Annotated in this window: 221 protein-coding genes (2 of these 221 only partly in view); 87 read left to right on the forward strand and 134 right to left on the reverse strand. The window is 70.0% G+C overall.

Annotated features, from left to right (window positions below; translation table 11 throughout):
* A protein-coding gene (locus ELQ94_RS04590; RefSeq protein WP_127047684.1) for a pyruvate carboxylase crosses the window boundary here: on the reverse strand, positions 1-611 show its beginning. Its footprint begins 2797 nt before the window's first position; only the first 611 of its 3408 coding nucleotides appear in the window; the start codon lies at positions 609-611; the stop codon falls past the left edge of the window.
* A 78-nt stretch (positions 612-689) separates the two neighbouring features.
* Here ELQ94_RS04590 and ELQ94_RS04595 point away from each other — a divergent pair, with 78 nt between their 5' ends.
* Positions 690-1508, forward strand: coding sequence for a ParA family protein (locus ELQ94_RS04595; RefSeq protein WP_127047686.1), 819 nt, complete (start codon positions 690-692; stop codon positions 1506-1508).
* 180 nt (positions 1509-1688) lie between these two features.
* On the opposite strand, the gene ELQ94_RS04600 is transcribed toward ELQ94_RS04595, so the two are convergent.
* The 4 genes from ELQ94_RS04600 to ELQ94_RS04615 form a co-directional block, all read right to left on the reverse strand.
* Entirely contained in the window at positions 1689-2270 is a 582-nt protein-coding gene (locus ELQ94_RS04600; protein ID WP_166404656.1) for a MerR family transcriptional regulator, read from the reverse strand.
* A 262-nt stretch (positions 2271-2532) separates the two neighbouring features.
* Positions 2533-3240, reverse strand: a complete 708-nt coding sequence (ftsR, locus tag ELQ94_RS04605; protein WP_127047688.1) for a transcriptional regulator FtsR — start codon at positions 3238-3240, stop codon at positions 2533-2535.
* 3 nt (positions 3241-3243) lie between these two features.
* A complete protein-coding gene (locus ELQ94_RS04610; protein ID WP_424977183.1) occupies positions 3244-3738 on the reverse strand; it encodes an FHA domain-containing protein in 495 nt (164 codons plus the stop codon).
* A 16-nt stretch (positions 3739-3754) separates the two neighbouring features.
* Entirely contained in the window at positions 3755-4372 is a 618-nt protein-coding gene (locus tag ELQ94_RS04615) for a CDP-alcohol phosphatidyltransferase family protein (RefSeq protein ID WP_127047691.1), read from the reverse strand.
* A 117-nt stretch (positions 4373-4489) separates the two neighbouring features.
* Between ELQ94_RS04615 and ELQ94_RS04620 the strand changes: the two genes are divergently transcribed.
* Positions 4490-5464 (forward strand): SGNH/GDSL hydrolase family protein, encoded by a 975-nt coding sequence (locus ELQ94_RS04620; protein ID WP_127047694.1) that lies wholly within the window; start codon positions 4490-4492, stop codon positions 5462-5464.
* Positions 5465-5497: 33 nt separating this feature from the next.
* Here ELQ94_RS04620 and ELQ94_RS04625 read toward each other — a convergent pair whose 3' ends face one another.
* The gene (locus tag ELQ94_RS04625; RefSeq protein ID WP_127047696.1) at positions 5498-6070 is read right to left on the reverse strand and encodes a TetR/AcrR family transcriptional regulator; all 573 of its coding nucleotides are present in this window, start codon (positions 6068-6070) and stop codon (positions 5498-5500) included.
* Between the two features lie 106 nt (positions 6071-6176).
* Here ELQ94_RS04625 and ELQ94_RS04630 point away from each other — a divergent pair, with 106 nt between their 5' ends.
* The 4 genes from ELQ94_RS04630 to ELQ94_RS04645 all read left to right on the forward strand — a co-directional run bounded on the left by ELQ94_RS04630 (position 6177) and on the right by ELQ94_RS04645 (position 9701).
* A complete protein-coding gene (locus tag ELQ94_RS04630; protein WP_127047698.1) occupies positions 6177-6635 on the forward strand; it encodes an organic hydroperoxide resistance protein in 459 nt (152 codons plus the stop codon).
* A 3-nt stretch (positions 6636-6638) separates the two neighbouring features.
* The gene (locus ELQ94_RS04635; protein WP_127047700.1) at positions 6639-7109 is read left to right on the forward strand and encodes a peroxiredoxin; all 471 of its coding nucleotides are present in this window, start codon (positions 6639-6641) and stop codon (positions 7107-7109) included.
* A gap of 52 nt (positions 7110-7161) precedes the next feature.
* A complete protein-coding gene (locus tag ELQ94_RS04640) occupies positions 7162-8214 on the forward strand; it encodes a hydroxymethylglutaryl-CoA reductase (RefSeq protein WP_127047702.1) in 1053 nt (350 codons plus the stop codon).
* A 242-nt stretch (positions 8215-8456) separates the two neighbouring features.
* Positions 8457-9701, forward strand: a complete 1245-nt coding sequence (locus ELQ94_RS04645; protein WP_127047704.1) for a hydroxymethylglutaryl-CoA synthase — start codon at positions 8457-8459, stop codon at positions 9699-9701.
* Between the two features lie 58 nt (positions 9702-9759).
* On the opposite strand, the gene ELQ94_RS04650 is transcribed toward ELQ94_RS04645, so the two are convergent.
* Positions 9760-10866: a DNA alkylation repair protein gene (locus ELQ94_RS04650; RefSeq protein ID WP_127047706.1), complete on the reverse strand. Its 1107-nt coding sequence runs from the start codon at positions 10864-10866 to the stop codon at positions 9760-9762.
* A 69-nt stretch (positions 10867-10935) separates the two neighbouring features.
* Positions 10936-11784, reverse strand: coding sequence for a putative RNA methyltransferase (locus ELQ94_RS04655; protein ID WP_127047708.1), 849 nt, complete (start codon positions 11782-11784; stop codon positions 10936-10938).
* 92 nt (positions 11785-11876) lie between these two features.
* Between ELQ94_RS04655 and ELQ94_RS04660 the strand changes: the two genes are divergently transcribed.
* Positions 11877-12146: a hypothetical protein gene (locus ELQ94_RS04660; RefSeq protein ID WP_127047710.1), complete on the forward strand. Its 270-nt coding sequence runs from the start codon at positions 11877-11879 to the stop codon at positions 12144-12146.
* A 16-nt stretch (positions 12147-12162) separates the two neighbouring features.
* Here ELQ94_RS04660 and ELQ94_RS04665 read toward each other — a convergent pair whose 3' ends face one another.
* The 3 genes from ELQ94_RS04665 to ELQ94_RS04675 are packed head-to-tail and all read right to left on the reverse strand — an operon-like array spanning position 12163 to position 14413.
* Positions 12163-12831: a GntR family transcriptional regulator gene (locus tag ELQ94_RS04665; RefSeq protein WP_166404657.1), complete on the reverse strand. Its 669-nt coding sequence runs from the start codon at positions 12829-12831 to the stop codon at positions 12163-12165.
* Positions 12828-13754, reverse strand: a complete 927-nt coding sequence (locus tag ELQ94_RS04670) for a DMT family transporter (protein ID WP_243696862.1) — start codon at positions 13752-13754, stop codon at positions 12828-12830. Before ELQ94_RS04670 ends, ELQ94_RS04665 begins: the two co-directional genes overlap by 4 nt.
* A 38-nt stretch (positions 13755-13792) precedes the next feature.
* Positions 13793-14413 (reverse strand): LysE/ArgO family amino acid transporter, encoded by a 621-nt coding sequence (locus tag ELQ94_RS04675; protein WP_127047714.1) that lies wholly within the window; start codon positions 14411-14413, stop codon positions 13793-13795.
* 70 nt (positions 14414-14483) lie between these two features.
* Here ELQ94_RS04675 and ELQ94_RS04680 point away from each other — a divergent pair, with 70 nt between their 5' ends.
* Positions 14484-15374 (forward strand): LysR family transcriptional regulator ArgP, encoded by an 891-nt coding sequence (locus ELQ94_RS04680; protein ID WP_127047716.1) that lies wholly within the window; start codon positions 14484-14486, stop codon positions 15372-15374.
* 30 nt (positions 15375-15404) lie between these two features.
* Here ELQ94_RS04680 and ELQ94_RS04685 read toward each other — a convergent pair whose 3' ends face one another.
* Positions 15405-17093, reverse strand: coding sequence for a long-chain-fatty-acid--CoA ligase (locus ELQ94_RS04685; protein WP_243696863.1), 1689 nt, complete (start codon positions 17091-17093; stop codon positions 15405-15407).
* Between the two features lie 106 nt (positions 17094-17199).
* Here ELQ94_RS04685 and ELQ94_RS04690 point away from each other — a divergent pair, with 106 nt between their 5' ends.
* Complete coding sequence (locus ELQ94_RS04690) at positions 17200-17994, forward strand: alpha/beta fold hydrolase (RefSeq protein ID WP_127047718.1); 795 nt, start codon at positions 17200-17202, stop codon at positions 17992-17994.
* Between the two features lie 27 nt (positions 17995-18021).
* Here ELQ94_RS04690 and ELQ94_RS04695 read toward each other — a convergent pair whose 3' ends face one another.
* Positions 18022-19206 (reverse strand): mechanosensitive ion channel family protein, encoded by a 1185-nt coding sequence (locus ELQ94_RS04695; protein WP_127047720.1) that lies wholly within the window; start codon positions 19204-19206, stop codon positions 18022-18024.
* A 267-nt stretch (positions 19207-19473) separates the two neighbouring features.
* On the opposite strand from ELQ94_RS04695, the gene ELQ94_RS04700 reads away from it, so the two are divergent.
* From ELQ94_RS04700 to ELQ94_RS04715, 4 genes are all read left to right on the forward strand, one after another.
* On the forward strand, positions 19474-21420 hold the full coding sequence (locus ELQ94_RS04700; protein ID WP_127047722.1) for an Ig-like domain-containing protein: 1947 nt from the start codon (positions 19474-19476) through the stop codon (positions 21418-21420).
* A gap of 174 nt (positions 21421-21594) precedes the next feature.
* A complete protein-coding gene (locus tag ELQ94_RS04705; protein WP_208007542.1) occupies positions 21595-22266 on the forward strand; it encodes a DedA family protein in 672 nt (223 codons plus the stop codon).
* 7 nt (positions 22267-22273) lie between these two features.
* On the forward strand, positions 22274-23368 hold the full coding sequence (locus ELQ94_RS04710; RefSeq protein WP_127047724.1) for a carboxylate-amine ligase: 1095 nt from the start codon (positions 22274-22276) through the stop codon (positions 23366-23368).
* Between the two features lie 82 nt (positions 23369-23450).
* Positions 23451-24122 (forward strand): AIM24 family protein, encoded by a 672-nt coding sequence (locus ELQ94_RS04715; RefSeq protein ID WP_127047726.1) that lies wholly within the window; start codon positions 23451-23453, stop codon positions 24120-24122.
* 75 nt (positions 24123-24197) lie between these two features.
* Here ELQ94_RS04715 and ELQ94_RS04720 read toward each other — a convergent pair whose 3' ends face one another.
* The 3 genes from ELQ94_RS04720 to ELQ94_RS04730 form a co-directional block, all read right to left on the reverse strand.
* The gene (locus ELQ94_RS04720) at positions 24198-26318 is read right to left on the reverse strand and encodes a HelD family protein (RefSeq protein ID WP_127047728.1); all 2121 of its coding nucleotides are present in this window, start codon (positions 26316-26318) and stop codon (positions 24198-24200) included.
* A 222-nt stretch (positions 26319-26540) separates the two neighbouring features.
* Complete coding sequence (locus tag ELQ94_RS04725; RefSeq protein ID WP_127047730.1) at positions 26541-27230, reverse strand: HAD family hydrolase; 690 nt, start codon at positions 27228-27230, stop codon at positions 26541-26543.
* 75 nt (positions 27231-27305) lie between these two features.
* Complete coding sequence (locus ELQ94_RS04730; protein WP_127047732.1) at positions 27306-28499, reverse strand: MarP family serine protease; 1194 nt, start codon at positions 28497-28499, stop codon at positions 27306-27308.
* 140 nt (positions 28500-28639) lie between these two features.
* Here ELQ94_RS04730 and ELQ94_RS04735 point away from each other — a divergent pair, with 140 nt between their 5' ends.
* Positions 28640-29335, forward strand: a complete 696-nt coding sequence (locus ELQ94_RS04735) for an endonuclease/exonuclease/phosphatase family protein (RefSeq protein WP_243696864.1) — start codon at positions 28640-28642, stop codon at positions 29333-29335.
* 94 nt (positions 29336-29429) lie between these two features.
* Here ELQ94_RS04735 and ELQ94_RS04740 read toward each other — a convergent pair whose 3' ends face one another.
* Complete coding sequence (locus ELQ94_RS04740) at positions 29430-29939, reverse strand: mycothiol transferase (protein WP_127047734.1); 510 nt, start codon at positions 29937-29939, stop codon at positions 29430-29432.
* A 98-nt stretch (positions 29940-30037) separates the two neighbouring features.
* Positions 30038-31267 (reverse strand): MFS transporter, encoded by a 1230-nt coding sequence (locus ELQ94_RS04745; RefSeq protein WP_243696865.1) that lies wholly within the window; start codon positions 31265-31267, stop codon positions 30038-30040.
* A 109-nt stretch (positions 31268-31376) separates the two neighbouring features.
* On the opposite strand from ELQ94_RS04745, the gene ELQ94_RS04750 reads away from it, so the two are divergent.
* Positions 31377-32141 (forward strand): alpha/beta hydrolase, encoded by a 765-nt coding sequence (locus tag ELQ94_RS04750; protein ID WP_127047736.1) that lies wholly within the window; start codon positions 31377-31379, stop codon positions 32139-32141.
* A 76-nt stretch (positions 32142-32217) separates the two neighbouring features.
* Here ELQ94_RS04750 and ELQ94_RS04755 read toward each other — a convergent pair whose 3' ends face one another.
* The 8 genes from ELQ94_RS04755 to ELQ94_RS04790 all read right to left on the reverse strand — a co-directional run bounded on the left by ELQ94_RS04755 (position 32218) and on the right by ELQ94_RS04790 (position 41462).
* The gene (locus ELQ94_RS04755; RefSeq protein WP_127047738.1) at positions 32218-32634 is read right to left on the reverse strand and encodes a VOC family protein; all 417 of its coding nucleotides are present in this window, start codon (positions 32632-32634) and stop codon (positions 32218-32220) included.
* A gap of 115 nt (positions 32635-32749) precedes the next feature.
* Positions 32750-33802, reverse strand: a complete 1053-nt coding sequence (locus tag ELQ94_RS04760; protein WP_208007544.1) for a S66 family peptidase — start codon at positions 33800-33802, stop codon at positions 32750-32752.
* 334 nt (positions 33803-34136) lie between these two features.
* Positions 34137-35036: a diacylglycerol/lipid kinase family protein gene (locus tag ELQ94_RS04765; protein WP_166404659.1), complete on the reverse strand. Its 900-nt coding sequence runs from the start codon at positions 35034-35036 to the stop codon at positions 34137-34139.
* A gap of 50 nt (positions 35037-35086) precedes the next feature.
* Positions 35087-35881 carry a ferritin family protein gene (locus ELQ94_RS04770; RefSeq protein WP_127047742.1) on the reverse strand — a complete coding sequence of 265 codons (795 nt, stop codon included), beginning with the start codon at positions 35879-35881 and terminating at the stop codon, positions 35087-35089.
* A gap of 10 nt (positions 35882-35891) precedes the next feature.
* The gene (locus ELQ94_RS04775; protein ID WP_127047744.1) at positions 35892-36641 is read right to left on the reverse strand and encodes a lysophospholipid acyltransferase family protein; all 750 of its coding nucleotides are present in this window, start codon (positions 36639-36641) and stop codon (positions 35892-35894) included.
* The gene (locus tag ELQ94_RS04780; protein ID WP_127047746.1) at positions 36638-38191 is read right to left on the reverse strand and encodes a lactate racemase domain-containing protein; all 1554 of its coding nucleotides are present in this window, start codon (positions 38189-38191) and stop codon (positions 36638-36640) included. Before ELQ94_RS04780 ends, ELQ94_RS04775 begins: the two co-directional genes overlap by 4 nt.
* Positions 38188-40638: an HAD-IB family hydrolase gene (locus ELQ94_RS04785; RefSeq protein ID WP_243696866.1), complete on the reverse strand. Its 2451-nt coding sequence runs from the start codon at positions 40636-40638 to the stop codon at positions 38188-38190. The genes ELQ94_RS04780 and ELQ94_RS04785 overlap by 4 nt, the downstream gene beginning before the upstream one ends.
* Positions 40635-41462, reverse strand: a complete 828-nt coding sequence (locus tag ELQ94_RS04790) for a hypothetical protein (protein WP_127047748.1) — start codon at positions 41460-41462, stop codon at positions 40635-40637. Before ELQ94_RS04790 ends, ELQ94_RS04785 begins: the two co-directional genes overlap by 4 nt.
* Positions 41463-41537: 75 nt before the next feature.
* Here ELQ94_RS04790 and ELQ94_RS04795 point away from each other — a divergent pair, with 75 nt between their 5' ends.
* The 4 genes from ELQ94_RS04795 to ELQ94_RS04810 all read left to right on the forward strand — a co-directional run bounded on the left by ELQ94_RS04795 (position 41538) and on the right by ELQ94_RS04810 (position 45470).
* Positions 41538-42308, forward strand: coding sequence for an SDR family NAD(P)-dependent oxidoreductase (locus ELQ94_RS04795; RefSeq protein ID WP_127047750.1), 771 nt, complete (start codon positions 41538-41540; stop codon positions 42306-42308).
* Between the two features lie 124 nt (positions 42309-42432).
* Positions 42433-43131, forward strand: coding sequence for a lysophospholipid acyltransferase family protein (locus ELQ94_RS04800; protein WP_208007546.1), 699 nt, complete (start codon positions 42433-42435; stop codon positions 43129-43131).
* Positions 43128-44798: an FAD-binding oxidoreductase gene (locus tag ELQ94_RS04805; protein WP_127047754.1), complete on the forward strand. Its 1671-nt coding sequence runs from the start codon at positions 43128-43130 to the stop codon at positions 44796-44798. The genes ELQ94_RS04800 and ELQ94_RS04805 overlap by 4 nt, the downstream gene beginning before the upstream one ends.
* A gap of 21 nt (positions 44799-44819) precedes the next feature.
* Positions 44820-45470 (forward strand): TetR/AcrR family transcriptional regulator, encoded by a 651-nt coding sequence (locus tag ELQ94_RS04810; protein WP_166404660.1) that lies wholly within the window; start codon positions 44820-44822, stop codon positions 45468-45470.
* On the opposite strand, the gene ELQ94_RS04815 is transcribed toward ELQ94_RS04810, so the two are convergent.
* The gene (locus ELQ94_RS04815) at positions 45454-46209 is read right to left on the reverse strand and encodes an endonuclease/exonuclease/phosphatase family protein (protein WP_127047758.1); all 756 of its coding nucleotides are present in this window, start codon (positions 46207-46209) and stop codon (positions 45454-45456) included. The two genes, ELQ94_RS04810 and ELQ94_RS04815, sit on opposite strands and share 17 nt — an antisense overlap.
* Before the next feature lie 39 nt (positions 46210-46248).
* A complete protein-coding gene (locus ELQ94_RS04820; RefSeq protein ID WP_127047760.1) occupies positions 46249-46974 on the reverse strand; it encodes an endonuclease/exonuclease/phosphatase family protein in 726 nt (241 codons plus the stop codon).
* 185 nt (positions 46975-47159) lie between these two features.
* Here ELQ94_RS04820 and ELQ94_RS04825 point away from each other — a divergent pair, with 185 nt between their 5' ends.
* Positions 47160-48173 (forward strand): glutathione S-transferase family protein, encoded by a 1014-nt coding sequence (locus ELQ94_RS04825; RefSeq protein WP_127047762.1) that lies wholly within the window; start codon positions 47160-47162, stop codon positions 48171-48173.
* Between the two features lie 48 nt (positions 48174-48221).
* On the opposite strand, the gene ELQ94_RS04830 is transcribed toward ELQ94_RS04825, so the two are convergent.
* Complete coding sequence (locus ELQ94_RS04830; protein WP_127047764.1) at positions 48222-49157, reverse strand: quinone oxidoreductase family protein; 936 nt, start codon at positions 49155-49157, stop codon at positions 48222-48224.
* Between the two features lie 86 nt (positions 49158-49243).
* Positions 49244-50458, reverse strand: a complete 1215-nt coding sequence (locus ELQ94_RS04835; protein WP_243696867.1) for an alpha/beta hydrolase — start codon at positions 50456-50458, stop codon at positions 49244-49246.
* Between the two features lie 149 nt (positions 50459-50607).
* Between ELQ94_RS04835 and ELQ94_RS04840 the strand changes: the two genes are divergently transcribed.
* A complete protein-coding gene (locus ELQ94_RS04840; RefSeq protein WP_208007548.1) occupies positions 50608-51663 on the forward strand; it encodes an ATP-dependent DNA ligase in 1056 nt (351 codons plus the stop codon).
* Positions 51664-51754: 91 nt separating this feature from the next.
* Here ELQ94_RS04840 and ELQ94_RS04845 read toward each other — a convergent pair whose 3' ends face one another.
* From ELQ94_RS04845 to ELQ94_RS04895, 11 genes are all read right to left on the reverse strand, one after another.
* Positions 51755-52027, reverse strand: a complete 273-nt coding sequence (locus ELQ94_RS04845; RefSeq protein WP_127047768.1) for a DUF2277 domain-containing protein — start codon at positions 52025-52027, stop codon at positions 51755-51757.
* 94 nt (positions 52028-52121) lie between these two features.
* Positions 52122-53150: a non-homologous end-joining DNA ligase gene (gene ligD, locus ELQ94_RS04850; RefSeq protein WP_127047770.1), complete on the reverse strand. Its 1029-nt coding sequence runs from the start codon at positions 53148-53150 to the stop codon at positions 52122-52124.
* A gap of 46 nt (positions 53151-53196) precedes the next feature.
* Positions 53197-53589, reverse strand: coding sequence for a ChaB family protein (locus tag ELQ94_RS04855; RefSeq protein WP_127047772.1), 393 nt, complete (start codon positions 53587-53589; stop codon positions 53197-53199).
* 121 nt (positions 53590-53710) lie between these two features.
* Complete coding sequence (locus tag ELQ94_RS04860) at positions 53711-55345, reverse strand: ABC transporter ATP-binding protein (RefSeq protein WP_127047775.1); 1635 nt, start codon at positions 55343-55345, stop codon at positions 53711-53713.
* A complete protein-coding gene (locus tag ELQ94_RS04865) occupies positions 55342-55920 on the reverse strand; it encodes a GbsR/MarR family transcriptional regulator (protein ID WP_127047777.1) in 579 nt (192 codons plus the stop codon). Before ELQ94_RS04865 ends, ELQ94_RS04860 begins: the two co-directional genes overlap by 4 nt.
* Positions 55917-57347: a serine hydrolase domain-containing protein gene (locus ELQ94_RS04870; RefSeq protein WP_127047779.1), complete on the reverse strand. Its 1431-nt coding sequence runs from the start codon at positions 57345-57347 to the stop codon at positions 55917-55919. The genes ELQ94_RS04865 and ELQ94_RS04870 overlap by 4 nt, the downstream gene beginning before the upstream one ends.
* Positions 57344-58237, reverse strand: a complete 894-nt coding sequence (locus ELQ94_RS04875; RefSeq protein WP_127047782.1) for an ABC transporter permease — start codon at positions 58235-58237, stop codon at positions 57344-57346. Before ELQ94_RS04875 ends, ELQ94_RS04870 begins: the two co-directional genes overlap by 4 nt.
* Positions 58230-59156 (reverse strand): ABC transporter permease, encoded by a 927-nt coding sequence (locus tag ELQ94_RS04880; protein ID WP_127047784.1) that lies wholly within the window; start codon positions 59154-59156, stop codon positions 58230-58232. The genes ELQ94_RS04875 and ELQ94_RS04880 overlap by 8 nt, the downstream gene beginning before the upstream one ends.
* Positions 59153-60592 carry a M14 family zinc carboxypeptidase gene (locus ELQ94_RS04885; protein ID WP_127047786.1) on the reverse strand — a complete coding sequence of 480 codons (1440 nt, stop codon included), beginning with the start codon at positions 60590-60592 and terminating at the stop codon, positions 59153-59155. Before ELQ94_RS04885 ends, ELQ94_RS04880 begins: the two co-directional genes overlap by 4 nt.
* A 79-nt stretch (positions 60593-60671) precedes the next feature.
* The gene (locus ELQ94_RS04890; RefSeq protein WP_127047788.1) at positions 60672-62264 is read right to left on the reverse strand and encodes a peptide ABC transporter substrate-binding protein; all 1593 of its coding nucleotides are present in this window, start codon (positions 62262-62264) and stop codon (positions 60672-60674) included.
* Positions 62265-62644: 380 nt separating this feature from the next.
* Positions 62645-63157 carry a DUF427 domain-containing protein gene (locus tag ELQ94_RS04895; RefSeq protein ID WP_127047790.1) on the reverse strand — a complete coding sequence of 171 codons (513 nt, stop codon included), beginning with the start codon at positions 63155-63157 and terminating at the stop codon, positions 62645-62647.
* 81 nt (positions 63158-63238) lie between these two features.
* Here ELQ94_RS04895 and ELQ94_RS04900 point away from each other — a divergent pair, with 81 nt between their 5' ends.
* Positions 63239-63643 (forward strand): PLD nuclease N-terminal domain-containing protein, encoded by a 405-nt coding sequence (locus ELQ94_RS04900; RefSeq protein WP_127047792.1) that lies wholly within the window; start codon positions 63239-63241, stop codon positions 63641-63643.
* Positions 63644-63779: 136 nt separating this feature from the next.
* Here ELQ94_RS04900 and ELQ94_RS04905 read toward each other — a convergent pair whose 3' ends face one another.
* The gene (locus tag ELQ94_RS04905) at positions 63780-64691 is read right to left on the reverse strand and encodes a TolB family protein (RefSeq protein WP_127047794.1); all 912 of its coding nucleotides are present in this window, start codon (positions 64689-64691) and stop codon (positions 63780-63782) included.
* Between the two features lie 98 nt (positions 64692-64789).
* On the opposite strand from ELQ94_RS04905, the gene ELQ94_RS04910 reads away from it, so the two are divergent.
* Positions 64790-65089: a putative quinol monooxygenase gene (locus ELQ94_RS04910; RefSeq protein WP_127047796.1), complete on the forward strand. Its 300-nt coding sequence runs from the start codon at positions 64790-64792 to the stop codon at positions 65087-65089.
* A gap of 12 nt (positions 65090-65101) precedes the next feature.
* On the opposite strand, the gene ELQ94_RS04915 is transcribed toward ELQ94_RS04910, so the two are convergent.
* Genes ELQ94_RS04915 through ELQ94_RS04925 form a run of 3 tightly spaced genes read right to left on the reverse strand, consistent with a single transcriptional unit; the run spans position 65102 to position 67641 of the window.
* Positions 65102-65932 carry a nitroreductase family protein gene (locus ELQ94_RS04915; RefSeq protein ID WP_127047798.1) on the reverse strand — a complete coding sequence of 277 codons (831 nt, stop codon included), beginning with the start codon at positions 65930-65932 and terminating at the stop codon, positions 65102-65104.
* Positions 65933-65934: 2 nt separating this feature from the next.
* A complete protein-coding gene (locus tag ELQ94_RS04920; RefSeq protein WP_127047800.1) occupies positions 65935-66273 on the reverse strand; it encodes a hypothetical protein in 339 nt (112 codons plus the stop codon).
* Between the two features lie 60 nt (positions 66274-66333).
* Entirely contained in the window at positions 66334-67641 is a 1308-nt protein-coding gene (locus tag ELQ94_RS04925) for a cation:proton antiporter (protein ID WP_127047802.1), read from the reverse strand.
* A gap of 233 nt (positions 67642-67874) precedes the next feature.
* Between ELQ94_RS04925 and ELQ94_RS04930 the strand changes: the two genes are divergently transcribed.
* Positions 67875-68909, forward strand: coding sequence for an NYN domain-containing protein (locus tag ELQ94_RS04930; protein ID WP_127047804.1), 1035 nt, complete (start codon positions 67875-67877; stop codon positions 68907-68909).
* Positions 68910-68930: 21 nt separating this feature from the next.
* Here ELQ94_RS04930 and ELQ94_RS04935 read toward each other — a convergent pair whose 3' ends face one another.
* Positions 68931-69533 (reverse strand): DUF1349 domain-containing protein, encoded by a 603-nt coding sequence (locus tag ELQ94_RS04935; protein ID WP_127047806.1) that lies wholly within the window; start codon positions 69531-69533, stop codon positions 68931-68933.
* Between the two features lie 199 nt (positions 69534-69732).
* On the opposite strand from ELQ94_RS04935, the gene ELQ94_RS04940 reads away from it, so the two are divergent.
* On the forward strand, positions 69733-70398 hold the full coding sequence (locus ELQ94_RS04940; protein ID WP_127047808.1) for a hypothetical protein: 666 nt from the start codon (positions 69733-69735) through the stop codon (positions 70396-70398).
* A gap of 88 nt (positions 70399-70486) precedes the next feature.
* Here the strand turns inward: ELQ94_RS04940 and ELQ94_RS04945 are convergent, their stop codons facing one another.
* Positions 70487-71062 (reverse strand): hypothetical protein, encoded by a 576-nt coding sequence (locus ELQ94_RS04945; RefSeq protein WP_127047810.1) that lies wholly within the window; start codon positions 71060-71062, stop codon positions 70487-70489.
* 16 nt (positions 71063-71078) lie between these two features.
* Positions 71079-72227, reverse strand: coding sequence for a zinc-dependent alcohol dehydrogenase (locus ELQ94_RS04950; protein ID WP_127047812.1), 1149 nt, complete (start codon positions 72225-72227; stop codon positions 71079-71081).
* A 183-nt stretch (positions 72228-72410) separates the two neighbouring features.
* Here ELQ94_RS04950 and ELQ94_RS04955 point away from each other — a divergent pair, with 183 nt between their 5' ends.
* The 5 genes from ELQ94_RS04955 (at position 72411) to ELQ94_RS04975 (ending at position 78415) form a co-directional block, all read left to right on the forward strand.
* On the forward strand, positions 72411-73595 hold the full coding sequence (locus ELQ94_RS04955) for a thiolase family protein (RefSeq protein WP_127047814.1): 1185 nt from the start codon (positions 72411-72413) through the stop codon (positions 73593-73595).
* 106 nt (positions 73596-73701) lie between these two features.
* Positions 73702-75138, forward strand: a complete 1437-nt coding sequence (locus ELQ94_RS04960) for a glucose-6-phosphate dehydrogenase (RefSeq protein WP_127047816.1) — start codon at positions 73702-73704, stop codon at positions 75136-75138.
* Positions 75139-75183: 45 nt separating this feature from the next.
* Positions 75184-76086, forward strand: a complete 903-nt coding sequence (locus tag ELQ94_RS04965) for an oxygenase MpaB family protein (protein ID WP_127047818.1) — start codon at positions 75184-75186, stop codon at positions 76084-76086.
* Positions 76087-76295: 209 nt separating this feature from the next.
* On the forward strand, positions 76296-76973 hold the full coding sequence (locus tag ELQ94_RS04970) for a response regulator transcription factor (protein ID WP_127047820.1): 678 nt from the start codon (positions 76296-76298) through the stop codon (positions 76971-76973).
* Positions 76974-76975: 2 nt separating this feature from the next.
* Positions 76976-78415, forward strand: coding sequence for a sensor histidine kinase (locus ELQ94_RS04975; RefSeq protein WP_243696868.1), 1440 nt, complete (start codon positions 76976-76978; stop codon positions 78413-78415).
* A 17-nt stretch (positions 78416-78432) separates the two neighbouring features.
* On the opposite strand, the gene lysX is transcribed toward ELQ94_RS04975, so the two are convergent.
* Complete coding sequence (gene lysX / locus ELQ94_RS04980; RefSeq protein ID WP_166404661.1) at positions 78433-81819, reverse strand: bifunctional lysylphosphatidylglycerol synthetase/lysine--tRNA ligase LysX; 3387 nt, start codon at positions 81817-81819, stop codon at positions 78433-78435.
* 175 nt (positions 81820-81994) lie between these two features.
* Between lysX and ELQ94_RS04985 the strand changes: the two genes are divergently transcribed.
* A complete protein-coding gene (locus tag ELQ94_RS04985; RefSeq protein ID WP_127047825.1) occupies positions 81995-83137 on the forward strand; it encodes an alpha/beta hydrolase in 1143 nt (380 codons plus the stop codon).
* Here the strand turns inward: ELQ94_RS04985 and ELQ94_RS04990 are convergent.
* Positions 83070-84536, reverse strand: a complete 1467-nt coding sequence (locus ELQ94_RS04990) for a sensor histidine kinase (protein WP_166404662.1) — start codon at positions 84534-84536, stop codon at positions 83070-83072. The two genes, ELQ94_RS04985 and ELQ94_RS04990, sit on opposite strands and share 68 nt — an antisense overlap.
* Before the next feature lie 50 nt (positions 84537-84586).
* Entirely contained in the window at positions 84587-85315 is a 729-nt protein-coding gene (locus tag ELQ94_RS04995; RefSeq protein WP_127047829.1) for a response regulator transcription factor, read from the reverse strand.
* A 128-nt stretch (positions 85316-85443) separates the two neighbouring features.
* Between ELQ94_RS04995 and ELQ94_RS05000 the strand changes: the two genes are divergently transcribed.
* Positions 85444-85956 carry a GNAT family N-acetyltransferase gene (locus tag ELQ94_RS05000; protein WP_243696869.1) on the forward strand — a complete coding sequence of 171 codons (513 nt, stop codon included), beginning with the start codon at positions 85444-85446 and terminating at the stop codon, positions 85954-85956.
* 10 nt (positions 85957-85966) lie between these two features.
* Here ELQ94_RS05000 and ELQ94_RS05005 read toward each other — a convergent pair whose 3' ends face one another.
* Together ELQ94_RS05005 and ELQ94_RS05010 are read right to left on the reverse strand one after the other, a co-directional pair.
* Complete coding sequence (locus ELQ94_RS05005) at positions 85967-86371, reverse strand: YciI family protein (protein WP_127047831.1); 405 nt, start codon at positions 86369-86371, stop codon at positions 85967-85969.
* Between the two features lie 98 nt (positions 86372-86469).
* On the reverse strand, positions 86470-86679 hold the full coding sequence (locus ELQ94_RS05010; protein ID WP_127047833.1) for a hypothetical protein: 210 nt from the start codon (positions 86677-86679) through the stop codon (positions 86470-86472).
* Between the two features lie 127 nt (positions 86680-86806).
* On the opposite strand from ELQ94_RS05010, the gene ELQ94_RS05015 reads away from it, so the two are divergent.
* The gene (locus ELQ94_RS05015) at positions 86807-87601 is read left to right on the forward strand and encodes a PepSY domain-containing protein (protein WP_127047835.1); all 795 of its coding nucleotides are present in this window, start codon (positions 86807-86809) and stop codon (positions 87599-87601) included.
* 88 nt (positions 87602-87689) lie between these two features.
* On the opposite strand, the gene ELQ94_RS05020 is transcribed toward ELQ94_RS05015, so the two are convergent.
* From ELQ94_RS05020 to ELQ94_RS05030, 3 genes are all read right to left on the reverse strand, one after another.
* Positions 87690-89264, reverse strand: a complete 1575-nt coding sequence (locus ELQ94_RS05020) for a bifunctional phosphatase PAP2/diacylglycerol kinase family protein (protein WP_127047837.1) — start codon at positions 89262-89264, stop codon at positions 87690-87692.
* Positions 89261-89446, reverse strand: coding sequence for a hypothetical protein (locus ELQ94_RS05025; protein ID WP_127047839.1), 186 nt, complete (start codon positions 89444-89446; stop codon positions 89261-89263). The genes ELQ94_RS05020 and ELQ94_RS05025 overlap by 4 nt, the downstream gene beginning before the upstream one ends.
* 93 nt (positions 89447-89539) lie before the next feature.
* Positions 89540-90082 carry a hypothetical protein gene (locus tag ELQ94_RS05030; protein ID WP_243696870.1) on the reverse strand — a complete coding sequence of 181 codons (543 nt, stop codon included), beginning with the start codon at positions 90080-90082 and terminating at the stop codon, positions 89540-89542.
* Positions 90083-90217: 135 nt separating this feature from the next.
* Between ELQ94_RS05030 and ELQ94_RS05035 the strand changes: the two genes are divergently transcribed.
* Complete coding sequence (locus ELQ94_RS05035) at positions 90218-90826, forward strand: ClpP family protease (protein WP_127047841.1); 609 nt, start codon at positions 90218-90220, stop codon at positions 90824-90826.
* 1 nt (position 90827) lies between these two features.
* Positions 90828-91451 (forward strand): ClpP family protease, encoded by a 624-nt coding sequence (locus ELQ94_RS05040; RefSeq protein ID WP_127047843.1) that lies wholly within the window; start codon positions 90828-90830, stop codon positions 91449-91451.
* Here the strand turns inward: ELQ94_RS05040 and ELQ94_RS05045 are convergent.
* Both ELQ94_RS05045 and ELQ94_RS05050 read right to left on the reverse strand, forming a co-directional pair.
* Complete coding sequence (locus ELQ94_RS05045; protein ID WP_424976823.1) at positions 91427-91834, reverse strand: helix-turn-helix domain-containing protein; 408 nt, start codon at positions 91832-91834, stop codon at positions 91427-91429. The two genes, ELQ94_RS05040 and ELQ94_RS05045, sit on opposite strands and share 25 nt — an antisense overlap.
* 85 nt (positions 91835-91919) lie before the next feature.
* The gene (locus ELQ94_RS05050; RefSeq protein WP_127047845.1) at positions 91920-92855 is read right to left on the reverse strand and encodes a LysR family transcriptional regulator; all 936 of its coding nucleotides are present in this window, start codon (positions 92853-92855) and stop codon (positions 91920-91922) included.
* A 70-nt stretch (positions 92856-92925) separates the two neighbouring features.
* Between ELQ94_RS05050 and ELQ94_RS05055 the strand changes: the two genes are divergently transcribed.
* Both ELQ94_RS05055 and ELQ94_RS05060 read left to right on the forward strand, forming a co-directional pair.
* Positions 92926-94659 (forward strand): L-aspartate oxidase, encoded by a 1734-nt coding sequence (locus ELQ94_RS05055; protein ID WP_127047847.1) that lies wholly within the window; start codon positions 92926-92928, stop codon positions 94657-94659.
* A 106-nt stretch (positions 94660-94765) separates the two neighbouring features.
* Positions 94766-95452 carry a ribonuclease H family protein gene (locus ELQ94_RS05060; RefSeq protein ID WP_127047849.1) on the forward strand — a complete coding sequence of 229 codons (687 nt, stop codon included), beginning with the start codon at positions 94766-94768 and terminating at the stop codon, positions 95450-95452.
* Here ELQ94_RS05060 and ELQ94_RS05065 read toward each other — a convergent pair.
* The 4 genes from ELQ94_RS05065 to ELQ94_RS05080 form a co-directional block, all read right to left on the reverse strand.
* Complete coding sequence (locus tag ELQ94_RS05065) at positions 95418-95738, reverse strand: hypothetical protein (RefSeq protein WP_127047851.1); 321 nt, start codon at positions 95736-95738, stop codon at positions 95418-95420. The two genes, ELQ94_RS05060 and ELQ94_RS05065, sit on opposite strands and share 35 nt — an antisense overlap.
* Entirely contained in the window at positions 95728-96435 is a 708-nt protein-coding gene (locus ELQ94_RS05070; RefSeq protein WP_243696871.1) for a class I SAM-dependent methyltransferase, read from the reverse strand. The genes ELQ94_RS05065 and ELQ94_RS05070 overlap by 11 nt, the downstream gene beginning before the upstream one ends.
* A gap of 130 nt (positions 96436-96565) precedes the next feature.
* Positions 96566-96880, reverse strand: a complete 315-nt coding sequence (locus ELQ94_RS05075; RefSeq protein ID WP_243696962.1) for a DUF3072 domain-containing protein — start codon at positions 96878-96880, stop codon at positions 96566-96568.
* A 186-nt stretch (positions 96881-97066) separates the two neighbouring features.
* Positions 97067-97246, reverse strand: a complete 180-nt coding sequence (locus ELQ94_RS05080) for a PspC domain-containing protein (protein ID WP_127047857.1) — start codon at positions 97244-97246, stop codon at positions 97067-97069.
* A gap of 253 nt (positions 97247-97499) precedes the next feature.
* Between ELQ94_RS05080 and ELQ94_RS05085 the strand changes: the two genes are divergently transcribed.
* From ELQ94_RS05085 to ELQ94_RS05095, 3 genes are all read left to right on the forward strand, one after another.
* Positions 97500-98195 carry a YoaK family protein gene (locus ELQ94_RS05085; protein ID WP_127047859.1) on the forward strand — a complete coding sequence of 232 codons (696 nt, stop codon included), beginning with the start codon at positions 97500-97502 and terminating at the stop codon, positions 98193-98195.
* 365 nt (positions 98196-98560) lie between these two features.
* Positions 98561-99919, forward strand: a complete 1359-nt coding sequence (locus ELQ94_RS05090; RefSeq protein ID WP_166404663.1) for an HNH endonuclease signature motif containing protein — start codon at positions 98561-98563, stop codon at positions 99917-99919.
* A gap of 37 nt (positions 99920-99956) precedes the next feature.
* Complete coding sequence (locus ELQ94_RS05095; RefSeq protein WP_127047863.1) at positions 99957-100400, forward strand: hypothetical protein; 444 nt, start codon at positions 99957-99959, stop codon at positions 100398-100400.
* 818 nt (positions 100401-101218) lie between these two features.
* Here ELQ94_RS05095 and ELQ94_RS05100 read toward each other — a convergent pair.
* Together ELQ94_RS05100 and lpdA are read right to left on the reverse strand one after the other, a co-directional pair.
* On the reverse strand, positions 101219-103129 hold the full coding sequence (locus ELQ94_RS05100; RefSeq protein WP_127047865.1) for a cation:proton antiporter: 1911 nt from the start codon (positions 103127-103129) through the stop codon (positions 101219-101221).
* 198 nt (positions 103130-103327) lie between these two features.
* Positions 103328-104731, reverse strand: a complete 1404-nt coding sequence (lpdA, locus tag ELQ94_RS05105; RefSeq protein WP_127047867.1) for a dihydrolipoyl dehydrogenase — start codon at positions 104729-104731, stop codon at positions 103328-103330.
* 125 nt (positions 104732-104856) lie between these two features.
* On the opposite strand from lpdA, the gene ELQ94_RS05110 reads away from it, so the two are divergent.
* A complete protein-coding gene (locus ELQ94_RS05110) occupies positions 104857-105909 on the forward strand; it encodes a LacI family DNA-binding transcriptional regulator (protein WP_166404664.1) in 1053 nt (350 codons plus the stop codon).
* A 28-nt stretch (positions 105910-105937) separates the two neighbouring features.
* Here ELQ94_RS05110 and ELQ94_RS05115 read toward each other — a convergent pair whose 3' ends face one another.
* The 7 genes from ELQ94_RS05115 to ELQ94_RS05145 all read right to left on the reverse strand — a co-directional run bounded on the left by ELQ94_RS05115 (position 105938) and on the right by ELQ94_RS05145 (position 115288).
* A complete protein-coding gene (locus tag ELQ94_RS05115) occupies positions 105938-108067 on the reverse strand; it encodes a family 10 glycosylhydrolase (RefSeq protein WP_127047871.1) in 2130 nt (709 codons plus the stop codon).
* Positions 108064-108975, reverse strand: a complete 912-nt coding sequence (locus ELQ94_RS05120; RefSeq protein ID WP_127047873.1) for a carbohydrate ABC transporter permease — start codon at positions 108973-108975, stop codon at positions 108064-108066. The genes ELQ94_RS05115 and ELQ94_RS05120 overlap by 4 nt, the downstream gene beginning before the upstream one ends.
* Positions 108975-109964: a carbohydrate ABC transporter permease gene (locus ELQ94_RS05125; RefSeq protein WP_127047875.1), complete on the reverse strand. Its 990-nt coding sequence runs from the start codon at positions 109962-109964 to the stop codon at positions 108975-108977. The genes ELQ94_RS05120 and ELQ94_RS05125 overlap by 1 nt, the downstream gene beginning before the upstream one ends.
* Positions 109964-111274, reverse strand: coding sequence for an ABC transporter substrate-binding protein (locus tag ELQ94_RS05130; protein ID WP_127047877.1), 1311 nt, complete (start codon positions 111272-111274; stop codon positions 109964-109966). Before ELQ94_RS05130 ends, ELQ94_RS05125 begins: the two co-directional genes overlap by 1 nt.
* Before the next feature lie 69 nt (positions 111275-111343).
* The gene (locus ELQ94_RS05135; protein ID WP_127047879.1) at positions 111344-112282 is read right to left on the reverse strand and encodes an NAD(P)-dependent oxidoreductase; all 939 of its coding nucleotides are present in this window, start codon (positions 112280-112282) and stop codon (positions 111344-111346) included.
* A complete protein-coding gene (locus ELQ94_RS05140) occupies positions 112275-114407 on the reverse strand; it encodes an alpha-amylase family protein (RefSeq protein WP_208007553.1) in 2133 nt (710 codons plus the stop codon). Before ELQ94_RS05140 ends, ELQ94_RS05135 begins: the two co-directional genes overlap by 8 nt.
* Positions 114404-115288, reverse strand: coding sequence for an NAD(P)-dependent oxidoreductase (locus ELQ94_RS05145; protein ID WP_127047881.1), 885 nt, complete (start codon positions 115286-115288; stop codon positions 114404-114406). Before ELQ94_RS05145 ends, ELQ94_RS05140 begins: the two co-directional genes overlap by 4 nt.
* 129 nt (positions 115289-115417) lie before the next feature.
* Between ELQ94_RS05145 and ELQ94_RS05150 the strand changes: the two genes are divergently transcribed.
* On the forward strand, positions 115418-116242 hold the full coding sequence (locus ELQ94_RS05150) for a hydroxypyruvate isomerase family protein (RefSeq protein ID WP_127047883.1): 825 nt from the start codon (positions 115418-115420) through the stop codon (positions 116240-116242).
* Positions 116243-116265: 23 nt separating this feature from the next.
* On the opposite strand, the gene ELQ94_RS05155 is transcribed toward ELQ94_RS05150, so the two are convergent.
* A complete protein-coding gene (locus ELQ94_RS05155; protein ID WP_243696873.1) occupies positions 116266-119409 on the reverse strand; it encodes a DEAD/DEAH box helicase in 3144 nt (1047 codons plus the stop codon).
* A 47-nt stretch (positions 119410-119456) separates the two neighbouring features.
* On the opposite strand from ELQ94_RS05155, the gene ELQ94_RS05160 reads away from it, so the two are divergent.
* From ELQ94_RS05160 to ELQ94_RS05175, 4 genes are read left to right on the forward strand one after another with little or no spacing between them, the layout of a single operon-like run.
* Positions 119457-120575, forward strand: coding sequence for a ThiF family adenylyltransferase (locus ELQ94_RS05160; protein WP_127047885.1), 1119 nt, complete (start codon positions 119457-119459; stop codon positions 120573-120575).
* 4 nt (positions 120576-120579) lie between these two features.
* Positions 120580-121779, forward strand: coding sequence for a molybdopterin molybdotransferase MoeA (locus ELQ94_RS05165; protein ID WP_127047887.1), 1200 nt, complete (start codon positions 120580-120582; stop codon positions 121777-121779).
* Between the two features lie 26 nt (positions 121780-121805).
* Positions 121806-122771: a bifunctional molybdenum cofactor biosynthesis protein MoaC/MoaB gene (gene moaCB, locus ELQ94_RS05170; protein WP_127047889.1), complete on the forward strand. Its 966-nt coding sequence runs from the start codon at positions 121806-121808 to the stop codon at positions 122769-122771.
* On the forward strand, positions 122764-123201 hold the full coding sequence (locus tag ELQ94_RS05175; RefSeq protein WP_127047891.1) for a molybdenum cofactor biosynthesis protein MoaE: 438 nt from the start codon (positions 122764-122766) through the stop codon (positions 123199-123201). The genes moaCB and ELQ94_RS05175 overlap by 8 nt, the downstream gene beginning before the upstream one ends.
* A 13-nt stretch (positions 123202-123214) precedes the next feature.
* On the opposite strand, the gene ELQ94_RS05180 is transcribed toward ELQ94_RS05175, so the two are convergent.
* Both ELQ94_RS05180 and moaA read right to left on the reverse strand, forming a co-directional pair.
* Complete coding sequence (locus ELQ94_RS05180; RefSeq protein ID WP_424977185.1) at positions 123215-123463, reverse strand: MoaD/ThiS family protein; 249 nt, start codon at positions 123461-123463, stop codon at positions 123215-123217.
* A gap of 1 nt (position 123464) precedes the next feature.
* The gene (gene moaA / locus ELQ94_RS05185; RefSeq protein ID WP_127047895.1) at positions 123465-124532 is read right to left on the reverse strand and encodes a GTP 3',8-cyclase MoaA; all 1068 of its coding nucleotides are present in this window, start codon (positions 124530-124532) and stop codon (positions 123465-123467) included.
* Positions 124533-124610: 78 nt separating this feature from the next.
* Here moaA and ELQ94_RS05190 point away from each other — a divergent pair, with 78 nt between their 5' ends.
* The 4 genes from ELQ94_RS05190 (at position 124611) to ELQ94_RS05205 (ending at position 128033) form a co-directional block, all read left to right on the forward strand.
* On the forward strand, positions 124611-126275 hold the full coding sequence (locus ELQ94_RS05190; RefSeq protein ID WP_127047897.1) for a molybdopterin-dependent oxidoreductase: 1665 nt from the start codon (positions 124611-124613) through the stop codon (positions 126273-126275).
* Positions 126276-126413: 138 nt separating this feature from the next.
* Complete coding sequence (locus ELQ94_RS05195; protein WP_127047899.1) at positions 126414-127007, forward strand: sulfite oxidase-like oxidoreductase; 594 nt, start codon at positions 126414-126416, stop codon at positions 127005-127007.
* Between the two features lie 40 nt (positions 127008-127047).
* On the forward strand, positions 127048-127764 hold the full coding sequence (locus tag ELQ94_RS05200) for a ferredoxin reductase (protein WP_208007554.1): 717 nt from the start codon (positions 127048-127050) through the stop codon (positions 127762-127764).
* Positions 127764-128033 carry a DUF6510 family protein gene (locus ELQ94_RS05205; protein ID WP_127047901.1) on the forward strand — a complete coding sequence of 90 codons (270 nt, stop codon included), beginning with the start codon at positions 127764-127766 and terminating at the stop codon, positions 128031-128033. Before ELQ94_RS05200 ends, ELQ94_RS05205 begins: the two co-directional genes overlap by 1 nt.
* A gap of 7 nt (positions 128034-128040) precedes the next feature.
* On the opposite strand, the gene ELQ94_RS05210 is transcribed toward ELQ94_RS05205, so the two are convergent.
* Positions 128041-130461 (reverse strand): ATP-binding cassette domain-containing protein, encoded by a 2421-nt coding sequence (locus tag ELQ94_RS05210; RefSeq protein ID WP_127047903.1) that lies wholly within the window; start codon positions 130459-130461, stop codon positions 128041-128043.
* Between the two features lie 86 nt (positions 130462-130547).
* Between ELQ94_RS05210 and ELQ94_RS05215 the strand changes: the two genes are divergently transcribed.
* Both ELQ94_RS05215 and ELQ94_RS05220 read left to right on the forward strand, forming a co-directional pair.
* Positions 130548-131483, forward strand: coding sequence for a serine hydrolase domain-containing protein (locus tag ELQ94_RS05215; RefSeq protein ID WP_127047905.1), 936 nt, complete (start codon positions 130548-130550; stop codon positions 131481-131483).
* On the forward strand, positions 131480-133372 hold the full coding sequence (locus ELQ94_RS05220) for a DEAD/DEAH box helicase (RefSeq protein ID WP_127047907.1): 1893 nt from the start codon (positions 131480-131482) through the stop codon (positions 133370-133372). The genes ELQ94_RS05215 and ELQ94_RS05220 overlap by 4 nt, the downstream gene beginning before the upstream one ends.
* A 78-nt stretch (positions 133373-133450) precedes the next feature.
* Here the strand turns inward: ELQ94_RS05220 and ELQ94_RS05225 are convergent, their stop codons facing one another.
* Positions 133451-134023 carry an MOSC domain-containing protein gene (locus ELQ94_RS05225; RefSeq protein ID WP_127047909.1) on the reverse strand — a complete coding sequence of 191 codons (573 nt, stop codon included), beginning with the start codon at positions 134021-134023 and terminating at the stop codon, positions 133451-133453.
* 90 nt (positions 134024-134113) lie between these two features.
* Between ELQ94_RS05225 and ELQ94_RS05230 the strand changes: the two genes are divergently transcribed.
* The 4 genes from ELQ94_RS05230 to ELQ94_RS05245 are packed head-to-tail and all read left to right on the forward strand — an operon-like array spanning position 134114 to position 137351.
* Complete coding sequence (locus ELQ94_RS05230) at positions 134114-135202, forward strand: LolA family protein (protein ID WP_127047912.1); 1089 nt, start codon at positions 134114-134116, stop codon at positions 135200-135202.
* Entirely contained in the window at positions 135199-136155 is a 957-nt protein-coding gene (locus ELQ94_RS05235) for an ABC transporter ATP-binding protein (protein ID WP_127047914.1), read from the forward strand. The genes ELQ94_RS05230 and ELQ94_RS05235 overlap by 4 nt, the downstream gene beginning before the upstream one ends.
* The gene (locus ELQ94_RS05240; protein WP_127047916.1) at positions 136142-136993 is read left to right on the forward strand and encodes an ABC transporter permease; all 852 of its coding nucleotides are present in this window, start codon (positions 136142-136144) and stop codon (positions 136991-136993) included. The genes ELQ94_RS05235 and ELQ94_RS05240 overlap by 14 nt, the downstream gene beginning before the upstream one ends.
* 28 nt (positions 136994-137021) lie before the next feature.
* Positions 137022-137351 carry a 4a-hydroxytetrahydrobiopterin dehydratase gene (locus ELQ94_RS05245; protein WP_127047918.1) on the forward strand — a complete coding sequence of 110 codons (330 nt, stop codon included), beginning with the start codon at positions 137022-137024 and terminating at the stop codon, positions 137349-137351.
* 6 nt (positions 137352-137357) lie between these two features.
* On the opposite strand, the gene ELQ94_RS05250 is transcribed toward ELQ94_RS05245, so the two are convergent.
* Complete coding sequence (locus ELQ94_RS05250) at positions 137358-137915, reverse strand: TetR/AcrR family transcriptional regulator (protein WP_127047920.1); 558 nt, start codon at positions 137913-137915, stop codon at positions 137358-137360.
* A gap of 117 nt (positions 137916-138032) precedes the next feature.
* Between ELQ94_RS05250 and ELQ94_RS05255 the strand changes: the two genes are divergently transcribed.
* The gene (locus tag ELQ94_RS05255; RefSeq protein WP_127047922.1) at positions 138033-139136 is read left to right on the forward strand and encodes an SDR family NAD(P)-dependent oxidoreductase; all 1104 of its coding nucleotides are present in this window, start codon (positions 138033-138035) and stop codon (positions 139134-139136) included.
* 76 nt (positions 139137-139212) lie between these two features.
* On the opposite strand, the gene ELQ94_RS05260 is transcribed toward ELQ94_RS05255, so the two are convergent.
* The gene (locus ELQ94_RS05260; RefSeq protein ID WP_208007556.1) at positions 139213-140142 is read right to left on the reverse strand and encodes an aldo/keto reductase; all 930 of its coding nucleotides are present in this window, start codon (positions 140140-140142) and stop codon (positions 139213-139215) included.
* 93 nt (positions 140143-140235) lie between these two features.
* Here ELQ94_RS05260 and ELQ94_RS05265 point away from each other — a divergent pair, with 93 nt between their 5' ends.
* Positions 140236-140952: a TetR/AcrR family transcriptional regulator gene (locus ELQ94_RS05265; protein ID WP_127047924.1), complete on the forward strand. Its 717-nt coding sequence runs from the start codon at positions 140236-140238 to the stop codon at positions 140950-140952.
* Positions 140949-143306, forward strand: a complete 2358-nt coding sequence (locus tag ELQ94_RS05270; protein WP_127047926.1) for a YhgE/Pip domain-containing protein — start codon at positions 140949-140951, stop codon at positions 143304-143306. Before ELQ94_RS05265 ends, ELQ94_RS05270 begins: the two co-directional genes overlap by 4 nt.
* Before the next feature lie 27 nt (positions 143307-143333).
* On the opposite strand, the gene ELQ94_RS05275 is transcribed toward ELQ94_RS05270, so the two are convergent.
* Positions 143334-144281 (reverse strand): helix-turn-helix transcriptional regulator, encoded by a 948-nt coding sequence (locus ELQ94_RS05275; RefSeq protein ID WP_127047928.1) that lies wholly within the window; start codon positions 144279-144281, stop codon positions 143334-143336.
* Between the two features lie 99 nt (positions 144282-144380).
* Between ELQ94_RS05275 and ELQ94_RS05280 the strand changes: the two genes are divergently transcribed.
* Together ELQ94_RS05280 and ELQ94_RS05285 are read left to right on the forward strand one after the other, a co-directional pair.
* Entirely contained in the window at positions 144381-144713 is a 333-nt protein-coding gene (locus ELQ94_RS05280; RefSeq protein WP_127047931.1) for a DUF7882 family protein, read from the forward strand.
* Between the two features lie 58 nt (positions 144714-144771).
* A complete protein-coding gene (locus ELQ94_RS05285) occupies positions 144772-145635 on the forward strand; it encodes an Fpg/Nei family DNA glycosylase (RefSeq protein WP_127047933.1) in 864 nt (287 codons plus the stop codon).
* A 9-nt stretch (positions 145636-145644) separates the two neighbouring features.
* On the opposite strand, the gene ELQ94_RS05290 is transcribed toward ELQ94_RS05285, so the two are convergent.
* The 9 genes from ELQ94_RS05290 to ELQ94_RS05330 all read right to left on the reverse strand — a co-directional run bounded on the left by ELQ94_RS05290 (position 145645) and on the right by ELQ94_RS05330 (position 153929).
* Positions 145645-146223: a uracil-DNA glycosylase family protein gene (locus tag ELQ94_RS05290; protein ID WP_127047936.1), complete on the reverse strand. Its 579-nt coding sequence runs from the start codon at positions 146221-146223 to the stop codon at positions 145645-145647.
* Entirely contained in the window at positions 146220-147233 is a 1014-nt protein-coding gene (locus tag ELQ94_RS05295) for a class I mannose-6-phosphate isomerase (RefSeq protein WP_127047938.1), read from the reverse strand. Before ELQ94_RS05295 ends, ELQ94_RS05290 begins: the two co-directional genes overlap by 4 nt.
* On the reverse strand, positions 147230-147967 hold the full coding sequence (locus ELQ94_RS05300; RefSeq protein WP_127047940.1) for a hypothetical protein: 738 nt from the start codon (positions 147965-147967) through the stop codon (positions 147230-147232). The genes ELQ94_RS05295 and ELQ94_RS05300 overlap by 4 nt, the downstream gene beginning before the upstream one ends.
* Before the next feature lie 64 nt (positions 147968-148031).
* Complete coding sequence (locus ELQ94_RS05305) at positions 148032-148820, reverse strand: ABC transporter ATP-binding protein (RefSeq protein ID WP_127047942.1); 789 nt, start codon at positions 148818-148820, stop codon at positions 148032-148034.
* Positions 148817-149671, reverse strand: coding sequence for an ABC transporter ATP-binding protein (locus ELQ94_RS05310; RefSeq protein WP_127047944.1), 855 nt, complete (start codon positions 149669-149671; stop codon positions 148817-148819). Before ELQ94_RS05310 ends, ELQ94_RS05305 begins: the two co-directional genes overlap by 4 nt.
* On the reverse strand, positions 149668-150552 hold the full coding sequence (locus ELQ94_RS05315) for an ABC transporter permease (protein ID WP_243696874.1): 885 nt from the start codon (positions 150550-150552) through the stop codon (positions 149668-149670). Before ELQ94_RS05315 ends, ELQ94_RS05310 begins: the two co-directional genes overlap by 4 nt.
* Positions 150549-151526, reverse strand: a complete 978-nt coding sequence (locus tag ELQ94_RS05320; RefSeq protein ID WP_127050079.1) for an ABC transporter permease — start codon at positions 151524-151526, stop codon at positions 150549-150551. Before ELQ94_RS05320 ends, ELQ94_RS05315 begins: the two co-directional genes overlap by 4 nt.
* Positions 151527-151528: 2 nt before the next feature.
* On the reverse strand, positions 151529-153040 hold the full coding sequence (locus tag ELQ94_RS05325) for an ABC transporter substrate-binding protein (RefSeq protein ID WP_243696876.1): 1512 nt from the start codon (positions 153038-153040) through the stop codon (positions 151529-151531).
* A 127-nt stretch (positions 153041-153167) separates the two neighbouring features.
* On the reverse strand, positions 153168-153929 hold the full coding sequence (locus tag ELQ94_RS05330; RefSeq protein WP_127047946.1) for a DUF1684 domain-containing protein: 762 nt from the start codon (positions 153927-153929) through the stop codon (positions 153168-153170).
* A gap of 270 nt (positions 153930-154199) precedes the next feature.
* Between ELQ94_RS05330 and ELQ94_RS05335 the strand changes: the two genes are divergently transcribed.
* Both ELQ94_RS05335 and ELQ94_RS05340 read left to right on the forward strand, forming a co-directional pair.
* Positions 154200-155309, forward strand: a complete 1110-nt coding sequence (locus ELQ94_RS05335) for an NAD(P)-dependent alcohol dehydrogenase (protein WP_127047948.1) — start codon at positions 154200-154202, stop codon at positions 155307-155309.
* A 24-nt stretch (positions 155310-155333) separates the two neighbouring features.
* Complete coding sequence (locus tag ELQ94_RS05340; protein ID WP_127047950.1) at positions 155334-155909, forward strand: TetR/AcrR family transcriptional regulator; 576 nt, start codon at positions 155334-155336, stop codon at positions 155907-155909.
* Between the two features lie 31 nt (positions 155910-155940).
* On the opposite strand, the gene ELQ94_RS05345 is transcribed toward ELQ94_RS05340, so the two are convergent.
* Entirely contained in the window at positions 155941-156435 is a 495-nt protein-coding gene (locus ELQ94_RS05345) for an Lrp/AsnC family transcriptional regulator (RefSeq protein ID WP_243696877.1), read from the reverse strand.
* Positions 156436-156503: 68 nt separating this feature from the next.
* On the opposite strand from ELQ94_RS05345, the gene ELQ94_RS05350 reads away from it, so the two are divergent.
* Both ELQ94_RS05350 and ELQ94_RS05355 read left to right on the forward strand, forming a co-directional pair.
* Positions 156504-156974, forward strand: coding sequence for a DUF2000 domain-containing protein (locus tag ELQ94_RS05350; protein WP_127047952.1), 471 nt, complete (start codon positions 156504-156506; stop codon positions 156972-156974).
* A gap of 48 nt (positions 156975-157022) precedes the next feature.
* Positions 157023-157697 (forward strand): SIMPL domain-containing protein, encoded by a 675-nt coding sequence (locus ELQ94_RS05355; protein WP_127047954.1) that lies wholly within the window; start codon positions 157023-157025, stop codon positions 157695-157697.
* Here ELQ94_RS05355 and ELQ94_RS05360 read toward each other — a convergent pair.
* The 11 genes from ELQ94_RS05360 to ELQ94_RS05410 all read right to left on the reverse strand — a co-directional run bounded on the left by ELQ94_RS05360 (position 157684) and on the right by ELQ94_RS05410 (position 170411).
* Complete coding sequence (locus ELQ94_RS05360) at positions 157684-158166, reverse strand: SRPBCC family protein (RefSeq protein ID WP_127047956.1); 483 nt, start codon at positions 158164-158166, stop codon at positions 157684-157686. The two genes, ELQ94_RS05355 and ELQ94_RS05360, sit on opposite strands and share 14 nt — an antisense overlap.
* Positions 158167-158298: 132 nt before the next feature.
* A complete protein-coding gene (locus tag ELQ94_RS05365; RefSeq protein WP_243696878.1) occupies positions 158299-159516 on the reverse strand; it encodes a M20 metallopeptidase family protein in 1218 nt (405 codons plus the stop codon).
* The gene (locus ELQ94_RS05370) at positions 159513-160157 is read right to left on the reverse strand and encodes an FMN-binding negative transcriptional regulator (protein WP_127047958.1); all 645 of its coding nucleotides are present in this window, start codon (positions 160155-160157) and stop codon (positions 159513-159515) included. Before ELQ94_RS05370 ends, ELQ94_RS05365 begins: the two co-directional genes overlap by 4 nt.
* The gene (locus ELQ94_RS05375) at positions 160150-161013 is read right to left on the reverse strand and encodes an alpha/beta fold hydrolase (RefSeq protein ID WP_127047960.1); all 864 of its coding nucleotides are present in this window, start codon (positions 161011-161013) and stop codon (positions 160150-160152) included. The genes ELQ94_RS05370 and ELQ94_RS05375 overlap by 8 nt, the downstream gene beginning before the upstream one ends.
* Positions 161013-162524: an amidohydrolase gene (locus ELQ94_RS05380; protein WP_127047962.1), complete on the reverse strand. Its 1512-nt coding sequence runs from the start codon at positions 162522-162524 to the stop codon at positions 161013-161015. Before ELQ94_RS05380 ends, ELQ94_RS05375 begins: the two co-directional genes overlap by 1 nt.
* On the reverse strand, positions 162521-163309 hold the full coding sequence (locus tag ELQ94_RS05385; RefSeq protein WP_127047964.1) for an ABC transporter ATP-binding protein: 789 nt from the start codon (positions 163307-163309) through the stop codon (positions 162521-162523). The genes ELQ94_RS05380 and ELQ94_RS05385 overlap by 4 nt, the downstream gene beginning before the upstream one ends.
* On the reverse strand, positions 163306-165057 hold the full coding sequence (locus ELQ94_RS05390) for a dipeptide/oligopeptide/nickel ABC transporter permease/ATP-binding protein (RefSeq protein ID WP_127047966.1): 1752 nt from the start codon (positions 165055-165057) through the stop codon (positions 163306-163308). The genes ELQ94_RS05385 and ELQ94_RS05390 overlap by 4 nt, the downstream gene beginning before the upstream one ends.
* Before the next feature lies 1 nt (position 165058).
* Entirely contained in the window at positions 165059-166102 is a 1044-nt protein-coding gene (locus ELQ94_RS05395) for an ABC transporter permease (RefSeq protein ID WP_127047968.1), read from the reverse strand.
* Positions 166103-166105: 3 nt separating this feature from the next.
* The gene (locus ELQ94_RS05400) at positions 166106-167689 is read right to left on the reverse strand and encodes an ABC transporter substrate-binding protein (protein ID WP_127047971.1); all 1584 of its coding nucleotides are present in this window, start codon (positions 167687-167689) and stop codon (positions 166106-166108) included.
* Complete coding sequence (locus tag ELQ94_RS05405) at positions 167686-169317, reverse strand: hydantoinase/oxoprolinase N-terminal domain-containing protein (protein WP_127047973.1); 1632 nt, start codon at positions 169315-169317, stop codon at positions 167686-167688. The genes ELQ94_RS05400 and ELQ94_RS05405 overlap by 4 nt, the downstream gene beginning before the upstream one ends.
* The gene (locus tag ELQ94_RS05410) at positions 169314-170411 is read right to left on the reverse strand and encodes a DUF917 domain-containing protein (RefSeq protein ID WP_127047975.1); all 1098 of its coding nucleotides are present in this window, start codon (positions 170409-170411) and stop codon (positions 169314-169316) included. The genes ELQ94_RS05405 and ELQ94_RS05410 overlap by 4 nt, the downstream gene beginning before the upstream one ends.
* A gap of 73 nt (positions 170412-170484) precedes the next feature.
* Here ELQ94_RS05410 and ELQ94_RS05415 point away from each other — a divergent pair, with 73 nt between their 5' ends.
* The 3 genes from ELQ94_RS05415 to ELQ94_RS05425 all read left to right on the forward strand — a co-directional run bounded on the left by ELQ94_RS05415 (position 170485) and on the right by ELQ94_RS05425 (position 174211).
* The gene (locus tag ELQ94_RS05415; protein WP_166404665.1) at positions 170485-171984 is read left to right on the forward strand and encodes a PucR family transcriptional regulator; all 1500 of its coding nucleotides are present in this window, start codon (positions 170485-170487) and stop codon (positions 171982-171984) included.
* A gap of 177 nt (positions 171985-172161) precedes the next feature.
* Complete coding sequence (locus ELQ94_RS05420; RefSeq protein ID WP_243696879.1) at positions 172162-173310, forward strand: PQQ-dependent sugar dehydrogenase; 1149 nt, start codon at positions 172162-172164, stop codon at positions 173308-173310.
* A gap of 205 nt (positions 173311-173515) precedes the next feature.
* Entirely contained in the window at positions 173516-174211 is a 696-nt protein-coding gene (locus tag ELQ94_RS05425; protein ID WP_127047979.1) for an SAM-dependent methyltransferase, read from the forward strand.
* Between the two features lie 77 nt (positions 174212-174288).
* Here the strand turns inward: ELQ94_RS05425 and ELQ94_RS05430 are convergent, their stop codons facing one another.
* Positions 174289-175125, reverse strand: a complete 837-nt coding sequence (locus ELQ94_RS05430; protein ID WP_127047981.1) for a siderophore-interacting protein — start codon at positions 175123-175125, stop codon at positions 174289-174291.
* Positions 175126-175284: 159 nt separating this feature from the next.
* Entirely contained in the window at positions 175285-176220 is a 936-nt protein-coding gene (locus ELQ94_RS05435) for a 5'-3' exonuclease (RefSeq protein ID WP_208007558.1), read from the reverse strand.
* 112 nt (positions 176221-176332) lie between these two features.
* Here ELQ94_RS05435 and ELQ94_RS05440 point away from each other — a divergent pair, with 112 nt between their 5' ends.
* The 3 genes from ELQ94_RS05440 to ELQ94_RS05450 are packed head-to-tail and all read left to right on the forward strand — an operon-like array spanning position 176333 to position 178125.
* The gene (locus tag ELQ94_RS05440) at positions 176333-177244 is read left to right on the forward strand and encodes a VOC family protein (RefSeq protein WP_127047987.1); all 912 of its coding nucleotides are present in this window, start codon (positions 176333-176335) and stop codon (positions 177242-177244) included.
* On the forward strand, positions 177241-177870 hold the full coding sequence (locus ELQ94_RS05445; RefSeq protein WP_127047989.1) for an alpha/beta hydrolase: 630 nt from the start codon (positions 177241-177243) through the stop codon (positions 177868-177870). Before ELQ94_RS05440 ends, ELQ94_RS05445 begins: the two co-directional genes overlap by 4 nt.
* A 21-nt stretch (positions 177871-177891) precedes the next feature.
* Complete coding sequence (locus ELQ94_RS05450; protein WP_243696880.1) at positions 177892-178125, forward strand: DUF1653 domain-containing protein; 234 nt, start codon at positions 177892-177894, stop codon at positions 178123-178125.
* Between the two features lie 9 nt (positions 178126-178134).
* On the opposite strand, the gene ELQ94_RS05455 is transcribed toward ELQ94_RS05450, so the two are convergent.
* The 5 genes from ELQ94_RS05455 to ELQ94_RS05475 all read right to left on the reverse strand — a co-directional run bounded on the left by ELQ94_RS05455 (position 178135) and on the right by ELQ94_RS05475 (position 183529).
* A complete protein-coding gene (locus ELQ94_RS05455; protein WP_127047993.1) occupies positions 178135-179715 on the reverse strand; it encodes an ABC-F family ATP-binding cassette domain-containing protein in 1581 nt (526 codons plus the stop codon).
* A 108-nt stretch (positions 179716-179823) separates the two neighbouring features.
* Entirely contained in the window at positions 179824-180309 is a 486-nt protein-coding gene (locus ELQ94_RS05460) for a universal stress protein (RefSeq protein WP_243696881.1), read from the reverse strand.
* Complete coding sequence (locus ELQ94_RS05465; RefSeq protein ID WP_127047996.1) at positions 180306-181760, reverse strand: APC family permease; 1455 nt, start codon at positions 181758-181760, stop codon at positions 180306-180308. Before ELQ94_RS05465 ends, ELQ94_RS05460 begins: the two co-directional genes overlap by 4 nt.
* Positions 181761-181833: 73 nt before the next feature.
* Positions 181834-182871, reverse strand: coding sequence for a LacI family DNA-binding transcriptional regulator (locus ELQ94_RS05470; protein WP_127047998.1), 1038 nt, complete (start codon positions 182869-182871; stop codon positions 181834-181836).
* A gap of 64 nt (positions 182872-182935) precedes the next feature.
* A complete protein-coding gene (locus ELQ94_RS05475; protein WP_127048000.1) occupies positions 182936-183529 on the reverse strand; it encodes a TetR/AcrR family transcriptional regulator in 594 nt (197 codons plus the stop codon).
* A 104-nt stretch (positions 183530-183633) separates the two neighbouring features.
* On the opposite strand from ELQ94_RS05475, the gene ELQ94_RS05480 reads away from it, so the two are divergent.
* Positions 183634-184476, forward strand: a complete 843-nt coding sequence (locus tag ELQ94_RS05480; protein WP_127048002.1) for an SDR family NAD(P)-dependent oxidoreductase — start codon at positions 183634-183636, stop codon at positions 184474-184476.
* A 109-nt stretch (positions 184477-184585) separates the two neighbouring features.
* Here ELQ94_RS05480 and ELQ94_RS05485 read toward each other — a convergent pair whose 3' ends face one another.
* Both ELQ94_RS05485 and ELQ94_RS05490 read right to left on the reverse strand, forming a co-directional pair.
* Positions 184586-185083, reverse strand: coding sequence for an AAA family ATPase (locus tag ELQ94_RS05485; RefSeq protein WP_127048004.1), 498 nt, complete (start codon positions 185081-185083; stop codon positions 184586-184588).
* Positions 185084-185144: 61 nt separating this feature from the next.
* Positions 185145-185900 carry an inositol monophosphatase family protein gene (locus ELQ94_RS05490; RefSeq protein ID WP_243696882.1) on the reverse strand — a complete coding sequence of 252 codons (756 nt, stop codon included), beginning with the start codon at positions 185898-185900 and terminating at the stop codon, positions 185145-185147.
* A 210-nt stretch (positions 185901-186110) separates the two neighbouring features.
* On the opposite strand from ELQ94_RS05490, the gene ELQ94_RS05495 reads away from it, so the two are divergent.
* From ELQ94_RS05495 to ELQ94_RS05520, 6 genes are read left to right on the forward strand one after another with little or no spacing between them, the layout of a single operon-like run.
* A complete protein-coding gene (locus ELQ94_RS05495) occupies positions 186111-186824 on the forward strand; it encodes a ThuA domain-containing protein (RefSeq protein WP_127048006.1) in 714 nt (237 codons plus the stop codon).
* Complete coding sequence (locus ELQ94_RS05500; RefSeq protein ID WP_127048008.1) at positions 186809-187906, forward strand: Gfo/Idh/MocA family protein; 1098 nt, start codon at positions 186809-186811, stop codon at positions 187904-187906. The genes ELQ94_RS05495 and ELQ94_RS05500 overlap by 16 nt, the downstream gene beginning before the upstream one ends.
* A gap of 39 nt (positions 187907-187945) precedes the next feature.
* Positions 187946-188677 carry an alpha/beta fold hydrolase gene (locus ELQ94_RS05505; RefSeq protein ID WP_127048010.1) on the forward strand — a complete coding sequence of 244 codons (732 nt, stop codon included), beginning with the start codon at positions 187946-187948 and terminating at the stop codon, positions 188675-188677.
* A gap of 51 nt (positions 188678-188728) precedes the next feature.
* Positions 188729-189430: a histidine phosphatase family protein gene (locus ELQ94_RS05510; RefSeq protein ID WP_127048012.1), complete on the forward strand. Its 702-nt coding sequence runs from the start codon at positions 188729-188731 to the stop codon at positions 189428-189430.
* A 9-nt stretch (positions 189431-189439) separates the two neighbouring features.
* Entirely contained in the window at positions 189440-189985 is a 546-nt protein-coding gene (locus ELQ94_RS05515; protein ID WP_127048014.1) for a DUF3090 domain-containing protein, read from the forward strand.
* A gap of 40 nt (positions 189986-190025) precedes the next feature.
* Positions 190026-190811 carry an SCO1664 family protein gene (locus tag ELQ94_RS05520; RefSeq protein WP_127048016.1) on the forward strand — a complete coding sequence of 262 codons (786 nt, stop codon included), beginning with the start codon at positions 190026-190028 and terminating at the stop codon, positions 190809-190811.
* 33 nt (positions 190812-190844) lie between these two features.
* On the opposite strand, the gene ELQ94_RS17675 is transcribed toward ELQ94_RS05520, so the two are convergent.
* The 5 genes from ELQ94_RS17675 to ELQ94_RS05540 all read right to left on the reverse strand — a co-directional run bounded on the left by ELQ94_RS17675 (position 190845) and on the right by ELQ94_RS05540 (position 196278).
* Positions 190845-190979, reverse strand: a complete 135-nt coding sequence (locus ELQ94_RS17675) for a hypothetical protein (protein WP_279432475.1) — start codon at positions 190977-190979, stop codon at positions 190845-190847.
* A gap of 1 nt (position 190980) precedes the next feature.
* Positions 190981-193002 (reverse strand): vWA domain-containing protein, encoded by a 2022-nt coding sequence (locus ELQ94_RS05525; protein ID WP_127048018.1) that lies wholly within the window; start codon positions 193000-193002, stop codon positions 190981-190983.
* Entirely contained in the window at positions 192995-194380 is a 1386-nt protein-coding gene (locus ELQ94_RS05530; RefSeq protein ID WP_127048020.1) for a magnesium chelatase ATPase subunit I, read from the reverse strand. Before ELQ94_RS05530 ends, ELQ94_RS05525 begins: the two co-directional genes overlap by 8 nt.
* Positions 194381-194450: 70 nt before the next feature.
* A complete protein-coding gene (locus tag ELQ94_RS05535; protein ID WP_127048022.1) occupies positions 194451-195212 on the reverse strand; it encodes an enhanced serine sensitivity protein SseB C-terminal domain-containing protein in 762 nt (253 codons plus the stop codon).
* A gap of 25 nt (positions 195213-195237) precedes the next feature.
* Positions 195238-196278: an NADP-dependent oxidoreductase gene (locus ELQ94_RS05540; RefSeq protein ID WP_127048024.1), complete on the reverse strand. Its 1041-nt coding sequence runs from the start codon at positions 196276-196278 to the stop codon at positions 195238-195240.
* 73 nt (positions 196279-196351) lie between these two features.
* On the opposite strand from ELQ94_RS05540, the gene ELQ94_RS05545 reads away from it, so the two are divergent.
* On the forward strand, positions 196352-196942 hold the full coding sequence (locus ELQ94_RS05545) for a TetR/AcrR family transcriptional regulator (RefSeq protein ID WP_127048026.1): 591 nt from the start codon (positions 196352-196354) through the stop codon (positions 196940-196942).
* Positions 196943-197008: 66 nt separating this feature from the next.
* The gene (locus ELQ94_RS05550) at positions 197009-197440 is read left to right on the forward strand and encodes a VOC family protein (protein WP_127048028.1); all 432 of its coding nucleotides are present in this window, start codon (positions 197009-197011) and stop codon (positions 197438-197440) included.
* Here ELQ94_RS05550 and ELQ94_RS05555 read toward each other — a convergent pair.
* The 9 genes from ELQ94_RS05555 to ELQ94_RS05595 form a co-directional block, all read right to left on the reverse strand.
* Complete coding sequence (locus ELQ94_RS05555) at positions 197414-198376, reverse strand: hypothetical protein (protein ID WP_127048030.1); 963 nt, start codon at positions 198374-198376, stop codon at positions 197414-197416. The two genes, ELQ94_RS05550 and ELQ94_RS05555, sit on opposite strands and share 27 nt — an antisense overlap.
* Positions 198373-199566, reverse strand: a complete 1194-nt coding sequence (locus tag ELQ94_RS05560; protein ID WP_127048032.1) for a sensor histidine kinase — start codon at positions 199564-199566, stop codon at positions 198373-198375. Before ELQ94_RS05560 ends, ELQ94_RS05555 begins: the two co-directional genes overlap by 4 nt.
* 92 nt (positions 199567-199658) lie before the next feature.
* The gene (locus ELQ94_RS05565; protein WP_127048034.1) at positions 199659-200474 is read right to left on the reverse strand and encodes a TspO/MBR family protein; all 816 of its coding nucleotides are present in this window, start codon (positions 200472-200474) and stop codon (positions 199659-199661) included.
* Positions 200475-200578: 104 nt separating this feature from the next.
* Positions 200579-202288 (reverse strand): ABC1 kinase family protein, encoded by a 1710-nt coding sequence (locus tag ELQ94_RS05570; protein ID WP_127048036.1) that lies wholly within the window; start codon positions 202286-202288, stop codon positions 200579-200581.
* Between the two features lie 3 nt (positions 202289-202291).
* Entirely contained in the window at positions 202292-202837 is a 546-nt protein-coding gene (locus tag ELQ94_RS05575) for a PadR family transcriptional regulator (RefSeq protein WP_127048038.1), read from the reverse strand.
* Positions 202838-202944: 107 nt separating this feature from the next.
* Positions 202945-204393, reverse strand: a complete 1449-nt coding sequence (locus ELQ94_RS05580) for an APC family permease (RefSeq protein ID WP_127048040.1) — start codon at positions 204391-204393, stop codon at positions 202945-202947.
* A 105-nt stretch (positions 204394-204498) separates the two neighbouring features.
* The gene (locus tag ELQ94_RS05585; RefSeq protein ID WP_127048042.1) at positions 204499-205329 is read right to left on the reverse strand and encodes a carbohydrate ABC transporter permease; all 831 of its coding nucleotides are present in this window, start codon (positions 205327-205329) and stop codon (positions 204499-204501) included.
* Entirely contained in the window at positions 205326-206273 is a 948-nt protein-coding gene (locus tag ELQ94_RS05590) for a carbohydrate ABC transporter permease (RefSeq protein WP_127048044.1), read from the reverse strand. Before ELQ94_RS05590 ends, ELQ94_RS05585 begins: the two co-directional genes overlap by 4 nt.
* Before the next feature lie 51 nt (positions 206274-206324).
* Positions 206325-207593 carry an ABC transporter substrate-binding protein gene (locus tag ELQ94_RS05595; protein WP_127048046.1) on the reverse strand — a complete coding sequence of 423 codons (1269 nt, stop codon included), beginning with the start codon at positions 207591-207593 and terminating at the stop codon, positions 206325-206327.
* Between the two features lie 203 nt (positions 207594-207796).
* On the opposite strand from ELQ94_RS05595, the gene ELQ94_RS05600 reads away from it, so the two are divergent.
* The 3 genes from ELQ94_RS05600 to ELQ94_RS05610 all read left to right on the forward strand — a co-directional run bounded on the left by ELQ94_RS05600 (position 207797) and on the right by ELQ94_RS05610 (position 210732).
* Positions 207797-209047 carry a Gfo/Idh/MocA family protein gene (locus ELQ94_RS05600; protein ID WP_127048048.1) on the forward strand — a complete coding sequence of 417 codons (1251 nt, stop codon included), beginning with the start codon at positions 207797-207799 and terminating at the stop codon, positions 209045-209047.
* Between the two features lie 70 nt (positions 209048-209117).
* A complete protein-coding gene (locus ELQ94_RS05605; RefSeq protein ID WP_243696883.1) occupies positions 209118-210146 on the forward strand; it encodes a LacI family DNA-binding transcriptional regulator in 1029 nt (342 codons plus the stop codon).
* 157 nt (positions 210147-210303) lie between these two features.
* Positions 210304-210732 carry a hypothetical protein gene (locus tag ELQ94_RS05610; RefSeq protein ID WP_127048052.1) on the forward strand — a complete coding sequence of 143 codons (429 nt, stop codon included), beginning with the start codon at positions 210304-210306 and terminating at the stop codon, positions 210730-210732.
* Between the two features lie 7 nt (positions 210733-210739).
* Here ELQ94_RS05610 and ELQ94_RS05615 read toward each other — a convergent pair whose 3' ends face one another.
* On the reverse strand, positions 210740-211459 hold the full coding sequence (locus ELQ94_RS05615) for an SDR family oxidoreductase (RefSeq protein WP_127048054.1): 720 nt from the start codon (positions 211457-211459) through the stop codon (positions 210740-210742).
* Between the two features lie 119 nt (positions 211460-211578).
* On the opposite strand from ELQ94_RS05615, the gene ELQ94_RS05620 reads away from it, so the two are divergent.
* Positions 211579-212358: an SDR family NAD(P)-dependent oxidoreductase gene (locus ELQ94_RS05620; protein WP_127048056.1), complete on the forward strand. Its 780-nt coding sequence runs from the start codon at positions 211579-211581 to the stop codon at positions 212356-212358.
* An 85-nt stretch (positions 212359-212443) separates the two neighbouring features.
* Complete coding sequence (locus ELQ94_RS05625; RefSeq protein WP_127048058.1) at positions 212444-213745, forward strand: cytochrome P450; 1302 nt, start codon at positions 212444-212446, stop codon at positions 213743-213745.
* A gap of 48 nt (positions 213746-213793) precedes the next feature.
* Here ELQ94_RS05625 and ELQ94_RS05630 read toward each other — a convergent pair whose 3' ends face one another.
* The 5 genes from ELQ94_RS05630 to ELQ94_RS05650 are packed head-to-tail and all read right to left on the reverse strand — an operon-like array spanning position 213794 to position 217940.
* A complete protein-coding gene (locus ELQ94_RS05630) occupies positions 213794-214405 on the reverse strand; it encodes a CbiQ family ECF transporter T component (protein ID WP_127048060.1) in 612 nt (203 codons plus the stop codon).
* Positions 214399-215082, reverse strand: a complete 684-nt coding sequence (locus tag ELQ94_RS05635; protein ID WP_243696884.1) for an energy-coupling factor ABC transporter ATP-binding protein — start codon at positions 215080-215082, stop codon at positions 214399-214401. The genes ELQ94_RS05630 and ELQ94_RS05635 overlap by 7 nt, the downstream gene beginning before the upstream one ends.
* Entirely contained in the window at positions 215079-216203 is a 1125-nt protein-coding gene (locus ELQ94_RS05640) for a thiolase family protein (RefSeq protein ID WP_127048062.1), read from the reverse strand. Before ELQ94_RS05640 ends, ELQ94_RS05635 begins: the two co-directional genes overlap by 4 nt.
* Positions 216193-217284 carry an AMP-binding enzyme gene (locus ELQ94_RS05645; RefSeq protein ID WP_127048064.1) on the reverse strand — a complete coding sequence of 364 codons (1092 nt, stop codon included), beginning with the start codon at positions 217282-217284 and terminating at the stop codon, positions 216193-216195. The genes ELQ94_RS05640 and ELQ94_RS05645 overlap by 11 nt, the downstream gene beginning before the upstream one ends.
* Positions 217281-217940: a biotin transporter BioY gene (locus tag ELQ94_RS05650; protein ID WP_127048066.1), complete on the reverse strand. Its 660-nt coding sequence runs from the start codon at positions 217938-217940 to the stop codon at positions 217281-217283. The genes ELQ94_RS05645 and ELQ94_RS05650 overlap by 4 nt, the downstream gene beginning before the upstream one ends.
* An 81-nt stretch (positions 217941-218021) precedes the next feature.
* Between ELQ94_RS05650 and ELQ94_RS05655 the strand changes: the two genes are divergently transcribed.
* Positions 218022-218648 carry a TetR family transcriptional regulator gene (locus ELQ94_RS05655; RefSeq protein WP_208007560.1) on the forward strand — a complete coding sequence of 209 codons (627 nt, stop codon included), beginning with the start codon at positions 218022-218024 and terminating at the stop codon, positions 218646-218648.
* 33 nt (positions 218649-218681) lie between these two features.
* Here ELQ94_RS05655 and ELQ94_RS05660 read toward each other — a convergent pair whose 3' ends face one another.
* The 5 genes from ELQ94_RS05660 to ELQ94_RS05680 form a co-directional block, all read right to left on the reverse strand.
* Positions 218682-220148, reverse strand: a complete 1467-nt coding sequence (locus tag ELQ94_RS05660; RefSeq protein WP_127048068.1) for a purine-cytosine permease family protein — start codon at positions 220146-220148, stop codon at positions 218682-218684.
* 109 nt (positions 220149-220257) lie between these two features.
* The gene (locus tag ELQ94_RS05665; RefSeq protein WP_127048070.1) at positions 220258-221547 is read right to left on the reverse strand and encodes a Fic family protein; all 1290 of its coding nucleotides are present in this window, start codon (positions 221545-221547) and stop codon (positions 220258-220260) included.
* A gap of 83 nt (positions 221548-221630) precedes the next feature.
* Complete coding sequence (locus ELQ94_RS05670) at positions 221631-221843, reverse strand: putative acetyltransferase (RefSeq protein ID WP_127048072.1); 213 nt, start codon at positions 221841-221843, stop codon at positions 221631-221633.
* On the reverse strand, positions 221837-223321 hold the full coding sequence (locus tag ELQ94_RS05675; RefSeq protein ID WP_127048074.1) for an SDR family NAD(P)-dependent oxidoreductase: 1485 nt from the start codon (positions 223319-223321) through the stop codon (positions 221837-221839). Before ELQ94_RS05675 ends, ELQ94_RS05670 begins: the two co-directional genes overlap by 7 nt.
* A gap of 50 nt (positions 223322-223371) precedes the next feature.
* Entirely contained in the window at positions 223372-223845 is a 474-nt protein-coding gene (locus ELQ94_RS05680; RefSeq protein WP_127048076.1) for a MarR family winged helix-turn-helix transcriptional regulator, read from the reverse strand.
* Between the two features lie 89 nt (positions 223846-223934).
* On the opposite strand from ELQ94_RS05680, the gene ELQ94_RS05685 reads away from it, so the two are divergent.
* A protein-coding gene (locus ELQ94_RS05685; RefSeq protein WP_127048079.1) for an alpha/beta fold hydrolase crosses the window boundary here: on the forward strand, positions 223935-224646 show its 5' portion. The gene runs 191 nt beyond the window's last position; 712 of the gene's 903 nt are visible here — the first part of the coding sequence; it begins with the start codon at positions 223935-223937; its stop codon lies off the right edge, out of view.

The following is a 224646-nucleotide window of genomic DNA, read 5'->3' on the forward strand; positions in this document are numbered from 1 at the left end:
AGCACCGCCTGCTCGAGGAACATGCGGGGGTCGCCGAAGGCGCTGTCCGCTTCGCGCATGGCCTCGGCGAGGGCGCCCGCAAGGTCCTCCTGGCGCTCCACGCGCCGCATTCCGCGTCCGCCGCCGCCGGCGACCGCCTTGGCGAACACGGGGAATCCGATGTCGGCGGCCTGGGCGACGAGCTCGTCGACGTCGGCGGAGGCCGGCGTCGAGCGCAGGACGGGCACTCCGGCCGCGATCGCGTGCTCCTTGGCCGTCACCTTGTTGCCGGCCATCTCGAGCACGTTGGATCCGGGTCCGATGAAGGTGATGCCGGCTTCCGCGGCCTTTTCGGCGAGCTCGGGATTCTCGGACAGGAAGCCGTAGCCCGGGTAGATGGCGTCGGCGCCGCTCTCCCGTGCCACACGGATGATCTCGTCGACGGAGAGGTACGCGCGGACCGGGTGACCCTCTTCGCCGATCTGGTACGCCTCGTCCGCCTTCAGGCGGTGGAACGAGTTCCGGTCCTCGTAGGGGAAGACCGCGACGGTCTGTGCTCCGAGCTCGTATGCGGCTCGGAACGCCCTGATGGCGATCTCCCCGCGGTTGGCGACCAGGATCTTCGTGAACATGCAGGGCCTTTCGGGAGGAGAGGTGCGCACAGGCAACGGTTAGGTTCCTCAACCGTTGTAAAGGTAACGTATCTGATTGTGCATGTACTCAGCGTGAGCAGCCTCAAGGGAGGCGTCGGCAAGACCACCGTCAGCCTCGGTCTGGCTTCCGCCGCGTTCGCGAAGGGGATCCGCACGCTCGTCGTCGACCTCGACCCGCAGTCGGACGTCTCGACCGGCATGGACATCTCGTTGTCCGGCCGACTGAGCGTGGCGGATGTCCTCGCGTCGCCGAAGGAGAAGACGGTCAGACAGGCGATCACGCCGTCGGGCTGGACGAAGACGCACGCAGGCACGATCGACGTCATGATCGGCAGCCCCTCAGCGATCAACTTCGATGGTCCGCACCCCTCGATCCGAGACATCTGGAAGCTCGAGGAGGCACTCGCCCACGTCGAGTCCGAGTACGACCTCGTGCTCATCGACTGCGCGCCGTCGCTCAACGCCCTGACGCGCACGGCCTGGGCCGCGAGCGACCGGGTGAGCGTCGTCACCGAGCCGGGACTCTTCTCGGTCGCCGCGGCCGACCGTGCGCTCCGCGCCATCGAGGAGATCCGACGCGGACTCTCCCCCCGGCTCCAGCCCCTCGGCATCATCGTGAACCGTGTGCGGGCCCAGTCCCTCGAGCACCAGTTCCGGATCAAGGAACTCCGCGACATGTTCGGGCCTCTCGTGCTGTCCCCCCAACTCCCCGAGCGCACCGCGCTCCAGCAGGCGCAGGGAGCCGCGAAGCCCGTGCACATCTGGCCCGGCGAGAGCGCTCAGGAGATGGCGAAGAACTTCGACCTGCTGCTCGACCGCGTCATGCGGACGGGACGTGTCGGCGAGTACGCCGAGCTCACCGCTCCGAAGGCCTAGCGGACACTCCACGCCCGCGCCTCGCGTGGTCTGTGAGGGACGACTCGATGCTCCGGACCGGCTCACGTCCAGGGCACTCGTCCGACCCGAGGGCTACGGCTGGACGCGGCGCCCTCGAGCTTCGCGAGCGTCCTCGGGGCGGACGGGCGGCCCCGAGAGCACGTGGTGGGGTGCGGGTGGTCAGGCGGTGCGGGCGGCACGGCGAGCGGCGAGCTCGTCGACGGCGTCGAGCGCCTGCGGCTCGAACTCTACGAGCGTGGACTCCACCTCGCGGAGGACCTTTCCGACCGCGATTCCGAAGACACCCTGGCCACGGCTGACGAGGTCGATGACCTCGTCGTTCGACGTGCAGAGGTAGACGCTCGCACCGTCCGACATGAGGGTCGTCTGCGCGAGGTCGTTGACGCCCGACTCGCGCAGCTGGTTGACGGCCGTGCGGATCTGCTGGAGCGAGATCCCGGTGTCGAGGAGGCGCTTGACGAGCTTGAGAACGAGGATGTCGCGGAAACCGTAGAGACGCTGGGATCCCGAACCCGCCGCACCGCGCACGGTCGGTTCGACGAGGCCGGTGCGAGCCCAGTAGTCGAGCTGGCGGTAGCTGATCCCGGCCGCCCGTGCCGCGACGGCCCCGCGGTATCCCGCTTCGTCGTCGTGTGTGGGGAGCCCGTCGGTGAAGAGGAGCCCGAGATCGTAGCGGCTGTCCTGCCCGCGACCGGCGGCGTTCTGATCGCCGGGTCGACTCGTGTCGCCGGGTCCGCTCATCTCACTGCCCTTCTCGGTGTCTCACTCATCGAACGGGATTCAGCACCCTGTCGGGTGCGAACATCGTCCGGGCTGTCCTCCTACGCTATCGAGCGCGGGCATCTTCCTGTCAGACATCCGCCTCATACCGTCGGCGTGTCGGAGCGACGGGGCCGAAGCGGAAGCGGTCCTCTCAGTGTAGGTCTCCGCCGGGCGGTGCACCATGCCCTCCGGAGCGTCGGCGGACGATGCGACACGTGGGCACCGGCGAAGCGGCCGGGCCTCAGCCGGAGAACCGACCGAGCGCCTGGCGGATGAGACTTCCCCTGACCGTCTCGAAATGACCCGCGATCTCTCCGGAGATCTCCTGCGCCTTCGCGCGGCTCGCCGCGTCCCCCCGCTTGGAGATGGGCATGAGCGCGCTCTCGATGAGGGCGAGTTCCCTCTCGGCGGCGGCGCGGAACCCGCGCAGGTGCCGCGGTTCGATCCCCGAGCGCTGCAGTTCGACGAGCGCGCGCAGAACCTGCACCGTGTCCTCCGTGTAGGAATCGGACGGTGTGATGAGCGATGCCGAGATCGCGTCGCCGAACAGGTGAGGGGTGGCCCCCGCCTCGGCTATGACATCCTCTCGCCCCAGCCGTCGCGCGGCCGGGATGATGCTCTGGACCGACTCGCCGGCGCCGGCGCCGGGAATGGCCGGATCCTTCCCGGCGTCGAGATCGGACAGGTAGGACCGGATGACCTTGAGGGGAAGGTAGTGGTCGCGCTGCATCGAGAGGACGACGCGCACTCGTTCGACGTCGGCCATCGAGAACTTGCGGTAGCCGGAGCGCGTCCGCGACGGGAACACGAGACCCTGCTCCTCCAGGAACCGGAGCTTGGAGTTCGTCAGTTCGGGGAACTCGCCCGCGAGCCGGGCGAGGACCTGGCCGATGCTGAGGAGAGCCTCGGACGACGCCGGCGCCGGCGTGCGAGCGGCACGTGCCGGCACGCTCTAGCGTCCCGCGCTGGTGGCGAGGTCCGCCCGTGATGCGAAGAACGTCAGCCGGAACTTCCCGATCTGCACCTCGGCACCGTCTCGAAGCGGCGCCGAGTCGATGCGCGTTCCGTCGAAGTAGGTCCCGTTGAGGGAGTTGAGGTCGCGGATCTCGAAGGAGGTGCCCGTGCGCAGGAACTCGGCGTGACGCCGTGAGACCGTGACGTCGTCGAGGAAGATGTCGGCGTCCGGGTGACGGCCTGCCGTGGTCACTCCCGTGTCGAGGAGGAAGCGAGCGCCCGAGTTGGGACCACGACGGACGATGAGGAGGGCTGAGCCCGACGGAAGCGCCGCGACAGCCTCCTGTTCCTCCCCCGACGCCTGCGAGTCGAGGGCACCCAGCGCTTGGCTGAACTCCTCGCCGTAGCCGACCGTGGTCTCGGCTCGCTCGGGTGCGCCCTGGACGGAGCTGCGCACGAATGCGCCCGTCGGCGGGTTGTTGTCGTCGGGAATCGTCACCGTGTACCTCCTAGGGCTCAAGCGTATCGGATGACGGAGCACCGCCCGAGCGGCTTTCGCGTCGGATCCGGATGGTGTCCCTCAGATACACGAGGCCGGCCACCCAATAGAGGATCGCTCCGAGGACCGACACGGCCGTTCCAAAGGGTTGGGCGACGGGAGAGATGGCCGGGACGCCGGCGGCGAGCATGAGCACGGGCAGCCCGATGAAGAGGCACGCCGTCGCGGCCTTGCCTACTCGATTCACGGGAAGAGCGCCGTGCCCGGCACCGACGAGCACGATCGCGACGACCACCAGGAGGACGTCTCGAGCGAGCACCGCCACGACCAACCAGGCGGGGATCAGTTCCCGCACCAGGAGACCGAGCACCGCGGCCAGGATGTAGAGACGGTCGGCAGCGGGGTCGAGGATCTGACCCAGGCGGGTCACCTGATTGAAGCGGCGTGCGATGAAACCGTCGAGGAAGTCGGTGAAGCCGGAGACGGCGAGGGTCACGAGAGCGGCGATGTCCTGCCCGTCGATGAGGAACAGGAGGAAGACGGGCACGAGGGCGAGCCGGACGAAACTCAGCAGGTTCGGGATCGTCAGGATTCTGTTCGTCGGGGCCGGAGGCTCTGATGGCACCATACGTCCAGCCTATCGACCGGGCCTCGACCCCCGCGATCGCCGCGGAGCGGAAGCGAGCCACTCCGATGCCCGAAGATCCACTGGCTCATCCGGCCATCGCCACCCTAGGGTGGAGGCATGAACCCGAGCCCCCTCGAGCCCGGTGACGCCGTGTCGCCGGGCCCGCTCCGTTCGACGCGCCACGCCCGGCGCCGAGCGGTCCCCCTGGCGATCGTGCTCGCCTCCGTCCTCGGGATCAGCGTGGGCGCGGTGGCGTTGCGCGGCCAGACCCCCGTCGAGGAGGCGACCGTCGCGAGCGGGCACGACGTCGTCGTGGAGGTCGCGAGCGTCGACACCGATCTCCTCCCGTTCGCCGACGCCTGGAACCGCGTGGACGACGCGGAACGCCCGTTCGTCGTCACCGTCCTCGGGGATTCGACCGGCAACGAGCAAGGGGAATGGGTCGATCGTGCTTTCCGCACGCTCGCCGAGGAACTCGACCGACCTCTCGTCGAGCACCCGTACGACCTCACGACCGCTCGCTACGGTACGGAGATCACGTCGAACACCGACGCCGACGGTGCGCCCCTCATCGTCTGGAATGGATCGGCGAGCGGCAAGACCGCCGCCTACTCGCTCGCCAACTACGACACCCTCGTTCCGGTTCAGCCGGACGTCGTCATCCTCAACCACGGCTTGAACAACGTGCGGAACCCCGACGCCGTCGGCGGTGAGTTCTCCGACATCCTCACGCGGACCGAGCAGTCGTGGCCACGATCGGTCGGCTACGCCGCGATCCTCGAGAACCCGCGCTTCGACGATTGGGCCGACGCCCACACCGCCGTACTCGAACGCGTCGGGACCTGGCTCGAGGATCGGCCGTTCGTGCTCGGAATCGACGCGCACGGGGCGTACCTCGCGCGATCCGACGTCTCGAGCCTGTTGACCGTCGACCTCCTCCACCCGTCCCCGGCCGGGTCTCAGGTGACCGCCGACACGGTCCTGAACGCGATCGCTCGGGCGTCCACCGGTGACGAGGACGACGCGCCGGCCGATCGCACGGCGGCGACCGGAGGTGACTCGTCGACGGACGATTCCGACCTCACCCCGTGAGCGCGGCGGCCCGGAACGACGACCGCTCCGGCCTCACACCCTGAGGAGGCGCCGACCCGCGTCGTCGAGGACGGGAGCAACCCGCTCCAGGTCACCGTCGAGAGCGGCGCGCACGAGGGCGCCGTCCCGGAGCATGTGGATCTCCTCAGCGGCGCGACACGCATCCGACACGCCGAACCGCTCGGCGAGGGTGGCGAGTTCGTCCTGCACCCACGCGCGATGACGCGCGACGGCCCGACGCACGGGGTGGCCCGCGTCCGCGTACTCCGCTGCGGCGTTGATGAAGGGGCAGCCGCGGAACCCCGGGTGGACGCACGCGTCGACGACGGAGGCGACCCACCAGTCCCAGAGAGCAGCATCGTCGAGTCGTGCCCGCGCTTCGCGATACAGCGCCCGCTCGTGCGCGGAGACCTCCTCGAGGTACGCGAGGACGAGATCGTCCTTCGTGGCGAAGTGCCGGTAGAACGTGACCTTCGACACGGCCGATTCGGAGATCACGCGATCGGCGCTCACGGCACGCACGCCGAGGGTGTAGAACAGGGAGGACGCCGCATCCATGATGCGGCGTCGCGCGGAGGATTCCGGGCGGGATGTCGTGTCGTCCACGGCTCTCCTCTGGTCCGTCGAAGCGGCGGTCGGACGCGTTTGCAATGGCGTCCGATGAGTGGTCTACTGATGTAGACGTACTAGTCACTCTACATTAGGAGATCCGATGACGCAGGGCGCAGAGACGCAGACAGCACCGACAGCCGAGGCCGTGTACACCGCTTCGGCGACGAGCACGGGAGACGGCCGCAACGGCCACGTGCGCACGAGCGACGGCATCCTCGAGGCAGACCTCGCGACGCCCACCGAGATGGGCGGCCGCGGTGGCGCGACCAACCCGGAGCAGCTCTTCGCTGCCGGGTTCTCCGCGTGCTTCCACTCCGCCCTCAAGGCCGTGGCCTCCCAGCACGAGGTGTCCACGAAGGACTCCGCCGTGACGGCCGACGTGGGCATCGCACCCCGCGAGGACGGCGGTTTCGGGCTGTCCGTGACGCTCCACGTCGAGCTGACGGGAGTCACCGAGGAGCAGGCCAAGGCCGTCGTGGACGCAGCGGACGCCGTCTGCCCTTACACCCACGCGACGCGCGGCAACATCCCCGTCGCGATCGAGATCGACATCGTCTGACCGATGGGACTCCACGAGGGCGCCGTCGCGCCCGATTTCTCGCTCCCCGGAGTGCAGGTCAAGGACGGCTTCGCGCGTCGCAAGACGTACACGTTGTCCGCTGAACGCGGACACCCCGTCGTCCTGGCGTTCTATCCGGGTGACGAGTCGGCCACCTGCACCGCGCAGCTCTGCTCGTACAGCGAGAAGCTCGCCGACTTCACCGAGCTCGGCGCCCAGGTGTGGGCGATCGGGTTGCAGGACCTCGGCAGCCACGAGACCTTCGCGATCAAGGACGAGGTGACCCTTCCGCTCCTCTCCGACACCGACGGGAGCGTCGTGGACGCCTACGGCATCCGACTGCCCGGCCTCGGCCTCCGACGGTCCGTGTTCCTCGTGGGTGCCGACGGCCTCATCAAGTGGAAGCACGTCGCTCTCGTGGGGGCCACGTTCCGCAGCGCCGGACTGATCCGCGAACAGCTCGCGAAGCTCTGACAAGCGGGGGCGCCCCCACGGGGCATGCGCCCGTTCCTAGACTGGACGAACAATGAGTACACGCGAAACGTCGACCGCCCCCGTGCCCCTGCAGTGGGTCGGTCCGATCAAGATCTCCGGCAATGTCATGACGGGCAGCCAGGAGGTCCCCCTCGCGACCTACGAGACGCCGCTCTGGCCGTCCGTGGGCCGTGGGGCCAAGATCTCCACCCTCGTCGAGAAGGGGATCGTCGCGACCCTCGTGGACGAGAGGATGAGCCGATCCATCCTGCTCGAGGCCGACGACGCTCTCGCGGCTGTGAACGCGATGGCCTACCTCCGGGCCCACGACGCCGAGCTGCGTGCGATCGTCGCCGAGACGAGCCGCTTCGCGCGTCTGATCGACATGCACCACCAGATCGCAGGCAACCTCCTCTTCGTGCGCTTCGAGTTTTCCACCGGTGACGCCTCGGGGCACAACATGGTGACGCAGGCGTCCGACCGACTCATGGACCACGTCCTCGCGAACGTCAGCGGGGTCCGATACGGGTCGATCTCCGGCAACTTCTGCTCGGACAAGAAGGCGACGGCCGTGAACGGAATTCTCGGTCGCGGCAAGAACGTCGTGACCGAGATCCTCATTCCCCGCGCGATCTGCAGCCGCTGGTTGCGGACGACACCGGAAGCCGTCGTCGCCCTCAACGTGCGGAAGAACCTGATCGGGACCATGCTCGCCGGCGGGCTCCGCAGCGGCAACGCGCACTACGCCAACATGCTGCTCGGCTTCTATCTGGCCACGGGTCAGGACGCGGCGAACATCGTCGAGGGTTCGCAGGGGATCACCCACGCCGAGGTCCGCGGCGACGACCTGTACTTCTCGTGCACCCTCCCGAACCTCATCGTGGGCTCGGTGGGTAACGGCAAGGGGCTGCCGTTCGTCGAGGAGAACCTCGAGCGGATCGGCTGCCGGGAGGACCGCGAACCCGGCGAGAACGCGCGCCGTCTGGCGGTCCTGTGCGCCGCGGCGGTGCTGTGCGGCGAGTTGTCCCTCATGGCCGCACAGACCAATCCCGGCGAGCTCATGCAGTCCCACTTGCAGATGGAGCGCTCGCCGCAATCCGCCTAGGCCCGCTCGACGAACCCCCTTCATCGACGGCACGGCGCCCCGTCACTCACGGCGGACGCCCACCGGGCACCCAGCAATCACCGATAAACTCGTGGCCACGTCCAGCCTCTCGCGGGCGACGTCAGACCACCGGCGACGATGCCGACCTCAGCGGTCCGGCGGTCCATCCGTCGGGAAGACCGTGACCCCCCGGAGCTCCTCAGACGATGCTCCACCAGACGCAGAGAAACCGGACGACCCCCATGCAGCTCGGCATCGAGAACATCTCCTTCGCCACCTCGGAGTACGTGCTCCCCCTCGCCACCCTCGCGGATGCGGTCGGAGTCGAGGTCGGCAAGTTCCACATCGGCATCGGCCAGGAGAACATGAGCGTTCCGGCCCCGGACGAGGACATCGTCACGATGGCGGCCACGGCGGCCCAGCCCGTGCTCGAAGGCCAGGATCTCTCGGCGATCCGCACGGTGCTCTTCGCCACGGAGAGCGGGATCGACCAGTCGAAGGCTGCCGGGGTCTACGTCCACCACCTCCTCGGGCTCGACCAGCGCTGCCGCGTCGTGGAGCTCAAGCAGGCCTGCTACAGCGCGACGGCCGCCCTCCAGATGGCGGTCGCACTCGTCGCGCGCCGTCCCGAGCAGAAGGTCCTCGTGATCGCCTCGGACGTGGCCCGCTACGACCGCGACTCGTCCGGCGAGCCCACCCAGGGCGCCGGTGCCGTGGCCATGCTCGTGAGCAGCAACCCCGCGGTCCTCGCGATCGAGGCCGAGTCGGGGCTGCACACGGCCGACGTCATGGACTTCTGGCGTCCCAACTACCGGAGCACGGCACTCGTCGACGGCAAGTACTCCGTGTCCGTGTACATGGACGCCCTCCGCGCCGCATGGGACGACTACCGCGAGCAGGGCGGCCACGACCTCGCCGCCTTCGACCGGTTCTGCTACCACCAGCCGTTCACGCGGCTCGCGGTCAAGGCGCACCGCACGCTCGCGAAGCACTCCGGCGAACTGACCGATGAGCAGGCCGACGAGCAGATCGCGAACACCCTCGACTACAACCGCCAGATCGGCAACACCTACACGGCGTCGGTCTACATCGGGCTCCTCTCGCTCCTCGAGAACGCCGAAGAGGATCTCAGCGGAAAGCGCGTCGGGTTCTTCAGCTACGGGTCCGGAAGCGTCGCCGAGCTGTTCGGCGGCGTCGTCCAGCCGGGCTACCGCGAGATGCTGCGCACCGCGCGCCACCGCGAGCAGATCCAGCGTCGCCGCGAGATCGACCACGCGACCTACACGCGGCTCCACGCCCATCCCGACGGCCTCGTCGGCGGCGACCACGAGTTCACTCCGGAGACCACGGCACCGTTCCGCCTCGCGGCCATCCGCGGCCACAAGCGCATCTACGAGACGGTCGCGCAGGTGTCGGCCCCCGCGGACGCGTCCGAGGTCGGCGCGTCCGAGACGGTCGCCACGGACACCGCAGCCACATCGCTCTGATCCACGTCGCGGAGTGCCGCCTCGAGGGTGGACGGGACCCCTCCGGGGAGTCGCCATGTCAGGCGACGACCACGTCGAACGCGCTCTCCTTGGACAGCACACCGTTGGCCTGCACCTGCAACGCGTGAGGACCCCCGTGGTGGACCCTCGTCGTGAGGGGGCGGAACGCGTGCGACCGCCCGAATCGACGGGTCTCCCCCGCCGCGAGCGTCGCCGAGGAGAGTTTGAACACCTTCGGTGAGAGCGACCCGTTGGCCTTCCGGTAGTGCACGACGTAGTCGAGGACGATGCGCGCAGGCGCAGTCCCGTCGTTCCGGACCTCGACGTCGAACGAGAGTTCGCCCGGTACGGTGACGGAGGTCGCCGACAGCACCGGTGTCGAGACCGTGAGATCCGATGCGGTGAAGCCGAGCACCGCGAGAGCCCCCGGGTCGCCCTTCTTCACCAGCGTCCTCAACCCGTGCTTCACGACCCACGTGCGCTCGCGCGGCACCTCGGCGCCGTCCATCCATCGCCGTGCCACGTCGACCACGAGGGACGGGTCGTGCCGCGCGATGTCGTTGAGGTGGTTCGCGACGGAGCGCCTGACGTACTCGGAGTCGTCGTCGCGGAGCGCTTCGAGCACCGGGACGAGGTCCAGGGAGCGACCGAGGAGTGCCGGGACCCGGACGGCCCACGGCAGATAGGGACGCGTTCCCTCGCTCGCGAGGCGGCGGACGTGCTCGTCCTCGCTGTGCACCCACTCGCGCACGGCCGCGAGACCGCGGTCGAGGTCGGCGATGAGGAGGCGTCTGATGGCGAATTCCGACGTGAGCCGGGGCGTGAGTTCGGCGAGGAGGGCGAGGGCGTCGTCGAACGCCGCGGGTGATCCGTCCGCGAGGGCGAGCGTGACGGCGCTCTCCGTGACCGGCCAGATCGTCCAACCCCGGAAGAGCTCGGACGCGAGCGCTGTGCGATAGGCCGCCGCGGCGACTGCGTAGTCGTTCCCGACGTCGGCACCGAGGGCGCGGGCGACGAGATCGCTCCGGGCCTTGAGCGCGTGGGACTCCAGCGATGCGTGTACCGCGCCGAGGGCACCCCATTCCCTCGATGGGTCGGCGCGGAGCAGCTCGCGGCGGAGCCCGTCCACTGCGTCCCGCCCGATGAATTCGTCGAATGCACCCATGCGTCTCCCTCGTCCCCTGGAACCCTATCGACGACGACCGACGACCGACGCCCGGTCCGCCCGCGCTCGTCAGGAGTCGGCGCGCTTGGCGCGGAACACGGACACCCTGACCGACACCGTTGCCGCCACCGGATCGGGAAGCGAGGCGAGGGAGGCGGCGATCGTGTCCGCGTCGGCGTGGTGGCCGCTCGGCCCCATGAGGACGTCGTCGATCGCGTCCGCCCGATTCAGATCGATGCGGTACTCGAGCACGTCGGAGCCCATCGCTTCGAAGTCGGCGAGCTGACGATTGAGCCGCTCCTCCTTGCGTTCGTCCACTCGGACGAGTCCGACGGCCGCGACGAGTTCGGCGAGGTGCCTCGGCGTGGGCGTCACGACGACGAGGAGTCCGCCCGTACCGAGCACGCGAACCGTCTCCGCCGGGTTCCTCGGCGCGAAGAGGCTGAGCACGACGTCGATGCTGCCCGAGCGCAACGGGAGCGCAGCCCACGCGTCGGCCGCCACCGCGGCGGCACGGGGATGACGGCGGGCCGCGCGCTTGAGGGCGGGTTTGGAGGAATCGATGACGAGCCCCGTGAGCCCCGGCCGCGCGTCGAGCACGCGCGTCAGGTGGTGCCCGGTCCCGCCCCCGACATCGACGCATACGCCGGCCGTCGATGGCACGGCATCGACGACGGCGTCGGAGACCCGGTCGTAGTGGCCCGCCGAGAGGAAGCGGTCGCGGGCCGCGATCATCTCGGCCGAGTCGCCCGCCACGGCGCGGCCGACGACGAGGGAGGCGTATCCCTGTCGGGCGACGTCGAAGGCGTGACCGGTGGCGCACAGCACCGACGGTCGCACCGCGACGACGTCGGCCCCGCAGAGGGGGCACGCGAGCACATCGGCGACGAGGGCGAGCGGCTCGGTTCGATCATCCATGGTCCTCACGATGCTACGGGCGTCCGAACGGGTGCGCGGACGCAGGCACGCAAGGGGGTGCCCGACCGTGCGCGCCGACGTAGCCTCACGACATGACGAACAACACCGATCCGACCAGCCCGACCGAGCCCGGTTCCGGTCTCTCCGACGAGCAGCAGACAACGAAGGACCGCAGCTACAGCCCCGGCAGCGAGAGCGAGACGGAGGCGAAGCAGGCGGACCCGATCCCCGACACCGTCGACGACGACATCGATCGTGACGACATCGTGGTGGCACCCGGGACCGGTGGACCGGACGACGTCGGAGACGTCGAGGTGGATCCCGCCGATCTCAACATGCCCCACGACACCGGCGCGCACTGAACACGGGCGACGGGACTCACCCGCTGCCGACGTTCCTCGCGGCGCGAGCGAGGAGTTCCGTCGACGCATCCAGGTGATCCCGGATCGCGTCCGTCCCCCGCTCCTGCACCTCTGAGAGGAGGGCGCGGTGGTCCGCCGTGAGACGAGCGGTCTCGAGCTCCGGGCGGATGTGGCGGAGGAAGACGAGCAACTCGGCGTCGAGGCCCTCATAGGCCTCCGTGATCCGTCGACTCGACGCCGCCCTCACGATGGCCGTGTGCACGCGCGAGTGCGCGCGCTCGACGGACATGTCCACGTCCGATCCCAGGCACGCGCGCTCCAGCTCGTCGAGGGCGTCCACGATCGGGCCGGTGACGGTGGGTGGCCAGCGTGTCCCGTGACGGCTCCGCAGCAGGCGGACGGCCTCGCTCTCGAGCGCGCACCGCAGTTCCTGCAGCGCGACGAGGCCCTCGGCGTCGATGCGGGCGACAGCGACCCCGCTGAACGGGATCGACGTCGCGAGGCGTTCGGAGACCAACTGGGCGAGCGCCTGGCGCACCGTATGACGCGAGACGCCGTAGTGCGCCTCGAGCTCCGTCTCCCGCAGGGCCGATCCCGGGGCGAGCGCTCCGGAGCGGATCCGCGAACCGAGGTCGTCGGCGACGCCGTGCGCACGGGTCGGACGCGAGGAGCGGACGCCGGTCACGCGCCGTCTCCCGCCGAGGCGCGGCCGGAGCGCGCGATCCGTGGCCAGGGGACGACGAGCACGACGATCGCGAGCGCGATGACAACGACACCCGCGAGAGCGGAGAGCCCGAGTCGCTCGCCCAGGAGCAGGAGACCGAGGAGCGCTGCCGTGAGGGGCTCGGCGAGCGTGATCGAGGACGCCGACGAGGCGGACAACCCGGCGAGACCCCGGCCGAACAGGAGGTAGGCGACGGCGGTGGTCACGACGCCGAGCCAGAGCGCGACGGCGACGCCGTCGACGGTCGTCAGCCACCGCAGATCGGTCCCGAGCGCGAGCGGGATGCTCGCGAGGGCGGCGAGGCCGAAGAGCGCCCCCATCGTCCACGCGGGGTCTGCGCCGCGGGTGATGAGGACCTTGGCGACGAGCGCGTACACGCCGTAGCTCGCCCCCGCGAGGAGCGATCCACCGAGACCGGCGGGGTCGACTGTCACCCCGGCCTCGGTGCCGCTCGCGAGCAGAGCGACACCGCCGACCGCGACGATCGTCGCCACGGTCCAGACGAGTCCGGGGAAACGTCTCGAGACGATCCACTCCGCGATCCCCGTGAACACGGGAGCCGAGCCGAGGGCGACGATCGTTCCGACCGCGACGCCGATACGGGTCGTGCCGAGGAAGAACGCCGGCTGGTACGCGACGACGGCGAGAGCACCGATCACGACGAGCGCGACGGTGGGGATCCTCCGGGTGGCACCGTCGCCGTCGGGAGGAGGAGGTGGGCCGGACGGCCGGCGCACGAGGAGGAGACCGCCGAGGATCGCTCCCCCGAGGACGATGCGGATCGCGCCGGCCCCGACGGGCGAGACGTCCGCCGGACCGAGCGCCAACGCGGTCCCCGTCGTGCCGAAACACATGGCGGCCAGGAGGACGAGGACGGCGGGCACGAAATATTGTTACACAATCCGCAGCGCCACGACCCGCATCACCCGACGAGGCCCCACAACAGACGGGCGGCGATCAGCAGCATGACGATGGCGACGCCGCCGTCCACGACGCGCCAGGCGCCGGGCTTAGCGAAGAGCGGCGCCAGGAGGCGGGCGCCGAAGCCGATCGCGGCGAACCACACCGAACTCGCGACGACCGCACCGAGGCCGAACCACCAGCGCTCGTCTCCATAACCCGTCGCGATGGACCCGAGGAGGACGACGGTGTCGAGGTAGACGTGCGGGTTCAGCCACGTGATGGCGAGACACCCGGCGAGCACACTTCCCCATGGCGCGCGTTCACCGGCGGTATCGGACGCGAGCGCGGTGGGGCGCAGCGCCCGACGCACGGCGAGCCCGGCATAACCCACGAGGAAGGCCGCGCCTCCGATCGTCGCGACGGGAACGAGCCACGGCAGCGCTGAGACCGCGCCACCCACGCCGGCGACGCCCACGGTGATGAGGACCGCGTCCGAGACCGCACACGTGGCGATGACGAGCACGACGTGTTCTCGGCGAATTCCTTGGCGGAGCACGAAGACGTTCTGCGCCCCGATCGCGACGATGAGCGAGAGTCCGAACGCGAGTCCGGAGAAGAGGGCGATGAGGGTCGTGGGCACGTCTCGACGCTACGGAGCAGATCAGGAAGGGTCCAACTAAACATTCTTACGTTCCATTAGCATCATTCATGTGGATCTGGATCTCGGACAATTGAGCGCCCTCGCAGCCGTCGTGGACACCGGTTCGTTCGATGCCGCGGCGCGCGAGTTGCGCGTCACGCCGTCGGCCGTGAGCCAGCGCATCAAGTCGCTCGAACGGTCCGCGGGTGCCGTGCTCGTGCGCCGATCCCGTCCGACTACGGCGACGGAGGCCGGCGCCTCCTACGTGCGCCTCGCGCGCCAGATCACGGCCCTCGGGCGCGAGACCGAGGACATCGTCTCCCCCGGGCGATCAGGCCTGCCCAGCGTCTCCCTCGCCGTCAACGGCGACTCGCTCGCCACCTGGGTCCTCCCCGCGCTCGCCCCCCTCGCGCACCGCGTGACGTTCGACCTCCATCGCGAGGACCAGGACCATTCCGCCGACCTCCTGCGGGACGGCCGGGTCATGGCGGCCATCACGACCGATGCGATCGCCGTGCAGGGATGTTCCGTCGCCCTCCTGGGGACCATGCGCTACCGCGCGATGGCGTCACCGGCCTTCGCCTCCGTGTTCTTCGCCGACGGCGTGACGCCGCTCGCCCTGGACCGGGCACCGATGCTCGTCTTCGACCGCCGGGACGAGCTGCAGGACCGCTACCTCCGAGCGACCGCCGCGACGGCTGCTCCTCCCCGGCACTACCTCCCGTCCTCCGCCGACTTCGCACACGCGGTGGCGCTCGGCATCGGGTGGGCGATGCTGCCGGACGGACAGAGCATCGACGCGGAGGATCGGGGCGAGCTCGTCGACCTCGACCCGGGCCGTTCCATCGACGTCCTGCTGCACTGGCAGCAGTGGGAGATCGCGACGCGGGCGCTCGACGACACCGCCCGCGCGCTCGCCGCTGCGGCGCGGGCGCACCTGGATCAGCCCCGCGGGGCGTGAGTCCGCGCGACGCTTCCGGTCGGGGACTCCTCAGTCGCGCGCTGCGAGGGCGTCCCGGACGAGTCGGCGCTGCACCTTGCCGATGAGCGACGTGGGCAGCTCGTCGACGACGACGATCCGCTTGGGCACCTTGTATGGCGTGAGGGACGTGCGCAGGGATGCGCGGGCGTCATCTGCCGAGAACTCGGCGCCCTTCTCGAGCACGACCGCCGCGACGACCTCCTCGCCGGAGTGCGCGCTCGGCAGCCCGACGACCGCAGCGTCGGCGATACCCGGGAGGCCGCGGAGCGCCTCCTCGATCTCACTCGGCGCCACGTTGAAGCCGCCCGTGATGATGAGCTCCTTGATCCGGTCGACGATGCGCACGAAACCATCCGAGTCGATCGTCGCGATGTCCCCCGTGCGGAACCAGCCGTCCGCGAAGACGGCGGCACTCTCCTCGGGCTTGCGCCAATAGCCGGAGAACACCTGCGGTCCGCGGACGACGAGCTCCCCCTCCGCTCCGGCCTCGAGCACGACCGTGGGGTCCTCCGGATCGACGATGCGGGCATCCGTTCCCGGGAGCGGCAGCCCCACGGTCCCGGCCTTGCGGGACTCGGCCACGGGATTCGCCATGAGCACCGGCGAGCACTCGCTCAGCCCGTAGCCCTCGACGAGGAACCCTCCGCTGCGCTCCTCCCACGGCCGGACGATCGCCTCGTCGAGCGGCATCGCGCCCGAGATGGCGACCTGGACGCCCGCGAGCGACACGCCTTTCTCGTCGGCCGCGCGCATGAGCCGGTCGGCGATGGGAGGCACGGCGGGGAGGAAGGTCGGAGGGCGCTTCCGCATGACCGCGAGGACCAGGTCCGGATCGAACTTCGGGAACAGGACGAGCCGCGCACCCATGCTCATCGCGAACGTGAGGCACAGGGTGAGGCCGTACGCGTGGAACATCGGCAGGACCGCGTACACGACGCAGCCGTCGCCGCGCGTGATGGTGGGGACCCAGGCCCGCGACTGCGCCGCGTTCGCGCTCAGGTTCCGGTGCGTCAGCACCGCACCCTTCGGCGTCCCCGTCGTGCCGCTCGTGTACTGGATGACCGCGATGTCGTCGGCGGCCGGGTGCGGGACGTCTGCAGCCACACGCCCCTTCCCGATCAAACGGTCCCATGTGACCGTCCCCCTCACCCGCGTCGTGAGCGTGGCTCGGGTGCGCCGGAGCGCGGGCACCGGCAGCCGCAGCGCCGCGCGCTTCACGAAGGGCATTCCCCGCGTGATGTCGACCGACACGATGTGGTCGACGGCGACGTCGCGGGGGAACTCCTGGATCGTGTCGACGACCTTGTCCCACGCGATCGCGACGCGAGCGCCGTGATCCTCGAACTGGTGGCGCAACTCGCGCGGCGTGTAGAGCGGATTGTGTTCGACGACGATGCCGCCGACGCGGAGGATCGCGTAGAACGCCACGACGTGCTCGGGGCAGTTGGGCAGCACGATCGCCACGGGATCGCCGTGCGAGACGCCGATGCGGACGAGACCGGCGGCGGCGCGCTCGATGCGGTCGGCGAGCTCCCGGTAGGTCACGGTCTGGCCGAAGAACTCGAGGGCGATGGCCGTCGGGTACTCACGAGCGGACTGTTCGATGATGTCGACGAGCGAGCCGTCGGGGATGTCGAGGATGGTGGGGACACCGGGAGCGTAGCTCGCGAGCCACGGTCGGGCGTTTTCGGTCGTCACGAGACACCACTCTAGGGAATCGAACGCCCGGACGCGGGGAGCTCGCCCCGCCGTGGACCTCCCGCGGCGGCCGCACCGTCGGCCCATCGGGTCGTAGGGTTGATCGGTGAGCATCGTCCCTCCCCCGCCGGAGCCCGTCTTCATAACGACCCCAGACGCCGTCCGCCTGGCGGTCTACGATTTCGGCGAGCCGAGCGCCCCCGTGGTCCTCGCTCTCCACGGATTCGCGTCGAGCGCGGTCCTCAACTGGCATAACGCCGGTTGGACGCGGGACCTGACGCGCGCGGGTTTCCGCGTGCTCGCTCTCGATCAGCGCGGTCACGGCCGCAGTGGCAAGCCGCGGGATCCCGCCCGGTTCTCGACCGAGCGGCTCGCGGCCGACGCTCTCGCCGTCCTCGATGCGCACCTCATCGACGACGCGCTCCTCCTCGGCTACTCCCTCGGAGCGCGCGTCGGCTGGCAGCTCGCGCGCACGATGCCGGCGCGTTTCCCCGCGGCCGTCCTCGGTGGGCTCCCCGCGGGGGATCCGCTCTCCGGCTTCGACCTCGACGCGGCGCGCGTCTTCGCCGCCGGAGGGCCGTCCGTGGAGGACCGCCTGACCCGGACCTACATCGAGATGGCCGCGGGCATCACGGGAAACGACCTGGAATCGCTCATCGCCCTCGTCGAAGGGATGCGCGGCGGGGTACAACCGGAGGCGTCCGCCCCGCCGATCGTCCCCCTCCTCGTCGCCGCCGGCGACCGGGACCCGGTCCTCGACGACTCGCGGGTGCTCGCCGAGGCGGCCCCCCACGGCGAGTTCCTCGAGCTGCCCGATCGGAACCACTTCTCGGCCCCCACGTCGCGGGACTTCCGGCGGGCGGCCGTCGACGTCTTCTCCCGCACCCTCGCACGGTCCTGAATCGGCCGACAGGACTACTCGCTCCGGTCAGCCCCGCGGGTCCTCCTCCGGACGGATCACCGAGATCGACTGGGTGAACTCCTGACCGCGCTGCTCCGCCTCCGGGCTTCCACTGAAGAGGCCGCGGTGTGCACCGGTCGACGTGTCCTCCGGCCCGCGGGTGCGGCGCGGGGTCGCGTCACCCCCCATGACGACCCGGGTCTTCGGGATGCCATCGGATCCGTGGCGATGCACCCACTCCACGAGCTCTTCCCGCACCTCGCAGCGCAGATCGAAGAGGGTCCCCGCGTCGCGAGCGGAGACGAGCACGCGTACTCGAACGAAGCCGCCCGTGGCGTCGGTCACCTGGAGGACCTTCACGCGCTCGTCCCACAGCTCGCTGCGTTCGAGGATCGCGTCGAGCTCGACGCGCATGTCGCGGGGGTCGATCCGCCAATCCAGGTCGAGCTCGATGGAGCCGAGGAGGTCGCTCGTTCGGCGGGTCCAGTTCTGGAAGGGGGTCGTCGTGAAGTAGGTCGACGGCACGACGAGCCGGCGGTCGTCCCAGATCTTGACGACGACGTAGGTGAGGGTGATCTCCTCGATGAGGCCCCACTCCCCCTCGACGATGACGACGTCGTCGACGCGGATCGCGTCGCTGAAAGCGAGCTGCATCCCAGCGAAGACGTTGCCGAGAGTGGACTGGGCCGCGAGGCCGGCGATGATCGAGACGACACCGGCCGACGCGAGCAGGCTCGCTCCGATCGTGCGGACCTCGGGGAAGGTCATGAGGACCGCCGACGCCCCCACGATCACGACCGCGACGAGGACGAGCCGTCGCACCATCTGGATCTGCGTGCGCACTCGGCGGGCGACGCGATTGTCCGCGACGTCGATCCGGTACCGTCCGGCGGCCTGCGACAACCCGAAAGAGGCGAGCGACCCGACGAGCCACGACGCGAGAACGATCACCGCGATGAGCAATGCGTGCGACGCCATCGGCCACCACGACAGGGAGGCCGGAACCGAGACCGCCGAGGCGATCCAGAGGAGTGACACGAGCACCAGGGCGCGGAAGGGCGCACGGGCACTCGTGAGCAAGCCGCGAGCGGCGGGCTTGCGGCGTGAGACGCCCCTCACGACGAGCGAGGTGATCGTGACGACGGCGAGCGCCAGGGCGACGGCGACGAGCACGGCGACGCCGTACTGCAGCCAGGGGTTCCAACCGGACATGGTCCTCCTCGGCGGATCGGTCCTCCCAGTCTAGGAAGCGGGTCCGCGCGACCCTGGGCGTCACCTCCATCGAGGACGGCTCAGCCACCTCCGGCGCGGTGTCTCCCCCTGTTGCGGGGGGAGTACAGGGCTGGACGATACCGGTGCCGCGGGGACGCCGCCTCCCTAGCGTGGCATCACACCGACCCGGTCTCCGGCCGTCGTCCACGTCGCCCCTCCGGCCGACGGGCCGCCGTACCGGATCCGCTCGACACGAAATGAGGCCCCGTGCGCTCGCACACCCCACCCCGACGTCGCCGCTCGATCGTCCCGACCCTCGCCGTGGCCGCGGTCGGCTCCCTCCTCCTCGGCATCGGCGGAGCGCTCCCCGCGTCCGCCGCCGTCCTCCCTGGCGTCATCCGTGACGTGACCGTGAGCCCGACCGATCCGAGTCTCGGCACCCAGGTGACGACCGACATCGACTGGTGCGTCCCCGACGGGACGCAAGCCGGCGATACGTTCTCCCTGACGCTCAGCGAATACCTCCGGAGCCTTCCCCCCGGTTTCACCCTCACGGATCCAGCCGACGACACCCAGGTCGTCGCGACTGCCGTCATCTCGACGACCGACCCCGCCGTCGTGACGTTCACGATGACCGAGTACGCGGAGACCCACTCCAACGTCTGCGGCTCGGCCTTCATCCGGTCCGGCTTCGACAACGGTCTCACCCCCGGCGAGACCGTCCCGTTCGAGTCCGAGGCGAACGACGGGACGCGCTTCGTGACGGACGTGACACCGCGTGGAGGCGGAGACGGACCGTCCGGTGACGTCGACGAGGCGTTCAAGTTCGGCCGCCTCTCCGACGATCAGGGGCACACCGATCCGAACGACGCCGTGCAGTGGTACGTGGTGACGCCGCGTGGTCCCCTCACGAGCGTCGTGCTGAGCGACGACCCCCCTGCCGGCATGAACGTCGACTGTACGAGCATCGACCTGCTGCAGGGGGAACGGACCGCAACGAACATCGGCGGCACGTTCACCCGGCCGACCGTCATCGTGGACGTGCAGTGCACCGCCGACGCCGTCTCGGTGACGGTCGGCCCCATCCCGGAGGGTCAGGCCGTGCGGCTCGGGTTCAAGATCGACCTCGACGAGGCCACCGGCCCGGAGGGCCACGAGTTCTCGAACACGGCGAACGTCGTCTCGACCGAGCCGGGTGGCGGCGTGCGCACGGACAACCCATCGCGCACCATCGTCAGCGCGACCGGCGGCGGTGGCGGTGAGGGTGACGACCAGCCTTCCGTCGACATCGAGAAGTGGGCGACGGAGGACGGTGCCGCCGACGGCGACTTCGACGCAGAACCGGGAAAGCGCGTCGACGTCGGCACGCCCGTTCCCGTCACGATGACGATCACGAACGACGGCGACGATGCGCTCGAGGACGTCGACGTGATCGATGCGACCGTGTCCGGCCCGGAGATGACAGGCCTGACGTGCGACTTCTCGGCGCTCGGCGGCCCGGCGACGGGAACGACGTGGGACGGACCCTTCGCCGTCGGCGACTCGTTCGAGTGCACGGGCACCGTCCCCGCGATGGAACCGGCGACACTCCACACGAATGTCGCGACCGTCACCGGGACCGGCGCGGCCTCCGGCACCGGAGTGACCGACGAGGACCCGTTCAACACCACCACTCCCCCCGTCCCTTCGATCGACATCGAGAAGTGGGCGACGGAGGACGGCTACCCGGCCGGTGACTTCGACCAGCTCCCCGGCAAGGCCGTGGGCGTCGACTCTCCCGTCGGCGTGACGTTCACGATCACCAACACGGGCGAGGAAACGCTCGCGGACGTGACCGTCGGCGACACGACGGACACCGGTCCCGACGTCACGGGTCTCTCGTGCGACTTCTCTCCCCTCGGTGGCCCCGCGACGGGCACGTCGTGGTCGGGACCGTTCGAGATCGGCGACGCGTTCGAATGCACGGGGACCGTTCCCGGCATGGCCGTCGGCGGAGTCCACTCCGACACGGCCGACGTCAGCGGCGTGGGTGTCGAGAGCGGGACAGCCGTGGGCGACGAGGACCCGTTCCACGTCACGACGCGGCCGCCGGCCGGCGGTCTTGCGGTGACCGGTACGGAGGGCGCCCTGACCATGGCGGGCCTCGCGCTCGGACTGCTCCTCGTGGGGGCGTCGGCGTTCGTCGTCCGACGACGCGGAACCGTCCGCGACTGATCTCGGCTGACCGCGGCTCGGCCCCGCCGTCGCTCCCCGGAGTCGACGGCGGGGCCCGTCCGCGTCGCGACGTCGTCGTCGGGCGGCCGAGGCCGACCGCTCGAATGGGATGTCCAGGTGTCATGGGTAGTCTCGTCGGAGCCGCCGACCATCCCCGACACGGAAACTCTCGACATGACCCTCACGACCTCGACGGGATCCGGCGACTCCTCCGGTTCGTTCCTGTCCGCCTTCTCCGACTGGGCGGTCAGCCTCATGGAGACGATCGGCGCTCCCGGCGCCGGGATCGCCGTGGCGCTGGAGAACCTCTTCCCCCCGCTGCCGAGCGAGGTCATCCTGCCGCTCGCCGGGTTCACCGCCAGCCGCGGGAGCTTCACGATCGTCGAGGCGATCTTCTGGACCACACTCGGCTCGGTCGTCGGCGCCCTCGCCCTCTACGGGATCGGTGCGGCGCTCGGTCGGAACCGGATGCGCCGGATCGCCGCGAAGCTTCCGCTCGTGCAGGTGCAGGACGTCGACCGCACCGAGGCGTGGTTCGAGCGCCACGGGTACAAGGCCGTGTTCTTCGGACGGATGATCCCCATCTTCCGCAGCATGATCTCGATACCCGCCGGGGTCGAACGCATGCACCTCGGCCTCTTCACTCTCCTGACGCTCGCCGGCAGCCTGTTGTGGAACTCCCTCTTCGTCGGCGCGGGATTCCTCCTCGGGGAGAACTGGCACGTGGTCGAGGAGTACGCGGGTATCTTCCAGACGATCGTCATCGTCGTCGTGGTGGTCGCGGTGGTCTGGTGGGTCATCAAGCGCATCCGGACCCTTCGCCGAAGGGACGCAGAGAGCGCATAATCGGCGTGTGAGGAAGATCGGCGTCGAAGAAGAGCTGCTGCTCGTCCACCCCGTGGACGGACGACCGCTCGCGCTGTCCGAGCGGGCGCTCGCGGACGGACACGCGGACCATCTGCAGTCGGAACTGCAGCAGGAGATGATCGAGATCGCGACCGCGCCGATGCGCGGACTGGCGGATCTCGAAGCCGATCTCCGCGGGCACCGACGACGGGCCGACGATCGCGCCCGCAGTCTCGGGGCCCGCACGGTCGCGGTCGCATCCTCCCCCGTCCCCGTGGAACCTCACCCGAGCCGAGGCGCCCGCTACGACTGGATCGCCGACCGCTTCGGCGTCACGGCCCGGCGCACGATGGTCTGCGGCTGTCACGTGCACGTCGACGTCGGGAGCAGGGAAGAGGGAGTCGCGGTCCTCGACAGGATCCGCGTCTGGCTCGCGGTCCTGACCGCGCTGAGTGCCAACTCGCCGTTCCACGGTGGCCTCGACACGGGCTATGCGAGCTACCGTTCGCAGGTCTGGAGCCGGTGGCCGTCGGCGGGAGCCCTCCCCGTGCTCGGGAGCGTGGAAGCGCTCGACGCCTTCGAACGGGAACTGCTCGCGAGCGGGGTCCTCCTCGACCGGGGCATGCTCTACTTCGACGTGCGACTGTCGGACCGCTACCCGACGATCGAGGTGCGTGTCGCCGACGTCTGCATGGATCTCGGCGACACCGTGACGATCGCGGCCCTCGTCCGCGCCCTCGTGGAGACGGCGGCGGCGGAGTGGAGGTCGGGGGCCGCGCCTCCGGTCCGCTCCGCCGCTGCGCTGCGGCTGGCATCCTGGCGTGCGTCCGCCGAGGGGATCGACGGTTCGCTCGTCCACCCCCTCACCGGGGAGCCTGCACTCGCGATCGATGTCGTCGACGCCCTCCTCCGTCATACGAGCGAGGCCCTCGACGCGACGGGAGATCGACAGCGCGTCGAGAGCGGCGTCGCCGACATCCTCCGTCGGGGAACCGGCTCCGAGCGGCAGCGAGCGGTGCACGCGCGCGAAGGATCGCTCTCCGCTGTGATGCTCGACGCGGTCGAGATCACGGCTGGCCGCATCCCCATGGGGCCCCTCTGAACCACCGGATCCGACTGCTACAGTCGCTCTCGATGTCGCGGTCGCGTCCGGGCCGTGATCCGTCCACGACACCGGGAGCGCCATGAAATCCAGCCTGTTCGAGCCGAGCAACAACGAGATCACGACGAACGAGTGGATGTCGTTGCAGAACGAGTACATGCTCAAGGCGCGGATCTATCCCCAGTACGACCTGATCGCCCAGAAGGGTGCGATGGTCGCCTACCAGGGCGACGTCACCTTCGCGCACGAGGGCTCGCGCGACGTCGGCCAGTTCCTCAAGAAGATGATGTCCTCCGACGACCAGCCGCTCATGCGTCTCTCGGGGGACGGCGAGGTCTTCCTCGCGAGCTACAAGGCGAACGTCCACCTGATCCAGCTCGAGAACGACGCCATCACGATCAACGGACGGAACCTGCTCGCATTCCAGTCGAGCCTGCAGTACGACCTCAACCGCGTCCAGGGCGCCGGCATGCTCACGGGTGGGATGTGGAACACGACCATCCACGGCGTCGGCACCGCGGCCGTCGTGACGCAGGGGCCCCCGGTCATCCTCGACTGCTCGCAGCAGCCGACCTTCACGGACATGCAGGCGACCATCGCGTGGTCTGCGAACATCAGCCCCACCATCAAGTCGTCGATGTCGGCCGGCGCCCTCATCGGCCGCGGGAGCGGCGAGGCGTTCCAGTACGCCTTCCACGGCCCCGGCTGGGTGATCGTGCAGCCGTCGGAGCTCTCCTTCGCCCCGGTGGCCTGAGCAGGCCGGAACGGCCGATCCGACCCGATATGAGAACGGAGTCGGTGCGCGTCGATGCGCGCACCGACTCCGACTTCATGCCCCCGAGGTGAGTTCCGTCGGCAGCGGCGTCGAGTGCAGGATGGCGAGCCGCTGCGTCGCGCGGGTGAGCGCCACGTAGAGTTCGCGCGATTCGGCGACGCCACGTTCCGAGCGCCACCCGGGCTCCACGAGGACGACCTCGTCGAACTCGAGTCCCTTGGCATCGCGGGGCGAACCGAACCACAGGCGTTTCCGGTCGGACTCCCCCATGCCATCGATGGCCGAACGCAACCGCGGGAGCAGTTCCGCGTCGGCGATCACGGCGAACGTGCCCTCCGAGCCCTCGAGGAACCGGTCGGCGCGAACGCGGATCTCCTCCCCCATGGCGTCGTAGCCGACGCGCCGGATCTCGGGTTCCTCTCCGGCCGAACGGATCGACGTCGGGGCCGACTGCCGGGGATCGATGTGGGCGAGGACGCGGGCGGCCAGGTCCATGACCTCGGACGGCGTCCGGTAGTTCACCGTGAGGTCCTCGCGGCGGTAGCTCCGCAGCTGCGGGCGCAGGAGCGTGTCCCAGTCGGACCCGTGGGCGGCCGAGCTCTGGTTGATGTCGCCGACGAGCGTGAACGAGCGCGACGGGCAGCGGCGCACGAGGGCCCGGAGCGCGAGGGGCGTGAGCTCCTGAGCCTCGTCGACGATGACGTGGCCGTATGTCCAGCCGGATTCGCTCTCGGCCCGCTCGGCGACCGTGCTGCGATCGTCGAACCGCTGGCGCGCGGCGAGCTGCTCCGCGCTCACCCCGGTGTCCTCCGAGCCGTCGTCGTCGGTCGTCGTGTCCGTGTAGAGGTCGAGAACGCCCTGCGCGTATTCGAGCTCCCTCTCACGTTCGGCGCGCTCCCGCGCACGTGCCCGCATCGCCGGGCGTGGGTCCTCTCCGAGGAGCGCGGCCGCCTCGTCCAGCAGTGGGATGTCGGAGACCGACCAGCCCTCCTCGGACGTGCGGACGAGGAGGGCGCGGTCCGCGTCGTCGAGCATGGGGGCGCACGCGGCCAGGAGCTTCGGGTCGCGCAGCAGCTCGTCGACGAGGTCCTCTGGGCTGACGATCGGCCAGAGTTCGTCGATCGCGGCCGCGAGGCGGTCGTCGAGCGCGAGCTCGTCCGCGAAGTCCGCGATGTCCTCCGGGTCGACGTCGACCTCCACGCTCCGGCCCGCGGTGGAGAGCAGCTGGCGGGCCACGAGCTCGCGGAACACGCGCTCGAAGGTGGGACGCGATTCGTTGTGCGATTTCCGCGTCCGGCGCATCCGCGTGCGGAGTGCGGCGAGGTCACGCCCGTCGATCCGGACGGTCTGATCCGACTCGAGCGTGATCACGTAGGGAGCCCGCACGGGGATCTCCCGACGGCGTACCGCGTTCTCGACGACCTTCGCGAGGTCGAGGCGCCCCTTGACCTCGGCGACGTCCCGTTCGTCCTCCCGATGCGCGACGACGCCGGGGAGGAGGGTGTGGAGCGACGTGAGCACGACGCTGTCCTCGCCGAGGGACGGGAGGACCTCGCTGATGTAGCGCAGGAAGTCCGGGTTCGGGCCGACGATCAGCACGCCCTCTCGACTGAGCCGGTCGCGGTGCTCGTACAGGACGTAGGCGGCGCGGTGCAGCGCGACCGCCGTCTTGCCCGTGCCGGGACCACCTTGGACGACCAGGGCCCCGCGGAGCTCGGCCCGGATGATGCGGTCCTGCTCGCCCTGGATCGTCGCGACGATGTCCGTCATGCGGTCGGTCCGGTGCTGGGAGACGGCCGCCATGAGCGCCGAGGGCCCCATCGGGGCGGCGTCACGGGACGCCGTGAGGGACAGCTCCTCCGGGACGACGCTCGAGACGCGCCATCCCCGGGTGCCGACCGTCGAGCGCACGTCGACCCCGTCGGGGTGCAGCGGTGTCGCCGTGTAGAACGACCGCGACAGCGGCGCCCGCCAGTCGACGAGCAGCGGGTCGCGCGATTCGGGATCGAACAGTCCCATCCGCCCGATGAACCACTCGGACCCGTCCGCCATGTCGAGGTGGCCGAAGAGCAGGCCCCCTCCCGCGTTCTCGAATCGGCTCAGCTGCTTCCGGTGATGATCGGCCCGCGCGTCACGGTCCCACAACTCCACGGCGTCCCCGGTCTCCCGCAGCACGGACGCGAGGCGATCGCGTTCGGATGCGACGAGGTCGGCGACGGTACGACGGATGGTGTCGAGTCGGGTCTGGGCTGCGGGCGTATCGAGAATCGGTGCGGTCCTTCATGCGTTCGGGTGACACGACCCCTCCGCGTGGAACGGGCCGGAGAATCAGGATAAATCCTCCGCGAGCCCGTCGTGCACACACGAGCAGGGGCTTGCGGACTCCGGCCGCCGTGGTCAGCCGACCGAACGCACCAGCTCGCCGATCGGACCGTCGTCGAGGCCGTCGAGGACCTCCGCGACGCTGTCGTAGACGACCACGGCGCCCACGTCGCGGAGTTCGTCCGACGACATCCCTCCCGTGAGCACCCCCACGAACGTCACCCCGGCCCGACGGGCGGCGATGCCGTCCCAGCGGGCGTCGCCGATCATCACGGCACGCTCGGCCGGGACGCCGGCCTTCTCGAGCGCGACCTGGATGACGTCCAATTCGGGCTTCGCGGTCTCGACGTCCTCAGACGAGGTCACGGCGTAGACGCTCTCGTCGACATCGAGGACACGCAGGAGCTGCTCGAGTTCGTTTCCGGGAGCGGACGTCGCGAGGACGACACGAACACCGTCCCCCGTGAGGCGCGCGAGGAGCTCGCGCCCGCCGTGGATGGGACGAAGGCGGTCGATCGATCGCTCGTAGTGCGCGGAATGCTTCGCCTTCGCCTCATCGCGCAGCTCGTCGACGCGGTCGGCGAGGAGCTCGTCGAGCAGTTTCGCCGAATCGAGTCCGATCCCGCGGTGGATCCGCCAGGTATCGACATCGACGCCCATCTCAGCGAACGTGCGGCTCCAGCTGTCGACGTGGAGATAGTTGGAGTCGACGAGGGTGCCGTCGATGTCGAAGAGGACGGCGATGGGCGAGGCGTTGTCGGTCATCGTTCCAGTCTGTCGGTCAGCCCGGAACCGAGGAAAGGGCTGGCTTTCCGACGACGTCCACGCGATGCCCCTTCCTCACGCCACGCAGTCCCCCGAGTCGACCTCGGCGCTCGCGCCGACCTGGTCGAGGACGGGTGCGAGTTCGTCGAGTGTGAGGGCGTAGCCGGTCTCCGCGTCGGTCGTCGAACGCGCGAAGACCACCCCGACCACGGCACCGCTCTCGTCGAGGAGCGGGCCACCGGAGTTGCCCGGACGGACGAGGCTCCGCAGCGAGTAGATCTCCCGCGTCACCGCGTCCCGCTCGTAGATGTCGAGGCCCCGCGCGTCGAGCACCTGACGGACGCGTGCGGGCTCGACGTCGTACGGGCCGTTCTCGGGGTAGCCGGCGACGTAGGCCTGGGCGGACGCAGCGAGCTCGTCGCCGAGGGGAAGAGGGGTGGCGTCGAGGTCCGGCACGGAGAGGACGGCGAGGTCGCGCTCCGGATCGAAGACGACGAGGGACGCCGGCACCGGCTCCCCCGTCCCGCCGATCTGCACGAAGAGGTCGTCGGAGCCGCCGACGACGTGGGCGTTCGTGACGACACGGTCCGAGCCGACGACCCAGCCGCTGCCCGTGGAGTCGGACGCGCAGGACGGGGCGGAGGAGAGCACGCGGACGATGCCCTGCGCCGAGGCGTCGACCGCGTCGGAGACCGACTGGTCCGGCGGCGTCACCCCGACGATGCTCTCGACCCCGTCGGCGAACACCTGCGGGAAGCCCGAGTTGCCGAGGGCTCGGTCGAGCGCGCCGAGCGCCGTCGCCGACGGCACCGGCGCGACCGCGTCGAGCGTCGCGACGACGCGCGACCCGCTCGCGAGCTGCATGAGGGGCACGACGCCCGTCGACGCGAGGAAGCCGGCGAGCAGCCAGACGGTCGCCGCCCAGGTCAGGAGACCGAGGGCAGCGCCGCCGAGCGTATCGAGGCCCTTCGTGACCTTCACTTTCGACAGCGCCCCCTTCAGAGCGCGGGCGACGAGCGACAGCAGCCCCACGACGAGTGCGATCGAGGCGATGAGGACCACGGCTGCGACGATGGTCCGCTGGAGGGACGTGACCCAACCGGAGCGGGCTGCGAACTCGACGACGATCGGAGAGACGTTCGTCGCGAGCACGACGCCCCCGACGATGCCGACGAGGGACGCCGCGGTCACGAGCGCACCACGCCGCCACCCGCCGATGACGGCGGCCAGCGCGAGGAGGAGGAGGACGATATCCACGACGGTGTTCATCTCGGCACATGTTACGTGGCGATCTCGGCCGAGAACCGCGCGACGGCCGAGAAGGCGCTGCGCGTTCGGCGCAACCGGCTCGCTCCGTCCGCGGCGCGCGAGTAACGTTGCCGTGCCGTCGCACACCTGGGCGACGAGAGGTGCCGTTCGAGGAGGGCCGTCCCCTGAAGATCGTCAGCTACAACCTGCGCAAGCACGCCGCCGTCGGCGAGCTCGTCGACCTCGTGGAGACCCATGCGATCGACGTGCTGTGTATCCAGGAGGGCGACACGGCCGAGCTCGAGCCGAACGTCGGCGGACTCCGCCTCATCGGCGCGACCGAGAAGAACCGCCTGGGACTCGCGATGTACGCGAGCGATGCGCGCTTCGACATCCTCGACACCCGCGTCTTCGCGGTGCGGAAGTCGCTCCACGACCGGGTGCTGCGCCCGGCCCACGAGCGGCTGTTGGCGGCGCACCTGTTCGACAAGACCACGGGGAGGGACGTGCTCGTCGGAGACTTCCATGCCGCTCCGCTCACCGCATCGAACGCACTCCGCCGCAAGCAGATCGCGGGCGCCCACGCAGGGATGCGCGCGCTCGCGCCCGGCGCGCCCGCCCTGATGGTCGGCGACTTCAACTACCCGTGGTTCGTGAACAAGCTCGAGCGGCATCTCGGGGATTCGGGCTTCCAGCTCACGCGGAGCACCGAGCCGACGTATGTCCGCTACAAGTACTTCTCGGGTTACTTCGACTTCGTCACGAGCAACGGCTACTCCATCGAGCGCGTGGACGTGCTCCCCTTCGGCGCATCGGACCACCGCCCCATCAGCCTCACGGCCCACCTCGCCCCCTGACCCCCAGAGGGCTACTCCCGAGCGAGGGCGCCTCGTCTACATGGCGCCCTCGCGCGCTACCTAGCGCCCTCGGGTGGTCGGAGCCGGAGGCGAGTCAGTGCTGAAGCAACCCACGAACGAAGGCGGCCTGGCCGACGTGCTGGAGATCGTCGGAGACGACGCTCACGAGACGAACCGCGAGGGTGACGGGCGGATACCACCCCTCGTCGACGACCCGATCGAGTTCGGAGTCGGAGAGGCCGGCCACGTAGGCGACGGTGCGGTCGTGGACAGCGGAGTGATACGACGCGAGGTCCTCCGCCGAGACGCCCGCGACATCGCCGACCTCTTCCGGGGACATCCCGTAGCCGGTGGCGTCCTCGTCGAACGGAAGACCGAACTGCGCGGCGAAGCCGCCCGACGTCCACACCTGATCGGTGCCCGCCGCATCCGCGACGTGATCGTCCTGCACCCGAGTGAGATGCCATACGAGCCACGCGATCGAGTTCGCCTCGGGTGATGCGCGGAACGTGAGGTCCTCGTCCGAGAGCCCGTCCACGATTCGGGCCGTGCTGTCGCGGATGCGGTCGAAGGCGTCGATGAGGAGGTCACGAGTGGATGCCATGGGTTGTTCCTTTCGAAGGCCGAAATCGACATTCCACCCGGTTGCGCCGCGCGAGGCAACCCCTCGCGAGGGCTATAGATCGATGCCGAGGGCGCCAGCTAGACCTGTAGCCCTCGCTCGGGAGTAGCCCTTTGGGGGGTGGAGGGGAGGGTGGCGGCGAAGAGGGAGGCGGCGAGCATCAGGATCGTGGCCGAGGCGAAGGCTGCGGGGTAGGAGAACAGGTCGAGGAGGGCGCCGGCCGCGAGGGGGCCGACGATCGCCCCCACGTCCGCCGCGGCCTGGAAGACGGCCACGGGGGTCCCCTTGCGCCCACCGGCCGCGTCGCTCATGAGGGCCGACGGAGCGGTGCCGATGAACGCGGCGGCCACGGCGTAGACGACGAGCAGGGCGACGAGCATCCACAGCTCGGTGACGAACGGGATGGCCATCATCGCCGCTCCCCCGAGCAGGAAGGACCAGACGATCGCCGGCCGTCGACCCACCGTGTCGACGAAGCGCCCGGCCGGCCCGAGGGCGATGGCCTGCACGACCGCGGAGATGGCGAACGCGATCCCCGTCCACGCCGGCTCCTCGTGCAGCACCTCGACGACGAGCACGGGCACGAGCGTCGAGCGCACTCCCATCGCCGCCCACCCCGACGCGAGGTTCGCGACACTCGCGACCTGGAACCGCCGATCCCGCAGAACCGAACGGAATCCGCCCGTCGCGGCCTCGGCCGCGGTATCCCCGCTCGTCCTCCCCGTGAGCAGGACGAGCCCGACCGCCCCCGCGACCGCGAGGGTGGCCGCGTAGAAGAAGAACGGGGCCGTGAGGGAGATCGTCGTGAGGAGTCCCCCGAGTGCGGGCCCCGCCATACCGCCGATGAGGAAGCCGCCCTGCCAGAAACCCACGGCTCGTCCGCGTTGCGTCGACGACGTGACGCCGAGGATGAGGGTCATCGCGGCGACCGAGAACATCGCGGAGCCGATCCCGCCGAGACCCCGCAGAATGAGCAGTTGCGGGTACGACGACGCGATCCCCACGAGACCGCTCGACACGGCGACGATCCCGATCCCCGTGGCGAGCACGAGACGCTCCCCGAAACGGTCGACGACGCGGCCGACGAACGGGCCGACGACGAGGCGCATGACGGCGAACGCCGACACGACAGCCCCCACCTCGACGTAGCCGACGCCGAAACCGCGCACGTAGACGGGGAGGACGGGGATGACGACGCCGAAGCCGAGCATGACGAAGAAGGCGACGACGCCGAGCACGCGGACGTCGCGCGGGAGGGGCTCGCGCGGACCACGACGACCGGAACGCCCGAGGAACGGTGCGCGCGTCACGCGGGGCGCGCGGCGCAGCGGAGGCTGCGGTGGAACGGTGTCGGCATGCCTCAACGCTAGCGCCCGTGGCAGGATCGAGGGACGCATCCCCCGGCCCCCGAGGAGCATCATGACGCAGGATCCGACCGCACCACGGCGCACCGGCCGCCGCATCGGGCGCGCGGCTCTCGCCGCGCTCCTCGTGGTCGTCCTCATCGCCGTGGTCTTCCTCGCCTGGGCGCACACCGTCATGGCCGGAGATCGCGACGCGGCGCTCGAGGTCTGGACCGACGACGCGATCGAGGTGACGGAGACGAGCGACTCGTTCGTCCTCCGCCCCACCGCCGGTGGGAGCGACCACGGACTCGTCTTCATCCCGGGCGCCCGCGTCCAGCCGTTCGCGTACGCCCGGAACCTCGCCGGAGTGGTCGAGGACGCAGGGGTCACTGTCGTCGTCACGAAGCCGACACTCAACCTCGCCTTCTTCGACACCCGTTCCCTGGCCGCCTTCGCGGCCGCGGCACCGGAGGTCGACTCCTGGACGGTCGGCGGCCACTCGCTCGGCGGAGTGCGCGCCTGCCAGCTCGCGGCGGGCGACGACAGCGTCGAGGTCACGGGCCTCGTGCTCCTCGGCAGCTACTGCGCGAACGATCTGTCCGCCTCCGCGCTCTCGGTCCTGAGTGTCTCCGGCACGAACGACGGGCTCACGACACCGGAGGACGTCGAGTCGAACGCCGGTCTGCTGCCGCAGGACACGGAGTACGTCGTGCTCGACGGCGGCAACCACGCCGATTTCGGCGACTACGGCGCTCAACCCGGCGATGGGGAGTCGACGCTCCCCCGCGACGCGGTGCGCGCGGAGATCACCGCGGCGCTCGTCGGCCTGCTCGGCTGACGGGCGCCAGACCGGGCCCGTCCCTCCCTCAGCCGCTCGGGATGACCATCACTCCGTGAGCATCACGCCGCCGGATTCACGCGTCGGGACCGGCGATGTTCACGAGCCACATGATGCCGAAACGATCGGTGCACTCGCCGAAGCTGTCGCCCCACGGCGCGGCGGTGAGCGGCTCCCTCACGGTCCCACTCGCCGACAAGGCCTCCCAGTAGGCCGTCAGCTCGTCCGTGTCGCGCCCGCTCAGGGAGATCGAGACGGAACCGCCCTCGGGGAGCGGCATCGCGTTCGGGACGTCGGCGCCCATGAGCACGAACCCCATCGGTGTCGTGAGCTGCGCGTGCATGATCTTGTCGCGCTCGACCGGATCGTCGCTCATCCCGAAGTCCGCGTAGGTGTTGAGGGAGAGCTCGCCTCCGAAGACCTGCTGGTAGAACGTCATCGCCTCCCGCGTGCGATCGCGGAAGTTGAGGTAGGGGTTCAGCGTACTGGCCATGGTGTCCTCCACATCGGGTCGACGGCTCCGTCGGCACCAGTGTGGCGGAGAACGCCTCGGAGGAGAAGGACTATTCCGCATCAGGGCGCTCCGGCGCGACGACGGACGGCACCGCTCAGCTGTAGTCGGCGGTGACCGTACGCGCGATCCCGTCGAGGCGGATGGGTCCGCCGTGGGGAACGATCCACTGGGGCCGGGTGTGGCCGAACGGAACTCCCACGCAGACGACGGCGTCCGGGTTGTAGCGGGCGATCTCGGCGACGACCCCGTCGCGTTGAGCAGACCGCAACCGAGCACGCTCGGCCGCGTCCGGGATTCGCACATCGAAGGACGTCACGGCAGGGCGGGCCACGAGGACCCCCGCCACGGCGCCGAGCATCCCTCCCTCGCCGAGCGCTCGCACCCAGCGCCTCACGTGCGCGGCCGGTGGCGTCTCCTCGCTCGTCTCGAGGAGGAGGACCGCCCCCTCGAGATCGGACGGGGTCGGCATGCGACCGGCGAGCGCGATCTGGTCCAGCACCTCTATGCACCCGCCCCAGGTTCGGCCCTCGACGACCCGGGCCGGACCGGCCCACGACCAGGGCTCGGTGGGCTCGCGCATTCCGTACTCCGTGAGGGCCGCCGGGTCCGTCCACAACAGACCGTGGTCCTCCGACTCCCCCGGGTCCGTCAGCTCCACCTCGCCGCCGTCGAGGAGGGCAGCACGGAGGGACACCACGTGCCCCGCGTCGACGCCCGGTCCCGCTCCGAGATGGACCTGCGTCGAACCCCCGTAGAAGCTCGGCACGCCGAGCCCCCAAAGCAGGTTGTGGAGGTTGGTGTTGTCGCTGTACCCGAGAAACGGCTTGGGGTTCGCGGCGAGGACCTCGGTGTCGATGTGCGGGACCACCATGATCTGGTCGTCGCCACCGATCGTGGTCAGCACGGCCCGGATCGTCGGGTCGGTGAAGGCGGCCGTGACATCGGCGGCGCGCGCCTCCGCCCTCGCGCCCAGCTGGCGGGTGGTCGGGTACTCGACGGGCACGAGTCCCGTGACCTCGACGAGGCGCCTCATGGCCTGCTCGTGCACCGCCTCGGACACGGCAGGAGCCGCCATCGCGGGAGAGAGCACCGCCACCCGATCACCGGGCTTCGCCTTCGGGACCGTCGCCATCGCTGGAGTCGTCATCCACCGATTCAAGCACTCGCCCCCGGCCGCTGCCGAGACCCGGTCACCATCACGGAACCACGACCCCCGTCGACAGGCTCAGGGACCGAGCTTGCTCGGTACACGACAAACCCGGTCGCCGAGCCTGTCGAAGCGTGGTGAGCAGCCCGGGAACGCGGGGCCTGCTCCTCGAGTTGTCACAAACTGCGGGTTCAGGCCGCCCACACCCGCGATTCGTGACAACTCGAAAGAGGCCACTTCTCCGAGTTGTCACGAATGGCGGGTGTTCACCACTCGAACGAGACGTTTGCGACAACTCGGGGAGGGCCGAGCCAGGCCGGAAGGGAGGTAACGACTAGCGGACGACGCGAAGGGCGAGTGGCTGGACCCACACCTCGAGGCGGGAGACCAGACCGAGGTCCTCGCCGTCCGCCTCGGCACGCTCGGGCACCTCGAACGCGACGACGAGGCGCCGAGCACGGGTGACCTGCACGGTCGGGCCGGCGAGCGATCGACCGAGCGCCAGCGGCGCGCGGACGGCGCTCGCGACGAACCAGGCACCGAGCCGCACCCAGGAGAGGACGCTCGCCGGGCGCAGCACCATGACGTCGAGCTCTCCGTCGTCGACGAGGGCCCCGGGGACGAAGACGAGACCGGCGGGGAGCAGACCGCCGTTGGCGACGACGACGGAGTGAGCGGACTCCGAGACGCCCGGCCCCCCATCGAGCGCCACGTGCGCGGCGAAACGCTCGTTCCGCCAGACGGATGCCGAGATGCCCTGGAGGTACCCGACCCAGCCGAAGCGTTCCTTCCCGACGGGATGCGTGTCGGCGACCATCGCCGCGTCGACACCCGCTCCCACCATGACCGTGAATGGCCGCTCCACGACCCTGCCGTCGTCGAGCGTCGCGCGGAATCGACCGATGTCGATGGAGACCGGGGCGGAACCGGCGAAGGCTCGGGCCACGGCCGCTGTGAGGGAACGCGGGGAGCCGGTCGAACGGGCGAAGAGGTTCGTGGTCCCGACCGGCACGATCGCGAGCGGCACGTCACCGTCGGCGAGAGCCTCGACGAGGACGCTCACGGTACCGTCTCCTCCCGCAGCGATGACGACGCTCGGGCGCACCCGCGCGAGGACACGACGCAGGGCGGACGCGCCACCGTCGTGCTCCTCGGTCGCCACCCACACGGTGGGCGCCCACCCGGCCGCGCGCGCCTCAGCGGTCACGACGCGACGCAGCCGTCGAAGATCCACCCGCAACGGGTGGTAGACGACGACGGCGCGGGGCAGCGGGACGCGGGTGGTCAGGCGGCGATCCCGCGCTTGTCGAGGGAGTCGTTGACGATCGTGAGCCCCTCCATACCGGGCATCTTCGCGATGTGAGCGTCGATGGCCGACGCGGCCTTGCGGCCGTCCGGTCCGCCCATGAGGTGGCTCATGACGTGCTTGACCTCGGCCTCGTCCATGATCGTCGAGCCGACGGGGCCCCAGAACGAACTGAGCGCGAATCGGGCGAACTTCTGGGCCACGACGCTCTTCGCGAGCCGCTCGCGCGCCTGGGTCGCGTAGAACGCGACGTGGCGGGCCTCCTGCTTGGCGATGCGGCGCAGCAGCTCGGCGAGGATCGGGTGGCCCTCGAGGTCCGCCATACGGTTGTAGGCGGCAACGGCCGACCACTCGTTCGCGGCACCCCAGATCATATGCACGGCGACGAAGTCCTTGCCGACGAGGTTGGAGAGCACCGACTGCTTCACGGGGTCGAGGCGGTCCTTCCAGCCGAGCTTGAGGCGCTTCGACTTGAGCTCGTCGAACTCGAGGGTGATGTCGTGCGCGGCGAGCACGGCCGAGAGGGCCTCGCCGTGCCAGAACTCCTCACGGTTCCACATCGTCATGAAGCCCGTGACGTCGGCGTCCTGGTGGGACGGCGTCACGAGCATGTCACGGAGATAGCAGACCGTGTGGTACTCCACGTCGGCCATGTAGCGGATGCTCCGCAACGTGTCCGGCGGAAGCGGGTTCGTGCGGAACTCGTCGAAGTCGAGATCCGACCAGTTCACATTGGTCGACGTCTTCGTGTACTTGTCGATGTCGAATGCCATGTCGCTCCCTTTACCTCCACGTCCGGCGTCGTGCCGGGCGTGCGTCCGTGCGTGTGCTTCCCCAGATGCGACGCCACCGCGCACGCCCCGAGTGCGATTCTGCCCCATCACCCTCACCGGATCCGGCATGCGCGAGGTGCGCGGCGAACCAGGGGCCCCGCGTTCCGTCGATGGCCGTCTGGACGGCCTGCTCCGCCCGGTGGGCGAGCTCTGCTGGTTCGTCGCTCGCGCCCGCGGGGATTGGTCGGGAGAACGTGACCGTGACCCGCGGACGACCCGCTCGCGGGAGGGGGCGCCAGGGTGGCAGCGCCGCGAACGTGCCATCGATCGCGACGGGTACGAGTGGCGCGCCGGCCTCGATCGCGAGGCGGGCCGCCGCGGTCCCGAAGCCACGCAGGTCGCCGTCGTCGGCGCGCTCCGCCTCCGCGAAGACGACGACGCTCCGCCCGGCGCGCAGCGTCACGCGGGCCGCGCCGAGACCGACGGCACCGGCCGCACCGCGCCCGAGCCCGGCTGCGTCGGAGGCGACCGCGACGGGACCGACGACGGGTTCGAGGACCGATCGCAGGAGTGGTCCGTCGAGAGAACTCGGGTGGTTCGCCGCGAAGACGAACGGGCCCGTGCCCTCCGCGATCTCCTCGACTCCCCACGTGACCACGTCGACGGCGGCCCGCACCGCCGCTCGCCGCAGCGGACGGTGCGCCAGGACGGCGACGGCCGCGAGCGGCAGGAGCGGCGACACGGTCGCGCGGCGGATCATGCGAGCGCCGCCGGCCGCACGGGTGTGCCGTGCACGAACGTGAGCGACGTGTCGCCGCCGTCCCGGTGCCCCGCCATGTCGAGGGCGTCCTCGAGGGTCGTGGCCGCGCGGAAGCCGAGCTGCGACGCCGTCTCGCGGTCGCCACCCACGACGATGACGTCGGAGAGGTGCTCGCGGGCGGCCGACGTCGCGTACCAGGCGTGGAACGGGTGGAGGGCGTGGTGCGCCGAGCTCGTCCGGTAGAGGTGGCGGTACCAGTCGTCCCGGGCGAAGTCGTCCTCGAACCGCTCGGCGATCACGGCGGCGTCCGTCGAGTCGCGCAGCACGTCGGAGAAGAAGTCGACATAAGCCGCGTGGTGGATGGGGTGGAACGACGGCGTGAGGGGGTGCGAGAGGATCACGACGCCGCCCTCCCTCACGACGGGTTCGCCGGCGACACCGTCGAAGACCTGACCGAGACCGAGGGTCGCGACGCTGATCGGGTCGAGGGGCGCGCCGCTCGTGCCGTAGCCCGTGTCCGGCAGCCCGAAGAGGGCGATGTCGGCGCGAGCGGGCGGGTTTGCGAGCCGCGTCGTGCGCAGGAATGCGTCCGTCGAGGCGTGAACGGCCGACGGCGCCCCCGCGCGCACCGACGTGACGACGTGGCCGATCCCGGGGAACCGCACGGGTCGCACGGCCTCGGGCAGGACCGCGGCCGTCGAGCGCACGATGCGGGAGCGCACGCGGTCGAGAAGGGTCCACTCGCGCTCGCGCTTGCCGAGGAAGGCGCTCACCCGCTGGATGGGGGCGTCCGCGAGTGTGGCAGCGATCGTGACGACGCGCGCCCGATCGCCGAGGCGGTCGACGAAGGGGGCGAGGGCGTCGTCGCGCTGCTGCGCCGTGACCCGGTCGGTCCCCGGGACCGGCGTGAGTGCCCGAGCGGTCGCGGCGCTCGCGAAGGACGGGACGAGCGAGGCCGAGCCCTCGTCGCCCACGGCCGTGGCCAGACGCACGGCTACGACGACGTCGCTCTCGACGAGTCGCGAGGCGACCTCGATGGGCGACCCGTCCGGCAGCTCGCCGATCGAGGTCATTCCGTCGCGGTCCTCCGCGTCGTGGCTCGTGAGCGACGCGGCGTCGAACGAGCGGAACACCCGCTCCCCGAGGGTCGAGAGCAGCTCGTGCGAGGTCAGGCGTCGCCGCAACCCCGTGGCGGCGAGGACGCGCACGTCGTCGACGCCCGCTCGCGCTGCCATCTCGAGCACGCGTTCCACGATGCGCTGGCGCACGTCGGCGCCGCTCGTCGCCGTCACCGGCTGCGAGAGGTCGTCGACGACGATCGTCAGGACCGTGCCAGCGGTGAGGAGCCTCTCGAGCGGTTCCGAGCCCTCGGGGGCGGCGAGAACGCGATCGAGCTCCGCGGACAGGGACCGAACGGCCGGCTCGGCATCGGCCGGGTAGACGACGTCGGAGCCGACGGGCAGGCGCTCGAGGCGCACGCTGCCTCCGCGGAAGACGACGAGCGGAGGGGTGTCCTCGTCCACGGTGAGGACGTAGCCGGGTCTGGTCATGCGGGGGTCTCCTCGGCGGAATGGGTCTTCGGGGGGCGCGGGGTGGGCGCCGGTTCGGAGGGAGGAAGGGCCGACTCGGATCGGAGCACGCCCACGAGAGAATCGAGCCTCCGGTGCCGCAGGTCGTGCCACAACCGGATGCGCCAGTGCTTCTGCACGGCGTGCTGGTAGAGCGCGGCGTCGGGATTGACGGCCTGTGGGTGACCCACGAGCTCCATCCACGCGCGATCCGCGTGGCTGTCGCCGTAGGCGTAGGAGGCCGACAGGTCGAGGTCGTGGCGCTCGGCGTAGAGGCGCAACCATGCGGCGCGCGCCTCGTCGACGAGGGGCGGACCCGAGAGGTAGCCGGTCCAACGACCGTCGCGCACGTGCATCGAGCTCGCGACGACCTCGTCGAAGAGGCTCGCGAACGGCTCGACGAGCACGTCGACCGCCCCGGTCACGAGGACAGTGCGGTGGCCGGCCGCGCGGTGCGCTCGTACCCGTCGGATGGCCTCGGGCTTCATGCGCGCGAGCAGGGCGTCGCTCACGCTCTCGCGGACGAGGGCGCGCATGCGAGCGTCGTCGACGCCCTCGTAGCGGCGCAGGAACGTGCGGATGAACTCGCCGCGGTCGCGACGCTCGGCCTGCAGGTAGCGCGGGAGCGAGGCGAGAAGGTCGGCGAGCTCCGACGGCCAGTGCGACGTCGGGAGGCTCGCGAGGCGCACCCAGAGGTACTGCTCGACGATGTTCGACGCGAGGATCGTGCCCTCGAGGTCGAACACGGCGACCGCGCGAGGATTCGTCGGCAGCGCCTTCTCCCCCACGGCCTTGGCGCGCGGTCGGGACGAGAACGTCTTCATGAGCGTCGTGACCGCCGGGAGGTGCACGCGCTGCATGTAATCGTCCCAGTCGATCGACGCGGCGTCGAAGCCGTGCACGTCCTGGCGTTCCGGAGCGACCGCCCGACCGAGCGCGGCCGTGCGGCTGTCGTCGTAGACGATCTCGGCCTGCGTGTACGACTGGTACAGATCGGCGTAGCTGCGGAGGAGCTCGAGGTCCTGCGCACGCGCCGAGACACCGCGCATCCAGCCCCGCGTCGTGGTCGACGACGGCAAGCGCAGGAGCAGCCGCTTGGCCGCGAGATTGGCCTTCTCGTTGAGCGCCAGGGTGCGCTCGATCGCCTTGCTGCCGGGGAACGCCCACGACGGCACACGGATGTGCCCGCGCTGGTCGTCGGGGATCGGGGTGGCGCTGAAATACTGCAGGACGTTCTCGTACATGTCGCGGAACGTCAGCGGATTACGTCCGCCCGAGCTGAGGTGGAAGTACTGGGGCGTCTCTACGGGGGGTGGCGTCGCGGCGACGGCGAGCGTCGCGTTCACGACGATGTCGACGGGGATGATGTCGAGGATCGAGTCGGGCAGCCCCGGGAACTCGGGGAGCAGCCCGCGTCCGTAGGCGATGATGAGCGGATCGGCCACCTTGAAGCCGTCGATCCAACCGGGGAACGGGTGCGCGAGCGCGCTCTCGATGATCGCGGGACGCACGACGGACAAGCGGTGCCCCCTTCCGGCCCACAGGTCCTCGGCGACGCGTTCGCTCATCGACTTCGTGAGCGCGTAGACGTCGGCCCAACCGAGGCTCTGCGCGCGGGCACGCCCGTATTCCACGAGGCGCTTCTGGACCCATTCCCGCCGGCCCTCCTCGGCGGCCGCGGCGACGGCTTGCGGGCCGACCTTGCCCGACTCTGCGCGTGCCGCCGCGATGAGCGAGCGCAGGACCTCGGGACGTCGCGACGACGCCTCGACGGCGGTGCGCGCGGAGAGGGCCGCCGCGAGCTCTGTCCGCCAATCGACGGCGTGCTCGAGGGAGGCCTCGACGACCGCGCCCTTGCGGATACCACCGACGTAGGCCGTGGAGACGTGCACGACGTGGGGGTCGGACCCCGTGCGCAGGAGCGCTTCGTAGAGGCCGACGGCGCCCTGGACGTTGGTCCGGAACGCCTCGTCGATCGGCGGGTCGAACGAGACGGTCGAGGCGCTGTGGATGAGCACGTCGAGGTCACCCGGCAACTCGGCGACATCGCCCATGCTCGACTCGATGACGGTGACGCGCTCGGCGACCTGACGATCGGCCTCCTCCGCGCCCACTCGGTCACGCCACGGTCGGAACACCGGCTTGCGCATGAGGCTCGTGAGCCGGGCCGCTCCCGTGAGCGAGCCGCGCGGACGGATGAGCACGCTGATGCGGGTGCTCGGGTACTCGGCCAGCAGCTTCTCGAGGAGCGCCTGGCCGACGAAGCCCGTCGCGCCCGTGAGGAGGAGGTGCTGGCCCTCGAGCGGACCGGCGCCGAGCGCCTCGGTCAGCGCGTCCGCAGCGACGGCCACCGCATCCACGTCCGCGCCGTCCGCGCCGTCCGCGGTGACGGCGCGCGCGTCGTCGGCACCGCTCGTACCGCCGGTCACGCGGCTGCTCCGAATCGCTGGGCCGCCCGCTGCATGACGCGGAGGCCGCCCATGCCGGGGAGGGCATCGATCCGCCGGTCGATCCGGGCGATGCGGCCGCGGGATCGCGCGTCGGGAAAGAGCGAGCGGAAGACGTAGCGTGTCTCGGCGCTCGGCTCCTCGCGCATCCCGGTGGGCAGGAATCTCCGGGAGAGCATCGCCCGGGTCAGCCGGCGGGCGCCGTCCGTCTCGGCGAGACGCCGCAGGGCCTCCTCCTCGAAGAAGACGCGGTGGCGGGATCGCACGTGGGCGAACGTCGCGAGGAGCTCGGTCAGCTCCGGGCGGGCCTCGGCATCGGAGAGAGCGGAGTAGACCTCGCGCGTCCAGTACTCGTCGATCGCGCCGCGCGTGACGTGCGTCGCGATGACGTCCTCGCCGATGAGGTTCGCGGCGATGGCCGTGCCGATCGGGGCGAGGCGGTCACGCGTCTCGTCGATGCGGTGGAGCGCACGCCCCACGAGGCCACGCTCGGCGTGCACCGAGTCCGCCTGCGCGCCGACGATCCGGTCGAAGGCGTCGGCGATCCAGTACTTCTCGAACGCCCAGGTCGCGAGGAACGCGGTGAGGCGGGCGTCCTTGTGCGACGGGGTCACGAGCACGTCACGCATGTGGTGCATCGTCGCGCGCTCCACATCGCGCAGGTACGCGAGGGTCCGAACGGTGTCGGGGGTCAGCGGCCGCTCGGCGAAGGCGTCGAGCGGGAGGGCGTCGGAGTGGCTGCCGACGGCCGAGCGCGTGAAGGCCCGGATGTCGAAGCCCTGCTGGGCGTCGGCGGTCTCGGTCATTCGTGGTCCTCCGGTGGTTCGGTCTGCATGGTCGATATGCGCAGGGCCGTGCGCTGTGGTCGTATCGTGAGGGCCATGCCCATTGCCCTCATCACCGGCGGGACCTCGGGGATCGGCGCGGCGTTCGCCCGCGCCCTCGCGGCCCGTGGAACGGACCTCGTCCTCGTCGCCCGCGATCCCGACCGTCTCGCCTCCGTGTCGGCCGATCTCTCGACCTCGTTCGGAGTGGACGTCGAAACGGTTGTCGCCGACCTCGCGGACCGCGCCGACGTCGATCGCGTCGCCACGGTGCTCGAGCGGACCGACCGCCCGATCGACATGCTCGTCAACAACGCGGGATTCGGCGTGCACGACGCGCTGCTCGCGGAGGACACGACAATCCACGAACGCGCGCTCGATGTGATGGTGCGAGCGGTGCTCGTCCTCGGCGGCGCGGCCGGACGGGCGATGCGCGCCCGCGGGAACGGGTACATCGTCAACACGTCGAGCACGGCCGGCTTCATCACGATGGGCGCCTACTCCGCGATCAAGGCGTGGGTCACGTCGTACTCGGAGGGACTCGCGGTCGAACTCGCCGGAACGGGCGTCGGGGTCACGGCACTCTGCCCCGGCTGGGTGCGCACCGAGTTCCACGAACGCGCGGGGATCCGCGCGTCGTCGATCCCCTCGTTCCTGTGGGTCGACGCCGACGCTCTCGTCGCCGAGGCGCTGCAGGATGTGGCGAGAGGTCGCGTCATCTCGATCCCTTCGGTGCGGTTCCGTGTGCTCATGTGGCTCGCGCGGCACGCTCCCCGTGGAGCGATCCGCTGGGTGTCCGGACGCATCTCGTCAAGCCGTCGACACTGACCGAACCGACACCGTTGCGAGTGTATCGCTACGGTGACCGTTTCGATCCGCCCCCTTTTCGCACTACTCTGGGCGAGTGGAACGACCAGGGCGACCGCGACGGCGCACCCGCTACACCTCTCGAGTGCATGCCGGTGCTCGCTTCGTCGCCCAGCGCCTCCTCCTGAAGCCCCTCGTGTGGTCGCTCGTGCACGTCACGACGCACGGCGCGCATCGGCTCGATGAACTGCCGAAGACTTTCGTGGTGGTCGCGAACCACTCGAGCCACCTCGACGCTCCGCTCGTCATGGGTGCTCTGCCTCACCGTTTCAGTCGGTACCTCGCGGCCGCGGCCGCCGCCGACTACTTCTTCGACGTCTGGTGGAGGAAGGGACTCACCTCCCTCTTCTTCAACGCCTTCCCCGTCGACCGCGTCGGGGAGCTCCGGTCGAAGGGGCTCGCCACGACGCTCCTCGAGGACGGGGTCCCCGTGCTGATCTTCCCGGAGGGCACGCGTTCCCGCGACACGACGATCGCCCCGTTCAAGGCAGGGGCGGCCGCGCTGTCGATCAAGGCTCAGGTACCCGTGGTGCCCGTCGCGATGCATGGAGCTCAGGCCGCCATGCCGCGCACCCGTAACTGGCCGGTCCGCGGCCGGCCGCCCGTCGCCATCGCATTCGGCGAACCCCTCGTGCACCGAACGGGCGAGACCGTGACGGCATTCAATCGCCGCATCGAGTCGAGCGTGCGCGACCTCTACCTCTCGCTCGTCGAACCCGGCGACGACGGACAACGCAGGATCGACCCGCCATCGGGCGCGTCGCGGAACGAAGGGGCAGCATGACCGACGTCGCGCACATGAAGTGGTGGGGGTGGGGCGTCGAGGGAGTCGGCTTCCACCACGAGGACAAGCCGGCGTTCGCGCCCTTCGTCAAGAAGGCCGTCGGTCTCGACGTCTCCGCTCCCCCGGCCGCCGTCGACGACTTCTCCACCGTCGACGTGCCCGCGTCGCGACTGCCCGGTGACGCCCTCACCGCCCTGACCGCGATCGTCGGTGCCGGGTACGCCCTCACCGACGACCTCGAGCGCGTCGTGCACACCTACGGCAAGAGCATCCGCGACCTCCTGCGGCTGCGCGCGCACCTGCTCCCCCGTGTCCCCGACGTGATCCTCTACCCGGCGGACGAAGCGCAGGTCGCCCTCATCGTCGAGTGGGCCGTCGCGAACGACGCCGTCCTGATCCCGTTCGGCGGTGGCAGCAACATCTCCGGCAGCCTCGAGCCTCCCGTCGCCGAGGAGCGCGTCGTCGCCTCCGTCGACATGGGACGCCTGCGTAAGGTCGTCGACATCGACGAGTACTCGGGGCTCGCGACGGTCCAGGCCGGCGTCCTCGGCCCCGACCTCGAGGAGCAGCTCGGCGCGCGCGGGTGGACGATGGGCCACTACCCCGACAGCTTCACGCACTCCTCCCTCGGCGGATGGATCGCGACGCGCTCCTCCGGCATGCAGTCGGACAAGTACGGCGACATCGCGGAGATCACGAAGGGCCTGCGGGTCGTGCAGCCGAACGGCACGCTCGTGATCCGCCCCATCCCGAACTCCTCGACGGGTCCGAGCGTGCGGGAGGCGATCCTCGGCAGCGAGGGACGCCTCGGCATCATCACCGAGGCGACCGTGCAGGTGCACCGCGTCCCCGAGCGGCGCGAGGTCATCGGCTACCTCTTCAAGGACTGGGAGAGCGCCCTCGTGGCGATGCACGACATCTCGACGTCCGACGCCGCCCCCTCGATCACGCGCGTCTCCGACGCGCGGGAGACGGGCTTCTCGTTCGCGACCAGGAAGGCCTCGACCGGCATCTCCTCGAAGGTGACCGCCGGACTCATGGCCGTTCTCGAGAAGCGCGGCTGGGACCTCGACGAGATCTGCCTCTCCTTCATCGGCTACGAGGGTGCCCCGTCGCACGTGGCCCGGCAGAAGTCGATGGTCGGCTCCGTCGTCCGCAAGCACGGCGCCGTCACCCTCGGCAAGGGTCCCGGGGCCCTCTACGACCAGAAGAAGTTCGACACGCCGTACCTGCGTGACTTCCTCCTCGACCGCGGCGCGGCCGCCGACGTCTCCGAGACCGCAGCGCCCTGGTCGAAGCTCCTGCCGCTGTACCGCAACGTGCGGAAGGCCGCCGACGACGCCTACGCCCAGCTCGGCACGGAGGGGTGGATCATGTGCCACCTCTCGCACTCGGAGCACTCGGGCGCGTGCCTCTACTTCACGTTCGCGTTCGTGCACGACGGGGTCGACCCCATCGCGCAGTACGACGTCGTGAAGTCCGCGATCCAGAGCGCCTTCATCGCGTCGGGTGGCACGCTGTCCCACCACCACGCGGTGGGCACGGAGCACTCGCCGTGGCTCGAGGCCGACATCTCGGCCGGTGGTGTCGCGCTCGTCCAGGGCATGTTCGCCGCCGTCGACCCCGGGAAGAACCTGAACCCCGGGAAGATCGTCGCAGCGGACTAGGCGGAGCGGATGGGGAGCGCGATGACGGAATCCGGCGCTCCCCTGCGCGGGTCGTCCAAGGAGCAGCAGATCGTCGACGCCGCCCTCGAGATCCTCCGGGATCGCGGGCCGGCGTCGGTGAACATCGAATCGGTATCAGCCGTGTCCGGCGTGGCCAAGTCGACGATCTACCGCCGCTTCTCCAATCGCGACGAACTCCTCTCCGTCGCGGTCGCCTCGGTCGCCGCCGCCCCCGAGCTGCCCGCTGGACTCGACATCGTGGAGGAGCTGCGGTGGGTGACGCTGCAGTGCCGCGACGGCGTCGAGCACATCCTGGGGCTCGGGGGCGTCACGGGAGTACTGGTGGACCAGGACCCCCGGTTCTCCACCACGATCCGATCGATGCTCCTCCCCTGGGTCGCTCTCGTCCGGGACATCCTCGTGAGGGGAGTCGCGACCGGGCGCTTCCGCTCGGACGTCGACATCGAGGTCGCCCTCAACTTCGTCCTCGGTGCCTCGATCGGCGAGTTCCTCCGCGCCGGCACGGCATCGGACGCATGGACGGACCGGGTCCTCCGCATGCTCCTCGTGATGCTGCTTCCTTCCGACGGGTCCGAACGCCCCGACTCATCCGCAGGGCCCGACGGATCGGGGCACCCGGACGCGGGGAACGACGTCACTCGCTCGGCTTGACCCCGTCGGCGTCGTCGCGCTCGGCCCTGTCCACCACGGCGGTCGGCGCGGTGGGCGGGTGCGGATCCGGACCGACCGGCGTCGCGTCGACGAGGATCGGGCGGTGATCGGACAGCCCGACCGGCAGTGTGCGCACGCCCTCCACGGTCATCCGCGTCGAGGTGAGGAAATCGAAGTGGTACGCGATGCGCGGCGTGTAGTAGTAGGTGGGTCCGTCGCTCACGGAGAGCATGTACCCCGCCCGCTCCACGCGCTTCGCAAGCCCCGAGCGGAAGAGCGGATAGTTGAAGTCCCCCACCATGAGCGTGGGCGATCCGAGGCTGAATTCGCCGAGGTGACGGTGGGCCTCGTCGATCTGACGACGACGCGTCGCGTTCACGGCCGAGAGCGGCGACGCGTGGAAGGACGCGATCGTCGATACGATCCCCGTCTCCCTGTCCTCCATACGGGCCGCGAGCAGGCGCTCGATCCCGGGGAGCAGGAAGCGGTCGTGCAGGGCGCGTCGCACCGTGAAGATGCGCGAGTCGAGGACGTGGAAGCGCTCGAGGTCCGCGTAGATGCCGAGTCCCATGTCGCCGGTCGCCGTGCGGGCGACGAGGGACAGGCTGCCGACGCTCGGGGCGAGACGCTGGGTCTCCGCCTCCTGGAGGCAGAAGACGTCCACGTCGTGGGTTTCCGCGAGTGCGACGAGGTCGTCGACCGCGCGGTGACGTTTGAGGTTGTAGCTCGCGATTCTCAGGGTGTTCCGCCTCGGATGCGTCGATGGGTCCCGCTCATGTTACGGGTTCGGCACCGTGCTCCCGACGGTTTGCCGCTGCGCCACGCTGGAGACCGCACCGACGACGCGGGCGTCCACCAGGATCGGGCGGTGGTCGGACGCACCGGCGGGGAGCGTGACGACGGAATCGATCGTCATCCCCCTGGACGTGGCGAGGTCGAAGTGCGTCGCGATCGAGGCGGTGTGCCGATACGTGGGGGCGTCGCCGATCGCGACGGCGTACCCGTCGCGACGCGCGAGCCGCTCGAGCCCTGCGCGGAAGAGCGGGTAGTTGAAGTCGCCGACCATGACGACGGGCTCCCCCTCGCCGAGGTCGTCGAGCAGCATGTGGGCCGACGCCACCTGGTGCCGGCGCAGGATGTTCGTCGCCGTGAGCGGGGCCGCGTGGAACGATGCGACCGTGGTCCCGTCGCCGCTGCGACGGTCGACGAGCCTCACCGCGAGGAGTCGCTGAGTCTCGGGGAGGAAGGCGACGTCGTGGATACCGCGCTTCAACCGGAAGGCGCGACTCGCGGTCACGGCGAAGCGCGTCGCGTCGACGTACACGCCGAGTCCCAGGAGCCCCGTCGACGTGGCTGCGGCGAGTTCGAGGCCACCGACGCGGGCCGGCAGGTCGGCGACGTAGGCCTCCTGCACGCAGACGACGTCCGCGACATGGTCCGCGACGAGGTTCGCGAGCTCCGGGGCCGCTCGGTTATGCCGGAGGTTGTAGCTCAGGACCCTCATGGATTCGCCTCTCCTCTGCCGCCGCGCCCCGGCGGCCGTCGGGGCCATCGTATGAGCGCGCGGTCCGGCGGATCGGTGCCGCGGGAGGGGTTCGCGGGGAATTGCCGTCGGGTTCACCCGTGGTTCATGGAGCGCCACGGTCGCAACCCGTCTCCATTCATCAGAATGCAACTTAGGCTGGAACCATGCCCGAGACAACGCAGGGAAAATACGTCGAGCCCGGTCGCGAGTTCACGCGCGACACCAACTACATCGAGGACCGCATCACGCGGGACGCCCAGGACGGGTGGCCCGTCGAGGCCGGCCGCTACCGCCTCGTCGCCGCGCGGGCCTGTCCGTGGGCCAACCGGACGGTGATCGTGCGCCGCCTCCTCGGTCTCGAGTCGGCGATCTCCCTCGGCCTCCCCGGCCCCACGCACGACGAGCGCAGCTGGACCTTCGACCTCGACCCGGGCGGTGTCGACCCGGTGCTCGGCATCGAGCGGCTCCAGCAGGCGTTCTTCGCGCGCTTCCCCGACTACCCGCGCGGCATCACCGTGCCGGCCCTCGTCGACGTGCCGACGGGGAAGGTCGTGACGAACAACTACCCGCAGATCACGCTCGACTTCTCGACCGAGTGGACCGAGTTCCACCGCGAAGGCGCCCCTGATCTCTACCCCGAGCACCTGCGCGCCGAGATCGACGACGTGGCCGAGAAGATCTTCCACGACGTCAACAACGGCGTGTACAAGGCAGGCTTCGCCGGATCTCAGAAGGCCTACGAACGCGCCTACGACGCCCTCTTCGCCCGTCTCGACTGGCTCGAGGAGCGGCTCGCCGGGCAGCGTTTCCTCGTCGGTGACACCATCACCGAGGCCGACGTACGCCTCTTCACGACGCTCGCTCGCTTCGACGCCGTCTACCACGGCCACTTCAAGTGCAACCGCTCGAAGCTCTCCGAGATGCCCGTCCTGTGGGCCTACGCCCGCGACCTCTTCCAGACGCCTGGATTCGGCGACACGATCGACTTCGACCAGATCAAGGCGCACTACTACGTGACCCACTCGGACATCAATCCGACGGGCATCGTCCCGAAGGGACCGGACCCCCGCGACTGGCTGACGCCCCACGGTCGTGAGGAGCTCGGCGGCCGTCCCTTCGGCGACGGCACCCCGCCGCCCCCGCCACCCGAGGGCGAGCGCGTCCCGCCGCTCGACTGAGCCGCTCGCCCCAGCTCTGCTGCTGACCGAAACCTGCTCCACGACGAGCTACGGGAGCAGCGCGATCTTCCCGCCGGGGTGCTGGTCGGCGAGGAACGCCATCGCCTCACGGGCCTCGGCGAGGGGGAACGTGCGCGCGACCGGGACGACGAGGTCGCCGCGGCCCGCGAGCTCGATGAGGTGTGCACGGATCCGGTCTCGGAACACCGCGCTCGCCGGGAACCGGCCCATGATCACGCGGTAGCCGTCGCTCTCCGCGCGCTCGAAGTTCGCGATGCTGACGATCCGCGAGCGGTCGGCCACGAGCGCGAGGGAGACGTCGATCGCCTCGTCCGTGCCCACGCAATCGAGGGCCGCAGCGACGGGACCGGCCGCGAGCTCGCGGACGCGCTCCTCGAGCCCGTCGCCGTACACGACGTGCTCCCCGCCGAAGAGCGTCACGACACCGGCATTGTGCTCGCCCGCGGTGCCGATGGTCCGGATGCCGCGCAAGCGTGCCTGCTGCAGCACGCTGACACCGACGGCTCCGGAAGCCCCGTGCACGACGATCGTCTCGCCGGGCTGCGCACCCGTCACCTCGAGCATCTCGGCCGCCGTCGTGCCCGCGAGGAGGAGGTTGGCGGCCTGCGGGAAGTCGAGCGACTCAGGCTTTGCGAACACGTCCTTCGCCGGCACGGTCACGGCGTCCGAGTACCCGCCGCGGATCCGGAAGGCGAGGACCTCGTCGCCCACCGCGCCGCCGCCCGAGGCGATCTCGGTCTCCGGACCCACGGCCGTGAGGAAACCGGCCACCTCGTAGCCGACGTGGATGGGGAGGTCGGCGGGATCGCCGCCCATCGCGACGTGCTTGTAGTCGGCGGGGTTCATGCCGGCGGCGAGGATCTCGATCGTCACCTCACCGGGGCCGGGCGGACGGACCTCTTCCTCGACGAAGTCGAAGACGTCGGGCCCGCCGAAGTCACGTGCGATCCAGGTGTGTGCCATGTGTCCATCCTCCACCCGCCCGAGCGACGTCGGTGCGCCGACGGGGTCGGTCGTCGATCGGTCGAACCGTCGCGGAGGGCGAGGCGTCAGTCGCCGTGCAGCGTGCGGAGCGCCGTCACCACATCGCGGTGCCAGCGTCGCGCGGCGGGGACGGCCCCGAGGAAGACCGGGGTGTCGTGGGTCATACCGAGGTACCGCACCACTGTGGCCTCTCCCCCGGCATCGCGGATCTTCGCCCCGTAGGCCGCGCCCTCTCCGCGGAGCGCATCGAATTCGGCCGTGAGGATGTGGGCGGGCGGAAGGCCGGCGTGCGACCCGGCGAGGAGGGGCGACGCGAGCGGGTTCTTCGCGTCGGCCGACTCGCGGAGATACGTGCGGGCGACCGAGCGCATCTCCCGGATCGCGAAGATCGTCGGCACCCCCATCGCCCGGGTGGGCGCGAAATCGATGTGGCGGCCGGTGAGATCGACGACGGGCACCTCGAGCAGCTGCAACCGCAGCGGCACGTTCCGGCCGTCGCGGTTCGCGAGGGCGACGGACGCGGCGATGTTGCCTCCCGCCGAGATGCCCGAGATCGCGAGGCGGGCCGGGTCGATGCCGAGGCCCTCGGCGTTGTCGGCGAGCCACCCGAGTGCGGCGACGCCCTGCTCCACCGCGGTCGGGAACTTGTGTTCGGGGGCGAGGGCGTAGTCGACGGCGACGACGGCGATCCCTGCGTCGACCGCGCGGAGGCGGAAGCCGGCGTCCGTCGTGGGGTAGTCGATCCCGCCGATGCGGAAACCGCCCCCGTAGAACGCGAGCGTCGCGGGCACGGAGCGGGGGTCGTCCTGCTGCGGGTCTCCGACGAGCTCCGGGTAGTAGATGCGGACGCGCACGTCGGGACGCCCCGCGACCGCGACCGTGTGCTCCTCGATGCGCACGTCGGGGCCGGCCTGGCCGACGGCGGCGAGTTCCTTCGCGTCCCAGGCGATCGCGGCCTTCCGATGGGCGGCGCGCGTCGGTTTCTTCTTCGGTTTCTTCTTCGGCTTCGCGGGAGCCGTCTTCTTGGCTGGTTCCTTCTGTGTGGATCCGGGCGACTGCCCCTGCGTGACGGCCGTTCCGACTCCGCTCTTCTCCGAGGCGGCGGCGCTCGGCGCGGCGGATCCCTGGGGTCTCGGCGTGGCGGGCGGCGGCGCGATCTTCACGGCGAGCCGAGATAGCCACGGCCAGCCACGGCTCTTCGCGAAGCCCTGGAGGGTCGAGCGGACGAGGTAGGCGCGGTGGGTGCGGAGCCGATCGGCGAAGAAGGGGTCGAGGGGCACGGGTCCTCCGGTTCGTGTCGGGGCCGGTCGACGGGACCGGGCGATGCGCCAGTCTACGGTCGGCCACCGATCGTCCGCGGGGCCTTGCCCGAGCGTCGGTCGTGCGCCAACCCCTGGCATCCGTCCAGGACCGCGGACAGGATGGTCGCATGACGCTCACGATCGACGACCCGGTTTCTCCCATGCTCGCGAAAGCGGTGGATGCCGTCCCCTCGGCGGATTCCGTCGAGGGCGGTCTGTCGTACGAACCGAAGTGGGACGGCTTCCGCAGCATCGTCTACGTCGGCGACGACGGAACGGTCGAGCTCGGCAGCCGCGGATCCAAAGCGCTCACACGGTACTTCCCCGAGCTGGTCGCCGCGCTCGGCGAGCGGCTTCCCCGCGGCTGCGTGGTCGACGGCGAGATCGTCGTGCGCGTGGGCGAGGCCGGCCGCGAGACGCTCGACTGGGAGGCGCTGTCCCAGCGGATCCACCCCGCCGCGAGCCGTGTCGCCCTCCTCGCCGAGCAGACGCCCGCGTCCTTCGTGGCGTTCGATCTGCTCCAGCTCGATGGGGAGGAGATGCTCGAGCGTCCGTTCGCCGAGCGCCGCGCCGCCCTCGAATCGCTGCTCGCCGACGCGGAGGCGCCCGTACACCTCACGCAGACCTCGACCGATGTCGACGTCGCTCGCCGCTGGCTCGAGGAGTTCGAGGGCGCGGGGCTGGACGGCGTCGTCGCCAAGCCGCTCGCGGCAGCCTACGCACCGGGCAAGCGCATCATGCTCAAGGCGAAGCACCACCGCACGGCCGACGTCGTCGTGCTCGGCTATCGCGTGCACACGAGCGGCGCGGGGGTCGGCTCCCTCCTGCTCGGCCTGTACGACGCCGACGGCGAGCTGCGGAACGTCGGCGGCGCATCCGCGTTCACGACCGTGCGCCGACGGGAGCTCATCGACGAGCTCGAACCCGACGTGATGCGGGACGAGAGCGGAGAGATGGTCCGGGGCGAGACGGATCGCTCCCGCTTCTCGTCCGGGAAGGACATCTCGTTCGTGCGGCTCCACCCGCGCCGGGTCGTGGAGGTGCGCTACGACCAGATGGAGGGCACCCGCTTCCGCCACACCGTGCAATTCGCGCGCTGGCGCCCGGACCGCGACGCGCGGTCGTGCACCTTCGATCAGCTCGAGGTGCCGGCCCGCTACGACCTCGGCGCCATCCTCTCCTGACCCCTCCCTCCCCTCCTTCACCCCAAGAAGATCGCGATACAGCACGCAATCCGTCGCTGGATCGCGATCTTGCTGCGGGTACCGGGGGGGGTCAGGCGGTGGCGAAGCGTTTGGCCGAGCGTTCCCGGTGCTTCTCGGCCTCGACCTCGCGGTTCTTCGGAGGGGCGTTGGTCACGAGGTCCTCGAGGAGGTGGCGCGACGTGTGGGCGATCTCCGCGACGGCGCGGTCGAAGGCCTCCTGGTTGGCCTGCGACGGCTTCGTGAAGCCGCTGATCTTGCGCACGTACTGGAGCGCAGCGGCGTGGACCTCGTCGTCGGTCGCGGCGGGCTCGAAGTTGTGAAGGGTGTGGATATTCCGGCACATGCCGACACCGTAACCCCGCACCCCTCTCCCCTCAAGTACCAAAAAGCGTCGTATGTGCTCGAATATTCGAGCACATAGGAGGTTTTTAGGGGGGTCAGTTGGGGTCGGGGGTGCGGGCGCGGGAAGGTTGGACGCGCGGCGGCTCGCCCGGCATCTTGGGGAAGTCCGGCGGGAAGGGGAGCTCGCCGAGGCCGTTCTCGAGGTCACGCGCCCACCACTCCATGAGGGTGTCCAGGCGCCCCGGCTTCTCGTGCATGCGGGCCCACGGGTCTCCGATGGTGCGCAGTCGCTCGGGGATCGAGTGGATGGTGAGGGAATGCGGATCGACACTGCCGAGCTCGTCCCACTCGAGAGGGCACGAGACGCTCGCCATCGGAAGCGCCCGCGGGCTGTACGCTCCCGCCATCGTGCGGTCGCGGTTCGCCTGATTGAAGTCGACGAACATCTTCTGCCCGCGTTCCTCCTTCCACCAGTTCGTCGTGACGGTGTCGGGCAGGCGCCGCTCGAGCTCGCGGGCCGCCGCGATGACCGCGTGTCGAACGTCGAGGAACTCGAGCACGGGCTCGATCGGGGCGAAGACGTGTAACCCGCGATTGCCTGACGTCTTCACGAACGCCGTGAGACCCGCCTCTGCGAGCAGGTCGCGCAGGGCGAGTGCGGCGGGGATCGCGTCGTCGAAGTCAGTGCCCGGCTGCGGGTCGAGGTCGATGCGAAGCTGGTCCGGGTGGTCGGTGTCTCCCGCGCGCGAGGCCCACGGATGGAACACGATCGTGTTCATCTGCACAGCCCAGACCGTCGCGGCCGTTTCGTTCAGGACCGCCTGGGGGTGGGAGCGGGCACTCGGATACTCCACCGTCACCGCGTCGACGTAGTCCGGCGCACCCTTCGGCGGGTTCTTGGAGAAGAACCACTCGCCGTCGACCCCTCCGGGGAACCGCTGCAACGAGACCGGTCGGTCGCCGTTCGCCGCGAGGAAGGCCTCCGACACCTCGACCATGTAGGTGGCGAGGTCGAGCTTCGTGATGCCGGCCTCGGGCCAGAGCACGCGATCGGGGCTCGAGAGGCGGACCTCGCGATCGCCCGACGGACCGGGGACGGGAATGGTGACGGCGCTGCTTGCCATGCCTCGCACCCTACGCGTGCGAACGATCCCGGCGCGAGGGGTCGACTCAGCGGGCGTTCCGAGTTCGGCGGTCGTTCTCCTTCTGGATCGCCTCGACGAGCTCGTCCTTCGTCATCCGTGAGCGGCCGGACACCTCGAGCCGCTTCGCGAGATCGAGGAGGTGCTCCTTCGTCGCGTTCGCATCCACCCCGCCGGCCGTCTCGGCCGACGAATCGACACCGCCCTCGGCCTTCTCGTCCGATGGGCCGTTCTCGTCCTTGCGTTCCCAATGGTCGCCGACCTTCTCGTACTCGTGCTTGAGCGCGGCGAACGCCGTGCGGTGAGAACGTTCCCCCTCGCCGTAACTGTCGACGGCGGAGTCGTGGGTCTTCGACCAGAGCGCCTGGGCGTGTTTGTCGCTGCGCTCGAGGGTGGACGGCAGTTCATCCTTGGCTGGCATCGTGTACCTCCTCGTCGTCGGTGATCGAGTCCAGTCTCGTCCTCTCCTCCCACCTCGGGCACCCGCTTGTCGAGCGCGCGGACCGATGGCACAATCGCCGCCTCGACGGCACCGAGTGCGGTCAGCCGGCGAGCGGCTCACCGCGGCGTCGGGCCTGCTCGTCCGGGTCCGGGACGGGCGCCGCCGCGAGAAGGCGCCGGGTGTAGTCGTGCTCGGGTGCCGTCAGCACACGCCGCCGCTCGCCCTCCTCGACGATGCCGCCGCGGTGCAGGACGACGACGCGGTCGCAGAGGGCGTCGACGACGGCGAGGTCGTGGCTGATGAAGAGGCACGCGAAGCGGAACTGCTGCTGGAGGCGCCGCAGCAGGTCGAGCACCGTCGCCTGAACCGACACGTCGAGAGCCGACGTGGGTTCGTCCGCGATGAGCAGCAGCGGATCGAGGGCGACGGCGCGCGCGATCGCGACGCGCTGCCGCTGCCCTCCCGAGAGCTCGTGCGGGTAGCGGCTGGACCACGCTGAGGGAAGCTCCACTGCTTCGAGGAGACCGGACACGCGTCCGGCCAACTCGGTGCCCCGGAGTCCCAGGTGCACCCGCAGGGGCTCGCCGATCGACTGGCCGATCGTGCGCCGCGGGTCGAGAGCCGCCGTGGGGTTCTGGAACACGACGCCGATGCGCTTCTTCACCGCGCGCGCCTCGGAGCGGGATGCACGTCGCAGGTCCACGCCGACGACGACCACACGTCCCTCGGCCACGGGGGCGAGGCCGAGCACGCTCTTCCCGATCGTCGACTTGCCCGACCCGGACTCGCCGACGAGAGCGAGCATCTCCCCCGCCCGGATGTGGAGGGAGACACCGTCGACGGCACGCACGTGACGCCCGCGCCGGTTGCGATATTCGACGACGAGCCCCTCCACCTCGAGCACCGGTCGTTCCTCCGCCAGCGCAGCGGTTCCCCGGTCGCCCGTCCCGATGCGCGGGACGGCCGCGAGCAGCGCTCGGGTGTACTCCGCGCGGGGCGCGGTGAAGATGGACCGCACGTCGGCGGTCTCCTCGATCCGTCCCGCACGCATCACGACGACCCGGTCGGCGAGGTCCGCGACCACGCCCATGTCGTGCGTGATGAGGAGGATGGCGGCGTTCGTGCGCGCCTGGAGCCGGCGGAGCACGTCGAGGATCTCGCGCTGAACGGTCACGTCGAGCGCGGTCGTGGGCTCGTCCGCGATGAGCACCTCGGGGTCGCACGCGAGCGCCATCGCGATCATCACACGTTGCGCCTGGCCGCCGGAGAGCTGGTGGGGGTAGTAGCCGAGACGGTCCTCGGGGTCGGGCAGCTCCACCATGCGCAACAGCTCGACGGCGCGCGCGCGGCGCTCGGCGCCCGACATCCCCTGGCCGTGCCGTTTGAGCATCTCGATGATCTGGTACCCCACGGTGAAGACGGGGTCGAGTGCGTTCGACGGATCTTGGAAGATCATCGAGACCTTCCGCCCACGGATGGCGGCGAAGTCCCGCTCGGACGCCCCGACGACGTTCGTACCGTCGACGAGGATCCGCCCCGTGACGGTCGCGTTGTCCGGGAGGAGCCCGAGCACGGCGAGTGACGTGACACTCTTGCCCGACCCGGACTCGCCCACGATCGCGAGGACCTCTCCGGCGTGCAGGTCGAAGTCGACGGCATGCACGGCCGGGACCCGTTCGCCTCCCACCGAGAAGTCGATCGCGAGGTCGCGCACGGAGAGGACCGGTGTCGTCATGGGGTGTCGTCCTTCGGAAGGTCGGGCGTCTCGGGCGTCGTGGGGTCTCCGGCCTCCGCGGCGTCGCGGTAGGCCTCCCAATCCGCGAGCATCTTGCGGTGGTAGCCCTCGAGCCAGGTCATGTAGCGCTGGGCGTTGCGCAGTCGCGTGCGGGGGCCACTCGCGTCGCCGGGGACGAGGTCGAGGCCCCCGATGACGGTGCCCTTCATCCGGCGGAGGTATTCCCGCTCGCCGCTCAGGAATGCGCCCCAGACGTCGTCCTCGACGCGGAAATAGTGCGCGCGGTCGCCGGGAAGGGTGTGGCGCTTGAGGAATCCGACGGTCACGAGGGCGCGTGTCGCCATCGACACCGCCCCGGTGCTCGCATGCAGGAGGTGCGCGATCTGCGCGGAGGAGAGGTACGGCTCGTCGACGATGATGAGCAGTCCGAGGACCCGACCGTCCATCCGGGCGTTGTTCGCGGACTCCCACGAGGAGGCGAAGTCCTCCACGAAGGTACGCGTCGCGTCGTCGAGCTCCGTGAGGCGGTCGTCTCCGTCACTCATGGCCGTGGTCTCGGTGGGGTTCTGGGTCATAGGGACATCCTGGCAAGAGTGTCGACGGGACGCCCGGAGGCGAGGGCGCGTCGGTACGCCTCGATGGGCCACATGGTCATGCCGCCCATCGTCACGGCGGTGATCGCGCCATCGGCGTCGCGCTCGAAGAGCACCGGCTCGCCGGTGGCCCCGAAGCCGGGCACGCTCTCGGTGCGCACGTCGTCGCCGTCGACGTCGAGGAACTGGTGCGCGCTCTTCGGCTCGGGCGAGCGCGGGGAGATGCTCGCGAGCTTGCCGCCGAGGTCGACGATGTCGACGACCCCCCACATGTTGGCGAAGCGGCCGGTGAAGCGGGACAGATCGGTGTCGGATGCGTCGTCGTCCGTCTCCACGTCCTGCGCGGCACCGAGAGCGAGGTCGACGAGCTGCACGACACCCGTCATGAGTGCGTCGGCGGGACCGTCGACGGCGTTCGTGAGCACCGAGAGGACGAGGGAGTCGGTCGGGTCGATCCACGTGCGGGTGATGTGGCCGGGGTAGCCCCCGCTGTGACCCACGAGGTCGCGGTCGCCGATCGTGCGCTGCTCGAAGCCGAGACCGTAGCGGCCGAGCTCGACGCCGTGCGCCTCCACGCGGGACTCCTCGCGCTGGAGGAGGCGTTTGCTCGCGTCGGTCACGAGGGTGTCGTCGCCGAACCAGTGCGCCGCACCGTACGTCGTGAGGTCGCGGGCGGTGGAGTACCAGCCGGTCGCGGCGGCCATCGCCCGCGTGTCGACGTGTTCGATCCGGTGGCGCTCGTCGTCACCCGCGGTGAGTCCGGTGTGGCCCGCCGCGTAGTCAGCCGCGCGAGAGGCGTCGTACTCCGGTCCCGAGTCCGCGAGGCCGAGCCGCGCGGCGATGTTCTCCGTCACGTAGTCGTTGTACGGCGTTCCGCTCGCAGCCTCGACGACGAGACCGAGAAGCGAGTACCCGATGTTCGAGTACTTGAAGTGCTCGTTGGGCGCGAAGATGGCGCCGTCCGTGCGGGCGCCCGCGATGAGCGCGTCGCGGTTGAGGAACTCGCCGCCGCGCTGCCAGAAGTTGTTCTCCACGCCGTCGCGGATCACGCCGCCCTGGTGTCCGAGGAGTTCGCGCACCGTGACGGGCGCGAGCTCCGTCCCCTCGAGCTCGGGGATCCAGTGCGCGACTGTGTCGTCGAGCCGCAGGGACCCGGTCTCGGCGAGCTGCAGGATCGCGGTCGCGGTCATCGTCTTCGAGTGCGAGGCGATGCGGAAGAGGTGCCCGGTGGTGAGCTCCTCACCGGTTTCGAGGTCCGCGTGTCCCCACGCGATGTCGAGCACGATCTCGTCGTCGACCCGGATCGCGGCCTGGATGCCGGGGGTGCGGCGGTAGCCGCCCTGGAATGCGAGCCAGTCCTCGAGATACGGGGCGAGCGAGCGGAGGACGGAGATGCGGTCGATCGTCATGATCGTCCCTTCGGGTCGAGGGCGTCGCGGAGGATGTCGCCCAGCGTGATGAGGCTGAGCACCGTGACGGTGAGGAAGATGCTCGGGAAGACGAGCAGGTGGGGTTCGCTCTGGAAGTAGGACTGCGCGGTCGACAGCTGCAGGCCCCACGAGATCGACGGGGCCCGCAGTCCCACGCCGAGGAAGGTCAGCGTCGACTCCGCCACGATGACCGATCCGACCATCGTGGTCGCGATCGCGAGCACCGGGCCGAGCGAGTTGGGGATCACGTGGTCGAGCAGGATGCGCCGGTCGCGCAGGCCCATCGCCTGCGCGGCCTGCACGTACTCCGTGGAGCGCACCGTGCGCACGGAGCTGCGCACGAGCCGCGCGAGGGTCGGCCAGGAGAAGAACGCGATCACGAGCGACACCGTGACGGCCGAGCGCGTACCGAGACCGTTGAGCACGACGATGGCGCCGAGGAGGAAGGGGAAGCCGAGGAAGACGTCTGTGAGGCGGGCGACGACACGGTCCGCGAAACCACCGTAGTAGCCCGCGATCGTGCCGAGCACCATCGCGATCGCGAGGCACAGGATCGTCGTGAGCAGCCCGATGAAGAGCGAGGTCTGCGTGCCGTAGATGACGTTCGCGAAGATGTCGCAGCCCTGCAGGTCGGTGCCGAAGACGTGGGCGCCGCCCGGCTCGAGCGCGCTCTGCGAGAGGTCGCACGCGCGCGGGTCCGGTTGCCCGAACATGCCGGCGATCGGCCCGGGCAGGATCGCGATGGCCGCGAGGATCGCGAGGGCGACCGAGCAGATCCAGAAGAGGGGACGCGCACGAAGGGTCGCCCACATGCTGCGGTCGGCCGGTGCGACGAGGGGCGCCTGCTGCGGCGCGAGTTGCTCACTCATGGCGGATCCTCGGGTCGAGCACGGAATTGATGAGATCGACGACGACGCTCGTCGCCAGGAAGATCAGGATGAGGGCGGTCGCGACGCCCACGACGGTCGGTCCCTCATGGGTCTTGATGGCGTCGAACAGCAGCGCCCCGATGCCCGGCAGGTTGAAGATCGCCTCGATGACGACCGTCCCGCCGAGGAGGTAGCCGAGGTCGATCGCGAGGAACGTGAGCACGGGGGCCACCGAGTTGCGCATGACGTGCACGCCCACGATGTTGCGGCGCGGCATGCCCTTGGCGGTCAGTGTCCGGACGAAGTCGGACCGGAGGGTGTCGACGACGCTGCCGCGCATGAGGCGAGTGACGCTCGCGAGACCGAAGAGTGCGATGACGATGGCGGGGAGCAGGTAGGCGGTGGGCCAACCCTCGCTCGTCCCGGCGATCGGGAACCAGCCGAGCTGGAGGCCGAACACGAGCTGCGCCGTGACGCCGAGCACGAAGACGGGGATCGACGTCGCGAGCACCGTGCCCACCAGGACGGTGCGGTCGACGAGGCCGCCGCTGCGGAGCCCAGAGATCAGGCCGAGGACGACGCCGACGACGACCTCGATCGCCCACGCGGTGAGCGCCAGGGTGATCGTGACGGGCCAGCGGGCGGCCATCCGGTCGCCGACGGGGCGGCCGTCGAAGCCGGTGCCGAGATCCCCCGTGAAGAGTCCGCCCACGTAGCGCAGGTACTGCAGCCACACGGGCTCGTCGAGGTGGTACTGCGCGCGCAACTGCGCCTGGACGGCCTCCGGCAGCGGTCGGTCGCCGCCGAGGGCGGCGATGGGGTCACCGGGCAGCGTGAACACCATGACGTAGATGATGAACGTGACGCCGACGAAGACGATCGCGAGCTCCACGACACGACGTCCGACGAAGCGGATCACGAGCCGTCCCCGGCCAGTTGCGCCGCCATCGCGAGGGTCGACGCGTACTGCACGCCCACGAGCTTCTCGACGGGAAGGACCTCGAGGCCGGCGACGGCGTCGGACTCGGCGATCCACTCGTCGTAGGCCGCGCGCAGCTCGGCCGCCGCCCGCCGCACCTCGACGGGTGCGATCCCGGCCACGACCTCCGCGTCGAGCGCTCGCACGAGCATGCCGCCGAACCGGAGGCGGAAGCAGCGCACCAGGTCGGCGTTCGTGAAGACCTCTGCGACGGTCGCGGGGCGCCGCGACTCGGGGCGATCCGCGCGTGCGGCCTCCGCGTCACCCGCCGCCGTCATCATCGGGACGAACGCACGGGAGGCCCGGAGGAACGGCGAGGCGACCGTGAGGTGGGGCTCGGCCGCGGCGAGGGCACGACCGAGGATCGCCCCCGTCTGCCGCAGCTCCGTCGCCTTCCGGCGCAGCACCGCGTCGTAGGCCGTGTTCGAGGTACTCGTGTCGAGCGCGTCGTCGTGCGACCAGTAGGGCAGCTCGGCGATGAGCACGAGGGTGCCGAAGCGGGCGGCGTAGTCGGCCGAGCCGCCTCCCCCGACCTCGCGGGTGGGATCGACGCCCAGGGCCTCGAGGTAGTCGTAGTGGTCCGTCGCGAGGGGCGAGAGGAACACGGCCTGCGCCACCGCCGTGAGGTCGGCCGACTCGGGCTCCCCCGCGTCGAGCGGCAGACCGAGCGCCTTTGGGATCGCGTGCAGGGCGGCGACCGCGCCCGGGAGCTCGCGGCTCACGTAGTAGTAGACACCGCCGAGCTCCGCGTTGTGGAGGCCCACGAGGAGGGCGGGGTGCGTCTCGACCATGAGCTGCATGAGCGCCTGGGTCTCGGGCATCGGCCGGTCGAAGTAGGCGTCTTTATAGGAAATCGGGAACGACCACTCGACCTGCTCCTGCGGAGCCGGGCGGTAGAAGTTCCGCGCGTAGTGCGATCGGTCGCCCGGGTTCGCGAACCAGCCCTCGTTGAGGCGGGCGCCGTCCGGGTCGATGGTGGGGATGATGTGCCACGTCGTGTCGAAACGCGCGAAGAAGTCCGGCTCGGCGAGCACGTGCTCCGCGAGGACGCGCGCCGTGTGGAAGCCGATGGGCTCGTTGGGGTGCACGCCTCCCACGACGAGGGCGTGGCGGGAGCCCGTCCCGACGACGTACTCGTGGATCGGCTCACCGAGGCGGGAGGTACCGATGCGTCGCTTCACGAGGAGGCCGCCGGAGGACGCGGCGAGGGCGTCGAAGCCGGCGAGCAGCTCGTCGATGGGAGGGAACGTCGTGAGGGGCTCGATGCGCGCGGCGCGCTCGAGGATCTCGGGGAGCGACGGGGCAGCTCCGGTGGGCGGCGGCGCGGTGGTCACGGTGTCGGTGATCGCGCTGTCGGCGGTCGGCGTCGAGGTCATCGGTTCCCTCAGGTGGATCGGTGTGCTGTGCAGATGGGGGTCCCGCCGGCCGGCTCGCGCTCGCCCGGCGGGACCGGTCTTACTCGCCGGCGAGGACCACGTTCGTGAGACGCGGGTTGCCGACCGGTGAGGTGACGAGGTCGCTGATCCGGTCGCTCGTGACGTAGGAGTACGTCTCGAAGAACAGCGGCGGAGCGGGGAACTCCTCGAGGATGAGTTCCTGAACGTCCGCGTAGGCAGAACCGTCGCCCGTGTCGGCGGCGTCGGCAGCGTCGATCGCGGCCTTCACGTCCGCGTCGTACCACGGGATGCAGTTGGCGCAGCCGCCGTTCTCCACGAAGAACGGTCGCAGCGTCGCCTGCTGGCTCGGGTACAACGCGCCCCAGCGGGAGAAGAACGGTCCGTCGATGTTGCCGGCCGTGCGGTTGTCGGAGAACTCGGCCCAGTCGGCGCTCGGCACCGCGGTCGCGTCGACGCCGAGGTTCTGGCGCAGGTTGTTCGCGATGGCGTTGTAGAAGTCGTCGAGACCGCCGCCGCCCGGGAAGGAGATCTCCATGCTGCCCTCGAAGCCGCCGGCCTCGTCGAGCAGGTCCTTCGCGGCATCCGGGTCGTACTCGCAGAACTCGCCGCAGATGTCCTCGGGCGTCCCCGGTTCGATCGCCGGCGTGAAGGCGGTGGCCGGCGTGTAGGCGCCACCGTAGATCACGTCGTTGATCGTCTCGCGGTCGATCGCCATGGAGATCGCCTGGCGGACACGCACATCCTGGTAGCGCTCGTCCCACAGCGGAAGACCGAGGTACGAGATGCCCGGGGCCTCGAACGAGTAGAAGTTGTCGCCGAAGTCGTCACCGGCCTGCGGCAGACGGCTCGCGGGCACCGATGCGACATCGAGGTTGCCCGCCTGCACGTCCGTGTAGGCCGTGGTGTCGTCCGTGTACGGCACGAACGAGATCTGGTCGGTCGTGGGGGCGTCGCCGGCGAAGTCGTCGTAGGCGGTGACGACGAGGGTCTCGTTCTCGACGTAGTCGCCCTCGAGCTCGAACGGACCGTTCCCGATCGGGTGCGTGTTGTACGCGTCCAGGTCGTCGAAGGCGGACTCGGGCATCGGGTACATGGCCGTCTGCGCCTGGCTCACCTGGAGGGGGAACTGGCTGTCCGGGCCGATGAGCTCGACCGTGAAGGTGAGGTCGTCGACCACGGTGAGGCCGGACATCTCGGTGATGCTCGGCTCCCCCTCGGCGGGGTTGAGGTCCGTGTAGCCGACGATGTTCGCGACCTGGCCGGAGTTCTCGAACGCGTTGGGGCCGTAGGCGACGGTGTTCCAGGAGTCGACGTAGCTCTGCGCGGTCACCGGGGTGCCGTCGTGGAAGGTCCAACCGTCCTTGAGCGTGATGGTCCACGTGATGTTGTCGTCGGACTCGATCGACTCGGCCTGGACGTAGTTGAGCGTGCCGTCGGACTCGAGGAAGCTGAGCGGGGACCACACGGCCATGTTGAAGTCGTAGGCCACGAGCTGGCGGCCCGGGGTGAGCGTTCCGGGGTCGGTCACGCCGAAGGTGATTGCTCGGGTGCCGTCGTCGGCGGTGTCCGAACCGCCGGTCGCGCAGGCCGTGAGGCCCAGGGCTGTGACCAGCAGGATGCTTGCCGCAGCTGTGCGCTGATTCCTTCTCATCGTTTCTCCTCGTCGGGGTGCAGAACAGGGGTGGAGCCTGAATGGTGCGGGGGTGCGAGTGGAGCGGGGTGCGAGAGGCACGGTCGGCGCGGGATGTGCGCGGGGAGAACGTGCGAGTCGATGCGGTGGAGCCAGCAAACCCCCCGAGCGTGGGACGCGTCAATACTTCGGCGTCAGAAGTTTCACAAAGTAATGAAACCTAAATATGTTCGAAACAATCGCGCTGAACGCGCCCCGCCATCGGCATGTGCGTACGCAACTGCCTTCCGCGGGTGAGATTTGACCCGCGGAAGGCAGTTGCGTACGCAGATCGGAGGTCGAGCAGACGACGACCGGGTACGAGGCGGAGCGGTCGGCGAGGAAGGACCGCTGAGAGCGGGCTACCAGCCCCAGGTGCCCGGAGCGCCCTTGAAGGGGCCGACGATCTCGGATGTGATCCAGCCGCCGTAGAAGTCGCCGTCCTGCGCCTGCACCACCTCGCCTCCCACCTCGCAGCTGTCCATGCGGCCCGGGTAGAGGGCGATCATGTCGCGGAGCTCGGTGAAGCCCTTCCGCGGGGTCGCGTAGAACCAGCCGGCGGACGGAGCCACGGCGCCGCCCGAGACGACGTCGAGATAGGAGGCCTCGCCCTTGAACTCGCAGAACGTGGTGCCGGCGGCCGGCCGCAGCGAACCATCGACGAAGGCGCCGCGCGGCACGTAGAACACGGGAGGATGGCTCGTCTCGAGCACGCGGACCGCGTCCGTCGTGTCGGCGATGACCGCTCCCCCGAAGCGCACGACCACGCGCTTCGAGACCTGCTCGACGCGCGGAGGCCGCGGGTAGTCCCACACGGACTCCTGACCGGGACCGGCGGGAAGGGGGACGACGCGACGCGATCGGTTCGAGGTCATGGTCCATTCTCACCCCGCGTACCTCGGAACGGGCGCGATCGACCTTCCGCGTCCGCCGCAGCTGTCAATACACTGTGCGTCATGTACTTGCTGATCTCGGCCGTGACCTTCCTCGTGATCCTCCTGGCCCTCATCGACATCATCACGCGCCCGGACGACCAGGTGAAGTACCTGCCGAAGCTGTTCTGGGTGGTCCTCGTGATCCTCCTGCCGTTCCTTGGCAGCATCCTCTGGGTCACGGTCGGGCGCGAGTGGGGCGGGAGCGGCGAGAGCGTGAGCTTCGGCGATCGCCGCCGCTGGGATCGAACGGCGACGGAGTCGGCGGCTACCTCGACGCGAACGGCACTGTCCCCGGCCCCTCAGCGCGCCCTGTCGACGGAGGAACAGCTCGCCGCCCTCGAGCGCGAGGCCGAGTTCTACGAGAAGCAGGCCCGAATCCGTCGCCTGGAGGCGGACCTCGACGGGAAGCGATCCTCGGAATCCTGATCGGGTTCACGTCGACCGGCGCTGGGGGCTCTCCGGGCCTCGCACGGCGGAAGCGTGATGTCGAGGCGAGGGCGGCAGTTCGTCGCCGAGGGCGCCACGAGTACATGGCGCCCTCGCTCGGGAGTAGCCCTTTGGGTTATTCACGGGTGGGGTACTCGACGAAGGCGAGGGCGTCGGAGTCCGGCGACCAGCTGTTGACGTTGAGGGTGCCCTGGCCACCGAAGACGGCATAGGTTTGGATCGGGCTGGACCAGTCGTCCGTCGAGACGACGGTCACGACCACGGGGACGTCGGCGGGGTGGCCGATCGTGCCGGGAGGGAACGAGACGTAGGAGGCGAACCGGCCGTCGGGCGACACATGCGGGAACCAGTCCACCGTGTCGCTCTCGACGAGACGTTCGAGCCCCGTTCCGTCCACTCGGATGCGGCCGAGCTGGGCGTGTCCCGGTTCGGTCGTGAACGCGTCCGAGTTGAACACGATCCACTCTCCGTCCGGCGTGAACTCGGGCCCGTCGAGGTGACCGTCACCGGTGTCGAGGTGGCGCACCTCTCCCCCGGCCGCCGGCACGAGTCCGAGCCGTCCCTCCGGGTCCCGGCCATGGTGGTCGCACGGGATCTCCACGAAGGCGAGCGTCCCGCCGTCGGGGCTGACACCGTGGAGGTAGTGCCGAACGCGGTCATCGGAGGTGATCCGGCGGGCCCGGCCGCCGGACAGCGGAGCGACGTAGAGGTGTCCGTCGTCGGACGTGAGGAACACGTCGTCTCCGTTCGGGGCGAGCACGTGATCGTTGTTGAGACGGGAGACACCGTCGATCTCGATCGGGGTGAGGCCCGCACCGTGCGTCGGCGGCAGTGACCAGAGTCGGCCCCCGCCGTTGACGACGAGCCGGCCATCGTCCGACCAATTGGGGGCCTCGACGAGGATCTCCGTGCTCTCCGTGACCACGAACGGTTCGCCCGAGAGCGGCGCGACCCACACGGTGCTCCACTGTCCGGGCGCGTGCCGCCGCCCGCCGCTCGATCCGGCCGACTGCTGCGCTGCGTCCATACATCGATGGTAGGCCGGTGGTCCCGGCACCGACAGAGCTCGGAGTGATTCAGCGCAGGGCCTTCCGGAGTGTCGGTGGGTCCCACCACACTGGGGCCATGACATTCGCGAACGTGGGAACACTCGGGGTCCAGCCAGGCAAGCGCGACGAGGTGATCGAGATCCTCACACGCCCGTCCTCCGAACTCGCGGCGAGCGGCTGCCTCAGCTACGAGGTGGGCGTGAGCGACGACCATCCCGAGACGGTCTTCGTCACCGAGCTCTGGGTCTCGCCCGATGCGCATCGCGCGTCCCTGCAGCTCGACAGCGTGAAGGCGTCGATCGCCGAGGCCATGCCGCTCCTCTCCGGCGAGTTCGGGGGCTTCCAGTTCGAGGTGGTCGGGTCCCCGTTGCGCTAAGGAGAACGGGAGCTAGCGAGAACCGGGACGATCCGCGTCCGGCGGTCCCGCGGGGACATCCCAGCCCTCCTGCGGGGTCTCGCACGTCTCGCGGTAGACGAACTGCGACGGTAGCTTGCGCTGATGGCTCGACCAGTCGATCGCCGGACGGCGCTGCTCGGGCGGCAGATAGCCGAGCCGGTAGACCGCCATGAGCTCGAGCTCGTCGGGCACGCGCAACAGATCCACGATCTTGTCCCACTCCCCCGGCACCTCCATGGGGAACGAGACGAACTGGATGCCCATGCCGAGCTCCGTCGTCGTGAGCCAGACGTTCTCCATCGCCGCCCCCATGCTGAACAGGGAGTAGAACGACGACAGTTCGCCCGGCCGGTACTCGGAGCGGTCGAGCATCACCCCGAGAAGCAGAGGCGACCCCGCCACGAGCTTCCGATTCTCGGCGCCGAGCGTGCGCGGCACGCCGAGCGCGTTCATGAGCTTCTGGCCGCGCGACGTGAACGCCTGGCTCGTGAACGGCCGCAGCGGCGCGGGGAGCTTGTCGAAGAGCATGCCGTCACGGCGACGCTCCATCTCGGCGGCGCTGAACCGGAAGTACGGCTTGTAACGCTCGAAGAACGTGCCGTTCGACATCGCCGTCGTCATGCTCGACCCGCTGATCTCCGCGACGCGCTCGATCGTCGACCGCTCCTCCACGATCACGAAGCGCCACGGTTGGCTGTTGAGCTGGGACGGCGCCCGCCCGGCCACCTCCATGAGGATGCGCTGGTGCTCCTCCGACACGGGGTCCGGCAGGAACGGGCCGTTGGTGGTCTTGCGACGGCGGATGGCATCGAGCAGATCCACGGTCACCTCCAGGATCGGATGAGTCCGGCGAGGACGAACGGCGCGGCCGCGAGTGCCACGACCATGTGCCGGTTCGAATGGGTGCCGAGGAACGGGATGAGGGCGAGGGGTACGGCCGCCGGGGCGAGGAGCGCCGCGGCCGCGCGCGACGAGGAGCGCGGCCGACCCCACCAGGCGGAGCTCACGGCCACCGCGGTGAGGGTCGACGTCGAGACGTAGAGCGCGTGGTGCACCCAGCGCACGTCCGACGTGTCGATCCTCGAGGTCGCGACGCCCGCGCCCACGGCGCAGTTCGCGACGTAGCTCAGGGATGCGGCAGAGAACAGGATCGCGGGGGTCACTCCAGAAGTGTTGTCGAGGGTGCGGACCGGCACAAGCCCGTGCGGCTCACGGCGACGATGCTACGCGGGGGTGGCCGCGATGCTGTCCTCGGTGTCGCCATCGCCGCGACGCTCCGCGACGCGACGGCGGCGTCGATCGAGCAGCGCCATGGTCGGGGCGGCGGTGATGCCGTGGACCAGGATCGAGCCGACGACGACGAGCGAGACGAGCGCCCACAGGTGCTCGCCCCCCGGGAACTCGCCCTCGTCGAGGGCGAAGGCGATGTAGAAGAGCGAGCCGACACCCCGCACGCCGAAGAACGAGATGACGGCCCGCTCCCCCGGTCCGGTTTTGCCCGGTGTGAGACCGATCCACCCGGCCACGGGTCGGATGACGAGGAGGAAGACCGCGACGACGAGCACGTCGAGCAGGCGGATGTCGTCGAACAGCCCCCGCGCGACCGCCCCACCGAGGAGCACGACCACGGCGATCGTCAGGAGTCGCTCGATCTGCTCGACGAAGGTGTGGAGGACGGCGTGGTAGCCGTGATTGCGCTCGGAGCCCCTCATCGAGCACGCGCAGACGAACACGGCGATGAAGCCGTATCCCTCGGCGGACTCGGTGGCCCCGTAGGCCAGGAACGTCGCGGCCAGCGCCACGAATCCCTCGCTCTGCGTCGTGAGGTTCAGTCGCTGCGACATCGACGAGAAGAAGAGCTTGCCGAGGAGCCGGCCGACGAGGTAGCCGATCCCGATCCCGATCGTGAGTCGCCACGCGAGGTCGACGACCGCCCACTCGCCCAACCACGCGTTCGGCGCGACCCCGACGAGACTGATGAGGATGGCGGCGTAGGTGAAGGGGAACGCGAGTCCGTCGTTGAGCCCGGCCTCGGAGGTGAGCGCGAAACGCGCCTCGTCGTCCTGGGCCTCGGCATCCGTCACCGGTTCGCTCACCTGGACCTCGGTGGCGAGCACCGGGTCCGTCGGGGCGAGGGCCGCAGCGAGGAGCACGGCGCTCGCGACGCCGAGCCCGAGGACCGCCCAGCCGAGCAGACCGATCGCGAGCATCGACAGCGGCATGGTGATGGCCAGGAGCCGCCACGTCGTCGACCACCCGCGGAGCGACGGCCGCCGATTGATCGCGAGTCCCGCTCCCATGAGGGAGACGATGACGCAGATCTCGGTGAGGTGCAGGGCGACTTCGGGGTGCGCGAGCGGGTCGGGATCCGGCAGGTCCGGGAGCAGCGTGAAGCCGAGGATGCCCGCACCGAGGAACACGATGGGCATGGAGATGGGCGCTCGCCCGAGGACCCGCGGGAGCAGGGCGGCCACGATCGTCGCCACCCCGATCGCCGCGAAGATGGCTCCCGAACCGTCGAATTCGAGCACGGTGCGTCCTTTCCGATGTCGCGCCGAGGGGGCCGCGAGGGTGGGCGACGCTCCGGACGGAGAAAGCCGATGATCAGCATCACACCCGAACGAGCCTTGGGGTACGGCGTTGACCCGTTTCCGTTCGTGTGCCGGGGGCCGGCCGTGCCGGACGGTCGCCGCTCACCGCCGGTGACACACACGCCGTCGCGATTCGCGAGAGACTAGGAGTCCACCGAACGGAAAGAGCACCCATGACCGAACCGGTCGACGCGCGAGTCGCCGTCTACATCGACTTCGACAACATCGTCATCTCGCGATACGACCAGGTGCACGGTCGGAGTCAGTTCATGCGCGACAAGGCGCGCGCCTACAGCTCCTCGGCGAAGGCGTCCGACACCGACATGGCCGGCAAGCTCACCGAGGCGACCGTCGACATCGGCGCAGTCATCGACTTCGCGTCGTCGTTCGGCACGCTCGTGCTGACGCGGGCCTACGCCGACTGGTCGGCACCCGTGAACGCGGACTACCGCGGCCAGCTCGTGAGTCGGGCCGTCGACCTCGTGCAGTTGTTCCCCGCCGCCGCGTACGCCAAGAACGGAGCGGACATCCGCCTCGCCGTGGACGCGGTCGAGGACATGTTCCGCCTCCCGGACCTCACCCACGTCATCATCGTCGCGGGCGACTCCGACTACATCGCACTCGCCCAGCGCTGCAAGCGACTCGGCCGCTACGTCGTGGGTATCGGCGTCGCCGGCTCCACGAGCCGTTCCCTCGCCGCCGCGTGTGACGAGTTCGCCACCTACGACGCCCTCCCGGGCGTCAAGCCCGCCGTGACCGCTGCCGCGGCCCCGCGCATCACCCCCGCGCCCGAAACGGATGCCGAGCCCGTCGCGACCGAGGGCACAGCGATCGCCTCCGGCGTTCCGATCATCACGTTCCAGCAGCCGCCCGTGGAGGCCACGCCGCCGAAGCGTCGCCGAGCCAAGACCGTGCGCGCCACGGAGGACGACGTCGAGCCGGAGCCTGAGAACCCCCAGGAGGTCGCCACAGGCCTCCTCGAGCGCGCCCTGCGGCTCGGTCATGAGAAGGACGACGACGCCGAGTGGCTCCACTCGTCCACGGTGAAGACGCAGATGAAGCGCATGGACCCGTCCTTCAGCGAGAAGGCGCTCGGATTCCGTACCTTCACGGACTTCCTCGAGTCGCGCAGCGACATCGCCGAGCAGGAGCAGAGCGATAGCGCCCGCCTCGTGCGCCTCGTGCCTGATCGCGTCGCCGCCGACTGATCGGATCGAGCCGACGCGGCTTCAGTGCAGGTCCGCGTCGGCTTCCGTCTCGGTCCAGGAGTGGAACGTGACGTCGAATCCCGAGCGCGTCGGCGCGCAGAGGAACGGTCCGACCTCCACATCGGCGTCCGCGGGGAACGGCGCGACCCGCACGAGCCGGAACCGCTCGTCGTCACGTCGCGCGCGAACCGTGACGGCGCCGCCCGCGCGGCTGACGCGCACGACGATGCGGTGACCGGCCCAGTCGTCGACAGGCCCGATCGACCAGTCGGACATACCGTTGGTGACGACCGCCCCGAGACCGAGGGATCCGTCCGCGTATTCGACCCCGGCCTTGATCCAGGCCTGGTCCGACGCCCTCACGAAGATCCCCGCCTGATCGAATTGACGCGAGTACTCGGCGGAGAAGGCCACCTCGACGGCCCGACCCTCTCCGAGCGGCGCGACGAGCGCATGCTCGGTGTCGTGCACGAAGCCGTAGCTCGTGACGCGCCAGGCGTCGCTGCCCTCGACGGCCGTGACGACGAGGCCATCGTCGGTCTCCTCGGCCCCCGCCGGCGGATTCGTCCAGCGGCCGTCCGACCACGGGATCTCGCGGCGCTGCGGTGTCTCGGCGTCGGTCATGGGCTGTCTCCTTCGACGGTCGGCGGCCAGCCCAGCGTGTGGGCCGTGTCGCTCGACCCTATCGATCGGGCCGGTGCGGAAGACCCGAGAACGTCCGATCCAGACGCGGTGGCTGTTTGGCCACCCCTTGTCGCACGGATGCGATCCGGCATTCACTGGACACTGACCACTTGCGACCTGTCGCTCGAAAGGAAAACCCATGAGCACCCCGATGAACGACGACCGCCCGGTCGACCGCACCGAATCGACGCCGGAGCACGCCGCGCACGCCGCCCCGGCCCCCGCCGCCACGAACCGAACGATGCGTGAAGAGGTCGTCGCCCGCGAGAAGGACGAGTTCGGTGGGATGAAGTTCGGCTCGGCCTTCTTCGGCTGGCTCACCGCCACCGGCACGATCGTGCTGCTGACCGCTCTCGTGGCGGGCGCCGGTGCCGCCATCGGCCTCGGGTCGAACGTCGACCCGGACGCCGTGGCCGACGACGCCGCGCAGAACGCCGACACGATCGGCATCATCGGCGCGGTCGCCGTGCTCGTGATCCTATTCGTCGGCTACTACGCCGGCGGGTACGTCGCGGGCCGCATGGCCCGCTTCAGCGGCGCCAAGCAAGGGCTCGCCGTCTGGCTCTGGGCCCTCATCATCGCCGTCGTCCTCGCGATCGTCACCGCGATCGCCGGCAGCCAGTGGAACGTGCTCGCCAACCTGAACACGTTCCCCCGCCTTCCGATCGGCGAGGGCGAACTGACGACCGTGGGCATCGTCACCGCGATCGCCGCGCTCCTCGTGAGCCTCGGTGCCGCGATGCTCGGCGGGCTCGGCGGCATGCGTTTCCACCGCAAGGTCGACCGCGCGGGCCTCGGCCGCTGAGCGTCGATACACGAGCACGACACGAAAGGACGGCGGGCCCTCACAGGCTCGCCGTCCTTTCGTCGTTTCACCCGTCGAGCGACGGGCGTCAGCCCCGAGCCCGCGTGACCACAGCCCGCGCCGCGAGGACGACGGCCCCTCCCGCGAGCAGCCACGGCCCCGCCACGATCACGGGGTCGATCCACATGTGCTTGAGGTCGGCGCGACGACCGTCGAGACGGGAGCCCACGGGGCGGTGGCCGAGCTCGGCGAGCACGCCCGATTGTGTGATCGGTTCGTCCGGACGCGTGGTCGCGAAGGAGACGAGGTGGCTCTCGATCGCGTCCACGCGGTCGCCGAGGATCAGCAGGAGCCAGTGGGCTGCCCGTGCCTCGCTGTACCGCGCGTAGGCGTGGCGGCGGATGACCCCGGAGAGTCCTTTCAAGTGAACGGTGTCACCGAAGACGGGCGGCAGCTCCTCGTGCTCGATGGACCGCTCGCGCGGCTGGGTCTCGGGCTGTCGATCGGGGAACGTCCAGTGCGCTCCGGTCGCTCCGGGATCGAAGCGCTCGCGCGGAACGGCGGGACGATCCGCGGGATCGAGGTCGGCACCCCACCCGGGGATGCGCGCGCGGAGATCGTCCGCGCTCTCTCGGGGTCGTGGCTGGTCGGCGGTGTACGGCATGGCGTGTCCTTTCCGTCTAGACGGCGCTCGGCACGATGACCGGCTTGATGCAGTCGTCGAGCTTGGAGGAGAAGAGGTGGTACCCCTCGCTGATGTGCTCGAGGGGTATGCGGTGGGTGATGATGTCGCTCGGCTTCAGGTGTCCCGCACGGATGTGCTCGAAGAGGCGCGGCCACTGCCGCTTCACGGGGCACTGGTTCATGCGCAGCGTCAGCCCCTTGTTCACCGCGTCGCCGAACTTGATGGCGCTGAAGATGGGTCCGTATGCGCCCATCACGGAGACGGTCCCACCTTTGCGCACCGAGTCGATCGCCCAGTTGAGCGCGACGGGGGAACCACCCTGCAGCTTGAGTTTCGACCCGGTGATGTGCTGCGTGAGGTTGCCGTCGGCCTCCGCTCCGACGGCGTCGATCACGACGTCTGTGCCGAGGCCGTCCGTCGTCTTCTTCATCTCCACGACGATGTCGTCGAAATGCATGAAGTTGCGGGTCTCGGCGTAGGCGAACGTACGCGCCTTCTCGAGTCTGTAATCGAGATGGTCGATCACGATGACCCGGCCGGCCCCCATGAGCCAGGCGGATCGTGCGGCGAAGAGGCCGACGGGTCCCGCCCCGAAAACCGCGACGGTGTCGCCCTCCGAGATGTCGCCGAGCTGGGCGCCGAAGTATCCCGTCGCCAGTGCATCGGTGCACATGAGGGCGTCGTCCTCGTCCATCCACTCGGGGATGAGCTGCGGGCCGACGTCGGCGAACGGCACCCGCACGAACTCCGCTTGGCCGCCGTCGTATCCGCCGGCGGTGTGGGAGTAGCCGTAGATGCCGCCGACGGCGGTCGCGTTGGGATTCACGTTGTGGCAGTTGGAGTAGAGCCCGCGCGCACAGAACCAACACGAGCCGCAGTACACGTTGAACGGGACCATCACGCGATCCCCGATCGAGAGGTTCTCGACGGACGAGCCGATCTCCTCCACGACGCCGATGAACTCGTGCCCGAAGGTGGTGCCGACCCGGGTGTCGGGCATCAGGCCGTGATAGAGATGCAGGTCGGATCCGCAGATGGCCGCGCGGGTGACCCGCACGATGGCGTCGTTCGAGTGCTGGATCTTCGGTCGGTCCTTCTCCTCCGTCCGGACTTTGTACGGTCCCCTGTAGGTCATCGCTCTCATCGGTGCCTCCGTTCCCCGCCCCTCGAGCGGACTGATGTGCTTCGGCCCACGCTCACAGGCGTCGTCCGCGGCGGTCAAGCTGTTGCGAACGGGAAATCCGTCGATCCCACGCACCGCCCACCGCGGACGTCGGCGTAGCCTGGAGCGGACGCCGCCGTCGGGGCGTCGAAAGGAGACCCCGCCATGCGAGACGCTCTCATCGTGGACGCAGTCCGGACACCGAGCGGTCGGGGGAAGCCGGGAGGCGCCCTCAGCGGGATCCACCCCGTCGACCTCCACGCCCATGTGCTTCGGGCACTCGTCGAACGCACCGGGATAGACCCGGCACACCTCGACGACGTCATCGCGGGAGCCGTCGGGCAGGTCGGGGAACAGAGCGGGAACACCGCGCGCTGGGCCGTACTCGCCGCCGGCTTCCCCGAGTCCGTCCCTGCTGTCACGATCGACCGCCAATGCGGGAGCAGCCAGCAGGCGATCCACTTCGCGGCGCAGGGCATCCAGAGCGGTGCGTACGACCTCGTGATCGCCTCGGGCGTCGAGTCGATGAGCCGTGTCCCGATCGGCAGTCAGACCGCCGGAGCGGATCCCTTCGGTGCCGGCGTGGCCGCTCGCTACCCCGACGGCCTCGTGCCGCAGGGCATCAGTGCCGAGCTCATCGCGGCACGCTGGGGCCTCTCTCGCGAGAGCCTCGATGCGTTCGCGGCGGAGAGCCACGCGCGCGCCGCCGACGCGACGCGCTCCGGCCGCTTCGCCCGGGAGATCGTACCCGTGCCCCAGGGCGACGGACACATCGACCGGGACGAGACCGTTCGGGAGGGGACGACGGCCGACGCCCTCGCGGCACTTCGACCGGCCTTCGCGGACGACGCGTGGACGGAGCGATACCCCGAGATCGATTGGCGCATCACGGCGGGCAACGCCTCGCCGCTCTCCGACGGCGCCTCCGCGGTGATGCTCGCGAGCCCCGAGGCCGCCGCGCGGTGGGGCCTCCGACCCCGCGCCCGCGTTCACAGCGTCGCGGTGGCGGGAGACGACCCGGTGACGATGCTCATGGGCATCCTGCCGGCCACGCGGAAGGTGCTCGACCGTGCCGGGCTCTCGATCGACGACATCGACGCGTTCGAGGTGAACGAGGCGTTCGCGCCCGTCGTGCTCGCGTGGCTCGCCGAGACGGGCGCCGACCCGGCGCGCGTCAACGTGAACGGTGGGGCGATGGCGATCGGCCACCCGCTCGGCGCGAGCGGCGGCCGCCTCCTGACGACGCTCCTCGGCGTCCTCGAGCAGACCGGCGGGACGTTCGGGCTGCAGACGATGTGCGAGGCCGGTGGGCTCGCCAACGCCACGATCATCGAGCGGATCGACGGCTGAGCACTCGGGTTCCGACCCGGCGGCTCCGAGCGGCGCGAGCGTAGCACCGCGGCGCGAACGCCAGACACCCGGTGCGCGCCCAGCACGCCCGTCATAGGCTCGCCGCATGAGTTCACCCGTGACCCTCCTCATCCTCGGCGCCGGCGGCGACCTCACCAAGCGGCTGCTGCTGCCCGGCCTCGCGAGCCTCCTCGCTCACCACGACCACGACGTCACCGTGATCGGAGCGGGTCTCGACGACGACGTCCGCGCGGGGTGGACCGATCTCGTCGCGGCCGCCATGCACGACGCCGAGGGCGAGGACCCCGTCGACGAGCGGCGAAGCGACGCCGAGAAGACCGAGTCGGTCGAGGACGACGCCGCCCCGACGCAGCGCCTCATCGAATCAACCCGCTACATCACGGCCGACGCGACCGACCCGGACGCCCTCCGCGACCTGCTCGCGGCCTGCACGGGCACCCCCGTCATCTACTTCGCGCTGCCCCCGGCCGTCACGGCCAAGGTCTGTGAGGCGCTGCAGAAGATCGACGTCCCCGAGGGCACGCGCCTCGCGCTCGAGAAGCCCTTCGGCGTGGACGAGGAGAGCGCTCGCGCCCTCAACGCGCGCATCGAGTCGATCGTGCCCGAGAAGCAGGTCTTCCGAATCGACCACTTCCTCGGCAAGTCGACCGTGCTCAACATCCTCGGGCTGCGCCTCGCCAACCGCATCCTCGAACCCATCTGGGACGCGCGCTCGATCGAGCGCGTCGAGATCATCTTCGACGAGACGCTCGGTCTCGAGGGGCGCGCCGGCTACTACGACGGCAGCGGCGCTCTCGTCGACATGATCCAGAGCCACGTCCTCGAGGTGCTCGCCATCATCGCGATGGAGCAGCCACCGCGGATCGACGAGGTCGAGCTGCGCGACAACATCGCGCAGGTGCTGCGCAGCACCGAGCTGTGGGACGGCGACCCGACGACCTCCTCGCGCCGGGCCCGCTACACCGCCGGCACGATCGGAGACCGCACGCTGCCCTCGTACGCCGACGAGCACGGCGTCGATCCGTCCCGCTCCACCGAGACGCTCGCCGAGATGACGGTGCGCGTGCGAACCCGACGGTGGCACGACGTGCCCTTCATCCTCCGATCGGGCAAGGCCCTCACGGAGAAGCGCTCGCAGGCGCGGCTCGTGCTGCGCCCCGTCGCGCCCATCGAGGGAATCGAGGGCACTCCGCGCGAGCAGATGATCGTGCTCGACCTCAAGACGGGCGACGTCGAGATGCAGCTGACGATGAACGGAGGGGGCGACCCCTTCCGCCTCGAGCAGTCGGAGCTCGTCGCCCACCAGAACGCCGGCGACCTCCTCCCCTACGGCGAGGTGCTGCGCGGGATCCTCGACGGCGATCCGATGCTCTCGATCCGCGGCGACGTCGCGGAACGCTGCTGGCACATCGTCGCGCCTGTGATCGAGGCCTGGCGTCGCGGCGACGTGCCCCTCGACGAGTACGAGGCGGGGTCGACGGGCCCGACGGGTTGGGACGGCGTCGGTCCCGGTGTCGCCTGAACGCGACGTGCATTCCTCCCAGACGACGGACGTAGCGTGCGGGGTATGACCACCGGCCGATTCGCGCGCACCGCCGCGACCTGGAAATCCCACCTCCTCACGACCTTCTCCGGCGAGAGCGACGGACGTCCGCGGTGGGTCGAGGACATCGCGGAGGGCGACGACGCCGGCTACTTCGGGCCCGGATCGGCGAGCTGGGCCGTGCACGGCGGCATCCCCACGCTCGTCGCCGGCATCCGGGCCCTGCTCGTGCAGACGCTCCACCCCGGCGCGATGGCGGGCGTGCACGACTGGTCGCGCTACCGCGAGGACCCTCTCGGACGCCTCTCCGGCACGATCCAGTGGCTCGTGACCGTGACGTTCGCCGACACGGCGGTCGCCGAGCGCGAGTCCGCGCGGGTGAGCCGCTTCCACGCGCGCGTCGCGGGCACGTATCTCGATGCCGCGGGCAAGGAGCAACCGTACTCGGCGGGCGACCCCGAACTGCTCGCATGGGTGCACGTCGTCTTCACCGACGCGTTCCTGTCGTGCCACGAGCTGTGGGGAGGCCACATCCCTGGCGGTGCCGACCAGTACGTGAGCGAATGGGCGAAAGCGGGCGAACTCGTCGGCGTCGTCGACCCGCCGCGCTCCGAGCGCGCGCTGCGGGACGCGCTCAGCGCGTTCCGTCCCGTCATGAAGACCGACGAGCGCGTCGCGGAGGCCGTGAGCTTCATCCGTCGCCCGCCCCTGCGCCCCTCGATGATGCCCGCCTACCGGATCCTCTTCGCCGGGGCGGTCGCGTCGTTGCCGGCGGAGTACCGCCGACTCCTCGGGCTGCGACGCTCGCCCCTCCCCGTGGTGACCGCGACGCGGGTGGTGCTGTGGCTCGTCGGCCGCGTGCTCGGCACGTCCTCCACCTCGGAGGACGCCGCCCGCGCCCGCATCGCCCGCCTCCGTACCCCCTGACCCGGCCTTCTCCCCCTCGTCGCATCCCAGCCAGATGCTGCGTTCGAGCGTCTTTGCGGCGGTACAGCGCAGCAAAGACGCTCAAACGCCACACGTGGTGGGGATATGGGAGCCGTGGGGGGCTTCAGGCGCGGTTCAGCGGGCGTCCGACATGATGGGGGGACGAAGCGGCGATCGGACGTCGTCCGGCGGGAGAGGCAGGTCAGCGCGTGCGCATCCTCGTCGTGGACGATGAGAAGCGGCTCGCCGAGGGACTCCGACTGGGGCTCGAGGCCGAGGGCTTCGCCGTGGACATCGCGGACAACGGGATCGACGGGCTGTGGTTCGCTCGCGAGAACACCTACGACGCGATCGTTCTCGACATCATGATGCCCGGCATGTCCGGGTATCGGGTGTGCCAGACCCTCCGCGAGGAGGAGGACTGGACCCCCGTCATCATGCTCACGGCGAAGGACGGCGACTGGGACCAGATCGAGGCCCTCGACACCGGGGCGGACGACTACCTCACCAAACCGTTCTCGTTCGCCGTGCTCGTCGCCCGCATCCGAGCCCTCGTGCGGAGGGGCGTACGCGACAGGCCGACCGTGCTCGAGGCCGGGGACCTGCGGCTCGACCCCGCCTCCCGCCGCACATGGCGCGGGGACGCCGAGGTGGAGCTCACGAGTCGCGAGTTCGCCGTGCTCGAGTTCCTCATGCGACGACGCGGCGAGGTCGTCACGAAGCGCGACGTGCTCGGCAACGTGTGGGACGACGACTTCGAGGGCGACCCGAACATCGTCGAGGTGTACGTGCGCCACTTGCGCAACAAGGTCGATCGGCCGTTCGGTCGTTCCGCCATCGAGACCGTGCGCGGCGCGGGCTACCGGCTCGACGGGCACGGGGGCTGATCGTGCGCCGGCTCCGTCTCTCCTCCGTGCGCGCTCGCGCCACCATGGCGGCGACCGCTGTCACGGCGATCGCCCTCGTGATCGGCTCGGTGGTGTTCGTCGGCCTGTTGAGCCGCTCCGTCGTCGACAATGTCGGCGCCGTCGCGTCGCAAGACCTCGCCCAGTACGCGCGCTCCCTCGAGGCGGACGACCGAACGGACCTGTCCGACGATGACGACGATCGCGTCGTCTGCCTCATCGGCCCCACGGGCGCCGTGACGGACGGGGACGGCGAGTGCGCGGACGAGACGTCCGCTCGCGTGCTCGTCGGCGTCGAGTCCGGCGCCGCCCCGGAGGCGATCTCGCTCGACGGCGATCGGTATGTCGCGGTGGCCGACGAGGTGTCGGTCTCGGCCGACGGTTCCGGTCCGGACACGCGGGGCGACGACGACAGCGATGACGACACCGCCGATACCGATGACGACAACGAGAACGACGACGTGGACAGCGACGACGCGCGACTCGTCGTCGCCCTCCCGCTCGACGAGGCGGACGACGCCGTCGGCGTCGCGACGACGCTCCTCGCGGTCGCCGTGCCGCTCCTCGTCGCCTTCGTCGCCCTCGTGACGGCGATCGTCGTGGGACGCGCACTCCGACCCGTCGAACGCATCCGCCGCCGCGTCGAGGGGATCGGGGCGTCCGATCTCTCGCAGCGCGTTCCCGAGCCGTCCACGGCCGACGAGATCCAGTCGCTTGCGGTCACGATGAACGCGATGCTCGAGCGGCTCGACGCCTCTCAGCGATCGCAGCGCCGTTTCGTGTCCGACGCGTCCCACGAGCTGCGCTCGCCCCTCGCGGTGCTCCGACAGTACGCGGAGGTGGCGGCGGCCCATCCGGACCGTGTGCCGACGTCCGAGCTCGCCGCGACCGTGCGGGCCGAGGGATCGCGTATGCAGGACATCGTCGAGTCCCTCCTCCTGCTCACCCGCCTCGACGAGCGCGGGCGTTCCGAGCGCACCGAGAGGGTGGATCTCGACGATCTCCTGCTCGCAGAGGCCCGACGCGTTCGCGCCGCCGGCGCCGTCGAGGTCGACGCATCGGGCATCTCGGGAGCCCGAGTCTCCGGCGACCCGGCCCTCCTCGGCCGCGCCGTGCGCAACGTCGTCGACAACGCGGTCCGGCACGCCCGGTCCCGCATCGCCGTCATGGCGCGGACCGAGGGCGCCCGGTGCGTCATCCACGTGGACGACGATGGTTCGGGTATTCCTCCGGAGGAGCGCGAACGCGTGTTCGAGCGCTTCGTGCGCCTCGATGAAGGACGAAGCCGCGACGCCGGTGGCAGCGGCCTCGGCCTCGCGATCGTGCGCCACATCATGTCGGTCTCGGGCGGGACCGTCGCCGTCGGGGACTCTCCACTCGGCGGGGCCCGACTGACCCTCGCGTTCCCGTCCGCCGACGACTGACCCGAGCGGAGGCGGACTCAGCGCACGAACGGGAAGGTGAGCGTCTGCCGGATGCTCGCTCCCGTCGCGGCCATCACGATCCGGTCGACCCCCAGCCCGAGACCACCGGTCGGCGGCATCCCGAACTCGAGCGCCTGCAAGAAGTCCTCGTCGAGCTCCATCGCCTCCGGGTCGCCCGCGGCGGCCGCCAGGGACTGCTCGGTGAGCCGACGGCGCTGCTCGAGGGGGTCGTTGAGCTCCGTATAGGCGGTTCCGAGCTCCATGCCGAACGCGACGAGGTCCCATCTCTCCGCGAGGCCCGGGGTGTCGCGGTGGGGCCGCGCGAGCGGTGACGTCTCCGACGGGAAGTCGATGTAGAACGTCGGATTGGTCGTCCGGGACTCCACGAGTTCCTCGTACAGCCGCTCGATGAGCGCTCCCGAGCCATCGGTTGCCGACGAGGTCACACCGTAGGCCGCACACACGTCGCGGAGGATGTCGGCCGGCAGATCGATCGTGATCGGCATTCCGATCATCTGGCTCAATGCGTCGCAGACGGTGATCACCGGCCACTCCCCCGAGACGTCCACGCGTTCGCCGTCCGGTGAGACGAGCGTCGGGCCGCCGGACACGGCAGCGGCCATCCCGCGGATGAGTCGTTCGGCGAGGTGCAGCATCTCGGTGTAGTCCGCATAGGCGAGGTAGGCCTCCATCGCCGTGAACTCGGGGTTGTGGCTCGCATCGGCACCCTCGTTGCGGAAGTTCCTCCCGATCTCGAACACACGGGGCAGCCCCGCGACGACGAGCCGTTTGAGCGCGAGTTCGGGAGCGATCCGCAACGTGAGGTCGCGTCGATAGGCGTTGATGTGGGTTCGGAACGGGCGAGCGTTCGCTCCCCCGTTGGTGCGCTGGAGGATGGGCGTCTCCACCTCCAGGTAGTCCTCGGCGAGCAATCCGTCGCGGAGCGCGCGCACAGCACGCGACCGGGCGATGAGGGTCTCGGTGGCCGAACGGGACGTGGCCAGGTGCACGTGCCGGAGCCGGACCTGCGCCTCCGGGTCGCGGAGGCCGGTGCGCGCGTTCGGGGGCTGGCTCAGGGACTTCGCTGCGAGAATCCACCCGTCCGCGGCGATGCTCGGTTCGCCCGTGAGGCTCCGCGCGGGCCGCCCGGTCACGGAGACGAGATCGCCGAGGTCCACGCGAGCGAGCGCGGCGTAGCCGTCGGTGCTCGCCTTCTCGGCGATCACCTGGAGACGCTCGTGCTCCTCGTTCAGGTCGAGGAACGTGATGCCACCGTGACGGCGCCGAGCGACGACGCGGCCGGTCACGGACACCGACGCGCCACCGGCGGCGGACGCTCCCGTCGTGGCGAGAGCACGGACCTCCACGAGACTCGTCGTCCGCGGAACGGCGACGGGGAACGGGTCGACACCGGAGCCACGCAGCGCGAGGGCACGCTCGGCGCGCGGGTTGAGTATGCGCCGGTCCATCAGGGCGAGGCGAGACCGCGCCCACTCGTCGCCGAGCGCGATCACCTCGGCGCCGAAGGCGTCCGAGCGCTCCATCCGCTCCGTGAACGAGCGCGAGCCGCGGCCGGTGGCGAAACCCTCCGCGCGAGCGACGGCGACCATCGTGGCTCCGAACGTGGTGCCGCGCGACCACAGGATGAAGCGGGAGCGCCACTCGGGCTCGTACTTCTCGTTCGCGCGCCGGAGCGACTCGAGCTGCCAGTGGCGCGAGAGCAGCAGCAGGAGCGCTCGCTTGGCCTTGAGGAGGGGGCCTGCTCCGACCCGCGCCCCCCGCACGAGCAGATCGCGGAACACGGCGAAGTTGAGGGAGACGCGAGTGACTCCGAGCGACGCCGCCTGGGCGACGAGTTCCGAGACGAGGAACTCCGTGGCGCCGTTCGCCGCAGCAGGGCTGCGCCGCATCACGTCGAGAGACAGGCCGTCGTGGTTCCACGGCACGAAGACGAGCGCGGCGACGGTCGTTCCGGATGCATCATGCGCGGTCGCGACGAGCGACTGAGCGTCGGTGGGGTCGGCGACACGGGAGAGCGCCATCGAGAATCCGCGCTCCTCTCCCCCTCGGCGCCACTCGTCCGTGAGCGCCGCGACCTCCGCGAGCTCGCCGGGATCGAGCTCACCCTGCCGCCGGAACCGCGCACGGTAGCCATCTCGGCGCAGCCGCCTGCGGACCGATTCGATCTGCGGCGAGCGCAGGAGCGCGTCGGCGCGCGCATCGGTGAGGTTCAGCACCGCCTCGTCGCCGAGCACCATCCCCCGCATGCCGTGTCGTGCGAAATATCCGGCGGCCCGCTCCGAGGCCGCGACCACGGCCGGTCTCCACCCGTACCGCTGGACCGTCTCGAGCCACTGGGTGATGGCGGCGTCCCATTCGCTCTCCGGGCCGAGGGGGTCTCCGCTCGCCAACGCGGTCCGACCGACCACACGGTACGACACGGCGGCTCTCCGGTCCGCTGTGAACACGATCGACTTGTCGCGGCGGGTCGCGAAGTACGCGAGCGAATCATCGCCGGAACCGGCGTGGAGGATGCGGCGGAGGTCGAGCTCCTCCTCCTCGCTCATGAGTCGGCGGGATCGGGCGCTGCGCAGCAGGAAGGCGAGGGCGAGGAGAAGGCCGACGGCGGAGATGGAGGTGACGGCGACCTGCAGCTCGGGGCTCAACGGGACATCGCTGCCGTCGAACAGCCAGTCGCCAGGGTAGATACCCGTGGCGGCGTGGAGCGAGCGCCACCACACGTCCGTTGGCGAGCCTCCCGCCCCCGGGACCAGTTCCGAGACGACACCGCCGACGAGGACGGCGATCGCGACGCCGCCGGCGAAGATCGCGAGGGCGCCCGCAACGGATGCCGGCTCCCGCCGCGCGAAGAATTCCTTCCGAGCGCAGACGAGCAAGAGGACGAACGCCGTGGCGACCCCCGAGGCGATGAGGTCGTTCGGCCCGAGGTCGGCGAGCGACGGTCCGCCGTGCTGGGCCGCGACGAGATCGACGAGGGGAAGGAGGATCGTCGGGAGCTCGAACACCACGAGGAACAGCACGGCTCCGCGGAGCCGGCGCTTCGCCGCGCTGCCCACGATGAACAGGAGCACGGCATTGAACAGGAACGGTTCGGGGCTCAGGCCGAACAGCGCGAAATAATTCGCGGCCCAGTAGACCCCGTCGGGGAAGACGATGTTCGAGAAGACGACGAGGAGGAGCGTCACGGACACGGTCTGGAGGAGGCGCCCCGTCCACAGGGGGACGCGCGCCGTCCACGCTCCCGCATCCGAGCGGCGACGGGTTCGGCGACGCCGGGCCACGGTCTCCCGGGAGGCACGCGTCGGACGCTGTGACGTCGAACCGATCGGGTCCGGCGTCCGGTCCTCCGGTGAATGCGTGTCACGTTCCTGCGTCACGGTCATTCGACGTCCCTTTCCTCGCTCTGGATCGCACGCCGTCGATCTCGACGCGGCGGGAGCCATCGTGCCGCCGCTTCATAAGAGCCGGATATGAGTTCCTCCGTCCGGGCCGTCGACCACGTCGCGACGTCCTTACGCTGAGATCCCCGCCGCCCGTCCACCGAGAGAAGGACGCCCCATGGATCCCGACGCACCCATCCACCTGCCGCCGGCTCTCGCGCAGGACACGGGGGCGGATCTGTTGTCCACCTACTGGCCGGCGGCCATCGGGCTGTGCGTCGCCATCGGCGGCGTCGCACTCGCGGTGCGCGCGGCCAGGCGTCGCGGGTCGCGTCCCCGCAGACGGAGGGTGCTCGCCGCGAGCGGGTGGTCGGCCGCGACCGCCGTCGTCCTCGTCGGCTCGCTCGCACTCGGGGTGAACACCTGGGTGGGCTACTTCCCCTCGGGGTCGACCCTCTCCCGGTGGGTCGGCGACAAGATCGGTTCGCCGCAACCGGACTCGGGCGCATCGGGCGGACGCGTGACGTCCGACACGCACGGTCACGCCTTCCGCACGGCGCTCCCCTCCACCGCCGAGCAGGTGCCGCCGACGAGCGGCTGGGTGTACCTCCCGCCCGACTACGACGAGCCCGGGAGGACGACGCGCTACCCGGTCGTCTACGCCCTCCACGGCTCGCCCGGAAGCGCGGCCGACTGGTTCACCGGCGGCCGCATCGATTCCGTCATGGACGCGCTGATCGACGCCGGTGCACTCCCACCGACCATCGTGGTCTCACCCGATCTGAATGCGGGGTCGGACCACGGCGAGGACGAACCGCTCGACCGACCGGGAGGTCCGCAGGTGGAGACCTTCGTCACGACCGATGTCGTCTCGTGGGCCGACACACACCTGCGGACGTTGACCGACCCGACCCACCGCATCATCGCGGGAATGTCCTCCGGCGGACTCGGCGCGCTGCTCTACGGCCTGCACGATCCCGAGGAGTTCGGCGGCATCGTGTCGATCATGCCGTATGAGCACCCGTACACGGTGTCGATCCGGGACGACCCGGATGCGCTCCGCCGGAACTCCCCGTTGTCGGTGATCGCCGCTCGTTCCGCGGCCACGGACCAGACGGTCTTCCTCGGCCAGGGCGACGGCGAGCCGACCACCGAGGCGACGCAGATCCGTGACAGCCTGCGGGCTCAGGGCCAGACCACGACCCTGCGTGTCCTCCCGGGCCTCGGACACACCTGGACGGCTGCGCGCACGATCATGCCGTACGGTCTCGTGTGGACGGCGGAGCATCTCGGGTGGACACCGTCGGGATCCGGATCGTGAAGCGAGTGCCGTTCTCGTCGCTGTCGACGGACACGGATGAACCGGAGGCGTCCGCGAGCGCGTCGACGATGGCCAGCCCGAGCCCGACCGTCGTGCGCTCTCGTGTGTCCGTCGTCCCCGCCTGGGTGAAACGATCGAACAGGGTCGGCAGCGCGTCGGCGGGGATGCCGGGGCCGTCGTCCTCGACGAGGACCTCGACCGCCGCATCGGCCTCCACGATCGAGATGAGGACGCTCGTCCCCTCCGGTGTGTGATGACCGGCGTTCGCGACGAGGTTGAGGAGCATCTGGCGGATCCAGCCCTCGTCGCCGCTGACGACGACCGCCTCGTCGGGCATCGCCATCCGCCAGACGTGGTCCGGATAGGCGAATCGTGCGTCCGATACCGTCTCGAGGACGACCCGCGACAGCTCGACCTCCTCGCGCACCACCTCGGGGTCGGCGTCGAGCTTCGCGAGCAGCAGCAGATCGTCCACGAGACGGCTCATGCGCTTCGCCTCGGCCCCGATGCGCACCAGGGCGCCTGCCGTCTCCACCGGGTCGGCGTTCGGCTGCGCGTAGAAGTCCGCGTAGCCGCGGATCGAGGCGAGCGGGTTGCGGAGCTCGTGGCTCGCCTCCGCGATGAAGCGTCGCATCGACTCCTCGGCACGGTGCCGGGCCGTGAGGGAGACCTCCACATGCGCGAGCAGCCGGTTAAGCGCCTCGGCGACACGATCCGTCTCGGAACCCTCGAGGCGCGCGTCCCGCGGGACGCGCGCGACCACCCCGACCGCACCGGAGGACAGCGGGGTCGACGCGACGCTGCCGGCGACGTGCGCCACGCGCTCGAGCGGGTCGAGCTCCCGCGTGAGGATGCGGAACCCGATGCCGGCGGCCAGAGCGGCGATGAGGAACGCGCCGATGCCCACCCCGAGCATGTAGGCGCCCACGACGGAATCCGGACCGGTGAGCCCCACGCCGTTGATCACCGTGTAGTCGGTCCCGTCGTCCCTCGTGTACGGGGACATCGTCACGAGATAGGAGCCCTCCCCGTCGAGGGAGACGGTCTCGGTGAGGATACCCTCTTCGGCCCGTCGCTCGGGGTTCGCGAGCTGATCGCGGATCTGCCGGATCTGCGCAGCCGTCAGCGGTTCGAACGAGTAGTCGCGGCCGAACAGCGCCGATTGCGTCGGCTCGTCTCCCGTGAGGGTGATGTAGAAGGCGTCGGGCGGGATGATGATCGACGCATCGTCGAACGCTGGCGGACTCCCGGTCGCCTCGATGGAGGAGACCACCTCGGAGATGGTGCTGTCGGCCGAGAGGAAGAGCGTCGACTCGGTCTGAGCGGCGAGGCTCTGGCGCAGGATCGCGACGGACGCGATTCCGAGCACCACGAGAGCGGCGAGGAGGAGCGAGGACACCAGAACGATCAGGCGGCCCCTGAGCGTGCGCACCCGGCGTGGGAGACGCATCAGAGCTGCGCGGGCTCGGTCGACGCGCGCAGGATGTAGCCGACGCGCCGGAGCGTGTGAATCATCGGCGACCGTCCCAGATCGATCTTCTTGCGGAGGTAGGAGATGTAGATCTCGACGACGTTGGACTCCCGGCCGAAGTCGTATTCCCAGACGCGGTCGAGGATCTGTTCGCGGGTGAGGACCCGGTCGGCGTTGAGCATCAGGAATCGCAGGAGGGCGAATTCGGTCGCGGTCAGGCGGATCTCGACACCGCCTCGCGACACCTCGTGATTGTCCTCGTTCAAGCGGAGATCGCCCACCTCGAGGATCGGCGTCGGCGCTCCACTGCCGAGCAGCGGGCTGCGGCGGAGGAGCCCGCGCAGCCGGACCACCACCTCCTCGACGCTGAAGGGTTTGGCGACGTAATCGTCGCCTCCCGCCGCGATTCCCGTGATCCGGTTGGCCACGGTTCCGTTCGCCGTCAGGAACAGCACCATCGTCTCGGGCAGATCGCCGCGGATGGTGCGGAGGACGTCGACACCGTCGATGTCCGGCAACACCACGTCGAGGACCATGAGGTGCGGCCGCAGCCGTCGCGCCGCCTCGACGGCGGCACGCCCGGTGCTCGCCGTCTCCACCGTCCACCCCTGTCGGGCCAGCACGGCGGACAGCAGGTGGCGCAGGTTGGGCTCGTCGTCCACGACGAGGACACGGATGGACGTGGCGGCGGTCGGCGGAGAGTCCATACCGACATCCTCCACCCTCGCCGCACGTGTCGGATGAGGAGAACGTGGGCTGCGCGTGTGACGGTCGCCCGGGGCCCATCGTCCGACCGCCGCCGATCGAAACGCCGCCGCCTGAATATCCTTGAGCGGTGAGTTCCCCCGTCGTGACCGTCCGCCTCGATCGCCCCGACGCGCCCGACGTCCGCCGCCTCCTCGACGAGCACCTCGCCGACATGTTCGCGACGTCACCGGCCGAGAGCGTGCACGCCCTCGATCATTCGGCCCTCGCGGACCCGTCCATCACGTTCTGGACCGCCCGCGACGCCGACGGGGCGCTGCTCGGATGCGGAGCGCTGAGGGCGCTCGCCGGAGCGAACGGAGGCGGTGCGGATGCCGCGGGCGCCGGCGGCGAGATCAAGTCGATGCGCACGGGCGCGGCGGCCCGAGGACGCGGCGTCGCGACCCTTCTGCTCGCGACGATCCTCGAGAAGGCGCGATCGCGCGGGTACGACGCGGTCTGGCTCGAGACAGGGGCCGAGGACTACTTCGCCGCGGCCCGCCGCCTCTACGCCCGCTCGGGTTTCGTGGAGTGCGGGCCGTTCGGCGCGTATGCGGAGGACCACCACAGCGTGTTCATGACCCTGGACCTCCGCGATCCCTGACGCTCGGAGCTCAGCCCTCGGCCGGCGGCGCCTCGGCCATGACGGGACGGACCTCGAGCCATTCGCGATGCGGCCGGCCGCCCTTCCCCGGTGCCGCCGAGAGCTCGGCGGCGAGCTCGAGAGCGCGTTCGGAGGTGGCGACGTCGATGATCATCCAGCCGGCCACGAGGTCCTTCGTCTCGGCGAAGGGTCCATCGGTCTCGGGTGGCTGACCCTCTCCGCCGAATCGCACCCAGAGACCGTCCGCTTCGAGGGCGGTACTCGAGACGAACTCGCCGGTCGCGCGGAGACGATCGGCGAAGTCGTCCATGTACCGGAGGTGCGCCGCCCAGTCCTCCGCCGACCATTCATCGGCCGGAGCCTGATCCACGTCCTTCGGCCCGCGATAGTGCTTGAGGAGCAGGTACTGCGTCATCGTCGTCGCCTTCCTCGTAATGAGTCGATCGCTCCATTCTGGCCGCGCGGGCCGACGGTCGGAAGGGCCGTGCGTGCCCCGCCTCGGCGAGAGACGGCTCAGGCCCCGCCGCCGGACGGCCTCATCCACGCAGACGTACCCTCCGCCTTCCGCGTCGCCTCCTCCGGGGTGGCGGCCGCGGAACGCCCGGCTCGTGCCGATTCGTCGCGACGATCGGCAGCGGCCCGCCGAACCGGTGCGACGGCCAGGACGATCGCGACGATGAGCAGGGGGACGAGGATGACGGCTCCGGTGATCACCAGTTCCATGACCCGACGGTAGCGCCGGTCGCGTCGGCCGTCGGTGAACACTCGACGAACGATCGGACCGCGCATCCTGAACGGTTCTTCAGAATGCTTCAGGAGCGCTTCAGCACCCGCGCGGGACGATCAGGTCATGAACACGAACTCCGACCTCCCCGAGAACCGCCCGCAGGACTCCTCCTCCACCGCCCCGTCAGGTCAGACCGCTCCAACGGAGCGCCTCGACGACCCCACGACCAACTCCGCCACGACGACGCAGCAGGCGCCGCGTCGGCGCATCAGCAAGCGCACGTGGATCATCGGCGGCGCCGTCGCCGGAGTCCTCGCGCTCGGCGGTGCCGGTTTCGCGATCGCCGACGAGCTCACCGACGGTTCCGACGCCCTCGACGATGCAACGCGCGACCGGGTCGCCTCCTCCGCCCTCGCCTACACCGGCAGCGGTGAGTTCGTGAGCGCCGAGCGCGACGACGACGGCGGCTACGACGCCGAGGTGCGCCTCACCGACGGAACCGAGGTCGATCTCGACCTCGACGACGACTTCACGGTCATCCGGAGCGACGCGGACCGCGACGACGACCGGACCGGTGACGACAGCAACGGCAACGGTGACGGCGGCGCCGACGTCGACCGCGACGACGACGACGGACTCACGGACGACGACGGGACGACCGACCAGGGCTCCGGAGACGACGGAACGACGACCCCCGGCTCCGGGAACGACGACGACATCCCGCTCACCGCCGCGGAGACGACCGCAGCGACCGACGCCGCGCTCTCCGAGACGGGCGGTGGCGAGGTCGTGGACATCGACCGGAGCGACGACCGCGACCACGCGTTCGAGGTCGAGGTCCGGTTGCCCGACGGCAGCGAGGTCGAGGTCGATCTCGACGCCGACTTCGGCGTGGTGACGACCTCCCCGTCCGACTGACCCCTCGGACAGACCCGACCGTGCTCAGAAGCCGTGGCTCGATATCACACCGATATCGGGCCACGACTCCTGTCCGCCCGCGATCATGTCAGCGCTGTCGGGCGTAGACCGTGAGGCCGCCGGGCACGATACGTAGGCGCGCCGTATAGTCGTTCCGCGCGAGGTCGGCCTCTGCCTCACCGTCGCGGCCGAACGGAGCCGGTCGGCTTCGCGACGACGACACCCGCAGCTCGACCTCGTCGGTCGTGAACATCGTGGACGCCTCGCTCAGGGGCACCAGTCGGAGCGCTCGGAGGATCGCGCTCGTCGTGCGCCCGAAGGCGAGCGAACCGACCGCATGGATGCGGGACTTCGCATGCAGGACACGCACGTCGAGCTCTCCTCCCTCGAGCCGTAGCCGCCGCATCGGCGCGACCGTGTGCGAGAAGTTCGGGTCGACGCCCACGAAGACGCTCCACACCCGCATCGTCTTGCCGTCCACGACCACCTCATGCGGTTCGGCGTGACGCAGCACCCGCCACGTCGCCACGACACCGGCAGCCCACTTCCCCAGTCTCTTCTCGAGCTTCTCGCGTTCCACGACGAGGTCGGGATAGATGCCGACCGAGCCGGCGTTCATGACCGTGACCGGCTCGGCGCCGTCGAAGGACACCTCCGCGACATCGGCCCGGACACCCGATCCCGCCTGCACGGCGTCGATCGCGTCGTCGATCGATTCGAGACCGGTCGCCCGCACGAAGTGGTTGAACGTGCCGCCCGGCAGACCGAGCAGCGGGATCCCGTGCGCACGTGCACGATTCGCGACGGTCGCGACCGTCCCGTCTCCGCCGCACACCCCGATGGCGAGCGGCGGCGTCGAGCCGGTGGCGACCTCGTCGACGAGGCCGGCGAGATCGTCGTCGCCGCTCAGCACGCGCATGTCGGCATCCGGCAGGCGCCGGCGGATGATTCGCTCCGGATCCGCGCGCACGACGCTCTTCCCGGAACCCGGGTTGAGGAAGATCACGACACCCTCGCCGGTCGGCGACGCCGGCAGATCCACCCGGATCGACTCGACGGGACCACCGCGCTCCTCCTTGGGTCGCACGGGCAGCAGGAGGCGTCCGAGCAGCGCGACTCCCACACCGAGCGCGGTGCCCCCGATCACGTCGGAGAGCCAGTGGGCACCCACGTGCAGTCGGGAGTAGGCGACCCCGGCCGCGAGGGGCGCCACGACCAGACCGGCTCGCGGGGAATCGAGCGCGACCCCCGTGGCGAACGCGGCGGCGCTCGCGGAATGCCCGGACGGGAAGGACGCCGACGAGGGTTGAGCCGGGAGCCGCCGACCCACGGGGATGTCCTTCAGGAGCGGGCGGTCGCCTCCGAACACGCGCTTGCCGACGAGGTTCGCGAGCATGCTCGCGGCCGTCAGGGAGCCGATGCCCCGCAGCGCGGCGCGCCGACTGCCGACGACGGCCAGGACCGCCGCGAGCGCGAACCAGAGCACCCCCCGATCGGCGACCCGCGTCAATCGCGAGAGACCGACGTCGGCGATCGGGTGGACGGCGCGCCGGTTGATGCGTCGGCCCGCCGCGGCGTCGACGCGCCGCACCCAGCGCGGCAACCTGCGCCAGCGCTCGAAGGAGACGACCGGTGCACGGAGACGGCTCGGGACACGTTTCACGCCGTCGCGCTCGCGTCGTCCTCGCCCTCGGCCTGAGAGGGCTTGCCGATGTCCTCGACCCCGGGGGTCTGAGGCTCGGGCGCCTCCACGTCCGTGTCCTCGCCCTCCGCTTGCGACGGCTTGTCGAGCACGGGGTCGTACTCCTCGGCGTCCGATGCGGTCGAACTCGTCTGATCCGTCATGAGGTACTCCTGTCTCGGGGTGACTGCGGTCTCAGTGCGACTGCGATGTCTCCACGCTACGCCGCACCACCGGCCGTCGCCCGGGGTTGCGGCTCACGCTCCGCGGGGAGGATCGATGAGCAGTGAGACGCGGTCGTCGAGATAGGCGCCGAGCTCGGTCGTGCTCGTGCCGCCGCGACCGACACGCCACCGCACCATCGGAACGTCGTCAACGAGCACAAAGGGTCCGTCTCCGCTCCGGAACTCGTCGGCGTCGAGAGCGAGGCGACGCCACCCGAAGTTGACGGTCTCGCCGTCGGGGAACCGACCGCGACGCGCGGCCGCGCGCTCCTCCGCGCGGTCGCGGGCGGACTCCGAGGTGTATCCGCGCCGACCGGGGTCGATCGCCCGCGTGGTGGATCCCGTGGCGTAAGCCGTGCCCTCCGTGTCGATCAGGAGCACCCCGATGCGCCACACCCGTCCGACGGGACGCATGACCGGCTCCCGCGGCACGAGCAGCACGCGCCGGCGCCCGATGTACTCGGCGAGCGCCTCGTCCCGGGCACCCGCCGACCGCAAGCGCTCGGCGGCGCGACCGATCAGGGTCCGAGCGCGGTCCTCCGGCCGGAGCGGGGCGTCAGGGGGCGCATCGGTCATGAGTCCATCTTGCGCTGTGCCGCCCGCTCCCCTCGACCCCTGGACGTCCTCCGCCGAGAGCGGATCCACTGACAGCCGATCCGCCGACGGCGGATCCGCTGGCTCCGGCTCGGCCCGAGAACACAGGCTGGTCCCATGACCGATTCCGACACCCCTCCTCTCTTCACCGCCCGGCTGCGCGAGCAGCTCCGACACCGCCGTGTCCTCGTCCTCGACGGAGCGCTCGACGACGACAACGGCACCGCGCTCGCCGCCGATCTCCTCACTCTGGCCGCCGACGATCCGCGCAGCGACATCACCCTGTGGATCCACTCGCCGGGCGGCTCCGTGCCCTCCATGCTCGCCATCCGTGACGTGATGCGGATCGTGCCGTGCGACGTATCGACCCTCGCGCTCGGCCTCGCGTGCAGCGCGGGCCAGTTCCTCCTCTCCGCCGGGACACCGGGCAAGAGGTTGGCGCTCCCGCATGCCCGCGTCCTCATGCACCAGGGATCGGCGGGCATCGGCGGCTCCACTGTCGAGGTCGAGGTCCAGGCGGACGACCTGCGGCACGTGCGGGACACGGTCCTCGGTCTCATCGCGTCCGACACCGGCCAACCCGTCGAGCGCATCTTCGACGACTCGCTCCACGACCGCTGGTACACCGCGACCGAGGCGCGGAGCTACGGCTTCATCGACGACATCGTCGACGACTTCTCCCAGATCATGCCGGACACGCGGCAGCCCGTCGGTCTGGGGGTGTGAGATGAGCGGATACACGATCCCGAACGTCATCGCGCAGCACCCCCGCGGCGAGCGCATCATGGACGTCTACTCGCACCTCCTCACGGAGCGGATCGTCTACCTCGGCACAGGCATCGATGCGGGGGTCGCCAACGCGCTCATCGCCCAGCTGCTGCACCTCGAGGCCGATGCCCCCGGGCGCGAGATCAACATGTACATCAATTGCGACGGCGGTGACATGACGTCGATGCTCGCCGTCTACGACACCATGCAGTACATCGAGGCGCCGGTCGCGACGACGTGTGTGGGCCAGGCGATCGCCGCCGGCGCCGTGCTCCTCGCGGCCGGGGCGCCCGGGCGACGTTCCGTCCTCCCTCACACGCGCGTCGTGCTGCACCAACCGGCGGTGCGGAGTCAGGGCACGATCCCCGACCTCATCCTGCAGGCCGACGAGCTCGTCCGGATCCGGTCGGAGCTCGAGACCGTGCTCGCCTCCCACACCGGGCGGAGCGTCGAGACGCTCCGGAAGGACACGGACAGGGACCGCGTCTTCACGCCGGAGGCGGCCGTCCAGTACGGGCTCGCGGACCACGTGCTCACGCGATCGGGGCGTGCGGAGCCTCAGGCGGCGGTGACGAGCAGCTGAGGGGTCGGCGGCATCGCGCGAGAGCGCGGGGCGAGGTGACGTGCGACATCGCCGACGAGATCGGGCAGCGTGAGCCCGAGCGCGCCGGCGACCGCGGCGATCATCTCGCTCGAGGGCTCCTTCAATCCACGCTCCATCTCGGAGAGGTATTGGGGCGACACCCCCGCCCGCCCGGCCGTCTCGCCGAGGGTCTCGGCCCGCTCCGCGCGGTGCGCCCGAAGACGTTCGCCGAGCGCCTCCCGCCAGAGCGGCTCGGGCGGGGACTCCCTGTGCGACGAGGCCGGCATGCCGCGTGTCACCTCGCCGGCGGTCCGCCGGGGGGACGGGGCGTCTCGGCGGACCCGTGTCGTCCGGTAGTGATCGAGTCGGGCGATGTCGCGCATGGCCTCACGATAACCACGTCGGATCGCGACCGCCCTGCTTCTGCGGCCGATTCCGCTCACAGCAGAGGAGCGGGCCGCGACCGGCTCAGGTGGACGCCGTCCGCATGGTGGTGCCCGCCCGCGAGGCGAAGGCCCGCGCGGTCTCCGCGATCGTGCGCTGCATGACCGTGACCGCCGCGGTGGGGGCCACATCGGACGGGCGGGCGAGGCTGATCGTGCGCGCGAGGGTCGAGTCCTCGAGGCGCACGCCGCGGAGCCCGGGGCGGTCGAGCAGCACCATCGCGGGCACGATCGCGACGCCGAGCCCGCGCTCGACGAACCGCAGCACCGCATCCATCTCCGCACCCTCCAGGACGACGTCGGGCTCGATCCCGGCCGACCGGAACGCCGCGTCGGTGGCGTTGCGGAGGTCGTAGGACGCGCTCAACACGATCTGGGGCAGCCGCCCCACGCCCTCGAGCGCGATCGACTCCCCCGTCGTGACGGGCGGCGAAGCGGCGGCGGAGATCACGACGAGTTCCTCCACGAGCAGCGGGGTGAGCGTGAAACGCTCGGCCGACGCGGTGTCGGAGGTGGTCACGATCGCGACGTCGAGTTCCCCGGCGGCGAGCTGGTCGAGCAGGCGACGGGACCCGTGCTCGGACAGGTGCAGTTCCACGGCGGGGTGGGCCCGATGGAACGTGCCGAGGACCTCGGCGACGAGGCTGATGCAGAGCGTCGGCGTCGCTCCGAGGCGGACGCGTCCGCGGCGGAGCCCCGCGAGCTCGTCGAGTTCCCGCCGCACGGTCTCAGCGTCGGCGAGCATGCGCCGGGCGAGCGGCAGGAGGGACTCGCCAGCAGTGGTGAGCGAACTCCCGCCGCGGGCCCGGTGGACGAGTTCGGCTCCGAGGTCCTGCTCGAGCGAGGAGATCTGGCGACTCAGGGAGGGCTGCGCGAGATGGAGCTGCTCGGCGGCCCGCGTGAAGTTGCCGAGGCGCGCCACCTCGACGAAGCTCCGCAGCTGTTCCAGATTCATGGCCATAGCTCCAGCGTATCGAGGTGAGCCGATATATGCATTGGAGTAATGGGACCTCCGACCCTAGCGTGGAGGAATGACCACCTCCGAACGCCAGATCTCCACCACCGTCCTCGTCATCGGCACGGGCGGTTCCGGCCTGCGTGCCGCGATCGAGCTCGCCGAGGCGGGTGTCGACGTCCTCGCCCTCGGCAAGCGCTCGAAGTCGGACGCCCACACCTCCCTCGCCGCCGGCGGGATCAATGCCGCCCTCGGCACGATGGACGCGGACGACACCTGGCAGCAGCACGCCGCCGACACGCTCAAGGAGAGCTACCTGCTCGCCAACCCGCACACGGTCGAGATCGTGACCTCGGGCGCCGCGCGGGGCATCGACGATCTCGAGCGCTACGGCATGCCCTTCGCTCGCGAAGACGACGGCCGCATCTCCCAGCGCTTCTTCGGCGCGCACACCTTCCGCCGCACCGCCTTCGCCGGCGACTACACGGGACTCGAGATCCAGCGCACGCTCGTCAATCGCGCGGCCCAGCTCGAGATCCCGATCCTCGACACCGTCTACGTCACACGCATCCTCGTGAACGAGGACGGTGCCGTGTTCGGCGCCTACGGCTTCGACCTCGAGGACGGCACGCGCTACCTCATCCACGCCGACGCCGTGATCCTCGCGGCCGGTGGCCACAACCGCATCTGGCGCCGCACCTCGTCCCGGCGCGACGAGAACACGGGCGACTCGTTCCGCCTCGCCGTCGAGGCAGGCGGGCGCCTGCGTGACCCCGAGCTCGTCCAGTTCCACCCGTCCGGCATCATCGAGCCGGAGAACGCCGCCGGCACGCTCATCAGCGAGGCCGCCCGCGGAGAGGGCGGCATCCTCCGCAACGGCCTCGGCGAACGCTTCATGCAGAACTACGACCCGGAGCGGCTCGAGCTCTCGACCCGCGACCGCGTGGCCCTCGCGTGCTACACCGAGATCAAGGAGGGACGCGGCACCCCCAACGGCGGCGTCTGGCTCGACGTCTCCCACCTGCCGCGCGAGACGATCATGACCCGCCTCCCCCGCGTCTACCAGACGATGCTCGAGCTGCAGATGCTCGACATCACGACCGACCCGATCGAGATCGCGCCGACGGCGCACTACTCGATGGGCGGCGTGTGGGTGCGCCCCGAGGACCACAGCACGGACGTGCCCGGCCTCTACGCGATCGGCGAGGCCTCGAGCGGCCTGCACGGTGCCAATCGCCTCGGCGGGAACTCACTCATCGAGCTCCTCGTCTTCGGACGGATCGTCGGGCAGGCCGCCGCGGACTACTCCGCGGGCCTCTCCGCCCAGACCCGGTCGGCCGCCGCCGTGCAGACGGCGCGCGACGAGATCGCCGACCTCCTCGCCTCGGACGGCACCGAGAACGTGCGCGCCCTCCAGCGGGCCATCCGCAACACGATGACGGAGCACGCGGGCGTCGTGCGCGACGAGGACGGGCTGCGCGCGGGACTCGCAGAGCTCGACCGCATCGAGGAGCGCATGCGCGCCATCGGAGTGCACCCCGACATCGCGGGCTTCCACGACCTCGCCCACGCCTTCGACCTCAAGTCAGCCGCCCTCGCAGCTCGTGCGACCCTCGAAGCGGCGCTCGAGCGCCGCGAGACCCGCGGCTGCCACAACCGCTCCGACTTCCCCGACATGGATCCGGCGCTCCAGGTGAACCTGGTGTGGTCTCCGCGCGATGGCGTCTTGCGCGAGAGCATCCCTCCGATCCCCGACGAGATCGGCGCGCTCATGAGCGAGGTGTCGCAGGCCGGCAAGCTCCTCGAGTAATCCCGTGGGGTGTCTCATTCTGTTGTCAGCAGGGCCCGGACGACAACAGAATGCGACACCCCACGCGGCGCTTAAGATGGGACGGCACCATCGACGAGAGGCACGAATGACGATCACGGCCGCGGCAGACGGATCCGCTCTGGGGAACCCCGGACCCGCCGGATGGGCGTGGTACGTCGACGACGACAACTGGGCCGCGGGCGGATGGAAGCACGCCACGAACAACCAGGGCGAGCTCATGGCCGTGCTCGATCTGCTCCTCGCGACCGCCCACCTCGACGACGACCTCCACATCCTCTGCGACAGTCAGTACGTCATCAACTGCATCACCAAGTGGATGCCGGGGTGGAAGAAGAAGGGCTGGCGCAAGGGCGACGGCAAGCCGGTCATGAACGTCGAACTCCTCAAGCGGATCGACGAAGCCGTCGTCGGCCGTCGCTACCGCTTCGAGTGGGTCAAGGGCCACGTGGGACACGTGCTGAACGAGGCCGCCGACTCCCGGGCTCGGGCGGTCGCGGAGGCCTTCCAGCGCGGGACCACCGTGCCGGAGGGGCCAGGACTCACGACCGCGGGCAGTGCGTCGGGGGTCTCCGCCGCGCCGCGACGCGACGTCGTCTCCGATGCGCGGGAGCCCGTCTCGACGCCGAGCCTGTTCTCGTTCGACGAGGAGCCCGACGACGAGCCCACGCGATCGGTCACGGTGGTCCTCACCGAGGCGCAGCACGAGCGTCTCGTGGATCGCGCACGGCGAGCGTCCGTCACTCCGGCGGAGTATCTCCGCGGTCGGATCTGACGACGTCGAGGCGCCCCCGCCCGAAGGGGAGTCGAGGCGCCCGGTAGACGACTCGGGACGTCTGCTCACTCACGTCCACGGCGGCGTCCCCGTAACGCCACACGCGGTTGAAGAGGTAGATCCGCACCGTCGTGTCGTCGGTCGGTCGCTGCCAGGTCCCGGTGCCCCACTGGGTCGGCTGGCCTCGGCCTCCGATGACGACGGTCGGCCTCACGCCGGGGTTCACGGACAACCGCGGACGGACGAGCACGAGCTCGAAGCGATCGACGTTCGGCTCACTCGTCATGTCGCACATCTTCCTCACCCGAGGGGGCAGCGTCGCTCGCTTCCGGCACCCGGCCGACCACGAAGCGGAACGTATTGTTCAGCAGGTACCGACCATCCTCCTGCAGGAACCTCTGCGCGGCGCGCAGGACGACCTCGCGATACGACGAGACAGCGTCCGAACTCTCCTCATCGAGCAGGACGGCGCGCAGGAGCGCCGCGTCTCCGTCGAGTGTCCAGGGGACGTCGATCGTACCGGCCTCGACGACCTCGAGGCCTGCCTCATGGAGGACCGCCTCGAGTCCTCCCGGCAGGCGCAGGTCACCGTCGGGTGTCGGCTCCTCGCCATCCTCCGCGGCGAGAGCCGCATCGATCTCGTCGAGATCGCTCAGCGCCCTCTCTGCCCAGTTGGCGATCGCGACCACTCCACCCGTCCGTGTCACGCGGCGAGCCTCGGTGAGGGCGGAGATCGTGTCGTCGGCGAACTGCAGTGCGTTCACGGCCATGACCACGTCGAACGTGGCGGTCGGCCACGGGAGGGCGTCCCACGACTCCACGCGGATGTCGGCGGTCGGAGCGATCGACCGAGCGTGGTCGACCATGCCGCGCGCTGGATCGACGCCCGATACGTGCGCGCCTCGATCGACGAGGGCGGCGATGAACTCTCCGGTTCCGCATCCCACGTCGAGCACCGACGAGCCCGCCCGGAGGCGAGTCACCTCGATGAGTCGGTCATGTACCGGACGCGCCGCAGGACCCCAGGAGCGGGACCACTCGACGGCCACGTCGGACCACGCGTCACCCCCGCTCACGGCAGGACCGGGCGGGGGTGTTCGCGACGGAAGACGATTACTTTCCTCGGCCCGTCTTCTCCTGGAGCCGTTCGATGTGCTCGGACGCCTCGGCCTTGGTGAGGTCGGCGGAGAGCTCCTCCCCTGCCTCGCGAGCGAGGGTGTCGAGGTAGCTGCGCTGCGCACCCGTCATGGGCTCGTCGCCGGTCACCCAGTCGTCGGTGTTCTTAACGGCGGTGTCGCCGCTGTCACCACCGAGGGTCTCGCCACCGAGGGTGTCGCCGTCCGTGCCGGTCGACTCCTCGGGCGAGGAGACGGTGGGGGCGTCGGCGCCATCGTTGGGGCCGACGTTGGTGTTGCCCGCGTCGGCGATGTGCTCGTCGTTCGTCGTGGGGTTGGTGTTGACCGGGGTGATGTTCTCTTGGCTCATATCGCCGACGCTACCCCGCACCACCGACACCGCGGAGGGGTTGCACGTCGAGGTGTTCCGGGTCGCGGGAGAGCATCCCGGGCGGAGCCGTGGTCCGGCCGGCCCACGCCGCGTGGGCACCCGATCAGCTCACGCCTCCTTGGGGATGAGGATCCACAGGATGATGTAGAAGATGAGCTGCGGTCCGGGGATGAGGAGGCTGAGGACGGTGAGCACTCTCACGGTCGTCGGGTTCCACTGGTAGCGGTTGGCGATGGCGGCGCAGACGCCCGCGAAGACGCGGCCGCGGCGGGGACGGACGAGGTTCATGATTCGAGCATGACAGACCGTTCCGCGTCGCCCCAAGGGGGCTGGCCCCCGGGAATCGACGGGGGCCGCCTCCCCCGGGAATCCCGCGGCGCACCGCCGTCGGGCCGCCCGCGTCCCCGCGTTCCGCTCGCAGATTCCGCGACCGGCGACGAGTCTTCCCGCGCACCCCCTGCCCACACACCCCCTTCCTGAGCGTGCTCGGTTGGTGTGCCCGTCTGTGCGCCTGCTCCTAGGCTGGAGCGCGGAGGTCTCCATGTCGTCACACGCTCACCGGTACACGGCCGGTCTCATCCTGCTGACGGCCGCGACCGGCGCGATCGATGCGGTCAGCTACCTCGCGCTCGACCGCGTCTTCACCGGCAACATGACGGGCAATGTGCTCTTCATCGGGTTCGCACTCGTGGGCGTCGCCGGAATCCCCTTCCTCAACAACGTCGTCGCCCTGGGCGGCTTCGTGCTCGGATCCATCGTGAGCGGGCGGATCGTGGGCAGGAAGCACGAGCGCCTCCTCCCCCGGCGATCGATGTGGACGCTCGTCGCCGGCGGTGCCGTGATCGCGTCGCTGTCCGTGACCTGGGCCGTGCTCGGCACACTCGACGAGCGGGGACTCCTCGTCGTGACCGCACTGCTCGCGATCGTCATGGGAGCGCAGGTGTCGGCGGTGAAACCGATCGGCAACAGCGACGTCACCACGATCGTCGTGACGAACACGCTCGCGAACCTCGCCCGCGACAGTCGCCTCGCGGGAGGCCACGGCCAGGCCTGGGTGCAGCGCCTGCTCGCGGTGATCGCGATGGGCGGCGGGGCCGCGCTCGGTGCGGTCCTCATCGGTTGGCTCTCGGGCGCGGCGGCCCTCGCAGCCGGCGGAGCGCTCTACGTGAGCGCCGTGGTCCTCCTCACCCTCACGTCTCGCTCGGAGCGCCGCGCGACCGCACGCGCGACCCTCTAGCCAGCCGCGCGAGGCGCTAGTGCGGCTCGAGGGCGCCACATAGAGGTGGCGCCCTCGAGGCGGATGAGGCGCCGTCGAGGGCCTATCGACGGAGCCCGGGACGTGTCGGCCGTCGTCGACCGCCGTCGTGGAGTCCTGTATCGGGATTCCTGACGAACCGTTCCCTGAGCCTGTCGATGGGTGCCGGAGATTCTCGTCGTCGAGGCTCTCCCTCCCACGCACACCCTCGCTCTCTGCGCCTGCCGAAGGGCACCGTCGACGTCGGATCTTTCGCCACCTGTCGTCCACAGGCTGGGTCCGACGGAGAAACTGACTCCTTTTCCGGATACCGTCCGAATGTCGGTGGTGTGCTGTTCACTAGACGTATGAGCACCCACGGGACGACACTTCGAGAGGGAATCGCGACCGCGATCTCGGTCCTCGCCGAACCCGTCGGCACGCTCGCACCCGGGCGGCTGTCCGCTTCCGACTACATCGCCGCGCTGCGAGAGGTCGAGGACCTCGGCCGCCTGGTCGATGCGGCCCGCATCGCTCTCGCTGGTGAGGCGGAGAAGCGTACGCAGGGCCCCATCGACACGCTCGGCGCCCTCGGCTACGCGTCCGCCGTGGACGCGGTCGCGATGCTCACATCTGCTGCCGATCGGGATGCGAAGCGGCGAATCCGGATCGGCGAATCATTGAACGCCGGAATGTCACTGACCGGCGCGGAAACAGGCTGCGCGCACCCCGTGGTCGCGGCGTCCGTGTTCGCGGGGAACCTCAGCATCGACGTCTCGACGATCATCATCGACGCCCTGGATGGGGTCGGCAACCGCGTCGACGAATCGGTGCTCCGGCAGGCGGAGGAGTCGCTCGTCGAACTCGCTGCGGGTACTCCCGATCACCCGCCGCTGCGGGCGGACCTGGTCCGCGGGCAGGTGCAGTTGTTCCTCGAACTGATCGACCCCGACGGGTCCCTCCCGCGGGAGGAAGCGGCCCGGCGGAAGCGTTGCCTGAGGATCGGGCGCGAGACACAGGACGGGCTGATTCCCGTGCACGGGTTGCTGACGCTCGAGGTCGGGGCATCGCTGAAGCGCCTCGTCGACGCTCACGTGCGGAAGGTCTCCTTCACCGATGACCCGGATTCCCTCGTCGACCACGTCGATGACCGGCTCCCGCAGCAGAAACGCCACGACACGCTCGCCGACATCCTCAGCGCCGCCGCCCGCGTCAAGGACGCCCCTGAACTCGCCGGATCGGCGCCCACGATCTCTGTGACCGTCACCCAGGCGGCGCTCGACGCCGGGTGGGGTGTCGGCGCGATCGACGGCTTCGACACCCCGATCTCCGTTCAGGCGATCGAGAAGATGATCGACTCACGCGGCACGCAACACATCATCTTCAACGACAAAGGCCGAGCGCTCGCCCTCGGGTCGGTCCAACGCTGCTTTACCCCGTCCCAGCGGCGTGTGATCGCTGCCCGAGACGGCGGATGTGTCATCCCCGGATGCACTGCCCCGGCGGGGTGGTGCGAAGTGCACCACGTCATCCCCTGGCGAGACGGCGGGGCGACACATACCGACAACGGCGTACTGCTGTGTTGGGGACACCATCAGAGCATCGACAAAGGTCCCTGGGAGTTATCGATGCCGGACGGAATCCCCCACGTCCGCGGCCCCGGGCATTGGACATGGACTCACACCACGAAGAGCAGAAGCAGACCACCTTCCACCCCGACCGGGTAGGTGGGGCCCGCCCGGGAGACCGGTCGTATTGTCGTCTGTGGACGGCACGAACGCGGTATTCCTCCGTCCGTTCCTCCGTCCGCCTATGGTCGTCGGCATGGGGGTAGTGACAATGTTGAGACGACTCGTCGCGCTCGTCATGGGTTCCACGTTGGCGTTCACGCTGGCCGCATGCTCGACCGCTGAGCCAACGCCGACGTCGTCCGAGACCGCTCCGACGGACGCGTCCCGACTGGCCGAAGCGATCGACGCATTCACCGTGTTCAACGCCGCCCTCGATGGCTGCCGCGATATCTCTAGGACCCACGTCGTGGACGAGGAGGGTGCGCCGTCAACGTCGACCCCCATCCGAACCCGCATTCCTCCGGTTGTCTTCCTCGTGGAGGTTGGCGACTCTCTCCTTATATCGAAGGTGGATACTGCTCCTGACCGGAGCAGTCGTGGCTGTCTTGATGCAGACGTCCCTTCCAGCCTTGGCTGACGGCGACTGTGGCTTCGGGTTCTCTAGTAGCGGAGAGTGCGTCTCAGGCGGGATTGGGCCCGGCAGCGTGGACATGGACTCGAGCCGAACCTCAGAAGGACCTGATGGCGATCCGAACGGACACGCGGGCTCGGGTGGCGCCCCTGACGCGAATGGCTCGCCGAGCGACGGAGGCGGCACCGTCGATCCCCGGGAGATCCAGGACAGCCTCCGGTGCGGCGAAACCTCCCTCTGCCGCGACGGCTACGACGCCTCCCCGGCTCCGACCATCACCCTCACCGACCTCACGAGCACCCCCGTCGCCGTCCGCTTCTCCCCGCAGGCCTACCGCTGGGACTGGGGCGACGGCACCACCGAATCTTCTCGACCCCGGGCGCCACTTGGGAGAGCCTCGACCAGGACCGCTTTACCGAGACCCCCACGTCCCACACCTACACCGAACGCGGAACCACCACCATCTCCCTCCACGTCGCCTACACCGTCGAATACCGTCTGGGAGGCGCAGGGCCCTGGACGACCGTCACGGGCACGGTGGCAGCCAGCACTACTCTCGCGGCCTACGTGGGCACCGCGTCGACGGTCATCGTCCCCGAGGACTGCAACGCCGATCCCTCGGGGGTCGGCTGCTGAGACCGGGCCTCGGGGATGGCGGCGGCGCAGGAGGCCGGCGGACGGTGCGGCGGCCTCAGGGCAGTGCCCCACGACAGGCCGGCCCGACCGGCGACCGGCGACCGGTGCCGGGCGCAGACCATTCGCCCGCCGCCCAACCGGCCACCCACCCGTCAGACACCCGAAGACCCCGCGGCAGGGGCGCGCGGTCACCGCTCGTCGTTCGACGGGCCTCCCTGCAGCTCGACGCTGATCTGGGCCGCGTCGAGGGTGGCGAGGGCCGCGTCGAGCGACTCGGCATCGAAGGTTCCGTCGTCGCGGGCGTCGAGGAGCGCGTCACGCTGCGCGACGATGACCGCGCGGGTGAGGGCACGGCGGCGCGCATGCCGCTCGAGGCGTTCCCCCCGCTCGCGGTCCTCGTCGGAGAGCGCCGGATCGGATGCGGTGTCCCCCGATCCCCGGTCGTGGGACTCACGCTCAGCGGACATCGCCCGATCGGCGGCGAGCGGGTCGAGCATCTCCCGTTCTTCCTCATCGGGCGAGAGCGCGTCATCGCTCTCCGTTCCCTCCGTGACGGAACCCGAGGGGACCGAATCCGAGCTGCCGGGTTCGTCGCTCGCCCGCGCCTTCGCCCCCTCCGGCATCGACTCACCGACGGGATCCTGCCCCTCCTCCTGCCGCACGCGCCGCGACACGGTCGCCAGGAGTTCGAGGATCGCCCCCCGCTGGGCGTACTGCGACTCGGCGTCGCCTCCCACGGGCTTCAACCAGCGCACGACCCGCGCGAGCGTGCCACCCTGCAGGATGAGCGAGGCCGCCGCCACCACGAAGGCCACGAGGACGAGCAGCGAGCGGTTCGGCGTGTCCGACGGCAACGTCTGGGCGGCCGCGAGGGTGACGGCACCGCGCATGCCCGCCCAGACGAGCACTCCGCCCTCCCGCCACCCGAGCGGAGCGGACAGGTAGTAGTCCGTGTCCGCGATGAATCGGCGCAACCGCGTTCGCGTGGATTGGACACGTTCGTCCGTCATGGGCGCGCCCCGGCCGAACGGCCATTCCGTCGGAGTGTCGTCCGATCCGAGCTTTTCGTTCCACTCCTCCACGCGCGGCGCCACGCGCTCGCGGCGCAACCGTCGCCGCCTGAGGGTGTACAGGAGCGACGCGACGAAGGCCATGCGGACGACGACCGTCAGCAGGAGCGCGCCGAGCGCCACGAAGACGGCGACGTGCACACCCTCGTGCGCCGCCTCCACGTCCTGGACGAGGGCGGAGAGTTCGAGACCCATAATGAGGAAGATGCCTCCCTCGAGCACGAGCTCGACCATCCGCCAGTTCTGGGCGTCGGACGCGCGGTGCTGGGGCGACAGCCGACGCGCGGCGCCATGACCCGTGATGAGTCCCGCCACGACGGCCGCCACGAGTCCCGAGGCCCCGAGGAGCTCGGCCGGGATCGACGCGAGGAACGGCACGGTGAAGGAGATGACCGTGTTCACCGTCGAGTCGGTGACGCGCTGACGCACCCAGAGGTTGACGTGCCCCACGAGGAAGCCGAAGACGACGGCGATCGCGACCGCGTAGAAGAAATCCCCGGCGACCTCCCAGAACGTCACCGACGCCGCGGCTGCGGCGATCGCCGACCGCAGGAGGACGAGGGCGGTGGCATCGTTGAGCAGGCTCTCGCCCTGCAGCACGGAGACGATCCGCCCACCGACGCCCAGTCGACGCACGATGGACGTCGCGACGGCGTCCGTGGGACTCACGATCGCGCCGAGCGCGATCCCCCACCAGATCCCGAGGCCGGGAATGACCCACGCGAAGAACGCGCCGAGCACGACAGCCGACACGACGACGAGCACGATCGAGAGCCCGCCGATCGCGTTCAATTCGCGACGGAAGTTCATGGCGGGCATCGAGACGGCGGCCGAATAGAGCAGCGGCGGCAGGATGCCCGCGAGGATCCACTCGGGGTCGACCTCGAAATCCGGCAGCACGGGCAGGAAACTCACGACGATGCCGAGCACCACGAGGATGAGGGGCGACGCGATGCGCAAGCGCGGTCCGAGGGCCGTCGCCCCCGCGATCACGAGGAGCGCCGAGACACCGACGACGAGAATCTCCATGGCTGCTCCCGCTCCGTCCTGCTCCGTGATCTCTAATCCCGATCCGTGATCCGTGATCCGTGATCCGAGGCTAGCGGGACGGATCGAGGTCCGTTCGCACGGCACAGCGGGATACCGGCCCACCCCGAGGAAACACCGAGGGCGGGCGATCCCGGATCGCCCGCCCTCGGATGGTTCGGCGCGCGAGCGCCGGACGGATCAGAAGTTGATCATGTGTCCCTGGAGGCCGTGGAAGCCCTCCTGGAGCGCCTCGCTGAGCGTCGGGTGCGTGTGCACGTTGCGTGCGAGCTCCGCGGCCGTGAGGTCCCACTTCTGCGCTAGCGTGAGCTCGGGCAGGAGTTCGGACACGTCGGGTCCGATGAGGTGTCCCCCGAGGAGCTCGCCGTACTTCGCATCGGCGACGAGCTTCACGAAGCCCGTAGGCTCCCCGAGGCCGTGCGCCTTGCCGTTGGCCATGAACGGGAACGATACGACCTTCACGTCGTGGCCCTCGTCGCGCGCCTGCTGCTCGGTGAGGCCGAAGCTCGCGACCTGCGGCTGGCAGAACGTGGCGCGCGGCATCATCCGGTAGTCGCCGAGCTCCTGCGTCTCCGCGTCGGCGATGGTCTCCGCCGCGACGACGCCCTGGGCCTCGGCCACGTGGGCGAGCTGGAGCTTCGCCGTGACGTCGCCGATCGCGTAGATGTGCGGCACGTTGGTGCGCATGCGCGCGTCGATGTCGATGGCACCGCGCTCGGTGAGCTTCACCCCGGCCTTGTCGAGGCCGTAGCCGTCGACGCGAGGGGCGAAGCCGACCGACATGAGGACCTTGTCGGCCGTGAGGGTGCCGGTCGAGCCGTCCTTGGCCGTGTAGGTGACCGTGACCTGCGAGCCCTCGTCCGTTACCTTCTCGACCTTCGTCGAGGTCATGATCGGGATGCCGTAGCCCTTGTACTGCTTGGTGATCTCCTTGGAGATGTCGACGTCCTCGTTCGGGAGGGCGCGGTCGAGGAACTCGACGATCGTGACCTCGACGCCGTAGTTGCGCATGACGTACGCGAACTCCATGCCGATGGCCCCGGCACCCACGATCACGATCGAGGAGGGCAGCTCGCGCTCCATGATCTGCGACTCGTACGTCACGACGTTGTCGCTCAGCTCGACGCCGGGCAGCAGCCGCACGACGGAGCCGGTGGCGATGATGACGTTGTCGAAGGACACCGTCTGGGTCTCGCCGCTCGAGAGGGCGACGGAGAGGGTGTGGTCGTCGGTGAAGGTGCCGCGCCCGTCGAGCTCGGTGATCTTGTTCTTCCGCATGAGGAAGTGCACGCCCTTCACGCGGCCGTCGGCCACGGTGCGGCTGCGGTCGTACGCGACGCCGTAGTCGAAGGACACGTCTCCGCTCATACCGAACTGCTTCGCCTGGTGCGTGAAGATGTGCGCGAGCTCGGCGTTGCGCAGGAGCGCCTTGGACGGAATGCATCCGACGTTGAGACAGACGCCTCCCCAGTACTTCTCCTCGACGATCGCGACGGACTTGCCGAGCTGGGCCGCGCGGATCGCCGCGACGTATCCGCCCGGTCCTGCGCCGAGAACGACGACGTCGAAATGCTGATCGGTCATGTGGGTGCCTCCCGATGGATCGTGTCCTCCAACTCTATTCGCGTCGGCGACTCCCGTGGCCCACCCGTCGCCTCCGACGCTGTCCCGGCCCGGCCAATATGCTGGGAGCGTCAGACAGGAACACCATGACCTCATCGACCGGCCGGCGCAAGAACGGCCGACCCACCATCTCGGATGTCGCCGCGCTGGCGGGCGTCTCGGCCGGTGCGGTCTCCAAGGTGTTCAACGGCACGGGCCGCATCTCGCCGCCCACCGCCGAGCGCGTCCGCGAGGCGGCGCGGAAGCTCAACTGGACGCCGAATCCCGCCGCGATCGCGCTCCGGACCTCTCGAGCGCAGGCGATCGGTCTCGTCCTCACGAGCTCCTCCCCCGTGGCCGAGGTGGGAGCGGCGAACGTCGGTCTCATCTCCGGCATCGAATCCGTCCTGAGCCCCCGCGAATACGGGCTCCTGTTGAACGTCTTCCTCACCGGTCGGCACGACGAGACGGCCTTCTACCGCTCGCTCGCGGAGCGTCAGCGGATGGACGGCGTGATCCTCACCAACTCGGTGGTCGGCGACACCCGGTTCGAGCTCATGAAGGGATTGGGCGTGCCGGCCGTCCTCGTGGGCACCCCGTGGAGGCCCGGCGTGGTGGACTACATCGACGCCGACCCGCCGAGCGCCGGGATCCCCGAGACCGTCGACCACCTGGTGGGGCTCGGCCACCGCGACATCGCATTCGTCAGCGGCCCGGCCGGATTCGTCCTCCCCAACATCCGACGCGAGGCCTTCGTCGCGCGGCTCGCGCACCACGGGCTGTCGCCCCACTCGGTCGCGAGTATCGAGTACTCGCCATCGGCGGCCGCGGCGGTGACGAGCGGCCTGCTCGACGGAGCTTCGCCGCCCAGTGCGATCTTCTATGGCACCGACACGATGGCGATCGCGGGGATGCGCACCATCCAGAGCCGCGGTCTGTCGGTCCCCGGTGACGTCTCGGTCGTGGGGTTCGAAGGGCTCGAGGTCGGCGAATGGGTCGACCCCCAGCTCACGACGGTGCAGCGGTTCGCCTTCCAACGGGGACGCGCGGCCGCCGCGAAACTGCTCAGCCTGCTCGGGGAGACGATCGAGGAGGACGTGCCGCTCGAGAAACCGGTCCTCGTCGTGCGCGCCTCCACGGGTCCCCCCGAGAATCGCTGACTCCCCGCGGGCTCCGCGACGACGAACGTCACCAGAGCAGGCGAAGAGCCCCGAGTTCGTGGACCGGCAGCAGCGTGACGACGGCCGACCCGTCGGAGACCTGGATGGCCACCTCCGCGAAACGTCCGTTCTCGACCGACTGCGCCCGTAGGGCGTCCGGGTCGACCGTGTGCCCCGCCGCGGTGGACAGCCGATCGAGATCGACCGTCACCTCGACGCCGAGGAGCGGCGTGACCGCGCGCTGCTGACCTCGCATGGCCATGGGATCGGTGAGGTTCGCGAAGGCGAACACGAACGACTCGTCGTCGACCCACGCGGCGGCATCGATCAGTCCGTCACCGTGGACCTCGACGAGCGCCCCACCGTCGAGCGCGGCACGGAGCACGTTCCGCAGCAGCGTCAAGTGATCGCCGAGAAGCGTCTCCTGGTACAGCTCCGCGATGTTGAAGGCCACGACGTGGATCGTGCCTGCCGTGCTCTCAGAACGGAGGGACGGGGCGAGGGGGGAGCTGAAGACCGCGGGGTCGACGGCCTCGCCGCGCGGATAGACCTCCTCCATCGGGAGGTCGGGGTGGTCGGGCACGAACCTCCAGTGCACCGCGACGCCGTCGGTCGGCTCGTAACGAGCCAATCGCGTGCCGCCGATGATCCGGTCGGCACCGTCGAAGCCCGCGTCGAGGCCGCCGTCGGCCGTCCGCTGCACGTAGTTGTTGCGCACGACGCCTGCGGAGAGGTCCCCGAGGGATGCTCCCGTCAGCTCGGTCACGAGGCGGATACCGCCGTCGATGCGTGGCCCCGGGCCCGTCACGACGAGATCTCCGCCCCGTTCGACGAAGGCTCGAAGGGCCGCCGCGGACCGGGCGCTCACCTCGTCGACCTCGGGGAGGACGACGACGCGGGTCTCGGGCAGGCCGAGACGATGGAGCCCCCGCTCCCCCACGAATTCGAACGGGACCCGCAGCTCGACGAGCGCCTGGTACATCCCGGCGGACGCCCGGCGCGTGCGGTCGTCGGCGAACGAACCGTCGACGTCCCACACGCATACCTCGGCCACCGGGCGCGCCTCCTGCCAGGTCGACCCGATCTCCCGGTGGAGGGCGAAGGCGCGTTCCACGGCCGGCACCCAGCGGGTGTCGTGGATGCGGGCGGCGAATTTCGTGAACCAGGGAAAAGCCCCGTGCACGAAGCCGTCGACGATCCAGCCAACGGTCTCCTGCCCGGCGTTGACCGAGTCCTTCCAGCGGTACCCGTGCGACTCGGGGCCGACCGAGGTGATGAGTCCGACGGGCTTGTCGGGATGGACGGCGCGGGTGCGCTTGGCGTCACGGCCCGCGGCCCACTGCGTCTCACCCTCGTTGCGCGCCTGGTGGTCGACGAGGAAGAACGGGACGTGATTCCGCGCGACGTCGTCGCGCAGTTCTCCGGCGGCGAAGGAACCGAGGTTGGGGATGAAACGCACGGCGGGTTTCACGTCGCGGACCGCGGCGTCCCAGTGCGCGACGAGGTCGCTGAGACGCTCCCGCCGCCACCCCCGGTAGGCTCGCCAGGCCTCCCCGTCGGCTGCGTCGCGGGACGTCGGGAGGGAGAAGCCGCTCGCGGCCCGGAAGAGCCCCTCGGCCGTCTCCGTGTAGGCGGGCCCGTGGCCCTGCCACCGGTTCGCGAAGACCGCGTCGATGTCGTACGTCGCCGTGATCTCGCGGGCGACCTCGGTCGTGAACTCCCAGTTGTACTCGCCGTAGGCGTCGGTGACGAACGTCCCCGGGTGCGCCCAGTGCTCCTGGAGGGCCCCGTCCTCGGTTCGCGCGATCCACTCCGGGTGCGCGTCCCGCACGTCCCGGTGCACTGCATGCGGATCGACACGCGCCATGACGACCATGTCGCGGCTGCGAGCCAGGTCGACGATCTCGCCGAGCAGGTCGCGGTTCCCGAGATGGACGCTGCGGTAATGCAGCGGGATGGCGGTGGGATAGAAGGCGATGTACCCGCCGGCGCTGATGCAGATCGCCGTCGACGCCGTCCGGTCGATGATGTCGGCCCAGGCGTCGATGTCGACGTGCAGCGGGTCGTCCTCCACGAAGGTGAGCTGCGTCCACCGCTGGTCGCCACTGAACCATGGGATCGTCTCGCCGCCGGTCGAGAGGGTCTGTGTCGTCGTCATTTGATTCCCGTCGTGGCGATGCCCTTGATGATGTATTTCTGGGCGAAGAGGAAGAACAGCAGGATGGGGATGAGGGAGACGAGCGACATCGCGAACATGATGCCGATTCCGCTCTGCGTCTCCGAGTCCACGAGCGATTTGAGCGCGACCGGCACCGTGTAGAGCTTCGTCTTCGTGAGGTAGAGCAGTGGCCCGAAGTAGTCGTTCCACGTCCAGATGAAGGTGAAGATCGTGGTCGTGATGAGGGCCGGCTGCATGAGCGGCAGGATGATCGACCAGAAGATCCGGAACGGGCCGGCCCCGTCGAGCATGGCCGCGTGGTCGAGCTCGCGCGGCAGGGTCCGGATGAACTGCACCATGAGGAAGATGAAGACCGCATCGGTGGCGAGGAACTTCGGGATGAGCAGCGGAGCGTACGTGTTCACCCAGCCCATCTCGGCGAACAAGATGTACTGCGGGATGACGAGCACGTGGAACGGCAGCATCATCGTGAGCAGCGTGAGCCCGAAGTACAGCTTGCTCGCCCGGAAGTTCAACCGAGCGAGGGCGTACGCGGTCAGCGCACACGAGAACAGGTTGCCCACGATGGATCCGACCGCGACGACCCCCGAGTTGATGAGGAACGTCGTGAACGGCGTGCCGAGCGAGTCCCACCCTCCCGTGTAGTTCTCGAGGGTCACCTCGCTCGGGAAGAGGCCCGTCTGCGTGAGGATCAGGTTGCTCGGCTTGAACGAGCTCACGATCATCCAGATGAGCGGGTAGAGCATGAGCAGCGCGAACAGCACGAGGAACGCGTGTCGCGTGATCCGCCGTCCGCGACCGGTGCCCGCCCGCCGCCGACGCGGGGCCGGCTCGAGGGGCTTCCCCGCAGCGGCGGTCGCCTGGACGTCTCTGTCGAGGATGGCCATCATTCGTCTCCGTAATGCACCCAGCGACGGGATGCGATGAAGTTGAGCGCCGTCGCGAGAGCGATGACGAGCAGGAGCACCCACGCCATGGCGGCCGCGTAGCCCATGTCGAAGTTCACGAAGCCCTCCTGGTAGATGTAGAGCGTGTAGAACAGGGTCGAGTCGAGCGGTCCACCCGTGCCCCCGCTCACCACGTGCGCGGGCGTGAACGCCTGGAAGGCGCCGATCATCTGCAGGATGAGGTTGAGGAAGATGATCGGGGTGAGGAGCGGGATGGTGATCGAGAAGAACCGCCGCACCTTCCCGGCGCCGTCGACCTCCGCCGCCTCGTAGAGCTCCTCGGGGATCTGCCTCAGGCCGGCGAGGAAGATCACCATGGGCGACCCGAACGTCCACACGTTGAGGATGATGAGCGTCCACAGCGCCGTATCGGGGTTCTGGAGCCAGCTGTCCGCCTCGATCCCGATGAGGCCGAGGCCCTCGTTCACGAGACCCGAGTCTCCGAAGAGCTGCTGCCAGAGGATCGCGATCGCGACGCTGCCGCCGAGGAGCGACGGGAGATAGAAGCCGCTGCGGTAGATCGCGAGCCCGCGAATGCCCTTGTCGAGGATCATCGCGAGGAACAGGGCGAAGATCAGCTGCAGCGGCACGGACACCACGACGTAGGTGAGGGTGACGCCCACCGATGCCCAGTACCGGTCGTCCTCCATCATGCGGGTGAAGTTGTCGAAGCCGATGAACTCGGGGGCCGAGAGGAGGTCGTAGTCGGTGAACGCGAGAATCGCCGATGCGATCAGCGGACCGGCGGTCACGACGATCATCCCGATCATCCACGGGAGGAGGAAGATGTGCGCGACCCAGCCCTGACGGAGAGAGGTCGGCTTGCGGTTGCCCGCCTTCCGCCCCGTGACGATGCTCTCCGTGTCCGGTGGTGGCGCCTGTGGCGCGTTCTCCCCCGCGCCGCGGGAGCGTCTGTTGAGGAGGGTCATCAGGCTGTCTCGATCTCGGCCGTAACGGCATCGACGAAGTTGGACGCGGCGTCGGAGACCGACCGGTCGCCCAGGGTGACGGCCTCGAGCTCGCGGACGAACATCGTCCGCCAATTGCCCGATCCGGCGGGAGCCTCGAACCGGTCTCGACGCTCGGTCGCGGCGATCTCCCGCGTGATGGCGATGACCTTCTTCTCCACCTCCGTCGCCTCGGGCTCGTACTCGTCGAGGAGCGACGTGTTCGGCGGGGCTCCCGCCGAGAGCCCGACGAGCTTGAGCAACTCGAGGGAGTTCAGGTTGAAGCTCATGAGTTCGCCGGCGGCGTCCACCCGGTCGTCCTCCGCGCGGGCGTACATGGCGAACCGGCTGTAGTACACGAAGTGGTAGCCGGCTGCGGCATCGGCGAAGGCGGGGATGTCGCGCTGGTCGAACGTGTAGTCCGGGAAGGCGAGCGCCTCGTCGACGATGTGGTTGCTGTTCGCGAAGGTCGCGAGCACCTTATTGCCCGTGAGCGACCATGAGGCCTCGATGCCGTCCTGCTCGCTCACGGTCGTCGTCGCCCCGGCCTTGCGGAGCGTCTCCCACCAGTCGATCCATTCGGCGACCGTGTCCACGCTCGCACCGAGCTTCCCGTCCTTCGTCCAGAGGTCCTCGCCGTGCTGCCGGACGAACGACTCGAAGGGCATGTCGTGGTAAGGACCGTACGTCGTGCCCTTCCGGCCGTTCGCGTTGTCCTTCGTGTAGTCGATGAGGAATTCGGAGAGCGCCTCCCATGTGAGGTCCTCGGGGAGGGTGACGCCGTCCTCCTCCATGAACGTCGAGTTGTAGCGGAGCACGGGGCTGAACATCGACTTGGGGAGGGTGTCGAGCACGCCGTCGAGCCGGAACGAGTCGATCTCCGCCGCGGAGAACGCGCTCAGGTCGAGCGTTTCGATGCCCTCGAGGTCGCGGTAGATCGACGCATCACGGTACGTCAGGACGGCAGGAGACGGGATCCAGAAGACCTCCGGCACGTCGCGAGCGGCCATCTGCGTGGTCATGCGCTCCTGGAACGCGTTGTAGTCCCCGAACTCCGGCTCGACGGTGATGTTCTCGTTCTGCTGCCCGAAGCTGTCGAGCCCGGCGAGGTAGGCCTTCTGCCGATCGGCGCCTCCCCACCAGGCGAAGCGGACGGTGGTGGTCCCGGTCCCGCCGGATCCCCCTCCGATAGAACATCCGGCGAGCGCGAAGGCGCCTACCGTGATCGCGCCGACGCCGGCGTAGGTGAGGAAGTTCCGACGGCTGACGTCCTGCAGAGTGGATTTCGACATGGTGTCCTTCTTTCGATACGACGTTGTACGAGTGATGACGATGTGGTGGTGCGGGTGGGGTGGTGATGCTCAGGCGAGGGCGACGAGGTCTACGCGATTGACGAGGGGTTCGCCCTCGACCCTCCTGCGCAGGTTGTCCAGGAAGATCTCCGTGCCGCGAGCGGCGGTGGCGGCGGTCGTCGCACCGTTGTGCGGCGTGACGACGACGTTCTCGAGGGACCAGAACGGTGAGTCGGCGGGCAACGGCTCCGTCGCGTGGGCGTCGAGCCCAGCTGCGGCGACCCCTCCCGATCGCAGCGCGTCGAGGAGGTCGTCGTCGACGACGATCCCCCCACGGGAGACCACGACGACCGTCGCCCCGGGGCGCAGAGCCGACAGGACCGACTGATCGATCGCGCCCCGCGTGTGCGTCGTGAGCGGGGCTGCCACGACGAGCACGTCGCAGCGGGCGGCGAATTCGAGCATCTCGTCCGGCGCGTACATGCGGTCGATGTCGGGAGTCGATCGGCCGACGGTCCGTCGGAGGCCGACGACCGTCATCCCGAAGGCGCGCGCTCGAGGCGCGAGGGCCTCGCCGATGTTCCCGAAGCCGTAGACGCCGAGGGTCTTCCCGAAGAGTTCCCCGTGGGTGAAGCGGTCCCAGCGGGCCGAGCGGGCGGAGTCGAACCAGCGGGTGGCACCACGATCGAGCAGAAGAGCGAGGAGGAGGGCGTGCTCGGCGAGGGGAACCGCTCCATTGCCGGCTGACGAGGTCACGGTGATATCGGTCGCTCGGAGCCGCGGACCCACGTCGGATTCCACGCCGGCAGCCCAGGAGTGCACCCAGGACAACGATGCGGCGGCATCGACGGCGGCGTCGGGGACGCGCCCCGCGACGATCGTCACAGACGGGTCGATCGTCGTCGCACCGTCGTCGTCGTCGAACACCACGACGTCGGGGAACTCCGCGCGGATCCGGGAGCGGACGATCTCGCCCTCTCCTCCCCGGACCAGCACGACCTCACTCATGGCGACCCTCCTCGTCGTGCGCCGGACCGATGACGACCACGGCGGCGTCCGCGATCTCCGGGATCTCCACGACGAGATCCGCTCCGTCGGTCCGGACGGTCGCCGGGAGCTCGTGACCCGAACCGGTGCCGGCCGAGGACTCCACTCCAGGTGCGAGGACGCGGATCTCCTCCGCTCCCCCGGCCGCGCTCCCCGGGAAGCGGAGCGTCGTGCCGTGGACAGGAACCGACGGCCCCATGCTGTTACGGCGCTGGCCTGACTGGTTCAGGAGGTGGACGACGAGACCTGCCCGCGAGCGTCCGACGGACACCTCGACATGCTCGCTCGTGTCCACTGTCACGGTTCCATCCTGTCCGACGGCCTCCGCGACGACGTCGACGGCGAGGTCGCGGATGGATGTGAGACCGAGCTCGCGGTAGGCCGCACCCACCGTCCACGGGATCTGGACGGCGTACCCGTGGCCGTGTCGCGCGATCGCGCAGCCGACCTCGGTGCCGACGACGTGTCCATAGGCCTTCTCTGGCGGCCCGTAGGGAGCGGCGGCGATGATCCGGTGCCGCTGTTCCGTGTCCGGGCGCCAGGAGAGGGTGTGCACACGCCCGCGGAGCGGGACGAGTGTCGAGCCCTCGATGACCGGGGACTCGACGACCTGAACATAGGAAGACTTGAGCGCGTCGGCATCGGCCTCGACCGCGAGCTGGGTCTCGCCAGGCAGCCACGGTGTGGTCGATCCGTCCGCGCGGATACCCGAACGACCCGTCGCCACGACGCGTCCCCCGGCCTCGACGAACGCACCGAGCGCGCGTTCCGCCGCCGCGTCGAGCTCGATGAGGTCGGGCAGAACGACAACCCGGAATCGCTCCAGCGGAACCACGGAGAGGGCCTCCGCGGGGACGACGTCGGCGGCGACGTGGCGTTCGAGGAGACCGGAGAACAGTCCACGGAACTCGGAGACGGACGCGGCGTGCGTCTCCCCGGTCGCCGCGAGCGGGTCGGGCCGGACGATCCCGACGTCGGCGGCAGGGAGCAGTCCGTCGTAGATCGCGGCATTGTCACGATGGAACCGCGTGACGGTGCGGGCGGCCGGGAGGCACGCGTAGTCGATGCCTCCGGTGGGACCCATGATGTAGGTCGATGGGTTGGCGCCCCGCGAGATGGCCTGAAGGAGGTACTGCGAGAACATCTCGGGCTGTTCGCTCGCCATCCGGTAGGGCATGTCGACGAAGGCGACGGCGTTCACGAGCACCGGCTTCTCGGGCTGCGACACCCGGAAGGCGCTCACCGATTCGCTCGTCGCGTGGGGCCAGAGAGCCCGTCCGAGAGCATTGTTCGCCTCGTGGAAGAGGATGTCGGCGGAACGGCCGAGGATCAGTCCGGCATCCGGCGCCCGATCCGCGATGTGGGAGCGGATGGTGTCCGTGAGGCGGTCGATCGTGCGGGCAGTGAACTGCTTCCACTCCAGGTAGCCGTCATCGCCGGCGAACGACGGCAACGAGGCGCGTCCCGTCTCCGCGGTGAAAGCCTCGGCGCACGCGTCGCAGTGGCAGACGCCGTGGACCGTGCCACCGTAGTCCACCTCGTTGAAGCCGAACCAGTTGAAGAAGAATCCGTCCACCGGGTACCGGTCGAGGACCTCGTCGAGGATGTCGAGGGTGCGTTCCTGGTAGTAGCCGGCGCTCGGGCACACGCTCACGAGGCCCTCGTAGGTCTGTCGTTGTCCGCTCGGTGAGCGGAAGCACCATTCCGGGTGGTCGTCCGCGACGCGGGCGTCCACCTTGGAGAAGTCCATCCGGGCGAGCAGCCGCGTGTCGCGTGCATGCGCCGCCATGACGGCGTCGCCCACGAGATCGCCGCCGGGTCGCTCGTCGAGCAGCGGGTTCCGGGTCTGGAACGGGAGGGACGTCGGGTAGTGCGAGAGGATGCCGCCGACGTTCAGCAGCCAGACACCCGCCCCGTGGTCCTCGACCGCGTCGAGCACGGTCTCGACGTCGAGGAGCGCGTCGATCTCGCGGAGGTTGGTCTGGAACATGTCGAAGGGCCGGTCCCACCATCCGGGCCGGACCGCGGCGGAGGCCATGCCAGCGGTAGCGGGCAGGACGGTCGGTCGTTCGCTCGTGGCGGTCATGCGTCCACCCGGCCGTTCAGGACGCGCGCGAGCTCGACGAGGGCCGAGTGATCGGACGCGCCGCTCCCCCGGGCGATGACCGATCTCATCAGCTGGGAAACGAGCCCGGTCGCAGGGAGGCCGACGCCGCCGGTGCGAGCCGACGCCTCGACGATCGCGAGATCCTTGGCGTGGAGCTCCGCACGGAATCCGGGGCGGAAGTCCCCGGCGAGCACGGAGTCGCTCTTGCGCTCGAGTACGGTGCTGCCGCCGAGTCCCTTCCGAATCACGGAGAGCGCGGTCTCGACGTCGACGGACTGCGCCTCGAGGAAGACGACGGCCTCCGCGAGCGCCTGGAGGTGCAGGGCGACGACCAGCTGGTTGGCGGCCTTCACGACCTGGCCCGCTCCGCTCGGTCCCACATGCACGACGGAGGCCCCGACCGCGTCGAGGACGGACCGCCAGCGCTCGAGGGTCTCCGGGTCGCCACCGACCATGATCGACAGGGCTCCCTCCCTGGCCCCCGCCTCGCCCCCGGAGACGGGCGCATCGAGGGCTCCGTGGCCGGCCGAGACGAACGCGGAGGCGATCTTTCGGGCGACCTCCGGACGGATCGTCGACGCATCGATGTAGTCGGCCCCGTCCGGGATGTGGGTGAGAATGCCGTCATCGCCGAGAGCGACCTCCTCGACGTCGGGCGAGTCCGGGAGCATCGTGATGACGAGATCGGCGTGCGCGACGGCCTCGGCCACCGAGTCCACGACCGACAGCCCGGCGTCTCGAGCGGCCGAGCGGCTCGCCTCACCGCGACTGAAGCCGTTGACGGTGTGTCCGGCGGCGGCGAGATTCGCCACCATCGGGCGTCCCATGACGCCGAGTCCCACGAATCCGATGGTCGCCATCGTCTCTCCTTCTGCGTGAATTTATCGATATACCACCGCAGAAAGCGAGCTGCTCTGCTCCGGCCTTGCGTTTGAGTATTTCGATATACCAAACTCGTGTCAAGAGCACGTGACCGAAAGGACCGAACGATGCCGTTCTCCGCCAACCTGTCCATCCTGTTCACCGAGCTACCGTTCCTCGACCGCTTCGCCGCCGCGAAGGCGGCCGGTTTCGACGACGTCGAATGCTGGTGGGCCTTCTCCACCCCCGTGCCGACGGACGACGAGGTGACGGCGTTCCTCCGGGCGATCGACGAGGCCGACGTGTCCCTCCGCGCCCTCAACCTCTACGCAGGGGACATGCCGTCGGGCGACCGCGGCGTCCTGTCCCACCCGGGCGTCGAGGACCTCCTCGCGGAGCATCTCGTCGCGCTCTCCCGCATTCTGTCCGCTACGGGCTGCCGCGTCGTGAATGCCCTCTACGGCTGCGCGCTGCCGGATGTCCCCGCCGCGGAGCACGCCGACATCGCCGTCGCGAACCTCCGGAACATCGCGGACGTCCTGTCCCCTGCGGGAGTCGTCGTCGTCGTGGAGCCGCTGACTCGTGGGGAGAACGGGACGTATCCCCTCGAGACCGTGGAGGACGCGATCGCGATCGTCGACCGGGTCGACCGCTCGTCGGTCCGCGTCCTGTTCGACGCGTACCACCTGCACAACAACGGCATGGACCTCGCGAACGCGCTTCGGGTCCACGCCGGCCGGATCGGCCATGTGCAGATCGCTGACAGCCCCGGGCGCCACGAACCCGGCTCCGGGACCATCGACTTCGACGCGTTCTTCGCCGCCCTCGACGAGATCGGCTACGACGGGTTCGTGGGGTGTGAGTACCGGCCCGCCTCCACGACGACGGAGGGTCTCGGCTGGCTCGCGCGCGTCTCGTCGACCGAGAGCGACGTACTCGCCGACATCGACTAGCCGATCGCCGCCCGACGGGCCGCTCAGGCCAGCAGCTCCCGGATGTCTCCGGCGTCGAGCGTGGGGCCGAAGAGCTCGCCATCATCCTCGAGCACCCCGGTGATGAGCTGCTGCTTGCGCTCCTTGAGCGCCATGACCTTCTCCTCGATCGTGTCGGCTGCGACCATCCGGTACACGAACACGTTCTTGTCCTGGCCGATGCGGTGCGTACGGTCGATCGCCTGCTCCTCGCTCGCCGGGTTCCACCAGGGATCGAGCAGGAACACGTAGTCGGCCTCGGTGAGGGTGAGACCGAAGCCGCCGGCCTTGAGGCTGATGAGGAAGACGGGGGCGCTCCCCTCCCGGAACTCGCGTATGACGCCCTCGCGGTCGCGGGTCGACCCCTGCAACGTGACCGAGGCGATCCCCTCGGCGTCTAGCCGGGCGCGGACCTTGTCGAGATAGGAGGTGAACTGGCTGAAGACGAGCGTGCGGTGCCCCTCCTCGACGACCTCCGAGAGATGCTCGACGAGCGAGTCGAGGCGCGTCGAGGGGATGTGCGCGTAGTCGTCCGAGACGAGCCCGGCGTCGAGGGCGAGCATGCGCAGGAGGGTGAGCGAGCGGAAGACGATGAAGCGGTTGCGGTCGAGGTCCTCGATGAGACCGAAGAGCTTCTGCCGCTCCCGCTGCAGATAGACGTCGTAGAGCTCGCGGTGCTCGGGCGCGAGGTCCACCGTGAGGATCTGCTCGGTCTTCTCCGGCAGCTCCGGCGCCACGACGTCCTTCGTGCGTCGCAGGAGGAAGGGCGCCACGCGTCGTCGGAGGCGTTCGAGCCGCTCGGAGCGGAGTCCCGCGGTCACGGCGGGAGCGCCGCCGGCGCCCCGACCGCTCGTGATGCCGCCGACGGGGTCCTCGATGACCCGCACGAACTCCTGCGTGAAGCGGCGGGCGGAGGGGAACAGTCCGGGGGACGTGAGCGCCAGGAGCGCGTGCAGCTCCGAGAGCGAGTTCTCGAGCGGGGTGCCCGTGACGGCCAGCACGAAGGGGACGCCGAGATCGCGGACCGCCTCGTGCACCTGGGAACCGGCGTTCTTCACGAACTGCGCCTCGTCGAGGATCGCGCCGGACCAGCCGCCCGGCGCGTCCCGGTAGGCCTCGGCGTCGAGGCGGAGCAGCGCGTAGCTCGTGACGACGATGTCGGCGTCCCGCGCAATGTCGCCGATGACGGCGCGGCCGGAACCCTCCGTCGAGTCGATGCGTCGCACGACGAGATCCGGGGCGAATCGTGCCGCCTCGGCGACCCACGCGGGGGCGACCGAGGTCGGCGCGACCACGAGGAAGGGGGCCGGTCGATCCGCACCGGTGGCCGCGGCCCGCTCGACGGCGTGCTGCACGAGCGCGAGACACTGCACCGTCTTGCCGAGACCCATGTCGTCGGCGAGGATTCCGCCGAGTCCGTGGCGCCAGAGGTGAGCCAGCCAGGAGAACCCCTCCGCCTGATAGGGGCGCAGCTCCACCGTGAGACCGGCGGGGGCGGGAACCGGCGCCCTCTCGCCGTCGCCGATGTCGGCGACGAGGTCGCGCCATTCCTGGGCGGGACGCGATTCGTCGGCGAGGTCCTCGAAGTCCGCCCACAGGCTCACGTGGCGCCGGCTGATGACCGGCGTCGTCTCCCACTCGGCCAGGTCTTTGGCCTCGTCGATGAGCTCCGCGAGCCGCGCGAACGCCGGATGTTTGAGCGACAGGTAGGTCCCGTCCACGAGGAGGAGGCGCTTCCGACCCTTCGCGAGAGCGGTGAACAGCGGGAGGAAGGGGATCGTGCGGCCGTCCACCGTGACGGTGACCCCGAGGTCGAACCAGTCGCGCTTGTCGCTCGGCATCGTCGAGACGATCAGCTCCGGGTCCCCGACGAGTTCCTTGTAGGCGGGCTTCGTGCCCGTCGTCTCGACCGTGACGCCGTCGAGCAGGCGCAGCCGCGGGAGAATCTCCGTGACGAAGTGGGCCGACTCCACGCCGAGGAGGATCGCGTCGACGGGCGTCGGTGGCCCGTCCGACGCTGACCCATCGCCGTCCGCGGCCTGCGGCAACCACTCGGCGGGGAGCAGTCCGTCCGGGAGGAGTTCACCGAGGTCCGGGAACGGAGCACCACCGCGGGGCCGTCGCCAGCGCCAGCTCAGCTCGGTCTCGTGGCCGGAGCCGTAGGCCACCGTGAGCACGAGCGTCGGGGCCACGACGGCCGGCAGCGTCACCGACTCGTCGAGGCTCACGACATCGAGCCGCTCCTGCAGGCCCGGGACGTAGACGGAGGTGAATTCGTCCACGGCGTCCGCGGGCACCACGAGCCCACCCGCGAGCGGACCCCGGCCGCCGAGGAGCGTCCGTTCGTCGGGCCCCAGGGGCGCGGCCGTGGGCGCGAGGACGATGCGTCGAGCGTCGCGCGGGTCGACGAAGGACACTCCGTGGTTCCCGATCGGGCGCGTGAACCGGAGGTCGAGGGAGGCGGCCTCCCCCGGCAAGTGGACGGTGACGAGGGGCTGCAACCGGATCTCGTCACCCACGCGGCGCGCGTCGATCTCGACCCGAGCGCTCGACCCGACGGTCACGTTCGACCCGGGGCCGGTGCCGATGAGGGCGATGCCGAGAGACTCGGCCTGGTCGAGCATCGTCCAGAGCACGGGGTTGGCGAACTCGTCGAGGAACATGAGGCTCGCATCGGGGTCGAGGACCATTGCTCCCGCCGCGCGATGCAGAGCCCCGAGCTCGCAGAACCAGCGGTGCTGCTCGGGGTCGAGGTTCATGCGGTTCACGAGGTGCGGGAGGTTCGTCCACGTCATCGTGCCGCGGGCCCACCCGCGCGAGGTCTCGGCCGTGGGGCGTGCCGCCAGCCGGAACTCGCCGGTACCGGGGATCTCCTCCTCGGCGTTCTCGGCGCGGTCCTCGGCATGCTCCGCACCGCGGCGAGCGCGGCCGGGAGCTCGCGCGGGCGCGACGGCGCGCGACGTGGGACCGTTCCAGCGGTGGGCCGTGCGCGGGATCATCTCCCGCAGCTCGAACTGCAGAGCGAGCCGCGTCCGCGCCGATCTCGTGGACGCGGGAGCCGGAAGGGCCGGGGTGTCCGTGCGGAACGGAGCGAGGGCGGTGCGCCAGGCGTCGGCGGAGCCGGCCCCGGATCCGCGCGCACTCGTCATTACTCGATCCTCCCATCCACCACGGACACCGGTGCGATAATCGCGCCATGCCCGATTCCTCCCGATTCGCCCGGTTCGCCCGTCAGATCGCGCTCCCCGGCTTCGGTGTCGCCGGGCAGGATCGACTGGCGGACGCCCGCGTGCTCGTGATCGGGGCCGGAGGACTCGGCAGCACCGTGATCCCCACGCTCGCAGGTGCCGGCGTCGGAACGATCGGCATCATCGACGACGACCGGGTGGAGACGAGCAACCTCCACCGGCAGCTCGTGCACGGGACGTCCGATGTCGGCCGGGCGAAGGTCGACTCCGCGGCCGACCGCGTCGCGGCCATCGCGCCCGACGTCGAGGTCGTGCGGCACGCCGAGCGGCTGTCGTCGGCGATCGCCCTCGATCTCTTCGCGACGTACGATCTCGTGCTCGACGGCAGCGACAACTTCCCCACGCGTTACCTCGCGAACGATGCGGCCGTGCTGACGGACGTCCCGCTCGTGTGGGGCGCGGTGTCGCAGTTCGGCGGCCAGGTGGGGGTCAGCTGGGCGAGCCGCGGCCCCCAGTACCGCGACCTCTTCCCGTCCCCGCCGCCGCCCGGCTCGGTGCTGTCGTGCGCCGTCGGGGGCGTGCTCCCCACGACGGTCGGGGTCGTCGGATCGCTCATGGCGTCCGAGGCGATCAAGATCCTCACCGGAATCGGCGACCCGCTCATCGGTCGGGTCACGGTCTTCGACGGGCTCGTCGGCACATTCCGCGAACTCGGCTACGCCGCCGATCCCGAGGCGGAACCCGTGACCGGGCTCATCGACTACGACCTCTTCTGCGGGATCGCAGCGGTGGGGACTGAGTCCGGGTCGCCCGAGCCCGACGCCGACACGATCGACGCGCCGACCCTCGCATCACTCGGAGACTCGGTCACCCTCGTCGACGTGCGGGAGGACTGGGAAGCCGAGATCGCGGCGATCCCCCGGGCCACTCTCATCCCGCTCGGCGACCTGCCGGAGCGGATCGGGGAGGTCGACACGTCGCGACCGGTGGTCCTCCACTGCCACCACGGGATCCGCTCGGCGACGGCGCTCCGAATCCTCGCCGACGCCGGCGTGACCGCACGCCACCTGGACGGCGGGATCGATGCCTGGTCCCGACTCGTCGACCCGACCATCGTGAGGTACTGACGCCATGCCGACCTTCGCCCGCCGCTCCGTCGAGGAGCACGCCGACCACATCGCGGGCCTCCTCGCCCGCGCTCTCGAGACGGAGACGGAGACCATCCCCGTGGACGACGCGGCGGGTCGCGTCACCGCGTCACCCGTCGGCTCACCCGTCGATCTCCCCCTGTTCCGCAACTCGCAGATGGACGGCTTCGCGGTGCGGGCCGCCGAGGTGGCGGACGCTCCCGTCATCCTCCCTATTGCGGGTGAGATCGCCGCGCGAGCCCTCGACCCCGGGGCGCTCCGACCGGGCACGGTCGTGCGCATCATGACCGGAGGGGTCGTGCCCGAAGGAGCCGACGCCGTGGTCCCCGTGGAGGACACCTCGCCGGGGGGCGAGCCGGACACCGTCCTCATCGGCCGCTCCCGCGGCGTCGGTGAGTACGTGCGCGATCGCGGCAGCGACATCCGCACGGGCGATGTCCTGATCCCCGCCGGCGTGCTCCTGGCCTCCCGCCACCTCGCCGCGCTCGCCGCTGCGGGCATCACGACGGTGTCCGTCCGGCGTCGCGTGCGTGTCGCGGTCGTGACGACCGGCGCCGAACTCGTCGCACCGGGAACGGACCCCGTCCGCGGGCAGGTCTTCGACTCCAACGGCACGGCCCTCGCGGCGGCCGTCAGCGCGGCGGGCGCCGACGTGGTCGTGCGGGAACGAGTGGCCGACGACCACGAGGCCTTCCGCCGGGCGCTCGCGACGGCGACGGCCGCAGCGGATCTCGTCCTCACGTCCGGCGGCATCTCGATGGGCGACTACGAGGTCGTGCGCGAGACGCTCGAGCCCCTCGGAGGTGAGGTCGGCTCCGTCGCCATGCAACCGGGCGGACCGCAGGCCACGGCCGCCGTGGACGGCGTGCCCGTCGTGTGCTTCCCCGGCAACCCCGTGAGCACCCAGCTCTCCTTCGAGGTCTTCGTCGCCCCTCTCCTCCGCCGTGCCGCCGGTCTGCCCGCTCGGCGCGTGTCGGCGCGTGCCCTCGAGGGCGACCTCCGATCCGTGCCCGGCAAGCGCCAGTTCCTCCGCGCCCACGACGACGGCGCCGTCGTCCGTCCGGTCTCGGGGCCGGGGTCGCACCTCGTCGCCGGTCTCGCCGCGGCCGATTCGCTCCTGATCGTTCCCGAGGACGCCGTCGAGCTGCACGCGGGGGACGTCGTCGAGGTATGGGCCCTCTGACGGGGCCCTGTGACAGCATGGGCAGCATGACGGCCGGACCCACCACCTCCCTCTCCCACCTCGACGCCGACGGGCGGGCCCGCATGGTCGACGTCGGCGGCAAGGACGTCACCGATCGCACCGCGACGGCGACCGCGCGCTTCCTCACCCGGCCCGACGTGGTCGCCCTCGTCCGGGCCGACGACCTGCCGAAAGCCGACGTGCTCGCGACCGCGCGCATCGCCGGTATCCAGGGCGCCAAGCACACGAGCGACCTCATCCCGCTCTGCCATCCCCTCCCGCTCACCTCCGTGTCGGTGGACTTCGACTTCGACGAGTCCGCGATCATCGTGACGGCGACCGCGAAGACGACAGGCCGCACGGGCGTGGAGATGGAGGCGCTCACCGCGGTCGCGATCGCCGGCCTCACCCTGCACGACATGGTCAAGGCCGTGGACCCCGAAGCGATCCTCGACGACCTGAAACTCGTCGAGAAGACCGGGGGCAAGCGCGGGCACTGGACGCGAGAGACCCTGCGTGCGGGCACCGCGGCCGTGCTCGTCGCGTCGACGGCCGGGGCCGCGGGCACGCGCGAGGACACCACGGGGCCGGTCATCTCCGCGTGGCTCGAGGACCACGGTTACGCCGTGGACGGCGTGACCATCGCGTCCGACGCCGATGTGGCCGAGACGCTCGCCGCCCTCGTCGCGACCGCCCCCGCCGTGATCATCACGACGGGAGGCACGGGCATGTCGCCGACCGACCGCACCCCGGAGGCCACCCGTCGCGTCCTCGACCGCGAGCTGCCGGGGATCGCCGAGGCCATCCGTGCCGCGGGCCTCGCGAAGACGCCGACCGCCGCGCTCAGTCGTGGGCTCGCCGGCACCTCGGGCGGCACCGTCGTGGTGAACCTGCCCGGCTCGCGCGGAGGCGTGAAGGACGGCCTCTCGGTACTCGACGGTCTCCTCGAGCACCTCGTCGCGCAGATCGCGGGAGGAGGCGCTCATGAGTGACGCCGCCGGCCCCGCGACCCCGGGCGGGCTCGAGCTCATCTCCGATCACGACATCGACGCGTCGGCCGTCGAGGCCGCCGTGCTCACCGACCAGGATGGCGCTCTCGTGACCTTCCGGGGCATCGTGCGCAACCACGACCACGGCGCCTCGGTGTCGGCCCTCGACTATCAGGCGCATCCCGATGCCGCCCGATTCATGGCGGAGGCGTGCGAGACGATCGCCCGCGAGACCGGCGTGCGCGTCGTCGCGGTGCACCGCGTCGGTGCCCTCGTGGTGGGCGACACGGCCCTCGTGGCCGCCGCCGCGGCAGCCCACCGGCACGAGGCCTTCGAGGCGTGCGAGCGGCTCGTCGACCTCATCAAGAAGACCGTGCCGATCTGGAAGCGCCAGCACCTCGCCGAAGGCGCCACGGAGTGGGTCGGCCTCTAGCGAGGTCTCCCCCTCAGCCGCCGGCGAAGGGCGGGAGCACGTCGACGCGGGCACCGAGCGACCGGGCGTCGTCGCGGCGCACGACGCCGTCCACGAGGAACGAACCGGACGCGAGGACACGCGCCATCGGCTCGCCGTAGCGCTCGACGAGGAGCGCACGGAGCTCGCCGACGGTCGTCGGACCCTCGATCGGCTCCTCCTCCCGGCCGGCCGCCTCCGCTGCCGCCGCGAAGTACCGCACGGTCACGCTCGTGGGGAGCACGTCAGCCACCGATCGCCCCCATGCTGCGGGTGGGCCGCACGAAGTCGGCCGACGCCATGCCGTGACCGGCCTGCTTGCCCCACATCGCCGCGCGCCAGCGGTCGGCGATCTCGGCGTCGTCCGCTCCCCCGCGGAGGAGGCCGCGGAGGTCGGTCTCGTCGTCGCCGAAGAGGCACGAGCGCACCGTGCCCTCGGCCGTCAGTCGCGTGCGGTCGCACGCCGCGCAGAACGCGCGCGTCACGGAAGCGATGATGCCGACGGTCGCGGGGCCGCCGTCGACGAGCCACTCCTCGGCCGGAGAGGACGGGTCGTCGCGGTGCGGGGTCGTCAGGGTGAAACGCGAGCCGAGCACGTCCAGCAGTTCGGCCGCGTCCACCATGTTGTCGCGCGCCCACGCCTCGTCGGCGTCGAGCGGCATCTGCTCGATGAACCGCAACCGGACGCCGTTCTCGAGCGACCAGGCCAGGAGGTCGGCAGCCCCCGCGAGGGTGTCGCGCATGAGCACGGCGTTGATCTTGAGCGGCGTGAGCCCCGCACGCTTCGCCGCCTCGATGCCCGCGAACACGGCGGGCAGCCGGTCACGGCGCGTGAGGCGGGCGAAGTGGTCGCGATCGACGGTGTCGAGGGAGACATTGATGCGCGTGAGTCCGGCGGCCATGAGCTCGTCGATGCGCTTGTCGAGACCGATGCCGTTCGTCGTCAGGGAGATCGAGGCTCCGAGGGCGACGGCCGAACTCTTGGCGAGGATCTCCGCGAGGTCGGCGCGCATGAGCGGCTCTCCGCCCGTGAAGCGCACGTCGGTCATGCCGAGGTCGCGGGCTCCGATGCCGACGAGGCGGGCGATCTCGTCCGCCGTCAGCAGATCCCTTCGCGCGATCGCGGGCAGGCCCTGCTCGGGCATGCAGTAGGTGCAGCGCAACGAGCACTTCTCCGTGATGGAGACGCGCAGGTCGCGAGCGACGCGACCGAAGCGGTCGATGAGCGCGTCGGTCTCTGGGCGGCCCGTCGTGTCCGGGCGCACGTCGGGCGCCCGGCGGATGCCCGGGATCCCGAGAGCGATGCTCGTCATGGCTTCACCCTAGTTCGCGCAGTGCCCGAGCAGTACGGCCACGGTCCCCGCACAGCGTCCGGGTCTAGCATGACCGGCATGTCGACGCGCACTCCCGAATCCGCCGCCAGCACGTCCCCGGCCGCGCGGGATCCCCGCGGCCCCGGTCGTCCGGCTCCTCCCCGCCCGCACCCGGCGGTCGCCGCCGGCGCGGTGGGCGTCGTGAGCGCCATCGCGACGCTCGCGATCGCCGAGCTCGTCGCCCTCGTCGTCGCTCCCGCCGCGAGCCCGCTCCTCGCGGTGGGCTCGCTCGTGATCGACCTCGTCCCCGGGTGGGTCAAGGATCTGGTGATCGCACTCTTCGGGACGAACGACAAGGTGGTCCTCCTGCTCTGTCTGGCGGTTCTCGTGGCGGCTCTCGCGTTTCTGAGCGGGCTGCTCGAGTGGCGTCGGCCCCCATGGGGCACGGTCGTGCTGGGCATCGTCGGCGTGATCGCGGTGATCGCCGCGACGACTCGCGCCGGAGCGACCGGCATGTGGGCCAGTCCCACCGTCGCGGGTGTGATCGTCGGAGTTCTCGTGCTGAGGTTCGGTTCGGAGCGGCTGAGCGCGTGGATCGGCGTCGGCAGCTCCGGGAGGCAGGTGGACAGCCGCACGGCGATCTCTCCGGACCCGTCGCTCGCCGACACGGCCGTCTCCCGCCGTCGATTCCTCGTCTTCACCGGGGCGACCGCGGTGGGTGCGCTCCTCGTCGGCGTCGGCGCGCGCGTCGCCAACGCGGCGGCGGCCGCGGCGGACACCGCTCGGCGCGCCTTGCGCCTGCCGACCGCGGCGACCCCCGCCGCTCCGGTCCCGGCCGGCGCCGATCTCGGCATCGACGGCCTCTCCCCCGTCGTGACACCGAACGGCGAGTTCTACCGCATCGACACGGCCCTCCAGGTGCCCGGCGTCGACCCCGCGACCTGGTCGCTCCGCGTGTTCGGCGAGGTCGAGGAGGAGTTCGAACTCTCGTGGGACGAGCTCCTCGCGCTGCCCATGCAGGAGTCGACCGTGACCCTCGCGTGCGTCTCGAACGAGGTGGGTGGCGACCTCATCGGCAACGCGCTGTGGCTCGGCTACCCGCTGCGGGAGCTGCTCGCCCGGGCGAAGCCGCGTGAGGGCGCCGACATGGTCCTCTCCCGGAGCATCGACGGCTTCACGGCCGGCACGCCCCTGTCCGTGCTGCAGGAGGAGGATCGGGACAGCCTCATCGCCATCGGAATGAACGGCGAGCCCCTGCCCGTCGAACACGGGTTCCCCGCGCGCCTCGTCGTGCCGGGGCTCTACGGCTACGTGTCGGCGACGAAGTGGGTCGTCTCCCTCGAGGTCACGCGCTTCTCCGCGGCGAGCGCCTATTGGACGGACCGGGGCTGGTCGGCCGAGGGCCCGGTGAAGACGCAATCGCGCATCGACGTGCCGACGAACCGGGCGCGCGTGAGCGCCGGCACCGTCGCCGTCGCGGGTGTCGCGTGGGCGCAGCACACGGGCATCGATCGCGTCGAGGTGCGGGTGGACGGCGGCGACTGGACCGAGGCGCGCCTCGCCACCGCGATCTCGGCGGACACGTGGGTGCAGTGGGTCTACGAGTGGGACGCGACCGCCGGCGACCACACGCTCCAGGTCCGGGCCACGGACAACGCAGGGACGACGCAGGGCGAGCGCGAGGTACCGGTCGTGCCCGACGGCGCCGAGGGCTGGCACACGATCGACGTCTCCGTCTCCTAGACCCGCCCCTTCCTCACTGTGGTGTCGCGGACTGTCGCCTCCGCGCCGCTGTGAGGAACAGAAAGCGACACCTCAGGGATGGTGGTGGTGTCGGGCGCTCGCTCAGTACGATGAGCGGACGAGGGAAAAGGGGTCCAGATGGCCGTGTTCAGTCGTGGGTTCGGAGGGCGCGTTCGCGAGAGCACGCCGGATCTCCCGCCCGGTCAGTTCCTCACCGAGGACTTCCCCGTCCTCTCCGCCGGCCCCACGCCCGAGATCGACACCGCGGAGTGGGAGTTCACCATCCGCACCGAGACGGGCGCCTCGCATTCGTGGGACTGGGATGCGTTCCGCGCACTGCCGTCCGAACTCGTCGCGACCGACATCCACTGCGTCACGCGGTGGTCGAAGCTCGGCACGTCGTGGCGCGGCGTCTCCCTCGACACCCTCTTCGAGGAGGTGGAGTCGAGCTACGACTACGTCATGGCGCACTCCTACGGCGGCTACACGACGAACCTCCCGCTCGAGGACCTGCTCGACGGCAAGGCCTGGATCGCGTACGAGTTCGACGGCGAGGACCTCGACCCCGAGCACGGCGGACCGGCGCGACTCCTGATCCCGCACCTCTACTTCTGGAAGAGCGCGAAGTGGGTCAACGGTCTCGTCATGATGAAGGACGACGAGCCCGGTTTCTGGGAGCAGAACGGCTACCACACGTACGGCGACCCGTGGCAGGAGCAGCGGTACTGGTGAGCGCTGAACGATCGCGCGCCGCGCGGATGAGCCGTCGACGGTGACGGACTGGTTGGTCGGGACGGTCACGGACGTGCGCACGGAGACGCCGACGGGGCGCAGCTTGACGATCACCGTGGATGGCTGGCCGGGCAACCTCGCCGGCCAGCACCTCGACCTGCGCCTCACGGCTCCCGACGGCTACCAGGCCGTGCGGTCCTACTCGATCGCGAGCGTCGGCGACGGCCCGGCCGTGCAATTGGCCGTGGACAAGATCACCACGGGCGAGGTCTCGCCGTACCTCGTCGATGACGTCCTCCCCGGCGATCAGCTCGAGGTGCGCGGGCCGCTCGGACGGTGGTTCGTGTGGACGCCAGAGGACACCCGGCCGATCCAGCTCATCGCCGGCGGTTCGGGGATCGTCCCGCTCATCGCCATGGCCCGTGCGCACGCGGCGTCCGGGAGCATCGTGCCGTTCCGGCTGCTGTACTCCGTCCGCTCGCCCCAGGATCGCTTCTTCGCCGACGAGATAGCCGCTCTTGAATCCGATCTCTTCCGCGTCGACTACGTCTACACGCGGTCGGCGCCTGAGGGCTGGGCGACACCGCCGGGACGCGTAACCCCCGAGCGCATCTCCGCGGCCACGATCCCGGTGTCCGAGACGCCCGGCGTGTTCGTGTGCGGACCCACCGGTTTCGTCGAGACCGTCGCACGTGCGCTCGTCGACCTGGGTCACGAGCCGCAGAGCGTGAAGACCGAACGCTTCGGAGGATCCTGATGTCGAGCCACGTGGACGGGAACGCCCTCGCCGGGCCGCTGTCCGAGGTGTTCCACACGGACATGACCACCGCGGTCTGCTGCTGCGACGGCTGCGGCGAGACCACGACGCTCGCGAGCGAGATGGTCTACGGCGCCCACGGCCTGGTGGTGCGCTGCCGCTCCTGTGACGATGTCCTCATCACGATCGTCGAGACGCCGGAGCGCGTCGTGCTGAGTTTCCCCGGCGTGAGCTCGGTGAGCGTGGAGCGCGGCGCGCCCTCGGCGTAACCGTCGCTCAGGCGCCGACGTAGGCCGCGAGGTGCTCGCCTGTGAGGGTCGAGCGCGCGGCGACGAGATCGGCCGGGGTGCCCTCGAAGACGATCGCGCCACCGTCGTGGCCGGCGCCCGGTCCCACGTCGATGATCCAGTCGGCGTGCGCCATGATGGCCTGGTGGTGCTCGATGACGATGACCGACTTGCCCGAGTCGACGAGGCGGTCGAGCAGGCCCAGCAGATTCTCCACGTCGGCGAGGTGGAGGCCCGTCGTGGGCTCGTCGAGGATGTACACGCCACCCTTCTCCCCCATGTGCGTCGCGAGCTTGAGACGCTGACGTTCGCCGCCCGACAGCGTCGTGAGCGGCTGACCGAGGCTCACGTAGCCGAGACCCACGTCGGCCAGGCGCTCGAGGATCGCGTGCGCGGCGGGGATCCGCGCCTCGCCGTCGGCGAAGAACGACAGCGCCTCCGACACCGGCATGCCGAGCACCTCGCTGATGTCCCTCCCTCCGAGCGTGTACTCGAGCACGGACGCCTGGAAGCGCCGCCCCTCGCAGACCTCGCACGTCGAGGCGACGCTCGCCATGACACCGAGGTCGGTGTAGATCACGCCGTTGCCGTTGCAGTTGGGGCATGCGCCCTCGGAGTTGGCGCTGAACAGGGCGGGCTTCACCCCGTTGGCCTTCGCGAACGCCTTCCGGATGGGCTCGAGCAGGCCCGTGTACGTGGCCGGGTTGCTGCGCCGCGAGCCCTTGATGGCGCCCTGGTCGATGGAGACGACGCCATCGCGACCCGCGATCGAGCCGTGCACGAGCGAGCTCTTGCCCGAACCGGCGACTCCCGTGACGACCGTGAGCACGCCGAGGGGCACATCCACGTCCACGTCGCGGAGGTTGTTCGCGGAGGCGCCGCGGACCTCGATCGCTCCCGTCGACGCGCGGACCGCGGTCTTGAGCGCCGCGCGATCGTCGAGGTGGCGCCCCGTGAGGGTGTCGCTCGCGCGCAGGCCCTCGACGGTGCCCTCGAACTGGATCTCGCCACCGTGCGTTCCCGCTCGCGGGCCGAGGTCGACGACGTGGTCGGCGATCGCGATCGCCTCCGGCTTGTGCTCCACCACCAGGACCGTGTTGCCCTTGTCGCGCAGGCGCAGCAGCAGCTCGTTCATGCGCTGGATGTCGTGCGGGTGCAGCCCGATCGTGGGCTCGTCGAAGACGTAGGTGACGTCCGTGAGCGACGAACCGAGGTGGCGGATCATCTTCGTGCGCTGCGCCTCGCCGCCCGAGAGCGTGCCGGCCGGGCGGTCGAGCGAGAGGTAGCCGAGGCCGATGGACACGAACGAGTCGAGGGTCTCCCCGAGAGCCGTGAGGAGCGGGGTCACGCTCGGTTCGTCGAGACCGCGCACCCACGCGGCGAGGTCGCTGATCTGCATCGCGCTCGCCTCGGCGATGTTCACACCATCGATGCGCGAGGCGCGGGCACCCTCGTTGAGCCGCGTGCCGCCGCACTCCGGGCACGTCGAGAAGGTGACCGCGCGATCGACGAAGGCGCGGATGTGCGGCTGCATCGCCTCGCGGTCCTTCGAGAGCATCGACTTCTGCACCTTCGGGACGAGCCCCTCGTAGGTCATGTTGATGTCGGACACCCGCACCTTCACGGGTTCCTTGTAGAGGAAGTCGTGAAGTTCCTTCTTCGTGAAGTCGCGGATCGGCTTGTCCGGGTCGTAGAAGCCGGAACCCGTGAAGATCTTCACTCCCCAGCCCTCGGCGGTGTAGCCGGGGATCGTGAGCGCGCCCTCGTTGAGCGACTTGCTGTCGTCGTACAGCTGCGTGAGGTCGATGTCGTTGACCTTCCCCATGCCCTCGCACCGCGGACACATCCCGCCCGTGACGGAGAACTCGCGGCGCTCCTTCGTGGTGACGCCGCCCTTCTCGAACGTGACCGCACCCGCGCCCGAGATGGAGGCGACGTTGAAGGAGAACGCCTGCGGCGCACCCACGTGCGGCTCGCCGAGCCGACTGAAGAGGATGCGTAGGAGCGCTCCCGTGTCGGTCGCGGTGCCGACGGTCGAACGGGCGTTGGCACCCATGCGCTCCTGGTCGACGAGAATCGCGGTCGTGAGCCCCTCGAGCAGGTCGACGTCGGGACGGGCCTGGCTCGGCATGAAGTTCTGCACGAACGAGCTGTACGTCTCGTTGATCATGCGCTGCGACTCGGCCGCGATCGTGGCGAAGACGAGCGAGCTCTTGCCCGATCCGGACACCCCCGTGAAGACGGTGAGGCGGCGCTTCGGGAGGTCGACCGAGACGTTCTTGAGGTTGTTCTCGCGGGCGCCGACGACGCGGATGACGTCGTGGGTGTCTGCGGGGTGCGGGGCGGCCGGGTGTGGGGTTGCCGGGTGTGGGGCGGTGGCGCTGGCTGGAGACTCAGGCGACGTCGACATGGTCCGATGGTAGCGACGACCACGGACAGCCCACGAGCGAATCCTCCACCTCCGCCGTTGCCGGCGGCCGCTGCGATACTCGGGGCATGACAGCCGCTCAGTCCGTCCTCGATCGTTTCGTCTCCGCCGTCGACCGTGAGGCGCTCGGCGCCTACGGCGTGCACGTGCTCGTCGGGGACGACGAGGCGGGCCACCGGTGGCGCAGCGATGACCGGGAGAACCTGTACTCGGTGTCGAAGGGCGTGTGTGCGCTGGCAATCGGCATCGCCGTCGACGAGGGTGTCCTCACGCTCGACACGCGCGTGCCCGAGCTGCTCCCCCACCTCCAAATCGGCGAGGGAGTCGAGCACGTCACCGTCCGGCACCTCCTCACGATGACGAGCGGCATCGACTTCGCCTGGTTCGGCGACGAACCCGTCCCCGGTACAGACCTGGCCCAGGAGATGCTCGGACTCCCGTCAGAGGGTGCGGGAACCGTCTTCCGCTACAGCGACGCGAGCCCGTACGTCGCGATGCGCATGCTCGCCGCGGCCGTCGGCGACGTGCGCGACTGGCTCGTTCCGCGGCTCTTCGCCCCGTTGCGCATCGACAACCCGCAGTGGCACCGCTGCCCGCTCGGTTTCATCGTGGGCGGCAGCGGGCTCGAGCTGCGCACGGAGGAACTCGCTCGCATCGGTCGGCTGCTCCGCGATCGCGGCGCGTGGGAGGGCCGCCAGCTCGTCAGCGCCGCCTGGATCGATCGGACGCACGCGGACTGGGTGCCCACGGGGGCCGAGGGCCGCACGGCGCGCTACGGCCTCGCTGTGTGGGACGGTCCCGGAGACACCTGGCGACTCGACGGGCGCTACGGGCAATACGTCGTCGTCGACGACGCGCGCCACGCCGTCGTCACCGTGACGGCTCACGAGGAGTCCCGCGACCACCTCCTGGCGGAGTTCGCGGCGGCCGCGATGGAGGCGGAAACTGGGCATTCTCCGACTCGGTCGAGGATTTCGCAAGCACCCACTACCCTTAAAGGATGACTTCCCCCCTGAACACCACGGGTCCGAGCGACGCGGAGCCGAGTACGACCGCAACGAGCACGACCGATACCCCCGCCGCCGCTCCCACCGAGCCGGCCGCCGAGCAGGCCGCAGCGCCGGCCGCCGAAGCGACTCTGACCTTCGCCGACCTCGGCCTCGACGACGCCGTCCTCAAGGCGCTCAAGGACGTGGGCTACGAGACCCCGTCGGCGATCCAGGCCGCCACCATCCCGCCGCTCCTCGCGGGCCGCGACGTCGTGGGCCTCGCCCAGACCGGCACGGGAAAGACGGCGGCCTTCGCGCTCCCGATCCTCTCGCGCCTCGACTCCTCGCAGAAGAAGCCGCAGGCCCTCGTGCTCGCCCCCACGCGCGAACTCGCACTGCAGGTGTGCGAGGCCTTCGAGCGCTACGCGACCCACGTGCGCGGCGTCCGCGTCCTCCCCGTCTACGGCGGCCAGGCCTACGGCGTCCAGCTCTCCGCGCTCCGCCGCGGCGTGCACGTCGTCGTCGGCACGCCCGGTCGCATCATGGACCACCTCGAGAAGGGCACCCTCGACCTCTCCGAGCTCAAGTACCTCGTGCTCGACGAGGCCGATGAGATGCTCCGCATGGGCTTCGCCGAGGACGTCGAGACGATCCTCGCCGACACCCCCTCGGACAAGCAGGTCGCGCTCTTCTCCGCCACGATGCCGGCGCAGATCCGACGCATCTCGCAGAAGTACTTGAACGACCCCGAAGAGATCACCGTCAAGAACAAGACGACGACCTCCTCGAACACCACGCAGCGCTACCTCGTCGTGTCGTACCCGCAGAAGGTCGACGCCCTTACGCGCATCCTCGAGGTGGAGAACTTCGAGGGCATGATCGTCTTCGTCCGCACGAAGAACGAGACGGAGACGCTCGCCGAGAAGCTGCGCGCCCGCGGGTACTCCGCGGCGGCGATCAGCGGCGACGTCGCGCAGGCCCAGCGCGAGCGCACCGTCAACCAGCTGAAGTCGGGCAAGCTCGACATCCTCGTCGCGACCGATGTCGCGGCCCGTGGTCTCGACGTGGACCGCATCAGCCACGTCGTCAACTACGACCTCCCCATCGACACCGAGTCGTACGTGCACCGCATCGGACGTACGGGCCGCGCCGGCCGCACCGGCGACGCGATCAGCTTCGTCACGCCGCGCGAGCGCCGCATGCTCACGTCGATCGAGAAGGCCACGCGCCAGCCGCTCACGCAGATGCGCCTGCCTACGGCGGAAGACGTCAACGCGACGCGCCTGTCGCGCTTCGACGACCAGATCACCGCAGCGCTCGGCCAGACGGAGCGCATCGACCGGTTCCGCGACATCATCGGTCACTACGTCGCGCACCACGACGTGCCGGAGGCCGACGTGGCCGCCGCGCTCGCGGTCGTGTCGCAGGGCGACGAGCCGCTCCTGCTCGATCCCAACCGGGACCGTTCGGAGAGCTTCGTCGAGCAGCGCGAACGCCCCGACCGCGGAGACCGCGACAGCCGGGGCGGCGACCGCCCCGAGCGTCGTCAGCGCCCGTCGAGCGGTCCGATGGCCACCTACCGCATCGCCGTCGGACGCCGCCAGCGCGTGGAGCCCCGTCAGATCGTGGGTGCGCTCGCGAACGAGGGCGGGCTCAGCCGTGAGGACTTCGGCATGATCGACATCCGCCCGGACTTCTCGCTCGTCGAGCTCTCGGCCGACGTGTCCGAGGACAAGCTCGCGAAGCTCGCTGACACCCGCATCGGCGGCAAGCTCATCGAGCTGCGGCCCGACCGCGGAGCCCCCGGCAAGCGTCCGCGCACCGACGGCCCCCCGCGCTCGGGCGGGTTCCGCGACCGCGACGACCGCGGCGGCGACCGCCCGGAGCGCAAGCCGCGCTACTAGGGTCGATTCCCCGAAACGCCGAAGGGACCGTGTGGGTATTCACACGGTCCCTTCGGCGTTCGGAGTGGCCGATGCAGATCAGACGGTCGTGAGTGACTCGTGAGGTTGCGCCGGGAGCTCGATGCGGAGGGTGTCTCCCGGGCGCACCGTGCCGCCGGCGCGGACGACGGCCATCACACCGGTGCGGCGTTCGACCGCCCCGTCCTCGTCGGTGCGCACGACGGCCTTCAGCAGCCCCTGCTGGAAGCGGTCGATCTGCACGCACGGGTTGCGGAGCCCCGTGATCTCGACGGCCGCCTCGTCCCCCAGATGCAGCACCGTTCCGCGCGGCAGGCCGAGGAGATCGACGCCCTCCGTCGTGACGTTCTCGCCGAGGTCGCCGGCGCCCACCTCGAATCCCTCGGTCGCGAGCTCGTCGAAGAGCTCGCGGTGGATGAGGTGCACCTGGCGGAGGTTCGGTTCGTCCTTGTGCCAACGCTTCCGCGACAGGTGCTGCACCGTCTCGCCGGCGTGCGCGTCGCCCTCGATGCCGATGCCCTCCACGAGGAGGACCTCCTCCGCCGGATGCTTACTGAAGTGGTGGCCGCGATCGAGGTTGACGGACAGCACCGAGACGGTCGGAGGGACTGCTGCGGGATCGGAGGCGCTCATGGTCCGATTCTGCCCGCTCCCGTGCCGATTCGTCCGCAGATACATCTCCGGTCGCATGTGGAATACAGCTTCGAGTGGGATTCTGGAGGAATGAACCCGTCAGTGAAGCGCTGGGCCCCGTTCGCGGCCGTCCCGATCATCGCCGTCGCCGCAGCCATCGCCATCCCGATGACGACGAACGCCGCACAGGACCTCCCCGAGAAGACGCCGCAGCAGCTCCTCGAGTTCGTCGCCGACAGCGACGTCACCGCCTTCTCCGGCGAGTTCACGCAGACCTCCGACCTGGGTCTCCCCGACCTCTCCTCGCTCGGTTCCGGGTCGACGACGGGGGCGGACGGCGACGGTTTCATGAGCGCGCTCGTCGAGCTCGCGACCACGTCGAACGACGCTCGCATCTACGCCGATGCGGAGCAGGGCGCTCGCCTCCAGGTGCTCGACCAGCTCGACGAGCGGGACGTCATCGCCACAGCCGACGACGGCCTGTGGATCTACGACTCCGGCGAGAAGACCGCGCTGCACGTGACGCACGAGGGCTCGAGCGACGCGAGCACTCCCCCCGCCGACGTGCCGACGCCATCCTCCGTCGCCGAGAAGCTCCTCGATTCCGTGGATGACACCACCGCGGTCGCCGTGGGATCGAACGGGACGGTCGCGGGACGCGACGTGTACGAGCTCGTCCTCACGCCGCGTGATGAGACCACCCTCGTCGGCGATGTGACCATCTCGGTCGACGGCGAGACCGGGATGCCCCTCGGCATCGCCGTGACCGCCGAGGGCGCCTCGTCTCCCGCGTTCAGCGTCGCCTACACGAGCGTCGACTACTCGACGCCGGATTCGTCGCTCTTCGCGTTCACTCCGCCCGCCGGTGTCGAGGTGACGGAGAAGGCCATCCCTGCCGACGCCCACTCCGACGACGCGGCTCCGGACGACTCCACGACGCCCGGTGACGCGGCGCCCGAGGCTCCGGACGTCACGACGACCGGCGCCGGCTGGGGCACCATCGTCGAGCTCGCCGCCGGCGAGGCTTCGGCCTCGCTCGAGGGCCTCGACGCCATCACGACCCCGGTCGACGGCGGTCGCGTGCTGTCCTCGTCGCTCGTGAACGTGCTCATCACGGACGACGGCCGGGTGTTCGCCGGCGCCGTGTCCGTGGACGCCCTGGAGTCGGCCGCGCGATGACGAGCAGTGGGCTCGCCGTGGAGACACGGGGCCTCACCAAGCGCTTCGGTCGGCACGAGGCGGTCTCGTCCCTCGATCTGAGCGTGCCGACCGGCTCGGTGTTCGGCTTCCTCGGGCCGAACGGCTCCGGAAAGACCACGACCATCCGGATGCTGCTCGCCCTCGCGGCGCCGAGTGCCGGAACCATCACGGTGCTCGGCTCGGAGATGCCGAAGCGATCGGCGTCCGTGCTCCCCCGTGTCGGCGCGCTCGTCGAGGGTCCCGGGTTCTATCCGTTCCTCTCCGGTGCCGCCAACCTGACGCGTTTCGACGCGGCCGAACCGGGAACATCGTCGCGTACGCGGTCCGCACGGGTCGCCGAGGCGCTCGCCCGCGTGGGCCTCTCGGCCGCAGCGGCGAAGAAGGTGGGCTCCTACTCGCTCGGCATGAAGCAGCGCCTCGGGATCGCCGTCGCGCTCCTGTCCCCCCGCGACCTGATCGTGCTCGACGAGCCCACGAACGGCCTCGACCCGCAGGGCACGCGGGAAGTGCGCTCCCTCATCCGCGGGCTGAACGCCGACGGCACGACGGTGCTCGTCTCGAGCCACCTCCTCGCCGAGATCGAGCAGCTCTGCACACACGCCGCCGTCATGCGCGCCGGCCGTCTCGTGGCTCAGGGCGGGCTCGACGAGCTGCGCGGTGCGACGGCGGCGATCGAGATCGTGACGCCCGACCTCGATCTCGCCCGCGAGGTACTCGCTCGCTTCGGTCTCGATGCCACCGCGGACGAGACCTCGACCGGTGACTCCACGCCGCGCCTCGACGCGCCGCTCCCCGACGGCGTACTGCCCGAGGACCTCGTCGTCGAGCTCGTGGCCGCGGACGTCCGCGTCCGCGGTGTGGCCGTGCGGCGACCGTCTCTCGAGGACCGGTTCGTCGAGTTGACCGGGGAGGGCTTCGATGTCGAACGCTGACACGCTCACTTCCCCCGCCCGCCGGCGCGGCGGAGGAGTCGGCGACCTCCTGCTGTCCGAGCTCGCGCTGCTGTTCCGCCGCCGCCGCACGTGGGCCCTCCTCGGCGCCCTCGCCCTCATCCCCGTGCTCCTCGCCGTCGCCGTGCGCCTCTCGGGCTCGGGCGGCGGACCGTCCTTCGTCGGCGACATCGCGGGCAACGGTCTCTTCACCGGTTTCGCCGCGATCACCGTCGCCGTGCCGCTGTTCCTGCCCCTCACCGTCGGGGTGGTCGCCGGCGACACGATCGCCGGCGAGGCCTCCCTCGGCACGCTGCGATACCTCCTGATAACACCGGCTGGTCGCATCCGTCTTCTGCTCGTCAAGTTCGCGGTCGCCGCGGCCTTCTGTCTCGCCGCGGCACTCACCGTCGTCGTCGCGGGACTCCTCATCGGGCTCGCGCTCTTCCCCGTCGGGCCCGTCACACTGCTCTCCGGCACCGAGATCCCCGCGATCGACGCGGTGGGACGCGCGCTCCTCATCGCCGTCCACGTCGCGATCTCGCTCGTAGGGCTGACGGCCATCGGCGTCTTCATCTCGACGCTCACGGACGTGCCGGTGGGGGCGATGGCCGCGACGGTGGTCCTCTCGATCACGGCGCAGATCCTCGGCTCGCTCTCGCAGCTCTCGGCCCTGCACCCGTACCTCTTCAGCGCCCACTGGTTCGGTTTCGGTGATCTGCTGCGCGACCCCATCTCGTGGGCGAGTTTCGGCGACAACGTCGTGCTGCAGCTCGGCTACGCCGTGGTGTTCGGCTCGCTCGCGATGGGGCGCTTCGTCACACGCGACATCCTGTCCTGAGCGGCTCGCCCAGCGTAGGGTGACTCGCATGGGCGATTCAACGGAGACGGACACGATCTCAGCGGAGGAATTCTCGGCGACCGCGGACGTAAGCGAGTGGCACCCGGCCGACGGCACCGCGACGGCGGTCTTCCGCACGGGATCGTTCGCGCGCGGCGTGGACTTCGTCGACCTGATCGGCGAGCTCGCCGATGCCGCCGACCATCACCCCGACGTGGACCTGCGCTACCCGAGCGTGACGGTGCGACTCTCGTCCCACGACATCGGCGGCCTCAGTCGCCGAGACGCCGCCCTCGCGCGCGCCATCTCCGACGCGGCGCGTTCGCTCGGGGTCGAAGCCGAGACCGACGAGGGATAGTCCCGTTCAGCGGCGGTCGAACGCCGCACGCAGGAGGGCAGTTGCGCGCGCAGCCGTCGCAGGCCGGTCGATGGCAGGTGTCCGCGACAGGACCCCGGCGAGCATCTCGACGCCGAGCATGACGTCCTCGGTCGAGACCCCCGCACCGAGCCGGCCGGCACGGCGGTCGTTGTCCGTGACCGCATCGGCGACGGCGCGGAAGCGCGTCCCGATGTGCGCGACGCGCGGATCGTCGCGCTCCTCGACGAGAAGGTCCGCGAACGCCGTCGAGACGATCGCCTGCTCGGCCACGAGCGCCACGAGGTCGTCGAGGGTGCTGCCCGGCGTCTCGGCCAGGGCTTCGAGCTCGACGATGTTCTCGTCGATCACGGCCACGACGAGGGCGACACGATCGGGGAAGTGACGGTACAGGCTGCCCTGACCGACCCCCGCTCGCCGGGCGACGGCGTTGAGCGGCGCCGACACCCCTTCGATCGCGAACACCTCGCGAGCAGCCGACAGGATGGCGCGACGATTCTCGGGACCAGCGCTCGGCCCCCTGTTCGCCTTTCGCTCCGATGTCACGGAAGCACTCTACCGGACAGGGTTGTCCGGTAGAGTCGAGCCCGGCCGCACACGTCTGTTCGGTCGTCGTCACCGGTACGACGCCGGCGCCGGACCCCGACTCGGAAGAAGGATCCCATGACCTCTCCCTCCTCTCCCCTCACCTCGACCTCCTCGGTGGGCGCGTGGCTCGATCACCCCGTCGGTGGCCCCATCCTCCGCGATCTCCTCGCCCAGTCCGGCCAGAGCGCCGAGGTGCTCCGCCCGGTGCGCAAGCTCGCGATCTCCCGGCTGGTGACCCTCAGCAAGGGCCAGTTCCCGGCCGAGCTCATCGACGAGCTCATCCGCCGCGTCGAGGCCGGTGAGACGCCGTCGACGACCGCCGCCTTCGCGGACGGCGCCGCCACGGAGGGAGTCCGATCGGCCGACGCCGTCGATCGTCCGGGCACGGCGGCGACCACGGCCTCGATCGATCGCCCCGAGTGGGCGGAGCGGATCGACGGCGGCCGGTTCTCGGGCAAGACCGTCATCGTGACCGGAGCGGGATCCGGCATCGGCCGGGCGACCGCGTCGCGCGTGGCCCGGGAGGGCGGCCGCGTGATCGCCGTCGACATCTCGCAGGATCGCCTCGACGACCTCGCGGCGACCCACTCCGGTGCCGACATCGTCGCTGTCGTCGCCGACATCACGGACGACGCTGCGATCGCTTCCATCGTCGAGGCCGCGGGCGAACGCGTGGACGCGCTCGCGAACGTCGCCGGCATCATGGACGACATGACGCCGATCGGCGAGGTCTCCGACGCCGTCTGGTCCCGCGTCTTCCGCATCAACGTGGACGGCACGATGAAGCTCATGCGCGCGGTCATCCCCGGCATGCTCGAGAACGCGGCCGGATCCATCGTCAACGTCGCCTCCGAGGCGGCACTCCGCGGCTCGGCCGCCGGAGTCGCCTACACGGCCTCGAAGCACGCCGTCGTGGGGCTCACGAAGAGCAGCGCCTTCATGTACGGACCCTCCGGCATCCGCGTCAACGCGGTCGCCCCCGGCCCCACCATCACGAACATCGAGGCGACCTTCGCCTCGCCGCTCGGAGCGGAGCGCGTCCGCACCGGGATGGCCGTGATGCCCGAGGCCGCGGAGAGCGAGGCGCTCGCGGCGTCGATCACCTTCCTCCTGAGCGACGACGGCGTCAACGTGAACGGCGTCGTGCTCGCCTCCGACGGCGGCTGGTCCGCCGCATGACCCCTCTCTCCCCCCACTGAAAATCCCCTTCGTGCTCGAGAATTCGAGCACGAAGGGGATTTTGGAGGAGAGGAGGTCAGGGGAGGATGTGGCCGGCCGCGGTGAAGAGGCGGTACCACTCGGCGCGCGTGAGGGTCACGTCGGAACCGGCAGCAGCCTCCTGGACGCGACCGGGGTTCGTCGTTCCGAGCACGACCTGGATCTTCGCGGGGTGGCGCGTGATCCACGCGGTAGCGATGCCCGTCGGCGTCACACCGTACTGGGCGGCGAGCTCGTCGAGCACGTCGTTCAGCTCGGCGTAGTTCTCGCGGTCTCCCAGGAAGACGCCGTCGAAGAACCCCTTCTGGAACGGCGACCACGCCTGCAGCGTGATGTCGTGCAGGCGCGCGTAGTCGAGGATCCCGTTGTCGCGGTCGATCGACTGGTCGAGCCCGACCATGTTGGTCGCGATGCCCGAGGCGATGAGCGGCGCGTGCGTGATGCTCAACTGCACCTGGTTGAAGGCGAGCGGCTGCGTCACGTAGCGGCGCAGGAGGTCGACCTGGCCGGGGGTGTGGTTCGAGACGCCGAAGTTCCGCACCTTGCCGGCGGCCGCGAGCTCGTCGAAGGCCGCGGCGACCTCTTCCGGCTCCACGAGCGTGTCGGGACGGTGCAGGAGCAGCACGTCGAGATGGTCGAGGCGGAGGGCCTCGAGCGACTCGTCGACCGTACGCAGGATGTGCTCGCGCGAGAAGTCGAAGGCCCCGTCGCGGATGCCCACCTTGCTCTGGACGATCACGGATTCGCGCTCGGACGGCGAGAACGTCACGGCGTCTCCGAAGCGCTTCTCGGCGCCGTGGCGCTCGTCGCCGTAGATGTCGGCGTGGTCGAAGACCGTGACGCCGGCGTCACGGGCGGTCCCCACGAGGGTGCGGATCTCGTCGTCGCTCAGCGGGCTGATGCGCATGAGCCCCAGGACGACGTCGGAGGCGGTCAGATTGGTTTGCGGCAATGCAATTGTCTTCACATTTCCATTCTCCCGGGACGCACGGCCGCCGGGACCCTTGACGGAGATTCTTTACAGTCGTAATATTTCTTACATCCGTAAGAAAGAAGCCCGATGACCATCGAAGACCCGCGCCTCGTCCGCACACGCGACGCCCTCATCGGCGCGGCGACGGCCGCGCTCGACGATGGCGATTCCGAGTCGCTCAGTATCACCGACCTCGTCTCGGCGGCGGGCGTCAGCCGCCCCTCGTTCTACCAGCACTTCGGCGATCTGCCGACGCTCGTGCACGCGGCCGCCCTCACCCGGATGCGATCCGCGTTCGAGACGATCGCGACCCCGGACAACATCGGCGACTCGTGGGAGGAGTTCTCCGACCGCACCCTGCGGGAGCTCATCGGCCACTTCGACGACCACGCCGCGTTCTACCTGCGCGCGGTGAAGGGCCCGGGCGGCCAGCAGTTCGCCGCGAGCGTGATCCGGTTCCTGTCCGAGCGACTGCGCACCGTCTCCCCTCTCGCCGCCGCGATCACCGCGGCGGAACGCCCCGTCGAGCGCGCGGACTTCCTCGCGGCCGGCGTTCTCTGGACGGTCACCTCGTGGCTCGGCGTCGAGACGAGCGAGCGGGTGGGCGTCGACGAGACGGCCCGCCGCGTCGCCACCCTCCTCCTGTCGTCGTCGGGGCAGACCCCGGCGCAGATCGACGATCTCCTCAGCTCGGCCGCCCGCTCGGCGGCCACCGGCACCCGCACCACACGCACCACCGGCCTCGACGACGCGGCGGACATCCCCTCCCACGATTCCGATTCCGTCTCGAAGGCCACCGCATGAGCACCCCAGCCCGTCCCTCGCTCCGTTCCCGTCTCCTCCCGAGTCCCCGCCTGGCGGTGGTGCTCTTCGCGATCGCCCTCATCCCCCTCATCTACGCCGGGCTGCTCATCTGGTCGAACGAGGACCCGACCCACAACCTCGACAGCGTCCCAGCGGCGATCGTCAACGAGGACACCGGTGCCGAGAAGCCCGCGGCGGCCGGCGACGATGGCGGGTCGACCGAGGCGACCGAGGTCGACCTCGGTGAGGACCTCGAGGACGAGCTGCTGTCGAACCACGAGAGCACGAACTTCGACTGGTCCGACATGAGCGCGGACGAGGCGGCCGACCGCCTCGCGTCGGGCGACATCCTCGCCGTTCTCACGATTCCGAAGAACTTCTCGTCAGCGGCCGTCTCGGCCGGGAACGACGATCCGCTCACGGCCGAGAGCGCGACGCTCTCGATCGAGACCAACGACGGCGCGAACGTCATCATCGGCTCGGTCGCGAAGAGCGTCGGAACGGCCGTCACCGAGTCGGTCGCGTCCGAGGTGTCCGCGGAGTACCTCGACAACGTGTACGTCGGCTTCTCCACGATCCACGACAAGATCGCGGACGCCTCCGACGGCGCCGAGGAGATCGCGTCGGGGTCCTCGACGGCGACCGACGGCGCCGACGACCTCGTCGTCGGGCTCGGCGACCTGCGGAGCGGAGCCGTCGACCTCTCCTCCGGCGCGTCGACCCTCGCCTCGGGTGCGCACGCGGCCGACGACGGCGCGCAGAAGGTGGACGCGGGTCTCACGGAGCTCCAGTCGCAGCTCGCAGCGGTGCCGGACAGTGCCGCCCAGCTCGACGCCGGGACGGACCGGGTCGCGAGCGGCGCGCACGACGTCTCGACGGGAGCGACTGCTCTCGCGAACGGCTCCTCCGCCCTTGCGACGGGTGCGGACACCGTCGCGACGGGCGCCTCCTCCCTCTCCGAGGGAACGGATGCAGCTCTCTCGGGTGCGCAGTCGCTGCAGCAGGGCGCCTCCGCTCTCGCCGCCGGCACCGCACCGCTCGCGGCCGGGGCCGGTGAGGTCTCCGACGGACTCGATGCCCTCCTCGCGAACTACGCGGCCCTCACCGATGCGCAGCGCCTCGCGGCGATCACGCAGCTCTCGGCCGGCGCCGGGCAGGTGAGCGACGGCGCCGCGGCGGCCGACGACGGCGCTCAGCAGGTGAGCGATGGCGCCGACGCCCTCGTCGGATCCGCCGACGACGGCACGGGACTCTCGGCCCTGTCGACGGGCGCGACCACGCTCGCGGAGGGGGCGAGCACCCTCTCCGGGAAGTCCTCCGAGCTCGCGAGCGGTGCCACGACCCTCGCCGCGGGAGCAGCTTCCGTGGACGGCGGAGCCGCGACGGTCGCGGCGGGAGTCGACACCCTGACCGCGAAGCTCGGCGAGCTCGTGTCGGGCGTCGACCGCCTCGCGGCGGGCGCCGGCTCCCTCGCCGAGGGGACCGCACGGGTCGCCTCCGGCGCCGACTCCCTCGCGAGCGGCGGCTCGACCCTCGCCTCAGGAGCGACGACCGCGGCGGACGGAGCACGATCGCTCGACGACGGCCTCGTGAAACTGCGCGACGGCTCCACCGAACTCTCGGACGGACTCTCGAGCGGCCTCGACGACATCCCGAGCTACACCGATTCCGAGGCCAGCCACCTGAGCGACGTCGCCTCGACTCCCGTCGAGCTCGACGCCGTCCGCGCCAACGAGGTCCCCGCCTACGGCTACGGTCTCGCGCCGTACTTCATGGCTCTCGCGCTCTGGGTGGGTGCTCTCGCGTTCTACCTCATGATGAAGCCGCTCTCCGAGCGGCTCGTGCTCTCCCGGCGTCCGGCGTGGATGGTGGCTCTCGGAAGCTACCTGCCCGGCCTCGTCATGGCGCTCGTCCAGAGCGCGCTCATGGTGACGATCGTGCACCTCGCCCTCGGGATCGACGCCTCCGACCTCGGGGGCCTCTTCGCGATCGCCGCCCTCACGAGTCTCACGTTCGTGGCCATCAACCAGGCCCTCGTGTCGCTCCTCGGCGCTCCGGGTCGTTTCCTCGGTCTCATGCTCGTGGTCCTTCAGCTCTCGTCGGCCGGCGGCACCTATCCCGTGCAGACGGCGTCGCCGTTCTTCCAGACCATCCACGGATGGTTCCCGCTGACCTACGCGGTCGAGGCGTTCCGATCTCTCATCGCCGGCGGTTCCATCGGCATCACTCACGGGATCGGGGTGATGGGGGCGTGGCTCCTCGGCGCCCTCCTCGTGACGACGGTCGCAGCCGCGAGAGCTCGCCGGACCGCGGACGTCGACCCGGCGATCGCCGCGCGACCGGCCATGGCCTGATCGGTCGAGGTCGGGGTCCCGACCGGCTCAGCTGCGGATGGTCGAGCTGGGGTACTCGCCGAAGCGGCCGCGGTAGGACTCGGCGAACCGGGAGAGGTGGGCGAATCCCCATCTCCTCGCCACCTCCGCCACGGACACGACGGCCGGGTCCGACGCGATGAGTTCGATGCGGACGGCGTCGAGCCGCCGTTCCCGGAGATACGCGAGCGGCGTCACACCGAGCGCGCGACGGAACGCGTACTGCACTCCCCTGACCGAGAGTCGCGCGGCCCCGGCGATGTCCGCGAGCGAGACGTGCTCGCAGACGTGCTCGTCGATGTAGGCGGCCGCGCGTGCGACGGCCTGGGGCGCGAGGACCTCGGTGTCGACGCTCGATGGGTCGTCGGCGATGGGGAACGCCTCGAGAACGGTGCGCACCGTCACATCGAAGAGCCTGTCGCGCACGAGATCGGACGCGAATGCCTCTTCGTCGGCGGCGGTCGCGACGAGCCGATTCGCCGCGGCGTGCCAGGCGGCGCCGACCGCCCGAGATCGGGGCGCCGTGGAGGTGCCTCCGCGAGGCGCGAGGCCGAGGTCCGATCCGCGATAGGCGACCGCCGCGTCACGGAACGCCGAGGGGTCGAGCACGACGAGGTCCAGGCGAGCGTCGTCCATCCGCATCTCGGATTCGCCGGGCCGGCGGATGTACGGGAGGGAGGTGTCCACGTCGTGGCGACCGTAGCTCAGTCCGAACCGGCCGCCTCGGACGCGACCGATCGCCACGACCTCGGGGACGCTGCCGACTCCACGAGCCTGTCCCGATACGGAGAGCGAGACCACGGACACGCGCGGTTCACCGACGACCGAGAGTCCGAGTTCGAAAGGCTCGTCGTCTTCCGGCGCGCCGAGCGATACGCCCGGGAACACCCCGCGCATGAACACGCTGCCTTCGTCGCGGTCGTTCGTGACGAGGCGTCGTCGGTGAACCGTCGGCATCCTCTGATTCTAAGCGGCGATGGCGCGCTGACCTCCGTGCGCGGAGCGGAGCACTTGCGTTTTTCGGATATGCTCACTCCGGATAATCGAAAGGGCGACATGGGTTCCTTCATCAGCGCGGACTGGCTGCTGCGCATCGACGACGATCTGCTCACCCATCTCGAGTACGTCATCGTGCAGCAGTTCCGGCGCGGCGAATCGTTCCTCCTGAGCTGGATCGACGGAGCGAACGACCGCGATACCTCCGTGCAGCGCTCTCTGTGGCTGAGTCCCTCGATCGCCGTCGGCTTCGAGTTCGACAGCGCCGACCCCGTGCCTCTCCAGCTCGGCTGGGCCTCGGCCCTCTCCGCGGCGTCGGGCAGCACCGAGGGGCTGCGCATCATGGACGCGGACGGCCTCGACGTCCCCGTCGTCACCGAGATGCGACGCTGATCGAGAGATCTCCGTCCACCCCTCGCGCAATGCCGGTGCCTGAGCGGATGATGGCTCCATGCCGGAGCTCCCCGAAGTCCACGCCCTCGCCACGGGCCTCGGTGCACGGATCACCGGTCGCGTCGTCGATCGCGTCGACGTGTTCGCGTTCGCGGCGCTGAAGACCTTCGATCCACCCACCGCCGCCCTGCACGGCGAACGGGTCGAGGGCGTCACGCGTCACGGCAAGTTCCTCGACATCGGTATCGGCGACCTGCATCTCGTGGTCCATCTCGCCCGCGGCGGCTGGATCCGGTGGAGGGACGAGGTCCCGCCCCGACCGTCCGGGCGGCCGGGGAAGGGACCGCTCGCCGCTCGCGTCTCCTTCGCGGAGGGCGGCGCGATCGACATCACCGAGGCCGGCACGACCAAACGGCTGTCGCTCTCCGTCGTGCCCGATCCCCTCGAGGTGCCGGGGGTCGAGCGGCTCGGTCCGGACCCTCTCGCCGAGGCCTTCACGGAAGAGGTCTTCGCCGACATCCTCGCGCACTCGGGGCGCTCGCAGATCAAGGGCGTCCTGCGCAATCAGTCGGTGATCGCGGGGATCGGCAACGCCTACTCGGACGAGATCCTGCACGTGGCGAAGATGTCGCCGTTCGCCCCGGCATCGATGGCGCCGGCCGACGTGGCCCGCCTCTATACGGCGATGCGTTCGACGCTCCACGAGGCGGTGGAGCGCTCGGATGGGCTCGATGCGACCGAGCTCAAGCGCGAGAAGCGCGACGCCATGCGCGTGCACGGCCGCACGGGCGAGGCCTGTCCGGTCTGCGGTGACACCATCCGCCAGGTGCGTTTCTCCGATTCCACACTGCAGTACTGTCCCACGTGCCAGACGAAGGGCAAACCGCTCGCGGACCGCGTTCTGTCGCGGCTTCTCAAGTAGGGCGTGCGCTCACTCGAGGGCTGTGCGCACGCGGGCGCGCAGCGCCGGCAGCGTCTCGGAGTCGAACCAGGGATTGCGCCGTTGCCACCCGAGCGTGAGCGGCGAGGGGTGCACGATCGGGAACGACGGGTGGATCTCGGTCGCACGTCGCACGGTCTCCGTGAGCGTGGCACCGCGCGTGGGACCGAGGTAGTGCCGCTGGGAGTACGAACCGACGAGGATCGTCAGCCGCACGTCGGTGAACGTCGCGAGGATACGCGGGTGCCAGAGCGGCGCGACGTCCGGCCTCGGCGGCTTGTCCCCGCTCGGCGCCTTGCCCGGATAGTAGAAGTCCATCGGGACGATCGCGAAGCGGGAGGTGTCGTAGAACTCTTCGTCCGTCACCCCGAGCCAGGACCGCAGGCGCACTCCGCTCGCGTCGTTCCAGGGGATCCCGGTCTCCTGGGCGCGCCGGCCCGGTGCCTGGCTGATGAGGAGCACACGGGACGCCGGCGAGCCGATCACGAGCGGTTCCCATCCCTGCACCGTCGCCCACGCGTTCGAGGGATGGGCGGCGATCTCCGCGCGGAGGTCGTCGAGGGCGGTCACTCCCCCAGTGTCGCACCGCTCGCGGGCGGGCGGCACACGAGCAGTTCGCCCGCGCCTCTGACCGTGAGCGGGCCTACAGCGTCCGGCACGACGATCGTCTGGCCGCCGCTCGCCCCGATCGCTCCGCCGCCCCCCACGAGCTCGAGCACACCCTCGAGCACGATGAGCACCGAGAAGCCGGCCTCGATCGTCGCGGCGGCACCGTCGTCGACCACGATCCGGTCGAGCCGGAAGTACTCGTCGGCCTCGGACGGGAGGAGGGGACCGCTCGCCGCCGCACGGAGCACGAGGGTCGCGATGTCCGCCGCGGACCGCGCTCGACGCTCGACCGCACCGAGCGCGACGTCGAATCCGAGACCGAGGTGGCCGTCGGACGCGCCGTCGAGCGCGAATCCCTCCCACTCCACGAGGATCGAGAGGTCCTCCGGCTCTTGCAATTCTGCGAGGAAGACGCCGGCTCCGATCGCATGGAGCACCCCGGGAGGGACGTAGACGACGTCGCCTCTGCTCACGTCGATGCGGTGCAGGGAGTCGAGGAACGCCACGGAGTCCTGCCGCCGGAGGAGGTCGTCGAGGTCACAGGTGGTGAGATCTCGCTGGAGTCCGAGGTACACCTCGCCTCCCTCGAGGATCACCCAGGCCTCGGCCTTCCCGTGGGCCCTGGACAGATGCTGCCCGGCGAACGATCGATGCGGATGCGCGTGCACGGGCAGTCGTTCCCCCGCGTCGAGGAGCTTGACGAGGAGCATCGCGTCCACCCCGAACCGCGCGACGTGCGCCGCCCCGAGCCAGGCAGCCGGCTCGTCGGCGATGGCGTCGCGGAGGAGACGACCATCCGGCAGCACCGTGAGTCCCGTGAGGTCCTCGTCCGCCACCGTCGTCACCGACGCCACCCAGTCCTCGGGCTCGCGCTCCCCGGCCGGGTGCTCCCCGCGGAAGTCCGTGATGCGCCGCCCTCCGCGGTAGAACCGATCCGCCGGGCGGTTGGACGGCAGGATGATGGGATTCACGGGACCTCCACAGAAGCGAGTTCAGGCGCGCGTCGGTCCCGGCCCACCCAGACGACGATCGAGGCCGCGGAGAAGACCACCCCCGCGACGCCGACGAGGACGGCGTGCGGCATTCCGCCGCCGACGGGGGTGTCGTGGGAGTCGGAGAACGGATAGAGCAGGAAGAACTCGGACAGCTGGTTCCCGACCGCGACGGACAACGCCATCGTGATCCACGCCACCCGCTCGATCACCGTCCGCGCCGAGCGGAGGGCCAGCCGTGCCGCGGCGACGACGGGCGCGAAGAGCAGCACCCAGAACATCACCGCGGCGGGAAACGACCCGAGCACCCCGAGCCGCCCGTCCGACATCGAGGCGAGCAGCTGACCGGCGCCGACCACGACGAGCGTCACGGCGGACACGAGCGCGAGCACTCGCGACCAGCCGTCAGCCCACGGCGCGGCGGCCACGACCGCCCAGAAGGTGACGAGGAGCAATGAGGCGCTGCCGGCGAGCGGGACGGCGAGCGGGATGAGCTCGAACGGCTCGCTCACGATCGCGTAGTCGCGCGAATGATCCATGACGCGCACGCATTCGAGCGTGTCGGATACCTCGAGGCACGGGGCCCAGCGGATCCACGAGGCGAACCCTTCGAGACCGCCGGCCACGAGCACGAGCAGGCCGAGAAGTGCGAGAACCGGCGCATCGGCGCGCACTCCCGGACGCGCACTCCCTGCTCGGGCCCCGGACTCCATGCGCACAGTGTGACAGGTGGCGGCGGTCGACGGGTGAACGGGCGACGAATCGACGACCGCGCGATCAGAGTGCGGGCAGGCGCGGCACGGAGGCCAGGAGTCGACGCGTATAGGGGTGTCGGGGATCTGTGAGGACCCCCCGCGTGTTCCCTTCCTCGACGAGGCGGCCCCCCTCGAGCACCGCCATCCGGCGGCAGAGGGCCGACACGATCGTGAGGTCGTGGGAGACGAGGAGCATGCCGATCCCGCGTTCGCGCGCGAGCCTCTGGAAGAGCTCGATGACCTGCATCCGCACCGAGGTGTCGAGGGCACTGACCGGCTCGTCGGCGAGGATGACACGGGGTTCGGGGGCGAGTGCGCGGGCGATCGCGATGCGCTGCCGCTGGCCTCCCGAGAAGGCGTCGGGGAACCGCTCCCCCGCATCCGCGGGGAGGTCGACGGCCTCGAGCAGCTCGGCGACCCGTGCCGCCCGTCGGGCCGGCCCACCGGGGAGCCGGAGGGAGCGCAGCGGTTCGGCGATCGAGTCGCCGACGCGCATGCGTGGGTCGAGCGAGGAGAACGGATCCTGGTAGACCGGCTGCACCGCCCGGCGGTAAGCGAGCAGGCGACGGGTGTCCCGGCGGTCGAGCGGCCGCCCCTCGAAGAGGATCTCCCCCGATGTCGGAGACCCGAGGCCCAGGAGCAGGCGGAGGAGGGAGGTCTTGCCGGCGCCCGATTCCCCCACGAGCCCGACGGTCTCCCCCGGCGCGAGCGCGAGCGAGACGTCGTGGAGGACCTCGGCGCCGCGGCCATAGGAGAAGCGGACGTTCCGGGCCGCGAGCACGGGGGTCGCGAGATCGTGATCGTGGGTCATTCCGTCCCTCCGCTCGTCGGACCGTCGGACCCGGCCGGCCGGGCGGGGAGGAGGTCGTCGAGCGCGCGTGACGCGCCGACGAGCGTGCGCGTGTACTCCTCGCGCGGCGCCGTGAGGATGCGGCGCGTGTCGCCGATCTCGACCACGCGCCCGCCGCGCATGACGACGACGCGATCGGCGATCCCCGCGACGACCGGGAGGTCATGGCTGATGAAGACGAGCGACATGCCGCGGTTCTCGACGGCGGCCTGGAGGAGTTCGAGCACTCCGGCCTGCACGGTCACGTCGAGGGCCGTCGTGGGTTCGTCCGCGATGAGCAGGCGCGGCTCGGCCGCGAGGGCGAGGGCGATCGCGACTCGCTGCCGCTGCCCGCCGGAGACCTCGTGGATGAGCGAACGCGCGATGCGTTCGGGCTCGGGCAACTGCACCTCCGCGAGGGCGTCGAGGACCGCTCGCCGCAGCGCGTCCGCGCGGAACCCGCGGTGACGGCGCAGCGGCCACGCGAGCTGCGCCCCGATGCGCATGAGCGGATCGAGCGACGCGAGGGGCTCCTGGAAGACCGCGCCGACGGTGCGCCCGCGCACCCCATCGAGACGCCGCCCGGGCGCGGAGACGGTGTCGACGGTGTCGCCGTCGCCGAGGGACAGACGGATCGAGCCCGACGCGCTGAGCGGGTGACCGAGCAGCCCGAGCACGGCCAACGCGGTGAGTGATTTGCCGGATCCGGACTCCCCGATCACGCCGAGGCGCTGCCCGTCCGCGAGGTCGAACGACACGTCGTCGACGAGACGACGGCCGTCGGGGCCGTCGAGGTGGACCGAGAGGTTCTCGATCTCGAGCATCGCGCTCATCGGAGTGTCCTCCCCGTGGGATCGGCGACGTCTCGGAGCCCGTCGGCGAGGAGGTTGATGCCGATGATGGTCGCGACGAGGAGGAGACCGGGCAGGATCGCCGCCGTCGGCGCCACGAGCACCGTGCTCTGGGCCTCCTGCAGCATGCGACCCCACGAGGCGTTCGGCGGCGGCGAGCCCAGGCCCACGTACGACAGGGACGCCTCGGCGACGACCGCTCCGCCGAACTGCAGGGCGAGCGGCACGATGAGCGTAGGCCAGACGTTCGGCAGCACGTGGAGGCGGATGAGTCGGAGCGTGCCCGTGCCCGAGGTGCGTGACGCCGTGACGAAGTCCTGCGCCAGCACGCGGGTCGCCGTCACACGCGTGAGGCGCGCGATCACGGCGGATCCGGCGAGCCCGATCGCGAGGATCGCGGACTCGAGCGACGCGCCACGCCAGGCGACCACGAGCATCGCGAGGAGCAGCGTGGGGAAGGCGATAGCGATGTCGAGCAGGCTCGAGAGGGCGTCATCGATCCACCGGCCCGCCATGGCCGCGACGAGGCCGACGAGGACGCCGAGGACCGCGGCGATCGCGACCGCCCCGACTCCCGTGAGCATCGCGAGTCGCGCACCGATCATGAGCTGCGTGAAGAGGTCCCGGCCGAGCCGGTCGGTTCCCGCCCAGTGCTCGGGCGACGGCGGCTGCAGCCGCCCGCCGGTGGTGTCGCTCGGCTCGAACGGGAGGGCGACGAGAGAGAGGATCGCGACGACGGCGATGATCCCGAAGAGCACTCCCCCGACGAGCAGGTTGACGGACGTGCGGCGCCGCGGACGACGCGACCGTGTGTCGCGCGACCGGGGGTTCCGCTCCGCCTCCGTGAGCACGGTGACGCTCACGCGGCCGCCCTCGCCATCCGGTTGCCGGAGACGGAGGCGCGCAGGCGCGGGTCGATCAGACGCTGGATCACGTCGGCCACGAAACCCAGGAGGAGGACGAGCGTCGTCGAGAACAGCAGGACGCCCTGGACGCTCGGGAAATCCTGCTCCTGGATGCCGACGAGAAGCATGTCGCCGAGGCCCGGGAGGGCGAACACGCGCTCCACGATCACGGCGCCCACGAAGGTCGTCGACAGCTGGATGGCGAGGATCGAGATGACCGGGACGATGCCGTTGCGGATGCCGTGGCGGACGAACGCTCCCGCGAAGCTCTGCCCCGTGGCGCGGGCTGCCCGCAGGTACTGCTGACCGAGCACGTCGAGCGTGGCGCTCCGCACGTAGCGCGCGAGATCGCTGCCCGAGACGATCGCGATCGTGAGAACCGGCAGGGTGAGGGCGAAGATCGCGGCCCCCGGATCCTCCCAATCGCTTCGCGGGAAGCCGCCGGCGGGGAACAGACGCGCGTTCAGGGCGAGGGCCGTGACGAGCAGGATGCCCACCCAGAACACCGGGATCGCGCCGCCGAGCTGCGACACGGCGGAGAAGGCGGTGCCGTACCAGGTGCGCGACCGCCACGCCGCGATGAAACCGACCGGCACGGCGATGACCACGGAGAGGAGGAACGCGAGCAGCGTGAGCGGCAGGGTCACGTTGAGTCGTCGGAGGATCTCGTCACCCACGGGGAGGTTGTTCGTGAAAGACGTCCCGAGGTCGAGCCGGGCGAGCTGCACGACGTAGTCGAGGAACTGCACAGGGATCGGGCGATCGACGCCGAGGCGAGCAGCCGCCGCCGCGATCTCCTGCTCCGTCGCACCCACGCTGATGAGCGCGAACACGGGATTGCCGAGCAACCGCAGCACGACGAACAGGATCACCACCGCGAGCGCGAACGCCAGCAGCAGCAATCCTGTCCGTCTGAGCAGGTACCGACCGATGTCTAGGCCTCCTGGATCCCGTACACGTAGAAGAGCGAGTTGAGCCCATTCTCCGGGACACCGGTGATGCCGTCGCGCGCGATACGCAGCTGGGGGTTGAGGTAGAGCCACACGCTCGCGGCGTCGTCGGAGATCTTCTGGTTCACCCTCGTGATGAGCTCCGTCTGCTGCTCCACGGAATCGGCCTGCTCGGCGTCGGCGAGCCAGGTCTGCACGTCGGCGTCGTCGTAGCCCCAGTAGAAGTCCGAGTCTCCGTAGAAGTTGATGTCGCGGTCGTTGACGTGGCCTTGCAGGGTCGCTTCGAAGTCGTGGTCGGTGTAGACCTTCTCGTACCACTGGTCATCGGTGATGATGTTGATGTCCACGGTCACGCCGATCTTCGCGAGCTCGGTCTGCAGGAACTCCGCGACGGTCGAGTGCACGCCGGACTCGGGGGTGTCGATCGTGAACTCGAAGCCGTCCGCGTAGCCCGCCTCGGCGAGCAGGTCTGCTGCGAGCTCGGGGTCGTAGGGGTTGTTGTCCGCGAGGTCGAGGTACCAGGGCTCGGACGGCGGCACCATGGAGCCGATGAGCTGTCCGCGTCCGTCCCAGATCGCGTCGAGCAGCTGCTCGCGGTCGATCGCCGAGTAGACGGCCTTCCGCACGTTGACGTCGTCGAAGGGAGCGACGCGATCGTTGAAGGCGAGCAGCTCCTTCGTCGTGGACGTGCCCTCGATGATCTCGTAGTCGCCGGATTCGAACTCGGACAGGCTGTCGGGGTTCGACTGACTCGTCACGAGGTCGACCGCACCCGTGATGAGCGCGTTGTTGAGGGCGGTCGGGTCGGCGTAGTACTGGTAGACGACGCCGCCGTTCGCGGGCGCGTCGCCCCAGTAGTCCTCGTTCACGTCGAGCGTGATCGAGTCGCCCTTGCGGTAGTCGCCGAGCGCGTACGGCCCGGTGCCGTCGGCGGCCGCGGTGAGGTCGCCGGCCTCGGGGTTCACGATCCAGACGTAGCCGAGGTTGTACGTGAAGCTGATCGACTTGGCCGACAGCTGCACCTCGACGGTGGTGTCGTCGACGGCTGTGACGGTGTCGATGACGCTCAGCTGGCTCTTGCGCGCGGCGATCGAGTCGTCACCGATGAAACGCTCGAGGCTGTACTTCACGGCCTCGGCGGTGAGCGGGTCGCCGGAGTGGAACGTCGCGTCTTCGAGCGTGAAGGTGTACGTGAGACCGTCGTCGGAGACCTCGGTCTCCTTCGCGAGGAGGGGCTCGACCTCGGCGTCGTCGGTGATCCGGAAGAGGCCCTCGTAGACGTTGCCCGTGAAGACCTCGGTGACGCCGGAGCTGCCGCCGAAGATCTGGTCGAGGTTCGTGGGCTCGTTCTGCGAACCGACGATGATCTCGGCGTTCGCGTCGGGCCCTGCGTCGGAGGATCCAGAACCGGAGGCGCAACCCGCGAGCACGAGGAGGCTGGCGGTGGTGGCGGCGAGGGTCGCCGCGAGGCGGGATCGGCGGTGGCGTGAGATCACGTCGGTGTCCTTTTCTGGGTGCGGGGACGCGGAGTGCGCCCCCGGGCGGCGGTGCCGCGGGAGATGGTCGAGGGGGTGCGAGTGCGGGCGGATCGATCCCGCCGATGCAGCTGAGGACGCGAGTCCGTCAGATCGAGAAGCCCTCCGAGAAGCGCACTCGCTTCTCCCCCGCGCGAAGCGGGACGGGCAGCCGGTTCTGCAGCGGCGGGAGCGGACAGTTCATCTGGTTGGAGAAGCCGCACGGGGGCACGATGGCTCGGTTGAAATCGATCTCGATCGGCAGGCTCTCGCCCGGCGCGAGCTCGCCCGAGGCGCCCGGGTGATCGAGGAAGAGGAAGCGACCGGCGCCGTAGCTCTCGCGACCGTTCGTCGCGTCGCCGAAGACGAGCTGGAGGCTGGAGTGGCCGTCGTGGTTCGTATCGAAGGCGGCGAAGCGGTATTCGGTGCCGTCGAGTTCGAAGACGAGGTCGCCCGAGACGGGGAGGGCACGCGTGGCGCCGTCGTCCTTGATGTGCTCGAACGGGACGACGCGCTGCTCGTCGACGAGTTCGAAGCGACCGGAGAGCACCCAGGCGGGGTCGTAATCGTAGGACTCGATCTCCTCGAAGGCCGCGTTGGCGGGAGAATCGGCACGCCAGATGCGGTAGCCCTCCTGCGGTTCGCCCGAGTCGATGTCGGTGCGCCGGAGGCGGGTGAGCACGGCATCGGCCGGCTGTCCCGCGCGGGCCTCCTCGTCGGAGACGGCGGGAGCGCCGGCGGGGCTCCAGTGGGTGAGGACGAGTGCGAGGTTGCCGAGCGGCGCCGTCACAGCGGCGCGACGATGCGTCTTCCACACCTCGTACGCGGCGATCGCCTCGTCGTGCGTCGTGCTCTCGACCGTTGAACCCATGACCACGTGCTCCACTCCATCAGAAACCAGACGCTGTCCGGTAACTCCATGACGTTGTCTTACATTCCCACCCCGCCCACCTTCCCTGAGGTGTCGCGATCTGTTGCCTGTCCGGCCGGAAGGCCGACAGTCTGCGACACCTCACGGGAGATGGGCGGGAAGATTTATCGACAGGTGTCGAAAAATGCGCGTACGCTCGAAGGAGGTCCCACCGATGTGACGCCGATCCGGGCGCCGCGAGCGAACCACTCCACCCGAGAAAGGCACCACATGACCACCACAGCCCACGCCGCCGTCCTCCACGAGGTCGACGGACCGTTCGTCTTCGAAGACGTCGTCCTCGGTGACATCACGCCGGACGAAGTCCTCGTCCGCATCGTCGCGACCGGCCTCTGCCACACCGACCTCGCCGTCGTGCACGGCCACATCCCGACGCAGCTCCCCATGGTCCTCGGCCACGAGGGTGCGGGCGTCGTCGAAGAGGTCGGTTCGAGTGTCACCGGACTCGAGAAGGGCGACCACGTCGCCATCTCCTTCGCCTCGTGCGGACACTGCTCCAACTGCCTGGTCGGGCGCGAGGCCTACTGCCGCAACTTCATGCTGCTCAACATGGGCGGAGTCCGCGAGGACGGCTCACGCACGATGACCGCAGCCGACGGCGACGACGTGCGCGGCTCCTTCTTCGGCCAGTCCTCCTTCGCCACGCACGCCATCGTGGCGGCTCGCAACGCCGTCAAGATCGACGACGGCGTGCCCCTCGAACTCGTGGGACCGCTCGGCTGCGGTATCCAGACCGGCGCGGGCACCGTCCTCAACACGCTCGCCCTGCCCGCGGGATCGACCATCGTCGTGGCCGGAACCGGCGCCGTCGGCCTCTCCGCCATCATGGCCGCGAAGGCTGCGGGGGCGACCACCATCATCGCCCTCGACGTGCTCGACGAGCGCCTGTCCTTCGCGACGGAGCTCGGCGCGACCCACACGATCAACGGCCGGACCGCGGACGTCGAGGCCGAGATCCTCGCGATCACCGACGGTGTCGGCGCGCCATACGCGGTCGACACGACGGCGGTCCCCGCCGTCGTCGCCCAGCTCGTCGCCGCGACGAGCTTCGGTGCCTCGATCGCCCTCGTGGGCGTGCCGAAGCCCGACGCGACGATCCCGCTCGGTCTCGTCTCCGGTTCCGGGAAGACGATCATCGGCGCGATCGAGGGCGACTCGGTGCCGCAGGTCTTCATCCCGCGTCTGCTCGCGATGCACGCCGCTGGCGACTTCCCGTTCGATCGCATGGTCACGACCTACCCGTTCACCGACATCGACACCGCGATCGCCGACACCCAGTCGGGCGCGGCGGTCAAGGCCGTACTGACGATGCCCGTCTAGTCGGGGCCGTCTAGCCTGGATCGCATGCGCGCACCCGACCCCCGTAGCGCCCGCACCGTCGCCGCTCTGCGTGACGCGCTGCGGGAGTCGCTCGCGACCCATGCTCTCGACGAGGTCACCGTGGCGTCGTTGTGCCGCGCGGCGGGCGTACAACGCACGACGTTCTACACGCACGCGTCGAGCGTCGCCGAGCTGCTCGCCGGGCTCCTCACCGAGGAGATCGACGAGCAGCTCGACGTGCACCCCGACTCCGATGCCACCGTCGAAGACGTCGCCCGCGCCTTCCAGGCGACGCTGGAGAGCGGCTTCGAGGTCGTCGGCCGCGATCGTGCGCTCTTCCGCGTGGCCCTCGACGCGAACGCCTCGGCGCTCCTCCGTCGACACCTCGCCGAGCTCATGACACGTCGACTCCACATCGCGCTCGACATCTGGACGGCTCTCGGCGTCGCCCGCGACGTCGATCGTCGCATCGCCGTCCCCTTCGCCGCCGGCGCCCTGGCCGCGTCCGTCGAGGCGTGGGCGTCGCTCGACGACACCGATACCGCCGCCTACGCGATCGGCGTACGCGACCAGATGCCGCCGTGGTGGCCGCGCTACTGAATGGCGTGCCCTCACCGCGCCGCGGTTCTCCTCAGCCGCGACGTCGGACGGGGACCACGGCGTCCGGGTGCGGCTCGACGACCGAGCGGCGGAGGTGCTCGAAGACGACGGAGGTCTTCACATCCGCGATCTCCTCGCGACTCGTGAGACGGTCGATGACGAAGGCGTAGAGAGCGTCATTGTCCGCGACGGCGACGTGCACGATGAAGTCCGCCTCTCCCGTGGTCACGAAGACGCCGAGCGTCTCGGGCAGGCCGCTCACCCAATCGCGGAACGCCTCGATGACGGATCGGGACGGTGGCCGGATGCGCACGGCAACGAGGGCCTGGACGGGGCGGCCGATCGCGGCGAGATCGAGGTCGAGGGACGCGCCACGGATGACCCCGGCGTCGCGCAGCGCCCGGGTCCGGTCGAGGGCGGTCGTGGGCGAGACGCCGATCGCGTTCGCGACGTCGCGATTGGACGTCCGCGCATCGTGCTGCAGAACGGCCAGAATGGCCGCGTCCAGTTCGTCGATATCAGGCATATGAGCATCGTAACCTGATGAAATACGGAAAGCTTGCGCGGTTGTCGGACGCATGAGGAGCTAGATACATGAACACCGCAACGATCGGCTTCTCGCCCGACGAGATCGACCTGTCCCTCTCCACACGCGCCGTCCGCCTCAAGTGGGTCATCGCGGTCGACGCCGAGCTCCCCGCCGGGCGGGCGGCGAACGCCGCGGTGTGCCTCGCGGCACCGACGACCGACGCCGTGACGGGTCTCCTCGGTCCGGACGTGCGCGATGCCGACGGCCGCGCCCACCCGGGACTGCCCTGGACCGGCTGCACGATCCTCGCCGCGACGCGCGACCAGCTCGCAACCATCGCGCGCAAGGCCGCATCCTCCGCCGACGTCTTCGTCGCGGACATGCCGGCGCTCGGGCAGGCGACGCGCGTCTACGACGATTACGTCCGGGAAATGTCGCAGACCGACACCGCGCATCTCGACCTCCTCGCGGTCAGCATCGTCGGCCCCCGGAACCGCGTCGACCGTCTCGTCGGCAGCCTCCCCCTCCTCCCCTGACATTCCACCGGGTGTGAGGCGGAGGGTGGGCGGACTAGCCTGGCGAGTATGAGCGAGACGATCATCACCGTCGAGGGCGGCTTCGATCACCACCACCCGGCCGAGCGCGGAACCGTGCGACTCACCGCCGGATTCCAGGGCGGGGACCGGTCATCGGTCGTCGCACGGACGACGCAGCTGCAGGCGGCCATCGCCGGCGAGGCTCAGCAGCTCGCCGCCGATCCGGCCAACGGACCCGCCACGTGGTGGTCGGCCGATCGCCTGCAGGTCTGGAGCGAGAAGCCGTGGAACAACCAGGGCAAGCAGCTCCCGCTCGTCTACCACGCCGCCGTCCTCATGGAGGTGAAGTTCCGCGACTTCGCGCGGCTCGCCGACTGGGTGGAACGGCTCGCGACGATCGACGGAGTCACGATCACCGGGATCGACTGGGCGCTCACAGAGGTGACGAAGGCGCGCCTCACAGCGGATGCCCGTCACCGCGCCGTGCTCGACGCGACGGAACGCGCGTCGAGCTACGCTCACAGCCTCGGGCTCTCGACGCTCCGGCCGCTCGCCCTCGCGGACCCGGGCATGCTCGGCGACGAGACACGGCCGGCGGCGCCGAGTAACGGCGTGGCCATGTCGCGCTCCATGAAGGCCGACGCAGCGGCGAGCGGGCTCGACCTCAAGCCGGAGGACATCACCATCTCGGCCAAGGTCCACGCACGCTTCAGCGCCGCCTGACCGCCTCGAGCACCACGGGGTCGGCGCAGCCGCGGGCGAAGCCCTCGATCCGGCGATCGATGTCCCGCTGCAGGACGAGCGCACCGATACGCTCGGCGATCGGCGCGAGCCAGCGCGGCGTGCACGAGAAGTTGTAGCGCCACACGGCGAGGGTTCGCCCGGCGTCGAGCGGATCCGGGCTGAAACGCCAGCCGGCTCCGAACTTCTCGAAGAACCAGGACCCCTCCAGCATGGCCATTCCGACGTTCGTCGGCGGGTTGTAGGACACATAGCGGGTCACCATGCGCAGTCCGAAGCGCTGGACGGTCTCGGTCCGCACGCCCTTCGCGGCGACCGTCGCGCCGTCGAGGAAACGCTGCCGACGGATGAACGGATCCCATCGGAGCCGGATCTCGCCGGTGGTCTGGGACACCGCGAAGGCCGTCGCGGGATCGACGGGGACGGTGAGGCGGGACTCGACGACGGGCACCCGCCCATCCTGCCACCCGCCTGGATCTCCCCCACCTCCCGCACGCACGCGCCGCGCGTATCCGCACGCGCTTCACCGAGCGGAGCGGGTGGGGCGAGAGCGGGCACGACAGCGGGCCGACAGGAACCGGGGTCAGGCGTGGAGGCGACGCCAGGCGAGCTCGGCGAGGGCCTCGGCCTGGATGCCGAGCACGGAGTCGTCGAAGACGGCATTCTCCGAGTGCATGCCGGGTGCTCCCGCAGCGGGCACCTCGGCGGGCTGCGCACCCAGGAAGAGGAGAGTGCCCGGCACCGCCTCGAGTACGTAGGCGAAGTCTTCCGACGCCATCGAGGGCGACGGGAGCCGCACCACGCGCTCGGCACCGTGGAGCTCGTCGAGCACCTCGAAGACGAATGCCGTCTCCGCCGGATCGTTGACCGTCACGGGGTACGAGTCGATGTACTCGACCTCGGCCGTCGCCCCGTGGGCTGTCGCGATGCCGTGCGCGAGAGCGGTCAGCCGCTCCCTCACGAGGGCGAAGGTCTCGCGCGAGAGCGTGCGGATGTTGGCCTCGAGGACGACGCTCGCCGAGAGCACGTTCGCGGCCGCGGAATCGGTCTCGATCCGCGTGACCGAGACGACGGCCGGGTCGGTCGCGGGCACGCGGCGGGCCACGAACGACTGGAAGGCGAGGACGATCTCCGCCGCGATCGGCACGGGATCGATCGCGTGCTGCGGCCACGCGGCGTGACCACCCGTGCCGACGACGCGCACGCGCAGGCCGCTCGCGCTCGCCATGATCGGGCCGGAGCGCGTCACGAAGGTCTCGGCCTGCGTGACGCAGTCGACGTGGACGGCGTAGGCCGCGACGGGTCGTTCCCCCGCCGCATCGAGCACACCCTCCTCGATCATGACCCGACCGCCCGCGAAGCCCTCCTCCCCCGGCTGGAACATGAATACGACGGCGCCCGGCAGCTCCGCGCGGCGGGCGTGGAGCAGCCGGACGGCGCCGAGCAGTCCCGCCATGTGGAGGTCGTGCCCGCACGCGTGCATCGCACCGGTCGTGCTCGCGAACGGCAGACCGGTCGCCTCACGGACCGGGAGCGCGTCCATGTCGGCGCGGAGCAGCACCACGGGACCGGGCCGGCCGCCGCGCAGAACGGCCGTGACGGAGGTGAGAGCGTCGCCGGTGGTGATCTCGAGACCGAGGCCCTCGAGCTCGCCGAGGAGCGCGCGCTGCGTCTCGGGCAGGTGCAGACCCGTCTCGGCCATCGTGTGCAAGCGCCGCCGCACGGCGACGAGATCGTCGAGTATCCCTGCTGCGTCGAAGGAGACCGCGTCGAGGGAGACCGCGTCGAAGGAGCCCGTCACGAGGTGCGCAGCCCGTTGACGAGACGGATGCGGGCCGCGAGCTCCGGGTTCTCATACGGCCCCGGCCGGTCGAGGGCCGCGACGACGCGCTCGAGCACCTCGACGGGCTTGTCCTGGCTCATCTTCTCCTTGCCCTCGAAGCGCGTGACACGGAGCCGGAAGCCGACGGTGCCGGCGACGATCCGCTCGGCGTAGGCGGACGTCGCGAGGGTGCCGCGCATCCGGAACGGATTCGGGAGGGGATCCTCGAAGTGGTCGACGAGCCGTTCGAGCACCGCGAGGTTCTCGGCGTCGCTCAGGATCTCGGGCACACCGTGCGCGTGCACCGTGGCGAAGTCCCACGTGGGCACGGCCGGATCCACCTCGTACCAGGACGGCGAGATGTAGCCGGACGGGCCGTAGAAGACCACGAGCAGTTCGTGGGAACCGAGTTCGTGGAGCCGTTCGTCGGGTCGGCCGACGTGGGAGACGAGCGTGATCGCGTCCGGATCGTCGGAGTCCTGCTCGTCGAGGATGAACGGGTAGTGCGAGGCGACGGGACCCGCGCTCGTCGCGCTGATCATCGTGGCCCAGGGAGATGCGCGGATGAGCGCCTTCGCATCCTCCGTCCGCGTGAGTGCGTAGTCGGTGTTCTCACGCATGAGGAGTCTCCTGGGTGCGGCGGGCATTTGCGGTGATGATCCGAACGTACTCGGGCCAGAGCGCCCGCTCGAGTCGGTGACCCATGTCCTCGATGAGGTGGAGTTCGGCCCCGGGGATCGCCTCGGCCGTGAGCTCGGCCGCGAGGGGTCGCAACTGCGGGTCGAGCCGGCCGTGCACGACGACTGTCGGTACGATCACGCGCCGGAGACGCTCGAGGCGGTCGTCGGCGCGCCGCAGGGCGGCACCGTGGCGCTGAAAGCCGTTCGGTTCGTAACCCCGCTCGATCTGCCGGGCCGCGTGGCGGCGCTCGTCGTCCTCGTCGAACGGGTGAGAGGTGACGTGCATGGAGCGCTGGTACGCGACGAACTGCTCGATCGCCTCCTCCCGGGGCAGAGCGGGGAACGACACGGGCTCGCCCGCCCCCACGGCGATCTCCGACGGCGCGAGGTAGGCGGGATCGAGCCCGGGGATCGCGGAGAGGATCGCCATGCTCCGGACGCGCTGCGGGTGGTCGATGGCGAGGTACTGCGCCATGATCCCGCCCATCGAGTGGCCGGCGAGATGGGCGGAGTCGAGCCCGAGCGTGTCGAGGATGCGCAGGACGTCCCCGGCCGCGTCAGCGACCGAATAACCGCCGTCGACGGCGTCGACCCCGCCGAAGCGCTGCGACAACCCGGTATCGCGATGGTCGAAGCGGATGACGCGGAAGCCCTCCGCCACGAGGAGCGCGCAGAACTCGTCCCGCCAGTCGATGAGCTGCGTCGACCCGCCCCCGATGAGCACGAGCGGTTCGGCCGCGTCGTCCCCGAGCACCTCGAAGTGGATGCGGACGTCGTCCACGGTGGTCTCGGGCATCAGCGCGGGTCCCCCAGGTCGTTCCAGGTGAAGCGGCCGCCGAGGAGCGTGGCCGCGACGTGCAGCTCGCGCAGCGCGTCCGGGGGGCTGGTGAGCGGATCGGCGTCGAGGACGACGAGGTCGGCGACCTCTTCCGCGGCGACGGTGAAGCGGCCGCGGGTGCTCGCCGAGAGCGCGAGGTCCACCGGCAGGTTCTGCTCGGGGTGCCACGCGTCGCGGTCGTCGCGCGATCGCGACACGGCGGCGGAGATCGCGATCCACGGATCGAGCGGCGCGACGGGCGCGTCGGAGCCGAGGTGCACGGTCGCTCCCGCGTCGTGCAGCGAGCGGAACGCGAACGCCCGGTCGGTGCGTCCGTGCCAGTGCCGGTCGGCCACGTCGCGGTCGTCCATCGCGTGCTCGGGCTGCACGCTCGCGGTGAGCCCGAGCGATCCGAATCGTGCGAAGTCGTCCTCGGCCACGAGCTGTGCGTGCTCCACGACACCCGCGATCCCGAGGGCCTCGAACGCATCGACCACGGCGGTGTTCGCCTGGTCACCGATCGCGTGTACAGCCGGCAGGATGCCGTTCGCGTGCGCGGTGCGGAGGAGCTCGACGAGCCGCTCCGGCGTCACGCTCTGCACACCATAGGAGTCGGGGTCAGCGGGGTCGAGCCCCGGATAGGGTGCCCAGCAGTGAGCCGTCCGAGTATTGAGCGAGCCGTCGACGACGATCTTGAGGCGGCCGAACGTGACGAGGCCCTCCTCGTCGAGCACATCGCCCGTGCGACGGCCGCGTGTGATCGCCTCGTCGAGCCGATCAGGCCAGACGGAGCCCTCGACACGCAGGGAGTCCACTCCCGCCGCCACCCGATCCGGCCAGATCGTGGCGTTGTCCTGGTTCTCGAACTCGACGATGCCGACGACCCCGCGGGAGGCGGCGGCCCGAGCGGCGGCGGCATACGCCTCGTGGTTCGGCTGGGTGCCACGGTCGTGCACGCCGAGGGCGCCGATCCACTCGGTCTCGCGGAGCACGCCGTCCTCCGGCAGGTCGAGCCCGTAGTGACGTCCGGCTGCGGAGTTCAACCACCCGCAGTGGAGGTCGCCGCTGATGAGCATGATCGGGCGATCGGGGGCGATCGCGTCGAGGGCGGCGCGCGTCGGGGCGTCCGTCCAGAGCGCGTCGCGGAACCCGTAGCCCACGACGACGTCGGCGTCCGAGACGGGGAGCGCGGCACGCATGATCGCGACCGCTTGGGCCGCGCTTCCCGCCGGCGCGAGGTCGACGCGCTCGCGGCGCACGACCCACTGCGTGAAGTGCACATGGGCGTCCCAGAGCCCCGGGGCGAGGTAGCGTCCGTCGAGGCGGAACTCCGGGACCCCGGCCGCCTCGATCGAGCCGGCCGGCCCGACGCGCGACACGAGACCGCCGGAGAGCAGCACGTCGCGGGGCTCGGCGACCCCGAGGAGTCGGGCGTCGCGGAGGACGAGCGGGCCGGGCGCTCCGGCACGGGATACGGGGGCGGTGGTCATGCGTCCTCCAGTTCGAGGGGTTCGCCCATGACGGGCACGGACCGCAGCAGCTCGCGCGTGTACGGGTCCTCCGGGTGCGCGAGCACCGTCTCGGTCCCGCCGTGCTCCACGATGCGGCCGGCGCGCATCACGCTCACCTCGTCGCTCACGTACCGCACGACCGCGAGGTTGTGGGAGATGAAGAGCATCGTGAGGTGGAGCTCCTGCTGCAGCTCGCGGAGCAGGTTGAGCACGACGCCCTGGACGGAGACATCGAGGGCCGAGGTGATCTCGTCGGCGATGAGCACGGCGGGTTCCGCCGCGAGGGCGCGGGCGATCGTGATCCGCTGGCGCTGACCGCCGGAGAATGCCGAGGGCGACTCCCCCGCCCGGCGCGGATCGATGTGCACGCGATCGAGCAGCTCGTGCACGCGGGCCTCGCGGTCGAGCCGGGAGGAGCGGCGTCCCGTCGCGAGGAGCCCCTCGGCGATCGACGAGCCGATCGGCATCCGGGGGTCGAGGGCGCTGAACGGGTCCTGGAACACCATCTGCACCCGACGTCGGGCGAGCCGTGAGGCGGGCGCTCGGTCGGTGATGTCGACGCCGTCGAGCAGGATCGACCCGCCACTCACGGGCGTGAGGCCCACGGCGATGCGCGCCATCGTGGACTTGCCCGAACCGGACTCGCCCACGAGCCCGTGGGTGGTGCCGTCGCGCACGACGAGGTCGGCTGCATCGACGGCGAGCTGCGCGGCCCGGCCGTGGCCGTACCGCACGCTCACCGCGCGGAATTCGAGTTCGCTCATGTGCGCACCTCCGGGGATTCGGCCACGGCGGTCGCGGCGGTGTCTGTGGGGATGACGGGTAGCGGCAGAGCGCGGTTCGTCGCCATGTCGGGAACGCACGCGATGAGGCCGCGCGTGTACGGGTGTCGCGCGTCCTCGAGGCGGTCGGCAGCGAGCTCCTCGACGATGCGGCCGTCGCGCATCACGATGACGCGGTCGCAGAATCCGCTCACGAGCGCGATGTCGTGCGAGATGAGGAGGATCGCCGCCCCCGTCGACCGCTGCGCGTCGCGCAATGCCCTGAGCACCTGCCGCTGCACGGTCACGTCGAGCGCCGTGGTGGGCTCGTCGGCGATGATGAGCCGCGGCGACCCCATGAGGCCCATCGCGATCATCGCCCGCTGACGCATGCCGCCCGAGAACTCGTGCGGCAGCTGACCGAGCCGGCGCTCCGGGTCCGGGATCCGGACGAGGTTGAGGGCGTCGACGGCGCGCTTGAGCGCTGCGGGCCGCGGCACCCGGCCGTGGATCTCGCTGACCTCACGCAGCTGCCGTCCCACCGAGAGCGACGGGTTGAGGGAGCTCAGCGGGTCCTGGAAGATCATGGCCTGCTCGAGGCCGAGGCGACGCCGCTCCGCCGCCGTCGGCTCGACCGTCATGTCGATGCCGCGGAAGCGGAGCTCGTCGCTCTCGACGAGCGAGTCCGGTCCGAGCAGTCCGGCGATCGCCATCGCCGTGACTGATTTTCCCGAGCCCGACTCCCCCACGATGCCGACGACCTCGCCGGGATCGATCGAGAGGGTCACTCCGTGCACGCGTTCCACGAGCCCGCCGTCCTCCGTCCGGAACGAGACCCGGAGGTCGGAGGCGCGCGCAACCGGCTCGGTGTCCGAGACCACGGGGATCGCCCGCGTCTCGGCGCGGGTGCGGCGACGCACGGCGCGTAGCGGGGCGTTGCGACGGCGCTCGCTGAAGAGCTCTCCGAGGAGGGAGAACACCACTCCCGTGAGCACGATCGCGATACCGGGGCCGATCGCGGCCATCGGGTCGACGTAGATGCGTCGGGACCCTTCGTTCAGCAGACGTCCCCAGTCGTACTCGGGCGCCTGTACGCCGAGACCGAGGAACGACAGTGCGGCGAACGACAGGAGCGTGACGGACGCGTGCACCGCCATGTTGACGAGCAGCGGCGGAAGGATGTTCGGCAGCACGTGTCGCGTCGCGGTCCGCAGAGGACCGCTGCCGAGGATGCGGGCGGCGTGCACGAAGTCGCTGCCAGCGACGCTCGAGGCGAGCGTCGAGACGAGACGCCCGAACACGGGGATCCCGGCGAAGCCGACCGCGAGCATCGCGCCCGTCGCCGTCGTGCCCCAGATGACGGAGAAGAAGAGAGCGAGCAGCAGCCAGGGGAATGACAGCAGGATGTCGATGAACGCGTTCACGGCCCGCCGGGCCAGCGACGGGAGCACCGCGGCGATGACGCCGACGAGCACACCTCCCAGGACGGAGATCCCCGTCGCTCCGAGCGTGAGCAGCACAGAGACGCGGGTCGCGACGACCACTCGCGCGAAGAGGTCGCGGCCGAGTTCGTCGGTGCCGAAGGGGTGCGCGAGGCTCGCGCCCTGCTGACGGGACGCAATGTCGCGGGCGCTCGCGGCATCGCCGAAGAGGATCGGGCCGAAGACCGTCGCGGCGATCACGACGAGCACACCGATCGAGACGGCGACGCCTTGCGGCGTGAGGAGTGTTCGAACGAAGCGGGTACGCATGTCAGGCCTCGGCGATCGTCGAGCGCGGATCCAGGACGGCGAGCGCGAGGTCGATGACCAGGTTCGCCACGAGCACGAGGACCGCGTAGACGAGGACGACACCCTGGATGAGCGGGTAGTCCTTCGTCGTGATGGACGAGACGATCGTCGACCCGATGCCCGGGATGACGAAGACCGTCTCGATGAGGACGGTGCCGGCCACGAGACCGACGAGCACCACACCGCCGGCCGTGAGCGACGCGGCGACGATGTTCGGCAGAGCGTGGCGCAGGTAGAGCACACGACCCGGGAGCCTCTTACTCCGCGCGGTCGTGATGTACGGCTCGTCGAGCACCCGCAGCATCTCGACGTGCACGATGCGTGCGAGGTAGGCGAGCGGACCGATCGCGAGCGCGATGACCGGGAGCACGACCTGCGACGGCTGTCCCCAGCCCGCGGGCGGGAAGGCCTGCAGCCCCACGCTGAAGATCGAGATGAGGAGGACCGCAAGCAGGAAGTTCGGGATCGCGATGAGGATGCCGAGGAAACCGGAGACGCCGAGGTCGACGGCCCGTCGGCGTCCGCCGCGAGCCGAGACCGCCGTGGCGACGCCGATCGGGAAGGCGCCCACCGCCGCGATGAGGAAGGAGAGCACCGAGAGCATCAGGGTCGTCGGCAGTCGCTCCGCGAGCGTGGCGGCCACGGGCCGCTGCGACGACACGGACACACCGAGGTCGCCGGTGAAGAGCCCGCCGACGTAGTTCGCGAACTGCTGACCGAGCGGGAGATCGAGACCGAGCGAGCGCCGCAGCGCCTCGACGGCCTCGGGCGACACGGTCGGCCCGAGGGCCGCGCGCACCGGATCGCCCGGAACGAGGTGGACGAGGAAGAACGACGCGACGAGAACGATCGCGAGCGACACCGCGGCTCGGAGGAGCCGGCGCAGCACGAAGGCGAGCCGCGGGGACCCTCCGAGCAGCCGCGGACGCTCCCCCCGCCCCGCGGTCGCGGGCGTCGACGGGGTCGGGGCGGCCGTGATCGGAGTCGGGGCGGGGGGGATCGTCATGGGTCAGCCCAGCATCCGGATGGTGGTCGGCGCGATGCTTCCCGGCATCTCGAGGGTCGCCCCGTTGAGCCACGTGGGCGACTCCGTGTCGGCGAGCGGGAACGTGTCGACGCGGTCGATGAGCTCCTTCTCCGCTTCGAGCCACAGGTCGCACGCCGTGTCGGCGTCGGGAGCCGTGAAGGCCTCTTCCGCGAGAGCGTTGTACTCGGGGTTCTCGACGGCCATGAAGTTGTAACCGCCGTTCTCGCTCGTCTCACCGAGGAAGAACAGGCTCAGCACGACGGGGCTCGAGGGAGCGAGCTGAATGAATCCCGTGTCCCAGTCGTACGTCTGGTAGAGGTCGGTCGACCAGCCGGTCGGGTCCTCGGCGACGAGTTCCGTCGTGATGCCGAGTTCGGCCCACTCGGCCTGCACCTCTTCGGCCGCCGCGCCGTGGGTGGGTGTTCCGCCGTCGTACAGGAAGCGGATCGAGAGTCCGCGGTCGCCGTCCGCTCCCGCTTCGTAGCCGGCCTCGTCGAGGAGGTCGGCGGCGGCGTCGAGGTCGCGCTCGGGCAGCTCCCACAGGGGGCCATCGGACACGCACGTCAGCGGGATCTTGTTGACGAGAGAGACGGACGGAAGGTAGCTGCCGTCGGTGACGAGCTCGCCGATGGACTCCTGGTCGAGCGCGAGGGTGAGGGCCTGTCGGACGCGGATGTCCGACGTGGGGCGGTCCTCCCGCTCATTGAAGAGCATCTGACCGATCGGGTTGAGGATGCCGACGGAGTCGAGACCCGCGGCCTCGATGCGCTCGCGGTCGGCGCCGATCACGGACGCGGCGTTGAGCTCTCCGGAGATGAGGAGGTTCGCCGAGGTGGCCTCGTCGGCCACGACGCGCGCGACGATCTCGTCGGGCAGACCCTCGGTGTCACTCGTGACGTCCTCCGGGCCCCAGGTGTAGCCGTCGCGCTTCGTGTAGGTGTACGCGGAACCGGCCTCGATGTTGCTCAGCGCGTAGAGCGCCGTGCCGTTCGTGGAGTCGGCGAGGGAGTCGGGGTCGTCGAGACCGGCCTGGCAGACCATCTCGACGGCACCGGTGCTCTGGAGCAGGAACGGGTTGTTCGTCGCGCTCTCGATCGTGAGGACGTTGCCGTCGGCCGTCGCCGTCATGTCCTCCGTGATGTTGGAGCCGAACCAGAAGGTGCCGTTGTCGGGGCTCGACTGGTAGGCGATGTTCGCGGCGGCGGTCTCCGCCGTGAACTCGGTGCCGTCGGCGCACGTGAGGCCGTCCTTGAGCGTGTACGTGATCGAGGTGCCGGTCTCCTCCCAGCTCTCCGCCATCCACGGCACGGTCTCGCCCTCGGGGTTGATGTATGCGAGTGACTCGTACCCGAACGGCACGAGCGCACGCTGGGCGAGGTTCACGCCCGTGAGTGGCGAGAGGTTACCCGGGTCCTCGTTGATCGCCATCGTGAAGGTGCCGCCGGACACGAAGTCCGTGGGGTCGGCGCTCGGGTCTCCCCCGGTACTGGTGCCGCACGCGCTGAGCGTGAGAGCGGTGGCGATGGCGGTCGTCGTGACGACGACCCCCCGGACGGTCCTGGTCATGTTGTGCCCTTCGTCGAGTACGAAACGGGTGGTGCAGGGGTGTCGGTGCGTTGTTCGATCCGGGCGAGCGGTCCCGCTGCCTTCACGGACACTTTGAGGGTCGGTCGGGTGGAGTACGAGACGGGGGTCTCGAGCACGTCCACCACCTCGACGGCACGGGGATCGGCGCCGGCCTGGATGGCCCGGTCGATCGCCTGGCGGCTGGCGGAGTCGATCGCGGCGGTGCGATCGGCGTAGTCGCACATCTGGTCGGCTCGCCCGCCAGCGAGCGCGATGGCCGCGCCGACCGCGTTGGCCACGTTGCCGCGCTCGGGTCGGAAGACCTCGCTCGCGCCGGAGACGGAGTCCGGGACGAGGAACCCACCTCCTCCTACGACGACGAGCGGCAGGTTCGTGCGTCCGAGGGACATCCGCTCCACGGCCGACTCGACCCGGTCGCGCGCCACCGAGAGCGCCGCGACGAGTGCCGCGCGGGTCGCCTTGTCGAGGGGCGGGAGCGCGTGGCCGGCGATCGTCCCGGGCGATTCCACAGCAGAGGCGTCCGTGAGCGTCGCGGTGTCTCCGCCGAAGAGCAGGGCCCGCTCGGTGATGCGGTGGCCCACCGAGTCGGACAGGGGCACGCCGTTCGCGAGATCGACGATCGTGCCGCCCCCGACACCGAGGCTCAGGATGTCGGGCATGCGGAAGTTGGTGCGGACCCCGCCGATCTCCCGCGGCAGCGTGGATTCCCGGGGGAAACGGTCGACGAGCACACCGAGGTCGCTCGTCGTGCCACCGACGTCCACGACGATGGCGTTCTCGGCGCCGGAGAGGCGCGCGGCGCCCCGGATGGAGTTCGCGGGTCCCGAGCCGATCGTGAGCACGGGGTATCGGGCGGCGTATTCGACGGCCATGAGCGTGCCGTCGTTCTGCGCGAAGAAGGTCTCGGCGTCGAGTCGCTCGTCGGCGACGGCCACGAGGAGGGCCTCCGTCACGTCGCGCGCCACGCGGTAGAGCGCGGCGTTCAGGACGGTGGCGTTCTCGCGCTCGAGGAGACCGAGCTCGCCGACCTCGTGGCTCAGCGAGATGGGCACGTCGGGTCCGAGGAGGTCCCGGGCGACCGCAGCGACCTCGAGCTCCTGGTCGGGGAACGACGGGCTGAAGATGCCGCACACGGCGACCGCGTCGACGCGACCGCCGAGGCCGTCGAGGAAGCGACGCACCTCGTCGAGATCGAGCGCTGAGATCGGGTAACCGTCCACGAGGTGACCGCCGCCCGCGAGGAGGGCCCCGGCGAGCACCGTGTCACGGAGATCGCTCGGCCAGCCGGCGAGAGGCGGGAAGTCCGTCGAGGCGGGGGCGCCGAGCCGGATGACGGCCACGCGTCCGAGGTCGCGGCGGCGCACGATCGCGTTGGTCGCGTGGGTCGTACCGAGCATCACACGGGAGACGTCGTCGCGGCGAGAGCCGATGTCGGCGAGGACCGCGGCGAGGGCCGCGCGGATGCCGCCGGTGACGTCGACGGTCGTGGCCTGCTTGGTCCACGCGATCACCGTGCCGGCGTCGTCGAGCACGACCGCGTCGGTGTTGGTGCCGCCGACGTCGATGCCGACACTGAGGTCACGGACGCTGAGGTCACGAGCGCTCATCGGGCGACCGCCGTCCGGGACACGAAGGGGGCGTACGCGAGGTCGTAGCCGAAGGCGTGGGGGCCGGCGAGCTCGAGCCCGCGTTCCGTCCGCCACAGCGGATCGCACGGCCAGGCGAGCACGCTCACCCGCTGTCCGAAGCGCAGCAGCTCGGTGGAGATCGCCTCCCCCGTCTCGGTGTCGACGATCGTGATCAAGTCGGGCACGCTCACGATGATCTCCCCGTCCTCGATGACCACGAGGTTCTCGTTCTGGATCTCGACACGCAGGAGACGGTCGCGGTCGGCGCCGATGCCCTGGATCGTGACGGAACCGCGCGTGAAGCCGCCCTCGGTGAGGCGCTCGATGTCGATGACCTTGCCTCCCGCGAGCACGTCGGCGCCGAGTTCGTCCGCCATGTCGACGACGGGATCGGCGGACTCGAGCAGCCGCCGTCCCACGTGGACCGCGCGGCTGACGGTGCCCTCGATGACCGCGCCGGGCGCCGTCTCGGAGGTGAGGAGGTAGTGGGCGCCGATCGCGATGCCGCCGGCGGCGATCGTGAAGGCGCGGGCGTGGCGTTCGAGCCACTCCATGTCGAGGGTGCGCAGCACGCTCACGTTGCCGATCACGTCGCCCATCACGGCGAACTCGCTCGCAAGCCCGGCGACGTTCATCGAGATCATCGTGGACTTGGGGAACGCGCGGCCCATGCCGTCGGCGTCGAGCACGGCGACGCCGAGCGAGGCGGCCCAGCCGACGGGAGCGACGCCGTTGCTGCCGCCGATCTCGGCCGCCATCACGGCGGTCACGGGGCGGCCGATGATGCGCTCGACCTCCGCGATGAGCGTGTGCACCTGCGCGGTGGCGCCGAGCATCTCGATGCCCACCGACGGTGCCCCGATGCCCGAGAGCAGGATCACCGCGTCGTCGGGACCGAGCTCGTCGACCGTCATGAGCCGGACGGGCCCGAACCGCTCGATCGCGGTCTCGACGGACAGCTGCGTGGTGTGCACGGCGCCGCCGCCGCCCGTGCCGAAGACGGCGGCGCCCGCGGCGAGGGGGGCCACGTCGTCGCGGGTGATGAGCCGCAAGGGCTCGCTCGTGGTGCTCATGTTTCGAGAGTAGGAAGAGAATCGTCTCGCGACAATGTGGCGAGAGACCGGAGAATACGGGCAGACTGTGCTGATGGACCAATTGACCCGAGACAGCGTCGACCTACGCGATGTCGTGGAGCAGGCCGACCGATTCGGAGCGCGCGTTCTCACGGGCGACGCCGAGGGGGTCGAGGTGCTCGGCGTCGAGATGCTCGCGCTCGACGACATCGCTCGAGCCGCACCCGGCAGCCTCGTGATCGCCACCCTGCCGACGAACGACGCCCCTCGGGCGTACCAGATCGACATCGCCGTGCGTCGAGCGATCTCGGCCCGCGCCGCCGCCCTCGTCCTCATGAACGATGTGACGCTCTCGGAGACCTCGCGGACTCTCGCCCACCGTGGGTCGCTCGTCGTGCTCGCGGCGGACGCCGCGCCGAGCGAGCTCGCGGTCTTCGTCGACCGCCTCGTGCGCCGCGGCGCCGCGGGGGCGCTGTCCCGTGCCGAGCACGCGATTGAGGCCGTGAGTCGTGCGGCCGATGCCGGGGGCCCGGACATCCGCTCGGCGATCCTCGAGGCCGCGAGCGCCGCACTCGGCGTGGGCCTGCGCATCGAAGAGGTCCCGGGTGTGCGCTGGACGGAAGCCGACGCCGTGTGCATCGGCGAGGTGCCGATCGGTCGGCTCGTGGCCGAACGGGACGACCCGGCCGTGGCGATCGCGCGCCCCGTGATCGCGTCGGTGCTCTCCCGCGCCGCCTCGCGGGAGTCGCAGGACCGTTTCGGCCCCGTCAGATCGCGCGCCGACCTCATCGTGGAGCTGCTCTTCGCGGAGTCGTCGCGCATCGACGGTCTCGCCGTGGACGCGGCGCGCGCCGGCCTGCCCGTGCAGCTGTCGCACTCGGTCGCGTGGCTCACGCCTCGCGTGCCGGGCGAACCGGCCCGCCGCCTACCCGCGTCACTCGTGGCGGCGCTCGAGCTGCGCGCCCTCCAACTCGTCGACGACCGGGACGAGGTGTGGCACGTGGCCGCCTTCCACGACGACCTGCTCGTGGTGGCGTCCGAGGAGCTCGGCGCGCCCGACCACCAGCGACGATTGCGGGACGTCGTCGAGCGCTTCGTGCAGCAGGCGGCGGTGCTCGTCGACGAGGAGTGGACCTTCACCGTGGGCCTCGGCACACCCCAGGGCGGGGCGGCGGGACTGCGGCAATCGGCGACGGAGGCGCGCATCGCGGCGGAATCCGCGGTGGCCGCCGGACGCCTCGGCGCGGTCGAGTCGACGGATGTCACGGGGCTCCGCCGGGTGCTGCTCGACTTCTACGCCTCTCCCCTCAGTCGCACCCTGCTCGACGACGTGCTTTCGCCGCTCGACGCGCTCGGTGCCGAGCGCGCCGACACATCGGTCCGCACGCTCCTCGCCTACCTCAGCACACGGAATTCCTTGGTGAGGGCCGCGGAACTGCTCACCCTCCACCCGAACGCCGTGAACTACCGCGTGCGCCGCATCGAGCAGACCCTCGCCCTCGACCTCGACGACCCCGACACCCACTTCGCCCTCGAACTGGCCTGCCGCCTCCGCCTCGTCTCCCCCCGCTGACCCCCTCCCCCAAAGTCCTACTCCCGATCGAGGGCTACACCTCTACATGGCGCCCTCGACAGCGAAGTGGCGCTCTCGACGCGCAGCGTCCGGGCGATCGCTCGTCCGAACACCGACGCGCGATGGGGTCCCCGCCAGGGCCTGTCCGGATCCGCTGGCGCTGCGTAGCGTGGATGCATGGATCGCCGCACCATGAACACCCCCCACCGCAGACGAGCGCGAGGAGGGGCAGCCGCCATCGCCGTCGTCGCCCTCCTGAGCGCATGCAGCGCCGAGCCGGAGAGCGTGACCTCCCCGGTGTTGTCCCCGTCGGCGGCGCCCGCCCCCAGCGCGACGACCGACGCCCTCGAACCGGTTGCCCTCTCCGGCGACCCCGTCGACGTCGTGACCGGCCTCGAGGCCCCGTGGTCGATCGCCTTCCTCGGCGACACGGCGATCGTGAGCGAGCGCGACAGCGGGCGCATCCTCGAGCTCGACGACGACGGCGACGCACGCGAGATCACGACCGTGCCGGGCGTGGTGGCGGGAGGCGAGGGCGGCCTGCTGGGTCTCGCGGTCGACGCGGACGAGCGCCTCTTCGCGTATTCGACGGGTGCGGACGGCAACCGGATCCACCGCTTCGACATGAGTGGTGAGCCGGGCGCGCTCGCAGCGGACGAACCGGAGACGATCCTCGACGGCCTCCCGTCGTCACGCACCCACAACGGCGGGCGCATCGCGATCGGCCCGGACGGGATGCTCTATGCCTCGGCGGGAGACGCCGGCGATCCCGACTCCGCCCAGGACACGGACTCCCTCGGCGGCAAGATCCTGCGGATGACGCTCGACGGCGACGCTCCCGACGACAATCCGATCGCCGGTTCCCTCGTCTACAGCCTCGGCCACCGCAACGTCCAGGGCCTCGACTGGGCCGAGGACGGCACGATGTTCGCAACCGAGTTCGGCCAGAACACGTGGGACGAACTCAACCTGATCGAACCAGGCGCGAACTACGGCTGGCCTGTCGTGGAGGGCATCGTCGGACGGTCGGAGTTCGTGGACCCGGTGCAGCAGTGGAGCCCCGCTGACGCGAGCCCGAGCGGGATGGCGATCGTCGGCGGCACCGTTTTCGTCGCCAACCTGCGTGGACAGCTGCTGCGCACGGTGCCGCTCGGGGACACGACCCAGGCCGCGGACGAGCTCGCGGGAGAATTCGGCCGGCTCCGCGACGTCGTCGAGGCCCCGGACGGTTCGCTCTGGGTCCTGACCAACAACACCGACGGTCGCGGCGATCCCGGCGCGACCGACGACCGCATCCTCCGCATCCCGCTCTCCCCCGCCGCCTGACGCGCAGACCGACTCGCCAGCCCCCGTGACCCGCGACGTGCGGACATCTGCCCTCTCCCCGGCCGAAGTGCGGACTTTCGCCCCCATCTCGGGCTGCGAGGGGGCGAGAGTCCGCACTTCCGCGGTGTGGTGGAGTGCCTACGGCGGGTTGCCGGAATGGCAAGAGAGCTCGCGGTTCCGGCACGGCAGGCCTAGCGTGACGATCATGAACCACGAGCAGGGCGCCACGCATCAACACGGCACCACCGACCGGCACGGCCAGACCACGCCACCGCCTGCGACCGAGATGTTCGAGCCGCCCGCGTGGGAGGAGCGGTACTCCGGAGAGCAGTCGATCTGGAGCGGGAACGCGAACGCCCAGCTCGTCGCCGAGGCGGCGAAGCTCACCCCGGGCTCGGCGCTCGACGTGGGTTGCGGCGAAGGCGGCGACGTGATCTGGCTCGCCTCACGGGGCTGGACCGTGACGGGTGCCGATTTCTCCGTGAACGGACTCGCTCGCGCGGCGCGGAACGCCGAGGACGCGGGTGTGGCGGACAACGTCACCTGGTGGCAGGTGGATGCGCGAGACTTCCAGGCCGAGAGTCGTTCCTTCGACCTCGTGACGACCCACTTCCTGCATCCGCCGGACCGCGGCATGGTCGACGTGGCGCGCCGCCTGTGGGATGCCGTCGCACCCGGCGGCCACCTCCTCATCGTGGGGCACGCGCCGGGAGCCCACTTCACGCAGCTGTCGGACAGCCACCGCCGGGCGACGTTCCTCGCCGAGGACCTGATCCCGGTCCTGCCCGACGACGCCGAGATCCTCGTGGCGGAACAGCGCCCCCGCACCGCGATCCGCGACGGCATCGAGAGGGAGATCGAGGACGCCACGCTCCTGGCCCGCAAACCGGCCGCTCGCTGACCTTACGACCGCTCGAACTCATCACCCTTGGACACGCTCAGGAGCCGGATGGTACGCCGCACGCGCACCTCGCCATGTCAGTCGGAGACGGGTTCGATGACGCCGATCGGTTCGCGCTTCTCCGCCTGGAACCGGTCCTCCGTGCGCCCCTTCGCCCAGTAGCCGGACAGCGAGAGCTCCGGGCGGAGGACGCCGCGATCGCGGAACAGGTTCCGGAGTCCCTTCATCGCCTCCCGCTCGCCGTGGGCGAAGACCTGCGGCCGACCCTCCAGCCACGTCGCCTCCGACACGGCGTCGACGAGCGCGGACGGTTCGACGTCGTGAACCCACCGCACCTCGACGCCGGCGGGGGCCGTGAGGCGGATCTCCTCCGACGCGTCGGAGACCTGGATGACGGCGATCCCGCGTGCGTCGGCCGGAAGCGCCTCGAGGGCCGCAGCCGTCGCGGGGAGCGCGGACTGGTCCGCGGCGAACAGGTGCCAGTCGGCCGCGGGGTCGGGCGCGTAGCCGCCGCCCGGGCCCGAGAAGGTCAGGCGGTCGCCGGGGCGGGCATGGTCCGCCCAGGGACCCGCGAGTCCCTCGTCGCCGTGCACGACGAAGTCGATGGTGAGGGTACGCGCCGCGGCGTCCACGGATCGCACGGTGTACGTGCGCGTGACGGGGAGGTCTTCGGGCGAGAGCGTCTCCCGCAGCCCGGCGATGTCGAACGGCGGCGTGAGGCCCAGCTCCGGCTTCACGAAGATGATCTTGACGTAGGCGTCCGTTTTCCCGTTCGCCTCGAAGAGGTCGAACTGCTCTCCCGTGAGCACGATCCGCACGAGGTGCGGGCTCAGTTGCTCCCGCCGAAGCACCTCGAGGGTCACCTGCGGACGAGCGGGCTTCGGCGGGCGGGGGAACGGGGTGACGATCGACATGCGACTCCTTAGGTGACCCTTACATCCCATCACACCGATGCATGGCTCGGTTCCGACCACCGATCGCTGAGCTCGTCGAAGCGTGGTTCCCTCCCGAGAATTCGGGTCCCTCCGACAGGCTCGGGGAACGCCTGGCGGGCTCAGCGACGGCAGCGCGACTCAGTGCGCGTCGAGGGCCGCCAGGAAACGCGTGAGGGATCCGCCGAGGTTCCACTCGTCGCCGAGGCGCTCGAGCGCGTCGCGGTCGTCGCCCGCGACCGGGCGGAGCCGAGCCCGCGCGTCGTCGAGCGACGGCACGTCGAGGTCACGCTTCACGGCGACCACCGTCGGTGCGACGTCGAGGTAGTCCGCCGCCGCCGTGAGCTTGCCGCGTACCGAGGCCGAGAGGTCGGCGTCGCCGTCCTCCGCCGCCTCGCGCAGCGCCGCGAGCGTGCCGTACTCGCCGAGGAGCGACGCCGCCGTCTTCTCCCCGATGCCCGCGACGCCCGGCAGTCCGTCCGATGCGTCCCCGCGCAGGGTCGCGAAGTCGGCGTACTGCTCGGGCAGCACGCGGTACTTCGCCACCACGGACTTCTCGGTGAGCACGTCGAGGTTCTTCATCCCCCGCGCCGTGTAGATCACGCGCACGTCGCGGTCGTCGTCCACCACCTGGAACAGGTCGCGGTCCCCCGTCACCACATCGACGGGCAGGTCGGCGATGCTCGCGTAGGTACCGATGACATCGTCCGCCTCATGGTCCTCGACGCCGACGATCGCGATCCCCGCGAGCCCGAGCACCTCGCGGATCATCGGGATCTGCGCGGTGAGCCCCTCCGGCACGACCTCGACGAAGCGCGAGGCCGTGGAGGACTCGTCGAGCCGGTTCTCCTTGTAGCTCGGCACGAGGTCGACGCGCCAGCGCGGGCGCCACGCATCGTCCCAGCAGGCGATCACGTGCGTCGCCTCGAAGTCGGTGCTGAGGCGCGCGATCATGTCGAGCAGCCCGCGGATCGCGTTCACGGGCGTGCCGTCCTTCCGCGTGATCGAATCGGGCAACCCGTGAAAGGCGCGGAAATACAGGGACGCGGTGTCGAGCAGCATCAGTCGATCGGCCATACGTGATCCTGACACGATCAGGCGACATCCGACCCCGCGGGAATGCGATCGACCCGCCCCCCGTTGCACCGTATAGTTGAAGCTACAAGCAATTACGGAACGCGAGGACCCCATGACCCCCACCGATGAACGCCTTCTGGCTGACGCCACGTCGATGGGCGCGGTCACGCTCCGGGTCGGCGACCTCGAGAACATGAGCGCGTACTACGCGAACGCCTTCGCGATGCAGCCCCTCGAGGAGAGGAGTCGCGGCGACGAGGTGCACCGCGTGCTCGGTCGCGGCACGACTCCTCTCGTCCGCCTGATCCACACGCCGAACCTGCCGGCGGTCGATCCCCGGCAACCGGGCCTGTTCCACACGGCGTTCCTCTTCGACGACGAGCCCGCCCTCGCCGCCACGGTGTACCGCGCCGCGCAAGACCCCCGCAGCCGCTTCGCGGGCTCGAGCGACCACCATGTGAGCGAGGCGTTCTATTTCACCGACCCCGAGGGCAACGGTGTGGAGCTGTACCGCGATCGACCACGCACGGACTGGATCCGGAACAACGGTCGGATCCACATGACCACGACGTACCTCGACCCGAATGCGTACCTCCAGCGCTTCGTCTCGCAGGAGGCGCTCGATGCCGGGCCGTCCGCCGCAGGCCGGGTCGGCCACGTCCACCTGCAGGTGGGCGACATCGAGACGGCGCAGCTGTTCTATGTCGACGCTCTCGGTTTCGGCATCACGACGAACGAGTACCCGGGAGCGCTCTTCGCGTCCGCCGGCGGCTACCACCACCACATCGCCATGAACACGTGGAACAGTGCGGGGGCGGGCCCGCGCGCTGCGAGTCTGGGGCTCGGTGAGGTGTCCGTGACCGTGCCGACGTCGGAGGAGCTCACCGCCCTGCAGGCGCGACTGACGGCTCAGGCCCTGCCGTTCGCGAGCGACGGCCGCACGGTCACCGTCACCGATCCCTGGGGTACCGTCGTCACCGTGAGCCTGCCCGACCTCTCCACCGACGAACTCCTCGCCCGATGACGCGGCTGCGCGACGTGCGGTCGCCGGAGTGGGACTCGACGTCCGTCGACTCGCCCGTCGTCCTGTTCCTGCACGGTTACGGCTCGCATGAGCACGATCTCGCCTGTCTCGCACAGCCCCTCGCGATCGAGGGACGCTGGGCGTCGCTCCGCGCTCCGCTCGACATGCCGGGCGGCGGGGCGGCGTGGGTGCCGATCACGACGCCGGGCCGACCCGACCCGGACGCGGTCGCCGAGGCGACGGCCGCGGTCTGGGCCTGGGTGGACGAGAACGTGGACGACGGCTCCGTCATCGTGCCGATCGGCTTCTCGCAGGGCGGACTCATGGCGAGTCAGCTCCTGCGCACCCGACCCGATCGAGCCGCCGCGACGGTCATCCTCGGCGGCTTCGTCCTGGCCGTGCCACAACCGGCGGACGAGTCACTCGCGACTGCGCGCCCGTCGGTATTCTGGGGTCGCGGTGCGGAGGACCGTGTCATCACGGAGCACGCGATCGCCCCGACGTCCGAATGGCTTCCGGGCCACTCGTCGCTCACGGAACGCGTCTATCCGGGTCTCGCGCACGGCATCCACGCGAAGGAGCTCGCCGATGTGCGCGCGTTCCTCGACGCGCACACCACCGTCTGATCCGCTCGATACGATGACGCGGTGAGCGACGACAGCATGACTGATGACAGCGTGGAACCCGGCATCTACGAGCACTTCAAGGGATCACGCTACGAGGTGGTCGGGGTCGGGACGCACACCGAGACGGGCGAGGCGCTCGTGTTCTACCGCACGCTCTACGGCGACTACTCGTTCTGGGTGCGCCCGCTCGCGATGTTCGCGGAGCACGTGGAGCGCGACGGCTACGCGGGCCCGCGCTTCCGCCGCATCGCGTAACCGTTCTTCTCAGACCGCGCGGACCTCGACCTCGCCGTCGCCCGTGAAGACGACGGAGCGCGTCGCGACCTTGTCCGTGAAGAATCGGTCGTGGCTCACCACCACGACGGCGCCCGGGAAGTGCACGAGGGCGCGCTCCATCACCTGGGTGCTCGGCAGGTCGAGGTGGTTCGTCGGCTCGTCGAGCAGCAGTACCGAGGCACCGGACAGCAGGCACTGCGCCATCGCCACGCGCGCCTTCTGACCACCGGAGAGCTCCCGGATGCGCTTCTTGAGGTCGGCCTCCGAGAACTGGAACATCGCGAGGAACCGCCCCACCGACTTCCGCGTCGCCGTAAGCGCGAGGCTGTCCGGCATGGCGTTGACGGAGTGCGTCACGGTGTCGTCGAGGTCGAGTTCCTCGAGCACCTGGTTGTAGGAGACGACTTTCGCCCCCGCCGCCCACGTGGCCGAGCCGGCGTCCGCTCGCTCCTCCCCCGTGAGCACACGCAGCATCGTGCTCTTCCCGCTGCCGTTCGCGCCGATCACGACGATGCGGTTGCCCCGGCGGATCTCGAAGCTCACGCCGTCGAAGAGCTGCTGCTCGCCGTAGGCCTTCGAGATGCCCTCCACCCGGCACAGCACGTCCTTGATGTGGAGCCCGCGGTAGATCTCGGTGATGATCTCGTCGACGGGCCGCGGCGCCCGCGACTTCTTGATGCCGGCGAGCTGCTTGCCGAGGTCCTTGCCCTTGTTCTTCGCGGCCTCGCGGCGGTCGGAGATGCCCTCGGCCTCGAACGCGAGCAGCTCCGACTCGTGCTGGAACTGCTGCTGCAGCGTCTTCAGCCGGAACTGCTTCTGCACGACGTACTCGGCGAAGTTCCCGGGGTATTCGTGTAAGTGGAAGTTCTCCACCTCGACGATGCGCGTCGCGACGGCGTCGAGGAAGGTCCGGTCGTGGGAGACGATGATCGCGGCGCCGTCGAAGCTGCGGAACCACGACTCGAGCCACTCGACACCCGCGACGTCGAGGAAGTTCGTGGGCTCGTCGAGCAGCAGCACGTCGGGCTCCTCGAGGAGGATCTTCGCGAGGGCCGCGCGGTTCCGCCAGCCGCCGGAGAGCTCGTCGATCGGTCGTGTGCGGTGCTCCTCGCGGAAACCGAGCGTCGTGAGCGCCTGGTCGATCTTGCGCTGGTAGTCCCACCCCTCGAGCCGGTCCATCTCGCCGAAGAGCTCCGACTGGCGGCCGATGAGGTCGTCGAGCGCGTTCGCGTCGGGACCGTTCGCGATCGACGCCTCGATCGCGGCGAGTTCGTCCTCCACCGCGTGGACCTCACCGAAGAGGCCGTCGAGGACCTCCAGAATCGTCGCGGTGCCGTCGAGCTCGGAGAACTGCGAGAAGTAGCCGATCCGGGTGCCGGGGTCGACGACGACGGTGCCGGAATCGGGCTGCACCTGTTCGAGGACGAGCTTCAGAAGGGTCGTCTTGCCGGAGCCGTTGCGACCGATGAGGCCGACCCGATCCTTCCGTTCGAGCCGCAGGAACGCCTCCCGCAGGATCTGCGTGTTCTCGAGGCGGACGTGCACGTCGTTCAGTCGGACCAGGCTCATTCGGGGGGACCTCTCCTCCCGCGGCGGCGGGACGCCCCCGCGCGTCGGGAGCCGTGTCCAGTCTCCCTCACCAGGGCGTCGCCCCGGGACCGGTGCTCCCGCCGACGCTCAGCCGGTGGCGGCCGCACGCCGACGGGCGGGCGTCGTGCGCGGCGTGGGGCGCGACACGAGCACGGGGCACGGCGCGGAGTGCTGGATGCGCTGGGCCGTGCTGCCGAGCAGGATCGTCTCGCTCAGGCCTTTCCCGCCGCTCGCCACGACCACGAGGTCGGCCTCCAGCTGTTCCGCGGCCTTCACGATCTCGGCGGCCGGCGAGCCGCTGCGCACCTTCTTCGTCACCTTGGGACCCCATCCGTCGAAGACATCGGCGACCACGGCGAGGGCATTGTTCGCCTCCTCGCGGAAGCTGAGGTCGCCGGACGATCCGCGCGAGCGGGTCAGTTCGTTCGCGAACGGCACGGCCGCGCGCGGGCTGACGACCGCGACGATGACCACCTCCGTGACCTTCTGCGGGTCGGCGAACGCCATGAGCTGGCGTGCGGCCGCCAAGGACTGTTTCGACCCGTCGGTCGCCACGATGACACGCATGGTCATTCCTCCTTCGTCGTGTTGCTCGAACGTGTGTCGATTGTGTCCGTCGCAGTCGAGCCCGTCGAGACCCCCGGCGTCTTCTTGTGCCCAAAGACCTTCTCGACGATGTAGAGCACCACGCCGACCGCGAGCAGCCCGGCCACCCACAGGAGCGAGCTCGGGTCGTCAACGATCACGTAGACGAGCAGTACGGCGTTGCCGAGGAGTCCGACGTAGAGAAGCGGCGTGTTGGCACGGAAGCTCTCCCCGTGCTCGTCCTTCCCGCGGAGCTTCAGCGCCGCCACGATCACGAGGCCGTAGATGAAGAGGAGGAACACCACGGTGACGTTGGCGAGGGTCGTCACGATGTCGATCCCGATCGCGTCGTTGAGCATCGCCCCCACGATGAGAAGCGCCGCGACCACGACGGCGGCGAAGAGGAGCGCGACCCACGGGCTGCGGCGCGTGTGGTGGATGCGGCCGAACATGCTCGGCACGATGTCCTCGCGCGCCATCCCGTAGAGGATGCGCGACTGGGTGACGACGGCGACGAGAGTCGTGTTCGTGATGGCGACCATGGCGATGATCGCGAAGACCACAGCCATGACGGCGACGGAGACCGGCAGGATGCCCGCCTCGACCACTTCGAGGAGCGCGGCATCCGACTCGGCGAGCGTGTCGACGGGCACGACGAGCGCCGCGGTCATGGCCACGAGCACGTAGATCACGCCGGCCGCGATCATGCCGCCGACGAGGGCGCGGGGGAACGTCTTCGCCGGATTCACGGTCTCCTCCGCCACGTTCGCAGCGTTCTCGAAGCCGGTCATGGCGAAGAAGGCGAGAGCCACGCCAGCGACGATGGCGAAGATCGGGAACGTATCCCCCGTGTCGACCTGCACGAGGACCCCGAAGTCGGCGGCGCCCTGCGAGACGTGGATGACGCCGATGACGAGCACGATCGCGAGGCCGGCGATCTCGATGATCGTCATGACGAGGTTCGCGACGACCGATTCGGTGATGCCGATGAAGTTGACGAAGGCGAGAAGCACGATGAACACGAGCGTCACGATGAGGGCGGGAGACGCGGGGACGACGGTACCGAAGTATCGCGCGAATCCGTTCGCGAGCGAGGCCGTGGCGGCGAAGCTCGCCGACAGCATGCAGATGGTGACGAGGAAGGTCAGGGCCGGCTTCCGGAACGCCGTGTTCACGTACAGCGCGGCACCGGCCGCCCTCGGGTACTTCGTCACGAGCTCCGCGTAGGCGAGACCGGTGATCGTCGCGACCGTGACGCCCACGGCGAAGGCGATCCAGAACGCGCCTCCCACCTCGCCGGCCACCGCGCCGATGAGCACGTAGATGCCCGATCCGAGGACATCGCCCAGGACGTAGAAGAACAGGAGTCGGCCGGTGATGGACCGCTTCAGCTCACTGTTCGATGCGTCGACCTGGTCGTCCGCTGTTGTGCTCGACATGGCGGGAGGCTATTCCAGGAAATCCGTCCGCCAGAGGGGTCGACACGAGGCGCTGACGTCTGATCGGACCGGATCAAGGGGTCGGGACGTCCGACGTCGAGTCCCGGATCACGAGACGTGTGGCGAGATCGATGCGAGGCCCATCGTCCGTCCTCACGTCGAGAGCGCGCCGCTCGCCGAGCCGCAGGAGCATGCGGAGCGCGCTCGCGCCCATCTCGTGCAGGGGCTGCCGAACCGTCGTGAGGCCGGGCGTCGCCCAGGACGCCTCCGGGATGTCGTCGAAGCCGACGACGCTCAGGTCGTCGGGTACCCGCAGCCCGAGGTGGCGTGCCGCGTCGTACACACCGATGGCCATCATGTCGGAAGCGGCGAAGATCGCCGTGGGCCGGTCCGGCCTCGACAGCAGCTCGACGGCGAGGTCGCGTGCCTCGTCCCGGTCCCAACCCGCCGCACCCACGAATGCCTCGTCGACGGCGATGTCCCGCGCAGCCAGAGCCGAACGGAAACCGTCGAGCCGCGCACGGCTGTAGAGGTGGTTCCGCTCGCCGCCGATGAGACCGAACCGCGTGTGTCCGCGGTCGATCAGGTGATCGGCGGCGAGACGTCCGCCCTCCCAGTTGGTGACCCCCACACTCGCGACGCCTTGCGGCGGCGGACTCATCGGATCCAGCAGGACGACAGGGATGCCGGCCGCACGCAGGGCGCTCAGCTGCGTCGAGGTCGCGTCGACGAGCACCACGATCGCCCCGCTCGACGGACGCCGGAGGAGCCGAGCCACCCAGTCGCGACCGGGCCGCGCGATCGTCATGACCACGTCGTGGTCGGCGTCCGTCGCGGCCTCCTCGACCCCCGTGAGAATGCCGTTGGCCCACGATCCCTCCACAACGCTCACCACGAGGTCGACGAGGCGCGGCGATCCGTCCGTAAAGCGCCCCGGCGGGCGAGCGCCGGGAGAGCGCTCGTAGCCGAGCTCGCGCGCGATCGCGGTGACACGATCGCGTGTGCTCGCCGATACGTCCGTCGCACCGCGCAGCACCTTGGACACCGTCGGGGTACTGACGCCCGCGGCCGCGGCGACGTCGGCGAGGGTCACGCGCGATGCGTCCGTCATGACCGTCCCCCGATGGTTGCGCGTCGATCACGCCACGGTTGTCTCCGAGGTCGCCGGAATGCGGTCACGACCTGCCGCGCACGGCCGATACCGCCCGATCGTAGAGCGTCGCGAGGTCATCCCGCCCGCCGCCTCTGACCCAGACCTCGCCCGCCGCATCGAGACAGGCGATGGCGCTCGCGACGATCGCACCCGGCGCCGGGTCGGCCAGGTCGTCCTCGGCGATTCCGAGCCTCCGACGGATGTCGGGCATGAGGAGCGTCTGCCAATGAAGGTGTTTCTCGATGCTCCGCGATCGAAGGGACGGCGTTCCGTACATCATCGTCGCGATCTTCATCGTGACGTCGGGATCGATCGCGAGTGCGTCGACAGCATGAAGCGCCTCGCGCAACGCTTCCCACGGCCCGACCGTCGACGGCACCTCCTCGAGCGCCGCCCGGACGAGCTCACCCTGGCTCGCGAGGTCTCCCAGAACGATGTCCTCCTTCGTTCCGAAGTATCGGAAGAAGGAACGGCGAGAGATTCCGGCAGTCGACGCGATCTGGTCGATCGTCGTCTGCTCGAAACCCTGGTCGAGGAACAAGCCCATCGCGATACTCGTGATCTCGTCATATGCCGCCTGGCGCGATCGCTGCCAGAGGCTTGTCTCTACTCCCATGCCGACATCCTAGCCTCGATGCCTCATTGACACTCGGTGCCAGTTTGGCATACCGTCGAGATCGACGCTCGCCGCATCCGCCGCCCACGATTCAGGAGACCCTCATGCCCGCTCTCGATTACGCCGACCACACCATCCTCATCACCGGAGCGTCGTCTGGCATCGGCGCATCGTTCGCCCGCGCGCTCGCCCGTCGCGGGTCCGATCTCGTGCTGGTCGCCCGCCGCGAGGACCGCCTCCGGGCGCTCGCCGCCGAACTCGAACAGGCCCACGGAGTGACCGTCACGGCGATCGCCCAGGATCTCGGATCGCCCTCTGCCGGCACGGACCTCGCATCCGCGATCGCAGCGGCCGGCCGTCGCGTGACCGGGGTGATCAACAACGCCGGTTTCGGCACATTCGGCGATTTCATCGACGAGGCGCCCGGCCGGCTGTCCCAGGAGATCGCGGTCGACATCCACGCACCGGTGCAGATCAGCTCTGCGTTCCTGCCCGGCATGGTCGCGGCCGGCGATGGCTTCCTGATCAACGTCGCGAGCATGGCCGCCTACACGCCGACCCCACGGATGGCGGTCTACGGCGGGGCGAAGGCCTTCGTGTTGAGCTTCACCGAGTCCGTGTGGGCCGAGACGCGCTCGTCCGGCGTCACCGTCTTCGCCCTCTCCCCCGGTGCGACGAGCACCGAGTTCAACGCGGTGGTGGGCACCGACGACGCCACCGCGGGAGCACGGATGCGAACCGCCGATGACGTCGTCTCGACAGCGCTCTCGCACCTGGAGAGCAGGAATCCCGGCCCCAGCGTGATCGACGGCTTCTCCAACAGGCTCAGCGCGAACCTCGGGCGAGTCCTGAGTCGACGGTCCATCGCAGCGCTGATGCATCGGCTCACGGATCCAGCACGACGCACACGCTCCACCTCCGACGTCCCGCGCCTCTCGACTCCGTGAGCTCTCTCGCTGTCGCGACCGGCCCGCTCGAGACGAAGGCACGGACGCGCACAGCCGCTCGGAACGCGGGTTCGGGAATCCGGCCCGGCCCCGCGGCGCGATCCGTCCGTCACGCCGACGCCCAGGCCCGCCGGATCGCATCGGTCTGCTCGTCGACGCTGAACCCGGCGACACCGATCACGACGTCGACCTCGGGCGGGGTCTCCATGAGGCCGTGCAGGAGATCGAACTCGTCGTCCGTGAGGTAGACCCTGCGTGTCGCCGCACGCTCGCGCGCGTCCTCCAACGGGATCGCGAGGTGCACGACGATGCACTCGGGGAGCTCCCTGCGGTAGGCGGCGAGCGCCTCGACCGTGACGACGTCGGCGATGGTCACAACGAACCCGGCCTCCACCAGATTGCGGGCCACTGCGGCCACATTTCGGGCGGCAAGGACGTGTTGCTTTCGCCCTTCCTCACCGCTCCAGAGCGTCGCGTCACCGGCCACGACGAGCTGCCGGATGTCGTCCGCATCGATGAAGGCTCCGCGCTCCTGCTCCTCGGCCAGGCGACGGGCGCACGTCGACTTGCCCACGGCGGGACCGCCCGAGATCACCAGTGGTCGCATCCTCGCCCGCCCTTTCCGTTGAATCGACCGTAGCGCTCGAGCCGCGGTCCGGATCCTCGCTTCAGACAGCGTTCACGAGCACCACCGCTTCCGCGACGGCCCGGCGCGAGCCCGCGAGGTGCCACCGATGGCCCGCGCGCTCGACGACGACCGCTGCGCCGCCGGCGCCCTCTACGAGTGCGCGGCCCGGGAGCCAGTCCCATTCGGCGCAGTCGGCCTGGATCCACAACCCGATGCGCCCGGCAGCCACGTCCGCGAGGTCGCACGAACCGGAACCGTTGATACGCACGGTCGCCGCCCCGGAGATGACGCTCGACATCACGGACAACCGGGATCGATCGCCCAGGTCGGCCGCATCGAGATAGGTCGCGACGCTGCATTCCTCGAGCGCCCTGTCTCGCAGCCTGCTCACGGGTCGACCGTTCAGCTCGGTGCGTCCGCCGGCGGCCACCCACGTCTCGTCGGGGACGACGCGACGCACGGCCCCCACGGCGACGTCGCCGTCGACCTCGAGTGCCACGGCGCTGCACCAGCCCGTCAGCCCGGAGACGAAGTTGAACGTGCCGTCGACCGGGTCGACGACCCACCGGCGTCCGTTGCTCGACGGTGACGCCGCACCCTCCTCGCCGGTCAGCCCGTCCTGCGGCCGCGCGTTCTGCAGCATGCTCCGCACGAGGTCCTCCGCGGCCCGATCGGCAGCGGTCACGAGGTCCGCTGCCGACGACTTCCGCTCGGCGGCGATGCCCTCGAGTCGCATCACGTTCGCCAGATCGGCAGCGTCGGCCACCAGGGAGAGAGCGAGAGTCTTGTCGTCCACGGTGCGAGGCTAGCCGGTCGACGTCGACGACGGTCGGCGCCCTGAACCACCTCGCATCGCGACGGCTCCGCCGATTGCGCAAACGGTCGAGCCTTGTGCCGCGCGGATCGGATGTGCATACTCGCTCTGCGCACGCCGCGCCCGTCGATTTGCGCAACTGATCACCAGAGCACCCTGCCGCGGCCGACGCCGCCCGTCAGTGAGGACGACATGACCACCCCGCATCCGCATCCCCCGCGAACCGCCCTCATCGTGCGCGGCGGCTGGGACGGCCATCAGCCCGTCGAGGCCACCGAGCTCTTCATCCCCTTCCTCGAGGCGAACGGCTTCATCGTGCGCATCGAGGAGTCCCCCGCGATCTACGCCGATCCTGAGTACATGGGCTCCGTCGACCTCATCGTGCAGGCCAACACGATGTCGACCATCGAGAAGGAGGAGTTCGAGGGCCTCCGCGCCGCTGTCGAGGCGGGCACGGGCCTCGCGGGCTGGCACGGCGGGATCGCCGACTCGTACCGGAACACCTCCGACTACCTGCAGCTCGTCGGCGGCCAGTTCGCGTCCCACCCGGGGAAGGCCCCGGAGGAGCGCACCGGCGAGCAGTCCGACAACTACGTCCCCCACCTGATCCAGATGACGGACGCCGCAGCCGAACACCCCATCACCGCCGGCATCGCGGACTTCGAGCTCACGACCGAGCAGTACTGGGTGCTGCACGACGACTACATCGACGTGCTCGCGACCACGACGCAGGCCGTGCGGCCGTGGGACCCGTGGAACCGAGAGGTCACGTCGCCCGCGATCTGGACGAGACAGTGGGGCGCCGGCCGCATCTTCGTGTCGACGCCGGGACACCGGGTGGAGATCCTCGAGAACACCAACGTCCGCACGATCATCGAGAGGGGCCTGCTGTGGGCGGCCCGCTGAGCATCGGCATCATCGGGCTGGGCAACATCAGCGCCCAGTACTTCGAAGCCATCCCCCGCCTCCCCGGGTTGGAGCTCGTGGCCGTCGCGGACCGGAACGGTGAGCTCGCTCGGTCGGTCGCGGCGGAGCACGGCGTTGCCGCGCTCACGGTGGACGAACTGCTCACGGACGACCGTGTCGACGCTGTCCTGAACCTCACGACGCCGGAGTCTCACGTCGAGATCGGCCTGCGCGCCGTGCGTGCCGGGAAGCACGTGTACGCGGAGAAGCCGTTCGGCCTGTCTCCCGCGGAGGCCCTCCCGCTGCTCGAGGCCGCCGCCGCGAGCGGCCTCCGCATCGGCAGCGCCCCGGACACCGTGCTCGGCACAGGTATCCAGACCACGCGAGCACTACTCGACGGCGGCGCGATCGGCGAGGCGGTCGCTGCGCAGGTGCACTGGTCGGCACCCGGGCACGAGCGCTGGCACCCCAAGCCGCTCTTCTACTACCAGCCGGGTGCCGGCCCGCTCTTCGACATGGGGCCGTACTACCTCACGAGCCTCGTGCAGCTGTTCGGACCGGTCGCTCGCGTCTCGGGGCTCACGACCCGCTCTCGCCGCCCGCGCACGGTGGAGACGGGGCCTCTCGCGGGCACCCACATCCCCGTGGACGTGGAGACCCATGTGACGGCGCTCCTCGAGCACACGAACGGCGTGACGACCACCCTGACGGTGAGCTTCGACGTCTGGGCGACGCGCTCGCCCCTCTTCGAGGTCTACGGCACGGAGGGCACGATCGCGGTACCCGATCCCAACCACTTCTCGCTCCCGGTCTCCCTCTCGACACGCTCCGAGCCGGAGTGGCACGAGGCGCCCGCGGCCGGGGGCTACGCCGACGCCGGGCGCGGGTACGGCCTCGCCGACATGGCGCGCGCGATCGAGACGGACCGCCCGCACCGTGCGTCCGGCGAGGTTGCCTTCCACGTGCTCGAGATCATGGATGCGGTGCTCCGCGCCGGCTCCGAGCGCCGCGTGATCGAGCTGTCGAGCACGGTCGAGCGGCCGGAACCTGTTCCCCTGGGGGCGGCACCCGACACGTGGTGACCCGTCATTGCGGTCTCGCGTCGGCGGCAGAATGAGCACATGAGACTGCACTCGACCACGGCGGGCGATGGCGCCCGGCACATCGGCCTCGTTCACGGACTCGGCGCCGACGGCACCACGTGGGACCCGCTCGTCGAACGACTGCTGACGACGGGCCGCTACCGGATCACGACGATCGACCTCCGTGGCCACGGTCGCAGTGACCGAGCATCGTCCTACGCGCTCGACGACCTCGCGAACGACCTCGCCGAGACCCTTCCGCCGCAGCTGCACGGCGTGATCGGACACTCCCTCGGCGGCGCCGTGCTCGCCCGCGCGGTCGAGCACCTCGCCCCGGAACGGGCGATCTACCTCGATCCGGGCTTTCGTCTCACGATCCCCACCACGGGGATCGCCGGTCGCCTCTTCTGGCTCGTCCCGATCGTCACCCTCGGCGCCGCACAGCTGCTCCAGGCCCGGAAGACGGCGGCGTCCCGTGCGCGATACCCCGCCGACGTCCAGACGGCGATGAAGGCCGCCCAGGCGCGATTCGACACGAGGATGGCGATCGAGGTGTTCCGCGACGTCGCGTTCCATCCTGTGCCCGTCGCTCCTCCGGTCGTCCCCTCCACGATCGTGCTGTCGGACGACTCCCCCGCGGTGCTTCCTGATGTGTACGCGTCGAAGCTCGAGGCTGCCGGATGGGAGGTGCGGCGGATCCCCGGAGTGCACCACGACATGCACCTCGAGGACCCGGGGCGCACAGCCGAGATGATCCTCGACCTGCTCTGAGCGGGCCTCCGCAGCGGCCGGCACCTCATCGAGCCGCCGTAGGCTGAGGACATGGCCACTGTCATCCTCGTCCGGCACGGACGCACCACCGCCAACGCGAGCGGCGTGCTCGCCGGACGGACGGAGGGAGTGCGACTCGACGACGTCGGGACGCAGCAGGCCGAGCGCACGGCCGAGCGCCTCGCGGCGGTGACCGTGGTGGGTGTCGTGTCCAGTCCGCTCGAGCGTTGCCGTCAGACCGCGGACATCATCCTCGGCCGGCAGGACGCGGCTCTCGGTATGACGATCGAGGACGCGATCACCGAGTGCGACTACGGCGATTGGCAAGGCCGCACCCTGAAGGAACTCGCCACGGAGAAGCTCTGGGGCACGGTGCAGCGCCAGCCGTCCGCCGTGGTCTTCCCCGGCGGCGAGTCGATGACGACCATGCAGGGGCGGTCCGTCTCCGCGATCCGCCGCCTCGACGCCGAGATCGAGGCGCAGCACGGCGCCGGCGCCGTGTGGGTGGCCGTGAGCCACGGCGACATCATCAAGTCGATCCTCGCCGACGCCCTCGGCATGCACCTCGATCTCTTCCAGCGCATCAACGTGGGCCCCGCCTCCGTGTCGATCGTGCGCTACGGACAGGACCGGCCCGACGTCGTCTCCACGAACACCGATGCCGGCGATCTCTCGTGGTTGCGATCCACAGCTCCGGCGGGCGATGCACCGGTCGGCGGCGGAGCGGGACCCGAGGCCCCCGCGGCCTCCTAACATGGAGTCATGCCTTCCATCGTCCACGAGTTCGAATGGCCGGACCGCGTCGTCGTGGGCACGGTCGGCCGCCCCGGTGACCGCACCTTCTACCTCCAGATCCGCGCGAGCTCCCGCCTCGTGAGCATCGTGCTCGAGAAGGAGCAAGCCGCGGTGCTCGCCGAGAAGATCGACGAGATCCTCGACGGCCTCATGGCATCGGGCGACGACAGCCTGAGCATCCCCGCCGACACCCCCGTCGAACTCGTCGACAACGACCCGCTCGACGAGCCCGTCGACGGCGAGTTCCGCACCGGCACGATGGCCCTCGGCTGGGACCCCGTCACCGCGCAGATCACCCTCCAGGCGTTCTCGATGGTGGACGAGGACGCAGACCCCCAGTCCCTCGAGAGCGAGCCGGAAGCCGTGCTCCTCCTCAAGATGCCCGTCGGCACGTCGCGAGCCTTCGCGCACCGCACGCGCGAGATCGTGGGCGCGGGCCGGCCGCTGTGCCCGTTCTGCGCTCAGCCCATGGACCCGAGCGGTCACACGTGCGTCCTTCCGGGACTGATGTGATGTCCGTCAGTGACCGCTCGACGACCGGCGGCGCATCGCGATGACCTCGCGAGCCGAGGTCGACACGAGCGCTCTCGACGAGACGCCGCTCGAGCTCACCGGGCGCATCACGACGGCCTCGAACGCGACCTTCCTCGGCACGATCGGCGACACCTCTGTCGTCTACAAACCCATCGCCGGTGAGAAGCCGCTGTGGGACTTTCCCGACGAGACGCTCGCCATGCGCGAGGTCGCGGCGCACCTCGTCTCCGAATCCCTCGGCTGGAACGTCGTGCCCCGCACCTGGCTGCGCAGCGGGCCCCTCGGCATGGGCATGGTGCAGCTCTGGCAGGAAGCCGACCCCGAACAGGACGCCGTCGATCTCGTGCTCGCGGAGGAGGTGCCCGACGAGGGCTGGTGCCACGTGTTCGATGGGCACGACGAGGAGGACCGCGTCGTCTCGCTCGTCCACGAGGACACCGTGGCGCTCCGCCGCATGGCGGTCTTCGACGTGGTCGTGAACAACGCCGACCGGAAGGGCGCCCACATCCTCGCGATGCCGGACGGCCACCGCCACGGCGTCGACCACGGTCTGACGTTCCACGAGGAGGACAAGCTCCGGACCGTGCTGTGGGGCTGGCTCGGCGAGCCCCTCAGCGCCGACGAGCTCGCCGGTCTCGACCGCGTGCTGGAAGACCTCTACGGATCCCTCGGTGACGAACTCGCCGGCCTCCTCACGATCGCCGAGACGGACGCGCTCGCCTCCCGTATCGAGGTGCTCCGCTCCACGGCTGTCTTCCCCGGACCCACGGGCCACATGCCCGCGTTCCCCTGGCCGCTCTTCTAGGGAACGGCGCCGACGACCGCGATCGCCGCGTCCTCAGTTCACGAACGCGATGCTCGTGACCGAGCTCGCCATCCACACGAGGGCACCGACCACGAGCAGAACCACCGCGCCGACGATCCACCACCCGCCGCCGGATCGCCCGGGATGATCCTCCGGTGTCTGCGCCATGTCAGCCCCGGCGGGAGAAGAGGCCGGGCGCTCCGCCGTCGCCGCGGCGTGAACCGAGGTACGAGTCCACGACGGCCGCGCCCAGGTCGTCGGCCTCCGGGGCCGTCACGCTGCCGCCCACGCGGTGCGCCATCGCGTCGATGAAGCGTGCGAGCCCCGGGTCCTCCCCGAGGCGGAAGAACGTCGTGTGCGCGCCGAGCCGCATCGAGTTGTCGAGCTCGCGCACGGCGTGCGCGACCGTGATCGGGTCGGGCGGGTAGTTGAAGTACACCTCGCCGTTCGGTTCGAGGTGCGACGTCGGCTCTCCGTCGGTCACGATGAGGAGCACCGGCTGCGCGTTCGGGTGCTTCCGGAAGTGGCGATTCGCGAGCAGCAGTGCGTGGTGCAGGTTCGTGCCCTTCTCCCACATCGCGTCGAGGCCCACGAGCTGCTCGATCTCCATGACCGCGGCCTCGCGGCCGAAGCCGATGAGCTGCAGCTGGTCGCCGCGGAACCGGCTCGAGATGAGCGTGTGAAGCGCGAGCGCGGTGCGCTTCATCGGCACCCAGCGACCGTCCATCGCCATCGAGAACGACGTGTCGACGAGGAGCGCGACACACGCCTGTGTGCGTTCCTCCGTCTCCTGCACCTCCACGTCGCCGATCTCGATGCGCACCCCCGCACCCGTTCCCGCACCCTCGCCGGCCGTGCGCGTGATCGCGTTGGTGACCGTGCGCGTGACGTCCCATGGCTCGGTGTCGCCGAACGCCCACTCGCGCGTGGCCCCGGAGAGCTCGCCGGCCGCGCCCGTGCCGCGGAGGTCGCGCGCCCCACGACGACCCGACATGCGCTCGGCGATGTCGCGCAGGAGTGCTTTGCCGAGGTGACGCATGGCCTTCGGCGTGAGCTTCAGCTGGCCGTCGGTGCCGCGCTTCATCGACCCGGAGTCGCGGAGCGCCTTCTCGAGCCGCTGGAGCGCCTGCGCATCCGTCACCGACTCGTTCCCCAGCTGACGAGCGAGCTTGTCGAGATCGAGGTCGTCGAGCTGCGATCCGTTGTACGACTGCGACAACTGCTCCCACAACTCGTCGAGGTCCGCGAGGTCCTGGAACACTCCTGTGCCATCACCGAGACCGAGGCCCTGCTCGCCGTCCATGCGCTCGCCACCGGTCCAGTCCTCACCGGGACGGAGCGAGCGGAGGGTGTCGTCGAGGCGACCGAGCTCGCTCATGAGGTCGGGCGAGCCGAACGCGTCCTGCGCGAGTGCGTCGAGCTCGTCGCGCTGTTCCTGGGTCATCGAGTTGCGCATGCGCTGAGCGGCGGCGGAGCGGGCCGCGAGCGTGTCGAGGAGCTCGTCGATGGTCTCCGGATTCTCCGGGAAGTGCTCGCCGTGCTTCTCCATGAAGTCGTCGAACTGCTGCTGCGTGCCCTCGCCGCGGCGGTGGGACTCGAGGAGTTCATTGAGGTCCGAGAGCATCTCGGCGATCGCGGCACGGTCGGCGTCGGACGCGTTCTCGAGGGCGTTCTTCATTCCCGCGAAGTGCTGGTCGAGCATCTCCCGACCGAGGAGGTCCTTGATCTTGTCGAAGTCCGCCCGCGCCTCAGCGCTCTGCCATCGGTAGTCGCCGAGCTCCTTCACGGCCGCCGCGGCCGACGGCGGCAGATTGTCGAGCTGCATCTCGGCCAGCGCGCGGTCGCCGTCGTCCATGAGCGCGTCGCGCGCGAGCTGCTTCCGCTCGGCGAGCACGGCCTTGTCGAGCAGCTCGCGGATCTCCTGGAGCGTGCCGTCGAGGTTGTGGTCGCGCGCGAGCTGCTGGCGGCGTTCGGCCACCTGCCGGGCGATGTCGTCGAGGCCGAAGCCGTCGCGCGGCCCGCGGCGGAGGAACTCCCGCAGCGCCTGCTCCGGCGAGGACCCGGCCATGACCTCTTCGCCGATCGCGTCGAGCGCCTCGGAGAGGTCGACGGGAGGAGCGAGCGGATCCGGACCGTCGACGTACTTGCCGTAGCGGGCGTCGCGTGTGAGGCGACGGTTGGCTCTAGCCATAGATGGTCTCGCCGCCGCCCGACTCCTTGCTCACCCGGCGCGACAGGTAGAGGCCCTCGAGGGCGAGCTCGATCGCCCCGGCGCGCTGGCCGTCGCTCGTCGCCTCGAGCCGGCCGGCGATCTCGTCGTACAGCTCGGACTCGCCGAGTACCGGGAGCCCGGCGAGGAAGTCACGAGCGGTCACCTGCTCCCCCGTGGTCACGAGGGCGCCGGACTCGAGCGCGTCCACGAGGAGGGTGAAGTCGAGCCCGCGGAAGTGCGCGCGCACCGTCTCGGCCGTCGCGGTGCGGAGCAGGTGGTCGAGGATCTCGTCCTCGCGGCCCTCCTCACCCGACTCGAACTCGATCTTCCCGCCGAGCACGTCGACGGCGGTCTCGAGGTCGACGGGCCGCGCGACGGCCTCGTCCTCGCCCTGTCGCGTCGCTCGGTGGATCGCGGCGGCCGCGATCGTTTCGGCCCCGGCGATCGCGAAGCGCGCGCTCACACCGCTGCGCTGGTCCACGGCGGGTGACTCGCGCAGGTTCCGCGTGAAGCGGGCGAGGATCTCCACGAGATGGTCGGGCACTTCGGCGGTGAGCTCGGCCTCCTGGCGGATCACGGCCACCTCGTCGGCGAGCTCCGTGGGGTAGTGCGTGCGGATCTCGGCGCCGAAGCGGTCCTTGAGCGGCGTGATGATGCGCCCGCGGTTCGTGTAGTCCTCGGGGTTCGCGCTCGCGACGACGAGCACGTCGAGAGGCAGCCGCAGCACGTAGCCGCGGATCTGCACGTCGCGCTCCTCCATCACGTTGAGCATCGCGACCTGGATGCGCTCGGCGAGGTCGGGCAGCTCGTTGATCGCGACGATGCCGCGGTGGCTGCGCGGGATGAGACCGAAGTGGATGGTCTCCGGGTCGCCGAGGCTGCGTCCCTCGGCGACCTTCATGGGATCGACATCGCCGATGAGGTCGGCGACCGACGTGTCCGGGGTCGCGAGCTTCTCGACATAACGCTCGTCGCGGCTCCGCCACGTCACCGGCAGCTCGTCGCCGAGGTCCTCGGCTCGCCGGCGACTCTCGGTCGTGATCGGCTCGAACGGGTGCTCGCCGAGCTCGGAGCCCGCGATCACGGGAGACCACTCGTCGAGCAGACCCGCGAGGGTGCGGAGGATGCGCGTCTTGCCCTGGCCGCGCTCGCCGAGGAGAACGATGTCGTGTCCGGCGATGAGCGCGCGCTCGAGCTGCGGGATCACGGTCTTCTCGAAGCCGTGCAGCCCGGGCCACGGGGCGCGCCCCTCGCGGAGCGCGGTGAGGAGATTGTCGCGGATCTCGGTGCGGATGGTCTTCTGGACGTGTCCGGAGCCCCGGAGAGCGCCCACCGTGGTGTCGTCTGGTCGATTCACACCGGCGATGTTACGCCCGGAAATCGGGGGTGGGTACAGGTTCGCGGGAGCCGCTCCGACCCGCTACACGTCAGCGACTCTTCCGCCCGAAGAGGGAGCGCCGCGGGGCCGCTTTCCGGTAGAAGGGGGCGATGCTCGACAGCATGTGGCTCGCGCCCGGCGTCGTGTACATCACGTCCACCGGGTGCGCCTGCGAGAAGAGGACGAGGGAACGGGAGAGATCGTCGCCGATGCGCTCCCGGACGTCCTCGGAACCGACCACGACGAGCAGGTAGGCCTGATCGTTCGTCGACGGGGTGACCTTCCAGCCGAGCACGGCCTCCGTCACGGCTTCCTGCCGGGCGAACATCGCGGAGAGGGCGTCCTCCATGCCCGGCGGCACGTGGGCGGGCTGACCCACCATGATGGGAGTCTCCGCCTCGACGACGGTCGTCGTCACCGCGGCGGCACCGTCGAGCACGTGGGCGATCTCTCCCGGCAGGAACTCCTTGCCGTGGGACGAGTGCGGGTTGAGCACGAGGGTCGCACCCCGTGTCATCTCCCAGAACGCGCGGCACGGGAGCCCGATGTAGCGGCCCTCGTAACCCGGGATGGCGGCGATCGTCTCCTGGAGCCGCTCCTCCGAGGTGAAGAACGGCTGAACCGGTGCCCGGTCCGGCCCGACGAGGGGAGGAAAGGTCGCCGTCTGACCGCCGCCCTCGGCGTCGGAGACGACACCCGGCACGATCACCGTCGCCTGCAGCAGCTCGGCGACGAACGCGGGAACACGGGTCGGCTCCGTCGCCGCCGCGGCCAGGAGGGATTCGAGATGCGCCTGCTCCGTCGTCGTCACCCGCCCAGCCTACGGCGGCGGCCTGTCACTCGGCGGGGGCGTTCACGCGCACGAGCATCTTGCCCGTGTTGGCGCCCTTCATCATCTGGAGGAACGCATCGACCGTGTTCTCGATACCGTCGACGATCGTCTCGTCGTAGGCGATCTCGCCCGCGGCGAACCAGGCCGTCATCTTCTCCTGGAATTCCGGAGCGAGGTGCAGGTAGGCCGAGAGCGTGAAGCCCTTCAGCGTGAGCCCGCGCGTGATGATGTTGGCCATGTTGACCGGTCCGGGCACGGTGTCCGTGGTGTTGTAGCCGGCGATCGCACCGCAGAGCGCTGCGCGGCCGCCGTCGTTGAACGCGTCGAGCGCGGCCTCGAGGTGGTCGCCGCCCACGTTGTCGAAGAACACGTCGATGCCCTCGGGCGCCGCGGCGGCGAGCTGGCCCTTCACATCGCCGTCCTTGTAGTTGAAGGCCGCGTCGTAGCCGTACTTCTCCGTGAGGAGCGCGACCTTCTCGGCGGATCCGGCCGAGCCGATCACGCGCTTCGCGCCGAGAAGGCGGGCGATCTGGCCGACGGCTGTGCCGACGGCGCCGGCCGCACCCGAGACGAAGACGGTGTCGCCCTCCTTCAGGCGGGCGATCTCGGTGAGGCCCACGTAGGCGGTGAGGCCCGTCATGCCGAGGATGTGGAGGCGGAGCGAGAGCGGCAGGCCGGGCACCTCGGGCACGACGCGGAAGGTCGACGCGTCCGCCTGGATCACGTCGGTCCAGCCGTGCTGGTGGAGTACGACCGCGCCGACGGGCACGTCATCCGACGCCGACTCGACCACGCGACCGATCGCGCCGCCCGTGATGGTCTCGCCGATCGCGTACGGGGGGACGTAGCTGCGCACGTCGTTCATGCGACCGCGCATGTACGGATCGACGGAGACGAACTCGTTGCGCACGCGCACCTCACCGGGGTTCAGGTCGCCGTAGGTGACGGTCGCTGTGCGGAAGTCCGCGGGCGTCGGCCAGCCGGTCGGGCGGGCGTTCAGCTGGATCTGGGTGCTCGTGGACGATGTGCTCGTGGTCTCGGTCATGTGTCGACTCGCTTTCCTTCGGGTTCTGCAACGATCGTTTCAGTATAGACTCGATCCGACGAAGGGCTCGGCCATGGCACGCACACAGGCGTTCGAACGCGACGACGTCGTGCGTGCCGCCCGCACGGTCTTCTGGCGCACCGGATTCGACGCCGCCTCGATCCCGGAGCTCGAGACGGCGACGGGCCTCAACCGTTCGAGCCTCTACAACACGTTCGGTTCGAAGCGCGGATTGTTCGACGTGGCCGTGCAGAGTTATCTCGACGAGGTCGTGCGCCCCCGCCTGCGGCCGCTGCGCGCCGACAGAGTAGAGCACGAGGCGATCCTCTACTACCTCGACTGCCTGCGCACGGCGTTCGAGAACCTCGACTCGCCGTCCGCGTCGAACGGTTGCCTCCTCATCAATACGGCGGGCTCCCCCATCGCCCGAGACGAGGAAGTAGCCCGGATCGTGTCCGACTACCGCTCCGAGCTGCGCGAGGCTATCGGAGCCGGCGTCACGGCCTTCATGGGCGCCCCGCCGTCGCCGGAGTCCGAGCGGCTGTCCGATTCGACCACCGGTCTCGTCGTCGCCGCCTTCGCCCTCGCGCGCGTGGCACCGGGTGAGGCCTCCCGGCTGCTGCAGACCGCGCGCGAACAGATCACGGCGGTGCGAGCGGCCTGACGGCCAGCCCTCCGGCCGCGGGATCCGCACGCGGAACGAAGAGCCGGGCCGTGGAAGACTCGACGTATGCCGGGTTTCCATCACGTCGAGGTCTGGGTCGCCGACATCGAGCGAGCGAGTGCGGCGTGGGGCTGGTTGCTCGAGCGGCTCGGCTTCACCCTCGACAACGAATGGTCCGGCGGTCGATCCTGGTCGGCGGGTGGCGCCTACCTCACCCTGACGACATCGCCGAACCTCTCGGACGCGCAACACGATCGCCGACGGGCCGGCGTGAACCATCTCGCCTTCCACGGCGGCCCACCCGCTTCGGTCGATGCCGTGATGACCGAGGCGCCGACTCACGGGTGGACGCCGCTCTACACGGAGCGCTATCCGCACGCCGGCGGCGTCGAGCACTATGCGGGCTGGCTCGAGAACATCGACGGCTTCAAGGCCGAACTCGTGGCCGATCGCAACCCTGCTGCAGCCGCGTCAGTCGGCGGAACGCCGCATACGTGAGCGGAGGACGATCTCGCGCACGCTCGTGCCGACGAGACCGATGACGAGGGCCGCGAGGATCGACGGACCCTGATTCGCCTCGCCGCTCAATGCCATCCGGAACACCTCGAGGCCGTAGTCGAGCATCTCGGCCGGTCGGCTCGCGAGTATGCGCGTGCCGAGTGCGGCACTCGCCGCCGTGGAGATCGCCGTCCCGATCCAGAGCAGCCCGAGGCTGAGAACCCACGCGATGGCACGCGCGGCCGGCCGGAGGCCGCACCAGGCGAGCGTCGTACCGACCACGACCGCCGCGAACCACGGGTAGAAGCCGATGAGCCAGACCTGGGCGGGTGACGCAGTCGCCGACGTTCCGAAGGGGATGATCAGGCCACCGACCCAGCTCGCGATCGGAACACCGATCGCCGCGATCGCCACGGTCGCGACACCGCGAGGGGCCCGCGCCACGAGCAGGAGGATCACGAGACCCACGACGATCGCGAATGCCGTCCCCGCCGTCAGACCCCCGAGGTAGAAGGTGGACTCCGTGCGCTCCGCGAGCCCGTCGGAGACCACGACGACGGTCTGGATGAGAGCGACGACCTGGACGAGGGCGACACCCACGACGATCGGCCACACACGGAAGCCATTCCGTCGCCGCAGGAGCCGCGCGACCATCCCCGCGAAGAGCGATCCCACGGCGATGAGGGCGACGATCAGCGTGACCGCGTACTGACTGAACGGCAGGAGGGCGATCGGCATGCCGCCCTCGGGCGCCGGACCCTCCCAGAGATTCTGCAGCGGGAGCCGCATCCCCGTGATGATCCAGGGCAGGAGGCCGAGGATCGCACATCCGGCGCCGATTGCGAAGAGGACGAGCGCCCGTGGCGCCGTCGGCTCACCCGTCGACGCTCCGGTCGTCGACGCTCCGGTCGTCGACGCCCCTGACGGTGCGATCACCGGGCAGTGGCCGGGTTCGTGCCACGCGGGAGGACGAGCCAGACGCTCGCCCCGCCGAGAGCAGAATCTTCGATTCCCATGCTCCCGCCGTGGGCCTGCACGATCCGGCGGCAGGTGGACAGACCGATCCCGAGACCCGCGATCTCGTCTCCCACGGCGCGCTCCATCAACGCGAAGACGCGTTCGCGTTCGGAGATCGGCACGCCCGGGCCGTCGTCGTCGACCGAGATCCGCCAACCGGACGAGATCTCCATCGCGGTGATACCGATCTGCGGCGTCTTCCCCTCGGCCGAGCTGAACTTGAGCGCGTTCGCGACGAGGTTCTGGATGACCGCTCCGAGAAGCGTGCGATCCCCGACCACATCGAGTCGCGCATCGACGACGATGCCGGCGCCCGTCTCACGGATGGAGGAGTCCAGGTCCTCGAGCACCGTGCGGACGAGCTCCTCGAGATCGATGTCGACCATCCGCGGCTGCGCTCCCCCCACACGCGCGAAGTGCAAGAGGTCCGTGATCATGCGCGCCATTCGGTCGGCGGCCGATTCGGCGCGCGCGAGCGACTTCGCCGCCTCGGGAGCGTTGACCATCTCGGGGCTGTCGCTCGCGAGTTCGAGGAAACCGGAGACCGCCATGAGCGGGTTGCGGAGGTCGTGACTCACCTGGCCGGCGAACTGCGCGAGCTGCTCATTGGACGTGCCGAGCTCCGCGGTGATGCGTCGCAACTCGAGCACGTCGACCACCTGGTGGGCGAGGATCTTGAGGGCGTCGCTCGTCTCCGGGTTCAGGTCCTTGGGGTCCTCGTCGAACACGCACAGCGTTCCGATCGCGATTCCGGCGGGCGTGACGAGCGGGCTCGACGCGTAGAAGCGGACATCCGCGATCTCACCGGTGACGAACGGGTTGTCGGCGAATCGCTCATCGACCCGTGCGTCCCGCACGGTCACGTGACCCGGGCGCTCGAAGACGCGGGCGCACATCGAGTCCTCACGGGTACACGAGGCGGGCTCCATGCCAATGGCGGCGACCTGGTGCTGGAACCGGTCGTCGATGATGTTGATGACGGCCTTCGAGACCCCGCACAGAGTGGCGGCGAGCTGGACGAGGCTCTGGAGATCGGCCCGTGGCGGCTCGCCGACGAGGTGGTACTCGGCGATCGCGGAGCGTCGCGTGATCTCTTCCGCTGTCCTCACACGATCCCCCTCGCCGTCGTCGACGTTGGTCGATGTTATCCCGCGCTCGACTCCCGCACAGCGTCCGCCGCACGTTCCTCGTCACGCATCGATCACACCGGAGCGCTCCCCCGTCCGCCGCGCGCGACGCGGATGGCGACCGTCGCGAGCACGAGGGCGACGGCGACCACGACGGCCGCGATCGCGACGGGCTGCGACACGAGCTCGCCCGTGGTCCGCGACACCGCGACCCATGAGAGCCCCCACGCGAGCGAAGCCGTCGGTGACAAGCGACCGCGGCCGTAGAGCGCGATGACCAGTCCCGCGATCCCCGCGACGACCAGGATGACGATGCCCCACACGTCGGGTTCGAGGCCGAAGCCGTCGAAGCCCGCGGTCTGGAGCCCTGCCGTGATGTTCGCGGCGGTCGCGATCGAGACCCAGCCGAGGTAGAGGCCCATCGTGCCGTCGAGCACGATCGATTCCACGATCCCCTGCCCGTTCGTGCGAGTCCGGACCACCCCGACGAACGTGTACAGCAGAGCTGCGAGGAGGATGACGATGACGATGCAGCTGAGCCAGAGCAGCCCGGCCTGCACGCTGAGGATCCATGCCGCGTTCAGCAGCAGCGTCACAACGATGGGATAGCCGAGTCGGCGGTTCCGCTCGCTCACGGCAGGCTTCGGGAACAGCTGCCAGATCGTGTAGGCGATGAGGCCGGTATAGATCACGGACCAGATCGAGAACGCGGGTCCGGCCGGGGCGATGAGCGTCGAGTCGGCCGTGAGCGCCCCACCGACCTGGTCCTGGATCGGCGTGCCGATCACCGCACCGGAACCGATGAAGGACCCGATGATCGCAACGACGGCGCTGATGACGACGACGACCTGCCGTGTGCGATCCGAACGGGTGGGGGTGGTGGCGGCCATGATGACTCCTCGCGCTGGCTACTTCACTAAAACAATTAGTAACTGTAAACCCTAGCGACAGGATTCGCGAGCCGGTCGCGCACTCGTCGGTACCACCTCAGGCGTCAGCGCCGCCCGGCGAAGACGGCGTGCAGCAGCGGGACGACGGAGCCGATCATGAACACCGTGCCGAGCACAACGTCGTCCGGGCGGAGCACGGCGCCGGCCACGAGGAGGGCTCCGAACACGAGGGCGGAGAGGACCCGTCGCGCGGAACGCTCCACTCGAGAGAGTCGGCGCTCGATCTCCGGCGTGGTGACCGCGACCGTTCCGTTCTCGAACCGCGTCACGAGATCGTCGAGCCGCCGGGGCAGACGAAGGGCCAGTGTGGCGGCCTCGACGGCCTGCTTTGCGACGTCCTGCACGACGTTGCCGCGCTCCTCGCGGATCAGCCGCTGCGCATACGGCTCGACGGAGTCCCAGAGGTTGAACGCCGGGTTGAGGGAGCTGCACACGCCCGAGGTGAGCGACATCGCGCGGATCACGAGCAGGAAGTTCTCCGGCAGCTGGAACGGGAGCGAACGCACGACGTCGCCGAACTCCTCCGCGAAGTCGCGGAACTCGCGCGGGTCGACCTCCCGGAGCTCGGCGAAGCCCATGCCGCCGAACCGCGCGAAGAGCTTCGTCATAGCCCGCTCGAGCTCGGTCGTGTCCGAGGACGGCAGCAGCACGCCGACGTCGCGCGCGGCGTCTACGAGACCGGCTCCGTCGCGCGAGGCCGCGGCGATGAGGAGCTTGCGCAGGCCTGCCCGGGTGTTCCGGGAGACCTCCCCCATCATGCCGAAGTCGATGAACGTGAGCACCCACGCGCGACCACCCTCCTCGGGCGGCAGTGGCGTGACGAAGACGTTCCCCGGGTGGGGGTCTGCGTGAAAGAACCCCGTGCCGAAGAACTGGTCGAACATCACGGAGGCGAACTCGCGCGCGACGTCGTCCGGGTCGATGCCGGCCGCGGCGAGGCCGTCGAGGTCCGTGATCTTGATCGCGGTGACGTCTTCGAGCGTGAGCACCCGCCGCGTGGTGCGCTCCCACACGATCGCGGGGACGCGCACCCGGTCGTCGTCGGCCACGTCGGCGGCGAAACGCTCGGACGACACCGCTTCGTGCAGGTAGTCGATCTCCTCGAGGCTCGTCACCGCGAACTCCTCGACGAGCGCGGGGGCATCCACGCGATCGGACACGAGCCTCACATGACTGAGCCACCCGCCTACCTTGCGCAGCGCGGCGAGATCGACCTCGACGATCGCGTCGATCCCCGGTCGCTGCACCTTGAGGACGACTTCGTGCAGGCCCGTGTCCTCCGCATCGAGAGGGCCGAGCACGGCGCGGTGCGCCTGCCCGAGCGACGCTGCGGCCACGGGCACCTCGTCGATCCGCGCGAACGCCTGCTCGAGCGGCACGCCGAGCTCGGCCTCCGCGAGAGCACGGATCTGCGGGAACGGCACCGCCGGCACCTCGTCCTGCAGTCCCTCGAGCTCTTTGGTGATCTCAGGCGGGAGCACGTCGAGGCGCGACGACATGAACTGTCCGACCTTGATCATCAGACCGCCGAGGTCGACCGCGAGCACGTGGAAGCGACGCGCGAAGCGCTGCATGCGCCTCGTCCGGGTGCGCTCGGCGATCGACGTGAGCCCGATCCGGGGAAGGAAGAGCTCGAACCACCACGTGACCGCGAGGTTCCAGGCCGCGAATCGCAGGATGCGGCGATACCGCGCCCGGGTGCTCCCCGTGCGCGGTATCGCCGATGTCTCGAGGCGCCGAGGCGCAGGTGGCACCCCTCAGTCCTGAGCGAGGATGGCGTACAACCGGCGACGCGTCTCGTCGAGGGCCGCGACGGCCTGCTGGACCTGCTCGGGCGAACCCGTGCGGCCCACCTGCGCGGCGGCCCGGGCGAGCTCGACGCCCGCCTTCGGTAGGGCGGCGAAGCCGGGGGCCTCGTCGGGGTCGGTGTCGTTCCACGGCGCGGACGAGGTGGCGGACTCCGCCTCCACGCGACCGGCCGGGGTCAGCGAGTAGGTCTTGCGACCGTTCGACTCCTCGGCACTGATGAGGCCCTCGTCGGCCAGGAGCTGGAGCGTCGGGTACACGGAGCCGGGGCTCGGCTTCCAGCTGCCGCCACTGCGCTCCTCGATCTGCCGGATGATCTGGTAGCCGTGCATCGGCTGCTCCGACAGGAGGGCGATCACCGCTGCGCGGACGTCACCGCGGCCCACGCGCGTACCGGCGCTCTTCTCGAAGCGGGAGCGGAACTCCTCCATCGCCTGCCAGATGCCATCGGGGTTGATGCCGGAGCCGAAGCCGGTGTTCGGGAACGAGCTGGCCATGATGTTCTCCTCAGAACGACGTGAACGATACTCAACGATATAGTCCCCTGGCCGTGCGTCGGGTGTGAATCCATCGGGCCGACCCCGCGTGCCGGCACCGACCCCGCTCACCGGTCGGCGGTCTCCTCCGACGTCTTCCCGGATTCCTCCGCCGGGCTCCCGCTCCCCTTTCCGACCTTCCGGAACACGCGCTCCACGCCCCACAGCACCACGCCGATCGCGAGCAGCACGAGAGCGATGCCGTATTGCCCGCCGTCGCGGCCCGACGTGAACGGGAAGACGAGGTAGAGGCACGTGATCGCACCGATGATCGGCATCACGGTGGGTGTCGTGAAGTGCTCGTGGTCGACCGGCTGCTTGCGCAGGACGAGCACGACGACGTTGACGATGGCGAAGACGCTCAGCAGAAGAAGGGATGTGGTTCCGCCGAGGAGGGCGACGATCGACCCCTCCGCGTCGAGCGAGACGTAGGTGATGAGCCCGAGGGCGAGGACCGTCGTGAAGAGGATCGCCGCCCACGGCGTGCGGCGCGAGTGCGACACCTTCGACAGGAACGTCGGGAGCACACGCTGCCTGCTCATGCCGTAGAGGAGACGGCTGGCCATCATCATGTTGATCAGTGCCGTATTGGCGACCGCGAACATCGAGATGAACGGCAGCAAGGAGTTGATCGGGAAGCCCGGCGCCGCGTTCTCGACCGCCGTCACGAGCGGAGCCTCGCTGCCGACGAGGTCGCCGATCGGGACGAGGGCGACGACGGTGATCGAGACGAGCACGTAGACGATCGCCGCGAGGCCGAGGCCCGTGAGCATCATCTTCGGGAAGATCTTGCTCGGGTTCTTCGTCTCCTCCGCCATGTTGACCGAGTCCTCGAATCCCACCATCGCGAAGAAGGCGAGCGAGGTCGCCGTGCTCACGGCGAGGATCACGTTCTTGTCGTCGGCCGTCTCGAACGCGACGACACGCCCCCAGTCGGCGTTGCCCCCGAAGATCGCCCACATGCCGATGAAGATCACGAGCAGCAGTCCCGAGAGCTCGATGAGGGTGAGGACCACGTTGAGCCAGACGCTCTCGGTCACACCCCGCAGATTCACGAGCATGATGAGCACGATGAACGCGAGGGCGATGATGAGCGTCGTGCCCACGGCGTCGGGTAGACCGAAGCCGATGCTGAGGTTCACGGCGAACGCCCGCGACGCCGTGGCCGCCGAGGTGATGCCCGAGGTCATCACGATGAAGCACACGATGAACGTGAGGAAGTGGATCCCGAATGCCTTGTGTGTGTAGAGCGCGGCGCCCGCCGCTTGCGGGAACTTCGTGACGAGCTCGAGATAGGAGAACGCCGTCACGGTCGCGACGGCGAATGCCAGCAGGAACGGCACCCACGCGGCCCCTCCGACCTCGGCGGCGACCTGGCCCGTGAGGGCGTAGATGCCTGTGCCGAGGATGTCGCCGACGATGAAGAGGAGGAGCAGTCCCGGACCGAGGGCCCTCTTCAGCTCGGGCTGCTCGGGTTCGGCGGTCTTGACGACCTGGGTCCAGGACGGATCGGTCATGATGTCTCCCTCTGGCCGTGCTCGCGAGTACGTTGACGGGACCCTACTCCCCCGATCGGGTGTGGCAATAGGGGGTCGTGGTGCTCGACGAGGCCGTCGTCGATGTCACTTCTCGGCGCCGACGAGTCCCCTCACGAAGTACTTCTGGAGGAACAGGTAGGCGATCACCACGGGGATCACCGCGAGCAGCGAGGCGGCGGCGGCCGCCGGGAGGTTGCTCGACTGCATCGAGAAGAAGGAGGCGATCGCCGGGGCGATCGTCCGCGTCTCCGGCGAGGTGAGGATGTAACCCGACAGGGCGTACTCGTTCCAGACGCCGACGCCGGTGAGGATGCCGACCGTGGCCGTGACCGGCTTCAGCATCGGGATGACCACGAGCCACAGTGTCTGGAAGATGTTGGCACCGTCGATCATCGCGGCCTCCTCGACGCTGATCGGCAGCGAGCGCATGAACGAGGCGTAGAGGAAGATGCTGATCGGCAGGCTCGTCGCGACCATCACGAGAATCACACCCCAGTAGGTGTTGAGCGCCCCCATCTGGGCGAGCATGCTGTAGAGCGGCACGAGGATGCTGAGCGCCGGCACCATCATGAGGCCGACGTTGATCGCCAGGATCCCCCGGTTGTAGGCGGTCGGCCGGCGAGCGAGCGGGTAGGCGGCGAACGCGCCGATCACGCAGACGAGCACGGTCGACACCGAGGCGACGAGCACGCTGTTGCCCATCGCCCGGAGGATCCCGCCATCGGTGACGGCGGTGACGAAGTTGCCCCAGAACGGTTCCGAAAGCGGGAACGACCACTGCGACGACAGATCGGTCTTCGGCTTGAGCGACGTCGTGAGGGCGACGTAGAACGGCAGGAGTTGAATGACCACCACGAGAAGGACGAACGCCCCGACGGCGAGGCCGACGGCACGTCGGGAGAGGACGGCGTTCACTGCTGCTCCAATCGGCGCCGGTTGAGCGCTCCGTTCGCGAGGATGGTGAGCACGGCGATGATGAAGAAGAGCGCGACACCCATGGCCGCGGAGTATCCGGCCGATTGGGCATCGAAGTAGGTGCGGCCGATGAGGGTCGACACCGAGCTCGTAGACGTGCCGGGTCCCCCGCCGGTGAGCACCTGGATGACGTCGAAGAGCTTGAGACCGCCGATGAGGTTGAGAACGACGCTCGTCGCGAAAGCCGGTTGCAGGAGCGGGAGCACGACGTGCCGGAAGCGCTGCCCCGCATTCGCCCCGTCGAGGATCGCTGCCTCGATGTATTCGGGTGCGATGCCCTGGAGCCCCGCCAGGTAGATGATCATCGAGGTGCCCACGAACTGGATCGAGTTGACCGCGAGGATGATCGTGACGCCTCCGCCCTGCGTCGAGAGCCACGCCTGCCGCTCCCCGCCGAACGCGACGACCACGTCGTTGAAGGCGCCGGTGTTGTACTGGAAGAGCAGGTAGTAGAAGGTGCCCATCACGATCGGAGAGACGAGGACGGGGAGGTAGATGATGGCCCGAGCCACCCCGCGGCCGGCGAGCTTCCCGTCCAGCGCGAGGGCGAGCCCGAGACCGAGCACCTGCTGCACCACGGTGCTCCCGATCCCGTAGATGAACGTGGTGATGAGCACGGCGCGGAACGTGTCGTCCGTGAAGAGACGAAGGTAGTTGGCCCCGCCCACGGGGTTGCTGTCGGCGCTGTACCCGTCCCAGTCGGAGAAGGAGATCGCGACACCGCTGATGAGCGGGTAGATGGTGAAGACGGCGAAGAGGAGGAGAGCCGGAAGCGCCAGGAGGTTGATGCTGGCGCCGCGGAAGCGACCCGAGCGCCGGCGGGGCGGCGGGGCCGCTGGCGGCACGCTTCGGGGTGGGGCGGTGTCGAGAACGTCGGTGGTCATGAGTTCACCCGTCGAAGGATACGGCGGCCCGTCACCGGGCCGCCGTATCGGTTAGTTGGAGGACTGTGAGAACAACGTGTCGAAGTCGCCCGCCATCTTCGCGGCGCCCTCCGCAGGGGTCGATTGCGCAGCGAGCACGCCGTCGGCGGTCGTCACGACGCTGTCCCACATTCCGTTCGGCAGGTAGACGCGGTCGAAGAACGGCTCGAGCGGGACGGTCCCACTCGCGACGTACTGCTCGAAGGGGTCCGTGAGGGCACCGAGATCCGGTTCGGCGTTCGTGAGCCCTGGCGGGTTGCCGACGGCGGCGGCGAGAGCCGACGCGTTCTCCGGCTGCGCGAGGAAGGCGAGGTACTCCTTGGCGATCTCGACGTTGTCGCCGTCCTTCGCGACGCCGAAGGCCGTGTCCTCACCCCCGATCAGGTAGGGGTCGCCGCCGTCGAGCGGCGGAACGGGCATGTAGCTGAGGTCGGCGTCGGGGTTGTAGGTCCAGGCCAAGGTGACGAGCGCGTTCGTGCTGAGAGCGAAGGCCGAGGTGCCCTCGGCGAGGGACCTGGCCATGTCGTCTCCCGTCGCGGAGGTGTAGTCCACGTTGGTCCAGCCGTCCGTCTTCATGTCGGCGAGCACGCCGAGCAGGTCGGCGTATGCGTCCTCCTGGAACTCCCCATCGCTCATCTTCGCGAGTTCGTCGTCCGTGAAGCCGCCGGGCGCGATCCAGTCGACGAGGTTGCCGGCCGAACCGTCCTTCGATCCGGCGAGCGAGAAGGGCACGACCCCGTTCGCCTTCACGGCCTCGGCTGCATCGGCGAGTGCATCCCAGGAGGTGAGGCCTGCGGGGTCCACGCCGGCGTCCTCGAGAACGGTCCTGTTGTAGATGAGGCCGGACGCAGAGGTCGTCACGGGCAGGGCGAAGAACTCGCCGGAATCGTTCTTCATGACGGGTTCGAGGACGTCGTCGAAGTTCTCGGCCCACGGCTCGTCCTGGAGGGGAGCAAGGAACTGGCTGTAGCGCAGGAGCGACCATCCGTGCGTCGCCCAGATGTCCGGAGCGTTGCGTGCAGCGAGGCGGACTTTCATCTGCGGTTCGTAATCGTCGGCCCCCGTCTTGAGGTCGATGTCGACGTCCGGGTTCTCCTCCTCGAACGCGGCCGTGATCGCTTCGAGCTGGGCGTAGACGGGCGAGTCGACGGATTGGGCCGTCTGGAATTCGAGGACCGCCTTCCCGTCGGTGCCGGATCCCCCGCTGCAGGCGGAGAGGGAGCCCGCGAGCACGAGGGCGGTGGAGGCTGCCAAGGTCGCGGCCAAAGAGCGTGACTTCATCGTCGATTCCTTCGGTGTCGGTTCGCCGAGTGGCGGTTCCGGGGGACGTTACCCGAGTAAATTCGCTCACGCAAGACATACGTCCACATTCGTGATCCCCGAGAATACGCTGGTTGACTCGGGTAAACCCGGCTGCGATACTCCGATGGACCACGCCGATCGACGACCGGCGCGACGTAACGGATCACGGAGGATTCACGACCATGACTTTCACTCTCGGAATGGTGGGTGCCGGACAGTTCTCGGCCCACTTCGCGTCCCTCTTCCAGTTGCACCCGGGTATCTCGGACATCTATGCGACCGACGTCATCGAGGGCCGCGCCGAGAAACTCGTCCGGGACGTCGGCCTCGCCGGGACGCGCGACAGCTTCGAGGCCATGCTGGAGGACGACGACATCGACGCCGTCGCGATCTTCACGCAGCGCTGGACTCACGGCCCCCTCGTCGTCCAGGCGCTCCGGGCCGGCAAGCATGTCTATTCGGCCGTACCGATGGCGGTCTCGCAGACGGAGATCGGCGCCATCATCGAGGCGGTCCAGGACACCGGTCTCACCTACATGATGGGCGAGACGAGCTACTACAACCCGGCGACGGTGTTCGCGCGGAAGCGGCTCGCGGACGGCGGCCTCGGCCGCGTCTTCTACGCCGAGGGCGACTACCTGCACGACATGGACCTCGGCTTCTACGACGCCTACCGCTTCAGCGGCGGCGACGACTGGAGGTCCACCGCGAGCTACCCGCCCATGTGGTATCCGACACACTCGATCGGCGGTGTCCTCGGCGCTCTCCCCGCGCACGCCACGAGTGTGAGCTGCATCGGGGTGCGCGACGAACTCGAGGACGGCGTGTTCGACCGGAACGTGAGCATGTTCGGCAACGACTTCTCCAACGCGACAGCCTTGTTCGAGCTCTCCGGCGGCGGCTCGATGCGCATCAACGAGTTCCGCCGCGTCGGATACCCGTCTCACCTCCGCGAGAGCCGGTTCGCCTTCTTCGGTACCGAAGGCAGCTTCGAGCAACTCGCGACCACCTCGATCTGGCAGACCAAGGAAGGAGCCACCGACGTGTCCGATCAGATCGCCACGCGTCCCACGCTGTCTCTCGACGACCCGCTCCTCGCCGACGTCGCGCCCGCCCTGCGAGAGGCCTTCGTCTCGGGACATGCACCCGTGCATGACGACCTCATCGGGCGCCTGCCCGCGTCGTACGAGGTGGCGCCGAACGGCCACGAGGGCGCCCACCAGCTCCTCGTCGACGACTTCGTCCGCGCAGTGAACGACCGCACGATGCCCACCGTCAACGCCTGGGTCGCGGCACGGTTCACCCTCCCCGGCCAGATCGCTCACGAGTCGGCGCTGCGCGGCGGGGAACGCATCGTGATCCCGGACTTCGGCGACGCTCCGGCAGACCTCCCGTCCGCGGGCCTCGCCGATGCGTCCGCGCGCCGCCCCTGAGCGCTCGATCCCGCCCGCCGGTACCGCGTCGGTCCCGTGGGATACTGGGGCCGACGTGGGAGGGATGGGGATGCGCGAGGCTGCTCCGGGACCGCAACGGCGGGCGACCCGCGCTGACGTCGCCCGCCGCGCCGGCGTGAGCGACGCGGTCGTCACCTACACCCTCAACGGAGGCGCGCCGGTCGCCCGCGCAACGGCAGAGCGCGTCCTCCAGGCCGTCGCGGATCTGGGCTATCAGCCGAACCAAGCCGCCCGCGCGCTGAAATCGGGCTCGGCCCACACCCTCGGCCTCATCCTGCCCGACGGTCCCGACCCGGTCTTCGAGAACCCCTTCTTCACCGAGTTCGCGAACGCGGTCGAGGCCGCGGCCCGGCGCCGCGGCTACGCCCTCTACATGACGCCGACGCCTCCCGACCAGACGTCCGTCGTCACGCGTCTCAATGACTTCGCGACCCGGCAGGTCGACGGCGTGCTCGTCGTCCCTGGCGAGGGTTCCCTCGACCCCGACGTACTCGATCGCATCGGCATCCCCTGGCTGCAGCTGAACACGGTGCACGAGCAGGTCGGCGTCGACAGCATCGGGGCCGACCTCCTCGGTGGTGCTGTCCTGGCGACGGAGCACCTCATCGCCCACGGGCATCGGCAGGTCGCCTTCGTCGGCGAGATCGACGAGAGGGAACCTCGGTATCGCGGCTGGCTCGCGACCTGCGAGCGTCTCGGCGTCGAACGGGGTCCTGCTCTTCCGAGCGAGTACAACCGGCAGAGCGGCTATGCGGCCGGCCTCGAGATCGCCGCGATGGATCGTCCCCCGGCAGCCGTCTTCGCCGCCTCCGATCTCATCGCCCTCGGCGTGCTGCGCGCCCTTCACGAGCGAGGGGTGAGCGTCCCCGACGATGTCGCCCTTGTCTCATTCGACGGTTCCTGGGAAGCCGAGTACTCCTGGCCGGCCCTCACCTCGGTGAGGCAGCCGATCGAGGAGATGGCGGAGGCGTCCGTCGCTGCGATCCTCGACAGGACGGCCCCGGATGAGCGACGGCACCGGATGTTCCGCGGCGAGCTCGTCCTTCGAGCATCGTGCGGGGTACACCGTCCCGCCTGATCGCTCTCCTCACCGCCTCGGGCTCGATGTCGCGCCCGTAAGAGGCGGGGCATGCGACCGCCCCGGTCCCCGAGAGCGTCTCGGCTCCGGAACGGGGGCTCGGTCGAGCAGGCCCGTGCCGCCGCGCTAGCATGACGACCGTGACGGAATCCACGCAGTGAAGAAGTACGTCGGCCTCGGGTACGTCATCCTCGCCATCGCGGGTCTGTTCGTCTTCTTCGGTCTCGTCACGTTGGTGCTCTCGAAGGGCGACCTCTCCGCGCAGGTGGAGTTCGCCCTCCCAGGGAAGCGGCGGGCGTCGAATCTCACCTACTCCTACCCCGCAGGCGTGACGATTGCCGCGGTGCTCAGCTACACGACCGCGCTCGTCCTCTCCGCGATCGCGCACATCCGCGGGTCGACGACGTGGCTCGTCGTGGCGGGGATCGTCGGAGTGATCGCCGCGGTCTGGTCGGCGATCAACGGCGTCACCTTCGGACTCGACGATCCCTCGAAGTGGCTCGCCCTCCTCATGGCGGGGATCACGATCTTCTTCGCGTGCGTCTCCACCATCCAGCCCCTCGTCTCCGGCTCCAGACGCGGCTGACCCGTCCTCAACCGCGGCGCACCGGGGAGATGACGAGTTCGTCGATGCGCACGTGCGGAGGGGCATCCAGCACGAAGCGCACGGTCTCGCCGACGTCCGCGGGCGTGAGCATCGCCGCGCGGGCCTCGGCGTCCGGCACCTCGGGCCGCTGATCGAGGAAGTCGGTCGCGACGTCGCCTGGGCACAGGTGGCAGGCGCGCACACCGTGGGTCGCCTCCTGCTCGTTGAGCGCGCGGATCGCCGAACCGAGGGCCGTCTTGCTCGCCGAGTAGGCGACTCCCGCGCGCGGCTGGTGCGACCAGCCGGCGTACGAGGAGATCGCGACGACGACACCCCCCGATTCGCGCAGGGCCGTGAGCGCCGCGTCGATGACGACCACCGCGGCCATCAGGTTCGTGTCGACGATCGCGCTGAAGTCCTCCATCGATTGATCGTCCCAGCGCCGCTTCGGTGCGTTGAGCCCGGCGGAGAGCACGAGGCCGTCGATGCGGCCGTACTCAGCGAGGATCGTGTCGGAGGCCTCCCGAACGGCGTCACCGTCGCGCACGTCGAGCGGGAGCACCGCCGCCCGCCCGCCCGCGTCCGAGATCTCGTCGCTGACAGCCGTCAGCTGCTCAGCGCGACGGCCGCTCAGCACGACGGTCCAGCCCGATCCTGCGGCCGATCGGGCCACGGCGGCCCCCATTCCGCTGCCTCCGCCGGTGATCCACAACACTCGTTCGCTCATCGGGCACTCCTCGACCTCGTCGTCCGCCGGCTTGCCACGGATGGTCTCCGTAGCCGCCCTGACTAGTATGCCGAGAACGCCGTTTCTACCGATCCGGCGGCCGGAGCGAAGGAGCTCGCATGCATCTCGACCTCACCGACCGCGTCGTCGTCGTCACCGGAGCGGGCCGCGGAATCGGGCGGACGATCGCCGAACGGTTCGCCGACGACGGCGCCCGCGTCGTCTCCCTCGACCTCGCGGCGCCCGAGCTCTCGGACGGTGACCGCACCGACATGGAATCCCGGAGAATCGACGCGATCGCGTGCGACGTCACCGATCCCGCCTCTGTCGCCCAGGCCGTCGAGACCATCGTGGAGCGCCACGGCACGATCGACGTGCTCGTCAACAACGCGGGCATCAATGTCGACGGAGCCGTCGCCGACCTCACGTGGGACGGCTGGCGGAAATGCATGGACGTGAATGTCGGTGGCGTCTTCCTCATGAGCCAGGCCGTCGCCCCCGTGATGCAGAAGGCGGGTCGTGGGCGCATCCTCAACGCCGCGTCGTTCGCGGCGATCATCCCGAGCGTCGGGAGCGCCGCCTACGCCGCATCGAAGGCCGCAGTCGTGCAGTTCACGCGCGTGCTCGCGTCGGAGCTCGGGCCCTGGGACATCACCGTCAACGCCTACGCCCCCGGCATGGTGCCGACGGCGATGAACGGCTTCGCCGAGATGCCGCAGGACGCTCAGGACCGCCTCCTCGACACCCTGTCGATCCGCCGCTGGGAGACGCCCGACGACGTCGCGAATCTGCTCCTCTTCCTTGCGAGCGACCAGGCCGGTTACATCACCGGGACCCTGCTCGACGTGTCGGGCGGCAAGCTCGCGACGCAGATCCCGAGCCGCGCGCACGGGAGGTGAGGGCCGCACGGCCCGTCGCCTATCACAGCACCGCTGCAATCTCCTCCCCTCGGCATGCTCCGTTCACGCTGGCACCGTGGAGGGCATGGACTACTCGCGATTCCCCCTCCATGACGATTCGATCGGGCTCCTCACTCGCGGCTACGGGCTCGGTGCCCGACTGTGGCAGCGCACGGAGCGCGGCGCGCGATCCGTACCCTTCCGTCTCCTCGGCCGGCCCGCCCTCTTCGTGCGCGGTGCCGAGGGCGTCGAGCTGTTCTACGACGAGTCGCGCATCCGACGGCACGGCGCGATGCCGGCGTTCATCCAGGAGTCGCTCTTCGGACACGGTTCCGTGCACAGCCTGGACGGCGACGAGCACCGGCACCGCAAGTCCACCTTCGTGGACGTGCTGTACGACGACGAGCACGTCGACCGACTGATGCCGCTCCTGGATCGGGAATGGCGAACAGAACTCGAGGCCTGGGCGGCCGGCGGCGACCGATCCGCCTATCAGGCGGCGGTCGCAGCGCTCGGCCGTGCGGTGATGGGCTGGGCGGGAATCCCCGGCACCCGCGCCGCCCACGAGCGCTGGGCGCAGCGGCAGGCGCAGATCGTGGACGGCTTCGGCGTGCCCTACTCCCCCGAATACCTCCTCGCACTCGGCAACCGACGCTGGTCCGATCATCACGCCGCACGGCTCATCGAAGCCGTACGGTCTGGGGCGCTCGAGCCCGAGCCCGGCACGGCGCTGCACGCGTGGGCATGGCACCGCGGGCCCGATGGCGCTCTCCTCGCCCCGCACCTCGCCGGAGTGGAACTGCAGAACAGCTTCCGTCCCATGATCGCGGTGTCGCGATTCGTCGCGTTCGCGGCGAAGGAGTTGCACGATCGCCCGGAATGGCGGGAACGGATCGCCGCGGAGAACGACGAGCGCGGGTCTCTCGTCGGCGGTACGATCGCCACGATGTTCGCGCAGGAGATCCGGCGCACAGCGCCGTTCGTGCCGATGCTCCCGGCGTGGGCGACGACCGACGTCGAACTCGACGGCGAGCGCGTGCCGAAGGGCGGCCGCGTGGTGCTCGACATCCTCGGAACCGACACCGACGAACGGTCCTGGAGCGAGCCGAACAGCTTCGATCCGGAGCGCTTCCGCGGCATCGACGACTACGAGGCGATCACGACGTTCGTCCCGCACGGCGGCGGCGGCGTCTCGACCGGCCACCGCTGCCCCGGCGAGAAGCTCGCTATCGCCGGTCTCGCGGCCGCGATCGCGTCCCTCAGCGATCCGCGCATCCGCATCAGCGGTCGGGGCCTCGACGTGAACCGGCGGCGTATGCCGACGAAGCCGCGTTCGGGAGGACGGATCCGGCCCGCCGGCGCACCCTCGCGCTGCCCTTTCCACTGAGCGGGGACAGGCGCCTCCATCGGATCCGGCGGAGTCTTCTCCGTCGGTTCACCGGACGCCACGGGAGGCGAGGGCCTCTCCGAGTTCGTCCGCGTGTTTGAGAGAGATCACGAGGAAGGGCACCACGAAGGTGCGCAGATTCGCGCGCGCGCCGCGGGCCTTCTGGGCCGCGCGCACGTCGGTCGCGATCCGGGCCAGCACGGGTACCGTGCCGAGCGTGATCGTCAGCAGCAGCGCGATGCGCTGCGGGTCGATCCTGACGTAGCGGAGCGGGCCGAGTCCCCGCTCGACGGCCTCGAGGAGCGCGGTGGTGGGAGTCGTGAGGGTGAGGAGTGCGGCGAGCAGGAGGCCCGAGGTGACCCGGGTCGCGTTGGCCACGGCCGGTTCGGGGCCGAGGAAGAGCAGCTGGCTGACGAGCATGACGAGGAGGATCCAGCGGAGCGCGAACAGCTGGCGGCCGAGGTCTCTCATGCCGAGGGCCCCGTCGTGAAGCTGTGCGGCGGCGTAGGCGACGACGCTCGCGGCCGCAGCGACGCCGGCCGACCACCACACCGGCGGGAGCAGGAAGACTCCGAGGGTGAGGGCGAGCAGCATCACCGTCTTGGGGCCGGCCGGCATCCGGTGGAGCCAACCCGTGCCCGGGCGGTAGAGGGTCAGCATCGCAGGAGCGCCTCGTACTCGGCGATGACCGAGGCCGGGTCGCCGACCGACGTGAACCGGCCCGCGGCGAAGAGCACGGCCGCGTCGCATCGCGCGGCGAGGGCGAGATCGTGGGTCACGAGGACCAGTCGGTGGCCGGTCTCTTCGAACAGGTGGTCGGCCACGCGCCGGGCGTTCCGCGCATCGAGGTACGCGGTCGGCTCGTCCGCGATGACGAGCTCGGGCCGCCGCACGAACGCACCGCACAGGGCGAGGAGCTGCTTCTGGCCGCCCGAGAGGTCGTGCGACGATCGCGTCGCGAGCTCCGAGAGACCGAATCGCGCGAGGGCCGCCTCCACACGATCGTCGCGTTCGGCGCGCGCAAGCTTCTCGCTTCGCAGAGAGAACGCCACGTCCTCGGCCACGGTGGGCATGATGATCTGCGCGTCAGGGTTGCTGAACACCACCGCGACGCGGCGGCGCAACTCCGCCGCCTGGCGGTCGGGATCCACGCCGAGCACGCTCACGGAGCCGGAGGTGCGTTTCACGAGCCCGCCGAGCAGGCGCGCGAAGGTGGACTTCCCCGAGCCGTTCTCCCCGATTACGGCCACGGTGCGCACGTCGAGTTCCATGGAGACCTCGCGCAGCACGTCGACGTCGCCGAGGCGCACGTTCACCGATTCGAGGTGGATGGTCACCGGACCACCTCCACGACGACGGCGATTCCCATCCCGCCGCCCACCGACGCGGCGGCGACACCGAGGGTCCCAGCGGAAGCCCCGGCCCGCACGAGTCGGCTGAACAGACGCACCACGGCGACCGCGCCGCTCGCGCCCCACGGGTGTCCGATGGCGAGCGCGCCGCCGTCGGCGCAGACACGCGGATCGTCGTCACCGATCCCGATCCGGTCGAGGACCGCGAGGCTCTGCGCTGCGAAGGCCTCCACGATCTCGAAGGCGGCCACCTCGGCCGTCGTCACGCCCGCCGCACGCAGAGCCGCCTGGATCGCGGGAGCCGCGCCGATGCCCGGCAGCGCCGGATCGCAGCCGACGACGGCCGACGCACGCACCGCGAGTCCCGAACCCGTGCCGGCCGGGGCGACGACGAGCGCCGCCGCTCCGTCCCCGATGCGCGTCGAGGTGCCCGCGGTGAGTGTTCCGCCGGGAAACAGCGGTGGGAGGCGATGGAGCAGAGCCCCCGCTCCCCCGATCGCGTCGTCCGCTCGGAGCCCCGCCAGCGGAACAAGCTCGGCGTCGAATCGGCCGGAGTCGAGCGCGGCTCGAGCCCGCGCATGACTGCGCGCGGCGTGCGCGTCCTGCCGCTCCCGACCGATGCCGTCGAGCGCCGCGAGGTCCTGCGCGGCGCGCGTCATGTCGGGGTCGGGGAATCCGTCGGGCGCGAAGGGGGCTCGCTCGTAGGGCACGCCGCCGACGCTCCGGACCGGCGCGGTCGAGGCGCTCTCGACTCCGCCCGCCACCCGGACCCGCTCGTCGCCGGCACGGATCGCGGCGACGGCGTCGAGCAGGGCGGCGAGCCCGCTGCCGCACTGACGGTCGACGGTCGCGCCGGGAACGTGGGTGCCGAGCCCTGCTGCCAGGGCCGCGATCCTCCCGGGGTTGCCGCCGGGACCCATGCAGTTCCCGAGCAGCACGTCAGCGACCTCGACCCGTGATCCGGTGGCGGATTCGGCATCGGCCAGCGCCACCCGGATCACCGGAGCGCTCAGCTGCCCCACGTCGAGCGCGGCCAAGGCGCGACCGCGGGTGCCGATCGGCGTGCGCCGCGCGGCGACGATCACGGGGTCTCGCTCAGATGGCACGGCGGTGGGCCTCTCCTGCACGCACTCGGCGGACCACGTCGGCGCGCGCGGGCTTTCCGGACGCGGTACGCGGTATCACCCCAGTGAACCACTGCCGAGGGCGGTGAGCCGGCGCGAGTTGTGCGTCGACGCGTGCGCGGACGTCCTCCGGGAGGTCCCCGTCGAGCTCGAGGAACGCCGCCACGAGCGCACCCACCGGCTCCCGGGGCAACCCGAAGACGACGGCGTCGCGCACACCCGGTATCCCGCGCAGGACCGCCTCGACCTCCTCTGGCACGATCGTCGCGGACGCGCTCAGGATCGCGTCGTCCGCGCGACCCAGGAGCCGCAGCCGGCCGTCGACGAGCTCGGCTCGATCGCCCACGGTGGCCCAGCCATCGTCCTGGCGCAGCGGCCCGCCGGCGCCCAGGTACCCGGACGCGATGAAGGGCGAGCGCACCCAGAGAACGCCGTCGCGGACGTCGAGCTCCACTCCGGGGAACGCTCTCAGCCCATCACCCTCATCGATGGCGACGAAGGACAGCTCGGCCGCGCCGTAGTACGCGGTCATCCGGATACCCGCCGCCTCCGCTCTTTCGCGCAGCTCGGGGTCGAGGTGCGAGCCGCCGATGAGCGCTGCGCGCAGAGGCGTCGGCACGCCGGCGTCGAGGACGGCGCGCAGTGCCTGCGGAGTGCCGTGCAGGCTCGCGGCCCCCGAGGCGGCGACGGGCCCGAGGACGGGGGCCGGCCCGCCCGCCAACGTGTGGGCGAGGGAGAACAACGTCAGCGACGACGTCGGCGGCGCCGGGAGCGCCACGCCGCCGCCCACGCCGGCACCGAGCACCTCGCCGACGGTGTCGAACGAGTCCTCCCACGACGCCGCGCTCCGCAGCACGACGCGCGGGCTGCCGCTGCTTCCCGAGGTCACGGACGCCCACGCGGCGTCGCGTGGCAGGTCCGCCTCCGCGATCATCGCGGCGATGGCGGCGCGGTAGGCGCCCGACCACCGGGAGTCGTCGACCAGGGGGACATCTCCCGCCTCCCGGATCTCGCGGAGCCGGGCGAGCAGGTCCACCGTGTCGTCGCGGACGAGGACGATCACGGCAACCGTGTGGCGTCGCCCTCGGCCGATGCGACGCGCTTCGGCGCCCACACCCGGCGGAACGCCCGCGGGTAGGCGCGGAGGAGAGTCGTCACGACGATGGTCGCGATCACGGCCTTGATGAGGTCGCCCGGCAGGAAGACCAGGCTGGTCAGCGCGGTCTCGGGAAGAGGCAGCCCCATCACGATGCTCTGGATGGGGATGCCGAGAGCGTAGATCGCGCCGATCCCGCCCACGACCATGCCGATCGCGGTCCGCCAGATGACGGGCTTGCGACCCCCGGCGTGCACGATCAGCCCGATGACGATGGCACCGAGCACGAAGCCGAAGGCGTAGCCCGCCGAGGGACCGAGGAACACCCCGATACCGCCTCGGCCCCCCGCCAGCAGCGGAAGGCCCGCGGCCGTGAGCGCCAGCACGACGCCCATCGACAGCGCGCCGAGCCACGGCCCGAGGACGGCGCCCGCGAGCATCACACCCAGCGTCTGGGCGGTGATCGGAACCCCGCCGAACACCGTGAAGCCGCCCGGAAGGCCGAGCACCACGACGATTGCCGCGAACACGGCCACGCGGGCGAGATCCGTCGCATCGGGCGCACGGAAGCGCGACGGCGTCGTCGCGGGTGTCGGCGTCGAGACGGGTGCGGTTTCGGTCACGGAGATCTCCTCACGAACAAGGACCTGAACACCTTTACCTGAACAGTGTTCACTAGAACACCGTTCACTATAGTGGTGCCCATGACGACACCCGCCCGCAGCCGAGGTCACTCGCGCGAGGACGTCGTGCGGGCGGCACTCGACATCCTCGACGAGCAGGGTCTGCCCGATCTCACGATGCGGCGCCTCGCTTCAGCGCTCGGCGTGCAGCCCAGTGCCCTCTACTGGCACTTCCACAACAAGCAGAGCATGCTCGCCGAGCTGTCCGACCGGATCGTCTCGCGCCGCTCCCGCAGCCGGGCGGAGTCGGGGGCAGAGGCGGAGTGGACCGCGCAGGTCACCACCGAGGCCGCCGCCCTGCGCGATGCACTCCTGACCTACCGGGACGGTGCCGAGGTGGTGTCGAGCACCCTCGCGATGGGGCTCGGCTCGACCGTGGCGCACGACCGTCTCGCCTCGGCGATCGCCGGCGGCGACTTCGATGACCGCACCGTCGACCGGGCCGCGACCGCGATGCTGCACTTCGTGCTCGGACACGTCTTCCACGAGCAACAGCGGATGCAGTACGACAGCCTCGGCGCGGTCGCCGAGACGGCCGACGGCATCGAGGTCGAAGCCTCGACGCCGGCAACCGAGTTCGTGTTCGGCATCGACCTGCTCGTGAACGGGCTACGGTTCAGCGCCCCGCTCCCGTCCACGCGGGACTAGTCGCCGACGTACCCAACTCCCGTCCGCACGGGATTAGTCGCCGAAGCGCACGGCGTGCTCGCCGGAGGATTCACGGTCGGCGGCGGCCGCACGCTCCTCCGCCGCGACATCGATCCCCCGCCCGAGGATCACGTAGGCGATTCCCGACGCGATGAGCCCCACGAAGAGGGCGATGTCCGCGCCGCCGAGGGCCGTCGCGACCGGTCCGGTGAACCACACGGTCACGACGAATGGGATCATCGCGACGATGCCGACGGCGTAGGCCGTGAGACCGCGCCAGCCCCAGGCCCCGTAGACGCCCGCCGGGTTGAAGATCTCCTTCACGGCGTAGCGACCGCGCCGCACGAGGTAGTAGTCCACGAGGTTCACCGACGTCCACGGCACGAGCACGTAGAGCAGGATGACGAGGAAGCTGCCGAAGTTGGCGAGGAACTCCCCCGTGCTCACGAGCGAACCGATCACGGCGGCCGCGGCGATCACGAGGCACCCGACGATGCGCAGCGCCCGGGTGGGGCGCACGGCCTTGATCGAGTCGAGGATCGTGATGAGCTCGAGCGACGCGGCGTAGATGTTGATTGTGATGACGCTGATCAGTCCGGGGAGCGCCGCGACGAGCAGCCAGAGGCCAGCCCCCGGGAGGATCAGGTCGGCGGCGTCGCGGACGCCCTCGAGCGGCGAGGCGCCGGAGAAGGCCGCGGCCACGAGCGCGCCGAGGGCCATGAGCCAGACGGCACCGACGAACACGCCGCCGTAGGTGTACCAGAGCGCCCGCGCCGGGCTCGTCTGGGGCGGGAGGTAGCGCGAGTAGTCCGACACGTAGGGCGCCCAGCCGAGGGCATAGGCGGCCGCGCCGCCGAACTGCACCAGGAAAGCCACCCAGCTGAAGCCCTCGAACGTGAACTGCGACGGGTCGAGCGGAACGACGACGAGCGCGGCGACCGTGAAGACACCGAAGGTCACGAGGAAGAGCAGCGTCAGCCACTTCTGCGTCTTGTGGATCCAGTGATAGCCGAAGATCGCGAGCAGGACGGCGAGCCCCGAGACGAGGATGTACCAGAGCGGGTTCGCGTCGAGACCCGTCGTCATCGTGAGCACGTCCGCCGCGAGCATCTGGTTGAACATGTTGAAGCCGACGAGGCTGAACACCACGATCGCGCAGATCAGGATGACACCACGGTAGCCGAACTGGGCGCGCGACTGGATCATCTGCGGAAGGCCGAGCTGGGGCCCCTGCGCCGAGTGGAACGCGGTGAACACCGTGCCCACGGCGACTCCCAGGACGATCGCGAGGAGCGAGGTGACGAGCGATGCCCCGAGGGCGGCGCCGAGCATGCCCGTCGCGAGCGTCGTCACGTTGGCGTTCGACATGAACCACAGGGGGAAGAGCGACCACGGCTTGCCGCTGCGCTCATCGAGCGGGACCCAGTTGATCGAGCGCGTCTCGATGGTCTCCGTGGGGGTGATCCCCGGCTTGGAGGTGGCCGTCGGGGTCGGGTTCATGATTCTCCTCGGGAGCGACAGTGCGGTTGCCCGACGATATTGCGACCCGCTGATATCGCACAACACCGTGTTGTCCGCGGATTGCCATAGCTTCGACCTATAGACCCGTTCAGTCGCCTTCAGCCGGGCGCAGAGTCCCGACCTGGTCGACAACAGGAGCGGGCGGTCCCACGCGAGGCTTGCGGTGATCAGTATCTCCCCCTCCGACCCGATTGCTTCTCTCCGTCAGGCCGACGAGCGCGAGGTGGCGGTCCGCCGTCCAGCAGACCAGCTTCCCTTTGTGGTCGCGACTGCGCCCGAGCACACCCGCATCGGCGAGTTCGACGAGCGCACGGTGTGCTGCCCCCGCCGATACGCCGTGCCGCGACGTGACCGTCTCGATGGTCAGAACGGGATCGGTCGAGAGCCCTCCGAGAATGCGGAGTACGACCGAATCGCTCCGTGGCTTCACCGGCGAGACACCTCTCTGCGCACGTTGACGGAGGAGGTCGTCGTACACGACACCGTCGAGCGCTGCGAGATCGTCGGACAGGCGCGCCGCGTTCCCGGCCGCGAGTTCCGCGGCTCGAGCAAAACCGATGATCCATTCGTCCACACGGGACGGCTCGTCGCGGAACGCGGTCAATCCGGCGATGTACGAATCCGTATCCCCTGCGAAGACGGTGCTGATCGGAATCAGCGTGTTCCGGAGGGCATCCGTGCGGCGGAGCACCGTATGGATGAGCGCACGCCCGGTGCGGCCGTTGCCATCGATGAACGGGTGGATCGTTTCGAATTGGGCGTGGGCGATCGCAGCGCGGACGATCGGGTTCCCCTCCGTCGCTGTCACGAACCGAGCGAGGTCCTCGATCAGGCGGGGGACCTCCCCCTCCGGGGGCGGGACGAAGGCGGCTCGAAGGGGGCTCCACCCGGTGCCGCCGACCCAGTTCTGCTCCGTTCGGAGGCCCTCGACCAACGTCGGTTCGATGACGTGCTGAAGGTGCTCGAGGTCGGTCGTCGTGACGCGGCGATCGCGATCGGCAAGCGCGGCGATGGCGTCCTCCGTGGCACGGACGTTGGCAACGACATCGAGAGCCACTCGCGTTCCCTGCTGGAGGAGTTCCGCGATCGCGAGTTTCTTCGGGGTCACCCTGTTTCCCTCGATCCACGACGAGGAGATGCTCTCGGAACGGATCAGCAGATGGTTGAGATACCCCCCTCGAGCGCCGATCCGTTCGTCGGCACGGGCGAGGATCGTGAGTGCATCTTCGGCCGCCTGCTGCGCTTCAGACCCGATGCGAGGCAGCTCCTCCCCGAGTTCGTCGGGCACGTACGCTCGATACCGGCCGGCGGCTCGGTCTTTTCGCGCAAGGTGGGAGGCATCCTCGGGGTTCCACAAGAGATCGACATAGCTCGCCATGTGCGCACCCCCGACCTCGACGCCGCCCGTCGAAAATTTACTTTATCACCGATAAAGGATATTTCCTCGATGAACGGTAACGGTTAGAGGCGGCGCGGTCGCGACGCCGGGGGCGGCGGAACCGGCTTCGCAGCGATCACCGTGTCGACGGCGACGGTCTCGAGGCCGCGCTTGCCGTCGACGACGAGCGTCGTCTCGTCGGCGCTGACGAGCACACCGAGGGCGTCGGTCGCCTGGCCGGTCGGCAGCAGGTACCGCACCACCACGCGCGTGCCCGGGGGCGGGAAGATCACCATGCGCTCGGCTTGTAGTCCTTGAGGAAGATCCCGAACAGGTCCTCCCCCGCCTCTCCGCGCACGATCGGGTCGTAGACGCGGGCGGCGCCGTCGACGAGGTCGAGAGGCGCGTGGAAGCCCTCCTCGGCGAGCCGGATCTTCGTCGGGTGCGGCCGCTCGTCGGTGATCCAGCCCGTGTCGACACTCGTCATGAGGATGCCGTCGGTCTCGAACATCTCCTGCGCGCTCGTGCGCGTGAGCATGTTCACGGCGGCCTTCGCCATGTTCGTGTGCGGGTGCCCCGGGCCCTTGTAGGCGCGACCGAACACGCCCTCCATGGCGCTGACGTTGACCACGTACGTCCGCTGCGCCTCGCTCGCCGCCATCGACGGGCGGAGCTTCGAGATGAGGATGAACGGGGCCGTCGTGTTCGCCAACTGCACCTCGAGCATCTCGAGCGGGTCGACCTCGTTCACGTGCTGCGTCCACGAGTTCACGTCGTGCAGGTCGGGCACCAGTCCGCCGGCGTCGATCGCCGTGCCGGCTGCGTGGCGTTCGATGGAACTCGATCCCGGTGCCATCGCCTGCTCCGTGAGCTCCTCGGCGCGCGCCGCGGCCGCCGCGAGGATCGGGTGCGCCGTGACCGACCGGGCGAGCGCCTGCGGGTGCTCGTCGTTGGTGTGACCGAAGGTCACGAGCTCGGGCAGCGGACCGTCCGGGAGCGGCGACAGCTCCGCGTCGACGAGGGGCTGGTAGGCGCCCGGCGACCGGCGCACCGTCTGCGTGGCGTTGTTGATGAGGATGTCGAGGGGCCCGGCCGCCGCCACGTCCTCCGCGAGCCCGATCACCTGGGCGGGGTCGCGCAGGTCGATGCCCACGACCTTGAGCCGCGAGATCCAGTCGGCCGAGTCGGGCAGGCTCGTGAACCGGCGCACCGCGTCGCGGGGGAAGCGCGTGGTGATGGTGGTGTGGGCGCCGTCGCGCAGCAATCGGAGCGCGATGTACATGCCGATCTTCGCGCGACCACCCGTGAGGAGCGCGCGCTTGCCGGTCAGGTCGGTGCGCGCGTCGCGCTTCGCGTGGCTCATCGCCGCGCACGACGGGCAGAGCTGGTGGTAGAAGGCGTCGACGACCGTGTATTGCTGCTTGCACATGTAGCACGGCCGCGACTTCAGGAGGGTGCCGGCGGTGGGCGCCGTCGTGGACGTGCCGATGGGGATGCCACGGGTCTCGTCGTCGATGCGATCGGCGGCCCCCGTCGCGGTGGCGGCGATCACGAGCCGATCGGCGTCGGCGATCACCGCGCGCTTCTCGAGCCGGTGTGCCCGCTTCACGGCCTTGAACATCTTCGCGGTCGCCTGGCGGACAGCGATGAAATCGGGGTGCGACTCGTCGATCTCCGGCAGCTGCCCGAGGACACGGAGCGCGACGGCGAGGTCGTCCGGCGAGATACCGCTGGGTTCGGGGAGGTCGGAGGGGTCGGACGGAGCGGAGGGCACACGAGATTCTACGCCGCGAGAGAGAGCGGCTGGGGTCGACGAATCGGACGTCAGGAATCGAGGTCCCGCGTCGACCAGTCGGGCGAGTCCACTGAGATCACACCGTCTCCGACGAGGGCTCGGAGGGCCTCCTCGGCCTCACCGATGCGCACGCTCCCGACCTGCGCCTCCCAGCCCGCTCGAAGCTCGGCGAAGACGGCATCTCCCGCCCGCATGAGCTCGTCCCCCCTCGCAGTGATCGTCAGTCGGAGGCGGCGTCCGTCTGACGGATCCGGACGTCGATCGATGTAGCGCCGTTCCTCCAGGACCGCGATGGTCTTGGCGGCGGCCTGGCGCGTGACCGTGAGTCGACGCGCGAGCTCCGAGGGGTTGTCCGCCCCGGCGGCGATCGCACGCAGGGCGAAGTCGTGCGTTGGACGGACGTCGTCGAAGCCTCGTCGCGCGAGTGCCTCCGCACCGCGGTCGGCGAAGGTGCGGAACCCCGCGAGCAGGAGCAACGCGAGATCGGCGCCGGCACGTGTCATGAGCCCATCATACGATCACGCTTGACTTTGACACCCTAGTTGCCTACCTTGAAAGGCAACCATGTTGTCAATCATGAGAGAGAGCGGCGATGCCTTCGCTAGCACCCACCGTCACACTGCCCGGAGCGACCCATCACAGCCTCGACGTCGCCGGAGTCGAGTTGCACTACGTCTCGGCCGGCAGCACCGGGTCCCCGATCCTGCTCGTGCACGGCTGGCCGGAGACCTGGTGGGCCTTCCGCCAGGTGATCCCCCTTCTCGCCCGGACGCACCGCGTCTACACCGTCGACCTCCGGGGCTTCGGGGATTCGAGCACGGACGCGCGCAACGACTACAGCGAGCAGGCGTTCGCGGAGGACCTCCGTGCGCTCGTCGAGCACCTCGACGTCGGACCGGTCCACCTGCTCGCCCAAGACATCAGCGGCGGACTGGCCTTCACCTTCGCGGCGACCCATCCCGGCGCGGTGTCGAGCTTCATCGGCGTCGAGACGACCTTCGCCGGCTTCGGACTCGAGATGCTCGCCGACGTCAACAACGGTGGCTCCTGGCATCTCGGGTTCCTCGGCAGCCCCGGCATCCCTCAGTTGATGCTCGACGGTCACGAACGCGATCTGGTGGAGTGGGCCTACGGGGTGATGGGCACGACGCCCGATGGTGTGACCTCGGCGGATCTCGACGAATTCGTCCGTGCCTATACCGGTCCCGACGCCTGGCACGGCAGTGCGGGGCTGTACCGTTCCCTCTTCACCGACGACGGACGGACGAAGGCCCTCGCCGAGTCGAGTCCACTTCCGATGCCCG

The organism is Labedella endophytica, from assembly GCF_003990045.1.
Taxonomy (GTDB): Bacteria; Actinomycetota; Actinomycetes; order Actinomycetales; family Microbacteriaceae; genus Labedella; species Labedella endophytica.

What these genes read in the sequence shown, in the direction of transcription:
- ELQ94_RS04845 (WP_127047768.1), bottom strand. Translation starts at nt 52,027, where the DNA reads ATGTGCCGGAATATCCACACCCTTCACAACTTCGAGCCCGCCGCGACC.
- ELQ94_RS04780 (WP_127047746.1), bottom strand. Translation starts at nt 38,191, where the DNA reads ATGACCAGACCCGGCTACGTCCTCACCGTGGACGAGGACACCCCTCCG.
- ELQ94_RS05110 (WP_166404664.1), top strand. Translation starts at nt 104,857, where the DNA reads ATGACCTCATCGACCGGCCGGCGCAAGAACGGCCGACCCACCATCTCG.
- ELQ94_RS04760 (WP_208007544.1), bottom strand. Translation starts at nt 33,802, where the DNA reads ATGACGACTCCAGCGATGGCGACGGTCCCGAAGGCGAAGCCCGGTGAT.
- ELQ94_RS05025 (WP_127047839.1), bottom strand. Translation starts at nt 89,446, where the DNA reads ATGACGGATCAGACGAGTTCGACCGCATCGGACGCCGAGGAGTACGAC.
- ELQ94_RS05065 (WP_127047851.1), bottom strand. Translation starts at nt 95,738, where the DNA reads ATGACGAGTGAGCCGAACGTCGATCGCTTCGAGCTCGTGCTCGTCCGT.
- ELQ94_RS05175 (WP_127047891.1), top strand. Translation starts at nt 122,764, where the DNA reads ATGAGTGACGCCGCCGGCCCCGCGACCCCGGGCGGGCTCGAGCTCATC.
- ELQ94_RS05540 (WP_127048024.1), bottom strand. Translation starts at nt 196,278, where the DNA reads ATGACCGAGACCACGAGCACATCGTCCACGAGCACCCAGATCCAGCTG.
- ELQ94_RS05520 (WP_127048016.1), top strand. Translation starts at nt 190,026, where the DNA reads ATGACCTCGCGAGCCGAGGTCGACACGAGCGCTCTCGACGAGACGCCG.
- ELQ94_RS05245 (WP_127047918.1), top strand. Translation starts at nt 137,022, where the DNA reads ATGGGCGATTCAACGGAGACGGACACGATCTCAGCGGAGGAATTCTCG.
- ELQ94_RS05205 (WP_127047901.1), top strand. Translation starts at nt 127,764, where the DNA reads ATGTCGAGCCACGTGGACGGGAACGCCCTCGCCGGGCCGCTGTCCGAG.
- ELQ94_RS05420 (WP_243696879.1), top strand. Translation starts at nt 172,162, where the DNA reads ATGGATCGCCGCACCATGAACACCCCCCACCGCAGACGAGCGCGAGGA.
- ELQ94_RS05190 (WP_127047897.1), top strand. Translation starts at nt 124,611, where the DNA reads ATGTCGACGCGCACTCCCGAATCCGCCGCCAGCACGTCCCCGGCCGCG.
- ELQ94_RS05425 (WP_127047979.1), top strand. Translation starts at nt 173,516, where the DNA reads ATGAACCACGAGCAGGGCGCCACGCATCAACACGGCACCACCGACCGG.
- ELQ94_RS05210 (WP_127047903.1), bottom strand. Translation starts at nt 130,461, where the DNA reads ATGTCGACGTCGCCTGAGTCTCCAGCCAGCGCCACCGCCCCACACCCG.
- ELQ94_RS05480 (WP_127048002.1), top strand. Translation starts at nt 183,634, where the DNA reads ATGCCCGCTCTCGATTACGCCGACCACACCATCCTCATCACCGGAGCG.
- ELQ94_RS04855 (WP_127047772.1), bottom strand. Translation starts at nt 53,589, where the DNA reads ATGCCAGCCAAGGATGAACTGCCGTCCACCCTCGAGCGCAGCGACAAA.
- ELQ94_RS05015 (WP_127047835.1), top strand. Translation starts at nt 86,807, where the DNA reads ATGAACACGAACTCCGACCTCCCCGAGAACCGCCCGCAGGACTCCTCC.
- ELQ94_RS05005 (WP_127047831.1), bottom strand. Translation starts at nt 86,371, where the DNA reads ATGACGCAGTACCTGCTCCTCAAGCACTATCGCGGGCCGAAGGACGTG.
- ELQ94_RS05545 (WP_127048026.1), top strand. Translation starts at nt 196,352, where the DNA reads ATGGCACGCACACAGGCGTTCGAACGCGACGACGTCGTGCGTGCCGCC.
- ELQ94_RS04740 (WP_127047734.1), bottom strand. Translation starts at nt 29,939, where the DNA reads ATGGCATCCACTCGTGACCTCCTCATCGACGCCTTCGACCGCATCCGC.
- ELQ94_RS05435 (WP_208007558.1), bottom strand. Translation starts at nt 176,220, where the DNA reads ATGGCCGATCGACTGATGCTGCTCGACACCGCGTCCCTGTATTTCCGC.
- ELQ94_RS05660 (WP_127048068.1), bottom strand. Translation starts at nt 220,148, where the DNA reads ATGAACCCGACCCCGACGGCCACCTCCAAGCCGGGGATCACCCCCACG.
- ELQ94_RS05330 (WP_127047946.1), bottom strand. Translation starts at nt 153,929, where the DNA reads ATGGGTTCAACGGTCGAGAGCACGACGCACGACGAGGCGATCGCCGCG.
- ELQ94_RS05345 (WP_243696877.1), bottom strand. Translation starts at nt 156,435, where the DNA reads ATGCCTGATATCGACGAACTGGACGCGGCCATTCTGGCCGTTCTGCAG.
- ELQ94_RS05430 (WP_127047981.1), bottom strand. Translation starts at nt 175,125, where the DNA reads ATGTCGATCGTCACCCCGTTCCCCCGCCCGCCGAAGCCCGCTCGTCCG.
- ELQ94_RS05145 (WP_127047881.1), bottom strand. Translation starts at nt 115,288, where the DNA reads ATGGCGACCATCGGATTCGTGGGACTCGGCGTCATGGGACGCCCGATG.
- ELQ94_RS05405 (WP_127047973.1), bottom strand. Translation starts at nt 169,317, where the DNA reads ATGAGCGCTCGTGACCTCAGCGTCCGTGACCTCAGTGTCGGCATCGAC.
- ELQ94_RS05265 (WP_127047924.1), top strand. Translation starts at nt 140,236, where the DNA reads ATGACCATCGAAGACCCGCGCCTCGTCCGCACACGCGACGCCCTCATC.
- ELQ94_RS04660 (WP_127047710.1), top strand. Translation starts at nt 11,877, where the DNA reads ATGACGAACAACACCGATCCGACCAGCCCGACCGAGCCCGGTTCCGGT.
- ELQ94_RS04840 (WP_208007548.1), top strand. Translation starts at nt 50,608, where the DNA reads ATGACGCTCACGATCGACGACCCGGTTTCTCCCATGCTCGCGAAAGCG.
- ELQ94_RS05460 (WP_243696881.1), bottom strand. Translation starts at nt 180,309, where the DNA reads ATGACCATGCGTGTCATCGTGGCGACCGACGGGTCGAAACAGTCCTTG.
- ELQ94_RS04895 (WP_127047790.1), bottom strand. Translation starts at nt 63,157, where the DNA reads ATGACCTCGAACCGATCGCGTCGCGTCGTCCCCCTTCCCGCCGGTCCC.
- ELQ94_RS05125 (WP_127047875.1), bottom strand. Translation starts at nt 109,964, where the DNA reads ATGACCCTCCTCAACAGACGCTCCCGCGGCGCGGGGGAGAACGCGCCA.
- ELQ94_RS05150 (WP_127047883.1), top strand. Translation starts at nt 115,418, where the DNA reads ATGCCGTTCTCCGCCAACCTGTCCATCCTGTTCACCGAGCTACCGTTC.
- ELQ94_RS05305 (WP_127047942.1), bottom strand. Translation starts at nt 148,820, where the DNA reads ATGACCCACGATCACGATCTCGCGACCCCCGTGCTCGCGGCCCGGAAC.
- ligD (WP_127047770.1), bottom strand. Translation starts at nt 53,150, where the DNA reads ATGGCAAGCAGCGCCGTCACCATTCCCGTCCCCGGTCCGTCGGGCGAT.
- moaCB (WP_127047889.1), top strand. Translation starts at nt 121,806, where the DNA reads ATGACGGCCGGACCCACCACCTCCCTCTCCCACCTCGACGCCGACGGG.
- ELQ94_RS04730 (WP_127047732.1), bottom strand. Translation starts at nt 28,499, where the DNA reads ATGAACACCGTCGTGGATATCGTCCTCCTCCTCCTCGCGCTGGCCGCC.
- ELQ94_RS04725 (WP_127047730.1), bottom strand. Translation starts at nt 27,230, where the DNA reads ATGACCGACAACGCCTCGCCCATCGCCGTCCTCTTCGACATCGACGGC.
- ELQ94_RS05470 (WP_127047998.1), bottom strand. Translation starts at nt 182,871, where the DNA reads ATGACGGACGCATCGCGCGTGACCCTCGCCGACGTCGCCGCGGCCGCG.
- ELQ94_RS05120 (WP_127047873.1), bottom strand. Translation starts at nt 108,975, where the DNA reads ATGGCCATCCTCGACAGAGACGTCCAGGCGACCGCCGCTGCGGGGAAG.
- ELQ94_RS05215 (WP_127047905.1), top strand. Translation starts at nt 130,548, where the DNA reads ATGACAGCCGCTCAGTCCGTCCTCGATCGTTTCGTCTCCGCCGTCGAC.
- ELQ94_RS04810 (WP_166404660.1), top strand. Translation starts at nt 44,820, where the DNA reads ATGACGGAATCCGGCGCTCCCCTGCGCGGGTCGTCCAAGGAGCAGCAG.
- ELQ94_RS04600 (WP_166404656.1), bottom strand. Translation starts at nt 2,270, where the DNA reads ATGAGCGGACCCGGCGACACGAGTCGACCCGGCGATCAGAACGCCGCC.
- ELQ94_RS05235 (WP_127047914.1), top strand. Translation starts at nt 135,199, where the DNA reads ATGACGAGCAGTGGGCTCGCCGTGGAGACACGGGGCCTCACCAAGCGC.
- ELQ94_RS05495 (WP_127048006.1), top strand. Translation starts at nt 186,111, where the DNA reads ATGACCACCCCGCATCCGCATCCCCCGCGAACCGCCCTCATCGTGCGC.
- ELQ94_RS05220 (WP_127047907.1), top strand. Translation starts at nt 131,480, where the DNA reads ATGACTTCCCCCCTGAACACCACGGGTCCGAGCGACGCGGAGCCGAGT.
- ELQ94_RS05240 (WP_127047916.1), top strand. Translation starts at nt 136,142, where the DNA reads ATGTCGAACGCTGACACGCTCACTTCCCCCGCCCGCCGGCGCGGCGGA.
- ELQ94_RS04750 (WP_127047736.1), top strand. Translation starts at nt 31,377, where the DNA reads ATGACGCAGGATCCGACCGCACCACGGCGCACCGGCCGCCGCATCGGG.
- ELQ94_RS05080 (WP_127047857.1), bottom strand. Translation starts at nt 97,246, where the DNA reads ATGAACCTCGTCCGTCCCCGCCGCGGCCGCGTCTTCGCGGGCGTCTGC.
- ELQ94_RS04825 (WP_127047762.1), top strand. Translation starts at nt 47,160, where the DNA reads ATGCCCGAGACAACGCAGGGAAAATACGTCGAGCCCGGTCGCGAGTTC.
- ELQ94_RS04965 (WP_127047818.1), top strand. Translation starts at nt 75,184, where the DNA reads ATGACCACCGGCCGATTCGCGCGCACCGCCGCGACCTGGAAATCCCAC.
- ELQ94_RS04945 (WP_127047810.1), bottom strand. Translation starts at nt 71,062, where the DNA reads ATGCCGTACACCGCCGACCAGCCACGACCCCGAGAGAGCGCGGACGAT.
- ELQ94_RS04985 (WP_127047825.1), top strand. Translation starts at nt 81,995, where the DNA reads ATGGATCCCGACGCACCCATCCACCTGCCGCCGGCTCTCGCGCAGGAC.
- lysX (WP_166404661.1), bottom strand. Translation starts at nt 81,819, where the DNA reads ATGACCGTGACGCAGGAACGTGACACGCATTCACCGGAGGACCGGACG.
- ELQ94_RS05565 (WP_127048034.1), bottom strand. Translation starts at nt 200,474, where the DNA reads ATGGCCGCCACCACCCCCACCCGTTCGGATCGCACACGGCAGGTCGTC.
- ELQ94_RS17675 (WP_279432475.1), bottom strand. Translation starts at nt 190,979, where the DNA reads ATGGCGCAGACACCGGAGGATCATCCCGGGCGATCCGGCGGCGGGTGG.
- ELQ94_RS04930 (WP_127047804.1), top strand. Translation starts at nt 67,875, where the DNA reads ATGACCGAACCGGTCGACGCGCGAGTCGCCGTCTACATCGACTTCGAC.
- ELQ94_RS05485 (WP_127048004.1), bottom strand. Translation starts at nt 185,083, where the DNA reads ATGCGACCACTGGTGATCTCGGGCGGTCCCGCCGTGGGCAAGTCGACG.
- ELQ94_RS04795 (WP_127047750.1), top strand. Translation starts at nt 41,538, where the DNA reads ATGCCCATTGCCCTCATCACCGGCGGGACCTCGGGGATCGGCGCGGCG.
- ELQ94_RS04755 (WP_127047738.1), bottom strand. Translation starts at nt 32,634, where the DNA reads ATGGCCAGTACGCTGAACCCCTACCTCAACTTCCGCGATCGCACGCGG.
- ELQ94_RS04875 (WP_127047782.1), bottom strand. Translation starts at nt 58,237, where the DNA reads ATGAGTGAGCAACTCGCGCCGCAGCAGGCGCCCCTCGTCGCACCGGCC.
- ELQ94_RS04905 (WP_127047794.1), bottom strand. Translation starts at nt 64,691, where the DNA reads ATGGACGCAGCGCAGCAGTCGGCCGGATCGAGCGGCGGGCGGCGGCAC.
- ELQ94_RS05600 (WP_127048048.1), top strand. Translation starts at nt 207,797, where the DNA reads ATGACTTTCACTCTCGGAATGGTGGGTGCCGGACAGTTCTCGGCCCAC.
- ELQ94_RS04955 (WP_127047814.1), top strand. Translation starts at nt 72,411, where the DNA reads ATGCGAGACGCTCTCATCGTGGACGCAGTCCGGACACCGAGCGGTCGG.
- ELQ94_RS05370 (WP_127047958.1), bottom strand. Translation starts at nt 160,157, where the DNA reads ATGCGTGAGAACACCGACTACGCACTCACGCGGACGGAGGATGCGAAG.
- ELQ94_RS05085 (WP_127047859.1), top strand. Translation starts at nt 97,500, where the DNA reads ATGTCGTCACACGCTCACCGGTACACGGCCGGTCTCATCCTGCTGACG.
- ELQ94_RS04805 (WP_127047754.1), top strand. Translation starts at nt 43,128, where the DNA reads ATGACCGACGTCGCGCACATGAAGTGGTGGGGGTGGGGCGTCGAGGGA.
- ELQ94_RS05630 (WP_127048060.1), bottom strand. Translation starts at nt 214,405, where the DNA reads ATGCTGACCCTCTACCGCCCGGGCACGGGTTGGCTCCACCGGATGCCG.
- ELQ94_RS04870 (WP_127047779.1), bottom strand. Translation starts at nt 57,347, where the DNA reads ATGACGATCGACCGCATCTCCGTCCTCCGCTCGCTCGCCCCGTATCTC.
- ELQ94_RS05385 (WP_127047964.1), bottom strand. Translation starts at nt 163,309, where the DNA reads ATGAGCGAACTCGAATTCCGCGCGGTGAGCGTGCGGTACGGCCACGGC.
- ELQ94_RS05355 (WP_127047954.1), top strand. Translation starts at nt 157,023, where the DNA reads ATGAGCGAGACGATCATCACCGTCGAGGGCGGCTTCGATCACCACCAC.
- ELQ94_RS05440 (WP_127047987.1), top strand. Translation starts at nt 176,333, where the DNA reads ATGACCCCCACCGATGAACGCCTTCTGGCTGACGCCACGTCGATGGGC.
- ELQ94_RS05010 (WP_127047833.1), bottom strand. Translation starts at nt 86,679, where the DNA reads ATGGAACTGGTGATCACCGGAGCCGTCATCCTCGTCCCCCTGCTCATC.
- ELQ94_RS04695 (WP_127047720.1), bottom strand. Translation starts at nt 19,206, where the DNA reads ATGTCCGGTTGGAACCCCTGGCTGCAGTACGGCGTCGCCGTGCTCGTC.
- ELQ94_RS05625 (WP_127048058.1), top strand. Translation starts at nt 212,444, where the DNA reads ATGGACTACTCGCGATTCCCCCTCCATGACGATTCGATCGGGCTCCTC.
- ELQ94_RS05160 (WP_127047885.1), top strand. Translation starts at nt 119,457, where the DNA reads ATGCCCGATTCCTCCCGATTCGCCCGGTTCGCCCGTCAGATCGCGCTC.
- ELQ94_RS05275 (WP_127047928.1), bottom strand. Translation starts at nt 144,281, where the DNA reads ATGCCGACGGTTCACCGACGACGCCTCGTCACGAACGACCGCGACGAA.
- ELQ94_RS05060 (WP_127047849.1), top strand. Translation starts at nt 94,766, where the DNA reads ATGACGATCACGGCCGCGGCAGACGGATCCGCTCTGGGGAACCCCGGA.
- ELQ94_RS05285 (WP_127047933.1), top strand. Translation starts at nt 144,772, where the DNA reads ATGCCGGAGCTCCCCGAAGTCCACGCCCTCGCCACGGGCCTCGGTGCA.
- ELQ94_RS05680 (WP_127048076.1), bottom strand. Translation starts at nt 223,845, where the DNA reads ATGACACGTGCCGGCGCCGATCTCGCGTTGCTCCTGCTCGCGGGGTTC.
- ELQ94_RS05580 (WP_127048040.1), bottom strand. Translation starts at nt 204,393, where the DNA reads ATGACCGATCCGTCCTGGACCCAGGTCGTCAAGACCGCCGAACCCGAG.
- ELQ94_RS05280 (WP_127047931.1), top strand. Translation starts at nt 144,381, where the DNA reads ATGGGTTCCTTCATCAGCGCGGACTGGCTGCTGCGCATCGACGACGAT.
- ELQ94_RS05475 (WP_127048000.1), bottom strand. Translation starts at nt 183,529, where the DNA reads ATGGGAGTAGAGACAAGCCTCTGGCAGCGATCGCGCCAGGCGGCATAT.
- ELQ94_RS05165 (WP_127047887.1), top strand. Translation starts at nt 120,580, where the DNA reads ATGCCGACCTTCGCCCGCCGCTCCGTCGAGGAGCACGCCGACCACATC.
- ELQ94_RS05670 (WP_127048072.1), bottom strand. Translation starts at nt 221,843, where the DNA reads ATGGTGATCTTCCCGCCCCCGGGCACGCGCGTGGTGGTGCGGTACCTG.
- ELQ94_RS05130 (WP_127047877.1), bottom strand. Translation starts at nt 111,274, where the DNA reads ATGTCGAAATCCACTCTGCAGGACGTCAGCCGTCGGAACTTCCTCACC.
- ELQ94_RS04655 (WP_127047708.1), bottom strand. Translation starts at nt 11,784, where the DNA reads ATGGATGATCGAACCGAGCCGCTCGCCCTCGTCGCCGATGTGCTCGCG.
- ELQ94_RS04900 (WP_127047792.1), top strand. Translation starts at nt 63,239, where the DNA reads ATGTACTTGCTGATCTCGGCCGTGACCTTCCTCGTGATCCTCCTGGCC.
- ELQ94_RS05030 (WP_243696870.1), bottom strand. Translation starts at nt 90,082, where the DNA reads ATGACCGATGCGCCCCCTGACGCCCCGCTCCGGCCGGAGGACCGCGCT.
- ELQ94_RS05465 (WP_127047996.1), bottom strand. Translation starts at nt 181,760, where the DNA reads ATGTCGAGCACAACAGCGGACGACCAGGTCGACGCATCGAACAGTGAG.
- ELQ94_RS05055 (WP_127047847.1), top strand. Translation starts at nt 92,926, where the DNA reads ATGACCACCTCCGAACGCCAGATCTCCACCACCGTCCTCGTCATCGGC.
- ELQ94_RS05040 (WP_127047843.1), top strand. Translation starts at nt 90,828, where the DNA reads ATGAGCGGATACACGATCCCGAACGTCATCGCGCAGCACCCCCGCGGC.
- ELQ94_RS04620 (WP_127047694.1), top strand. Translation starts at nt 4,490, where the DNA reads ATGAACCCGAGCCCCCTCGAGCCCGGTGACGCCGTGTCGCCGGGCCCG.
- ELQ94_RS05045 (WP_424976823.1), bottom strand. Translation starts at nt 91,834, where the DNA reads ATGCGCGACATCGCCCGACTCGATCACTACCGGACGACACGGGTCCGC.
- ELQ94_RS04645 (WP_127047704.1), top strand. Translation starts at nt 8,457, where the DNA reads ATGCAGCTCGGCATCGAGAACATCTCCTTCGCCACCTCGGAGTACGTG.
- ELQ94_RS05550 (WP_127048028.1), top strand. Translation starts at nt 197,009, where the DNA reads ATGCCGGGTTTCCATCACGTCGAGGTCTGGGTCGCCGACATCGAGCGA.
- ELQ94_RS05035 (WP_127047841.1), top strand. Translation starts at nt 90,218, where the DNA reads ATGACCGATTCCGACACCCCTCCTCTCTTCACCGCCCGGCTGCGCGAG.
- ELQ94_RS05375 (WP_127047960.1), bottom strand. Translation starts at nt 161,013, where the DNA reads ATGCCCGAGACCACCGTGGACGACGTCCGCATCCACTTCGAGGTGCTC.
- lpdA (WP_127047867.1), bottom strand. Translation starts at nt 104,731, where the DNA reads ATGACCGATCAGCATTTCGACGTCGTCGTTCTCGGCGCAGGACCGGGC.
- ELQ94_RS04630 (WP_127047698.1), top strand. Translation starts at nt 6,177, where the DNA reads ATGACGCAGGGCGCAGAGACGCAGACAGCACCGACAGCCGAGGCCGTG.
- ELQ94_RS05510 (WP_127048012.1), top strand. Translation starts at nt 188,729, where the DNA reads ATGGCCACTGTCATCCTCGTCCGGCACGGACGCACCACCGCCAACGCG.
- ELQ94_RS04715 (WP_127047726.1), top strand. Translation starts at nt 23,451, where the DNA reads ATGAAATCCAGCCTGTTCGAGCCGAGCAACAACGAGATCACGACGAAC.
- ELQ94_RS05270 (WP_127047926.1), top strand. Translation starts at nt 140,949, where the DNA reads ATGAGCACCCCAGCCCGTCCCTCGCTCCGTTCCCGTCTCCTCCCGAGT.
- ELQ94_RS05310 (WP_127047944.1), bottom strand. Translation starts at nt 149,671, where the DNA reads ATGAGCGCGATGCTCGAGATCGAGAACCTCTCGGTCCACCTCGACGGC.
- ELQ94_RS04995 (WP_127047829.1), bottom strand. Translation starts at nt 85,315, where the DNA reads ATGGACTCTCCGCCGACCGCCGCCACGTCCATCCGTGTCCTCGTCGTG.
- ELQ94_RS05615 (WP_127048054.1), bottom strand. Translation starts at nt 211,459, where the DNA reads ATGAGCGAACGAGTGTTGTGGATCACCGGCGGAGGCAGCGGAATGGGG.
- ELQ94_RS04775 (WP_127047744.1), bottom strand. Translation starts at nt 36,641, where the DNA reads ATGATCCGCCGCGCGACCGTGTCGCCGCTCCTGCCGCTCGCGGCCGTC.
- ELQ94_RS05595 (WP_127048046.1), bottom strand. Translation starts at nt 207,593, where the DNA reads ATGAAGTCACGCTCTTTGGCCGCGACCTTGGCAGCCTCCACCGCCCTC.
- ELQ94_RS05620 (WP_127048056.1), top strand. Translation starts at nt 211,579, where the DNA reads ATGCATCTCGACCTCACCGACCGCGTCGTCGTCGTCACCGGAGCGGGC.
- ELQ94_RS05255 (WP_127047922.1), top strand. Translation starts at nt 138,033, where the DNA reads ATGACCTCTCCCTCCTCTCCCCTCACCTCGACCTCCTCGGTGGGCGCG.
- ELQ94_RS05415 (WP_166404665.1), top strand. Translation starts at nt 170,485, where the DNA reads ATGGACCAATTGACCCGAGACAGCGTCGACCTACGCGATGTCGTGGAG.
- ELQ94_RS04790 (WP_127047748.1), bottom strand. Translation starts at nt 41,462, where the DNA reads ATGACCGAGACCGCCGACGCCCAGCAGGGCTTCGACATCCGGGCCTTC.
- ELQ94_RS05505 (WP_127048010.1), top strand. Translation starts at nt 187,946, where the DNA reads ATGAGACTGCACTCGACCACGGCGGGCGATGGCGCCCGGCACATCGGC.
- ELQ94_RS05590 (WP_127048044.1), bottom strand. Translation starts at nt 206,273, where the DNA reads ATGACCACCGACGTTCTCGACACCGCCCCACCCCGAAGCGTGCCGCCA.
- ELQ94_RS05140 (WP_208007553.1), bottom strand. Translation starts at nt 114,407, where the DNA reads ATGACCGCCACGAGCGAACGACCGACCGTCCTGCCCGCTACCGCTGGC.
- ELQ94_RS05665 (WP_127048070.1), bottom strand. Translation starts at nt 221,547, where the DNA reads ATGGCGAGCTATGTCGATCTCTTGTGGAACCCCGAGGATGCCTCCCAC.
- ELQ94_RS05395 (WP_127047968.1), bottom strand. Translation starts at nt 166,102, where the DNA reads ATGACGATCCCCCCCGCCCCGACTCCGATCACGGCCGCCCCGACCCCG.
- ELQ94_RS04705 (WP_208007542.1), top strand. Translation starts at nt 21,595, where the DNA reads ATGACCCTCACGACCTCGACGGGATCCGGCGACTCCTCCGGTTCGTTC.
- ELQ94_RS05195 (WP_127047899.1), top strand. Translation starts at nt 126,414, where the DNA reads ATGGCCGTGTTCAGTCGTGGGTTCGGAGGGCGCGTTCGCGAGAGCACG.
- ELQ94_RS04960 (WP_127047816.1), top strand. Translation starts at nt 73,702, where the DNA reads ATGAGTTCACCCGTGACCCTCCTCATCCTCGGCGCCGGCGGCGACCTC.
- moaA (WP_127047895.1), bottom strand. Translation starts at nt 124,532, where the DNA reads ATGACGAGCATCGCTCTCGGGATCCCGGGCATCCGCCGGGCGCCCGAC.
- ELQ94_RS04650 (WP_127047706.1), bottom strand. Translation starts at nt 10,866, where the DNA reads ATGGGTGCATTCGACGAATTCATCGGGCGGGACGCAGTGGACGGGCTC.
- ELQ94_RS05455 (WP_127047993.1), bottom strand. Translation starts at nt 179,715, where the DNA reads ATGAGCCTGGTCCGACTGAACGACGTGCACGTCCGCCTCGAGAACACG.
- ELQ94_RS05115 (WP_127047871.1), bottom strand. Translation starts at nt 108,067, where the DNA reads ATGACGACGACACAGACCCTCTCGACCGGCGGCGAGACGATCCCATGG.
- ELQ94_RS04615 (WP_127047691.1), bottom strand. Translation starts at nt 4,372, where the DNA reads ATGGTGCCATCAGAGCCTCCGGCCCCGACGAACAGAATCCTGACGATC.
- ELQ94_RS05655 (WP_208007560.1), top strand. Translation starts at nt 218,022, where the DNA reads ATGACGACACCCGCCCGCAGCCGAGGTCACTCGCGCGAGGACGTCGTG.
- ELQ94_RS04935 (WP_127047806.1), bottom strand. Translation starts at nt 69,533, where the DNA reads ATGACCGACGCCGAGACACCGCAGCGCCGCGAGATCCCGTGGTCGGAC.
- ELQ94_RS04890 (WP_127047788.1), bottom strand. Translation starts at nt 62,264, where the DNA reads ATGAGAAGGAATCAGCGCACAGCTGCGGCAAGCATCCTGCTGGTCACA.
- ELQ94_RS05300 (WP_127047940.1), bottom strand. Translation starts at nt 147,967, where the DNA reads ATGGAGTCCGGGGCCCGAGCAGGGAGTGCGCGTCCGGGAGTGCGCGCC.
- ELQ94_RS05335 (WP_127047948.1), top strand. Translation starts at nt 154,200, where the DNA reads ATGACCACCACAGCCCACGCCGCCGTCCTCCACGAGGTCGACGGACCG.
- ELQ94_RS04820 (WP_127047760.1), bottom strand. Translation starts at nt 46,974, where the DNA reads ATGAGGGTCCTGAGCTACAACCTCCGGCATAACCGAGCGGCCCCGGAG.
- ELQ94_RS05090 (WP_166404663.1), top strand. Translation starts at nt 98,561, where the DNA reads ATGAGCACCCACGGGACGACACTTCGAGAGGGAATCGCGACCGCGATC.
- ELQ94_RS04940 (WP_127047808.1), top strand. Translation starts at nt 69,733, where the DNA reads ATGAGCACCCCGATGAACGACGACCGCCCGGTCGACCGCACCGAATCG.
- ELQ94_RS05410 (WP_127047975.1), bottom strand. Translation starts at nt 170,411, where the DNA reads ATGAGCACCACGAGCGAGCCCTTGCGGCTCATCACCCGCGACGACGTG.
- ELQ94_RS05605 (WP_243696883.1), top strand. Translation starts at nt 209,118, where the DNA reads ATGCGCGAGGCTGCTCCGGGACCGCAACGGCGGGCGACCCGCGCTGAC.
- ELQ94_RS05135 (WP_127047879.1), bottom strand. Translation starts at nt 112,282, where the DNA reads ATGAGTGAGGTCGTGCTGGTCCGGGGAGGAGAGGGCGAGATCGTCCGC.
- ELQ94_RS05155 (WP_243696873.1), bottom strand. Translation starts at nt 119,409, where the DNA reads ATGACGAGTGCGCGCGGATCCGGGGCCGGCTCCGCCGACGCCTGGCGC.
- ELQ94_RS05230 (WP_127047912.1), top strand. Translation starts at nt 134,114, where the DNA reads ATGAACCCGTCAGTGAAGCGCTGGGCCCCGTTCGCGGCCGTCCCGATC.
- ELQ94_RS04950 (WP_127047812.1), bottom strand. Translation starts at nt 72,227, where the DNA reads ATGAGAGCGATGACCTACAGGGGACCGTACAAAGTCCGGACGGAGGAG.
- ELQ94_RS05100 (WP_127047865.1), bottom strand. Translation starts at nt 103,129, where the DNA reads ATGGAGATTCTCGTCGTCGGTGTCTCGGCGCTCCTCGTGATCGCGGGG.
- ELQ94_RS05380 (WP_127047962.1), bottom strand. Translation starts at nt 162,524, where the DNA reads ATGACCACCGCCCCCGTATCCCGTGCCGGAGCGCCCGGCCCGCTCGTC.
- ELQ94_RS05445 (WP_127047989.1), top strand. Translation starts at nt 177,241, where the DNA reads ATGACGCGGCTGCGCGACGTGCGGTCGCCGGAGTGGGACTCGACGTCC.
- ELQ94_RS05225 (WP_127047909.1), bottom strand. Translation starts at nt 134,023, where the DNA reads ATGAGCGCCTCCGATCCCGCAGCAGTCCCTCCGACCGTCTCGGTGCTG.
- ELQ94_RS04860 (WP_127047775.1), bottom strand. Translation starts at nt 55,345, where the DNA reads ATGACGACACCGGTCCTCTCCGTGCGCGACCTCGCGATCGACTTCTCG.
- ELQ94_RS05400 (WP_127047971.1), bottom strand. Translation starts at nt 167,689, where the DNA reads ATGACCAGGACCGTCCGGGGGGTCGTCGTCACGACGACCGCCATCGCC.
- ELQ94_RS05525 (WP_127048018.1), bottom strand. Translation starts at nt 193,002, where the DNA reads ATGGCTAGAGCCAACCGTCGCCTCACACGCGACGCCCGCTACGGCAAG.
- ELQ94_RS04640 (WP_127047702.1), top strand. Translation starts at nt 7,162, where the DNA reads ATGAGTACACGCGAAACGTCGACCGCCCCCGTGCCCCTGCAGTGGGTC.
- ELQ94_RS05515 (WP_127048014.1), top strand. Translation starts at nt 189,440, where the DNA reads ATGCCTTCCATCGTCCACGAGTTCGAATGGCCGGACCGCGTCGTCGTG.
- ELQ94_RS04885 (WP_127047786.1), bottom strand. Translation starts at nt 60,592, where the DNA reads ATGACCTCGACGCCGACCGCCGACAGCGCGATCACCGACACCGTGACC.
- ELQ94_RS04830 (WP_127047764.1), bottom strand. Translation starts at nt 49,157, where the DNA reads ATGGCACACACCTGGATCGCACGTGACTTCGGCGGGCCCGACGTCTTC.
- ELQ94_RS05575 (WP_127048038.1), bottom strand. Translation starts at nt 202,837, where the DNA reads ATGGCCAGCTCGTTCCCGAACACCGGCTTCGGCTCCGGCATCAACCCC.
- ELQ94_RS04910 (WP_127047796.1), top strand. Translation starts at nt 64,790, where the DNA reads ATGACATTCGCGAACGTGGGAACACTCGGGGTCCAGCCAGGCAAGCGC.
- ELQ94_RS04770 (WP_127047742.1), bottom strand. Translation starts at nt 35,881, where the DNA reads ATGGCATTCGACATCGACAAGTACACGAAGACGTCGACCAATGTGAAC.
- ELQ94_RS05340 (WP_127047950.1), top strand. Translation starts at nt 155,334, where the DNA reads ATGCGCGCACCCGACCCCCGTAGCGCCCGCACCGTCGCCGCTCTGCGT.
- ELQ94_RS04865 (WP_127047777.1), bottom strand. Translation starts at nt 55,920, where the DNA reads ATGACCCAGAACCCCACCGAGACCACGGCCATGAGTGACGGAGACGAC.
- ELQ94_RS05050 (WP_127047845.1), bottom strand. Translation starts at nt 92,855, where the DNA reads ATGGCCATGAATCTGGAACAGCTGCGGAGCTTCGTCGAGGTGGCGCGC.
- ELQ94_RS05390 (WP_127047966.1), bottom strand. Translation starts at nt 165,057, where the DNA reads ATGCGTACCCGCTTCGTTCGAACACTCCTCACGCCGCAAGGCGTCGCC.
- ELQ94_RS05350 (WP_127047952.1), top strand. Translation starts at nt 156,504, where the DNA reads ATGAACACCGCAACGATCGGCTTCTCGCCCGACGAGATCGACCTGTCC.
- ELQ94_RS04635 (WP_127047700.1), top strand. Translation starts at nt 6,639, where the DNA reads ATGGGACTCCACGAGGGCGCCGTCGCGCCCGATTTCTCGCTCCCCGGA.